The 230,686-nt window shown below is 46.8% G+C and carries 207 protein-coding genes, 1 tRNA gene, 1 riboswitch and 5 other annotated features (2 of these 214 cut by a window edge); of the genes, 40 read left to right on the top strand and 168 right to left on the bottom strand.

Annotation, left to right across the window (positions count from 1 at the left end; all coding sequences use genetic code 11):
- From LCM00_RS05440 to LCM00_RS05390, 11 genes are all read right to left on the bottom strand, one after another.
- On the bottom strand, positions 1 to 348 hold the 5' portion of the coding sequence (locus LCM00_RS05440) for a pilus assembly protein PilO (protein ID WP_224898665.1). It extends 459 nt beyond the left edge of the window; only the first 348 of its 807 coding nucleotides appear in the window; the start codon lies at positions 346 to 348; its stop codon lies beyond the left edge, outside the window.
- On the bottom strand, positions 345 to 974 hold the full coding sequence (locus tag LCM00_RS05435; protein ID WP_224898662.1) for a PilN domain-containing protein: 630 nt from the start codon (positions 972 to 974) through the stop codon (positions 345 to 347). Before LCM00_RS05435 ends, LCM00_RS05440 begins: the two co-directional genes overlap by 4 nt.
- Positions 975 to 976: 2 nt before the next feature.
- Positions 977 to 1,948, bottom strand: coding sequence for a type IV pilus biogenesis protein PilM (gene pilM, locus LCM00_RS05430; protein ID WP_224898658.1), 972 nt, complete (start codon positions 1,946 to 1,948; stop codon positions 977 to 979).
- Between the two features lie 12 nt (positions 1,949 to 1,960).
- Complete coding sequence (locus LCM00_RS05425; RefSeq protein ID WP_224898655.1) at positions 1,961 to 2,704, bottom strand: prepilin peptidase; 744 nt, start codon at positions 2,702 to 2,704, stop codon at positions 1,961 to 1,963.
- Between the two features lie 10 nt (positions 2,705 to 2,714).
- A complete protein-coding gene (locus LCM00_RS05420; protein WP_224898652.1) occupies positions 2,715 to 3,161 on the bottom strand; it encodes a prepilin-type N-terminal cleavage/methylation domain-containing protein in 447 nt (148 codons plus the stop codon).
- 116 nt (positions 3,162 to 3,277) lie between these two features.
- Positions 3,278 to 4,483 (bottom strand): type II secretion system F family protein, encoded by a 1,206-nt coding sequence (locus tag LCM00_RS05415; protein WP_224898647.1) that lies wholly within the window; start codon positions 4,481 to 4,483, stop codon positions 3,278 to 3,280.
- 1 nt (position 4,484) lies between these two features.
- Positions 4,485 to 5,525 carry a type IV pilus twitching motility protein PilT gene (locus tag LCM00_RS05410; protein ID WP_224898643.1) on the bottom strand — a complete coding sequence of 347 codons (1,041 nt, stop codon included), beginning with the start codon at positions 5,523 to 5,525 and terminating at the stop codon, positions 4,485 to 4,487.
- A gap of 11 nt (positions 5,526 to 5,536) precedes the next feature.
- Positions 5,537 to 7,198 carry a GspE/PulE family protein gene (locus tag LCM00_RS05405; RefSeq protein ID WP_224898641.1) on the bottom strand — a complete coding sequence of 554 codons (1,662 nt, stop codon included), beginning with the start codon at positions 7,196 to 7,198 and terminating at the stop codon, positions 5,537 to 5,539.
- A gap of 24 nt (positions 7,199 to 7,222) precedes the next feature.
- On the bottom strand, positions 7,223 to 8,629 hold the full coding sequence (locus LCM00_RS05400; RefSeq protein ID WP_224898638.1) for a G5 domain-containing protein: 1,407 nt from the start codon (positions 8,627 to 8,629) through the stop codon (positions 7,223 to 7,225).
- Positions 8,630 to 8,650: 21 nt separating this feature from the next.
- Entirely contained in the window at positions 8,651 to 9,409 is a 759-nt protein-coding gene (locus tag LCM00_RS05395; protein ID WP_224898635.1) for a PRC-barrel domain-containing protein, read from the bottom strand.
- 78 nt (positions 9,410 to 9,487) lie between these two features.
- Positions 9,488 to 10,858, bottom strand: coding sequence for a hypothetical protein (locus LCM00_RS05390; protein WP_224898632.1), 1,371 nt, complete (start codon positions 10,856 to 10,858; stop codon positions 9,488 to 9,490).
- A 154-nt stretch (positions 10,859 to 11,012) separates the two neighbouring features.
- On the opposite strand from LCM00_RS05390, the gene LCM00_RS05385 reads away from it, so the two are divergent.
- The 3 genes from LCM00_RS05385 to LCM00_RS05375 are packed head-to-tail and all read left to right on the top strand — an operon-like array spanning position 11,013 to position 14,098.
- Entirely contained in the window at positions 11,013 to 11,528 is a 516-nt protein-coding gene (locus tag LCM00_RS05385) for a type IV pilus modification PilV family protein (protein ID WP_224898629.1), read from the top strand.
- On the top strand, positions 11,512 to 12,117 hold the full coding sequence (locus tag LCM00_RS05380) for a PilW family protein (protein ID WP_224898626.1): 606 nt from the start codon (positions 11,512 to 11,514) through the stop codon (positions 12,115 to 12,117). Before LCM00_RS05385 ends, LCM00_RS05380 begins: the two co-directional genes overlap by 17 nt.
- The gene (locus LCM00_RS05375) at positions 12,107 to 14,098 is read left to right on the top strand and encodes a hypothetical protein (protein ID WP_224898623.1); all 1,992 of its coding nucleotides are present in this window, start codon (positions 12,107 to 12,109) and stop codon (positions 14,096 to 14,098) included. Before LCM00_RS05380 ends, LCM00_RS05375 begins: the two co-directional genes overlap by 11 nt.
- A 52-nt stretch (positions 14,099 to 14,150) precedes the next feature.
- Here the strand turns inward: LCM00_RS05375 and LCM00_RS05370 are convergent, their stop codons facing one another.
- The 4 genes from LCM00_RS05370 to LCM00_RS05355 all read right to left on the bottom strand — a co-directional run bounded on the left by LCM00_RS05370 (position 14,151) and on the right by LCM00_RS05355 (position 23,080).
- A complete protein-coding gene (locus LCM00_RS05370) occupies positions 14,151 to 16,946 on the bottom strand; it encodes a VWA domain-containing protein (RefSeq protein WP_224899320.1) in 2,796 nt (931 codons plus the stop codon).
- Between the two features lie 253 nt (positions 16,947 to 17,199).
- Positions 17,200 to 18,786: a sensor domain-containing diguanylate cyclase gene (locus LCM00_RS05365; RefSeq protein WP_224899317.1), complete on the bottom strand. Its 1,587-nt coding sequence runs from the start codon at positions 18,784 to 18,786 to the stop codon at positions 17,200 to 17,202.
- Between the two features lie 268 nt (positions 18,787 to 19,054).
- Positions 19,055 to 20,359 carry a bifunctional folylpolyglutamate synthase/dihydrofolate synthase gene (locus LCM00_RS05360; RefSeq protein ID WP_224898620.1) on the bottom strand — a complete coding sequence of 435 codons (1,305 nt, stop codon included), beginning with the start codon at positions 20,357 to 20,359 and terminating at the stop codon, positions 19,055 to 19,057.
- Between the two features lie 78 nt (positions 20,360 to 20,437).
- A complete protein-coding gene (locus LCM00_RS05355) occupies positions 20,438 to 23,080 on the bottom strand; it encodes a valine--tRNA ligase (RefSeq protein ID WP_224898618.1) in 2,643 nt (880 codons plus the stop codon).
- A 71-nt stretch (positions 23,081 to 23,151) separates the two neighbouring features.
- Positions 23,152 to 23,390, bottom strand: a binding site (T-box leader).
- A 164-nt stretch (positions 23,391 to 23,554) separates the two neighbouring features.
- On the opposite strand from LCM00_RS05355, the gene LCM00_RS05350 reads away from it, so the two are divergent.
- Positions 23,555 to 23,746 carry a hypothetical protein gene (locus LCM00_RS05350; protein WP_129612131.1) on the top strand — a complete coding sequence of 64 codons (192 nt, stop codon included), beginning with the start codon at positions 23,555 to 23,557 and terminating at the stop codon, positions 23,744 to 23,746.
- A 6-nt stretch (positions 23,747 to 23,752) separates the two neighbouring features.
- Here the strand turns inward: LCM00_RS05350 and ysxE are convergent, their stop codons facing one another.
- From ysxE to hemA, 8 genes are all read right to left on the bottom strand, one after another.
- Positions 23,753 to 24,823 carry a spore coat protein YsxE gene (gene ysxE / locus LCM00_RS05345; RefSeq protein ID WP_224898614.1) on the bottom strand — a complete coding sequence of 357 codons (1,071 nt, stop codon included), beginning with the start codon at positions 24,821 to 24,823 and terminating at the stop codon, positions 23,753 to 23,755.
- A 117-nt stretch (positions 24,824 to 24,940) separates the two neighbouring features.
- Positions 24,941 to 26,254: a LysM peptidoglycan-binding domain-containing protein gene (locus tag LCM00_RS05340; RefSeq protein ID WP_224898611.1), complete on the bottom strand. Its 1,314-nt coding sequence runs from the start codon at positions 26,252 to 26,254 to the stop codon at positions 24,941 to 24,943.
- A gap of 887 nt (positions 26,255 to 27,141) precedes the next feature.
- Positions 27,142 to 28,431, bottom strand: a complete 1,290-nt coding sequence (gene hemL / locus LCM00_RS05335) for a glutamate-1-semialdehyde 2,1-aminomutase (protein WP_224898609.1) — start codon at positions 28,429 to 28,431, stop codon at positions 27,142 to 27,144.
- Positions 28,432 to 28,487: 56 nt separating this feature from the next.
- Positions 28,488 to 29,468, bottom strand: a complete 981-nt coding sequence (gene hemB / locus LCM00_RS05330; protein ID WP_224898606.1) for a porphobilinogen synthase — start codon at positions 29,466 to 29,468, stop codon at positions 28,488 to 28,490.
- A 1-nt stretch (position 29,469) separates the two neighbouring features.
- Positions 29,470 to 30,249 (bottom strand): uroporphyrinogen-III synthase, encoded by a 780-nt coding sequence (locus LCM00_RS05325; RefSeq protein WP_224898602.1) that lies wholly within the window; start codon positions 30,247 to 30,249, stop codon positions 29,470 to 29,472.
- Positions 30,246 to 31,181: a hydroxymethylbilane synthase gene (hemC, locus tag LCM00_RS05320; protein ID WP_224898599.1), complete on the bottom strand. Its 936-nt coding sequence runs from the start codon at positions 31,179 to 31,181 to the stop codon at positions 30,246 to 30,248. The genes LCM00_RS05325 and hemC overlap by 4 nt, the downstream gene beginning before the upstream one ends.
- A 60-nt stretch (positions 31,182 to 31,241) precedes the next feature.
- Positions 31,242 to 32,075 (bottom strand): cytochrome C assembly family protein, encoded by an 834-nt coding sequence (locus LCM00_RS05315; RefSeq protein ID WP_129612138.1) that lies wholly within the window; start codon positions 32,073 to 32,075, stop codon positions 31,242 to 31,244.
- A gap of 15 nt (positions 32,076 to 32,090) precedes the next feature.
- A complete protein-coding gene (gene hemA / locus LCM00_RS05310; protein WP_224899313.1) occupies positions 32,091 to 33,440 on the bottom strand; it encodes a glutamyl-tRNA reductase in 1,350 nt (449 codons plus the stop codon).
- 260 nt (positions 33,441 to 33,700) lie between these two features.
- Between hemA and LCM00_RS05305 the strand changes: the two genes are divergently transcribed.
- Entirely contained in the window at positions 33,701 to 34,186 is a 486-nt protein-coding gene (locus LCM00_RS05305) for a LiaI-LiaF-like domain-containing protein (protein WP_224899311.1), read from the top strand.
- An 89-nt stretch (positions 34,187 to 34,275) separates the two neighbouring features.
- Here the strand turns inward: LCM00_RS05305 and LCM00_RS05300 are convergent, their stop codons facing one another.
- The 31 genes from LCM00_RS05300 to LCM00_RS05150 form a co-directional block, all read right to left on the bottom strand.
- Positions 34,276 to 35,013 (bottom strand): amino acid ABC transporter ATP-binding protein, encoded by a 738-nt coding sequence (locus tag LCM00_RS05300; protein ID WP_129612140.1) that lies wholly within the window; start codon positions 35,011 to 35,013, stop codon positions 34,276 to 34,278.
- Between the two features lie 19 nt (positions 35,014 to 35,032).
- Positions 35,033 to 35,680 carry an amino acid ABC transporter permease gene (locus LCM00_RS05295; RefSeq protein ID WP_129612141.1) on the bottom strand — a complete coding sequence of 216 codons (648 nt, stop codon included), beginning with the start codon at positions 35,678 to 35,680 and terminating at the stop codon, positions 35,033 to 35,035.
- A gap of 88 nt (positions 35,681 to 35,768) precedes the next feature.
- Positions 35,769 to 36,551 carry a transporter substrate-binding domain-containing protein gene (locus tag LCM00_RS05290; protein WP_224898597.1) on the bottom strand — a complete coding sequence of 261 codons (783 nt, stop codon included), beginning with the start codon at positions 36,549 to 36,551 and terminating at the stop codon, positions 35,769 to 35,771.
- Between the two features lie 266 nt (positions 36,552 to 36,817).
- Positions 36,818 to 37,405, bottom strand: coding sequence for a ribosome biogenesis GTP-binding protein YihA/YsxC (yihA, locus tag LCM00_RS05285; protein ID WP_009796054.1), 588 nt, complete (start codon positions 37,403 to 37,405; stop codon positions 36,818 to 36,820).
- Positions 37,392 to 39,728, bottom strand: coding sequence for an endopeptidase La (gene lon / locus LCM00_RS05280; RefSeq protein WP_224898594.1), 2,337 nt, complete (start codon positions 39,726 to 39,728; stop codon positions 37,392 to 37,394). The genes yihA and lon overlap by 14 nt, the downstream gene beginning before the upstream one ends.
- 325 nt (positions 39,729 to 40,053) lie before the next feature.
- The gene (gene lonB, locus LCM00_RS05275) at positions 40,054 to 41,721 is read right to left on the bottom strand and encodes an ATP-dependent protease LonB (protein WP_224898591.1); all 1,668 of its coding nucleotides are present in this window, start codon (positions 41,719 to 41,721) and stop codon (positions 40,054 to 40,056) included.
- 183 nt (positions 41,722 to 41,904) lie between these two features.
- Positions 41,905 to 43,170, bottom strand: a complete 1,266-nt coding sequence (gene clpX, locus LCM00_RS05270; RefSeq protein WP_022544244.1) for an ATP-dependent protease ATP-binding subunit ClpX — start codon at positions 43,168 to 43,170, stop codon at positions 41,905 to 41,907.
- A 519-nt stretch (positions 43,171 to 43,689) separates the two neighbouring features.
- A complete protein-coding gene (gene tig / locus LCM00_RS05265) occupies positions 43,690 to 44,973 on the bottom strand; it encodes a trigger factor (RefSeq protein ID WP_129613926.1) in 1,284 nt (427 codons plus the stop codon).
- Positions 44,974 to 45,141: 168 nt separating this feature from the next.
- Complete coding sequence (locus LCM00_RS05260; RefSeq protein ID WP_224898588.1) at positions 45,142 to 46,167, bottom strand: tetratricopeptide repeat protein; 1,026 nt, start codon at positions 46,165 to 46,167, stop codon at positions 45,142 to 45,144.
- Positions 46,168 to 46,308: 141 nt separating this feature from the next.
- The gene (leuD, locus tag LCM00_RS05255; protein WP_224898585.1) at positions 46,309 to 46,887 is read right to left on the bottom strand and encodes a 3-isopropylmalate dehydratase small subunit; all 579 of its coding nucleotides are present in this window, start codon (positions 46,885 to 46,887) and stop codon (positions 46,309 to 46,311) included.
- Between the two features lie 11 nt (positions 46,888 to 46,898).
- On the bottom strand, positions 46,899 to 48,317 hold the full coding sequence (gene leuC / locus LCM00_RS05250) for a 3-isopropylmalate dehydratase large subunit (RefSeq protein ID WP_224898582.1): 1,419 nt from the start codon (positions 48,315 to 48,317) through the stop codon (positions 46,899 to 46,901).
- 92 nt (positions 48,318 to 48,409) lie between these two features.
- Positions 48,410 to 49,519: a 3-isopropylmalate dehydrogenase gene (leuB, locus tag LCM00_RS05245; protein ID WP_224898579.1), complete on the bottom strand. Its 1,110-nt coding sequence runs from the start codon at positions 49,517 to 49,519 to the stop codon at positions 48,410 to 48,412.
- Between the two features lie 23 nt (positions 49,520 to 49,542).
- Positions 49,543 to 51,075, bottom strand: a complete 1,533-nt coding sequence (locus tag LCM00_RS05240; protein ID WP_224898576.1) for a 2-isopropylmalate synthase — start codon at positions 51,073 to 51,075, stop codon at positions 49,543 to 49,545.
- Positions 51,062 to 52,084: a ketol-acid reductoisomerase gene (ilvC, locus tag LCM00_RS05235; RefSeq protein WP_224898574.1), complete on the bottom strand. Its 1,023-nt coding sequence runs from the start codon at positions 52,082 to 52,084 to the stop codon at positions 51,062 to 51,064. The genes LCM00_RS05240 and ilvC overlap by 14 nt, the downstream gene beginning before the upstream one ends.
- Before the next feature lie 46 nt (positions 52,085 to 52,130).
- Positions 52,131 to 52,649, bottom strand: a complete 519-nt coding sequence (gene ilvN / locus LCM00_RS05230) for an acetolactate synthase small subunit (RefSeq protein ID WP_224898572.1) — start codon at positions 52,647 to 52,649, stop codon at positions 52,131 to 52,133.
- On the bottom strand, positions 52,646 to 54,361 hold the full coding sequence (gene ilvB / locus LCM00_RS05225; RefSeq protein ID WP_224898570.1) for an acetolactate synthase large subunit: 1,716 nt from the start codon (positions 54,359 to 54,361) through the stop codon (positions 52,646 to 52,648). Before ilvB ends, ilvN begins: the two co-directional genes overlap by 4 nt.
- Before the next feature lie 80 nt (positions 54,362 to 54,441).
- Positions 54,442 to 54,694 (bottom strand) — a binding site (T-box leader).
- A gap of 17 nt (positions 54,695 to 54,711) precedes the next feature.
- Positions 54,712 to 55,617: a branched-chain-amino-acid transaminase gene (gene ilvE / locus LCM00_RS05220; protein ID WP_224898568.1), complete on the bottom strand. Its 906-nt coding sequence runs from the start codon at positions 55,615 to 55,617 to the stop codon at positions 54,712 to 54,714.
- 229 nt (positions 55,618 to 55,846) lie between these two features.
- The gene (locus LCM00_RS05215) at positions 55,847 to 56,038 is read right to left on the bottom strand and encodes a hypothetical protein (RefSeq protein WP_224898566.1); all 192 of its coding nucleotides are present in this window, start codon (positions 56,036 to 56,038) and stop codon (positions 55,847 to 55,849) included.
- 742 nt (positions 56,039 to 56,780) lie between these two features.
- Positions 56,781 to 56,857 (bottom strand) — tRNA-Arg (locus LCM00_RS05210).
- Between the two features lie 163 nt (positions 56,858 to 57,020).
- Positions 57,021 to 57,545, bottom strand: coding sequence for a metallophosphoesterase (locus LCM00_RS05205; RefSeq protein ID WP_224898564.1), 525 nt, complete (start codon positions 57,543 to 57,545; stop codon positions 57,021 to 57,023).
- Positions 57,538 to 58,152, bottom strand: a complete 615-nt coding sequence (locus tag LCM00_RS05200) for an XTP/dITP diphosphatase (RefSeq protein ID WP_224898561.1) — start codon at positions 58,150 to 58,152, stop codon at positions 57,538 to 57,540. Before LCM00_RS05200 ends, LCM00_RS05205 begins: the two co-directional genes overlap by 8 nt.
- Positions 58,153 to 58,171: 19 nt before the next feature.
- Positions 58,172 to 58,915 carry a ribonuclease PH gene (gene rph, locus LCM00_RS05195; RefSeq protein WP_148977143.1) on the bottom strand — a complete coding sequence of 248 codons (744 nt, stop codon included), beginning with the start codon at positions 58,913 to 58,915 and terminating at the stop codon, positions 58,172 to 58,174.
- Positions 58,916 to 59,033: 118 nt separating this feature from the next.
- Positions 59,034 to 60,107, bottom strand: a complete 1,074-nt coding sequence (locus tag LCM00_RS05190; protein ID WP_224898559.1) for a GerMN domain-containing protein — start codon at positions 60,105 to 60,107, stop codon at positions 59,034 to 59,036.
- A gap of 350 nt (positions 60,108 to 60,457) precedes the next feature.
- Positions 60,458 to 62,617: a DNA helicase RecQ gene (gene recQ, locus LCM00_RS05185; protein WP_224898557.1), complete on the bottom strand. Its 2,160-nt coding sequence runs from the start codon at positions 62,615 to 62,617 to the stop codon at positions 60,458 to 60,460.
- A 244-nt stretch (positions 62,618 to 62,861) separates the two neighbouring features.
- Positions 62,862 to 63,662: a glutamate racemase gene (racE, locus tag LCM00_RS05180; protein ID WP_224898555.1), complete on the bottom strand. Its 801-nt coding sequence runs from the start codon at positions 63,660 to 63,662 to the stop codon at positions 62,862 to 62,864.
- A gap of 10 nt (positions 63,663 to 63,672) precedes the next feature.
- The gene (locus tag LCM00_RS05175) at positions 63,673 to 64,134 is read right to left on the bottom strand and encodes a MarR family winged helix-turn-helix transcriptional regulator (protein ID WP_022544251.1); all 462 of its coding nucleotides are present in this window, start codon (positions 64,132 to 64,134) and stop codon (positions 63,673 to 63,675) included.
- Positions 64,135 to 64,362: 228 nt separating this feature from the next.
- Complete coding sequence (gene gerE / locus LCM00_RS05170) at positions 64,363 to 64,587, bottom strand: spore germination transcription factor GerE (protein ID WP_009796032.1); 225 nt, start codon at positions 64,585 to 64,587, stop codon at positions 64,363 to 64,365.
- A gap of 260 nt (positions 64,588 to 64,847) precedes the next feature.
- The gene (locus LCM00_RS05165; protein WP_224898553.1) at positions 64,848 to 65,312 is read right to left on the bottom strand and encodes an acyl-CoA thioesterase; all 465 of its coding nucleotides are present in this window, start codon (positions 65,310 to 65,312) and stop codon (positions 64,848 to 64,850) included.
- A gap of 122 nt (positions 65,313 to 65,434) precedes the next feature.
- On the bottom strand, positions 65,435 to 66,196 hold the full coding sequence (sdhB, locus tag LCM00_RS05160; protein WP_009796030.1) for a succinate dehydrogenase iron-sulfur subunit: 762 nt from the start codon (positions 66,194 to 66,196) through the stop codon (positions 65,435 to 65,437).
- A gap of 3 nt (positions 66,197 to 66,199) precedes the next feature.
- Complete coding sequence (gene sdhA / locus LCM00_RS05155) at positions 66,200 to 67,960, bottom strand: succinate dehydrogenase flavoprotein subunit (protein WP_224898551.1); 1,761 nt, start codon at positions 67,958 to 67,960, stop codon at positions 66,200 to 66,202.
- Between the two features lie 138 nt (positions 67,961 to 68,098).
- Positions 68,099 to 68,707, bottom strand: coding sequence for a succinate dehydrogenase cytochrome b558 subunit (locus LCM00_RS05150; protein ID WP_257991991.1), 609 nt, complete (start codon positions 68,705 to 68,707; stop codon positions 68,099 to 68,101).
- A 394-nt stretch (positions 68,708 to 69,101) separates the two neighbouring features.
- Between LCM00_RS05150 and LCM00_RS05145 the strand changes: the two genes are divergently transcribed.
- Complete coding sequence (locus tag LCM00_RS05145) at positions 69,102 to 69,551, top strand: YslB family protein (protein WP_224899308.1); 450 nt, start codon at positions 69,102 to 69,104, stop codon at positions 69,549 to 69,551.
- A 140-nt stretch (positions 69,552 to 69,691) separates the two neighbouring features.
- On the opposite strand, the gene LCM00_RS05140 is transcribed toward LCM00_RS05145, so the two are convergent.
- From LCM00_RS05140 to zapA, 13 genes are all read right to left on the bottom strand, one after another.
- On the bottom strand, positions 69,692 to 70,924 hold the full coding sequence (locus tag LCM00_RS05140; RefSeq protein WP_224898549.1) for an aspartate kinase: 1,233 nt from the start codon (positions 70,922 to 70,924) through the stop codon (positions 69,692 to 69,694).
- 146 nt (positions 70,925 to 71,070) lie between these two features.
- Positions 71,071 to 71,250, bottom strand: a riboswitch (Lysine riboswitch).
- A 71-nt stretch (positions 71,251 to 71,321) separates the two neighbouring features.
- Complete coding sequence (gene uvrC / locus LCM00_RS05135; protein WP_224898546.1) at positions 71,322 to 73,094, bottom strand: excinuclease ABC subunit UvrC; 1,773 nt, start codon at positions 73,092 to 73,094, stop codon at positions 71,322 to 71,324.
- Positions 73,095 to 73,356: 262 nt separating this feature from the next.
- Complete coding sequence (trxA, locus tag LCM00_RS05130) at positions 73,357 to 73,671, bottom strand: thioredoxin (protein WP_009796020.1); 315 nt, start codon at positions 73,669 to 73,671, stop codon at positions 73,357 to 73,359.
- A 274-nt stretch (positions 73,672 to 73,945) separates the two neighbouring features.
- Positions 73,946 to 74,923, bottom strand: coding sequence for an electron transfer flavoprotein subunit alpha/FixB family protein (locus tag LCM00_RS05125; RefSeq protein WP_224898544.1), 978 nt, complete (start codon positions 74,921 to 74,923; stop codon positions 73,946 to 73,948).
- 38 nt (positions 74,924 to 74,961) lie between these two features.
- Positions 74,962 to 75,735: an electron transfer flavoprotein subunit beta/FixA family protein gene (locus tag LCM00_RS05120; RefSeq protein ID WP_224898542.1), complete on the bottom strand. Its 774-nt coding sequence runs from the start codon at positions 75,733 to 75,735 to the stop codon at positions 74,962 to 74,964.
- A 150-nt stretch (positions 75,736 to 75,885) separates the two neighbouring features.
- Entirely contained in the window at positions 75,886 to 76,659 is a 774-nt protein-coding gene (locus tag LCM00_RS05115) for an enoyl-CoA hydratase (protein ID WP_224898540.1), read from the bottom strand.
- A 51-nt stretch (positions 76,660 to 76,710) separates the two neighbouring features.
- The gene (locus tag LCM00_RS05110) at positions 76,711 to 77,295 is read right to left on the bottom strand and encodes a TetR/AcrR family transcriptional regulator (RefSeq protein WP_224898538.1); all 585 of its coding nucleotides are present in this window, start codon (positions 77,293 to 77,295) and stop codon (positions 76,711 to 76,713) included.
- Positions 77,296 to 77,577: 282 nt separating this feature from the next.
- On the bottom strand, positions 77,578 to 79,281 hold the full coding sequence (locus LCM00_RS05105; RefSeq protein ID WP_224898536.1) for a long-chain-fatty-acid--CoA ligase: 1,704 nt from the start codon (positions 79,279 to 79,281) through the stop codon (positions 77,578 to 77,580).
- A gap of 299 nt (positions 79,282 to 79,580) precedes the next feature.
- A complete protein-coding gene (locus LCM00_RS05100) occupies positions 79,581 to 79,985 on the bottom strand; it encodes a DUF350 domain-containing protein (protein ID WP_224898534.1) in 405 nt (134 codons plus the stop codon).
- A gap of 14 nt (positions 79,986 to 79,999) precedes the next feature.
- Entirely contained in the window at positions 80,000 to 82,354 is a 2,355-nt protein-coding gene (locus tag LCM00_RS05095) for an endonuclease MutS2 (protein WP_224898532.1), read from the bottom strand.
- Between the two features lie 89 nt (positions 82,355 to 82,443).
- Complete coding sequence (gene polX, locus LCM00_RS05090; RefSeq protein WP_224898530.1) at positions 82,444 to 84,162, bottom strand: DNA polymerase/3'-5' exonuclease PolX; 1,719 nt, start codon at positions 84,160 to 84,162, stop codon at positions 82,444 to 82,446.
- A 190-nt stretch (positions 84,163 to 84,352) separates the two neighbouring features.
- Complete coding sequence (locus LCM00_RS05085; protein ID WP_224898528.1) at positions 84,353 to 84,895, bottom strand: CvpA family protein; 543 nt, start codon at positions 84,893 to 84,895, stop codon at positions 84,353 to 84,355.
- A gap of 8 nt (positions 84,896 to 84,903) precedes the next feature.
- The gene (zapA, locus tag LCM00_RS05080; RefSeq protein ID WP_022544258.1) at positions 84,904 to 85,164 is read right to left on the bottom strand and encodes a cell division protein ZapA; all 261 of its coding nucleotides are present in this window, start codon (positions 85,162 to 85,164) and stop codon (positions 84,904 to 84,906) included.
- A 220-nt stretch (positions 85,165 to 85,384) separates the two neighbouring features.
- On the opposite strand from zapA, the gene rnhC reads away from it, so the two are divergent.
- Positions 85,385 to 86,311, top strand: coding sequence for a ribonuclease HIII (gene rnhC, locus LCM00_RS05075; protein ID WP_224898526.1), 927 nt, complete (start codon positions 85,385 to 85,387; stop codon positions 86,309 to 86,311).
- Positions 86,312 to 86,479: 168 nt separating this feature from the next.
- Here the strand turns inward: rnhC and pheT are convergent, their stop codons facing one another.
- The 3 genes from pheT to LCM00_RS05060 form a co-directional block, all read right to left on the bottom strand.
- A complete protein-coding gene (pheT, locus tag LCM00_RS05070; protein ID WP_224898524.1) occupies positions 86,480 to 88,894 on the bottom strand; it encodes a phenylalanine--tRNA ligase subunit beta in 2,415 nt (804 codons plus the stop codon).
- Between the two features lie 12 nt (positions 88,895 to 88,906).
- Positions 88,907 to 89,944, bottom strand: coding sequence for a phenylalanine--tRNA ligase subunit alpha (gene pheS / locus LCM00_RS05065; RefSeq protein WP_224898521.1), 1,038 nt, complete (start codon positions 89,942 to 89,944; stop codon positions 88,907 to 88,909).
- Between the two features lie 61 nt (positions 89,945 to 90,005).
- Positions 90,006 to 90,254, bottom strand: a binding site (T-box leader).
- A gap of 78 nt (positions 90,255 to 90,332) precedes the next feature.
- On the bottom strand, positions 90,333 to 91,085 hold the full coding sequence (locus LCM00_RS05060) for a TrmH family RNA methyltransferase (RefSeq protein WP_224898519.1): 753 nt from the start codon (positions 91,083 to 91,085) through the stop codon (positions 90,333 to 90,335).
- A gap of 119 nt (positions 91,086 to 91,204) precedes the next feature.
- Between LCM00_RS05060 and sspI the strand changes: the two genes are divergently transcribed.
- Complete coding sequence (gene sspI, locus LCM00_RS05055) at positions 91,205 to 91,411, top strand: small acid-soluble spore protein SspI (protein ID WP_009796004.1); 207 nt, start codon at positions 91,205 to 91,207, stop codon at positions 91,409 to 91,411.
- Positions 91,412 to 91,521: 110 nt separating this feature from the next.
- On the opposite strand, the gene LCM00_RS05050 is transcribed toward sspI, so the two are convergent.
- Complete coding sequence (locus LCM00_RS05050; protein WP_224898517.1) at positions 91,522 to 92,607, bottom strand: M42 family metallopeptidase; 1,086 nt, start codon at positions 92,605 to 92,607, stop codon at positions 91,522 to 91,524.
- Between the two features lie 111 nt (positions 92,608 to 92,718).
- Entirely contained in the window at positions 92,719 to 93,207 is a 489-nt protein-coding gene (locus tag LCM00_RS05045; RefSeq protein WP_224898515.1) for a dUTP diphosphatase, read from the bottom strand.
- A gap of 166 nt (positions 93,208 to 93,373) precedes the next feature.
- Here LCM00_RS05045 and LCM00_RS05040 point away from each other — a divergent pair, with 166 nt between their 5' ends.
- Positions 93,374 to 93,769, top strand: coding sequence for a sigma-w pathway protein ysdB (locus LCM00_RS05040; RefSeq protein ID WP_224898513.1), 396 nt, complete (start codon positions 93,374 to 93,376; stop codon positions 93,767 to 93,769).
- A gap of 155 nt (positions 93,770 to 93,924) precedes the next feature.
- Here the strand turns inward: LCM00_RS05040 and LCM00_RS05035 are convergent, their stop codons facing one another.
- From LCM00_RS05035 to LCM00_RS04910, 26 genes are all read right to left on the bottom strand, one after another.
- On the bottom strand, positions 93,925 to 94,497 hold the full coding sequence (locus tag LCM00_RS05035) for a VTT domain-containing protein (protein WP_224898511.1): 573 nt from the start codon (positions 94,495 to 94,497) through the stop codon (positions 93,925 to 93,927).
- A 63-nt stretch (positions 94,498 to 94,560) separates the two neighbouring features.
- Entirely contained in the window at positions 94,561 to 94,830 is a 270-nt protein-coding gene (locus tag LCM00_RS05030) for a DUF1294 domain-containing protein (protein WP_224898509.1), read from the bottom strand.
- Positions 94,831 to 94,910: 80 nt separating this feature from the next.
- On the bottom strand, positions 94,911 to 95,270 hold the full coding sequence (gene rplT, locus LCM00_RS05025) for a 50S ribosomal protein L20 (protein ID WP_009796130.1): 360 nt from the start codon (positions 95,268 to 95,270) through the stop codon (positions 94,911 to 94,913).
- Between the two features lie 25 nt (positions 95,271 to 95,295).
- A complete protein-coding gene (rpmI, locus tag LCM00_RS05020; protein WP_009796129.1) occupies positions 95,296 to 95,496 on the bottom strand; it encodes a 50S ribosomal protein L35 in 201 nt (66 codons plus the stop codon).
- Between the two features lie 16 nt (positions 95,497 to 95,512).
- Positions 95,513 to 96,016, bottom strand: coding sequence for a translation initiation factor IF-3 (gene infC, locus LCM00_RS05015; protein WP_022544261.1), 504 nt, complete (start codon positions 96,014 to 96,016; stop codon positions 95,513 to 95,515).
- A gap of 147 nt (positions 96,017 to 96,163) precedes the next feature.
- Positions 96,164 to 96,290, bottom strand: a sequence feature (ribosomal protein L20 leader region).
- A 376-nt stretch (positions 96,291 to 96,666) separates the two neighbouring features.
- Positions 96,667 to 98,598, bottom strand: coding sequence for a threonine--tRNA ligase (thrS, locus tag LCM00_RS05010; RefSeq protein ID WP_224898507.1), 1,932 nt, complete (start codon positions 98,596 to 98,598; stop codon positions 96,667 to 96,669).
- A gap of 633 nt (positions 98,599 to 99,231) precedes the next feature.
- On the bottom strand, positions 99,232 to 100,098 hold the full coding sequence (locus LCM00_RS05005; protein ID WP_224898505.1) for a putative sporulation protein YtxC: 867 nt from the start codon (positions 100,096 to 100,098) through the stop codon (positions 99,232 to 99,234).
- A gap of 228 nt (positions 100,099 to 100,326) precedes the next feature.
- Entirely contained in the window at positions 100,327 to 101,253 is a 927-nt protein-coding gene (gene dnaI, locus LCM00_RS05000; protein ID WP_224898503.1) for a primosomal protein DnaI, read from the bottom strand.
- Between the two features lie 12 nt (positions 101,254 to 101,265).
- Positions 101,266 to 102,663, bottom strand: a complete 1,398-nt coding sequence (locus tag LCM00_RS04995) for a replication initiation and membrane attachment family protein (protein ID WP_224898501.1) — start codon at positions 102,661 to 102,663, stop codon at positions 101,266 to 101,268.
- Positions 102,664 to 102,770: 107 nt separating this feature from the next.
- Positions 102,771 to 103,229: a transcriptional regulator NrdR gene (gene nrdR / locus LCM00_RS04990; protein ID WP_009791377.1), complete on the bottom strand. Its 459-nt coding sequence runs from the start codon at positions 103,227 to 103,229 to the stop codon at positions 102,771 to 102,773.
- A gap of 105 nt (positions 103,230 to 103,334) precedes the next feature.
- Positions 103,335 to 103,736, bottom strand: a complete 402-nt coding sequence (locus LCM00_RS04985) for a hypothetical protein (RefSeq protein WP_224898499.1) — start codon at positions 103,734 to 103,736, stop codon at positions 103,335 to 103,337.
- A 342-nt stretch (positions 103,737 to 104,078) separates the two neighbouring features.
- Positions 104,079 to 104,459, bottom strand: a complete 381-nt coding sequence (gene speD / locus LCM00_RS04980; RefSeq protein ID WP_009791374.1) for an adenosylmethionine decarboxylase — start codon at positions 104,457 to 104,459, stop codon at positions 104,079 to 104,081.
- A gap of 576 nt (positions 104,460 to 105,035) precedes the next feature.
- The gene (locus LCM00_RS04975; protein WP_224898497.1) at positions 105,036 to 106,067 is read right to left on the bottom strand and encodes a glyceraldehyde-3-phosphate dehydrogenase; all 1,032 of its coding nucleotides are present in this window, start codon (positions 106,065 to 106,067) and stop codon (positions 105,036 to 105,038) included.
- 237 nt (positions 106,068 to 106,304) lie between these two features.
- Positions 106,305 to 106,919 carry a dephospho-CoA kinase gene (gene coaE / locus LCM00_RS04970; RefSeq protein WP_224898495.1) on the bottom strand — a complete coding sequence of 205 codons (615 nt, stop codon included), beginning with the start codon at positions 106,917 to 106,919 and terminating at the stop codon, positions 106,305 to 106,307.
- 21 nt (positions 106,920 to 106,940) lie between these two features.
- Positions 106,941 to 107,576, bottom strand: coding sequence for a sporulation membrane protein YtaF (gene ytaF, locus LCM00_RS04965; protein ID WP_224898493.1), 636 nt, complete (start codon positions 107,574 to 107,576; stop codon positions 106,941 to 106,943).
- A gap of 789 nt (positions 107,577 to 108,365) precedes the next feature.
- Positions 108,366 to 109,193 carry a DNA-formamidopyrimidine glycosylase gene (gene mutM / locus LCM00_RS04960; RefSeq protein WP_224898491.1) on the bottom strand — a complete coding sequence of 276 codons (828 nt, stop codon included), beginning with the start codon at positions 109,191 to 109,193 and terminating at the stop codon, positions 108,366 to 108,368.
- Between the two features lie 87 nt (positions 109,194 to 109,280).
- Positions 109,281 to 111,914 (bottom strand): DNA polymerase I, encoded by a 2,634-nt coding sequence (gene polA / locus LCM00_RS04955; protein ID WP_224898489.1) that lies wholly within the window; start codon positions 111,912 to 111,914, stop codon positions 109,281 to 109,283.
- Between the two features lie 197 nt (positions 111,915 to 112,111).
- A complete protein-coding gene (gene hflC / locus LCM00_RS04950) occupies positions 112,112 to 113,047 on the bottom strand; it encodes a protease modulator HflC (protein WP_224898487.1) in 936 nt (311 codons plus the stop codon).
- Positions 113,040 to 114,008, bottom strand: coding sequence for an FtsH protease activity modulator HflK (gene hflK / locus LCM00_RS04945; protein ID WP_224898485.1), 969 nt, complete (start codon positions 114,006 to 114,008; stop codon positions 113,040 to 113,042). Before hflK ends, hflC begins: the two co-directional genes overlap by 8 nt.
- Before the next feature lie 244 nt (positions 114,009 to 114,252).
- A complete protein-coding gene (pnpS, locus tag LCM00_RS04940) occupies positions 114,253 to 116,016 on the bottom strand; it encodes a two-component system histidine kinase PnpS (RefSeq protein WP_224898483.1) in 1,764 nt (587 codons plus the stop codon).
- Complete coding sequence (locus LCM00_RS04935) at positions 116,016 to 116,726, bottom strand: response regulator transcription factor (protein WP_224898481.1); 711 nt, start codon at positions 116,724 to 116,726, stop codon at positions 116,016 to 116,018. Before LCM00_RS04935 ends, pnpS begins: the two co-directional genes overlap by 1 nt.
- A gap of 243 nt (positions 116,727 to 116,969) precedes the next feature.
- Positions 116,970 to 117,446 (bottom strand): MaoC/PaaZ C-terminal domain-containing protein, encoded by a 477-nt coding sequence (locus LCM00_RS04930; protein ID WP_224898479.1) that lies wholly within the window; start codon positions 117,444 to 117,446, stop codon positions 116,970 to 116,972.
- Positions 117,447 to 117,550: 104 nt separating this feature from the next.
- Complete coding sequence (gene mdh, locus LCM00_RS04925; protein ID WP_224898477.1) at positions 117,551 to 118,489, bottom strand: malate dehydrogenase; 939 nt, start codon at positions 118,487 to 118,489, stop codon at positions 117,551 to 117,553.
- A gap of 129 nt (positions 118,490 to 118,618) precedes the next feature.
- Positions 118,619 to 119,887, bottom strand: coding sequence for an NADP-dependent isocitrate dehydrogenase (gene icd, locus LCM00_RS04920; protein ID WP_224898475.1), 1,269 nt, complete (start codon positions 119,885 to 119,887; stop codon positions 118,619 to 118,621).
- 238 nt (positions 119,888 to 120,125) lie between these two features.
- Positions 120,126 to 121,244: a citrate synthase gene (gene citZ / locus LCM00_RS04915; protein WP_224898473.1), complete on the bottom strand. Its 1,119-nt coding sequence runs from the start codon at positions 121,242 to 121,244 to the stop codon at positions 120,126 to 120,128.
- Positions 121,245 to 121,615: 371 nt separating this feature from the next.
- Positions 121,616 to 122,074 carry a DUF441 domain-containing protein gene (locus LCM00_RS04910; RefSeq protein WP_224898471.1) on the bottom strand — a complete coding sequence of 153 codons (459 nt, stop codon included), beginning with the start codon at positions 122,072 to 122,074 and terminating at the stop codon, positions 121,616 to 121,618.
- A gap of 93 nt (positions 122,075 to 122,167) precedes the next feature.
- On the opposite strand from LCM00_RS04910, the gene LCM00_RS04905 reads away from it, so the two are divergent.
- Complete coding sequence (locus tag LCM00_RS04905; RefSeq protein WP_224898469.1) at positions 122,168 to 122,383, top strand: hypothetical protein; 216 nt, start codon at positions 122,168 to 122,170, stop codon at positions 122,381 to 122,383.
- Positions 122,384 to 122,461: 78 nt separating this feature from the next.
- Positions 122,462 to 123,589: a sporulation integral membrane protein YtvI gene (ytvI, locus tag LCM00_RS04900; RefSeq protein WP_224898467.1), complete on the top strand. Its 1,128-nt coding sequence runs from the start codon at positions 122,462 to 122,464 to the stop codon at positions 123,587 to 123,589.
- 80 nt (positions 123,590 to 123,669) lie between these two features.
- On the opposite strand, the gene LCM00_RS04895 is transcribed toward ytvI, so the two are convergent.
- The 8 genes from LCM00_RS04895 to dnaE all read right to left on the bottom strand — a co-directional run bounded on the left by LCM00_RS04895 (position 123,670) and on the right by dnaE (position 134,920).
- Positions 123,670 to 124,056 (bottom strand): FxsA family protein, encoded by a 387-nt coding sequence (locus LCM00_RS04895; RefSeq protein ID WP_224898465.1) that lies wholly within the window; start codon positions 124,054 to 124,056, stop codon positions 123,670 to 123,672.
- A 190-nt stretch (positions 124,057 to 124,246) separates the two neighbouring features.
- Positions 124,247 to 126,007 (bottom strand): pyruvate kinase, encoded by a 1,761-nt coding sequence (pyk, locus tag LCM00_RS04890; protein WP_224898463.1) that lies wholly within the window; start codon positions 126,005 to 126,007, stop codon positions 124,247 to 124,249.
- A gap of 171 nt (positions 126,008 to 126,178) precedes the next feature.
- Positions 126,179 to 127,138 carry a 6-phosphofructokinase gene (pfkA, locus tag LCM00_RS04885; RefSeq protein ID WP_224899306.1) on the bottom strand — a complete coding sequence of 320 codons (960 nt, stop codon included), beginning with the start codon at positions 127,136 to 127,138 and terminating at the stop codon, positions 126,179 to 126,181.
- Positions 127,139 to 127,408: 270 nt separating this feature from the next.
- On the bottom strand, positions 127,409 to 128,386 hold the full coding sequence (gene accA, locus LCM00_RS04880; protein ID WP_224898461.1) for an acetyl-CoA carboxylase carboxyl transferase subunit alpha: 978 nt from the start codon (positions 128,384 to 128,386) through the stop codon (positions 127,409 to 127,411).
- Positions 128,380 to 129,246 carry an acetyl-CoA carboxylase, carboxyltransferase subunit beta gene (gene accD / locus LCM00_RS04875; RefSeq protein WP_224898459.1) on the bottom strand — a complete coding sequence of 289 codons (867 nt, stop codon included), beginning with the start codon at positions 129,244 to 129,246 and terminating at the stop codon, positions 128,380 to 128,382. The genes accA and accD overlap by 7 nt, the downstream gene beginning before the upstream one ends.
- Positions 129,247 to 129,444: 198 nt before the next feature.
- The gene (locus LCM00_RS04870; RefSeq protein ID WP_404802145.1) at positions 129,445 to 130,011 is read right to left on the bottom strand and encodes a FadR/GntR family transcriptional regulator; all 567 of its coding nucleotides are present in this window, start codon (positions 130,009 to 130,011) and stop codon (positions 129,445 to 129,447) included.
- 66 nt (positions 130,012 to 130,077) lie between these two features.
- On the bottom strand, positions 130,078 to 131,316 hold the full coding sequence (locus tag LCM00_RS04865; RefSeq protein WP_224898457.1) for an NAD(P)-dependent malic enzyme: 1,239 nt from the start codon (positions 131,314 to 131,316) through the stop codon (positions 130,078 to 130,080).
- 244 nt (positions 131,317 to 131,560) lie between these two features.
- On the bottom strand, positions 131,561 to 134,920 hold the full coding sequence (gene dnaE / locus LCM00_RS04860) for a DNA polymerase III subunit alpha (protein ID WP_224898455.1): 3,360 nt from the start codon (positions 134,918 to 134,920) through the stop codon (positions 131,561 to 131,563).
- Positions 134,921 to 135,767: 847 nt separating this feature from the next.
- On the opposite strand from dnaE, the gene LCM00_RS04855 reads away from it, so the two are divergent.
- Both LCM00_RS04855 and ytrI read left to right on the top strand, forming a co-directional pair.
- Positions 135,768 to 136,103 (top strand): YtrH family sporulation protein, encoded by a 336-nt coding sequence (locus LCM00_RS04855; protein WP_009791343.1) that lies wholly within the window; start codon positions 135,768 to 135,770, stop codon positions 136,101 to 136,103.
- Positions 136,100 to 136,603 carry a sporulation membrane protein YtrI gene (ytrI, locus tag LCM00_RS04850; RefSeq protein WP_224898453.1) on the top strand — a complete coding sequence of 168 codons (504 nt, stop codon included), beginning with the start codon at positions 136,100 to 136,102 and terminating at the stop codon, positions 136,601 to 136,603. Before LCM00_RS04855 ends, ytrI begins: the two co-directional genes overlap by 4 nt.
- Before the next feature lie 38 nt (positions 136,604 to 136,641).
- Here the strand turns inward: ytrI and LCM00_RS04845 are convergent, their stop codons facing one another.
- Positions 136,642 to 137,574 carry a DHH family phosphoesterase gene (locus tag LCM00_RS04845; RefSeq protein ID WP_224898451.1) on the bottom strand — a complete coding sequence of 311 codons (933 nt, stop codon included), beginning with the start codon at positions 137,572 to 137,574 and terminating at the stop codon, positions 136,642 to 136,644.
- A gap of 177 nt (positions 137,575 to 137,751) precedes the next feature.
- Between LCM00_RS04845 and LCM00_RS04840 the strand changes: the two genes are divergently transcribed.
- Positions 137,752 to 138,063, top strand: a complete 312-nt coding sequence (locus LCM00_RS04840) for a YtpI family protein (protein ID WP_224898449.1) — start codon at positions 137,752 to 137,754, stop codon at positions 138,061 to 138,063.
- A 313-nt stretch (positions 138,064 to 138,376) separates the two neighbouring features.
- On the opposite strand, the gene LCM00_RS04835 is transcribed toward LCM00_RS04840, so the two are convergent.
- From LCM00_RS04835 to LCM00_RS04825, 3 genes are all read right to left on the bottom strand, one after another.
- Entirely contained in the window at positions 138,377 to 139,696 is a 1,320-nt protein-coding gene (locus LCM00_RS04835) for a CBS domain-containing protein (protein WP_224898447.1), read from the bottom strand.
- A gap of 132 nt (positions 139,697 to 139,828) precedes the next feature.
- Positions 139,829 to 140,080 (bottom strand): hypothetical protein, encoded by a 252-nt coding sequence (locus LCM00_RS04830; RefSeq protein WP_224898446.1) that lies wholly within the window; start codon positions 140,078 to 140,080, stop codon positions 139,829 to 139,831.
- A gap of 185 nt (positions 140,081 to 140,265) precedes the next feature.
- Positions 140,266 to 140,946: a metal-dependent hydrolase gene (locus LCM00_RS04825; protein ID WP_224898444.1), complete on the bottom strand. Its 681-nt coding sequence runs from the start codon at positions 140,944 to 140,946 to the stop codon at positions 140,266 to 140,268.
- Between the two features lie 157 nt (positions 140,947 to 141,103).
- Here LCM00_RS04825 and LCM00_RS04820 point away from each other — a divergent pair, with 157 nt between their 5' ends.
- The gene (locus tag LCM00_RS04820) at positions 141,104 to 142,198 is read left to right on the top strand and encodes a M24 family metallopeptidase (protein WP_224898442.1); all 1,095 of its coding nucleotides are present in this window, start codon (positions 141,104 to 141,106) and stop codon (positions 142,196 to 142,198) included.
- A 274-nt stretch (positions 142,199 to 142,472) separates the two neighbouring features.
- Here LCM00_RS04820 and ald read toward each other — a convergent pair whose 3' ends face one another.
- Complete coding sequence (ald, locus tag LCM00_RS04815) at positions 142,473 to 143,594, bottom strand: alanine dehydrogenase (RefSeq protein WP_224898440.1); 1,122 nt, start codon at positions 143,592 to 143,594, stop codon at positions 142,473 to 142,475.
- A 249-nt stretch (positions 143,595 to 143,843) separates the two neighbouring features.
- Here ald and LCM00_RS04810 point away from each other — a divergent pair, with 249 nt between their 5' ends.
- Entirely contained in the window at positions 143,844 to 145,169 is a 1,326-nt protein-coding gene (locus LCM00_RS04810; RefSeq protein WP_224898438.1) for a purine-cytosine permease family protein, read from the top strand.
- Positions 145,170 to 145,214: 45 nt separating this feature from the next.
- Here LCM00_RS04810 and LCM00_RS04805 read toward each other — a convergent pair whose 3' ends face one another.
- On the bottom strand, positions 145,215 to 145,370 hold the full coding sequence (locus tag LCM00_RS04805; protein WP_224898436.1) for a hypothetical protein: 156 nt from the start codon (positions 145,368 to 145,370) through the stop codon (positions 145,215 to 145,217).
- A 107-nt stretch (positions 145,371 to 145,477) separates the two neighbouring features.
- Here LCM00_RS04805 and LCM00_RS04800 point away from each other — a divergent pair, with 107 nt between their 5' ends.
- On the top strand, positions 145,478 to 145,930 hold the full coding sequence (locus tag LCM00_RS04800; RefSeq protein ID WP_224898434.1) for a universal stress protein: 453 nt from the start codon (positions 145,478 to 145,480) through the stop codon (positions 145,928 to 145,930).
- A gap of 39 nt (positions 145,931 to 145,969) precedes the next feature.
- On the opposite strand, the gene argH is transcribed toward LCM00_RS04800, so the two are convergent.
- The gene (argH, locus tag LCM00_RS04795; protein WP_224898432.1) at positions 145,970 to 147,358 is read right to left on the bottom strand and encodes an argininosuccinate lyase; all 1,389 of its coding nucleotides are present in this window, start codon (positions 147,356 to 147,358) and stop codon (positions 145,970 to 145,972) included.
- Positions 147,355 to 148,560: an argininosuccinate synthase gene (locus tag LCM00_RS04790; RefSeq protein WP_224898430.1), complete on the bottom strand. Its 1,206-nt coding sequence runs from the start codon at positions 148,558 to 148,560 to the stop codon at positions 147,355 to 147,357. The genes argH and LCM00_RS04790 overlap by 4 nt, the downstream gene beginning before the upstream one ends.
- Positions 148,561 to 148,796: 236 nt before the next feature.
- Between LCM00_RS04790 and LCM00_RS04785 the strand changes: the two genes are divergently transcribed.
- Complete coding sequence (locus tag LCM00_RS04785; protein ID WP_224898428.1) at positions 148,797 to 149,111, top strand: hypothetical protein; 315 nt, start codon at positions 148,797 to 148,799, stop codon at positions 149,109 to 149,111.
- Positions 149,112 to 149,178: 67 nt separating this feature from the next.
- On the opposite strand, the gene LCM00_RS04780 is transcribed toward LCM00_RS04785, so the two are convergent.
- The 9 genes from LCM00_RS04780 to sppA form a co-directional block, all read right to left on the bottom strand.
- Positions 149,179 to 149,694 (bottom strand): MogA/MoaB family molybdenum cofactor biosynthesis protein, encoded by a 516-nt coding sequence (locus LCM00_RS04780; protein WP_224898426.1) that lies wholly within the window; start codon positions 149,692 to 149,694, stop codon positions 149,179 to 149,181.
- Complete coding sequence (locus LCM00_RS04775) at positions 149,691 to 150,533, bottom strand: EcsC family protein (RefSeq protein ID WP_224898424.1); 843 nt, start codon at positions 150,531 to 150,533, stop codon at positions 149,691 to 149,693. Before LCM00_RS04775 ends, LCM00_RS04780 begins: the two co-directional genes overlap by 4 nt.
- A 138-nt stretch (positions 150,534 to 150,671) precedes the next feature.
- Entirely contained in the window at positions 150,672 to 151,859 is a 1,188-nt protein-coding gene (locus LCM00_RS04770; RefSeq protein ID WP_224898422.1) for an acetate kinase, read from the bottom strand.
- A gap of 495 nt (positions 151,860 to 152,354) precedes the next feature.
- Positions 152,355 to 153,341: a class I SAM-dependent methyltransferase gene (locus LCM00_RS04765; RefSeq protein ID WP_224898420.1), complete on the bottom strand. Its 987-nt coding sequence runs from the start codon at positions 153,339 to 153,341 to the stop codon at positions 152,355 to 152,357.
- Between the two features lie 154 nt (positions 153,342 to 153,495).
- Positions 153,496 to 153,996, bottom strand: coding sequence for a thiol peroxidase (tpx, locus tag LCM00_RS04760; protein ID WP_224898418.1), 501 nt, complete (start codon positions 153,994 to 153,996; stop codon positions 153,496 to 153,498).
- A 143-nt stretch (positions 153,997 to 154,139) separates the two neighbouring features.
- Positions 154,140 to 154,628, bottom strand: coding sequence for a GerW family sporulation protein (ytfJ, locus tag LCM00_RS04755; RefSeq protein WP_101550517.1), 489 nt, complete (start codon positions 154,626 to 154,628; stop codon positions 154,140 to 154,142).
- 18 nt (positions 154,629 to 154,646) lie between these two features.
- Positions 154,647 to 155,348, bottom strand: coding sequence for a DUF2953 domain-containing protein (locus LCM00_RS04750; RefSeq protein ID WP_224898416.1), 702 nt, complete (start codon positions 155,346 to 155,348; stop codon positions 154,647 to 154,649).
- A gap of 146 nt (positions 155,349 to 155,494) precedes the next feature.
- The gene (locus LCM00_RS04745) at positions 155,495 to 155,998 is read right to left on the bottom strand and encodes an RDD family protein (protein ID WP_404802141.1); all 504 of its coding nucleotides are present in this window, start codon (positions 155,996 to 155,998) and stop codon (positions 155,495 to 155,497) included.
- Between the two features lie 13 nt (positions 155,999 to 156,011).
- Positions 156,012 to 157,019, bottom strand: coding sequence for a signal peptide peptidase SppA (sppA, locus tag LCM00_RS04740; protein WP_224898414.1), 1,008 nt, complete (start codon positions 157,017 to 157,019; stop codon positions 156,012 to 156,014).
- A gap of 144 nt (positions 157,020 to 157,163) precedes the next feature.
- Here sppA and LCM00_RS04735 point away from each other — a divergent pair, with 144 nt between their 5' ends.
- Entirely contained in the window at positions 157,164 to 157,967 is an 804-nt protein-coding gene (locus LCM00_RS04735) for an NAD kinase (RefSeq protein ID WP_404802140.1), read from the top strand.
- Between the two features lie 501 nt (positions 157,968 to 158,468).
- Here LCM00_RS04735 and rarD read toward each other — a convergent pair.
- The 6 genes from rarD to LCM00_RS04705 form a co-directional block, all read right to left on the bottom strand.
- Positions 158,469 to 159,395 carry an EamA family transporter RarD gene (gene rarD / locus LCM00_RS04730; RefSeq protein ID WP_224898410.1) on the bottom strand — a complete coding sequence of 309 codons (927 nt, stop codon included), beginning with the start codon at positions 159,393 to 159,395 and terminating at the stop codon, positions 158,469 to 158,471.
- Between the two features lie 95 nt (positions 159,396 to 159,490).
- Positions 159,491 to 161,095 (bottom strand): amidohydrolase, encoded by a 1,605-nt coding sequence (locus tag LCM00_RS04725; protein ID WP_224898408.1) that lies wholly within the window; start codon positions 161,093 to 161,095, stop codon positions 159,491 to 159,493.
- A 152-nt stretch (positions 161,096 to 161,247) separates the two neighbouring features.
- Complete coding sequence (gene mbcS, locus LCM00_RS04720; protein ID WP_224898406.1) at positions 161,248 to 162,834, bottom strand: acyl-CoA synthetase MbcS; 1,587 nt, start codon at positions 162,832 to 162,834, stop codon at positions 161,248 to 161,250.
- 140 nt (positions 162,835 to 162,974) lie between these two features.
- Entirely contained in the window at positions 162,975 to 163,178 is a 204-nt protein-coding gene (locus tag LCM00_RS04715; protein ID WP_224898403.1) for an alpha/beta-type small acid-soluble spore protein, read from the bottom strand.
- 101 nt (positions 163,179 to 163,279) lie between these two features.
- Positions 163,280 to 164,485, bottom strand: a complete 1,206-nt coding sequence (gene thiI, locus LCM00_RS04710) for a tRNA uracil 4-sulfurtransferase ThiI (RefSeq protein ID WP_224898401.1) — start codon at positions 164,483 to 164,485, stop codon at positions 163,280 to 163,282.
- 1 nt (position 164,486) lies between these two features.
- On the bottom strand, positions 164,487 to 165,629 hold the full coding sequence (locus tag LCM00_RS04705; protein ID WP_224898399.1) for a cysteine desulfurase family protein: 1,143 nt from the start codon (positions 165,627 to 165,629) through the stop codon (positions 164,487 to 164,489).
- Between the two features lie 232 nt (positions 165,630 to 165,861).
- Between LCM00_RS04705 and brnQ the strand changes: the two genes are divergently transcribed.
- Positions 165,862 to 167,187, top strand: a complete 1,326-nt coding sequence (gene brnQ, locus LCM00_RS04700; RefSeq protein WP_224898396.1) for a branched-chain amino acid transport system II carrier protein — start codon at positions 165,862 to 165,864, stop codon at positions 167,185 to 167,187.
- Between the two features lie 58 nt (positions 167,188 to 167,245).
- Here brnQ and ezrA read toward each other — a convergent pair whose 3' ends face one another.
- Complete coding sequence (ezrA, locus tag LCM00_RS04695; protein ID WP_224898394.1) at positions 167,246 to 168,943, bottom strand: septation ring formation regulator EzrA; 1,698 nt, start codon at positions 168,941 to 168,943, stop codon at positions 167,246 to 167,248.
- A gap of 352 nt (positions 168,944 to 169,295) precedes the next feature.
- Here ezrA and hisJ point away from each other — a divergent pair, with 352 nt between their 5' ends.
- A complete protein-coding gene (gene hisJ, locus LCM00_RS04690) occupies positions 169,296 to 170,093 on the top strand; it encodes a histidinol-phosphatase HisJ (protein WP_224898392.1) in 798 nt (265 codons plus the stop codon).
- Here the strand turns inward: hisJ and refZ are convergent.
- Positions 170,090 to 170,719, bottom strand: a complete 630-nt coding sequence (gene refZ / locus LCM00_RS04685) for a forespore capture DNA-binding protein RefZ (RefSeq protein ID WP_224898389.1) — start codon at positions 170,717 to 170,719, stop codon at positions 170,090 to 170,092. The genes hisJ and refZ overlap by 4 nt on opposite strands.
- Before the next feature lie 231 nt (positions 170,720 to 170,950).
- Here refZ and LCM00_RS04680 point away from each other — a divergent pair, with 231 nt between their 5' ends.
- Positions 170,951 to 171,430, top strand: a complete 480-nt coding sequence (locus LCM00_RS04680) for a GAF domain-containing protein (protein ID WP_224898386.1) — start codon at positions 170,951 to 170,953, stop codon at positions 171,428 to 171,430.
- 243 nt (positions 171,431 to 171,673) lie between these two features.
- On the opposite strand, the gene LCM00_RS04675 is transcribed toward LCM00_RS04680, so the two are convergent.
- The 4 genes from LCM00_RS04675 to LCM00_RS04660 form a co-directional block, all read right to left on the bottom strand.
- The gene (locus LCM00_RS04675) at positions 171,674 to 172,099 is read right to left on the bottom strand and encodes an OsmC family protein (RefSeq protein ID WP_224898384.1); all 426 of its coding nucleotides are present in this window, start codon (positions 172,097 to 172,099) and stop codon (positions 171,674 to 171,676) included.
- A 114-nt stretch (positions 172,100 to 172,213) separates the two neighbouring features.
- Positions 172,214 to 173,401 (bottom strand): methionine gamma-lyase, encoded by a 1,188-nt coding sequence (gene megL / locus LCM00_RS04670; RefSeq protein ID WP_224898382.1) that lies wholly within the window; start codon positions 173,399 to 173,401, stop codon positions 172,214 to 172,216.
- Positions 173,402 to 173,531: 130 nt separating this feature from the next.
- Positions 173,532 to 175,361 (bottom strand): sensor domain-containing diguanylate cyclase, encoded by a 1,830-nt coding sequence (locus tag LCM00_RS04665; RefSeq protein WP_224898380.1) that lies wholly within the window; start codon positions 175,359 to 175,361, stop codon positions 173,532 to 173,534.
- Positions 175,362 to 175,387: 26 nt separating this feature from the next.
- Entirely contained in the window at positions 175,388 to 175,987 is a 600-nt protein-coding gene (locus LCM00_RS04660; protein ID WP_224898378.1) for a hypothetical protein, read from the bottom strand.
- A 464-nt stretch (positions 175,988 to 176,451) separates the two neighbouring features.
- On the opposite strand from LCM00_RS04660, the gene rpsD reads away from it, so the two are divergent.
- The gene (gene rpsD / locus LCM00_RS04655; RefSeq protein WP_009795353.1) at positions 176,452 to 177,054 is read left to right on the top strand and encodes a 30S ribosomal protein S4; all 603 of its coding nucleotides are present in this window, start codon (positions 176,452 to 176,454) and stop codon (positions 177,052 to 177,054) included.
- A gap of 103 nt (positions 177,055 to 177,157) precedes the next feature.
- Here rpsD and tyrS read toward each other — a convergent pair whose 3' ends face one another.
- Positions 177,158 to 178,414: a tyrosine--tRNA ligase gene (gene tyrS / locus LCM00_RS04650; RefSeq protein ID WP_224898377.1), complete on the bottom strand. Its 1,257-nt coding sequence runs from the start codon at positions 178,412 to 178,414 to the stop codon at positions 177,158 to 177,160.
- Between the two features lie 74 nt (positions 178,415 to 178,488).
- Positions 178,489 to 178,711, bottom strand: a binding site (T-box leader).
- 903 nt (positions 178,712 to 179,614) lie between these two features.
- Here tyrS and LCM00_RS04645 point away from each other — a divergent pair.
- Positions 179,615 to 182,494: a transglycosylase domain-containing protein gene (locus tag LCM00_RS04645; protein WP_224898375.1), complete on the top strand. Its 2,880-nt coding sequence runs from the start codon at positions 179,615 to 179,617 to the stop codon at positions 182,492 to 182,494.
- 40 nt (positions 182,495 to 182,534) lie between these two features.
- On the opposite strand, the gene acsA is transcribed toward LCM00_RS04645, so the two are convergent.
- Entirely contained in the window at positions 182,535 to 184,253 is a 1,719-nt protein-coding gene (gene acsA / locus LCM00_RS04640) for an acetate--CoA ligase (protein WP_224898373.1), read from the bottom strand.
- Between the two features lie 248 nt (positions 184,254 to 184,501).
- Here acsA and LCM00_RS04635 point away from each other — a divergent pair, with 248 nt between their 5' ends.
- From LCM00_RS04635 to LCM00_RS04620, 4 genes are all read left to right on the top strand, one after another.
- Positions 184,502 to 185,134 carry a GNAT family N-acetyltransferase gene (locus LCM00_RS04635; RefSeq protein WP_224898371.1) on the top strand — a complete coding sequence of 211 codons (633 nt, stop codon included), beginning with the start codon at positions 184,502 to 184,504 and terminating at the stop codon, positions 185,132 to 185,134.
- Positions 185,135 to 185,169: 35 nt separating this feature from the next.
- Positions 185,170 to 185,817: an acetoin utilization AcuB family protein gene (locus tag LCM00_RS04630; RefSeq protein ID WP_224898369.1), complete on the top strand. Its 648-nt coding sequence runs from the start codon at positions 185,170 to 185,172 to the stop codon at positions 185,815 to 185,817.
- Entirely contained in the window at positions 185,814 to 186,986 is a 1,173-nt protein-coding gene (locus LCM00_RS04625) for an acetoin utilization protein AcuC (protein WP_224898367.1), read from the top strand. Before LCM00_RS04630 ends, LCM00_RS04625 begins: the two co-directional genes overlap by 4 nt.
- A 112-nt stretch (positions 186,987 to 187,098) precedes the next feature.
- Entirely contained in the window at positions 187,099 to 187,554 is a 456-nt protein-coding gene (locus LCM00_RS04620; RefSeq protein WP_404802144.1) for a hypothetical protein, read from the top strand.
- A gap of 68 nt (positions 187,555 to 187,622) precedes the next feature.
- On the opposite strand, the gene motS is transcribed toward LCM00_RS04620, so the two are convergent.
- The 4 genes from motS to LCM00_RS04600 form a co-directional block, all read right to left on the bottom strand.
- Positions 187,623 to 188,360 carry a flagellar motor protein MotS gene (gene motS / locus LCM00_RS04615; protein ID WP_224898364.1) on the bottom strand — a complete coding sequence of 246 codons (738 nt, stop codon included), beginning with the start codon at positions 188,358 to 188,360 and terminating at the stop codon, positions 187,623 to 187,625.
- Positions 188,350 to 189,168 (bottom strand): flagellar motor protein MotP, encoded by an 819-nt coding sequence (gene motP, locus LCM00_RS04610; protein WP_224898362.1) that lies wholly within the window; start codon positions 189,166 to 189,168, stop codon positions 188,350 to 188,352. Before motP ends, motS begins: the two co-directional genes overlap by 11 nt.
- Before the next feature lie 102 nt (positions 189,169 to 189,270).
- Positions 189,271 to 190,269: a catabolite control protein A gene (gene ccpA / locus LCM00_RS04605; protein WP_224898360.1), complete on the bottom strand. Its 999-nt coding sequence runs from the start codon at positions 190,267 to 190,269 to the stop codon at positions 189,271 to 189,273.
- A 534-nt stretch (positions 190,270 to 190,803) separates the two neighbouring features.
- A complete protein-coding gene (locus LCM00_RS04600; protein ID WP_224899296.1) occupies positions 190,804 to 191,880 on the bottom strand; it encodes a bifunctional 3-deoxy-7-phosphoheptulonate synthase/chorismate mutase in 1,077 nt (358 codons plus the stop codon).
- A gap of 246 nt (positions 191,881 to 192,126) precedes the next feature.
- On the opposite strand from LCM00_RS04600, the gene pilM (LCM00_RS04595) reads away from it, so the two are divergent.
- Positions 192,127 to 194,286 (top strand): cell division protein FtsA, encoded by a 2,160-nt coding sequence (gene pilM, locus LCM00_RS04595; protein WP_224898358.1) that lies wholly within the window; start codon positions 192,127 to 192,129, stop codon positions 194,284 to 194,286.
- A gap of 41 nt (positions 194,287 to 194,327) precedes the next feature.
- Here pilM (LCM00_RS04595) and ytxJ read toward each other — a convergent pair whose 3' ends face one another.
- From ytxJ to LCM00_RS04580, 3 genes are all read right to left on the bottom strand, one after another.
- Entirely contained in the window at positions 194,328 to 194,657 is a 330-nt protein-coding gene (gene ytxJ, locus LCM00_RS04590) for a bacillithiol system redox-active protein YtxJ (RefSeq protein ID WP_224898355.1), read from the bottom strand.
- Between the two features lie 66 nt (positions 194,658 to 194,723).
- A complete protein-coding gene (locus LCM00_RS04585; protein WP_224898353.1) occupies positions 194,724 to 195,224 on the bottom strand; it encodes a YtxH domain-containing protein in 501 nt (166 codons plus the stop codon).
- A 22-nt stretch (positions 195,225 to 195,246) separates the two neighbouring features.
- Positions 195,247 to 195,762 (bottom strand): DUF948 domain-containing protein, encoded by a 516-nt coding sequence (locus tag LCM00_RS04580; RefSeq protein ID WP_022544286.1) that lies wholly within the window; start codon positions 195,760 to 195,762, stop codon positions 195,247 to 195,249.
- Between the two features lie 426 nt (positions 195,763 to 196,188).
- On the opposite strand from LCM00_RS04580, the gene LCM00_RS04575 reads away from it, so the two are divergent.
- Positions 196,189 to 197,304 carry an aminopeptidase gene (locus LCM00_RS04575; protein WP_224898351.1) on the top strand — a complete coding sequence of 372 codons (1,116 nt, stop codon included), beginning with the start codon at positions 196,189 to 196,191 and terminating at the stop codon, positions 197,302 to 197,304.
- 107 nt (positions 197,305 to 197,411) lie between these two features.
- Here LCM00_RS04575 and murC read toward each other — a convergent pair whose 3' ends face one another.
- The 8 genes from murC to LCM00_RS04535 form a co-directional block, all read right to left on the bottom strand.
- Positions 197,412 to 198,707, bottom strand: a complete 1,296-nt coding sequence (gene murC, locus LCM00_RS04570) for a UDP-N-acetylmuramate--L-alanine ligase (RefSeq protein WP_224898349.1) — start codon at positions 198,705 to 198,707, stop codon at positions 197,412 to 197,414.
- A gap of 236 nt (positions 198,708 to 198,943) precedes the next feature.
- A complete protein-coding gene (locus tag LCM00_RS04565; RefSeq protein ID WP_224898347.1) occupies positions 198,944 to 199,588 on the bottom strand; it encodes a hypothetical protein in 645 nt (214 codons plus the stop codon).
- A gap of 39 nt (positions 199,589 to 199,627) precedes the next feature.
- On the bottom strand, positions 199,628 to 200,728 hold the full coding sequence (locus tag LCM00_RS04560; RefSeq protein WP_224898345.1) for a nicotinate phosphoribosyltransferase: 1,101 nt from the start codon (positions 200,726 to 200,728) through the stop codon (positions 199,628 to 199,630).
- 80 nt (positions 200,729 to 200,808) lie between these two features.
- Complete coding sequence (locus LCM00_RS04555) at positions 200,809 to 204,057, bottom strand: DNA translocase FtsK (RefSeq protein WP_404802139.1); 3,249 nt, start codon at positions 204,055 to 204,057, stop codon at positions 200,809 to 200,811.
- A gap of 349 nt (positions 204,058 to 204,406) precedes the next feature.
- On the bottom strand, positions 204,407 to 205,207 hold the full coding sequence (locus tag LCM00_RS04550) for a DUF1444 domain-containing protein (RefSeq protein WP_224898340.1): 801 nt from the start codon (positions 205,205 to 205,207) through the stop codon (positions 204,407 to 204,409).
- An 88-nt stretch (positions 205,208 to 205,295) separates the two neighbouring features.
- Complete coding sequence (locus LCM00_RS04545) at positions 205,296 to 205,613, bottom strand: thioredoxin family protein (protein WP_224898338.1); 318 nt, start codon at positions 205,611 to 205,613, stop codon at positions 205,296 to 205,298.
- Positions 205,600 to 206,643 (bottom strand): PTS transporter subunit IIC, encoded by a 1,044-nt coding sequence (locus LCM00_RS04540; RefSeq protein WP_224898337.1) that lies wholly within the window; start codon positions 206,641 to 206,643, stop codon positions 205,600 to 205,602. Before LCM00_RS04540 ends, LCM00_RS04545 begins: the two co-directional genes overlap by 14 nt.
- A gap of 334 nt (positions 206,644 to 206,977) precedes the next feature.
- Positions 206,978 to 207,487, bottom strand: a complete 510-nt coding sequence (locus LCM00_RS04535; RefSeq protein ID WP_224898335.1) for a hypothetical protein — start codon at positions 207,485 to 207,487, stop codon at positions 206,978 to 206,980.
- Positions 207,488 to 207,647: 160 nt separating this feature from the next.
- Between LCM00_RS04535 and LCM00_RS04530 the strand changes: the two genes are divergently transcribed.
- A complete protein-coding gene (locus LCM00_RS04530) occupies positions 207,648 to 208,094 on the top strand; it encodes a YtoQ family protein (protein ID WP_094766874.1) in 447 nt (148 codons plus the stop codon).
- Positions 208,095 to 208,259: 165 nt separating this feature from the next.
- Here LCM00_RS04530 and LCM00_RS04525 read toward each other — a convergent pair whose 3' ends face one another.
- Complete coding sequence (locus tag LCM00_RS04525; protein WP_224898333.1) at positions 208,260 to 208,784, bottom strand: DUF84 family protein; 525 nt, start codon at positions 208,782 to 208,784, stop codon at positions 208,260 to 208,262.
- A gap of 93 nt (positions 208,785 to 208,877) precedes the next feature.
- Positions 208,878 to 209,951, bottom strand: a complete 1,074-nt coding sequence (locus LCM00_RS04520; protein ID WP_224898330.1) for a M42 family metallopeptidase — start codon at positions 209,949 to 209,951, stop codon at positions 208,878 to 208,880.
- Between the two features lie 213 nt (positions 209,952 to 210,164).
- On the opposite strand from LCM00_RS04520, the gene LCM00_RS04515 reads away from it, so the two are divergent.
- Positions 210,165 to 210,479: a PepSY domain-containing protein gene (locus tag LCM00_RS04515; protein WP_224898328.1), complete on the top strand. Its 315-nt coding sequence runs from the start codon at positions 210,165 to 210,167 to the stop codon at positions 210,477 to 210,479.
- Positions 210,480 to 210,528: 49 nt separating this feature from the next.
- Here the strand turns inward: LCM00_RS04515 and LCM00_RS04510 are convergent, their stop codons facing one another.
- Positions 210,529 to 211,368 carry a YtnP family quorum-quenching lactonase gene (locus LCM00_RS04510; RefSeq protein WP_224898326.1) on the bottom strand — a complete coding sequence of 280 codons (840 nt, stop codon included), beginning with the start codon at positions 211,366 to 211,368 and terminating at the stop codon, positions 210,529 to 210,531.
- Positions 211,369 to 211,484: 116 nt separating this feature from the next.
- On the opposite strand from LCM00_RS04510, the gene LCM00_RS04505 reads away from it, so the two are divergent.
- A complete protein-coding gene (locus LCM00_RS04505) occupies positions 211,485 to 211,709 on the top strand; it encodes a hypothetical protein (protein WP_224898324.1) in 225 nt (74 codons plus the stop codon).
- Between the two features lie 116 nt (positions 211,710 to 211,825).
- Here LCM00_RS04505 and trmB read toward each other — a convergent pair whose 3' ends face one another.
- Entirely contained in the window at positions 211,826 to 212,464 is a 639-nt protein-coding gene (trmB, locus tag LCM00_RS04500; RefSeq protein WP_224898322.1) for a tRNA (guanosine(46)-N7)-methyltransferase TrmB, read from the bottom strand.
- Positions 212,465 to 212,745: 281 nt separating this feature from the next.
- Here trmB and LCM00_RS04495 point away from each other — a divergent pair, with 281 nt between their 5' ends.
- Positions 212,746 to 212,925, top strand: coding sequence for a hypothetical protein (locus LCM00_RS04495; RefSeq protein WP_224898319.1), 180 nt, complete (start codon positions 212,746 to 212,748; stop codon positions 212,923 to 212,925).
- A 112-nt stretch (positions 212,926 to 213,037) separates the two neighbouring features.
- Entirely contained in the window at positions 213,038 to 213,316 is a 279-nt protein-coding gene (locus LCM00_RS04490) for a YtzH-like family protein (protein ID WP_009795233.1), read from the top strand.
- Here LCM00_RS04490 and LCM00_RS04485 read toward each other — a convergent pair.
- The 4 genes from LCM00_RS04485 to thpR form a co-directional block, all read right to left on the bottom strand.
- Entirely contained in the window at positions 213,313 to 214,092 is a 780-nt protein-coding gene (locus tag LCM00_RS04485; protein ID WP_224898317.1) for a phosphotransferase family protein, read from the bottom strand. The genes LCM00_RS04490 and LCM00_RS04485 overlap by 4 nt on opposite strands.
- A gap of 367 nt (positions 214,093 to 214,459) precedes the next feature.
- Entirely contained in the window at positions 214,460 to 216,595 is a 2,136-nt protein-coding gene (pulA, locus tag LCM00_RS04480; protein ID WP_224898315.1) for a type I pullulanase, read from the bottom strand.
- A 194-nt stretch (positions 216,596 to 216,789) separates the two neighbouring features.
- Positions 216,790 to 217,749: an NERD domain-containing protein gene (locus tag LCM00_RS04475; protein WP_224898313.1), complete on the bottom strand. Its 960-nt coding sequence runs from the start codon at positions 217,747 to 217,749 to the stop codon at positions 216,790 to 216,792.
- Between the two features lie 29 nt (positions 217,750 to 217,778).
- A complete protein-coding gene (gene thpR, locus LCM00_RS04470) occupies positions 217,779 to 218,336 on the bottom strand; it encodes an RNA 2',3'-cyclic phosphodiesterase (RefSeq protein ID WP_224898311.1) in 558 nt (185 codons plus the stop codon).
- A 228-nt stretch (positions 218,337 to 218,564) separates the two neighbouring features.
- On the opposite strand from thpR, the gene cysK reads away from it, so the two are divergent.
- The gene (gene cysK / locus LCM00_RS04465) at positions 218,565 to 219,497 is read left to right on the top strand and encodes a cysteine synthase A (RefSeq protein WP_224898309.1); all 933 of its coding nucleotides are present in this window, start codon (positions 218,565 to 218,567) and stop codon (positions 219,495 to 219,497) included.
- A gap of 81 nt (positions 219,498 to 219,578) precedes the next feature.
- On the opposite strand, the gene dat is transcribed toward cysK, so the two are convergent.
- The 6 genes from dat to LCM00_RS04435 all read right to left on the bottom strand — a co-directional run bounded on the left by dat (position 219,579) and on the right by LCM00_RS04435 (position 226,126).
- Positions 219,579 to 220,454, bottom strand: a complete 876-nt coding sequence (gene dat / locus LCM00_RS04460; RefSeq protein ID WP_224898307.1) for a D-amino-acid transaminase — start codon at positions 220,452 to 220,454, stop codon at positions 219,579 to 219,581.
- Between the two features lie 44 nt (positions 220,455 to 220,498).
- Positions 220,499 to 221,917 carry a dipeptidase PepV gene (gene pepV / locus LCM00_RS04455; protein ID WP_224898305.1) on the bottom strand — a complete coding sequence of 473 codons (1,419 nt, stop codon included), beginning with the start codon at positions 221,915 to 221,917 and terminating at the stop codon, positions 220,499 to 220,501.
- 104 nt (positions 221,918 to 222,021) lie between these two features.
- On the bottom strand, positions 222,022 to 223,209 hold the full coding sequence (locus LCM00_RS04450; protein WP_224898303.1) for an ABC transporter permease: 1,188 nt from the start codon (positions 223,207 to 223,209) through the stop codon (positions 222,022 to 222,024).
- Positions 223,202 to 223,915 carry an ABC transporter ATP-binding protein gene (locus tag LCM00_RS04445; protein WP_224898301.1) on the bottom strand — a complete coding sequence of 238 codons (714 nt, stop codon included), beginning with the start codon at positions 223,913 to 223,915 and terminating at the stop codon, positions 223,202 to 223,204. Before LCM00_RS04445 ends, LCM00_RS04450 begins: the two co-directional genes overlap by 8 nt.
- 52 nt (positions 223,916 to 223,967) lie before the next feature.
- On the bottom strand, positions 223,968 to 224,696 hold the full coding sequence (locus LCM00_RS04440; protein WP_224898299.1) for an MOSC domain-containing protein: 729 nt from the start codon (positions 224,694 to 224,696) through the stop codon (positions 223,968 to 223,970).
- 134 nt (positions 224,697 to 224,830) lie between these two features.
- A complete protein-coding gene (locus tag LCM00_RS04435; RefSeq protein WP_224898297.1) occupies positions 224,831 to 226,126 on the bottom strand; it encodes a M48 family metallopeptidase in 1,296 nt (431 codons plus the stop codon).
- A gap of 435 nt (positions 226,127 to 226,561) precedes the next feature.
- Here LCM00_RS04435 and LCM00_RS04430 point away from each other — a divergent pair, with 435 nt between their 5' ends.
- Positions 226,562 to 226,783: a DeoR family transcriptional regulator gene (locus LCM00_RS04430; protein ID WP_009795247.1), complete on the top strand. Its 222-nt coding sequence runs from the start codon at positions 226,562 to 226,564 to the stop codon at positions 226,781 to 226,783.
- Positions 226,784 to 226,849: 66 nt separating this feature from the next.
- Here LCM00_RS04430 and LCM00_RS04425 read toward each other — a convergent pair whose 3' ends face one another.
- On the bottom strand, positions 226,850 to 227,569 hold the full coding sequence (locus tag LCM00_RS04425) for a pseudouridine synthase (RefSeq protein WP_224898295.1): 720 nt from the start codon (positions 227,567 to 227,569) through the stop codon (positions 226,850 to 226,852).
- A gap of 117 nt (positions 227,570 to 227,686) precedes the next feature.
- On the opposite strand from LCM00_RS04425, the gene LCM00_RS04420 reads away from it, so the two are divergent.
- Positions 227,687 to 227,914 carry a hypothetical protein gene (locus LCM00_RS04420; RefSeq protein ID WP_224898293.1) on the top strand — a complete coding sequence of 76 codons (228 nt, stop codon included), beginning with the start codon at positions 227,687 to 227,689 and terminating at the stop codon, positions 227,912 to 227,914.
- 64 nt (positions 227,915 to 227,978) lie between these two features.
- On the opposite strand, the gene LCM00_RS04415 is transcribed toward LCM00_RS04420, so the two are convergent.
- Positions 227,979 to 229,595 (bottom strand): putative polysaccharide biosynthesis protein, encoded by a 1,617-nt coding sequence (locus LCM00_RS04415; protein ID WP_224898291.1) that lies wholly within the window; start codon positions 229,593 to 229,595, stop codon positions 227,979 to 227,981.
- Between the two features lie 29 nt (positions 229,596 to 229,624).
- Between LCM00_RS04415 and LCM00_RS04410 the strand changes: the two genes are divergently transcribed.
- Together LCM00_RS04410 and LCM00_RS04405 are read left to right on the top strand one after the other, a co-directional pair.
- Positions 229,625 to 229,867 carry a hypothetical protein gene (locus LCM00_RS04410; protein WP_224898289.1) on the top strand — a complete coding sequence of 81 codons (243 nt, stop codon included), beginning with the start codon at positions 229,625 to 229,627 and terminating at the stop codon, positions 229,865 to 229,867.
- 15 nt (positions 229,868 to 229,882) lie between these two features.
- Positions 229,883 to 230,686: the 5' portion of a BaiN/RdsA family NAD(P)/FAD-dependent oxidoreductase gene (locus LCM00_RS04405; protein ID WP_224898287.1), read on the top strand. Its footprint extends 456 nt past the window's final position; only the first 804 of its 1,260 coding nucleotides appear in the window; its start codon is at positions 229,883 to 229,885; its stop codon lies beyond the right edge, outside the window.

Here is a 230,686-nt window from a genome sequence, read left to right as displayed (position 1 = left end):
TATTTCCTCATCATCTTCTGTTCCGTCCAGCTTTAACTCTATGATATTTGTATCAGAAATAACTTCTGCTTTTTCAAGGTCAAGTAAAAGCTGATCAAGCATCCGTTTGACGGGCACTTGCTTCTGCAGCTCCATTGTGCTGAGAATCGTCTTTTCACCGGTTTCAGCCAGTTTGTTTTCTATGATGGTCAATTCCTGGCTGGCCAGCTTCAATTCGGTTTCCTTTCTGTCCAGCTGCTCATGCACAGGAAGTATAAGCAAATAATAGGCTCCTGCAATTGCCCCTCCCAGTAGAAGGATGGAGAGAAAAATAATCAGGAGATGCTTCTTGGATAGTTGAAGGTTCACGGTGTACTCCCCCCTTCAGCTTCCTTCTCCTTGTTCTCAATCTCTTGCTTGAGCAAACTGGAGTTTATCTGCAATTCATAAGCCGCAAAATAACGCGGCAGGATTTCTTCCTCAGCAGCTGATGTCTCTTCATCATCATCTTTCAGAACATCTGTAGTTTTTGCCTCGGTCAGAATTGCCTCGTCCAGCCATCCCAAGGACAGCAAAGAATTTAAATAATAGGCAGCCTGGCTTTTAGTGTCAAACTGGACTATTTGCTTGATTTTATTATCCTCATCTTTCTCAAACTCGGTTATATAGCCCCTTTCCGGAAGGAGCTTGGTTACTTCATTTAAGATATACACCATGCTGAAAGGCTGCTCTTTTGCCCAAGAAATAGCATTCTCCAGTTCGCCGACCGAATTGGAAGATTCATAATCAGCAAGCTTCACTCTTTGTGCTTCCAGAATTTCATTCGTCTGGGCTATTTGAGTTTCAACCTGTTCTATTTCCTCTTTTTGGCTGCCTAAGTAAACATAGAGGGACACAGACAAGATGACAGCTGCCAAACCTGCAGCTGCCAAAGAGATGTAGGCTGCTTTGCTTCTTTTTTCTTTTTGGGGGAGGAGATTGATATCTACAAGCATGTCTACACCTCTTTCAAGCCCAAACCAACATTAAGATTAAATTGGGGCTTAATCATCTGTTCTGTGTTATTTTCCCCGCCCAGGACTGCCAGGGGGGCGTCAAACCTTTCCGCAAGACTTGAGCGGATGTCCTCCATCCAAGGGTGATCGCCATCAGCTAAAATCTTAGTGATTTGTTTATTGCCCTGATTCAAGGAATATCTGTAAAAATTCATGACCCGGTCCAATTCTTTATAGATATCCTCGAGCGGAAGAAGAACCTCGCTTTTGTCACCTTTATACACCAAACCGCTCCCCGGCTCTGCTTCCCACTTATCGTGATCTGCATCAATCATAAGATGGCGCATGAAGACCGGTTCATGTCCTTCGAAGATACTGACATTCACTTGCTGTGCATCAAACTGCACCATCATGAGATGTTCATCAGGAGCCGGAAGGTCGTACTCATAATAGAGGCGATACAGGGCAAGACAGGAGATATCCGCAGCAGACGGCCTTAAACCAGCTTCTTCAAAAAGAGCGACATACTCATTTACAACCTCTTCAGGAGCTGCAAACAGCAAAATCTGCCTCTTTTCCTTTTCTGACTGTAAAGGAACAAAATCAAAAACTGGATCCTCAAAAGGAAGATGGATGCTTGTCCCGAGCTCCATATATAGATAACCTTTAATTTCTTCACTTGTCACATCTTCGGGAATATCCAGTTTTCTGATGATAATAAAAGGATCAGGGACTAAAAAGGAGATATTTCTTTTCTTGATCTTCCAATCAAGCACACATTCTTCGAGTATGCTGGAAAGTGTTTCAAAGTCCTGGATCCTGCCTTCCCTAATAATTCCATTCGGCAAAAAACGCTCTTCACAGCGAAGAGTCTCTGGCTCGTTACTGCTCTTCAGTTCGGCCATCCGGATGACATGATCCTTGATTGTAATATTAATGATTCGATTTTTCCCGAATGAAAATAGAGGGGCCATATCAATTTCTCCTTAAATGAATGAATAAAGATACCAATCCAGAATACGCTGGCCAAAAAAATAGGCTGTAAGACTTCCAAGTGCTATGTATGGACCGAACGGAATCGGCTTGCCTTTTTCTACCTTGCCAATCAGCATCCCTGCGAGGCCAAATACCGCTCCAAATATGGTTGCAAAGAAAAACGTCAAAAGGACAAGCTTTGTTCCAAGAGCCAGGCCGATCACGGCAAATAGCTTAATGTCTCCCCCGCCCATGCCTCCTTTGCTGATAACGGCAATGAACAGAAGCAGGAAAAAGCCGGCTGCCGCACCCAGAAGTGAATCCCACCATGGCGACAAAGGGAGGAAAATGCGTTCCAATAAAAAAATCACTGCGAAAACAAGCAGGACTTTATCGGGAATAATCATATATTTAATATCTGATACAAACACAATGACCATCAGAGAAATCAAAGTCCAAGCAATGATCAGCTCCAGTGTCCATCCCATCAGAAGCGGGGCAAGGACAAATAACAGGCCGGTCGCCAGCTCAACAGCAGGATAAAGAAATGAAACCGGCGCTTTGCAGCGCCGGCACTTCCCTCCCTGCAGCAGATAGGACACTACCGGAATTAACTCATAGGGCCTTAAAGTATGCTGGCAATATGGACAATGAGACCGCGGCTTAACTATTGACTGCTTTAGCGGAATCCTCAGGCCAACTACGTTGTAGAAGGAGCCTAGGAGGAGGCCGTAGAGGAATATTACTATTATCATTGTTTATACTTTACTTTTCTTCTTCTTTAACATCAGTAGCTGGTATATCTCTAGCACTCTTAGGGGCGTTGTCAATCATTTGGACAGTAGCACTTGTAAAATTCACTGTTATACCGGATTTGGTTCCAGTACCGGTAAATTGGAATGCACCCTCATCAGTAACTACAACTTCAGCATCGGTATCATCCTTAAAGGTAGGCACTTCATCTAAGAACCCCTTCAAATCTTCTAAGCTAATTTCCTTATCAGAGCTATTTTCAGCATATCTAATTTTAGCTGCATTTAATATTTGAATTGCATCTGCTTTTACAGCACTTATCTTAGAGTTTTCAATGATTTTCCCAATACTTGGAATAGCGATCGCAGCAATAATCCCCAAAATAACAATAACAGCCAAAAGCTCAATCAGCGTTAAACCTTTTTCATTCTTTAATTTTTGACCCAGTTTTTTCAACATCTTGTTTCCCATCTCCTTATGAGTATTCGCCTATTACTTTAGTAGGTTAATCCTATTATACTAGATTATTACAATAACAAAAGTCGTATTTTAATGGTTTTTGTAAATTTATTGTACTAGCCGACATGATTGAATATTTGGAACATCGGAACCATTATTGATGTAACGATAGTTCCTACAATTCCGGCAAGGAATACAATCATTAAGGGCTCTATCAATGATTTAAGCCTGTCAGTCGAGCTTTCTACTTCCCGTTCATAAAAATCGGCTACTTTGGACAGCATTTCATCCAGGGATCCAGTTTCTTCCCCAATGGCAATCATTTGAGAGACAAGGGGAGGAAAGACCCAATGCAACCGCATCGGCTCAGTCAGAGATCGCCCTTCCTCTAAAGAAGTCCTGGATTTTTTTAGTACCTTGGAGACTACCTCGTTCTCCACAACATTCTCAACTATGGCAAGGGCCTGGAGAATGGGTACAGAACTGGCAAATAACGAACTTAACGTTCTTGTCATCCTGGCCAATGCAGCTTTTTGCAGCATTTTCCCAAAGATAGGAAGCTTAAGAAACGCATAGTCCAGATAGTACTTCGATTTTTTATTATTTCTAATGGCTACAAATCCAATAAACAAACAAATAAGTAATAAAACAACAATCCACCAGTATGACTGCATAAACTCGCTGGAACCCAGAACAAACTGTGTGATGGCAGGAAGCTCTCCACCGAAATCCTTAAACATATCAACAAAAGTAGGAACTACACTTACTAGTAGAAAAATGACTACCGCAACTGCAATGATCCCTACAGCAACAGGGTAGGCAAGGGCGGAAACAATTTTTTGCTTCGTAAAATGCTGTTTTTCATAGTGGACAGCCAGCCTTTCAAGCGTATCGTCAATATTCCCGCCGGCTTCGCCTGCCTTTATCATATTTACAAACATACTAGTAAAGATTCTTTTATGTTTGGCAGCCGCGTCAGATAATGGATTACCTTCCCTTAAATCCTGCTCTACTGTTTCGAGAGCCCTTCTTAATGCTTTACTCTCTGTTTGCTGGGCAAGTATCCTTGTAGCATCCACCACCGTCACCCCCGCCCGAAGCAGCGTAGAAAACTGCCGCAGATAAATCACAAAATCCTGCAGCTTCACTGGGTTCCCAATCGAAAGCTCTTTGGTAAGCAGTGTTTCTGCAATCTCATTAAGTTCAGTAACCCTGATGCTATCCTTCTTCAGCTGCAGCATGGCCTCCCTCTTTGAGGCTGCACTTATGATTCCGGACTTCTTCCCTTTCAGGTCACGGCCGCTGTATTTATACCGGGGCATCTCAATTCACCTTTTCCTGGAGGAATGGCATGGCCGCCTCCTTGGATACTTGTCCTGACTGCACGAGTTCGCTGATGCTTGCGTCAAGGGTATGCATGCCCTGAGCCCTTGATGTTTGCATGATGTTGGCAATCTGGTGGACCTTTTCGTTGCGGATCAGATTGGCCACTGCCGAATTATTGACCAGGATTTCGGTTGCGGCCTTTCGCCCTTTCCGGTCAATAATAGGGAAGAGGCGCTGGGATACGATTGATACTAAAACAGAGGCAAGCTGAATCCTGATCTGTGCCTGCTGGGACGGCGGGAACACGTCAATGATCCGGTTGATTGTCGCAGGTGCACTTGAAGTATGAAGAGTCCCGAAAACAAGATGTCCCGTTTCTGCTGCCGTTATCGCGGTCTGTATCGTTTCAAGGTCACGCATCTCCCCGACCAATATAACGTCAGGATCCTGCCTGAGGGCAGCCCGCAGGCCGTTAGCGAAGTTATTCGTGTCAAATCCGACTTCACGCTGGTCAATGATGCAGTTGCCATGCTTATGCAGGTACTCAATCGGATCTTCAAGTGTGATAACATGCTTCCTCATATTTTGATTCATATAATCAATGATAGAAGCCAGCGTGGTAGATTTTCCGCTTCCTGTCGGGCCTGTCACCAGCACCAGCCCCTGTGGTTTGCCTGCTATCTTCTTGAGAATATTCGGCAGCTCCAGTTCATCTATCGTTGGGACTCTTGTCGGCACAACCCGGACCGCCAATGCAATACATGAACGCTGATAATAGGCATTGACACGGAAACGCGAAACCCCCTGGACGCCATAGGAAAAATCGAGCTCCCCTTTTTCCCTGAAGCGGTCCCACATATTTTCCGGGATGATGGCTTTGGCCATTGACTCTGTATGTGCAGGCAAAAGGTTCTCTTTGCCATATCGCTTCAGCTCGCCATTGATCCGGAATATGGGAGGCACTCCAACGGTCAGATGAATATCGGAGGCTTTCAATTCAAAGCCGGCCCTTAAAAGAATATCAATTGCTTCAGTCATGATCATTGCTCCTAATCAGGTATGGCGACACGAAGGACTTCTTCTGTCGTCGTAATGCCTTGTTTTACTTTCAGCAGGCCATCATCAATCAGAAATATAGTTTTATTCTTAATTGCAAGCTCACGCAGCTTTGAGAAGGATTCCCCGTTCATGATCACCCTGCGCATTTCATCATCGATCACAAGTACCTCGTGGATGGCGATCCTGCCTTTATAGCCTGTCATATTGCAGGAAGAACAGCCTCTGCCCCGCTTGATCGTTTCCACCTTCATGCCGCGCCGCGCAAAGATTTCAATCTCTCTTTTTGTAGGTGCCTGAATTTCTTCACAATCGCGGCATACCCGCCTAACAAGCCTTTGGGCAACAATCCCGCTGAGCGAGGATGCTACCAGGAAAGGCTCAACTCCCATATCAAGGAGCCTTGTTATTGAACCAAGCGAATCGTTCGTATGCAGGGTGCTCAGAACAAGGTGGCCTGTCAGAGAAGCCCTGATGGCAACCTCTACTGTTTCCTTATCCCGGATTTCTCCAACCATGATAATATTGGGGTCCTGCCTCAGGATGGCCCTCAAGCCTTTAGCAAATGTCATCCCTACATTGGAATTCACCTGAATTTGATTGATGCCTTCAAGCTGATATTCTACCGGATCTTCGACAGTGATGATATTGACTTCTTCGCTGTTCAGCTGATTAAGAGCTGCATAAAGAGTGGATGATTTTCCTGATCCTGTAGGGCCTGTCAACAGGACGATGCCGGTCGGCTTATTGATCATGGAAGTGAAGCGATTCAAATTAAGCTTGTTGAATCCAAGCTTATTCATGTCATTCAATGAACTGCCAAGATCGAGCAGACGCATAACGATTTTTTCGCCGTACACAGTCGGCAAAGTTGATATACGGAGGTCAATCGGATGGAAATCGAGATTTATCTTAATTCTGCCATCCTGCGGCACCCGGTGCTCTGTGATATCAAGGTTAGCCATGATTTTGATCCTGGCTGTCAAAACACTTTGCATATGCTTTGGAAGCACCCTCTCTGTCCGGAGCACTCCATCTATCCTGTATCTTACTGCCACCTTTGTTTCCTGAGGGTCAATATGTACATCACTTGCTTTCATGGAGGCAGCGTTCCCGAGGATTTGATTGACGAGCCTGACAATCGGTGAATCCTCATCGGCAATCTTATCGTCCTGCAGTTCTTTTGTGCCAGGTGAAGCGTCAAGCAGTTCTTCGAACCCTTCATCCATATCATAATACTTATTGATGGCACGAAGGATATCATCCTTCGTTGCAATCGCAGCCTCCACATGAAATCCGGTTGACAGCCGCAAATCATCAATCGTATAGAAATCCATTGGGTCAGCCATGGCGACAAAAAGCTTTTCCCCTTCTTTTTTTAAAGGGATGATCAGATTTCTCTTCGCCAGATCTTTTGAAACCATACTGAACAGCTTCACATCAAACGGATAGCGGTACAAACTTACATGCGGGATTCCCAGCTGGAATTCCAGCACTTCTATCAGCTGCTGTTCTGTAATATAGCCCCGCTGCAGGAGGGCATCCCCGATCCTTTGATCTTTATGCTTTTCCTTCAGCGCCTGCTGCAGCTGTTCTTCTGATATCAGACCTGAATCAACAAGCAAATCTCCTAAACGCCTTCTTGTCTGTTTCATTGATATCCCTGCTTTTTCTTCATATTATTTGGCAGCTTCATTCGGCTTTCCCCAAAGGCCATCATCTTCTTTTTCTTGATCAGACTGGCTGGACTCTTCACCGCTTTGAGAGCCGGAGGGCTCTTCACCGCTCTGAGAACCGGAGTTTTCTTCACCGGACTCGGCATTTTCCGAAGAATTTTCTGGATCTCCAGCTGTGCCGTTCTGCTCTTCGGGAAGACTTCCTGCTGTTTGTCCGCTGTTTTCCTGTACGCTGCCTCCATTATTCAAGTTAGCAGACTCCTTAACTGTCAAACTATGAATAATGACTGTATGCACCGGCGGATAAAAGTCTTCTGAAATGGGTTCTGTTTTAATGATGCTCCCATCGCGGTCTACTGTATCCCGGTAGACCTTGATCAGCATACCGTCCACTCCTTCAACAGCAGTCCTTTGTTCGCCAAATCTCAGCTTTGCATCGTATTGTATGATTTTCTTTGGCTTGAATGCTTCCTTATCCTTCAATTGAATTTTATAGGAATAGATAAGGCTGCGCCCTTTAAGCGCCGTATAAAAAAGGCTGTCCTGATAGGAAAACTCAAGAGTATATTTTTGATCATTAGGGTTGGCTATGATCAGATCCATATTTTTTTCTTCGCTTACCTTAGCTTCAAAGCCGGCTTCTGCATAGCCCGGAAGGTTTCTGCCGATATGGCGCTCAGCAAATGTAAAATTGGTAGGCATAACAGCTTTATAAATAGTGCTTGCTACAGCACCGAGGGATTGCTCATTGTATGTGACATTGTTTTCTTCCAGAAACTTCAGCAGTGAAAAGGTTGATTGCGGAAGAATCTCAATCTTCGGGAATCTTTTAGCCCAATCAGCTAAATCTTTTGCTGTTTGTTCATCCTTCAATACTGCCTCAGACAGTGTTGCCGCATCCTCCTGAAGCGGAAGATAGTTTTCAAGCTTTATGGCATGTTCGCCAGTCTGAAGCGCTGACGGGTATAATAATAGGTCTGACTTGAATCTTGAAAACTCAAAGCTTTCAGAGGCAAGATCTGGAGATATACCAGACAAAATATTCTTTATATCTGCTTCCTCGATATTGGCAATCAGAAGATTTTCTCCTCCTGATACTGCTGAGCCGACCGATTGCTCCAAATCGAAAGTAAAGAGATCTGAGGGCAGGATGGCCACTTTCTCCTTGAATTTTAGGACCAGCTTCGTACTTCCGCTCCACTCGGCGGTTTTGCCAGCCAGCTTTTCAAGTGCACCAGACCGGTCAAGCCCTGATATATCTGTACTGGCGATAACAGTGTTTTCACCAAATATCTCACTTGGATTCACAGCATTATTAAATGCCATGGCACCGAATTTAGAAAACGAGAAAATATAAGCCGTGCACAGAATCAGAACAATTGAAAGCTTTACTATTTGTTGAGATTTCATAGCAAGATGCCCCCCCTTGCATTAGGCTTCGACATTCATGGACAATTCAACGACTATATTTGGACCTTCCTCTTGAGCCTTATTGATAATTTCCCTTGTCAGGATCGTGCCCTGGCTTATGATCACTTCGCCATTCATACCATATATATCTTTTAATACAGCTTTGCCTGAAAGAAGTTCAACCTGTTTTTCCTTTAGAAGCTGGATTTCTTCATCGATCTCGAAATTAATGCCAGCTTCGGCGACTTCCTCTTTTAAAGGTTCCTGCCCAGCCTGGTTGGGATCAAGAAGGGCTGCATCAGTTAAGAAGCCATCAGCGGCATCTTCTTTTACAATAACGATGTCCTTGCCGTAAGTTAATACAAAATCGGAACGCAGGATTTGTTCACTGCTGCCGCTTTTAATGTCCATTCCCAGGATATTGCCTGTTTCATCATCCACATAGAATTCGGAAATTTCGCCGATCAATTCCCCTTTTCTAGTCATGACCTTTGTATTCGTAATCCTGATTTTTTTGTTTACAAGCTGATTGGCAATGGGAATTTCATTCAGGTCTATAACAGCATTATCACTTTCTACTGTTACAGCATATTCTCCAATACCGACCACCTTTTTAAAGGGAATGGCTTTGACGCTCACTTGCCAATCTTCATGTTCAATGGTCAGGAAATCAATTGAGCCTTTTTCAGGATTAATAACTAAAGATTTTACTTTTCCTACTTGCTGTCCATCTGAAATACTGATAATCGGGAGACCCGTAATTTGTAAACTTGTCTTCAATTTATGTCACCACACCTATATTTTAAATTCGTTACATTCATAACAGTTATATTACAACTTTTTCCGTCAAGCAACACTCTATTTCGACAAATATATTTTTTGTAAAAAATGGATTTCCTGTAAAATTATTGGATAATCCTTATATTTGGCTTCCAAGTCACCTAGCAGCAGCTGAAGCTTTTGATACTCTTTTGCCGCTGCATAGTGCTTTATAAGGAGACTTGCAAATGTATAATAATCAGAAAGCGGAAGGCTTGGGCTCAAACAGCCCCTTACCATCTCTTCATATTGGGTCTGTCCAAGAACTCTTTTAGCTGCTTGCAATTGGGCAAGCAAATTCTGAAGAAGCTGATGCTGCAGCATTGCCTGTTCATTTGTGTATCTATCGTTCATTTCCTCTGCTTCAAAATTGTCATATCGAGAATCGCTGTTTTCCAGGACTGAGTCCAGTTTTTCGATATCGGTTAATGCAGGGCCTTTATCTTCTTGGATAAGGTCTCCTTCATTTTGAGTGACAATTTCATTAGAGTATTCCTCTGACTCAAAAAGTAATTCTGCCTCAGCTTGTCTGTTTATCTCATAAATCTCTTGAATATTATCTCCTGTGCCAATCGGAATAACAGATTCTTCTAAAACAGGTGTTTCTTCCATCTGCACCAATGGAATATCATTTATTTCTTCGCTGTCTTTTTCTCCGGGCAACTCCATCTCTTCAAGCATCAGCTTTTCTAAATCTGCCATATATTCCTGAACAGGAAGATCAGATTCCCCTATCCTGGTATCTTCATCTTCTTCATGTTCTTCGTCTTCAACCCCTGATAAGCTGAACTCCACAAAAGGCTCTATTTCCTCATCATCCTGCAAGCTTGAATCATATAAAGCTAATTCATTCTCTTCATCAGAGCTGATGTCTGTTGATGCAGAAAGTTCCTCTAATTCCTCAGCAGATTCAGGGTTTCTTCCTGAAAATAAATCTTCCAGATCTTCTTCTTCCATCCCGCCGATGAAGTCTGCAGGTTCATTTTGTTCACCCGCTTCTTCAATAACCGTTTCGATTTCCATCCTATAATCCGGTGCAGCTTGTACAACTGCTTCCGCTTCTGCAGGTGTTTCCAAATCAAGCTCAGTCTCCATACCAGCTGATTCTTCATGAGGATAACTGAAGCCTGTAAAAGAATCTTCTGCTGTTTCTGCAGCAGTATCAGCAGAAAACAAGGCATTAGGCATTCTGCTTCCCATAAAATATGCAGCCGCCAGCACTAAAGCGAGCATAAGCAGAATAATCTGCCACCACAGAAAGCTTGCTTGTGCGGCAACGCCCATTAAGGCAAACAGCAGGGAAGCTGAGATAGTGATAATTTTGCCTTTCAATGTCATGCCCAAAGGCAAGAAATAAACAATCGGGATGAGCAGCAATAGAGAAATTAACGCAAATATGTATGTGCTCAAAAACTCTTCTCCTTCCAGCAGGTAATATAGTCCTATTAATCTTCTCTCTTTTTAATCTCCTTATATATTTCACTTGTCTTTTTCGACCTATTAAGACAAATATAGCTATAAAATATTGTATAATATAAGAAGAAAGAATGAAAGAAGGGTCTTAATGAAACTTAAAAAAATTCTAAGTAGTTCGAAAGGACTAACTCTTGTAGAAGTCCTCCTTTCCCTAACCATCTTAAGCATCATTCTTTTAGGCTCTATGAAATTTTTCACACAGGCATACAGCTATACCAGCGGCAGCCAAAACAAAACTGCCGGAATCAATGTAGCAAGGAATGCTTTAATGTACATAGAAAATGAAAGTTTTATAGAAATCAGAAAAAAATTCACTGATGACCCTGCTGAGGAAATGAAAATAACAATCTGCAATGAGAGCTACAGGGGAGCATGGAAGGATGGAAGCAGCCTTCATTCGGCTGAGGCAGAAGGTATTCAAAGCTGCACCCCCGCTCCTATAGTAATCAATAATGTAGAATACAATGTTTCAATTGCGATGCCAGAGGGGCATGTTCCAGAAATTGATGCCTCCTCCATACCTCTTAGAGCAACCGTAGAATGGGAAGGCAGCGAAACTCCAGTTAAAATTGAAGGAGCCATAAAAAGTGAAGATCTTCGATAACAAGGGTTTTACCTTATATGAACTGCTGGCTGTGCTTGCCATAACAGCTATCGTATTGCCGGTCATTTACGGCGTTTTTACTTCAGGCATTAAGCTTTATAACAAAATTCAGGTCGAAGGGCAGCTGCGGGATGATGCAGACTACACCTCCACGATGATAATGAATGCCTTTTACTCTTATCCCTTTGATTATGTAAGAAGCTGTGGAGATGATTGTATCGAACTGGTCAATTCAACGTTCACTGGAGTAGATAAGGTTGAAAATAACAGCAGTGGGGCAGCATTCTATGGCGTGTACCGCAATAAGAAGAATAGTTTAGAAACCTCAGTTAGAATTGAATTGACCGAAAAGGACACAGAAGACGGAACAGTGCGGGTTTTTGAAATCGATGGAAAACCGCTTGAAGTTGAATCTGATTTTAATAACTCAAAGCTTATTTATAACTGTGCTAATAACGCAGATCAGGCTGCATGCGGCAAAGGCATGATCAGCCTTGAATACAGCCTGGATAATCATCGTCTGGAAGAAGCTTTAGACCTTCACAGCAAATTTGGTTTTTCTGCAGGAGGGCCGCCTGATGAAGAATGAACAAGGAAATGCTTTAATTACCGTTCTGCTCATTTCCCTTATCTTCACTATTCTGGGATTGAGCATCATTGCTTCTGCCATTGGAGGTGCCAAAAGAACGGAGACGAGGGAGTCGGACATCGACCTGACATACAGCAGCATAAAGGTGCTTGAAAACTTGACTTCAGACCTTTCACGCTCCCTGTCAGCTTTGGATTTGGAAGATTATATGGATTATGACAATAAGAAAATCAAAATCGGCTATAATACACGGCTGAACAGCATCTTAGAGGATGTACTTGAAAAAAGCAGGGCTGAGAATGCCGCACAGCTCGAGTGCCTTAATATCATTGACATCAGCAATGGTTCAGACAAGCCTGTTGACCCTTCTGTATCATGCGGAAAACAGCTCTCGTTCGACCAGGCCGACTATGAAATTGAAATAGGTTCCGATTTTACCAGGGTACTTGATTTAGTCTTAGTGACTAATAACCCTCAGGAAACAGAAGGCGAAATCTCGCGTACCATTAAAAAGCGGATCATTTTGTCACCGCTGCCAAGCTTTTTAAAGTATGCGGTCGGCTCAGAGTCGGATGAGGAGGATTCCGGCTTATTCTTAAACGGCTCTCCTAACATCGCTGGTAATACTTATGCCAACAGGCTGTATATTGACGAGGACGCTCACTACGAAGATGACAGTGGAACAGAGAAAACTCATGGAACACCAATGCCTTCCCTAATGGGGGATTTGTACAGCAGTTCATCCCACCTGCTTGACATTGTAAAAGATGAAGATAATTTCTACAAAGGGGACATCCCTCCATTAAAGCATGACAGCCAGTTTTTCAATATTGATTACGATAAAACCTTCAGGCAAAGTCTGCGGGATATGCTGGAGGATACTGCAATCAGCCAATCAGTCGCTGATGAAGGGACAAGCTTTAAAGAAAAGCTCAGGAGCGAGATTTCCGCCTTGCCGGTAAGGGCCTATGAAATTACGGAGGATGGCTTTGTAAAAGTCATTGAAGGGCAAAGCAGCCCTTTATCGACCCTTGGTGAAAATATAACCCCTACTGCAGGCAGTTATATCATAGACAGCAGTGAACAGGGACTTTATATTTCTGACGATTTTAAGATTTATGGAAATCTTGTTGTCATGAGCACCCAGAATCCGATTACATTCGCCGGCAAATTGATTGTAGAAGGAGATCTGTACCTTACCAGTTATCAAAATCTTTCGCTGATGGATAATGTATATGTAACAGGTAAAACCTACATTTTAAATTTAAACGGGAACCTCGATATAGAGAAAAAAGTCATATCTGCTGATTCGATAATGGCCGAGTCCCATGAAGGAGCCCAGCTAAAAGCAAAAGGCGATATACTGACAGGGGAAAGCCTGACCATTCAGCCTTCCAATACTTCTATAAAAATAAGCGAAAATATTATTGCTGCCAATGAGTTCACTGTCAAAGGTGAAAACTCTGATGCCGGCCAGGAAGACGACGCCGTGGAATTTGATTCCGTTGTTTATGCAGGCGGCAATGCGTCCATTTCCAATGCCAATATTTTAGGTTTATCCAAAGGCGGCGAGGAACAGCAGATCATCTTAATGGCCAAACAGGATTTAATGATTACAAGAATTGATGAATTTAACAACTATGATGACACAGATGAAGATAAGAAACCCTATCTTCCTGAAAATGATTCCAGAATCAAACCGCTTAAAGGATTTTTCTATACCGAAGAGAATGCTGTGCTATATGGAGTGGGATCACTGTTTTATATAAATGGGGGAATTTTTGCCAAGGAGAACCTGACGATCAATGCAATCCGGGGAGAAGTTGGCTCAAACATAGATAATCTGCCCACTTTAACACAGGAAGGGAAGTTCTCCAGATTTGTTGTAAAATACGACCAGGATGTTCTTCTAAAAAGAATTGAATTATTGCCGCTGGCTGAACAGCTGCAAATTTTCTCAGATGAACTGCTGGTAGAATAAAGAAAGGTGCTGCACATGCTGCAGCACCTTTTCTTGTTATTCACCAATGTATTTACCAGCGGCCTCCGCTGTCTGTGCCGTCATTTCCAGAACCATCCGGATTGACTACCTCAAATAAAGCCGAAGCTTTTGGCTTGGATTTATCCCGTTGTTCCTCGGCAACAGCTGTTACGGTTGTATAGCCGATACCTGCTGCTTCCAGATAGAAATCGTCTCCATCCTGTAAAACTCTAACACTGCCATTCTTCGCATCGGCTGTGAAGACCTCAGTGATTTTCTTCTTTGTAGCCTTTTCCGGATTGAATATCAATAGTGATTCAATGTTGACTTTCTTATTGATTTCCAGCTTATAGACTGCTTTTTTGAACTTAATCTCCTGAAGGGCGATGTAAGGATCTTTAACGATTATTTTGACCCTCTTTTCAAGCTTTGAGCCATCAGTCGTTTTGACAATTAGTTCTGTTTCACCCTTTTTATGTCCATAAACGGAATTATCTCCGACAAGGGTTGCAATTTCGGTATCAGCTATTATAATTTCCAAATCCTTATTGGTTGCATCCACCGGCAGGATTTCTATATTGTATGCTGCGGTTTTATCTATTTCCACTTCAATTGGATCAGGTGAAACATTGATTGATTCTATTCTCTTCTCAATTGTAAGTGATTTTGTAACTGGCTGGTCAGTAGCCGAGAATCCGCCAATGGCTTTAATCATTATGGTGTTTTCCCCAGGCTCTGTCAGAAGGATATCTTCATCTGGTGAGAATTCCTTCCACTCAGCTGTGCCTTTTTCGTTTATGATTTTGTAATAATATTTGACGCCCTGGCCCGCAACCAGTTTTGTCAGTTTCACGTTGACATGTTCATTTGCCTTTTCGCTGCTGTTATATGACTTGCCTGTGTCCACACCTGTCATTTCATAATCAAGTACCAGATAAATTGTAGCCTTGCTGCCATCACTGTAAATGACTTCAATTGCTTTATTGTTATCAGTAAAGCGCATATCCATGATCGGCTTATTGAGCAGCCCCTGATCATTTGGGAATCCTGTCTGCGCCAGCTTTTTCCCATTGTCGCTAAGATCGATTTTGCTGATGATGCCTGCTGCATCACCATCATATGCCTGCTGCTTTGTCGTGTCCTTCAGCCTGACTTTCATATTGATGACCTGGCTGGAGGCCGCAATTGTCGTCTGCTGGTTTCCAAAGCGGCTGTCCTTATAGTATAAGACAGCAGCCGGCATTTTGACATTGCTTAGCGCCCAGTCCCCCTTCAGCTTGAAAGCTCCTGTCACCCGTTCAGGAAAAAAACGTCCAATGCTGTATATAACCGAACTTGACAATGTTAGTTCAATTGCCTTTCTGCCATCAGGAAGGATTACCACTGCTGCGCCAGGAGAATTTACTAAAGATACTCCATCAGGGAGCGGCTGAACAATTTTCAGGTTGGACAATGATCCATTAACAGTATTATTAACAAGTCCAAACGGATTGAGCGTATACTGGACTTCGAACTCATTAGTGATTCCTGTCGACCCGCTCAACTTTATAAGATTATCGGGCGTATTGGCCGACCCTTGCAGATTCATTGTCCCCTTGAAGCCAGGAGGCGCATCGGCTTTAACTTCGATTGTTATTGGAGAATGGGATTTTAATCGCGAAATCCCAGTTAGATCACTATAAGTTAAGTTAATATTATTGAAAGTGTATGTTCCAGTTTCTTTGAAGACCAAAGGTAGTGTCATATCTATAGGAGGCGGTGCTGCCTGATTAATCTGATATCCAAAATTAAAGCTGATAATTGCATTTCCTTCGTCATCCATACGGGCGTTTAACCCTTCTTTAATTTGGACTTTACCATTGAATGGCTTTAAATCTACTTTTATCTCTCCCTGAATCGATGGGTTATTAATATCTTTTGAAATATCCTGAAAGATAGAGGAGATATTTGATTTATTTGCCTGCCTGGCAACAGTGCCTGTTATTTCAGAGATTCTTCTTAAATATTCCATATCTACTTCTGCATCATTTCCAAATCCAATTGAAAATAACTTAATACTTTTAGATGCTAAAGAAACTGCTGATGATCTAATGTCTTCCCGTATTATGCTGTTTATTTCTTCTGTTGTAAAAAAAGGTGAAGAATCTACATACGTTGGCCGAGTATATCCCTTGTTGTCAGTAAATTGAGCTATCCCATTTCCAGAAACGGTAATTGCAAAATTTATATCATGTCTTTTTGTAACTTCTTTCCCTAATCTTGTTGGAATTCCATAGTACGTAGATGAAACTTCTCTATATGTAATGCTTCTATTGATAGTAGCTACTGTTGGCTCACCATCTGTAAGGAAAATTATATACTTCTTATTTGTACTTCCAGTTAAAAAAGCATCTGCTTTATTAAGAGCTGCAGCGTAATTAGTACCTCCCTTAGGAGTCAATTGGTCCAATCTGGACCTTATTGCATTAAAATTACTTTTACCGTCAATCGAGAAGTACAAATCACCTTCAACTTTATCACTAAAAGGTATAAATGCGAAACGATCTCCGTTTCTTGAGTTATCTTCAAAATAAGTTAATGCTTCTTTTAATGCACTCCTGGCACTATCCATTTTGGTATTGCCAAATTCTCCATCTTCCATCGACCCCGACTTATCAAAAACAAACACTACATCAATAGGGTCGCGGTTTGCGTTAGTGGCTTTGCCTTTTGGCGTCAGATGGAAGTCGATGCTTCCCTCGGCATTGCTGTTCTGCGGTTTGACGATGACAGATTGCGACGCCTTTGCGCTAAAATCCACCCCTGCCTCTTCTGCTGCCAATATTTCCTTTCCTGTATAGGAAAGCATAAGGATAAGCAGCTGCAGCATCAGGATGGCAGATAAAGCTTTATTATACTTCCTCATCATGTTCCCCCTTTCTTATTTTCCTCTATATAAAACTCTCAGATGTCAACTGTGTCATTTTTACTATTATTATACCAATTTACCTATAGATTCCAAAGCTTTATCTTGCGGAAATTATCACATTTTGCAGTTTGTTTTTTATATAAGGAACTGCCAAAAATGAAAAAAATAAAAAAATCCCTAATAAGGGATTTTCCTATTTCACATACTCCGCCACCCGATTTCTCCCTGCCCTTTTCGCGCCGACATACAATGCACGGTCGGCATGGCGGATGAGGGCGAGCGGATCATCTGCATCCAGTGGTGCGGAGGCGACGCCGATCGAGGCGGTGATGCTGACAGAGAGTGTGGAGCCGTCTCCGTCCATATGCTGGCTGATGGTAAAAGGCTGGGTGGCGATGGCAAGGCGGATGACCTCGGCAAGCTCGAGAGCCTCCTTCTTTTCCAGGTCAGGGAGCAGGACGACAAACTCTTCTCCGCCATATCGCGCTGTGGTTCCATATGGCTCGGTGAGCAAGGACAGCCTTTCTGCCAGTTCAATCAGGATCTCGTTCCCGCTCTGGTGCCCGAAGGTATCATTGACACTTTTGAAGTGGTCGATATCCAGTATGATAAGCGAGAGGACGCTCCTTTTTCCGGATTCCATTCCGCTGAACTCTTCTGCAAGAAGGCCGTCAAAATAGCGGTAGTTATACAGCTTCGTCAATGCGCAGCGTTCGCTGTTTTCCTTTGTTCTTTCATAGTTCCTGGCGTTTTCAATGGCGACTGCGAAGTGAGAACAGAGGATGTCCACAATCATCAGCTGATATTTTTCATATGCCCTTTTCTTTCGGGACGCGAGAAGGAGGACGCCGACAACTTTGCTTGAGCGGGCGATCGGCACGCAGAGGACGCTTTCGACCTCTTTCGGCATATAGCCCTTGGCTGCCGTCTTCCATTCTTTTTTTGTACTGAAGAGGGCTGCTTTCCCTGTAGCCCATACAAGGCCGCTGATGCCCTCATTTCTGCGCAGCGGAAGTGCTGACGGTGTGGTCCTCTCTCCATCCTCTACCTGGTATAGGAGCTTGAGCTCAGACTCATCGACCACATCAAGGATATATGCATAGTCAACCGGCAGCATGCCAATCAGCTTTTCGATAAAAAGCTCCATCACTTCGTTCCTGTTGAGCCTCTCAGCAAGCTGATGGCCGATTTCGGCTGCTTTGTGCAGATAATCGTTCACCTTTTCGCTGGAATTATAGAGTCCAAGAATGATAGACAGGCTGGCGAACGGTACGCCCACAAACAGGATGGATAATAGCCCCACTTCCTGGTACAGTATATAGAGCATGAATCCGACCGGCAGCGTCATGATTGATGTAAGCGACTCCCATATAAAATCCTTCCCGAAGAAATTCGTTTTCTGCTTGTGCAGGAAAAAGAGGATCAGGGAAAGGACAAGCTGATTCACAACATAATAGACAATCGGATACAGGATGGACAGCCATAATGAAGGGCCGTGTTCCATCAGGTCTGCACCCTGCTTCCCTCCAAGGGAATAATAGAACACACCGCTGATAAAGGAAACCACAAAGAACATGAACGAATTGAGCGGGAACCTGTAAGACTGGCTTTTCGGCAGCCTGAGCTTCAGGAGGAGAAAGATAACTGAAGCCTGCACAAGCAGCATTTCGATAAAAATGCCGAAAGCCAGGAAAACGGCAAATGACACCCACTGCAGCATAAACACCGGCACATTATTAATAATGATCGGCATGGATGATACAAAAAACATAAGCAGCATAAATGCCAGGACATCAACATTTAAAGCAGCAGGCTGCGGGGGATAAAGGGTATAGGTAAGCCAGACTCCCGCAGGCACAATCAGCGCCCAAATGATCCATATATATTTTATCGCTCCCTGATTCACCTTTATCCCCCCTCCCCTTCTTCCATATCTGGCATATAAAACCGAAACTAGTAGAATAGTCACAAAATAAATATTATTGTATCAAATTTCCAAAAATTTGTCACTCTAATAATGCGCTGCTTTACAGAAGTATTTAACATTTTTACCCAAGCAGCGAATTCACAAATGGTTTTGCGGCTGAGAGGAAATAGAGCGATCCCGTAATGACCAGAACATCAGCAGACTGCAGGTTCGACAGTTCTGTCCTGATGGCCTCTTCCCAGCTGGCACATGAGGTTTTATTTCTGGATGCACTAAGGCCGGCAAGCATTTCAGCATCAGCCGCCCTTGGGAAATCAAATTGGGTAAATGTAATTCTATCGGCAGCTTCATCAAGGATGCCTATCATTTTATCCAGCTTCTTGTCTGACAATGCTGCAAAAACAACTGCTATCTTTTTGCCAGAATACCTTTTTTCCAGCTCTGCTGCCAAAGCCATGATGCCTTCTTCATTATGGGCGCCGTCCATTAAGACGACAGGATCGTCAGAAAGGAGTTCAAGCCTGCCTGGCCAATAGGCTTCGGACAGACCTTTCCTAAGATCTTTTTCTTCTATCATAAAGGAGTAGTACTGGTTCAGGATTCCAGCGGCCGCAGCGGCAAGCGAGGCATTCCTTGTCTGATGCGATCCCAGCATGCTGATTTCAAGGTCCTTGTATTCCCGGAAAATCGTGCTGACGGTAAACCTTTCACCATGGTCAGCCGATTGATGATCACTGATTCCGATTTCGCTGCCTAGCCTGTACAGCTTCGCGTTCTTCTCTTTAGCTGTTTTTTCAATAACAGAAAGGGCTCCCTCCTGTGAAACAGCAGTCAAGGCAGGTACGCCGCTCTTGATGATCCCCGCTTTTTCAAAGGCTATCTGTTCATAGGTATCTCCAAGGATCGCCGTGTGGTCGAGGCCGATGCTGGTGATGATGGACAGAAGCGGATGGACGATATTGGTCGAATCAAATCTTCCTCCCAGGCCGACTTCAAACAGGGCGATATCCACCGGATTCACATCGGCAAAATAACGGAAGGCCATTGCAGTGATGACTTCAAACTCAGTCGGCGCCCCAAGCTCTGTCTTTTCAAGCTCCTCGCTGAGCGGGTAAATATCGTTAACAAGCCTGAGGATTTCTTCATCCTTCACAGGCTGGCCATTCAGGCTGATTCTTTCATTGAATTGTTCAAAATAAGGAGAGGTGAAGGTACCGGTCTTGAATCCGGCACTCACAAGGATGGAACGCAAATAGGCAACCGTTGATCCCTTGCCGTTCGTCCCTCCGATATGTACACTCTTGAGCCTTCTCTCGGGATGATCCAGTTTTTCCATCATCCATTCCATCCGCTTGAGCCCCGGCTTGATTCCGAGGCGAAGGCGGGAGTGGATCCAGGATATTGCTTCTTCGTACGTTTGAAACATAAGTATCTGCCTCCATACATAGGAAACCATACGGAAAGACGAATCCTTCCTGGATCCGCCTTTTCCGTTATGGGTGGTTTACCCTTTTAGTTCATTTAAGCGAGCTTCGACGATCGCTCTCTTTTCAGTATAGTCCTTTTCTTTGGCACGCTCTTCTTCAATGACCTTTTCAGGCGCTTTTTTAACAAAGCCTTCATTGGAGAGCTTCTTCTGAACACGCTCAACCTCTTTGTCCAGCTTATCCCACTCTTTTTTCAACCGGGCAATTTCTTCATCGATGTTGATGAGCCCCTCCAGCGGTAGGATGATTTCAGCTCCGGAAACGACTGCTGTCATCGCCTTGTCAGGTGTTGCGGCAGCTGGGCTGATCTCAAGCTCTTCCGGGTTGCAGAAGCGTTCAATATAAGCTTTATTGGCTGTGAGAGTAGCAAGAACCTCGTCATCATTCGGCTTCAGGATCATCTTGATCTTCTTGCTCAATGGTGTATTCACTTCTGCACGGCTGTTCCGGACAGAACGGATGATTTCAACAAGCAGCTTCATATCGCCTGCTGCCTTTTTATCAGTGTATTCTTCTTTCACCTTCGGCCATTCGGCAATAGTGATTGATTCGCCGCTGTGAGGCAGGTTCTGCCAGATTTCTTCTGTAATGAAAGGCATGAACGGATGGAGAAGCCTCATCGTGTTATCCAGTACATAAGCCAGGATCGAACGGGTCGTTTTCTTTGCAGCTTCGTCTTCCCCATATAGCGGGAGCTTCGCCATTTCAATATACCAGTCGCAGAAATCGTCCCAGATGAAGTTATAAAGCACACGGCCGACTTCACCAAATTCATAGCGGTCTGAAAGCCTTGTTACCGTTTCAATCGTTTCGTTCAGTCTTGTCAGGATCCATTTATCAGCTACTGACTTTTCTCCCGTCAAGTCAATCTCTTCATATTTCAAGCCAGCCATGTTCATGAGGGCAAAGCGGGAGGCATTCCAAATTTTATTGGCAAAATTCCAGGTCGCTTCCACCTTTTCCATGCTGAAGCGCAAATCCTGTCCAGGCGAGCTTCCAGTTGAAAGGAAGTAGCGGAGTGAATCGGCACCGTACTGGGCAATGACATCCATCGGATCTACTCCGTTGCCGAGTGATTTGCTCATTTTCCTGCCTTGCTCATCTCTTACCAGTCCGTGGATGAGTACATCTTTGAATGGGCGCTCTCCTGTAAACTCAAGGCCTTGGAAAATCATCCTGGATACCCAGAAGAAGATGATGTCATAGCCTGTTACAAGGCTTGCTGTCGGATAATAGCGCATGAAATCAGGGTTTTCTTCATCCGGCCAGCCCATTGTAGAGAATGGCCATAGGGCGGAGCTGAACCAGGTATCAAGAACATCATTATCCTGGGTCCAATTCTCAGCATCAGCCGGAGGCTCGGAATCTACATACACCTCGCCTGTTTCCTTGTGATACCAGGCCGGGATGCGGTGGCCCCACCAGAGCTGCCTGGAGATGCACCAGTCGCGGATATTTTCCATCCAGCGGAGATATGTGTTTTCAAAGCGGTCCGGGATGAAGTTGACTTTATCTTCCTTCTGCTGCAGCGCTACCGCTTCGTCTGCCAGCGGCTGCATCTTGACGAACCATTGTGTGGACAAATATGGCTCAACCACAGCTCCGCTCCGCTCAGAATGGCCAACAGAATGCATATGCTCTTCAATTTTGAAAAGTACGCCGCTGTCCTGCAGGTCCTTCACGATCTGCTTGCGGCAGTCAAAGCGGTCGAGGCCGTTGTATTTGCCGGCATTTTCATTCATGGTTCCGTCCTCGTTCATGACAAGGATGCGCGGAAGATCATGGCGGTTTCCGATTTCAAAATCGTTCGGGTCATGGGCAGGAGTGATTTTAACTGCACCAGATCCGAATTCCTTATCCACATAATCATCGGCAACAATCGGGATTTCACGGCCGGTAATCGGGAGGACAACATTTTTTCCGATCAGATGCTGATAGCGTTCGTCTTCAGGGTGAACCGCTACCGCTGTATCGCCAAGCATGGTCTCTGGACGGGTTGTGGCGACCTCAATGGATCCTGAACCATCTGCAAGCGGGTAGTTCATATGGTAAAAGGCGCCCTGGACATCCTGGTGGATAACCTCGATATCAGAAAGGGCCGTCTTTGTCGCAGGATCCCAGTTGATGATATATTCGCCGCGGTAAATCAGGCCTTTTTTATAAAGAGAGACAAATACTTTATTGACCGCCTTGGAAAGCCCCTCATCCATTGTGAAGCGCTCACGGCTGTAATCAAGTCCCAGGCCGAGCTTAGACCATTGCTGGCGGATATGCTCTGCATATTCTTCTTTCCATTTCCATGTTTCCTGGACAAATGCTTCGCGGCCGAGATCGTAGCGGGATTTCCCTTCGCTTTTCAGCTTCTGCTCGACTTTCGCCTGTGTTGCGATGCCGGCATGGTCCATGCCCGGAAGCCATAATACATCATAGCCCTGCATCCGCTTCATGCGGGTAAGGATATCCTGCAGCGTCGTATCCCAGGCATGGCCGAGGTGAAGCTTTCCTGTTACGTTCGGCGGCGGGATGACGATGGTATAAGGCTCTTTGCTTTGATCATCCTTCGCTTCAAAAAATTTGTTCCCTATCCACCATTCATACCGTCCCTTTTCAATATTCTGGGGATCATACTTTGTTGGCATGGCCAATTCATTATTCTCCATTGTATTCCCTACCTTCCTTGTATCTATCAGTGTTTTGAGTACCTGAACAAATAAAAAACTCCATCCGTCAATAAAAGGACGAATGGAGCTGATTTCGCGGTACCACCTTTTTTCCGGGCAAGCAATGCATTCCTTGCCAGGCGCTTAATCTGATAACGGTTTTCCCGTCTTTCGCTACTGTGAACACGTTCTGTTCGCGAAAGAAGCTCAAGGGCGACATTCCAATGATTCTGCCTGGAAAACCTCTCAGCTTCCGGTTTTCCTCTCTTTAAGCAGCTTGCACCGTACTCTTCCCTGTCAATGCTTTTCTAATGATATTTATATATGATATAGTACCGAATTTCGCGGTTTATAGTCAATAAGTATCGGCAATATTTTTTAAAATCATACATCCGCCCGTACGATTCTAAAAAATAGGCACTTAACCTGGGAAGGGGACATAGAATGGAGTAAAAGAGATTAGGGGGAAATCAAATGAAGAGGAAATTCAATCCTTATACTCTGCCTCCTTGGCTGAGGACCTGCAGAAGTGTTTGCGCTCAGTTCATTATTCCTTTCTGCGTTTTTCAGGGGATTCGGACCATTCTCATTCCGACGACCTTTGATGTTCTTTTGCTTTCAGTCTTTATCTTGCTGGCGCTGGCACTGCATCTTGAATTCATTTAGGAGCCCTCAGGACGAATTGTCCGGGGCTCCTTCCTGTTCGGCCTGGGCTTTTGCTGCTTCCTGTGCCTGCTGCTTCTGCCTCTCGATTTCATCAATCCTCATAACGATGTACTCTGTATTCTTCAGGAGCCAGAATTGGCGCTGAAACTGCTGGACGAGCTTTCTTTCATTTGCTGCACCCCTGTTCTTGTGATATGTTTCCGCCTCCCTCAGGACAGGACCCGGGTGGGCAAGATAGCTTTGGAACAAAAGCATTTCATCCTGCTTGAAAGGCATATATTTAAAGTAGGTATACAGCCATTCAACAGTTTCATCGCTCCGCTTCGGGTAGCTTCTTAAAGAGCGCGACAGAAATGGCAGGAGATCGTGGAGCGGGGAAGCCTGCCGCGCTTTTTCAAAATTGCTGAAATAGCCGTAGCCTCTTTCATCATAAAGAAAATGCTCTGTTGAAATTTTCCCGTGGATAATGACGGTCCGCGCTTTTTCATCGTCCTTCGTTTTTTCATGCCAGTCCTTCAGTTTGCCTTTTGAAAATTTCAGCGCCTGGGTTATATCGTGGTAATACAGGCAGAAAAGAAGCTCGAATGGCGCCATATACTGCTTTCTTTCACATTCTTCAATAAATCCCTCACAGAATTCTGTCTCCTTCTCCCATGCGAGCATGGTCTTTTCATAATGCTCCTGCCGCTCCTCGCTGGTAACATTGACTTCCTTCAATGAGAGTGTGTGCAGCCGTGCCAGTTCCCGGAACATCTGCTGATGGCGTTCAAAACGGTTTTCTTTTTCTTCATTGGCCAGCCATGGCATCAAATAGTACAGTTCACTATCATGGAGTACTGCATAGCGGCCGTCGGCAGCCGGATAGATCGGAACTATCCGGTTGTAGCCTCTCTGATAAAGGCTCTGCACCTGCCTGATAAAATCAGTCCCGTGCCGGGCTTTCAGCTTTTTCAGAGCAAATACTCCTTTGTCGGAATAGATCTTCCTGGTCCTGCCGTAGTCTTCCACAAAGTGAGGCTGGACTGCATAGTGCTTTAAAATCGGGGAAACCGCTGCTAACCTGTTGCTTCCTTCCATACAAGTATCCCACTTTCTTATTGGGGTAGTGATCTTCCGGAAATAAAAGAAACAGTTGAACAGGTACCTGCATACCTGCCCAGCCTGTTTCAAACATGTCGTATTGCCTGCAGAAGACTATTTCTGATAGGCATGCGCCGGAACATACAGCACCTGGCCTTCATAAATATCCTGGTTCAGCTCCAGGTGATTGACCCTCAGCAGCGCCGGAACAGGAACCTCATATCTTTCAGCGATAGTATCGAGCGTATCGCCATTCTGGACGATGCATACCTTCACCCTGGCAGACTGCTCTTCTTCCTTTCGGGCCAAAAACTCTGCCAGCGACAAGCTCTTGCTTTTTTTCTTATTGGCTGCTTTCTTCTTCTTTGGAGCCTGGTCAGAAGAAGATTCACTTTCTTCCTGCTGCGCCTTGAATCCGGTCAATATTTCTGCTGGCTGTGCTTCTGTCTTTTGGACACCGGTATAAGTATCTTCTGCTGGCTTTTCACTCCTGAACGATGCAAAGACATTGTCAGAGACTTGTTCTGCAGGTTCAGCATGGAATGCTGCTTCTGGGACTGGAAGCTCATGATCTTTATTGATGTTGTCAAAAAATGCCGCAGGCTTTTCTTCTTTTTCAGCCTCCTCCGGCTGCTTTCTCGCTTCGGCAGTAAAAGGGGCAAATAAATCGGCAGCATCTGCGCCTTCTGTTTCTTCTTCCTCGGCCGCACCTGCCCCGGCTTTATAAATAGACTCAGTATAATCAGCGAATTCCGGAATCTGAACCTCTTCATATTCCTCTGTTTTCAACACTGTCGGCGCTGCCGAACGGAATAAAGGCTCCTGCTCCTTTTCAGTCTCCTCTTCTGCTGCAAGCAATGGTTCAAAATGTTCCTGCTGCGGCTCCTCTTCCTGAACTCCCGCCTCCTCTCCCTGAGCTTCTGCCTCTTCTTCCTGATCTTCCGGCCTTCCTTCGTATTCTTGTTCAGCTTCCTCCTCATCATATTCCGAGGCAGGATGCTGCTGTTCGCCGTACAGACCGGTGATAGTCAGATCAGCAGTCAGCCTCATGCAGCTTCTTTCCTGGAATTGATAATCAAAAGAATCAATATAGACATCCAAATCATAGACGCTTCCTATCCTATTATTCGGAATGGTTATATCAACAGGAAAATGGTGAGAAAATTCACAGATCCCCCCTTCCCTCTCTTCAACAGATTGTATGAACTTTGGACTGGAAAATGGTTCTTCCTGTTCAGCTTCTTCATTTTTCCGGTACTCCCCTGCCAGCTTCAGCGATCCTTGGATTGATACGTATTGTTCATGCTCCTGGATGGTTATATTCGGGTCAAGCGAAATAGAAACAAGCTCGGATACTTCCTGTCCTTTTTGGAACCAGACGGATTCTTCTAAAGAAAAGCGCAGGCAAGATTGATCTTCCTGGGACAAAGCGACTCCTCCTTTCAGCACTTTCACGTATAATCACTATGTCATTATCACTCTATGAACGGCTGATATTAATTATGATTAGATTGTGAAAAGTTATGGAAATGAAGGAGGCGGGTGGCAGAGACCGCATCCTGGAATGATGGAATTTAATTGTTAAATGGGAAAGTTAGCGGAGGCTTGCAGTTAGCAGCAACGATTTTGGGAATATGCGCTATGCAGTAAGGGCGAAATTTTTCGCCGGTTTCATGTCGGATGCAGCCCTTTCGGATACATGACTGCCCCTTTTTCTCCAGCCTCATGTACCCCAGAGTCTTCCTGGTATACATGACTGCCCCTTTTTCTCCAGCCTCATGTACTCCAGAGTCTTCCTGGTATACATGACTGCCCCTTTTTCTCCAGCCTCATGTACCCCAGAGTCTTCCTCGTATACATGACTGCTCCTTTTTCTCCAGTCTCATGTACCCCAGAGTCTTCCTCGTATACATGACTGCCCCTTTTTCTCCAGCCTCATGTACTCCAGAGTCTTCCTCGGATACATGACTGCCCCTTTTTCTCCAGCCTCATGTACTCCTGAGTCTTCCTCGGATACATGACTGCCCCTTTTTCTCCAGCCTCATGTACCCCAGAGTCTTCCTGGGATACATGACTGTCCCTTTTTCTCCAGCCTCATGTACTCCAGAGTCTTCCTGGGATACATGACTGCCCCTTTTTCTCCAGCCTCATGTACTCCAGCGCTTTCCTGGGATACATGATTCCTACAAGTTCTCAGCCTCATGTACTCCCGCCCTCCCGTCTGATTTCTAAGGAAAAGTTCTTCTGTACCATCTTGGCTTACCAACCTCTCTCCACTAGACAAAAAAACAGGCCGGAGCATCCGACCTGTTCAATCAGCCTTTCAGCTTGGAAAATGCAAGCTCGGCTGCGTTCAATGTTTTTTCAATATCTTCATCCGTATGAGCGGTTGATAAAAATAGACCTTCGAATTGGGATGGAGGCAGGAAGACTCCTTCATTTGCCATTTCACGGTAGTAAGAAGCGAAATATTCCAGATTGGAGGTTTTCGCTTTTTCATAATTGATTACTTCTTCATTCGTAAAGAAGAAACCGATCATTGAACCGGCACGGTTGACGGTCAGCGGGATATCATGCTTTTTCGCAGCTGCATAAAGCCCTTCTTCCAGCCTGTCTGCCTTCCGTTCGAATTCTTTGTACGATTCAGGCGTCAGCTGGCTCAGCGTTTCGTATCCGGCAGTCATGGCAAGCGGATTGCCTGAAAGTGTTCCTGCCTGGTAGATTGGGCCGCTCGGAGCGATTCTTTCCATGATCTCCGCTTTGCCGCCATAGGCGCCTACAGGGAGGCCGCCGCCGATTACTTTGCCAAGGCAGGTAATGTCAGGCGTAACGCCGTAATAGCCTTGTGCACAATGATAGCCGACACGGAAGCCTGTCATGACTTCGTCAAAAATCAGGAGCGTCCCATATTCACTCGTTATGTCCCTTAATCCTTCAAGGAATCCCGGCAGCGGAGGGACAACCCCCATATTGCCGGCAACAGGTTCTACGATGACCCCGGCAATATCTTCGCCGAATTGCTCAAAGGCATATTTGACGCTTTCCATATCATTGTAAGGTACTGTAATAGTATTTTGGGCTATACCTTCAGGGACCCCCGGGCTGTCAGGAAGCCCCAGCGTAGCAACACCTGAACCTGCTTTGATCAGGAGGGAATCACCATGGCCATGGTAGCATCCTTCAAATTTAAGGATTTTGTTGCGCCCTGTGTATCCGCGGGCAAGGCGCAGGGCGCTCATTGTCGCCTCTGTACCTGAAGAGACCATCCTGACGATCTCGATGGACGGCACCCGCTCAATCACAAGCTTGGCCAGCTCATTTTCGGCAATGGTCGGGGCGCCAAAGCTTGTGCCAAGTTCAGCGATCTTTTTGATTCCTTCCACGACCCTGTCATTTGTGTGCCCCAGAATTAACGGCCCCCAGGACAGCACATAATCGATATATTCATTGCCGTCAATATCATAGATTTTCGAGCCTTTTCCCCGTTCCATGAAGATTGGATCCATATTGACCGATTTGAAGGCACGGACCGGGCTGTTGACGCCGCCTGGCATCAGGGATTTCGCTTCATTGTAGGCTTCAGCCGATTTAGTATAAGAACGCATGCTTTTCCCTCTTTTCTTCTTTTTGATCATTCAAGAATAGGATGGCTTTACTGGCATTACTGCTGTTCTTTAATCCATCTTGCAGCATCTTTGGCATGATAGGTGATGATTAAATCTGAGCCGGCACGCTTCATTCCGGTCAGCATCTCCATCACAATGCTCTTCTCGTCGATCCAGCCATTTTGCGCTGCTGCCTTCACCATTGAATATTCGCCGCTCACATTATAGATGACCATTGGCAGGTTCACTGCATTTTTCACGTCTCTTACAATGTCAAGATAAGGCATTCCAGGCTTTACAATCAGGAAGTCTGCACCTTCTGCAAGATCAGCTTCTGCTTCCCTGAGAGCCTCCATGCGGTTGGCAGGGTCCATCTGATAAGCTTTCCGGTCGCCAAATTGAGGAGTGCTGCCGGCTGCATCCCGGAACGGGCCGTAGAATGCTGAAGAATATTTGACTGCGTAGGACATTATCGGCACATCCTGGAAGCCTGCCTCATCAAGGCCGGCCCTGATGGCTGCAACAAATCCATCCATCATATTGGAAGGAGCGATGATATCGGCACCTGCTTTTGCCTGGCTGACTGCAGTCTGGACAAGGAGCTCAAGGGACGCGTCGTTCAGTACTTTTCCATCTTCTATCAGCCCGCAATGACCATGGCTTGTGTATTCACACAGGCAGGTATCTGCGATGATGACCACCTCGGGAAATTTGGACTTGATCAGTCTTGCGGCTTCCTGGACAATCCCATGGTCGTGATAGGCCTGCTGGCCGCATTCGTCTTTTTCAAGCGGAATTCCGAATAAGAGAACGGATTTGATCCCTAATGATACAATCTCTTCCATTTCTTCCTCTATGCGGTCAAGGGAAAGGTTATACTGGCCAGGCATTGAAGGGATTTCCCTTTTAATGTTTTCTCCTTCTGCGGCGAATATCGGATAAATCAAGTCTTCAATACGGAGATGATTTTCCCTTACAAGCGCTCTCATGCTGGCTGACTGCCGTAAACGGCGGTATCTTTTGAACTGCATATCCATTTCATTTCCTCCTCTGATTCAATTCAGCTGCTATGCTTTTTGTCATATCTTCAATCGTGTATCCGGCGGGGACCACATGGACATCAAGCCCGAGTTCTTCCGCCCTTTTCCGCGTAACCGGGCCGATGCAGGCCACAAGGCGGCCCTGGACAGCTGCTTCCGCACCCGTCTTATGGACAATCTCCATAAAATGCTCTACAGTCGACGGGCTGGTGAAGGCCAGCACATCCAATGATCCATTTTTCAGCATCATTGCGAGCTTTTCTCCGCTAGCTTCAGGAAATCCGGTTTCATAAATAATGATTTCCTGCGGCTCTGCCCCTGCCTTCCTAAGCTGGTCTGCAATATAGCTTCGCGCTTTATTCCCTTTGGGGATCAGCACCTTCATGCCATTTTCGACAAAAGGAAGGAACTCTTCAACAAATCCTTCCGCGGCAAATTCTGCCGGAGTAAAGCTGACAGCAAGCCCTGACTCCTCTGCGGCCCTCTCTGTTTTTGTGCCAATGGCCGCAACCTTGGGAAAAGGCGCATTTTTTCCGGCAAAGGATATAAAAGTTTCAAGGGCATTTTTACTTGTGAAAATGACCCAATCGTATGTAGGAAGCTCCCTGACAGCATGAAGGATTTCTTCTGTTTTGGCTGCCGGCCTGAAGGCAAGCAGCGGTATTTCCACAGGGATGCCGCCAAAACGGCGTATTAGCTCAGAAAATGATCCGGCCTGATCCTTCCCCCTGGGCACAAGCACTTTTTTGCCTGCAAGGGAAAGGCTTTCCCCGGTCATTCTCCGTCAAGCTCCTTTTTTACATCATCAATAAGCTTTTTGGCACCTTGTTCAATCAGCTTTTCCGCAGTTCTCAGGCCTACCTCTTCTGGATCAGCCCCTGTAACCTTTTCTTTATAAATCGTCTTTCCGTCCGGTGATGCCACAAGGCCTGTAAGCTCAATTTCATCCTGCTCATTCAGCACAGCATATCCTGCAATCGGCACCTGGCATCCGCCCTCCATTTTATGAAGGAATGCACGCTCGGCACGGACTGTCTGGTTTGTTGCCGCGCAAGTGAACTTGCTCAGAAGCTCCAGCAGCTCCTTATCGCTCTCGCGGCACTCAATGGACAATGCCCCTTGGCCAACGGCCGGCAGGCAAACCTCCGGCTCGAGGAATTCCGAAACAGTATCAGTTGTCCATCCCATTCTTGACAGTCCAGCTGCAGCGAGAATGATGGCATCATACTCCTCTGTTTCAAGCTTTGCGAGCCTCGTATCAATATTCCCCCTGATCCATTTGATTTCAAGATCCGGGCGCTTCGCAAGCAGCTGTGCACCTCTCCGCAGGCTGCTTGTGCCGACTACAGCTCCCGGCTTAAGCTGATCCAGCGTCTGATGCCCTTTTGAGATCAATGCATCACGGTGGTCCTCTCTTTCAGGGATCGAGCCGATTACAAGCCCTTCCGGAAGGACCGCAGGCATGTCTTTCATGCTGTGGACAGCCATATCGATCTCCTCATCAAGCATAGCCTGCTCAATTTCTTTAACAAATAAGCCTTTTCCGCCAACCTTTGACAAGGTCACATCAAGGATTTGATCTCCTTTTGTCACGATTTCTTTCACTTCAAACTCGAAAGAATCGTCTATCTTCTTCAACTGGTCCATCACCCAGTTTGTCTGTGTTAATGCAAGCTTGCTGCGCCTAGAACCGACTATAATTTTTCTCATGACAGCCTCCTATGTATAGGGGGCAAGGCTTTTTGCCAAGCCCCCTGATATAAACCATTATTATGAGCCCCAAAAATGGAAGGATGAAAGCCTTCCAAACAGGAAAAAATTGATGAGTACAATTAAAAAGGATGCGATATTCCACAGGGCCAGCGATTTGCCGGAAAAGCCCCTTGCCACCCTCACATACAGGTATACGCTGTATACGCCAAGCACAATGAATGAGCCAATGACCTTGGCATCATACCAATGCATGTCAGCTACCTTGATATAAGCCCATTGCGTTCCAAGGATCAGGCTTATAATCAGCATCGGTACACCAATTACATTTAATACGTATGACATATGCTCAAGCTTCGACAAATCTGCGATCCTCAGGAGCCTGGATCCCCATTTCTTTCTCTTTAGCAGGTCATACTGAATAAGATACAGCAAAGAGAAGACAAATGACAGTGAAAAGGCGCCATATGAAAGGATTGCGACTGTTATGTGAATCAGGAGCAATTCCGAGACGAGCTGCTGGGCCATGACTTCAGATTCATACTGAACGGGTGCAAAAGTGTGGATCGCCATAATGACAAAACCGAGCACATTAGTGAAAAACACGATAAAATCCACTCTGAGCAGACGGTTAATTCCGAGTGAAAGGGTAATAAGCACCCAGGCATAGAAATATAGCCCCTCAAATATGGTCAGGACCGGAAAACGCCCTGTATTTTTCATGTACAAAAACAGAAAAACAGTCTGCAAAATCCACACAAATGCAAGTAACCAGAAGGCAACCCTGTTGGCCTTCCGGTTATTGTGAAGAAAGTCGATGAAGTATAAAAGCACGCATAAAGCATACAGAACGACTGTTAACTCATGCAGCCTTGTCATATAGATGTCAAACATTGCCCAGAACCCCGCTTATGACTGAAAAGAAGGCACTGCCGGCTTCACTGCTGCCCGCTTCGGTTCTGCTGCCTTCACTTCATCATCATGTTCTGCAACAAGGTCTTCAATATTGAAGATTTTCACAAATAAATCCAGCGCTTTATCGGCATCAGCCTGTGCAGCCATTTCCTTGGCCTGGAGGATTGGGTCTTTCAGCATCTGGTTGATGATGCTTTTCGTGTGTTTATTCAGCACTTTTTTGTCGCGCTCACTGAGATGAGGCAGCTTTCTTTCAATGCTGTTCATGGTTTCGGACTGGATGGCCAAAGCTTTCTCACGCAGGGCGGAAATGACAGGAACAACCCCAAGGAGGTTGAGCCACTGCTTGAATTCCACAATCTCGCCTTCAATCAGCAGCATGATGCTTGCTGCCGCTTTTTTGCGTTCCTGGAGGTTTGCTTCAACAATGCCTTCCAGATCGTCAATATCATAAAGGAATACGCTTTCCAGCTCAGAAAGCTTCGGATCAAGATCGCGCGGCACGGCAATATCCACCATAAAAAGAGGTTTGCCTTTGCGCATCTTCTCTACATGGACCATCATCTCTTTCGTAATGACGAATTCCTTTGCACCTGTAGAGCTGATCAGGATATCAGCTTCCATTAAAGCGCACTGCAGCTCCTGAAGGGTCTTGGCTTCGCCATGGAAGCGGCTCGCCAGATCCTGGGCCTTTTCAAATGTGCGGTTGATGACAGTCACCTTGCTTGCCCCATTGGCATGCAGGTTCTGAATGGCCAGTTCTCCCATTTTCCCTGCGCCAAGTACAAGGACATGCTTCCGGTCAAGAGATCCGAATATCTTCTTAGCCAGCTCAACGGCAGCATAACTGACTGAAACAGCATTTGCGCCAATTTCAGTTTCAGAATGGGCCTTCTTCGCCAATGTAACCGCCTGTTTAAAGAGCTGATTGAATACAGTGCCTGTCGCCTGCTTTTCCTGTGAAGCCAGGAAGCTAGTACGCACTTGTCCAAGAATCTGCGTTTCGCCAAGAACCATCGAGTCCAAACCGCAGGCAACTTTAAACAGATGCTCTACAGCACCGTCCTGTTCATAAACAAACAGATACGGAGAGAATTCTTCATGGGCCATATCAAACCACTCAGACAAAAATTCTTTTATATAATAGCGGCCGGTGTGAAGCTGATCGACCACTGCGTAAATTTCAGTGCGGTTGCAAGTAGAAAGGATAACATTTTCCAGGATGCTCTTTTTGCTGTTCAATGCCGTCATGGCTTCTCCCAGCGAGTCCGGATTGAATGTCAAACGCTCGCGGATTTCGACAGGGGCAGTTTTATAATTTAGACCTGCTACAATAATATGCATAAAGTGTTTGCACCCCCAGCTAAGTACGTAGTTCAATACAATAATTATAACATTTTTTTCGTGTGAAATTGTGAACAGATAATGAACTCATATGGTAATATAAATGATTGATAAGTGCTCTCGATGCACCGCTCAAAAAGAAGCTTGCAGGAGCAGAAAGCCTTAGTCAAAATTACATATATCGACAAAAAGGCTTACTTATGTACAGTACCAAAAATAAAGCCGGGATTCAAGTGAACCTTACTGGAAGTGGTGTAAAAATGAAAAACCAGCGGATATTCCCAGGAATCATCCTTATAGGCTTCGGTGCCTATTTCCTGATGCAGCGCTCAAACGTACAATTATTCCAGGATTTCTATTCCTGGCCGACCCTATTATTGATTGTCGGAATCGCCTTTTTATTCCAGGGATACGGAGCCAAAGATTATGAGGCGATCCTCCCCGGCGTCATTCTGGCAGGGTTTGGATTGCACTTCCATATCGTGAAACGCCTCGAAGTGTGGCCGGACCATATCGGCACCTTCATCCTGATCATTGCCCTCGGATTCCTGCTCAGGGCCCAAAAGGCGGGGGCCGGCTTTTTCCAGGGACTGCTTTTCCTGGCCATCAGCATCCTGCTTCTATTCTATGACAAAGCAGAACAACTGTTAGGACCTTTGGGACCGGGCCTGTCATCCATCTTAAGATTCTGGCCTGCTGCACTGGTGCTGGTCGGCCTGTACCTGCTGTTATCAAAGAAAAAATAGGCTTATACTGCCTATCATTCCACACTTGCACAAAGATAAAACACCCGGCCGGGTGTTTTATCTTTGTTTATTCAAAAATCTCCACTGCCTTACAGCACCGAGTCGAGGAAGCTTTTTGTCCTCTCTTCTTTCGGGTTCAAAAACAGCTGCTCAGGATGACCTACCTCGACAATCCTTCCTTCATGCATATATACCGCAAAATCTGCGACTTCTCTCGCAAAGCCCATTTCATGGGTTACGACAATCATGGTCATCCCTTCCTTCGCAAGGTCCTTCATGGTGGCAAGCACTTCACCGACCAGCTCCGGGTCAAGCGCAGAGGTCGGTTCGTCAAACAGCATGATATCCGGCTTCATGGCCAATGCCCTTGCAATGGCCACCCTCTGCTTCTGCCCTCCTGACAGCTTAGCGGGATATACATCCTCTTTATCTGATAATCCCACTTTTTTCAGGAGCTCTTTTGCCTCTTTCCTTGCCTGCTCCTTTGGCACTTTTTTCACATGGACCGGGGCCTCCATTACATTCTCGAGGACAGTCCGGTGGGGGAACAGATAGAAATGCTGGAACACCATCCCCACTTTTGACCGGATCCTGTTCAGGTCATGAGTTTCTTTCTCAACCTTCTCCCCTTCAATGACGATGTTTCCGCTGTCCTTCATTTCAAGGAAATTGAGGCATCTTAGCAGCGTACTTTTTCCTGACCCGCTTGCCCCGATCAAACAGACTACATCACTTTCTTTCACTGTCATATCTATATCCTTCAATACATGAAGGTCCCCAAAGGACTTGTTCAGTTTCTCCACTTTTATCATGATTGCATCTTCCATCTGGCAAAAGCCTCCTTTCTTAATCGCTGATCGCCATCCGTTTTTCAATTATGCTGACCACGAATGAGACTATGAGCACCAGGATGAGATAGTAGACTGCCACGATCAGAAGATAGCTCATATAGTCATATTCATTTGATCCATAAGTCGTAGCTACATTAAAGAGTTCATACATTCCGATAAACGACGCAAGGGAAGAATCCTTCAGTGCAATGATGAATTGGTTTCCAAGCGGCGGAAGTGCCCTGCGCACTGCCTGCGGAAGTATGATCCTTCTCATCGCCAGCCCGGCAGACATGCCAAGCGACCTGCCCGCCTCCATCTGCCCTTTTTCAATGGACTGAATGGAACCCCGGAAGATCTCGGCAATATAGGCGCCATTATGAAAGGCGAGTCCAAGGACAACGGACAGGAATTGCGAAATATCCAGCGACGTCAGCCCAAAGTAAAAGATAAAGATCTGGACGACTAAAGGCGTTCCCCTGACAAGGAATATATATAGGTCGGCAATCCATTCAAGTATCTTAATTCGCGAGATTTTCAAAAAGGCAAAAAACAGCCCGATGAAGATGGCAATAAAAATAGAAACAATCGTCAGTTCAAAGGTAAGAATCATGCCCCTTAAAAAAACAGGATATGTTTCTATAAACTTTCCGGCTAGTTCCATAGGCTTTTCCTCTCTTTAACTGTAATATTGAGTGTCTTTTATGTACAGAAAGAGGCGAATGCAAGTGCGGTACATTCGCCTGCCCCCTTTATTCCTTTTCAGGGTCTACTGTGATATCCTCACCGATGTACTTCTTGCTGATCTCTGTCAATGTTCCGTCCTCGTGGAGCTTTTCAAGCGCTTCATTGATTTTCTCGAGCAGCTCTTCATTATCCTTAGCTACTGCAATCGCCTGCTCACTGCGGCCAAGCAGCTCCCTGCCTTCGATTTCCATGCCGGAACCAATGGCTTCTTTACCTGTAATAAAGTCTGTGATTACTGCATCATGCTTCCCCCTGCTCAATGCTTCAAGCGCAGTAACATCACTGTCGTAAAAAATGATGTTATCAGTCACCTCTTCAGCAGAATCTGCATAGGTTGAGCCTTTGGATACGGCTACTTCCAAATCCTTGAGATCATCCAGGCTTTCTGCTGAACTGTCCGGGCGGACAAAAATCTGCGGCCCTGAGTAATAGTAAGGAATAGAAAAATTAACTGCCTTCAGTCTGTCTTCATTGATGGTGTGGCTCGCTACCGCAGCATCGAAACGCCCTGATTTGACGCCTTCCACAATTCCGCCAAACTTAAATTTTTTCTGGACCGGTTCAAGGCCCAGCTCCTTGGCCACTGCTTCTCCGACTTCGATATCAAACCCGGTCATTGTCCCATCTGCTTCTGTCACGCTAAAAGGCTTGAATTCACCTGATGCAGCATATGTAAATTTTCCTTCGTCGGCAAGCTTCATTCCGCCAGAGGAAGCCTCCTTTGAACCGCATGCGCCGAGAACTGCCGCACAGCATAAAATAACAATACTTATGATCCATTTTTTCAATTGTTTTCCCCCTCAATGTTTTCTGTATTACATTTCAAACTTATTACCCTTATTACCATAACATTACACTCACTTTTACCACAAAATTCAAATTTAGCTATATTTTCAGTTTATTATGCTAATAATGCCCTGACAGACACTCAGCTGAGCATTGCTATTAAATAGGGAGATATACTGCTTTCTCCTCCCGTTTCCTCCCTGAAGGCTGTCATACAGCTGAAAGAAAGCTGTTTTTTGGCACAAAAAAAAACGCCAAGCGGCGTTTTTTAACTCTGCATATACTTTTTAAGGATTCCCCAGGCCTCATCCTTGCCTTCACCGGTCTCTGATGAAAACAAAACAATATCGTCTCCGGGTTCAAGCTCCAGAGTCTCTTTAGTAATTTTGAAATGCTTCTGCCTTTTTGTTTTAGGAATTTTATCAGCCTTTGTGGCAATTATGATGCATCGGATTCCATGGTGCTTCAGGAAATCGTACATCATGATATCGTCCTTGGTAGGAGGATGGCGCAAGTCAACGATCAGGACAGCGGCCTTCAGCTGCTCCCTGGAGGTAAAATAGGTTTCAATCATTCTCCCCCATGCTTCGCGCTCCTTTTTGGAAACTTTGGCATAGCCATACCCCGGGACATCGACAAAATGCATCATTTCATTGATCAGATAGAAATTCAATGTCTGGGTTTTGCCTGGCTTTGAGGATGTCCTCGCCAGGTTCTTGCGGTTAAGCATTTTGTTAATAAATGAGGATTTGCCGACATTGGATCTCCCTGCCAGGGCGAACTCGGGCAGGGACTCCTCAGGATATTGTGCCGGCTTGACCGCACTTATAACGATTTCAGCACTATTTACTTTCATTGCTGTGCACTCCATTCAGGGCGTGCTTGAGAACTTCGTCAACATGTGATACGAGAACAAAATCCAATTCGTCGCGGACACTCTCTGGAATATCATCAATATCTTTTTCATTATCTTTAGGAAGGATAATTTTAGTTAAACCCGCTCTATGGGCACTTAAAGTTTTTTCTTTCACTCCGCCAATCGGCAAGACCCGGCCGCGGAGCGTTATTTCTCCTGTCATCCCCACTTCTTTGCGTATCGGATTCCCCGACAAGGCCGAAACAAGGGCTGTTGTGATTGTAATCCCTGCAGATGGACCGTCTTTCGGAACGGCACCTTCAGGCACATGGATGTGGATATCGTACTTTTCATAAAAATCTGCCTCGATGCCCAGTTCTTTAGCTTTTGAACGGACATAGCTGAATGCAGTCTGTGCAGATTCTTTCATGACATCCCCAAGCTTGCCTGTCAGGACCAATTTGCCTTTTCCTGAAGATAAGGATACCTCAATCTGCAGTGTATCTCCGCCAACAGTGGTATAAGCTAGGCCGGTCGCAACACCAATCTGATCCTCGACCTCTGCCTGGCCATATCTGAACTTAGGCTTTCCAAGGAACTCTTCTACATTCTTTTCAGAAATGATGACCTTCTTTTTCTCGCCTGAAACAATTATCTTTGCAGTCTTACGGCAGATGGAAGCCAGCTGGCGCTCAAGCCCGCGGACGCCTGCTTCTCTTGTATAATAGCGGACGATTTTCTGGATTCCGTCCTCCCTGATCTGAAGCTGGGATTTAGAGAGCCCGTGCTCGCTGATCTGCTTAGGCAGGAGGTGGTCCTTTGCTATATGGATCTTTTCGAGCTCCGTATAGCCGGCAATCGTGATGATTTCCATCCGGTCGCGGAGAGGGCCCGGTATTGTTGCCAGATTATTCGCTGTTGCAATGAACATAACCTTCGACAGGTCATATGTTTCTTCAATATAATGATCACTGAAATTGTGGTTCTGCTCAGGATCCAGGACTTCCAGCATGGCTGATGAAGGGTCTCCCCTGAAATCATTGGACATTTTATCAATTTCATCAAGCAGGAACACCGGATTGATGGTTTCTGCCTTTTTCATGCCTTGGATGATCCGGCCCGGCATGGCGCCGACATAGGTCCTTCTGTGTCCGCGGATTTCAGATTCGTCCCGGACGCCCCCAAGGGAAACGCGGACAAAGTTGCGGTTCAGCGATGCAGCGATAGATTTGGCAAGGCTCGTCTTACCGACTCCCGGAGGCCCGGCCAGGCAAAGGATGGGACCTTTCAGCGAATTGGTGAGCTTTTGCACAGCCAAATATTCAAGCACCCGCTCCTTGACCTTTTCAAGGCCGTAATGATCCCTATTCAGGATCCGCTCGGCATTATGGATATTCAGGTCATCAACAGTTGCCTCTGTCCATGGCAGAGAAACAAGCCAGTCGATATAGTTGCGTATTACGGCGCTTTCAGCAGAGCTGGATGGCACCTTTTCATAACGGTCAAGCTCTTTTAATGCTGCAAGCTTTACATGGTCCGGCATCCCGGATTGTTCGATTCTGTCATTGAGCTCGGCGATTTCGCCCGTTTTGCCTTCTTTATCGCCCAATTCCTTCTGAATCGCCTTCATCTGCTCACGGAGATAATACTCCTTCTGCGTTCTTTCCATGCTTTTTTTGACGCGCTGCCCAATCTTCTTCTCAAGATTCAGGACCTCTTTTTCATTGTGGATAATCTCTATGACCTGATTCAGCCTTTTTTTGACATCGATCATTTCAAGAATATCCTGCTTTTCCTTCAGCTTCAGCGGCAGATGGGAAGCGACAATATCTGCCATGCGCCCCGGTTCCTCTATATCAGATACTGAGGAATAGGTTTCAGCAGAAATCTTCTTGGATACTTTTATGTACTGTTCAAAGTACTCAAGCATCGTCCTCATCAGCGCCTGGTCTTCGGCATCCTTGTCTTCTCTGTCATCATAAGTCTCAACACTGACTGTATAATGATCTCCCTCATCGGTGAGCTCGGTAATTTCTGCCCTCTTCAATCCTTCCACCAGCACACGGATTGTGCCGTTTGGAAGCTTCAGCATTTGTTTTACACGGGTAAGAGTACCCATTTTGTATAAGTCCTCTTCCGCCGGCTCATCTATTGAAATATCCTTTTGAGTCGTCAAAAAAATAAGATGGTCATCTACCATTGCTTTTTCAAGCGCCTGCACGGATCTTTCCCGTCCAACGTCCAGATGAAGGACCATTGTAGGGTAGACGAGCAAGCCCCGAAGCGGCAGGAGGGGGACGATGATGTCTTTCTTATTCGCCATAGTTTGCACCTCCAAATGCAAATCAAAATATATTATCTGCTTCATCCTTATTCTTTGCACTAAGCCCGCAAAAAATGAGAAAGAGAAACCAAACAATCATTCCAAACCCGCATCATATCACAGGTCAAGCCTTTGTACAATTCTAACTTATTTATTTGTGGGTGTCTATTAAATGAAATGCGGAAGCGGCTTGCCCAGCCCCTTATCTTATTGCTTCATTGATTATATGACGAATGATTTCCTGTTAGTCAGCTTATTTCTCTTTTATCCTGCCAGAAAAAAATAAAACTCCGGTTTGAAGCATATGCTGCAAACCGGAGCTCCTTTACATACTTTCTTTCTTAGAAAGCTCAATGGACGCCGTGATGGACTGGTCTCTTGCATAGTCCTTCAGCAGAGCTGCAGTGAACACCTGGCTGAGGTGGCTGACAGGAATGATATCGACTCCCTCTATCTCATTCAAAATGCTTTGCATGTTTTCCTCAGGGATGATAACGGTCCTGGCACCCGCTTTCTGGGCAGCCTTCACTTTGGCATATACTCCGCCGATCGGCTTAACATGGCCGCGGATGCTGATTTCCCCAGTCATTGCCACTTCCCTGTTCACCGGCCTTTTATATATAGCGGAATAAATGCCTGTCGCCATGGCAATTCCCGCTGATGGTCCGTCAATCGGGACACCCCCAGGGAAATTTACATGGATATCATAATCTTCAGCAGGGACTCCCATTGTTTTTAAAACGGTCAACACATTTTCAATCGACCCCTTCGCCATACTTTTCCTGCGGATCGATTTGCCGCGGTCCCCGATGCTCTCTTCTTCAACAATCCCGGTTATATTGATAGACCCTTTTTCTTTTGCAGGCATGACCGTTACTTCTATTTCCAGCAGGGCGCCTGTGTTGGGACCATATACAGCAAGTCCGTTTACAAGCCCGACCGCTGATTCTTCATTGATTTTTCTTTCCATCCTTGGAGAGAGCTGGCTTGAGTTAATGACCCATTCAATATCCTCATCCTTTATGTAATCCCTATCCTCGGTAATGGCCACCCCTGCAGATATCTGCACAAGGTTAACCGCTTCGCGTCCGTTTCGTGCATAGGAGGCCAGTGTCTTTAAGCTTTTGCCGCTGATTGGCATATTGACCTTATCCGCGGCCTTGCTGCTGATCGTTTCAACTTCCTCTTCAGTGAGCTCCTTAAAAAATACTTCCATGCAGCGGGATCTGATTGCCGGCGGAATCTCACTCGGAGTCCTTGTCGTCGCTCCCACAAGCCTGAAATCTGCAGGAAGCCCGTTCTTAAAAATATCATGGATATGCTGAGGGATCTGCGTATTTTCTTCATTATAATAGGCGCTTTCCAGAAAGACCTTGCGATCCTCCAAAACTTTAAGCAGCTTATTCATTTGAATCGGATGGAGCTCCCCAATTTCATCAATGAACAGCACTCCCCCGTGTGCATTGGTGACTGCTCCCTGCTTCGGCTGCGGAATTCCCGCCTGTCCCATAGCACCTGCCCCTTGATAAATAGGATCATGGACAGAACCGATCAGCGGATCTGCAATACCCCTTTCATCGAAGCGGGCTGTTGTCGCATCAAGCTCAACGAAAACAGAAGATTTCCGAAACGGCGACTTGTCCTGCTTCTTTGCTTCTTCCAGCACCAGCCTTGCCGCAGCGGTTTTTCCGACTCCGGGAGGCCCATAAATGATGACATGCTGAGGATTTGGTCCGCAGAGTGCCGCTTTTAATGACTTAATCCCATCTCTCTGGCCGACGATATCTTCAAAGCTTGCCGGACGAACTCTTTCCGAAAGCGGTTCAGTCAGCCTGATGGAACGCATTTTTTTTAGCTGGTCCATTTCTTTTTTGGACTCCCGGTCAATAGATACCTTTTGAGTCCGCTGGCTCTTTAGCAGATTCCAGAAATAAAGTCCGATAATGATCCCGAAAAACAGCTGGATGAATAAAGCTATTCCGGTCCAACTCATAGTATCCCTCCTGCACTTTTGTTCAAGCTGATACTTGGTAGTATCTCCTTGTGCAGGTTGGAATAAACAAGAATACACTGTAAAAAACTTCCTTCACCAAGACTTAGAGGATCCTTACATGCAGCAGCGAATGCAAAAAAGCCAGGCAGAGAAAACTCCGGCCTGGCTTTGTTTATTCTTCTATCATGCAGATGTTTTACGCTCTTCTTCCACGACAGTACCATCATTCAGCACAAGCTTTGGCACACTGTTATCTGTAACTGTCTCTTTTGTGATGATGCATTTAGAAATATCATCGCGGGACGGAAGATCGAACATAACGTCCAGCATAATGCCTTCGATGATTGAGCGCAGTCCGCGGGCGCCTGTTTTGCGCTCGATTGCTTTCTTCGCAATCTCATGCAGGGCACCTTCTTCAAATTCAAGCTCAACATCATCAAGCTCAAGCATTTTCTGATACTGCTTAACAAGAGCATTTTTCGGCTTTGTCAGAATTTCAATAAGAGCTTCCTCATCCAGCTGAGTAAGGCTGGCAATGACCGGAAGACGACCGATGAATTCAGGGATCAAACCGAATTTCAGGAGGTCTTCTGGAAGAACTTTTGAAAGCAATTCCTTCTGGTCAAGCTCCTGCTGCTTCTGTTCAGAACCGAAACCGATCACTTTCTGGCCAAGGCGGCGCTTGATGATCTGCTCGATGCCGTCAAACGCACCGCCGCAGATGAACAGAATATTTGTTGTATCGATTTGGATAAATTCCTGGTGCGGATGCTTCCTGCCGCCCTGTGGAGGAACACTCGCAACAGTTCCTTCCAAAATCTTAAGCAATGCCTGCTGTACACCTTCACCTGATACATCCCTTGTAATGGACGGGTTCTCAGATTTGCGGGCAACCTTATCGATTTCATCGATATAGATTATGCCTTTTTCAGCTTTCTCTACATCATAGTCTGCAGCCTGGATCAATTTCAGGAGAATGTTTTCCACATCTTCCCCCACATAGCCAGCTTCTGTAAGAGACGTTGCATCAGCGATTGCAAATGGAACGTTGAGAATGCGGGCAAGCGTCTGGGCAAGGAGGGTCTTACCGCTTCCTGTCGGCCCGATCATGCTGATATTGCTTTTTGAAAGCTCAACATCATCGATCTTGCTGTTTGAATTGATTCTCTTATAGTGGTTATATACAGCCACTGACAGAGATTTCTTAGCCTGTTCCTGGCCGATTACATACTCGTCAAGAATATCGCGGATTTCTGCCGGCTTTGGCACATCCTTGAATTCCACTTCTTCCTCTGTGCCAAGCTCCTCTTCCACGATTTCAGTGCAGAGCTCGATGCACTCGTCACATATATATACACCTGGTCCGGCAACTAATTTACGTACTTGATCCTGTGTTTTCCCACAGAAGGAACACTTTAATTGCCCTTTTTCATCATTAAATTTAAACAATGCCTTCACCCCTTGAATTACTTCTGTGCCTTATATAAAGCTTGCGGATCACTGCAAACAATTTTTACTATTCAGCTTTTTCAGCTTATGAAAAACCGGCTGGGGAGACCCCAAACAATCCCTGTGCCTTTTTGTCCTTTTTGATTGCTTCTTATCAATCGACTGTTGGGAACAGCTGCACAGGAGAAAACTTTAACAGTTATGTATTGCATTGTAACACATTTAACAACTGGACAGGAAATGATAACTCTTAGAAAAGTATGTTTCAATTTCTGTCTGCTGATCCGCATTTAAAAATATGTACCCAATAAGCTTATCCATAAAACAGAGAGTTAAATCCCGATTAAGGGATATTTAATTACGGCGCATTATGTATAGAATTTTTCCTGTCCATTTTAGGCTCTTATATACTATATGCTGCTTTTTATTGTATAAAACAAGGCACGATCAAATCGCGCCTTGTTTTATTAAAAAAGTTTATGCAGACATTGCTGCTATTACTATCATTTTTTTTGACTATTAAGCAGTTTTGCTGTTTTCGATAAGGAAATCAACAGCTTTTTTCACCTTAAGGTCAGCTTTCACGCTTTCGAGGCTTCCAAGCGCCTGCTTGATTGCATCGGCAGTCATGTTGTACATTTCAGCCATTTTATCAAGCTCAGCAGTAACCTCTTCGTCTGTTACTTCGATGTTCTCAGCTTTTGCAATCTCTTCAAGAGTCAGGTTGATGCGTACACGCTTTTCGCCTTCTTCTTTCATCTGCTCGCGCAGGGCGCTTTCGTCCTGGCCAGAGAACTGGAAGTAAAGCTCAAGGTTCATGCCCTGCATTTGAAGGCGCTGTTCAAATTCCTGCATCATTCTGTCGACTTCATTGTCGATCATTACTGCAGGCAGGTCGATTTCAGCATTATCAGCAGCTTTTTCGACAACAGTGTCGCGAAGGTTGTTTTCAGATTCCTGCTTCTTGCTTTCTTCAAGGCGAGTCCTGATTTTTTCCTTAAGGGCATCAAGAGTTTCAACCTCTTCGTCAACATCCTTTGCAAACTCGTCATCAAGCTCAGGAAGCTCTTTGCCTTTAATTTCGTGGACAGTTACCTTGAATACTGCCTTCTTGCCGGCAAGTTCAGCAGCATGGTATTCCTCAGGGAAAGTTACTTCAACATCCTTAGATTCGCCTGCAGCTGTTCCTTCAAGCTGCTCTTCGAAACCAGGGATGAATTGGCCTGAACCAAGTTCAAGTGAATAGTTCTCAGCTTTTCCGCCTTCGAAAGCTTCGCCATCAACAAAACCTTCAAAGTCCATGACAACTGTATCGCCGTTTTCAGCTTTGCCTTCTTCTTTAACAACCAATTCAGCCTGGCGCTCCTGAAGGGAAGTGATTTCATTGTTCACATCTTCTTCAGTCACTTCTGTTTCAAGCTTTTCTACTTCAAGACCTTTGTATTCGCCAAGCTTAACCTCAGGCTTAACTGTAACAGTCGCCTTGAAAATAAGGCTCTTGCCCTTTTCAATCTGCTCAACATCGATTTCAGGACGGTCAACAGGCTCGATTCCTGTCTCATCAATCGCACTTGCATAAGCTTCCGGAAGAAGGAAGTCAATTGCATCCTGGTATAGAGATTCAACGCCAAAGCGCTTTTCAAACATTCCGCGCGGCATTTTTCCTTTACGGAATCCTGGCACGTTTACTTGAGCAACAACTTTTTTGAATGCAGCGTCCAGACCTTCTTTGACTTTCTCTGCATCTACTTCAATTGTAAGAACCCCTTGGTTCCCTTCTAGCTTTTCAAACTTTGCAGACATACTATAATTCCCTCCAACAATCTATTGTCATTACCATTTTAGCGGACTTTGTATGAATATTACCTTAATATCATAGCATATTCATCTTTTTGATATGTAAAATAACTATTTTTACACATAACAGCCACTATATTATAACATACGTTATCTTTGTTTCAACAGAGATACTCAAATATTGGGATAAGAAATTTCTTCTATCTTCCCTATAAAAATCCTGGATGCTTCAAGATTGTCAGCTTCCACCCCATATTGGCCGGCCAATTCACCCGGATCTCCGTCCATGCCGTAAAATGAACATCCGACAAGATGGTAAGCAGCCGCCCAAAGGTCAGGCTCATCAGGCTGCAGCTTGAATGGGTACAGCAAAAAGAACTGCCTCTCGAGCAAAGCGATGATATTTTCCAGCAGGACCGGATCTTCGTGTTCCAGCTTATCTTTTACCGCTGCTTCAATTGCCCTCAGCTGCTTATGATCATGAACATCATGAAGTGCAGATGGTATGAATTCTTCTTTCATCCCGAGCTTTTGTACGGTCACCGGCTTATCATATTCCTGCTCTTTCAATATATTGATAATCATTGTTTTCAGGAAAGGATGGCCTTCCTCTGAAATCAGGTAAGACTTCAGCTCGTCAAGATAAGGCCTGACGTTGATGTTTGCAAGCTTTGCCAACAGCAGGACCTGCTCTTTCGGGTCTTGATAGGAAAGGAGATTCAGCTCCTTATCCTTATATTCACCATGAAGCTTTTCTTCCGCAACAGGATCCGGGCTTCCCTCTGCCATACGCCTGCTGAAGTGCAGCATTTTAGCGAAATGCTCCAGCTTATCCTTCGGAATCTCCCTTTCCTGGAGAAGGGCTTCAATGGTGGCCGCGATTTCCCCATATTCATGGAGCTGAACCATGATCATCAGATAGAGGTCTACGATTTCAAAATAATCTCCGATCCCCTCCTGAAGCATGGATTTTGCAAGGTTTTTGGCCTTTTTCAGCGCTCCGGCCTCAAAATAGGCCAGGACAAGACCTATATGTATATCACTGCTCTCCGGGTCAAGCTCCTTGGCGTCCTCAAAAAGCTTGATTGCATCGGAAAATTTCTTTCCCTGCAGGCTCTCAAGCCCTTTTTCCAGCAAACGTTTTTCCAGACCGGGAAAGGGGATGATATTGCTGCTGTCGTTCTGGTTCCGCTTAGTCATGAAAAACCGCCTTCCCTGTTAATAATGAAGATAGTATAGCACGCATAGAAAGAAAAAAGAAATTAGGAGGAAAGAGTCTTGAGGGGGAACACTTTTGTGCTTCCATGGGGGAAAACAAAGAAGATCCACAGGGAAGTGGATCTAGCTTGTTTTTTCATATGCTTCTATTTTTCCCTCCAGCTGAAGCGTGATTTCAATTTCATCCCAGCCATTGAGGAGCATTGTTTTCCAATATGGCTGCAATGGAAAAGCTGCAGAAAAGCCGTCGTCACTATAGACTGACTGAGTTTCAAGGTCTACCGTCAAAACGAATTCCGCCTCTGCTGCCTTAGAGAGCAGCTGTTCTGTCTCCCCCTGGCTCAGCCGGATCGGCAGCAGTCCATTTTTCAGGCAGTTCTGATGGAAGATATCAGCGAAGGAGGGGGCAATCACCGCTTTGAATCCATAGTCCTGCAGAGCCCAAGGGGCATGCTCCCTCGAAGAGCCGCAGCCGAAGTTTTCATTTGCGATTAGAATACTTGCATCGCTGTTTTCAGGCTTATTCAATTCAAAGGCAGGATCCGGCTGGCCATCTTTAAAGCGCCAGTCATAGAACAGGTATTTCCCGAATCCGGTTTTCTCGATTCTTTTCAAAAATTGCTTTGGTATGATCTGATCAGTATCTACATTCACCCTGTCCAGCGCAGCTGCTTTGCCTGACAGCTTTTTGAAACCGCCCATTCCATCTCCCCCTATATAATGATTGATTCTTCTATCAATGTTTTTCTGACATCAACAAATCTTCCATTGACAGCAGCAGCTGCTGCCATGAGCGGGCTGACAAGGTGAGTCCTCGCACCAGATCCCTGCCGCCCCTCGAAATTGCGGTTAGAGGTCGACGCGCAATGCTCGCCCGGAGGCACGATATCATTATTCATGCTGAGGCACATGCTGCATCCGGATTCCCGCCATTCAAAGCCTGATTCGATGAAAATCTGATGAAGCCCCTCGTTTTCTGCCTGCTCCTTCACAGCCTGTGATCCCGGTACTACAAGGGCCCTGACACCCGGATGGACTTTTTTGCCTGCCGCAAACTCTGCCGCCTGCCTAAGGTCCTCGATGCGTGAATTTGTGCACGACCCGATGAACACATGCTGAATGCTGATATCGGTGATTTCCTGCCCTTCAGAAAGCCCCATATACCGAAGAGCCCGCTCTAGTGATGCCCGTTCTGTTTCGGTCTTGCAATCAGATTCAGAAGGTATACTTTCATCAACCCCAGCTGCCATGGATGGATTGGTCCCCCAGCTGACCATCGGCGGGATTTCACCAGCATCAAGCATAATTTCTTTATCATAGTTCGCATCAGGGTCTGAGGCCAGAGCCTGCCAATGAGCGAGTGAAATGTCCCACTCCATGCCTTTCGGTGCATATTTCCTTCCCTTAATATAAGAGAAAGTGGTCTCATCAGGACTGACCAGGCCTGCCCTTGCTCCTCCCTCAATCGACATATTGCAAATGGTCATCCGCTCTTCCATCGACATCCCTCTTACAGCCTCTCCGCAGTATTCAATGACATGTCCTGTTCCAAAACCGATGCCAAACCTGCTGATGATATAGAGAATGACATCCTTGGCTGTAACACCGCTCTCAAGCTGGCCATCAATCTGAAGCTTCAGGGTTTTCGGCCTGGACTGCCACAATGTCTGGGTTGCAAGCACATGCTCCACTTCGCTTGTACCTATGCCAAAAGCGAGTGAGCCAAAAGCTCCGTGGGTGGAAGTATGGCTGTCCCCGCAGACAATGGTCATCCCCGGGCGGGTCAGGCCAAGCTCCGGGCCGATGACATGGACAATGCCCTGATCCGGGCTGTCCATTCCTGCAAGCGGCACACCAAATTCCAGGCAATTTTTTTCAAGAGTGGTCATCTGATTTTTGGCGACTGGATCATCAATTTGGCCGCGGTTGATTGTCGGCACATTATGATCCATAGTAGCGAAGGTTTTGTCCGGGCGCCTGACCTTCCTGTTTTTCATCCGCAGGCCGGAAAATGCCTGAGGGGAAGTCACTTCATGCACTAAATGCAAATCGATATAAAGCAGATCAGGCTTATCGGTTTCTGTATGGACGATATGACGGTCCCAAATTTTTTCCACAATTGATTTGCCCATCTATTTTCTCCCTCCATCTTTTCCGGTTCCTTCTCCCGGAATCTTTATAAATAAGTACACGGCTGGAAGACCAGCCGTGATATCCTGAACTGTCAGGCATATGCCCCCATAATCTGCAGGATGGCTTCATTATCCAGCAGGGCAGCTTTAATTTCCTCAATCATCACATTGGTAGAAGCTGCCTTCCCTCCTGAAGCCAAATCGGCTGTGCGAATGCCTGACTCGAGTACATCACTGACTGCCTTCTCGATTGCAGCAGCTTCTTCTTCCATCCCGAAAGAGAGGCGGAGCATCATGGCCGCGGAAAGGATCATTCCGACCGGGTTGGCGATGCCTCTGCCTTCGATGTCCGGAGCCGATCCATGGATGGGCTCATAAAGGTATGGCCCTCCTTCAGACAGGCTTGCAGATGGGAGCATACCCAGAGATCCAGTCAGAACAGAAGCTTCATCACTTAAAATATCTCCAAACATATTCTCAGTGACAATCACATCAAACTGTTTTGGGTTTTTAATGATCTGCATGGCCGCATTATCGACAAGCATATGCTCGAGCTGTACATCGGGATATTGGGCTGCAATTTCCTCTGCCGTTTCCCTCCACATCCTGCTTGATTCAAGAACATTCGCCTTATCAACGCTCGTAACCTTTCCGTTTCTTCCACGGGCGAGTTCAAAAGCCAGCCTTACCACTCTCTGCACTTCTTCCTTTTTATAAAATAAAGTGTCCACGGCAGATTCTTCATTGCCATTCCCGGTCCTTTCACTCGGCTTTCCAAAGTAGAGTCCCCCGGTCAGCTCCCTTACCATTAAAAAGTCGGTACCTTCGATGACTTCCTTCCTTAAAGGCGAGGAATCTGCCACACTTGCAAAATAGCTGGTAGGCCGGAGGTTGGCATATAGATTCAGATCTTTGCGGATTTTCAGGAGGCCGCGTTCCGGCCGGAGGCTTGGATGAAGCTTCTCCCAGCGCGGCCCGCCAACAGCTCCAAGCAAAATGGCATCACTGCTTTTACAGAGTTCGACCGTTTCTTCCGGCAGCGGCACCCCGGTGGAATCAATTGCTGCTCCGCCAATTTTTCCATAGCTGAATTCAAATGTATGCCCAAATCGTTCTCCTGCAGCCTGCAGCACTTCAACTGCCCCTGCTGCCACTTCTTTTCCGATGCCGTCACCCGGCAGCACTGCGATCCGTTTCTTCATGCCTAATCCCTCCGTTGCAAGTTTTATAAAGCCACTTTCGTCTTTTCCTCCAGATAGATGACCCTGTTTACAGCGTTCAAATATGCTTTCGCGGATGCTTCAAGTACATCCTGCGCAAGCCCCCTTCCACTTGTTTCCCTGCCGTTGTATTTCATTTTGACGAATACCTGCGCAAGGGCATCTCTTCCGGCCCCGACCGACTGGATCCGGTAATCCAGGAGGTTCACCGCACCATTCACTGATTTCTCCAGCGTGTTGTACAGCGCTTCTATGCTCCCTGCCCCGGTCGCTGCTTCCTGGACGACTTCATTCTCCCTGCCTGACAGCGTCACCGTCGCAGTTGGCACTTGATTGGTCCCATACTGGACCTGAATCTGGAGCAGTTCATAGAATTGCTGATCCTTCGACAGCCTTTCCTCCAGGACAATGGCGGCAAGATCATCATCTGTCATCTCTTTCTTTCTGTCTGCCAAGTCTTTAAAAATAGCAAACAGCGGCTTGATTTCTTCATCTGGAACAGCCAGCCCCAGCTCTTCAAGGCGTGATTTGAACGCATGCCTGCCAGAATGTTTTCCGAGTACCATGGAGTTGGAGTGGAAGCCGACAAGTTCAGGTGAAATGATTTCATAAGTGGTCTTCTCTTTCAGCACGCCATCCTGGTGGATGCCCGACTCATGCGCAAATGCATTCCTGCCGACAATTGCCTTGTTCGCCGGGACAGCCATGCCAGTCAGCTTGCTGACAAGACTGCTTGTTCTGCTGATTTCCTCCAGCTTGAGGCGGGTCCCTGCCTGATAGTGGTCCTGCCGTATGTGCAGAGCGACGGCAAGCTCTTCCAGCGCAGCATTCCCAGCCCGTTCCCCGATGCCGTTGATTGTCCCTTCAATCTGTCCAGCCCCATTTTCGATGGCTGCAAGGGAGTTGGCAATCGCCATGCCAAGATCATCATGGCAGTGAGCCGATAATATGACTTTATCAATGGATGGGACATTTTCTCTTAAGTACTGAAAAACCTTGCCATATTCACCAGGCGAGATATATCCGACCGTATCCGGTATATTAATAACCCTGGCCCCGGCCTGGATGACTTCCTCAACGATGCGGGCCAGGAAAGGCAGCTCCGTCCGGCAGGCATCCTCTGCCGACCATTGAATGAGCGGGAACTTCCCGGCAGCATATTTTACAGCAGAAACCGCCGTCTCAATGACTTCTTCCTTTGACTGCTTTAATTTATACTGCCGGTGGATGGGGGAGGTTGCGAGGAAGACATGGAGCCTCGGATCCCCCCCCTCTCTCAATGCCTCCCAGGCTGCATCGATATCTGACATCACCGATCTTGCAAGCCCTGTAACCGAGCAGTTCCTGATAAGGCCGGCTATCTCCCGGACAGAAGTGAAATCGCCTTTTGAAGCTGCCGGAAAACCGGCTTCTATAATATCGACATTGAGCCTTTCGAGCTGCTTTGCAATTTCCAGCTTTTCAGATAGATTCAAGTTGACTCCTGCAGACTGTTCCCCGTCACGCAAAGTGGTGTCAAAGATGTTAATGGTTCGCACTGACAGCCACTTCTTTCTTTTTCTCTTTATTCACAAATGGCATCATTTTTCTCAGCTCCCTGCCGACCTGCTCAATCGGATGCTCATTTTCACTTGCAAGGATACTGTTGAAGACCGGACGGTTTGCCTGATTTTCCAGGATCCAGCCTTTCGCGAACTTGCCTTCCTGGATATCCTTCAGGACAGCTTTCATCTCCTGCTTCACTCTTTCATCCACTACTCTCGGCCCGCTGACAAAATCACCCCATTGCGCCGTATCGGAAATGCTGTAGCGCATTCCTTCAAGGCCGCCTTCATACATCAGGTCTACAATCAGCTTGAGCTCGTGGAGACACTCGAAATATGCCAGCTCAGGCTGATAGCCTGCCTCAGTCAATGTTTCAAAACCTGCTTTCACAAGTGATGTCAGGCCTCCGCACAGTACAGCCTGTTCGCCGAATAAATCGGTTTCTGTTTCTTCCTTGAATGTGGTTTCAAGCGCTCCTGCCCTCAGTGCCCCAATCGCTCTTGCATAAGCCAGTGCAAGCTCCTGGGCTTCACCTGTTACATCCTGATGGACTGCAAATAAAGCCGGCACCCCTGCTCCTTCCTGATATGTCCTTCGTACAAGATGGCCAGGGCCTTTTGGAGCCACCAGCAGGACATCACAAGTCTCTGGCGCCACAATCTGATGGAAATGGATATTGAAACCGTGCGCAAACAGCAGGGCCTGATTTGTCAGATTCGGCTCAATTTCTTCCTTGTAGACTTTAGGCTGAAGCTCATCCGGCAGGAGGATCATGACAATATCGCTTTGTGCAACAGACTCTCCTACAGGAAATACCTGAAACCCATCCTCTGATGCTTTATCCCATGACCTTCCTTTTCTTAGCCCGATTACTACATCAGCACCGCTGTCCCTCAGGTTCTGGGCATGTGCATGGCCCTGTGATCCATACCCGATCACCGCTACCTTCTTTCCGTTTAAATAAGCTGGATTTGCGTCTCCGTTATAATACATTTTCGCCATGATTCATTCTCCCTCTCGTTTTTGGATTTTTTATATAGAAATCTTTTTATACAATTGAATAATTCTTCGGCTGCCCCTGGCTCCTCTGGCTTCCTCTTGTAAAGGCTGTTGTCCCCGTCCGGGCGATCTCCTTGATTCCATACGGCTTTATAAGCTCAATGAAAGCTTCTATTTTTTCCGACTCGCCTGTGATCTGGATAACCAGGCTGTCTTTGCCGACATCTATCACAGAGGCCCGGAAAGGCTCGATCAGCGAGTATAATTCACTTCTCGCCTGCGGCAGCGACAGCACCTTTATGAGCGCAAGCTCCCTGGCGACAATCTGCTGGCCGCTTATATCGTTTACTTTTAAAATATCAATCTGTTTGTTGAGCTGTTTCGCAATCTGCTCTGCGGCCTCTTCATTGTCCACGTGGACCGTGCAGGTGATCCGGGAAATCCCCTCCTGCTCGGAATGCCCGACCGAGATGCTTTCAATGTTGAAGTTGCGCTTTGAGAACAGGTTGGTGATTCTATTAAGGACCCCCGGCCTGTTCATCACGGTTAAACAGATGATTCGTTTCATGGTTTTACACCTTCCATCTCATGGTGCCCTTTGCCCGGGGCGATCATCGGGAATACATTTTCATCAGGAGCTATCCTGAAGTCGAATAACACCGGCTCATTGCTTTTGAGTGCTTCATCCAGCACCTTTTCAGCCTCTTCCTCCGTACGGATTTCATAGGCTTTGATGTCATAGGCTTCCGCCAGCTTAACAAAGGAAGGCTGATACTGGGCTTTGCTGTGCGAAAAGCGGGAATCATAAAAGATTTCCTGCCACTGCCTTACCATCCCAAGTGCCCTGTTATTGAAGATTGCTATCTTTACCGGGAGATTAAGCTCACGGATCAGGCCGAGCTCCTGTGCGGACATCTGGAAGCCGCCGTCGCCAACAATCGAAATGACCAGGGAATCTGGTGCAGCAAGCTGCGCCCCGATGGCCGCCGGCATTCCGAATCCCATCGTGCCGAGCCCGCCTGAAGTTACCCATCTTCCAGCTTTCTTAAAGCGGTAATATTGCGCTGCCCACATTTGATGCTGCCCGACATCTGTCGTGACAATTGCATCCCCCCCAGTCTTTTCAAACAAGAGCTCCATGACCCGCTGCGGCTTCAAGTCAGCAGATTTGTGAAAATAGTAAGGGAATTCTTCCTTCCAGCTTTTAAGCCTTGCCATCCATTCACCATGTTCAGGAGGCTTTCCCTTCTGGCTCACGAGCTGGTTCAAAGCTTCTTTTGCATCAGCCACAACCGGAATTAGGGTTGGGACATTTTTGCCGATCTCTGCAGGGTCGATATCAACATGGGCCACATCTGCCTTAGGTGCAAAATAGGCAAGATTGCCGGTGAGCCTGTCATCAAACCTCGCCCCGATATTGATGAGCAGATCGCATTCATGCAAAGCCATATTGGCTGCATAGCATCCATGCATACCGGCCATCCCGACAAACAGGCTGTGGTCTGCAGGAAAGCCCCCGAGTCCGAGAAGGGTATGCACGATCGGAAGCTGCTGCTGTTCGGCATATTCCTTAAGCAATCCGGAAGCCTTTGCATGGAGGACGCCCGCCCCTGCCAGGATGACCGGCCTTTTCGCACGGCTCACCGCCTCTGTCAGCTTTCGGATCTGGAGATAGTTTGGCTTTAAGGTCGGCTGGTAGCCAGGGAGAAAGACTTCTGTTTCCTCCGGAGGCTGTTTGGCGCCTGCTGCAATATCCTTCGGAATATCGATCAATACCGGACCTGGCCTCCCAGTGGAAGCAATATGAAAGGCCTCCTTCACAATCCTCGGGATGTCCGCTATGCTCCTTGCCTGATAGTTATACTTGGTTATCGGGGTGGTAATCCCGAGGATGTCAGCCTCCTGGAAGGCATCCGTTCCGATGACGCCTGTTGCCACCTGCCCGGTAATGACGACAAGAGGCAAAGAATCCATCATCGCGTCTGCAAGGCCTGTTACAATATTGGTCGCCCCCGGCCCTGAAGTGGCGATGACAACTCCAGGCTTGCCGGAAATCCTTGCATATCCTTCCGCAGCATGGATGCCTCCCTGTTCATGCCTGGGAAGCACATGAAGTATGCCAGAATCATAGATTTTGTCATAAATCGGAAGGACAGCCCCTCCCGGATAGCCAAAAATCACTTCCACCTGTTCCTTCTCCAGCGCCTGCAATAGCAGTTCCGCACCGGTCGCCGGCTTCAAGCCAGTCTTGTTTTCTGCAAAGGCAGCTTCCTGCAGCATTTTGAAATAACCTCCTTTTGATTCAAGAAAAAAACAATATAAAAAGCCTTCCCATCCCCAAGAACGCCTGCATCAGCAGACGAAGGGATGAAAAGGCTTTGTCAGCCTGTTCCACGGTACCACCCTGATTCACGCAATTTGCGTGCACTTATGGACGGCAGCTGCCATCCTTTTTGATAACGGGTTCTCACACCCGGCCGGCCCTACTCGTCAAGCTTTCAGGCCGGCGCTCTGAGGGGAGTTCATGATGCGGCAGGAATGCCGGCTCTCAGCCTGCCCGGCTCTCTGTAAATCCTGATCCGCAAAACTACTTATCCTCATCCGCGCTTTTAACATATAGTGATATTCTGTCAGCTTACATGGGGTTCAAAATGCTTCGATGCTACTTTAACACCTTCTGAAACCACTCTTTCCCGGAACTTCACCAGAAGCTCTTTTGTATGTGCCCCCGGATAGCCTTCACCGATTGTCCGTCCGTCCACCTTTACGACTGCAATGACCTCGGCTGCCGTCCCTGTAAGGAATACTTCATCCGCCGTATAAACATCGTGCCTTGTGAAAGGCTCCTCCTTCACTTCATAGCCAAGCTCCCTGGCAATTTCCATGACCGCATTGCGGGTAATCCCTTCAAGCGCCCCGACGTATCCCGGAGGCGTATAAAAGCATCTATCCTTGATGATGAACACATTGTCAGCCGAACCCTCCGCCACATAGCCCTGATCATTCAGCATAAGCGCTTCACTGACATTTGCCAGGCGGGCCTCAATCCTTACCAGGACATTGTTCAAATAATTCAACGACTTAACTTTAGGGCTTAATACATCCGGCCTGTTCCTTCTTGTCGCTACAGTGACAATCTCCAGCCCTGTCTCATACAATTCTTTCGGAAAGATGCTCAGGGGCTCTACAATCACTACAACATTTGCTTTTTTGCAATTGTAAGGGTCCAGCCCGAGGTCGCCCACTCCCCTGGAAACAACAACCCGGATGTAGGCATCTTCGTACGAATTCTTTTCGACAGTGGCAACAATGATATCTGTCAGCTCATCCTCCGTATACGGCATTGTCAGTAAAATGGATTTAGCTGAACGATAAAGCCGGTCCATATGCTCCTTCATCCTGAAAATATTTCCGCTGTATACCCGGATCCCTTCAAAGATGCCGTCTCCATAAAGGAAGCCATGGTCATAAACGGATATTTTTGCATTCTCTTTCGTCACAAACTCCCCGTTTAAAAATATCAATTGCTCAGACACGAAAAACACCTCTTCGATTTAATGTATACACGCTTTAAACGGTTGAAATGACAAGTTAAAAAAATATAGGTTCCACGCTTTCAGTTCCGGTGTGGAGCGGTTTGTTTTATTATTTGAGGACTATCTTACGCTCATTTTTTTTGGGAGTCAACACCATTTTCAAGAATTATTAGATAATTTAGATTTATCAGATATATTGAATGCGCTTTCATTGCTTGTATATATGAATTTATTCAGCCAAGAAATTTTTTATTTTATTTTTCAATCCCTTTATCCGGATAATCCTCTCTTTTATAGCATCATAGAGTGATCTGTGCTGGGGATATTCTTTAGAATGCTTTTTCAATATAAAGATGCAGCATTTAGGATTTAATGGCGCATTTTCAATGAGCATATAATATAGAAGAAACCTGTTAATCATGTTAGGTTTACTAACACATAAAGAAGCGCTTTCATTTGGCGGGAGGTATAATATTTAGCTGCAGTACTGAGTACTTTTATAAACTCTGTAACCTTAATAGGATAAGAGACAGGTTTTCGAAGAAGAACAAAAGTGTAAGTGCCTTGAATACAAAAAACAGACCCCGTCCTAGGGCAATTTTTCAGCATAATGAACAGCTTCCCTGGGGGCATCGATACATCTTCGGCAGGAAAAGGAGTGAGTCATGCATAGTAAGAGGGCTAATCGATGCATGACTGGCAGGAAAAGGAGTGAGTCATGCATAGTAAGAGGGCTAATCGATGCATAACCGGCAGTAAAAGCAGAGACTCATGTATAGTAAGAGGCTTATTCTATGCATGATCAGCAGGAAAAGGAGTGAGTCATGCATAGTAAGAGGCTTATTCTATGCATGAGCGGCAGGAAAAGGAGTAAGTCAGGTATAGTAAGAGGCTTAATTTATGCATGACCGGCATTAAAAGGAGTGAGCTATGTATAGAAGGAGATTAAATCTATGCATGAACCGACATGAAAAGCAGAAACTCATGCATAATAAGAAGTCTAATTGAAGCATTACCGGCAAATCTTTTTAGAAAAGAGGCTGGTAACCCCGAGAACCCAGCCGCAGCGGCTGGACACGGATCAACGATTTATTATTTCCTTAACGACAAAAAAACCGCTATTTGATAAAAATCAAACAGCGGTAATATAGGTGTATGTAGTATGGCGTCCCAGGAGAGATTCGAACTCCCGACCGACGGCTTAGAAGGCCGTTGCTCTATCCTGCTGAGCTACTGGGACATTATTTTAATAAGTTATCTCGAAGACATTTTTTATTATAGTAGACAAATAAATGAAAGTCAACAGCTTTTCAGGAAAAATATAATAAACCTGGCATCATTTTTTCCGGCAATATACATCTGCTTATTGCAGGAGGGGTTTCCCCCCCCTACAATAAACGGATTCATGCCCTTTCCGGAATCTGAAAAGTCTGTGACAGCTTTTCAAGCTTTCCGGCTTCAAAGTCATATATATCCACACGGATCTCCCTATCTGCCGTTTCCAGCAGGAGATAGGTCCTCTCATAGCGCCCTCTCGGCAGCCTCAGGCTCCCCGGGTTCAAAAACAGCCTTCCATCAATCATTTCTGCCCCCAGCTCATGCGAATGTCCGAAGCAGATGATGTCTGCTCCTTCCTCCTCGCCTTTATACTTTAGCTTCATAAGGCTGCTCTTCACTCCGTACAGATGGCCATGGGTAACAAAAATCGTCAAGCCTCCAAGGTGTTTGGCAAGCTGGTCAGGATAGGCATCATCATAATCGCAATTTCCCCTTACTCCAGCAAAACCCGACATAGCCGGATGTCCGGCAGGCAGCTCGGAATCCCCGCAGTGAATCATAAGATCAGCATCTTTTCCATGCTTTTCAGCGAGCTGCGCAACTTCCTCCTCCAGCCCATGGCTGTCGCTTACGATCAGTATTTTAGCCATTGGCTCCATCACCTTTAAAAAGGGTACCCAGACTGTTTTCGAGCTTTTCAAGGGCCTTGGCCCTGTGGCTGATCTGGCTTTTCTCTTCAGGTGGGAGTTCTGCCATGCTTTTATTTTTTTCAGTCACGAAGAAAATCGGATCATAGCCAAATCCATGGCTGCCCCTTTTATCAGTCAGAATCCTGCCCTCACACGCACCGGAGACTGTGTAAGCTTCCTTGCCTGGCACCGAAACAGCCAGGGCGCAATAAAATCTGGCTGTCCTCTTTTCTTCCGGAACACCTTCAAGCTCTGCGAGCACCTTTTGCATATTTGCTTCATCACTTTTCGCTTCGCCTGCGTATCTTGCCGAGTAGATGCCCGGACGGCCCTCAAGGGCATCGATCATAAGGCCGGAATCATCGGCAATGACGATTTTTCCAAAGGCTTTAGAGACAGCCTCAGCTTTAAGGACTGCATTTTCCTCAAACGTGCTTCCAGTTTCTTCAATATCCTCAAATTCAGGAAAGTCGAGAAGGGTTTTCACTTCATAGCCCAGCGGCTTGAACATCCGGCTGAATTCCTTCGCTTTCCCCGCATTTTTCGTTGCAATAATAACTTCCTGCACAGTTTTCATCTCCCTGGATTTACTTTGCGATCTGTGAGCTGATTTTTTCGCCGAGCACTTGCTTTTGGATATCAAACAGCCTGCCTACGCCTTCTTCCGCCGCTTTTAACAGCTCTGTCAGCTGACTCGCTGAAAATGTTGCTTCTTCTCCTGTACCCTGCAGTTCCACAAATTCGCCATTGCCTGTCATGACAACATTCATATCAACTTCAGCCTTGGAATCTTCGGCATAATTAAGGTCAAGGACTACCTGTTTGTTTGCAAGGATCCCCACACTTGTAGCTGCAAGGAATTGCGTAATCGGGAATTTTGACAATTTTTTATTGCTATACAGCTTTTCGACAGCAATGGCCATTGCGACAAATGCACCTGTGATGGAAGCTGTCCTTGTCCCGCCATCGGCCTGGATAACATCGCAATCCAGCCAGATTGTTCGTTCACCAAGTGCCTCAAGATCAACGACTGCCCTTAATGCCCGTCCGATCAAGCGCTGAATTTCCATTGTACGCCCTGTGATTTTCCCCTTTGCGGCTTCACGGATATTCCTTTGCTCTGTTGCCCGGGGCAGCATGCTGTATTCAGCCGTAATCCACCCTTTTCCTTCGCCTCTCATGAATGGAGGCACCCGCTCGTCGATGCTGGCTGTGCAAATCACCTTTGTATTGCCCACACTGATCAGTACAGAACCTTCAGGATGCATCAAATAATTCGTTTCAATATGTATCGGCCTTAACTGCAGCTGTTCACGCCCGTCTTTCCGCATATTCATTCCTCCTTAGAACCTGTTCCGGCTGTCTGTAACCGGAATCCAATAAAGAAGAGGCGGCAAATAATTGCCAACCTCTATCCTTGTCATTATATAGTATATCAAAAAAGTTTTTTTAAAAACTACCTGTATTCACATTTTCAGGCCGTGTAACCGGTTCTGTCAGTTTTTCCCCATTTTCGTCTACCAGCTCTGCCTTCCCATTTACAGTGACCGCCACACTTTCAATGCCCTTTTGTTCAGTCAGGGACAGCACTAGTGAATTAAGCAGGTGCTGGGATATGATTTTTTCTTCAAAGCTGCCATAAACGGATTCATTGAAATCCAATGTTGCCAGCCCGTTTTCAATCTTAGGGTCGCCAAGAAGCTCAACCTCAGGCATGAAGTCTGTAAACAGGTTGGAAGTAAAGCTCGGGCCCTTGACGAGCTCCTTTACTACCGCTTCAACCTGGTTGTCTTCCTGGGCGCTGATGCGCTTTGTCACCGGTACATAATAATAGGCGCCTTCTTCACCGCCCAGGTAATAAACCGTCAGGGATTTTGTATTGGAAATATCCACCGCATCGGAAGTGTCCATATTGATGCCCTTTGACCTGGACAGGGTTTCGCTGATCGGCGTCCCGTTTACAGGCATTTCTGTCAGTGCATGGCCATTCATCTGGAGCTTTACTTTCTCGATCGAATCGAATTGTGTGAGCGTCCAGGTAACAGACTCCAGGATTTTTTCTTCATCCTCAGCCTGATAGTCCCCGAACTCTTTCGAGAAATCAACGGTTGCCACCTTATCTTTCACATTTACGCTTAATTTTGTATCTGCAGGAAGGACGGCCCGGAAGTCATTGGGCAGCATATCGGTAACAGGCCCATTCTGCACAAGATACTCAAGTGCCTGCTTAGCGACCGAGTCTGTTTTTGGCAGGGAAAGCGTCTGCGGCACGACATAGCCGTTTTTATCGACCAGGTATAACTCGGTCTGGACAGTCCCCGCAACCTCTGCCTCTTCACCAGCCTGCTCCGCTTCAGTTCCAGCCGTTTCCTCAACAGCCGTTTCACCATCTTCTGTATAGCTGACCTCTTTCGGAGGATCAATCTTTTCTTTTTCCCCGATCCCGAACAGCCCGCATCCTGATAAAAGCACAGAAGAAGCCAGTACGGCTGAAACCATTGTTGTCTTTTTATTTATAGACATTAAAATCCCTCCCAGAACAGTTTGTACTACATATATACGAGCCTTCCGGAAAAATAGACCCATGAGAGAAAAAAAAATAGGACAACTGAAATGTGGAAGCGGCTTGCCCAGAGCCGACAAGCATAAGACGCGCAAGAATAAAAGGCGTTCTTTGTCTTTAATTCTTGCGCGGCTTATGACTCGAGGCTCTAGCCGCTGGAGCTGGACAACTGAAATGTGGAGGCCGCTTGCTTTGGTTTAAGGATCGCAGGCTAAAACCGCCACGTCCTGTGGCAACGTCCGCATGACCCGCTTTCTGCCCAGCACAAACAAGCAGACCCCATAAAGGCCTGCTTGTTTTATCACACTTATCATGAAGTGACGGCTGCTTCATTCTTAACCAGTACTGCTTTGATTGTAAAATAGTCGGTTTCATCCCCGAGGAGTTCTTTAATGGGCTTGAGTTTGGTATCCCCGCTTTCATCAAGCGCCTTCAGGACTTTCTGCTCCAGTTCCTCATCAAACAGCTCAGACCAGTTGAAAGGATTTCCCTCAGCCGCTGCCCGGAGGACATGGTTCTGGACGGTCACTAAAGAAAAGCCGCGCTGCTTGGCAATCTCTTTTATGCCCATTCCCTCCATATAGTGTTTGTAGGAAACCATATAGCTTGGCTCCTCATCAGCCTTGAGCCTGTCCGCCTGTTTTTCCTCTTTTGGCGGGAGGGCAGACGGCGGTTCAATATTGTTTTCCTGCATATATAATTTAATTTCTTCAGCGAACATACTTCCGTATTTATCATACTTCATCTGCCCGACGCCTTTGATCTGCAGCATAGACTCTCCATCAGCCGGGTAATACTTGCTCATTTCGCGCAATGTGCTATCAGGGAAAACAACATATGGCGGGATTTTCCCTTGTTCAGCCACCTGCTTCCGCAATGCACGCAGCCGCTCAAACAGGTTATGGTCCCCTTCAGCTTCGGGCTTCTGTTCGATCGCCTTTGTTTTGCGCATCATGATCGTTTCCTGTCCCTTAAGAACCCCTTGGACCCTTGATGTCAGCATGATCACCGGATATTTACCATCTGTCAGGCTGAGAAAGCCTTCAGCAAGCAGATAGTTAATAACAGCAGCAATTTCTTTTTCCGCACGATTCCGCATCAATCCATAGGTAGACAACTCATTGAATTTCATGTCACGGATTCTTTTATTATTGGAACCTTTCAGCACTTGTGCTGTCAGACTCACGCCAAAGCGCTCACCCATACGTTTTATGCATGAGAAAATCATCTGTGCTTCAAGTGTAATATCTATCTTCTCTCTGTCATCAATGCAATTGCTGCATTTTCCGCAGCGCCTTTCATCGCTTCCATGGTCGAAGTACTCAATGATGTAGGATTGAAGGCATTGCTCTGTATGGCAGTAGTTCACCATCCGGTTCAGCTTGCTGAACTCAAGCTCCCTGTTTCGGCTGTCCAGGCCGGTTTCCTCTATCAGGAACTTCTGCAGCTGGATATCCTGCTGGGCGAAAAGAAGGATGCACTCACTCTCCTCCCCGTCACGCCCGGCCCTGCCGGCTTCCTGATAATAGGCCTCAATATTCTTCGGCAGGCTGTAATGGATGACAAACCTGACATTTGATTTATCGATCCCCATGCCGAAAGCATTGGTGGCCACCATGATGTCTGTCTGATCATGGACGAAATCATTCTGGGCCGTTTTTCTGTCTTCCTCATTCATGCCGGCATGGTAGCGTGAAGCGGGGATATTTTTCCCCTGTAAAAATTGCTGCAGCTGATCGGTTTCCTTGCGGCTCGAGGTATAGATAATCCCCGGCTGCCCTGGATGCTTACGGATATAGCTCGCAATGAATTCTCTCTTATTGACCCCTTTGGCCACTTTAAAAGCAAGATTTTCCCTCGCGAACCCGGTAATGAAAATATCTTCGTCCCTGATCTGCAGCAGCCCGCAGATATCATTGGCAACATCCTCTGTCGCAGTGGCCGTCAGCCCCACAAGAATTGGTCTGCCGTTCAGCTGTCCAAGCGCCGGTATGATGGAACGGTAGCTCGGGCGGAAATCATGTCCCCATTGGGAGATACAGTGCGCTTCATCGAAAACAATCATCGAAATATCGATGGAATTCAGCAGATGGATGAATCCAGCGGAATCAAACCGCTCTGGCGCAGCATAGACCAGCTTATACTCTCCATTCCGGATCCCTGAGGTCCTTTCCATCAGCTCCTGCTGTGTGAGGCTGCTGTTTATGAAAGTGGCGGACACGCCTGCTGCAAGCAATGCGTCTACTTGGTCCTTCATTAAGGAAATGAGCGGGGAAATGACGATGGCGGTGCCAGGCATCGCTAGTGCGGGAATTTGAAATGAGAGGGATTTTCCTCCTCCTGTCGGGAGGATGCCAAGAGTATGGCGGCCATTCATGACATTCTGTATGATTTCCTTTTGGCCATTACGGAAGGTGGAATAGCCGAAATATTGCTTTAGCAGCTTTTCCGCTTGTTCTATCAATATCATCACCTTTTTCTTTTAGAGATACTAGAATTGTACCATTATCGGAAGCCTTATGCCTTTATTTCTGCTATTAACTTTTGGCTTTGTTAAACATTGCTGTTGATTTTGGGCTCATTTTAGCCAAATATTCAGCTGTGCTGAAATGCGTGTGAAACAAGGTTTCACACACACAAGCCCAAAATTAACAAGGTACACTAACACAGTCTAACTTGAAAAATATGAACAGCAAAAGCCCCCAAAAAGGAGGCTATGCTTCCAGCTTTATTTTTTCAATATGGTCAATGGGCCTTTGCAGCCATTGGCCCGCAATCTTCGTAAAAATGCTTATGGATCCTGTTGCAAAATATTTATGGACAGGCTCGTCCGCACTTTGATTGAGCAAACCTCTGTAGTCGAGTATGGTGCTGACTTCCCTTGCGGTTTCTTCACCTGAGCTGATTACTTTCACACCCGGACCCATGACATTTTTTATCAAGGGTTCAAGCAGCGGATAGTGCGTGCACCCAAGGATCAGTGTATCAAGATCTTTGTTCCTTAAAGGCTTCAAGGTTTCAGCAACAATTTTCTTGGCTACCGCACTCCCGTATTCCCCGCTTTCCACAAGCGGGACAAATTTCGGGCAGGCCAAAGGTTTCACACATACCTTCCGGTTGATTTGCTTAAGGGCCTTTTCATAAGCTTTGCTGTTGACCGTACCAACCGTGCCGATGATTCCGATCTTATTGCTTTTGGATACCTTTAAAGCCGCCCTTGCCCCGGGATAAATGACCCCAAGAACAGGGATAGGGAGCTTTTCCTGTATTTCCTCAAGCACGACCGCAGTTGCCGTGTTGCAGGCTATCACAAGCATTTTGATATCCTGAGTCAATAAAAACTCAGTCATCTGCCATGTAAACCGCCTTACTTCTTCAGCCGTCCTCGGCCCGTAGGGGCACCGGGCAGTATCCCCCAAATAAACGATATTCTCATTTGGCAGCTGCCTCATGACTTCTTTTGCCACTGTCAGGCCGCCGACTCCTGAATCTATGATCCCAATTGGTTGTTTCAAACATACCGCCTCATTTTTCGCGCATATCTTGGTGTAATTGCGTTAAGTTGTTCTTCAGTACGGTTACTTCGTCCTTGGAGAAATTCTTGAGAACCTCGCGCAAGTAAATCTGCCTCTTGACGATAACCTCTTCGATGATCCGCTCTCCCTCCGGCAGCAGATGGATGCGGACGACCCGTCTGTCATTCGGGTCCTTCACCCTCTGGACGAGCTCATTCTTTTCCATTCTGTCCACAAGGTCTGTCGTTGTACTGAAGGCTAAATACATTTTATTAGAAAGCTCGCCGATTGTCATGTCCCCTTCCTCATGCAGCCACTGCAGGGCAACAAACTGTGGGGGCGTAATTGTATAATTGCTTAAGATTTCCCGGCCTTTTTGCTTAATGATGCCGGATATGTAGCGAAGGTCTTTCTCGATATCTGCAACAATATCAATCGTTTCTTTTATGTCTTTATTATTTCCATGTGTCATCCCATACAACTCCCATTTAAGCAATTCCAGTCTATATGCAGGCGGAAAGATTGCAGCTCTTTGCTTTATTGTCTACTTTTTTCATCCAATTTTCAAGATGGAAATCCAGGCAATGCAAGAAAATGCGTCAATTCAGCAGTCTGAACATCCTGCCGGCACTCTCTGCCCTGCAAATATCTCCTCTGCAATATAATAACCGGCAACCTTATCCAAGATTGCCGGCCATAATCAAAGTTCTAGCTCTCCCATTCGAAGGAGCTCTACAACGGCTTGAGAACGCCCCTTAACGCCAAGCTTTTGCATAGCATTTGAAATATGGTTGCGAACCGTTTTTTCGCTAATAAATAGTTCACCAGCGATTTCTTTCGTTGTCTTGTCTTGAACTAATAGCTCGAATACTTCTCTTTCACGTTTGGTGAGTAACGGCTTGTGAGTATATTCGTTCTCCTTCAAGTATTGTAACCCTCCTTGCCTTCGCCAGCTATGAACCGCGGGATGGGTATATATTTAGTCACCATATCATATGTAATCTGTACTGGCGGAGTGACTGCAATTCCTGGAAGGAAAGATTATTTTTTCCAAAAGGGCTATTATCTTGTTTAGTTGGAGGTCCGCGCCATACAGCCACATGATTTAGGATTCATGCTCCATACACCTGCTCCCCCAATTATATGCAGCCATAGGAGCAGGTGTGAATGAACCTGCGCCAGGGCTCAAGCGTTGATGGTCTTTCCGGCTGAAAGAAGATTTCTCATTTCCTCTGTCCAGGGTACGCCTTTTCCCGTTTTCCTGGATATTTGCACGATTGTCCCCCTGCCCGCAAAGCAGACTGCTCCATCTTTCCTTTTTGCCATATAATGAAGATCTGCTGAAGACCGCCCGATGCTTTCTGCTTTTACATGGATGCTCAGGCTTTCATCGAAAAATACCTGCTTGAGGAAATCGCACTGCAGATCGGCTACAACAGGAATCGTTTCGTTATCAGGCCTCACCCATTCCTGCATAAAGCCGATGCTCTTGAAGAATTCTATTCTTGCTTCCTCAAAATACGTAAAGGGAATTGTGTTATTCAAATGGCCAAACATATCTGTTTCTGAAAAACGGACCTTGACAGGGTGGGAAAACTCAAAGCTTTCCTCCCAAGCCGCAAAGTCATCAACATAATTCATTTTACTCATGACGCTGCCTCCAATAATGAATGAACATTCAGTCGTTTTATATCATTATAATTTCTTTCGCTCCGTTTGAAAACATTAAATGAATAAAAACCCCCTTTCAGCGTGAAAGGGGGTCTGTTCTATTAAGCCTGATCGCTTCCGAAGAAGCTTCTGAATGACTGGATCGTTGTATCCCGGTTCAATGCTGCGATTGAAGTTGTCAAAGGGATTCCTTTCGGGCAGGACTGAACGCAGTTCTGGGAATTTCCGCAGTTGGCCAGTCCGCCATCGCCCATGATCTGCTCCAGGCGTTCGGATTTATTCATTTCACCAGTCGGATGGGCGTTGAACAAGCGTACCTGAGATAATGGGGCTGGGCCGATGAAATCGGCTTTGCTGTTTACATTCGGGCAGGCCTCAAGGCAGACGCCGCAAGTCATGCACTTGGACAGCTCATATGCCCATTGGCGCTTCTTCTCAGGCATGCGCGGTCCAGGTCCCAGGTCGTATGTCCCGTCGATCGGGATCCATGCTTTCACCTTCTTCAGGGAGTCGAACATGCGGCTTCTGTCTACCTGAAGGTCACGGACGACAGGGAATGTACGCATCGGCTCAAGCCTGATAGGCTGCTCCAGCTTATCGACAAGTGCTGTACAGGATTGGCGCGGCTTGCCGTTAATGATCATTGAGCAGGCGCCGCATACTTCTTCAAGACAGTTCATGTCCCATGCGATCGGCGTCGTGCTCTCCCCTTTGGAATTTACCGGATTGCGGCGGATTTCCATCAGCGCTGAGATAACATTCATATTCGGGCGGTAAGCCAGTTTGAACTCTTCTTGATAAGGGGCTGAATCAGGCGAGTCCTGCCGGGTGATTTGAAATGTAACTGTTTTGTTTTCAGACATCGTTTATTTTCCCCCTTTCTTCTTAGTGTAATCACGTTTACGAGGCTTGATCAGGCCTGTATCTACTTCCTCATAATGGAATTGAGGAGCTGAGTCAGGACCTGCGAATTTAGCCATAGTCGTTTTCAGGAACTCATCATCATTACGGTCAGGGAATTCCGGTTTATAGTGCGCCCCGCGGCTTTCATTCCGGTTATAGGCACCAATGGTGATGACCCTGGCAAGCTGCAGCATGTTTTGAAGCTGGCGTGTGAAGACAGCTCCCTGGTTGCTCCATTTTGCTGTGTCATTGATATTGATATTTTTATAGCGTTCAAGCAATTCTACGATTTTCTCATCTGTTTTCAATAGCTTATCATTATGGCGGACAACCGTTACATTATCTGTCATCCATTCGCCCAGCTCTTTATGGAGAACATATGCATTCTCTGTTCCATCAAGGGACATGATGCTGCTCCATTTTTCTTCTTCCTGTTTGACAAACCTGTCGAAAACGGAAGAAGAAACATCTTCTGCACTCTTTTCAAGGCCAGCGATATATTCGAGCGCTTTCGGACCTGCAACCATACCGCCGTAGATGGCAGACAGAAGGGAGTTGGCGCCGAGGCGGTTTGCACCATGCTGGGAATAATCGCATTCCCCTGCCGCAAATAAGCCTGGAATATTTGTCATCTGATCATAATCTACCCACAGTCCGCCCATTGAATAGTGTACGGCAGGGAATATTTTCATAGGGACCTTGCGAGGGTCATCACCCATGAACTTTTCATAGATTTCAATGATTCCGCCAAGCTTGATGTCAAGCTCTTTAGGATCTTTATGGGATAGGTCAAGATAAACCATGTTCTCGCCATTTATGCCAAGCTTCTGATTCACGCAGACATCGAAGATTTCCCGTGTTGCGATATCACGAGGCACCAGGTTTCCGTAGGCAGGATATTTCTCCTCCAGGAAGTACCATGGCTTTCCGTCCTTATAGGTCCATACACGGCCGCCCTCACCGCGCGCCGATTCGCTCATCAGGCGCAGCTTGTCATCCCCCGGGATGGCAGTCGGGTGGATCTGGATAAATTCACCGTTTGCATAATAAGCTCCCTGCTGATATACGATCGATGCAGCAGACCCTGTGTTGATGACAGAGTTGGTTGATTTACCGAAGATGATTCCCGGGCCTCCGGTTGCCATGATCACGGCATCCCCTGAGAAGGACTTAATCTCCATGGATGTGAGATTTTGAGCAATTACCCCGCGGCAAATACCTTCATCATCGACTACAGAGCCGAGGAACTCCCAGCCTTCGTATTTTGTAACAAGGCCTGCAACCTCGTGGCGGCGCACCTGCTCATCCAATGCGTACAAAAGCTGCTGGCCGGTTGTGGCGCCCGCAAATGCTGTACGGTGATGCTGGGTTCCGCCGAAGCGCCTGAAGTCCAGCAGTCCTTCCGGTGTACGGTTGAACATGACGCCCATGCGGTCCAATAGATGGATGATCCCCGGCGCTGCTTCAGTCATGGCCTTTACAGGCGGCTGATTGGCAAGGAAATCTCCCCCGTAAACCGTATCATCGAAATGCTCCCAAGGTGAATCTCCTTCACCCTTTGTGTTGACCGCTCCATTAATACCGCCCTGGGCACAAACAGAGTGAGAACGTTTAACCGGGACAAGAGAAAACAATTCAACCGGAGTCCCTGATTCTGCTACTTTAATTGTTGCCATCAAGCCGGCCAGTCCGCCGCCGACAACGATTACTTTTCCTTTACTCATCATGGCTCACTCCCTCAATACTAGTACAGCTCTATTTCAAACTAAGCCTAAGCGCATTTTCCCGTGCGCTATGCTGAAAATTACATTATTTTTAAGCACATAAACATTTGGGCCCGCGGTGCAAAAACTCTGGATCTATTAAACAAATGCCGTGATTGCGCGGATTCCAACAATGGAAAGGGCGATGAAAATTGCGATTGTTACATAAGTGGAAATCAGCTGTGAGCGAGGTGTAACGGTGATACCCCAGCTTACTGCGAAAGACCACAAACCGTTTGCAAAGTGGAATATTGTAGAAATAACGCCGACAATGTAGAACCAGAACATAAACGGATTCGACAAAATATTCTCCATCATCTGGAAGTTAACATCTGCACCGAAAGCGGCAGCAACTCTTGTCTCCCACACGTGCCAGGTAATGAAAATAAGCGTCACTACACCGGAAACGCGCTGGAGAAGGAACATCCAGTTGCGGAAAAATCCGAATCTGCTAGCATTATTCTTAGCAGTAAAAGCAATATAAAGGCCATAGATTGCGTGAAACAGCAAAGGCAGGAAGATAACTACAGTTTCTAAGACATATCTGAATGGAAGCTGTTCCATAAAGTGTGCTGCCTTGTTAAACGATTCTTCTCCTCCTGTTGCAAAATGGTTCACTACAAGGTGCTGAACAAGAAACAGCCCAACTGGAATGACCCCAAGTAATGAATGCAGTCTGCGATTGAAAAACTCCCGATTACCTGCCATTGATTTACCCCCCCTGAATTTTGAAGAAATGATGCAAAGGCTTTTTCTATGAAAATATTATTTCTGGAAAATAGGGCCTTTCCACCATCGAGAAAATGTTAATTATTCATTTTCTTACAATTAAGTGACATGTCCATTTTACTCCCATCGGAATAGAGCGTCAAGAAAACGGATACATAAAATATATTATAAAAATAAAATTTTTAAAATATATTGATATTATATAAAGAACGAAAATCTCCTATCTGGCTATGATTCCTTATGTATAGGAGAATATATTGAAATAGCATTTTTTTCTTATAGGACTGAAGCTGTTTTTTCTTGAATCTGTGCTTTATTTTAATCTGGATTGTATATAATAGAATCATAGAAAGAGGGGAGACGATTGAGCATTATGACATCTGCAGAAACAAAGGCTGAGCACGGGCCGGAAACCGTCCCTGCTTTCGGCTATGAATTGATCCGGGAAGAGATTCTTTCCGATATGCTCGGCAAGGATGCAGCCGAAATACTTTATTGGGCCGGGAAAAGGCTGGCCAGGAAATACCCGCTTGAATCGATGGAAGCAGTCATTGAGTTTTTTGAAAATGCCGGCTGGGGAACCCTTGCTGTAAAAGAAGAAAAAAGGAACGAAATGGAGCTCCAGCTTTCGAGCCCATTGTTCGCCAGGCGCTTTAAGGAAAATCCTGATTGCACCTTCCAGCTCGAAGCCGGTTTTCTTGCACAGCAGCTGGAATTTCAAAAGGAACTGCTCTCAGAAGCCTTTGAGCACCCAAAAAAAAGGGGCGGCCTTGTCCTTTTCACAGTAAAATGGGATAAAAAAGACCGCATCAGCCCGCTATAACAGATAAGCTCAGTACTATAAGCCCGTGCTTAATACAGGCGAAACAGCGTAAAAGAAAGGGATGGCACGAAGCGCCGCGCGCATCCGGGAGGAGATCCTTCCCGGATGCACCAGCCAGGCGCATCTGCCATCTTTTTGATTTAAAGGCTTCTGGCAGGCGTGCCTGACAGTTCAAATGCTTCGTGGAGGGCTTCCACGGCTTTGACCATAGAGCTGTCACTGATGACCGTCGACACCTTGATCTCAGAAGTGCTGACCATCTTGACCTGAATCCCATTTGAAGAAAGCACTTCAAACATCTCTGCTGCCACGCCAGGATTCGATACCATTCCCGAACCGACGATAGAAACTTTTGCAAGTCCTGATTCTGATTCAATCCGGTCATATTTAAGTGTATCCCGATTGTTCTCCAGAACCTTAAGTGTATCTTCCAAATCATCATTTTTAATAGAAAAAGACAGGCTTCCTGTTTGCCCTTCAGCAACGCTCTGAATAATGATATCCACATTGATGTGATGGGCAGCAAGTGTCGTGAAGACAGTGGACAGGCCCTTCAGGCTGTCCTCCAGCCCAAGAATCGCTACCTTGGTGATTGCATTTTCAAATGCTACTCCCCGTACAACTAAATTTTCTTCCATTGTCGGCTCCTCCTCAATGATCGTTCCTCTTTCCCTCTCAATGCTTGATCTGACTTCAAGCGGCACTTCATAGTTCTTGGCAAATTCCACTGCCCTTGGATGAAGCACACCTGCGCCAAGATTTGCAAGCTCAAGCATTTCGTCATATGATACTGACTGCAGCTTCCTTGCTCCTTTTACGTAGCGCGGGTCAGTCGTATAAACGCCTGTCACATCTGTATAAATATCGCACTTATCCGCTTTGAGTGCTGCTGCCAGCGCCACTGCAGTCGTATCCGAGCCCCCGCGTCCAAGAGTAGAGATGCTCCCATCTTCTGTTACTCCCTGGAAGCCGGCAACAACGACGATTCTTCCTTGATTAAGCTGATTTTGGATTTTCTGCGGATCTATATGTACAATCCTTGCATTCCCATGCACAGACTCAGTCTCAATCCCTGCCTGCCATCCAGTGAAGGAGATGCTTTCATGGCCTTTCTCGTTCAATGCCATGCTCAAGAGGCTGATTGTCACCTGTTCCCCTGTTGTCAGGAGCATATCCATTTCACGCTTGCTCGGCGAAGCGGAAATTTCCTTAGCCAGGCCGACAAGCTGGTCAGTCGTTTTCCCCATTGCGGATACCACAACGACTACGTCATTGCCTCTCTCTTTTTCTTCAATTGCGCGCTCTGCTGCATTCATTATTCTTTCTGTGCTGCCAACAGAAGTCCCTCCGAATTTCTGGACAATTAATCCCATCGTTTCTCCTTCTTTCATCTGGATATCGTGTTCCCGGCCGCCTGACGTTTAAAAGAGAGGTCATCCATTGCTTATTTGAACACAAAAAAGCAATGAGAATAACCATCCCATTGCTGTGTTTAAAATACATATAAAATATGCCCACACAGTGAGATAGCTCTCCAAGACGGCGCTGTCTTGACAATCCAGTATTTATTCAATACAGGACCAGAAAAGAAAGAAATGAGACTTCCTTTTCTTCGGCAAACATTCCCTTTCAAAGCTTTTCACAGAAACTCATCTTTCTCCAAGCTTTTACTGATGAAGTTTGCACCTCTACCTTCACTTTAATGCTATAAAGTGATATTGCTATAAAGTTGAACTTATTATATCATAGCAGATTGGCTATATCAATGCTCTACTCAGATAATTTATTCTTTAACTCCTGGGCGACATTCGCCGGAATACCGATAGCCGTGAATTCATCCAATCCGGCTTCCTTCATTTTTTTCACGGAGCCGAAGGTTTTAAGAAGCAGTTTCTTCCTCTTTTCACCAATGCCTGCAATATCATCCAATAATGATTGGAAGGCACTTTTTCCCCGGAGCTGGCGGTGGAAGGTAATGGCAAAGCGGTGGACCTCATCCTGGATCCGCTGAAGAAGATAGAACTCCTGGCTGTTCCGCTCAAGCGGAATGATCTCCAGCGGGTTCCCATACAGCAGCTGGGAGGTCTTGTGCTTGTCATCCTTGGCAAGGCCGGATATCGGGATATCCAGTCCGAGTTCGTTTTCCAGCACGTCCCTGACCGATTCAATATGGCCTTTCCCTCCATCGATAATAAGGAGATCAGGCAGGGGCAGCCCTTCCTTCAGCACTCTGGTATACCGTCTCCTGACAGCCTCGCGCATGGACTCATAGTCATCCGGGCCCTTGACTGTTTTGATCTTATATTTCCTGTACTCCCGCTTCTCCGGCTTGCCGTCGATGAAGACAATCATGGCCGATACCGGGTCGGTTCCCTGAATATTCGAGTTATCAAAAGCTTCAATCCGGTGCGGGGTATATATGCCCAGCTGCAAGCCAAGATTTTCAACCGCTTTGATTGTCCTTTCCTCATCCCGTTCTATGAGCGAGAACTTCTCCTGAAGAGCGATCTTAGCGTTTTTTCCTGCCAGCTTGACCAGATCCTTCTTTTGGCCGCGCTGCGGTTTGAGCACCTTCACTTCCAGCAGCTTTTCTGCCATTTCTTCATTCACAGTATCCGGCACCAGAATTTCACGCGGTTTAAAATGGTTTGCCTTTGTATAGAACTGGCCCATGAAGGTGAGCATTTCTTCCTCCGGCTCCCCGTATACCGGGAACAGCGAAACATCTCTTTCAATCAGCTTCCCCTGTCTGATAAAGAAGACCTGAACACACATCCAGCCTTTATCGACGGCAAAGCCGAACACATCGCGGTCAGTAAAATCGGTCGATGTCATTTTCTGTTTTTCCATTGTCGCTTCAATATGGGCAATCTGGTCCCTCAGTTCCTTCGCCCTTTCAAAATCCAGTTCCTCTGCCGCGGCCGTCATTTTGACGGTAAGCTCTTTCTTGATGTCTTTGTAGCCGCCGTTCAAAAACCGTGCAATCTCATCGACAATATCTTTATACTGTTTTTCGCTGACCGGCTTGACGCATGGTGCCAGACACTGGCCCATATGGTAGTAAAGGCATACCCTGTCAGGCAGGGTTGAACACTTCCTCAGCGGATAAATCCGGTCTAGCAGCTTCTTCGTTTCATTAGCCGCCTGGACATTCGGATATGGCCCAAAGTACTTCCCTTTGTCTTTTTTGACATTCCGGGTTGTGATCAGCCTTGGATGGCGTTCTGCGGTCAGCTTGATGAATGGGTAGCTTTTGTCGTCCTTCAGCATGACATTGTATTTTGGATCATACTTTTTAATCAGGTTCATTTCAAGAATGAGGGCTTCCATATCTGATGATGTGACAATATATTCGAAATCCTCAATTTCATTAACCAGGCGGAGCGTTTTTCCGTCATGTGAACCGGTAAAGTAGGAGCGGACGCGGTTCTTCAATACCTTTGCCTTCCCAACGTAAATCACGGTATCCTGCCTGTCCTTCATAAGGTAGCAGCCAGGCTGGTCCGGCAGCAGCATCAGCTTATTCTTGATTCTTTCGTTCATATATTCACCCCCGGTGCAAAATCTATCTATATACACGCTTTGCGTTACAATTTTTAAATGCCGCCCTTCCATTTTAATAAAAAAAACAAAAGGAAAAAAGCAAAATAGAAATGGAGGGCAAGATTACTATTCTAAAAATTCCATTTGACTGAGTCAATACCTTCTTTTTTTATGTTAACTTCTAACCCGGCATCAGGAGACAAAAGGCAAATATTGTACATAACAAAACCCCGGCTCTTAGAACCGGGGCCATCTGCAATGTTTACGCGTGTTTTGAAAGAAGTTCGGAAAGAGCTTCTTTTGGCTGGAAGCCGACAACTTTGTCAACGACTTCGCCATCTTTAAGTACCAGCAGTGTAGGAATGCTCATGACACCGAACTTGCCTGCTGTTTCCTGGTTTTCATCTACATCGATCTTAACGATTTTCACTTTGTCGCTCATTTCGCTGTCAAGCTCTTCAAGCACTGGTGCAATCATCTTGCATGGTCCGCACCAAGGTGCCCAGAAGTCAGCAAGAACCAGGCCTGAGCCAGTTTCTGTTGCAAAAGTTTGATCAGTTGCATTTGTAATCGCCATAATATATGCCTCCTAAAAAGTATAGAGTTTGCCGGGAAGTCCCGTCTGGATTCAGATTGAACAATACAGTTTTCCCGGGCAGCATATCTATGCCTGGCTGCCCAATCAAAAACCGCCAGCTCGAATTCTAATGACAGTATATCACCGTTTCCCTGACGAAGCTAATAATCTGTTTCGTCCGTAATATACCCTTTTAACGCTGATATATTCATGATTTTGACCTAATTATAACCCGGGGCCAAAAGAGAAAGAGCGGCTTGTGCCGCTCCCCTCGTTATGCGTTTACAACGACTTTCCTGAATTCCTCTGTAAGCAGCGGGAGTACTTCGAACAAGTCTCCGACGATCCCGTAGTCTGCCACTTTGAAGATATTTGCTTCAGGGTCTTTATTGATGGCTACAATCACCTTTGAGTTGGACATCCCCGCTAAATGCTGGATGGCTCCGGAGATGCCGCATGCGATATAAAGATCCGGGGTAACGACTTTACCAGTCTGTCCGATCTGAAGTGAATAATCACAGTACTCTGCGTCACAGGCACCGCGGGAAGCCCCTACTGCTCCTCCCAGAAGATCCGCAAGCTCCTTCAACGGCCCGAAGCCGTCTTCACTCTTGACTCCCCGTCCTCCTGCTACGATTACCTTCGCTTCAGAGAGGTCCACCCCTTCTGATGCTTTTCTTACCACTTCTTTAATGATTGTGCGCAGGTCTTTGATTTCTACAGAAAGTGAAGCTGTATCGCCAGTGCGTGACTCATCCTTTTCAAGCGGGGCGATATTGTTTGGCCTGATCGTTGCAAAAATCAGCCCGTCTGTGATGATCTTCTTTTCAAAAGCCTTGCCTGAATAAATAGGGCGAGTGAATACGATATTTCCGCCGCTTTCTTCGACACTGACTGCATCAGAGATGAGGCCGGATTCAAGCTTTGCTGCGATCCGCGGCGACAGGTCTTTCCCTAGCGCCGTATGTCCGAACACGATTCCTTCCGGATTTTCTGAATCCACGACAGCCAGGAGTGCCTGCGAATAGCCATCTGAACTATATTGCTTCAGCTTCTCGTCCTCCACAGTAACAACCCTGTCTGCACCGTACTGGATCAGCTCTGCTCCCAATGCACTGACTGAGTCCCCGATCAGAACGCCGACAACCTCTCCTCCTTCAGATGCAGTTTTGGCAGCTGCAATCGCTTCGAACGATACATTACGCAATGATCCGTCCCTGACTTCGCCCAATACCAATACTTTTCTAGCCATTTTGTGTACCTCCTGAGTATTTATTCTGTATCAATGAATTAAATGACTTTCGCTTCAGTGTGAAGAAGGCTGACAAGCTCTTTAACCTGGTCTTCAAGGTCGCCCTCCAGCACTTTACCGGCTTCCTTCTTCGGAGGAAGATATATTTCGATCGTCTTTGTTTTCGCCTCTACATCATCTTCTTCAAGATCAAGATCATCCAGCTCAAGCTCTTCAAGCGGCTTTTTCTTCGCCTTCATGATTCCAGGGAGAGATGGGTATCTTGGTTCATTCAAGCCCTGCTGAGCTGTAGCGAGAAGTGGAAGGCTTGTTTCAATCACTTCAGAGTCACCTTCAACATCCCGGACAATTGTAGCGGTTGTACCGCTGATGTCCAGTTTTGTGATAGTAGTGATATAAGGGATATCCAGCAGCTCTGCAACACGCGGGCCAACCTGGCCAGAGCCGCCGTCAATGGCCACATTGCCTGCCAGGATCAAATCGGCTTCTTTGTCCTTTAAGTATTCGGACAGAATCCTGGCAGTTGTGAACTGGTCGCCTGCTTCCACATCATCTTCCGTATTGATCAGGACCGCCTTGTCAGCTCCCATCGCAAGTGCAGTGCGGAGCTGCTTTTCAGCTTCCTCCGTGCCTACGGAAATGACCGTGACTTCGCCTCCATGCTCATCCCTTACCTGGATGGCTTCTTCGACGGCATACTCATCGTACGGATTAATGATGAACTCTGCGCCATCTTCATTGATCTGGCCGCCTGAAATGGAAATTTTCTCCTCAGTATCAAAGGTTCTTTTCAATAAGACATAAATATTCATTATGTTCCCTCCCAAATTGATAGGTTAGATGAATTGAAGAATTGTGTGCGTTTACATTTTTGAAAAAAACATCAGTTTAAAAGATTGGGAAAATTAAAGGCGGAGTAAATCCCCAGCCATGAAGCTGAGGGATTAACTCTTTTACAGCACTTATTTTCCTTTAAAAGCAGGCTCTCTTTTTTCAATGAAAGCTGAAATTCCTTCCTGCCCATCTTCAGAGGCGAATACTTCTCCGAAGAGTTCAGCTTCTTTTTCCACCCCATTATAAAACTCAGCATGCTTGGAATAATTGAGAAGCTCAATTGCAGCTTTCAGTGCGATCGGGCTCTTCCTGGCAATTTTCTTTGCCATATTAAACGCATTCTCCAGCAGCTCTTCTTCCGGGTATGCATGGTTAGCCAAGCCATACTGGACTGCCTGGATGCCTGTGATCGGATCACTTGTGAACAGCATTTCCGCTGCCCGCGCAGATCCTACCAGCCTTGGGAGCCGCTGTGTGCCGGCAAAGCCCGGGACAAGGCCCAGCTGAAGCTCAGGAAGGCCCAGCTTGGCTGTTTCCGATACAAGCCTGAAATGGCAGCCCATGGCAAGCTCAAGGCCCCCTCCGAGCGCAGCTCCGTGAATGGCGGCGATGATCGGCTTTGGAAATGATTCCATCCTTTCGAACAGGTCCTGGCCGAACTTGCCCAGTTTAGAAAAGTCGCCGCTGGACTCTACTTCTGTAAATTCTTTAATGTCAGCGCCGGCTGAGAAGAAGCGGCCTTCCCCATGAATGAGGACCACCCGGACCTCGTTTGTTTCTTCAATTTCATCCAGTACACCGGAAAGCTCTTTCAGCAGGCCGGAAGAAAGCGCGTTTGCAGGAGGCCGGCTGATTGCAATCTCTGCAACCATATCCTGATGCGACCAGTTTAAATACTCCATATTTCCCCTCCTATAATCGTCGGTTTACTCATATATCAGATTTTGCCTGCCCTAGCGTTTTGAACAGCCATGCACAAGCAGCTTATGGACAGCAGGGGCCAGATCAGTCAGGCTGTACTTTTGGTCGTTCATGACCCAGGTCGTTACAGTTTCGTCTATTGTGCCGAAAATCATCTGTCTGGCCAGCCTGATATCAAGCGAGGGTGAAAATTCCCCGGTTTCAATTCCTGACGCAAGTATCTGATCGATCGCCTTCAAATAGCCTTTCAGCACGTCATTGATTTTTAAGCGCAAATCCTTATTGGACTGCCTTAATTCAAGCTGGGTGACAATGGCCAGATGGTGATCTTCAGATAAAAGCTTAAAATGATTTTCGACCATCATTAATAATTTCTCTGTGGCTGAGTCATTTCCTGCAATATTCTGTTCGATTTTTTCAACAAAAGATCCCATTTTCTCTTCAAAGAGTGAAATAAGGATATCTTCCTTATTCTTAAAATATAAGTATATCGTCCCGTCAGCCACCCCGGCCTGTCTCGCAATTTTAGAAACCTGGGCCTGGTGATAGCCGTTTTCTGCTATAACCACTACAGCAGCTTCAATGATTTGCATATATTTAGGTTTATTCTTCTTCAACATTTTTCCCCCGTTCAATTTATCAAAAAGCGCAAAGAAAGGGATAATGCTGTCATGCAGATTGTTCCTTTGTGCTAAAATGAATGAATCATCATTCATATTTTCATAATAGTATCACAAGTAAGAGTTGTCAAGAATTTATCATGATAATTTTTCTTGCCGCTGCTGTGGCGGACAAGCTCTATTCCTCAAAATAAAGAGTCCGAATGGAGATCCGGCCTCAGGAAGGATCTGAATCTGTTTGTTTATACTTTACTCTATTATCCGTTATTTTAAAAATGATCAGGCTTGCTTTTTCTGTTCTTCTTCCAATTTCTTTTTCTCTTCTTCTACAAGCGCCCGGCGGAGTATTTTGCCGACGGCTGTTTTCGGGAGCTCCCTCCTGAATTCATAGATCCTTGGAACCTTGTAGGCAGCAAGGTGCTTGCGGGCAAACTCATTCAATTCTTCTTCGGTTGCCTCATGCCCTTCTTTCATGACTATATAGGCTTTGACCGTTTCCCCTCTGTATGGGTCAGGGATCCCTGCAGCCACAACTTCCTGTACTCCCGGATGTTCATAGATGACTTCTTCTATTTCACGCGGGTAAATATTGAAGCCTCCGGCAATGATCATATCTTTTTTGCGGTCCACGACATAGAAATAGCCTGATTCGTCCATATAACCAAGATCACCTGTAAGGAGCCAGCCGTCCCTTAGAGTCTGGGCCGTATCCTCCGGACGGTTCCAGTAGCCTTTCATGACCTGAGGGCCCTTTACTGCTATTTCCCCAACTTCCCCGGGAGGCAGCTTTTCGCCGTTTTCCATTGAGAATACTGCAGCATCTGTATCAGGCCATGGGACACCGATGCTTCCTTTCACACGCGGACGGTCCCATAAATAATTTGAATGGGTGACCGGCGAGGATTCTGTCAGCCCGTAGCCTTCAACAAGCTTTCCTCCTGTCACTTCCTCAAAACGCTGCTGCACTTCAACCGGCAGGGGAGCTGAGCCGCTGATGCAGGAATCGATCGATGACAGGTCATATTTCTGAAGATCAGGATGGTTAAGAAGCCCTATATAGATGGTTGGCGCTCCCGGAAAAAGGGTTGGCCTTTGCTTTTGGATGGTTTTCAACGTTGTCTCGGCATCAAATTTTGGAAGCAATACCATTTTATATGCCTGCATGATGGAAAGGATCATCACGGTGGTCATGCCGTACACATGAAAGAACGGCAGCAGGCCGAGAACGATTTCTTCCCCGCGGCGGCACTTGTAGAGCCAGGCCTGGCACATGGAAGCATTGCTGACAAGATTCCTGTGGGTAAGCATGACCCCTTTGGGAAATCCTGTGGTACCGCCGGTATATTGCAGAAGGGCGATATCTTCTTCATAGTCAAAGCTATGCTCCTTCAGGCTGCCGATGGGACGCTTCAATATTTCCTTCAGCAGATGGTTATTTCCTTCATGCTTCACATTGACTACAATGCCATATTGCTTTTTCTGGATATATGGGTAGACAAGGTTCTTCGGGAAAGGGAGCGCATCTTTGACAGCGGTTACAATTACATGTTCGATCCCTGTTTTTGGGACAGCCTTTGAAACACGCGGAAACAGAATATCAAGGGTTATGATCGCTTTTGCCCCGGAGTCCTTCATCTGGTACTCTATTTCCCTTTCCATATAAAGCGGATTGGTCTGGACTACCACCCCGCCTGCTATCAGGATGCCATAGTAGCTGATGACTGACTGCGGAGTATTGGGAAGCATGATGGCCACTCTGTCCCCTTTTTCGATGCCCAGCCCCTGAAGATAGGAGGCAAGCTTGAGTGCCTGCTCATACACCTCCTTAAACGTAAATTCCCTGCCCATAAAGTGAATGGCGCTTTTGGATGGGAACTCGTCTGCTGCTCTTTTTAAATACTGCTGTACCGGTTCGTCTGTGTATGTCAAAGTCGGGGGGATATCTTCCGGATAGCTTTGAAGCCAAGGCCTTTCTTCTGTCATTTTTTTCCCTCCTTCAAAAATGATTTGTTAGAACATTCTAACTGTTCCCATTCATTATAGTATAAGGAAATAATCATGACAATCTGTATAAGCCAAAGGACCTGCTGTTTGGTTCTTGAAAAATAAAAAAACTGCAGACATGCCCGTCTCTGCGGGTTTATCTGCAGTTTATGCCGCCATATGCCGGCGGCGTTGACTTTATGCGATGAATAATATATACACGGCTCCGATGACTATAAATAGTCCGCAAAGCACCATAAGAATTTTCGCCAATTTTTCCACAGCTCTCCCGCTCCCTGTTAGATGCCTGCCCCGATGACATATGACAATCCGATTGAAATGACCATGGATATGAATCCGACCGCCTTGTTATTATTTTCGATTTCTTCATCGATCCTGAACTTCGGGGTCAGGAATTCATAAATGAAATAGCCTGTCAGCAAAAGGAAAAAACCGAAGACGCCCCAGCCGATCATAGTGAAAAGTGAATCATGCTGAGAAATGGAATGCCTGAAGATGTTGGCAATCCCGAATATCTTTCCCCCTGTTGCCATGGCTACAGCAATATTGCCATTTTTGATTTCTTCCCAGTTTTTATATTTAGTGACAAGTTCAAAAATGGCCAGAAACACAATCATGCACAAAATGACGACGCTGTAATATGCCGCTGTCTGGATATACTCATTTTCCCAAAAACCGTTCATTCAGACTCTCCCCATCATTTGAACTCCACCACGGTTACGCCTGATCCGCCTTCACCCGCTTCCCCGAAACGGATCCGCTTTACAGACCTGTGGTTCTTCAAGTATTCCTGCACTCCCTGGCGCAGAGCCCCTGTCCCTTTCCCATGAATGATCGAGACGCGGGGATAATTAGATAAGAGCGCATCATCAATATATTTCTCGACCCTGATCAGTGCATCCTCATACCGCTCGCCGCGCAGGTCCAGCTCAAGGCCAACATGGGAGTCCCTGCCTTTTACGATGGCCATCGCCTTGGTTTCCTTCGGTTTTGGACTCTTGATAAATTCCAGGTCCCGTTCTTTTACCTTCATTTTCAGGATGCCGATCTGGACCTGCCACTCATCATCTGAAGCCTTTTCCAGAAGATTCCCTTTTTGGCCAAAGGTCAGTACCTTCACTTCATCCCCGGCTGCAAAGTCATGCTTGTCAGACTTTCTTGCTTCTTTTTTGCTTTTGCTGACCTTCGGTGCAGCATCCTCCAGCTTTTTCCGCGCGTCGATCAGCTCATGCTCCTTCACTTCAGCATGCTTTTCGATGCGCATCTTTCTGAGATCACGGATAATCTCTTCTGCTTCCGCCTTCGCCTTCTCAACGATGTCAGCGGCTTTGGCAGCAGCCTTTTCCTGCATTTCATCCTTCTGCTCATAATACTCCATCATCTGCTTCTGCATATCCTTATGGAGCATGTCAGCACCGCGAAGCAGCTCGTGGGCTTCTTCCAGTTCTTTTTCCGCCTGGCGCCTGCTGTCCTCAAGAGACGCGATCATGTTCTCGATCTGGCTGCTGTCCTCGCTCACATGGGAGCGTGCAGATTCGATGACAGAATTGTCGAGGCCAAGGCGCCTGGAGATTTCAAAGGCGTTGCTCCGGCCCGGCACCCCGATCAGAAGCTTATAAGTAGGGCTGAGCGTCTCAATATCGAATTCGACACTTGCATTGATAACTCCTTCCCTGTTATAGCCATAAGCCTTCAATTCAGGATAATGGGTCGTCGCAATAACGCGGCTGCCCCTTTTGTATACCTCATCAAGGATGGAAATGGCAAGGGCTGCCCCTTCCTGCGGATCTGTCCCAGCCCCAAGCTCATCGAAGAGAACGAGGCTTTCAAAATCTGCCTTAGCTAAAATATCAACAATATTGACCATATGGGAAGAAAATGTACTCAAGCTTTGCTCAATAGACTGCTCATCCCCGATGTCAGCATAGACAGCCCCAAATACAGACACCTCTGATCCATCCAGAGCAGGAATCTGAAGGCCTGCCTGGGCCATCAGCGTACATAATCCCACAGTCTTAAGCGTTACAGTCTTTCCTCCGGTATTCGGTCCTGTAATCACAATGGTGGTGTAATCCTTGCCTAAGGAAATATCGTTAGCCACCGCTTCATCTATGGGCAAAAGCGGATGCCTTGCCTTGAATAGATTGATCCTTCGTTCATTATTCACTTCAGGCTTGGAGGCCTTTAGCCTCCTGCTGTATCTTCCCTTTGCAAACATAAAGTCAACTTCTGCCAGGACCTCGACGATAATATCAAGCTCCGGCTGATAGGCCGCCGTCCTTCCGGAAAGTTCAACTAGTATGCGCTCAATTTCCTGCTGTTCCTTCACCCTGATGCTCTGCAGCTCATTGTTCAGCTGCACAATTGCCTGAGGTTCAATGAACAGCGTCTGCCCTGAAGAACTCTGATCGTGAATGATTCCCCCATAATGGCCGCGGTATTCCTGTTTGACCGGGATGACAAAACGGTCATTCCGGATGGTGATAATGGCATCCGACAGCATTTTCGCAGCATTGGAAGAGCGGATCATGCTCTCCAGACGCTCACGCACACGTGACTCCCTTGTGCGGAGCTGTGTTCGGATGGACCGGAGGGCATCGCTTGCACTATCCAGCATTTCGCCGTTTTCATCAATTGCCATGCGGATGGCCTCTTCAAGCTCAGCCAGCACTATTACCCTGTCCATATACTCAGTCAGGATCGGCAGCTCAGATTCTTCGTTTGAAAAATCATCCACAAAACGCTTCAGCTGTCTGCTTGCATGGACGGTGCTGGCGATCTGCACCAGTTCCTGGGGGCTCAGCATGCCTCCGATCACAGATCTTTTTACATGGGGACGGATATCAAATATGCCCCCAAGCGGAATATTGCCTTTTATCCGCAGCACTTTAACCGCTTCATCTGTTTCCTCCTGCAGCCGCACCACTTCTTCGTAATCGGCAGAAGGAAGGAGCACTTCTGCTTTGCTCCGTCCAAGCGAAGATGAAACATGCTCAAGCAGCTGCTCTCTGACTTTATTAAATTCAAGCACCTTAAGCACCCGTGAATCCATGGAGTAATTCCTCCCTTATTCTTTCTAGTCCTTCTCTATTTAAGCCCCAGGCTTGGCTGTTAATTCTCCGCCTTCGCCAAAGGGGTCACTCAGTCATTTCGTTTAAGGAAGGAAAGAAGTTCTTCCATGCTGTAAGCATTTATTACATTTTCCTTCCTCAGCCATGCCTTCCTGCCTGCTGCAGCACCGATTTCCATATGGATGAGAGTGTCAAGCTTATGCGCATCTGTATTGATGACAAGCTTAACTCCTGCCTCCTGTGCCTTCCTAAGGTGTTCTGCGGCCAAATCAAGCCGGTTGGGGTTTGCGTTCAGCTCCAGGGCAGTATTTGTATCCCTTGCAAGCTCGATCAGCATCTCCATGTCCACCTGATAGCCTTCCCTCCGGCCGATCAGCCTGCCCGTCGGGTGGGCGATGATATCCACATGGCCGTTCATCAGGGCCGTCTTCAGACGTTCCATTATCTTTTCCTTAGGCTGGCTGAAAGAGGAATGGATTGAGGCAATGACCACATCCACTTCTGCCAGCAAGTCATCTTCAAAATCGAGCGTCCCATCAGGGAGGATATCCATCTCGATCCCTGTCAGGACCTTGATGTCGTCATATTTTTCATTCAGGGCCCTGATCTCTTCCATTTGCTTTCTCAGTCTTTCCGGTGTCAGCCCATTTGCTACCTTCAGATACTGAGAATGATCAGTGATGGCCAAATACTCATAGCCTCTTTTGCGGCATGCCTCTGCCATTTCTTCAATTGAGTGGGCACCATCGCTCCAGGTGGAGTGCATATGGAGATCTCCTTTTATATCATCAAGGGAAATGAGCTCCATGCCTGTCTTAAATTCATCTACCTCACGGCCGTCCTCGCGGATTTCAGGAGGGATGAATGGAAGTCCGAAATGTGCATAAAATGCTGCTTCATCCTTAAAAGTAAGAATTTCGCCCGTTTCGGCATTCTCAACACCATACTCGCTTATTTTTTCTCCGCGTTCCTTTGCCAGCTGGCGCATCCGCACATTATGATCCTTAGAGCCGGTGAAATGATGGAGCGCTGTAGCAAATTCATCCTGTGAAACGATCCGGAAATCAGCAGACACATCATACTGGTGGTTAAATGTCAGCGAGACTTTTGTGTCGCCTGCAGCAATGACATCCTTGATGCCCGGAAGGCTGAGCAGGGCTTCTTTGACTGATGAAGGATCGTCGGAAGCAATGATAAAATCAAGATCCTTGACTGTTTCCCGCATCCTGCGCAGACTGCCTGCCCTCGAAAACCGGATAATCGATTCCATCTCTTCAAGCCTTGCTTCAATATCCTCTGCAATCGGAAGCATAAAGGCAGCCGGGAGACGATCCGGCCTTTTCCCGGCATTGGCCAGCGCTTCAAGGATTTTTTCCTCTGTTTTCTTTCCGAAGCCTGCAAGCGCCTGAACCTTGCTGTCCCTGCAAGCCTGCTCAAGGTCTTCGGCGTCCTCTACCCCAAGCTCCTTATAGAGCTTCGCTATTTTCTTGCCGCCAAGGCCAGGGAGCTGAAGCAGCGGGATGAGCCCTGCAGGCACTTCTTCCTGCAGCTCCTTCAGCACGGTTGATGTTCCTTCTTCGATATATTCCCCGATGACCGCAGCCGTCCCTTTACCGATACCGGAAAGCTTGGTGAAATCCTTTATATCTGAAAACTTGTCATCATTTGCTTCCAGGGCTCCTGCAGCCTTCCGGAAGGCCGATACCTTGAACGGATTTTCACCCTTCAATTCCATATATACTGCTATTGTCTCCAATAGTCTTACCACATCTTTTTTATTCGGGTTCATTTTCTGCACCTGCCTTTAGAACATTCTCTCTCCTTATCCTTACCCTGAAACAGCGATTATTCTCCCATTCCGTCCAGGAGAGCATATAAGTATAATAGCAAACATAATCTTTTATCATCTTTTTTAAAAACCTGTGTGAAACATTGCTACAAAGCATTATAAAAAGAAAACTTCTCTGCGCAAAGAGAAGTTATGCAGCCTTATATTCAATCCACATTTCCTTAAGCTGCTGCGAAAGTGCAGGTGTATGGTTTATGATGAACTTTGCCGTGCCGGAATCATTGATCGGCTGCTGGACTGCTTCCACAGGGAGCAGTGCACCTATGTATAATAGGATAAAAATGATAAGATAGACTTCAGCAAAACCGAGCAGTCCGCCTGCCCAAACATTAAGCTGCTTCAGCACAGGCAGTGAAGAAACAAAATCCAGCATACTGCCGATGATCTGCAGAATGATCCTCACAGCAAAAAAAATCACGACAAAAGCAATGGCGCGATAATAGGCATCCTCCATATTGGCATTGTCGAAAAACAGCTGAAGGGAAGAATCGCTTCCGAAATTCGGGTAGGGTACCCAGAGGTTCAGCTTGGGAGCGAGATCATCATAGTACATATTAGCTGCAATAAAAGCAACGATGAAGCCTGCTAAATGGATGAGCTGAAGGATAAAACCCCTTTTTAATCCCATAAAAAATCCAAAAACCAGTATTACCAAAATGGCGAGATCCAACATGACCCTGTTCAGTCCTTTACTCTTTTTAATTCATCTTCAAGCCGTTCAAGGCGGTCTAATATCTTAATATAATCATTAACGGCATTGACTGCCGTCAGGACGGCAAGCTTGCTGCTGTCAAGTGAAGGATTCATGGAGCTTATTTCGCGCATCTTTTCATCAACCATAGAAGCGACAAGCCGGATATGGCCTGAGCTTTCCTGGCCGACGATGACATACTGCTGTCCATAAATATCAACACTTGTGCGGTTTTTCTGCGTATCTGACAACGCTAATGCCCCCATTCCTTCCGAATCCTAATCTATATGATAACATGAACGTAAAAGAGTGGGAAGTCAAAGCCTGTCAAATTAAGCCGCATCAAGGGGGTTGCTGCTGAATATTGAGAATCAGCCAGCCATTTTGCACAAGGATCCCGACGCTGAGATTAAAAGAAGTTTAGACTTTGATTCAAACTTTAATAATTTATCTTTTTAGGAGTGGAAGAATATGAGCCATGTTGTACTTCAGAAGCGACCCTCGGAAATAGAACAAATGAAAACCTACTATGAGGCAAATCTTACGGGGAAAACTCCCCAGGGAGGAATCTTTGCTGCAAAAACTTCGAACTGCAGCATCACTGCGTATAAATCCGGAAAGGTCCTTTTCCAAGGGGCCGGCAGCACGGCTGAAGCAGCAAAATGGGGCACTCCTGCTGAAAAAAAGACTGCACCCGCCAAAAGCCCGCAAGGCTCCCACCTTCCCCCATCATTCGAAAAGATGTCGGTCATCGGTTCAGATGAAGTCGGGACAGGCGATTATTTCGGCCCGATCACGGTTGTTGCAGCCTATGCCAGTAAAGAAAATCTCCCGCTGCTCAAGGAACTGGGCGTAAAAGACTCAAAAAATTTAAAAGACGACCAAATCATCAGGATTGCCAAGGAAATAAAAGAGGTAGTTCCGTACAGCCTGCTGACCCTAAAAAACAGCAAATACAACCAGCTGCAGCAATCCGGCATGTCCCAGGGGAAGATCAAAGCTCTGCTTCACAACCAGGCAATCGGCAATGTGCTGAAAAAAATGGCACCAGAAAAGCCTGAAGCCATCCTGATTGACCAGTTTGCGAAAGAGGACGTGTATTATAATCATCTGAAAGGACAGTCTGTAATACAAAGGGAAAATGTCTTTTTCAGCACAAAAGCTGAAGGCATCCACCTCTCGGTCGCTGCCGCTTCGATTCTCGCCCGCTATGCCTTCCTGCGATATTTCGACAAACTCAGCGAAGAAGCCGGTTTTACCCTTCCAAAAGGAGCCGGGGCCCAGGTCGATAAAGCAGCTGCAAGGCTTATCAAAGCTAAAGGCAGGCAAGTCCTTCCCGATTTTGTAAAACTGCATTTCGCTAATACGGAGAAGGCTTCACGGATTGCGGGAAAATAGACAGAAATCTAAAAGAAAGCCTATAACTTGATTCATTTTGCAGACAAAAGGGGTATGGAAAAATTCTTCCGTACCCCTTTTTACACTTATGCGACTTTTATTCACTAGCAACTTCCTGCAAACCAATTTATTTATTAACAAAAGGCAGCCTGGCGGCTGCCTTTAATATTAGCCGCGCAATACTGCTCCGGCTTTTTCTTTTACCGCTTCAAGCACTTTCTCATGGGCTTTGGCGATATCTTCATCTGTGAGTGTTTTCTCCGGGTCAAAATATTTCAGGGAGAATGCAAGCGATTTTTTGCCAGCCTCCATTCTGTCTCCTTCATATAGGTCGAACACTGCTACTTCCTTCAGCAGGCTTCCGCCAGCTTCCTTGATGATATGCTCCAGCTCTCCTGCTTCTTTTTCAGAATCAATCACCAGGGCGATGTCCCTTGTGATGGACGGGTAGCGCGGAATGGCCTGATATTGAAGCGGCGCAGTTGCTTCTTCAAGTACATCCTTGAGGGAAAGCTCAAATACATAGGTTTCCTTCAGGTCAAGTTCCTTCTCGACTGTTGGATGGACTCCGCCGATAAAACCGATTTTTTTGCCGGAAAGGACGATTTCCGCCGTTCTGCCCGGGTGCATGCCGTCGATTGCTGCGCGGCGGAATTCAACTTTATCTTCAAGACCGAGGCGGGCAAATAAGCCTTCCGCAATTCCTTTTAACACGAAGAAATCGACCGGCTTTTTCTCTCCCTGCCAAGGGTGGGAGTGCCAAAGGCCAGTGATGGCCGCTGCGAGATGCTCGCGCTCCTCAGGTAGGCTCTCACTGCCATTGGACAGGAATACGGAACCTGTCTCATATACGGCGAGGCTGTCATTCTGGCGTGCTGTGTTGTACTTCAATACCTCCAGCAGCTGCGGCACAATGCTTTGGCGCAGGATGCTGCGGTCTTCACTCATCGGCATCGCCAGCTTGATCGGTTCGCGGCTTTCAATCGCATATTGGCCTGCTTTCTTTTCGCTGGTCAAAGCATAGGTCACTGCCTGGTATAAACCCGCACCTTCAAGATAGCGGCGGACGGTGCGGCGCTTTTCCTGATACTCTGTCAGGCTTCCAGGAGTAGATTCCCCGGAAGGCAATGTAACAGGAAGGTTATCATAGCCATACAATCTTGCCACTTCTTCAACCAAGTCTTCCTCGATCGTAATATCACCGCGGCGGCTTGGGACTGTTACGGTAATGGAACCATTGTCAGCAGATGCTTCAAACTGGAGGCGGGCAAAGATATCTTCTACTTCTCCCATTGCCAGTTCAGTTCCGAGAACCCTGTTGATCTTTTCCAGGGAAATGGAGATGACGGCTGGCTCAAGTGTAAGTGAATCAGCTTCAACGGCTCCTTCAAGAACTTCGCCTGATGCATACTTCTCCATCAATTCAGCCGCTCTTTCTGCTGCAGCACGGACACGTTTAGGGTCTACCCCCTTCTCATAGCGGGTGCTGGCTTCACTTCTCAGGCCATGGTCTTTTGAAGCTTTGCGGATTGTCCCCGCTGTGAAATAAGCAGATTCAAGAAGGACTGCCGTTGTATCTGACTGCACCTCGGAATTTGCGCCGCCCATTACACCTGCAAGCGCTACAGGCTCACTTCCATTCGTAATGACAAGATGATCTGCTGAAAGCTTTCTTTCTGCATCATCCAGTGTGACAATGGTTTCACCTTCATTCGCTCGGCGTACAAGGATTTCCTTGGAGCCAAGGCGCCCGTAATCAAAAGCGTGCAGCGGCTGGCCGTATTCAAGCAGAACATAGTTCGTAATATCAACCACATTATTATGCGGCCTGATGCCCTCAGCCATCAGCCTTGTCTGCATCCATAGAGGAGACGGGCCGACTTTCACGTTTTTAATTACTTTTGCCACATAAAGCGGATTGTCTTCTTTAGCTTCAACATTCACAGTGATATAGTCCGAAGCTTTTTCAGCTGATCCTGCTGCCTGCGGGGATGGAAGCTTCACTTCTCTTCCCAGAATGGCTGCAACCTCATAAGCAACGCCGAGCATGCTCAGGCAGTCCGCACGGTTAGGAGTAAGTCCGAGTTCAAGGACATGATCATCCCTGTTCAGCATTTCAAGCGCATCCTGGCCCACTTCCACATCATTCGGGAAAACAAAGATCCCTTCGGAGAATTCTTTTGCAACAAGCTTACTCTCGATCCCAAGCTCCTGAAGAGAGCAGATCATGCCATTTGATTCTTCGCCGCGCAGCTTTGCACGCTTGATCTTGAAGTTGCCCGGCAGGACAGCTCCTACTGTTGCAACGGCAACCTTCTGGCCTTTATCCACATTCGGCGCACCGCAGATGATCTGCACCGGCTCTTCCCCGCCTGTATCAACAAGGCATTTATTCAGCTTGTCGGCATTTGGGTGCTGCTCACGTTCCAGCACATGGCCGATGACAACCCCTTTGATGCCTTCGTTCAGTGTTTCAATTCCTTCTACTTCAATTCCGCTCTTAGTAATCTTTTCTGCCAATTCTGCTGCGGAGATGCCGGATAGATCTACATATTCCTGCAGCCATTTATATGAAACCAACATAAAGCAGTCCTCCTATTCCTGTACTGAAAATTGTTTCAAGAAACGAATGTCATTTGTATAAAAATGGCGGATATCATCTATGCCATATTTCAGCATTGCAATCCGCTCTACGCCCATTCCGAATGCAAAGCCGGTATATTTCTTAGGATCATAGCCTGCCATCTCAAGCACATGCGGATGGACCATGCCTGCACCAAGGACCTCGATCCAGCCGGTGCCCTTGCAGACACTGCAGCCTTTCCCGCCGCAGATCTTACAGGAAATATCCACTTCAACGGAAGGCTCCGTGAACGGGAAGAAACTCGGGCGGAGGCGGATTTCCCTTTCATCGCCGAACATCTTTTTAGCAAACACTTCAAGTGTTCCCTTTAAATCTGCCATGCTGATTCCCTCAGCTACAACAAGCCCCTCGATTTGCATGAACTGATGGGAGTGTGTCGCATCATCGTTATCGCGGCGGTATACCTTGCCTGGGCAGATGATTTTGACAGGCCCTTTCCCTTCGTTTGCCTCCATCGTACGTGCCTGTACAGGTGAAGTATGGGTGCGGAGAAGCGTTTCTTCCGTTATATAGAAAGAATCCTGCATATCCCTTGCCGGATGCCCCTTCGGCAGGTTCAGCGCCTCAAAATTATAATAGTCGCTTTCTACCTCATAGCCTTCTGCTACGCTATAGCCCATTCCAATGAACAGGTCTTCGATTTCTTCCACAATCTTTGTGAGCGCATGATGAGTCCCGGTTCTGACAGGGCTTCCCGGGAGGGTGATATCAATGGTCTCTTCAGCCAGTTTTTGTTCAACCGCTGCACTCTCGAGCTTTACCTGTTTTTCTTCAATGGCCGAAGAGATGCTGTCGCGCACTTCATTTGCCAGTGCCCCCATTTTCGGGCGTTCTCCCGCCGACAGTTTGCCCATGCCTTTCAGTACCTCAGTAATCGGGCCTTTTTTGCCAAGATAGGAAACACGGATATCATTGAGTTCTTTCAGGTTCTCAGCTTTTTCAACTGCGTTTAAAGCTTCCTCCTGCAATTCTTTTAAACGGTCTTGCATCTTTTTTCCTCCTTTTTACGTATCAGCGATATTTTTAGGCAAAATAAAAAACCCCTCCCTGTTAAGGGACGAGGTTTTGGATTCGCGGTACCACCCTTATTAACAGCCGCCTTTCTTAGAAGGTGCTGTTCGCTTCATTCAGATAACGGCTGTGCCGGGGGCATCTTTCGATTTGCGCTGTCCGCAAATGTTCCCGATGCCAGCTCAGGAGGTGAACTTCACTTAAAAAAACACTCTAAAATGCTTCCAGTCACGGCATTTTATCCCTGTTGAGCTTTTATAAGCTACTTTTCTCCATCATCGCTTTTTATGTAATGCAGTTTTGCTGTTTATTATAGTATATTCTTCCCTATGTTTCAAACTCTTTTCAAGTTTTTGCAGGCCCAATTCACTTCTTCAGATAATACAGAAGAATGCCTGCTGCGACAGCTACATTGAGCGACTCGCTTTTTCCGTATATCGGGATATAAAGGTTCTTGTCTGTCCGCTCCAGGAGATCTGGGCTGACCCCGCTCCCTTCATTCCCGACAAGGAGCGCAAAACGTTCGGCCGGCTGGGTCTCCTTGTATGATGATCCATTTTCGAGCGCGGTCCCGTAGACCGGTATTTCCTCTTCCTCAAGCCTGTCCACCCACTCATCGAGGCTGCCTCTTATGATAGGAAGATGGAAGTGGCTTCCCTGGGCGGACCGGAGAACCTTAGGGTTATAGATATCTGCACTGCCTTTCCCGACTATCACTGCATCAATTCCGGCAGCATCTGACGTCCTGATCATAGTTCCCAGATTGCCTGGATCCTGTACAGCATCTATCAGCAGGAAGGTGCTTCCCTTTACAGAAGCCGGCAGCGTTTTTTCCTCTTTGCATACCGCGATGACCCCTTGGGGAGTTTCGGTGTCTGAAAGTGATTTGATGATTTCATCGGTCACCATTGTTACCGGCAGCTCGCCATAATCCCAGCGGGCAGGCAGCTCTGCATTTTCACTGATGATCAGCTCGACGGCTTTTTCTCCCTTTAGGGCTTCCTCCGCCAGATGATAGCCTTCAGCAAGGAACATGCCCGTTTTATCACGCTCTTTCTTGGCCAGCAGCTTCCTCCATTGTTTGATCTGCGGATTATTTGCAGATTGAATATGCTTCAACACGGTCTCTCCTTTATCTTTCAGCTTTCAATTTTCTTATTATAGCTTACCCTCTGTACATAATAAATCTAAAAATAGAAAACATATTAAAGAATTGAATATGAAAGGGGTGCGTGCAGATGAATCTGAATTTGCGCAATGCCATTATCCACAATGTTTCCGGCAACTCTCAGGACGAGCTGAAAGAGACGATAGTCGACGCAATCCAGAACGGCGAAGAAAAAATGCTGCCTGGACTTGGCGTCCTATTCGAAGTCATCTGGCAGAACTCATCAGAAGAAGACAAAAAAGAAATGCTCCAGACATTGGAGAGCAGTTTGAAATAATGCTGCAGGAAGGCGGTGACAGGCACCCATACCAATTTCGAAAGTGGTATAGGTGCCTGTCACCCGATGAACACCGCAAAAACAGCAGCCCCAACCGGGCTGCTGTTTTTTTACTCGAATGTAATCCTATCAACAGTTTCCTTATCCAAACGTTTAATAACTTCAACGATGAGCTTGACTGCATTTTCATAGTCATCGCGATGAAGCATGGCTGCATGTGAATGGATGTAACGGGTGGCAATCGTGATGGCCAGGGAAGGCACTCCATTATGGGAAAGGTGGATGGCGCCTGAGTCTGCACCTCCGCCGGCAATGCTGTCGAACTGGTACGGGATATTCAACTCGTCCGCTGTATCTGTGACAAGGTCACGCAAGCCTTTGTGGGATACAAGAGATGCATCATAAAGGATGATCTGCGGCCCTTTGCCCATCTTGCTCAATGCTTCCTTCTCAGAGATTCCAGGCGTATCTCCTGCAATACCTACATCCACGCCAAAGCCGATATCCGGTTCAATGAGATTGGCAGCTGTCTTTGCCCCTCTCAGCCCTACTTCTTCCTGTACAGTTCCAACGCCGTATACCACGTTTGGATGCTCGGCATCTTTAAGCTGCTTCAGCACATCGATGGCGATCGCACAGCCAATGCGGTTGTCCCATGCTTTGGCAAGCAGCATCTTTTCGTTATTCATCACAGTGAATTCAAAATAAGGGACTGCCATATCACCTGGCTTTACTCCCCATTCCATCGCTTCTTCGCGGCTGGAAGCACCGATATCGATGAACATATCCTTGATGTCGACCGGCTTTTTGCGTGCTTCTGCAGGAAGAATATGCGGCGGCTTGGATCCGATGATGCCTGTGACGTCCCCTTTGCTTGTAACAATGGTAACACGCTGCGCAAGCATAACCTGTGACCACCAGCCTCCAACAGTCTGAAAACGGAGAAAGCCTTTGTCATCAATGCTTGTGATCATGAATCCTACTTCGTCCAGGTGGCCGGCAACCATGATCTTCGGTCCGCCCTCCTGGCCGGTCTTCTTGGCCACAAGGCTGCCAAGGCCGTCAGTTGTCACTTCGTCTGCAAATTCTGTTATGTATTTCTTCATGACTTCGCGAACTTCGCGCTCATTGCCCGGAATGCCTTTTGCATCGGTCAATTCCTTCAGCATCGTCAGCGTTTCATCTAATTTTGCCATATGTTTCGACTCCCTTAATATTTATTTTCTTCTCCATTATACCTTACTGTCCCATGGTGTAAAAAGAAAAATCCGAATCATTCGGTTTCCTTAATGAGGCAAGGCTATCTGCTAGTATCCCTGGCGCTGCCTCTCATAATTCACTTCATTCTTCTCCACATAAGCCCTCTCGATTTGTTCTTCAGAAAACCCGAGCATTTCTGCAAGGCCTATATATGCGCCAAAAAGCACATTAAAGTCCATGAGGGTCCTGGAAGCACTGAATTTGTCTATCAAATGATAGAGGTTCAGAAACTGATGGGACAGTGATTCGCCCTTTTCCTGCAGCTCAATGGCGGCACCTCCCTCAAATCCGCACTCAATTCCGAGTGACAGGATGAAATGGACGCCGTCGACGAATTCCTCAAGGATCACTGCAGGCTCAGAAGCTGGCTTCTGGCTCCAAAACTTGAAGCACCTTGTTTCATTGGCAAGCTCGCCCAGCTCTACCAAAAGGGCCAGGACCTTTCTGTCAAATAGATTTTCTTCCGTCAATTTATGCTCTGTCTCAATATGATGGTCAAGCGCCTTTTGCATATCAAAAAGTTTGTTGATATTCACAGCAGATAAACATCTCCTTTCAGCTGGTTTCAGAACGACTTGCTGACGGAGATTGACCAGCAAAAATCACCCGTCAGAAAAAATTATAACAAATATAAAAAAGAACGAAACTTTTTTGAGATATATCCGTAAATAAAGATAAAACTGTGACCAGCGGAGGTATTTTATGATGTGGGCGATACGCTTGCTTTTGTTTGCACTCATTTTATTTCTCATCTACACATGCGTTAAATATATAATTAACCCAAAACGGAAGCTCGAGCTTGCCCATGAACAAAAGCGCTATTATTTCCTTGATGACCAGAATAATGTCCGCAAAAATTTCCTGATTACGTATAAGGGCGTCCTGCTTGAGGGGGAGAAATATTTAGGCACCACTGACAATGCTTTTGAGGTTGTTTCCATTTTCATTTGGCCGCATAATCTGTCCTCTCTCAAAGGGATGGTACGGGAAGACTTCCAATTCATTGAAAGAAAAATTTCGGAGCAATATCCCAATGCAAAACTTGATTGGAAGAGCCCCATCAAGGAATTCATGAGCAAAGGCACAGACTCCATTTAATTTTCAGGAAATTCCGAGCCTGAAACTAACATGAAACACTGCTAACGCTAAATTTTACAAAAGGAAGAGGCGCCAATCCTACGGCTGGCGCCTTTTTATCATACAGAAAAAACATTTATACCAAGTCCCCGCCAGCGGTCTGTGCCATGGTCTTCTCATGCTGTTTCCTTGAAAAAATCCCGCCATCCAATGACGCTCATTCTTTCTCTTAGTATATACACTAAAACTCCAAGTATCAGCAGGATTGCCAATGCGGCCGGAAGTGAAAATCGGCTGATGAAACCGCCAAACATGGTATAGCATACCGCCATCGGCAGATTGGTCACCCAGCTGCCCTTCACAAACTCCCCAAACCGTTTATATCGCTCGAGCAGACAAAAAGTGAGCAGATGATAATGAACGAAAGGGATCAGCCTGAGAACAGCCACCTGGCCTGCAGTTAAATTCCTGTATTCCCCGAACCAGCGTTTCTTCAAAGAAGACAGCTTGCTTCGGGCAGCAGGCATCTTTTCCAGCATCCAATAAAAGAGCATATTCCCAAGCAGCAGCCCTGCAGCAGAATAGGCGGTGCCCGCAGCCGTTCCGAATGCCGCTCCTCCAGCTATGCAAATAGCGGCAGCAGGCACGAAAAGAAACTGCCTTATTGTATGAAGCAGAATGAATAAGACCGGAGACAGCCAGCCGCCCGTATGGACAGCGGCCAATACGAGAGACAGCATTTCATTCATGGTTGCCACCTTCTTTGCTGTTAAATCATGATGTTACTTTAACATATAGCAAATGAAGGCAGCTTATGACCAAACGGCAAGCAAATATATACAGACTGCCGCTTCAAGCATGCTCAGGGCCGGCAGCCCGTATTTAAAAGCATCATGCTTTGTTTTATGCCTGAATTTGTTCATGCCGGCGTACATTCCCGGGGCACCGAAAACAAAAGCTATGGTCCAAAGTGTTTTTTCGCTTATCCGATATTGATTTTTCCGTGCTTTTTGTTTATCTGCCCTCATAATAAAAAAGCCTGCTGCATTGATCAGCAGCAAATACAAAGCAGCCCATTCCATTATCAGTCAGCCCCTTTATGTATATTATTGAAAAAAGCCATCCTCATAGCGAGAATGGCTTTTTAAAGGCCTCAGCCTTATTACTTGCTCAGGTTCTGCTTTGCAACAGAAGCTAATTCAGCAAATGCTTTTTCGTCAGCAACTGCAAGTTCAGCAAGCATTTTGCGGTTCACTTCGATGCCTGCAACTTTAAGGCCATGCATCAAACGGCTGTAAGAAAGACCGTTCATGCGGGCAGCCGCATTGATACGAGTGATCCATAGTTTACGGAAGTCGCGCTTTTTCTGGCGACGGTCACGGTATGCATACATTAATGATTTCATAACCTGCTGGTTAGCAACTTTATATAATGTATGTTTTGAACCGAAATAACCTTTGGCTAATTTAAGAACTTTTTTACGACGTTTGCGAGTAACTGTACCGCCTTTTACACGTGGCATATCTTTTCCCTCCTATATTCGGAAATTACTTAATGTTGTCTAGCATATGGCGAATGCGTCTGAAATCGCCTTTGGAAACAATCGCAGCTTTACGAAGCTTACGCTTTTGTTTAGTTGATTTGTTAGCAAATAAGTGGCTAGTGTAAGCGTGAGAACGTTTCAGTTTGCCTGAACCAGTCTTCTTGAAGCGCTTAGCTGTACCGCGGTGAGTTTTCATTTTTGGCATGTGGAATTCCCCCTCTTTACTTGTCGATTTTAGGTGCTAAGACCATGAACATGCTGCGTCCGTCCATTTTCGGATGTGATTCCACAGCTGCAACTTCCTTGCAGGCTTCCGCAAAACGGACTAAAACACGCTGACCAATTTCCTTATGTGTAATCGCACGACCTTTGAATCGGATCGAAGCTTTTACTTTATCGCCCTTTTCCAGGAACTTAATTGCATTTCGCAGCTTTGTATTAAAGTCATGCTCATCAATAGTCGGACTTAAGCGAACTTCTTTGATATTGATAATCTTTTGGTTTTTGCGAGCTTCTTTTTCCTTCTTCTGCTGCTCAAACTTAAACTTTCCATAGTCCATGATGCGGGCTACAGGAGGTTTAGCATTTGGCGCAACAAGAACAACGTCAAGATTTACGCGTGTAGCAATTTCCAGCGCTTCATTCTTGGACTTGATTCCCAATTGCTCGCCATTTTGGTCAATTAGACGAACTTCACGGGCGCGGATGCCCTCGTTTAACAACATATCTTGTTTGCTAATAGTTAGCCACCTCCAAGGTTTTGTGCGAATACAACGTCTGAGTCAAGAGCAGCCGCAAGCTGCAGAACCTGCACCGAATCCCACGCTGCATCCAGCATGACACTGACAATATTACATCATAAAGCTTTATAGACATATAAAAAAGTGCGGATGAAATCACCCACACTTACGAAACGACAAGTTAAAAGCTGTTTCAGTAAAACCTGCCAACTGCTCTTTGCGTCAGCCAGGTGAGAAGCGGGTGCTTCTTCTTTTCCTCAAAGCCGTATTCAATTTACCTAAGTAACTATATCACAAATGATAATTTCGTGTCAAACGAATAGATGTTTTTATCACAACGATTTGAATTCTATCAAAGAAATTGATTTCTTGCAATAGTTTTCGCTTATATTTTTTCTTGATCGTTATAATTTTAGGCTGAATTAAACATTGTTGTTGATTTTGGGCTCATTTAGCCAGATATTCACCCTGCCGCTGTGAAAGCGAGCTTTCTCGGCAGCAGGGTGAATATCTGGCTGCCTTTCAGCACAGCTGAAAGGCGTGTGAACAAGGTTTCACACGAATGAGCCCAAATCAACTTTGCTAACAAAGTTTAACTACTAAAAAGAGAGGCCGAAGCCTCCCTGTAAAAATTGTTATCTCACTGTATCTTCCTTCAGTGAATCCTTGAATACATCAAATGACATGGTCTCAGACTTCTGCTCGCCGTATTTACGGACATTTACCGCACTATCAGAAACTTCTTTGTCCCCAAGAACGAGCATATAAGGGATTTTTTGCATCTGTGCTTCGCGGATTTTGTAGCCGATCTTCTCATTGCGGGCATCCAATTCCACCCTGTAGCCTTGAGCCTGGAGCTCTTCCTGAACCTTTTTCGCATAGTCGAAATGGGCGTCAGGGGAAACCGGGATCACCTGTACCTGTACCGGTGCCAGCCATGTCGGGAATGCCCCCTTATATTCTTCGATAAGGAAAGCTACAAAGCGTTCCATCGTGGAGACGACACCGCGGTGGATGACGACAGGGCGGTGCTGCTTTCCGTCTTCGCCGACATAAGAGAGATCAAAGCGCTCAGGCAGAAGGAAATCGAGCTGGGCAGTGGAAAGTGTTTCTTCTTTGCCTAGCGCTGTTTTTACCATCACGTCCAGCTTAGGCCCGTAAAATGCTGCCTCTCCTTCTGCTTCATAGTAGTCCAGGCCAAGCTCGTCCATCGCTTCCTTCAGCATGGATTGTGCTTTTTCCCACATCTCATCGTCATTGAAGTATTTCTCTGTGTCCTGAGGATCTCGGTAAGACAGGCGGAATGAATAATCTTCAATGTTGAAGTCTTTATATACTTCGAGAATCAGGTGGACGACGCGCTTGAATTCTTCCTTGATCTGGTCCGGGCGCACAAAAATATGGGCATCATTCAAAGTCATCCCGCGCACACGCTGCAGTCCGGACAGCGCACCGGACATTTCATAGCGGTGCATGGTGCCAAGCTCGGCAATCCTGATCGGCAGCTCACGGTAGCTGTGGATGCTGTTTTTATAAATCATCATATGGTGCGGGCAGTTCATCGGGCGGAGGACAAGTTCCTCATTATCCATTTCCATGACAGGGAACATATCTTCCTGGTAGTGGTCCCAGTGTCCGGATGTTTTATAAAGCTCAACATTTGCCATAACCGGCGTATATACATGCTCATAGCCGAGGCGCTGTTCCTTATCAACGATATAGCGCTCGACGATGCGGCGGATGGTTGCACCCTTCGGCAGCCACATTGGCAGCCCCTGGCCGACCTTCTGGGATGTCATGAACAGATCAAGCTCTTTGCCGATCTTCCTATGGTCGCGCTCTTTCGCTTCTTCGAGCAGGCGCAGATGCTCAGCCAGATCTTCTTTCTTAAAGAATGCTGTCCCGTAAATGCGCTGCAGCATCTTATTGTCGCTGTCTCCGCGCCAGTAAGCACCGGCAATGCTGAGCAGCTTGAATTCCTTGATCTTGCCTGTGGAAGGCACATGGACACCGCGGCAAAGGTCTGTGAAATCACCCTGCTCATAAAGAGTGACAGTTTCCCCCTCCGGAATCGCTTCAATCAATTCAAGCTTGTACTCGTCGCCGATTTCCTTGAAGAACTCCACTGCTTCCTCGCGGCTTACTGCTTTTCGATGCACATCAATGTTTTCATTGACAATTTTAGCCATCTCTTTTTCAATCAGGGCCAGGTCTTCTGGAGTCAGTGATTCTTCAAGATCCACATCATAATAGAATCCGCCTTCGATGACAGGGCCTACACCGAATTTGGCGCCCTTGTGCAGGCGTTTGATGGCCTGAGCCATCAAGTGGGCTGTACTGTGGCGAAGAACCTCGAGCGCTTCATCGCTGCCCTGTGTGACGATTTCAATAGAACCATCTTCTTCTATCGGCCTGCGAAGATCGTACATAGTGCCGTTCAGCTTTCCGGCCAGCGCTTTTTTCTTCAATCCCGGGCTGATGGATGCAGCCACATCCTCTGTAGATGTCCCTTTCGGAAATTCCTTTACAGCTCCATCCGGAAAAGTCAATTTAATTACTTCTGACATGAAAATTCCTCCTTATGTGCTTAAAAAACAAAAAACCCGTCCCTAAAGAAGGGACGAGTTGTATTTAACACGTGGTTCCACCCAAATTCCCAGACGCATAAAATCACGCAGTCCGGCTTAGTGAGGGATATAACGGTCCCATGCCCGCCAGCCAATACTTTGACCAATGATAAGCGGCGAATCTCTTCGTCTGCTGCACTCACTCGCGTCCTCACGTATAACCCATACGCTCCGGCGCTCCCTCCCTTGCATCCTTGACCTTCTTGCTTCTCATCGGTCAAAGAGGAGAGAAATGATATGCGGCGAATCTCTTCGTCTGCTGCACTCACTCGCGTCCTCACGTATAACCCATACACTCCGGCGCTCCCTCCCTTGCATCCTTGACCTTCTTGCTTCTCATCAAAGAGGAGAGAAATGATATGCGGCGAATCTCTTCGTCACTCTTGCATCACTGTCTTTTTCCTGGCTGTTGTTCGGAGGCGGTAAGCATTTCATTCGTGCTGGGAAGTTTTCAGCCTTGGCTTCCCTCTCTTTGAACCGTAATGAATACCCTTGTCCTCGTCACTACATTTGTGGTGTTTGAATTATTATGTACGTTATTATAGTAGTTTATCTTGGAAAAATCAAGGGATTTCAGATTTTCTCCCTGCCTGCTGCAGAGAGGATTTTCTTCAGTTCTGTAAAGGCCTCAAGAGGCTGGATGACCACTCTTTCCTCAAAAATATTGCGGACGGTCCTGGCGAGCGGACAGTCTGGTACATCTGAATAAAGAAATATGGCTGACGGCGCCATTGAAAGGAGCGGGGCGATCGTAACAGAATCGACGTAAACAGGATGGTTAAAAAGCAGCCGGCGGTCAACCATCTTCAAGAGCTCAGCCCGCTTGATCTCAATAAGCCCGCCATCGTAAAAGGCAGTCTCCTCCCCCATCACCAGATGTACAGCACTGCGCTTAGGGGCCCTGCCCTTCAGGAAATCCCTCAGCATATGGATGAACATCTGATATTCCTGCTCCATCTTATATTCATCTATGGAAAGCGCTGCATATCGTTCCAGCTGGTCCATCATCGGGCGGAGGCGGAACTTTACAAAAGAGTCGAACGAAAACGAAGAGATGTCCCCTGACATTAATTCTTCAATTGCGAGGCTAAGGCTTTTCTCCGGTCCAGGACCGTCCAGAAAAGCAGACAAATCATCCCTGTTTCCCTCAAGAATGGAATGGATGATATCCATAATCTGCTGCTGCTCTTCCTCATCTTCATAAAAATACCGCTCCGAAAGAATCCTGCGGAACCAGTCATCCTGCTTAGTTTCTATAATGAAGTGTGTCATCGCCCTTTTTACCAGGTCTGCCGTCTCCTGTAATCCGCCCGCTTTGACCTGAACAGTATGCCCGTCTTTAAGCTGAAGTGCTGTTATATTAGAGGATGCTAGTTCAAGCTCCAGGAGATCCTGCAGTTTCCTCGCATCCTGCTGATTTTGGAAAATGATTTCAATCAATCATATCCCCCCTTGTTTATTAAACAATATTCGAAGCTGCAGCAAGCGCCGGGAGATATCCTCTCCTTACCTATACGGCTTCCTTCGTTAATATCCCTGATTCCATGTATATGGGAAACTTGTACAATTTAGAAGCAAATACGGAGCATAACAGGGATAAAAAGGGGGATATATTGTTGGAGACAAAATTAAAAAACTGCCTTACAAGGCAGTTTTCAGAATCACTCTTTATACACGGCGGTTCGGCCCGTCAACCAGGACCGGCTCAGACAAGTAGCGGATGCGCTCCATGATCCGGCGCGCTTTCATTTTTTCTTCTTCGCCGCGCTGGCTGTAGGTCAGGTGGTGCTCCAGCCCCTGCATATCAAAATTGGATGTAAAGAAGGTTGGCAGGTTCTCCAGCATCCTGAACTGCAGGATTGGTCCTAACACCTCGTCCCTTGTCCAGCTTGACATCGTTTCGGCGCCAATATCATCAAGCATCAGGATCGGCTCGCGCTTAATGGCCTCAAGCTTTTCATTTAAGGTTGAATCTCCAATACTGCTTTTCATTTCCCTTAAAAGCTCAGGGACATAGACGATCATGGACGAGATCTTTTTCTTCGCAAGCTCATTGGCGATTGCACCAAGCAGGAAGGACTTGCCTACTCCGAACTTACCGTAAAAATAAAGCCCCTTCTGCCTTGTGCCCGGCTGATAATTTTCGACGAAGCTTTCCGCTTTATCAACCGCATCCAGTCTGGTATCAAGGTATACATCAGCGAAGGAGGCGCTGACAATCTCTTTTGGAATATACAGGCTCCGGATCAGCTTCTCATTTTTCTTCCGCTCATCATGTATCACCTTGCGCGGGCAGCGGTTGTATTGGACATCAATGATCCCCCTCCTGATGACCAGTTCAGGATGATACCCCTGCATCATATTCTTGCATTCCCCAAGGCTTGGGCACTCTCTGCATTCCTTGCTCTGCTGGGCATACTCCGAGAGCTTGATCATGCTTCTTTCTGCCATTTCATTTGTAATTTCTGCGCGATGCTCCTGCAAAAAAGCTTTTACATCAGGATGGGAGAAAATTTCCTTCTTTTGCTGCTCGTACCTTTTTTGAAAACTTTCGTTACCTGCAAGTTTTTTCAATGTCTCATTGATCCTTTCCATGCTGCCACCTCCTTATTTCCTATATTTTTTAAGCCTTTCCTCTAAGGCCCGTCTTTTTGCCTCATACTCCGAGTCATTGGCGGCCGCTGCTTTTTGCGGCTGCTCTTCCTGCTGCTCATCAAACCAGTCAGGCAGTGCTTCTTTTCTGATCGGCTTTTTCGCTGAAGCAGGCTTTGCCTTTTTGCCTTCTGCCCACTCCAGATACTGGCGGTGTTCATTTTTGGCCAGCATCATTGCTTCTTTGACCGTTTTAATCTGTTTTCTGGCCCAATGCCCGGCAATCTTCTCTACATAGGCTTTCGTGAGCTTCATATCTGTCTTTAGCATAACATACTGAATTAGAACATTAGCAACGCCAGGGTGCAGCTTCTGCTGAAACATAACATCCTCAATGATCTGCAGATCTCCTTTGGAAGGATCTGCCCCGCCGGAGATGTCCTTTAACAGCTGGCGCGGAGAAGTGGTCTCCATATATCTGATCAATTCTTCTTCCTGTGTTTTCGGCTCAGCGGCCTGAACCTGATGGATGCCTGGCTGGATCCGGTCTATAAGGGACGGCAGCTGGTCCTGATGCTCAAATTGGTACCAGTCACGTGCGGATTTCCGCAGCTCTTCAATATTAATATCATTATCTTCCGTCATGGCACTGATCAGGATGTTTTTCATCTGCAGGGCATCAATCCCATAAAGAAAGGACAGGTTGCTGATTGCCTCGCGGACCTTCGGGGTCAGCGCCGACTTGGGAAGCAGAGACTCATTCAAGCCCGCTGCAAGCAGCTCAAAATCAAAGGATGACCCGTCGATTTTTATCTCTTCAGGGCTTGTTCTGCCTATGAAGGTAAAACCCTCTTCAAGAGACAGATCCCTTCCTGTATCCTGGTCAGGGGAGAAAGCTGCAGGATGGCCTGATTCATATACATCCTGAAAGGCTTTAGTCACTTCATCATAACCCTGCATCATACCGGAATCATGGTCACAGAAAAATCGCTTAAGCCTCAGAAACTGATTTTTGCCGATTTTTCGATACAAATAGATGTTAAGCATACCATCCAGGAAAAACTGCTCCGGACTCAGCGGCGGCTGCAGTTCGTATATAAAAGAGCGGCTGCCTTCATCATTTTTCACAAAAGCTTTCAAAAGACCAATTCCTTCAAGCTTCAGTCTTGCTTCATAAATATCCTTTAAGTTCATCCCCATGAAATTCATCAGGCTATGATGGCTGTTTGATTGTGACCAGAGCCTGTTTTCCTCCAGTTCAGCCCATAAAGTCATATATAAACTGAGACAGGAAGCCCCGATTAAGGGCTGATACAACAAAGTCAGTACCTTTCGGTCATACTCATGCAAAAGACCGCTCGCGGCCACTGCATAGCGGTCAATCGGAAGCATTTCTTGCCAATGCTGAGTCATAGCTGCCAACCTTTCTCCGATCTTTGGGAAACCAGCCAAAAAAGAGCCAAAGACAGTCTTTAGCTCGGCTCTGGCTGCAGGCACCTCAGTGCATCACTTCCAAAAAATCATTGTTCTTTTTTGATCAATTCTTTCAGCTCATCGATAAATACGTTGATATCCTTGAATTGCCGGTAAACAGAGGCAAACCTGACATAAGCAACCTCGTCAATTTTGGCCAGTCTGTCCATGACCATTTCACCGATAAATTCGCTTTTTATTTCAGAAACCCCCTGGCTGCGAAGCTCCTTCTCCACTTCTGATGTCACTTCTTCAAGCTCCTTAAGGGCAACAGGACGTTTTTCGCAGGCCTTGATCAGGCCCCTCAGCATCTTATCGCGGCTAAACTCCTCGCGTGTGCCTTCCTTTTTTACGACAATGAGGGGGATCTCCTCCACCTTCTCGAATGTAGTGAAGCGATAGCCGCATTTCTCGCACTCCCGCCTTCTTCGAATGGAACGGCCGTCATCGACCGGACGGGAATCAAGGACGCGTGTATTGTTATTCTGGCATGAAGGGCATTTCATACAATCAGCTCCGTATCCTCATTCATGTACTTGCTGGCCGTTTCTCTGCACGAAGGCCATTCTGTTTCTATCATATAAAAAACACATCAGCGGTACAAGCTTCCGCTATTCAGCATTCCTGCCGGAACCAAGATATGTAAGCTCTTTATCCAGCCTGCTGTAGAAACCTGTGATTTCCTTTTTCAAGGCAGGAAATGCTCCAGTAGGAGAAAATTGCTCAGTCGATATATTTACATCAATGGCAGACTCCATTCCCCTTACAGACACAATGGTGATAATGGCAAAGTACTTTCTGCCGCGGGTAATTTCCGCAGCCATTTCTCCATGCTCCTTGGCAGAGCTGATCATTTTCACGCTGGGATCCTTCCTCAAAACGTTTTCTGCAGTTTCAAAAGCCTTATTAAAGCTGGCCTTATAGTATCTTGTCCGCAGATTCTCATCCCGATGGCTTTCACTTGTTTCACACTGTTTTTGAAAGCGGCCGAAAACTGTCCGAAAAATTGACATCCATTCATCCTCCGAGTTATCACTTTTCTTTATTTTAACACAAGAAAAGCGCAAGCGCCTTGCCAAAAATGGAACACAGACTAAGAACGCCGGGTCCTGTGGCAGCGTCTGCATGACCAGCTTCCTGGATGCCTCAGCACGACTCTCCCGGAAAGGCGCTCTTTGCCTTTTGGGGAAGGCCGGCTTGTGACCTTTAGGGGGCAGGCGCTGAGCTAGGCAGTAACCGCAGCTGTAAAAACCATCTATTTTTTTTTAGAGACCGTGCTGCCTGCTGTCCGGCCAATATAAAAAGAGGTGTACGGATACACCCCTTTGATTTGTCAGTTTATCAGTTTGTCATTTTCATAGTGCGTTTGCTTGAGCTTGCTTAACTTGAACAGGACCCATACCGCGAGGAATTTCGATATTCTCACGCGTTTGAGCGCCTAACTCTTCTGCAATATAATCTGCAGCAATGTTAGGATCAAGATCTCCGCATGTGTATACATCAATGCTTGCATAGCCATGCTCCGGGAAGCTGTGGATGGTTAGATGAGATTCGGAAATGATTACCACTCCGCTTACACCCTGCGGCGCAAACTTGTGGAACGCGACTTCGCGGATTTCTGCACCAGATTTCAATGCAGCCCCTACAAATGTCTGTTCAATAAATTCCATATCATTCAACTTTTCAAAATCGCAGCCCCATAGCTCTGAAATAACATGACGGCCCATTGTTTCCATATTCAAATTTCCCCCTTTTTAAAAATACAAGCGAATTAATGAGCTTCTTCATTTTTACTGGCCAACAACTACCACGGGGGAAAGTTAGTCCAGAGAGGTCCTAACCCTTTAAGTAGCCATCACTGCCAAAATTCAAGAAGTTCACGAGGAATAGTATACTTTGTTTATATTTTTTTTGCAACAGGAGTTTTTGATTTTTTTAGATGTGCAGTTTGTCTTGAATAATAGATGGAAAAAGACTGGAATAAGCCTTAAAAAGCTGGTTTTTGGAGGGGTTAGCTTTAGGTATGGGGGTTGATTTCCGTTCCAGGCACTTCGCTTTCCGCGGGGCGGCGCTGAGCCTCCTCAGAGCAAGCTCTTGCGGGGTCTCAGCTTTGCCGCTGCAATCCCGCAGGAGTCTTCGTGCCTTCCACTGCAATCAACTGGTTTTTAAAAATTTTTAAAGGCAAAAGCCTAATACAAGCTGAATTCAAAAAAAAATAAAAATAAGGGGTACGGAATAGTTTTCCCGTTCCCCTGTTTTCTAATTAAGCATGCTTTAATAAACAAGTATTGGCTTACAATTTTCCGGTATGGTCAGCCTGCTTTTACTTCTGTTAGTTTAGCCATTTTTCCGGCGACGAAGTTGACGAGGTCGACGACACGGCAGGAGTAGCCCCATTCGTTGTCATACCAGGCGAGCACTTTTACTTTATTGGGGCCGATGACCATTGTTGAAAGGCCGTCAATGATGGCAGAATGTTCATTTGTATTAAAGTCGACAGATACGAGCGGCTCTGCTGTGATATCCAGAATGCCCTTCATGCTTCCTCTGGCTGCAGCTTCAAAGGCATCGTTGATTTCGTCGGCCGTCACTTCTTTATTCAGGTCCACCACAAGGTCAACCAAGGACACATTTGGCGTCGGCACACGGAGGGCCATTCCATGAAGCTTGCCCTTCAGCTGGGGCAGGACGAGGGAAAGGGCTTTGGCAGCGCCTGTCGATGTCGGAATGATCGATTGTCCGCATGCTCGTGCACGGCGCAGGTCCTTATGCGGATTGTCGATATTTTTCTGATCGTTTGTGTAGGCATGGACGGTAGTCATCAGTCCGTTTTCAATCCCGAACTTTTCATCAAGCACCTTTGCGACAGGCGCCAGGCAATTTGTGGTGCAAGATGCGTTAGAAATGATGTCATGCTCATATATATTTAATGCGCTTTCATTTACTCCCATCACAATGGTAACATCCTCATTTTTACCCGGGGCAGTCAGTATAACCTTTTTAGCCCCTGCCTCTAAATGGAGCGCTGCTTTTTCGCGGGAATTGAATTTGCCTGTTGCTTCAATGACAATATCGATTTCCAGGTCCCTCCACGGGAGTTCAAGGGGATCTCTGCTTGCCAGCAGCCTGATGCGCTTCCCGTTTACGACAATTGCATTATTTTCAGGAATCACTTCACCTTCAAACATACCGTGATTCGTATCATATTTGATTAAATGAGCCAGAGTTTCAGCAGGATAGCTGGCGTTGATTGCTGCAATTTCAAGATTTTCCTCCATAATTGCCTTTCTGAACACCATTCTTCCGATCCTTCCAAAACCATTAATCGCTATTCTCGCCATCATTATACGGCCCCTTCCGAATAAGTGTTATACTTTAGCTGTTTATCCTTACGATTAGTATAACATATATAAAAGCTTTTGTGCTCATGATTGTGCACATTTTCAAAAAGTCTAATTATTCAGAATAATACTTTTGGACCTTAGTTCAATATAGTCTGCTTCATGCCTTTTATGAACGGAAAGACCAAAGAAAAAGCTATAAACATTTAGCTTCATTAAGCATAAAAAAGAGGGAAGGCATCAGCTCTTCCCCTTTTCCTCCGGCTGCCACTGATCCAGCAGCTCCAACAACTGCTCCCTCGTCTCTTCAAGGGTGCCATTATTATTAATGACGGCATCTGCCAGCCTGACTTTTTCAGAAAGAGGCATTTGAGAATTGATTCGTGCCTCCGCTTCTTCCTCACTTAAAGAATTCCGGTTCATCAGACGCCTCAGCTGAGTTTCCCCATTTGTATAAACAAGCAATGTTTTATCAGCCAAATGTTCCAGCTTGCTTTCGAACAGCAGCGGTATATCCAGCACTACAAGCTGCTCCCCTTTTTGGATGGCCTGTTCTTTTTTCTCCAGCATCCTTTTACGGACAGCAGGATGGACGATCGCATTAAGAGCAAGCCGTTCCTCTTCATTATGAAAAATGATAGCGCCTAGCTTTGTACGGTCAATTTCTCCATCGGGCTGCAGTATCTCGGTTCCAAAGCGGCTGACAATACCATCATAGGCTTCTTCTCCCTTTTCCACCGCAAGCCTTGCTTCCAAGTCTGCATCAATGACCGTAATCCCTTTTTCCATCAGCATGGCGGATACGGTACTTTTTCCGCTGGCGATGCCTCCGGTCAACCCTATTACTAACGGCATATTCTGTCCTTTCCGGACTCGTTATATTTTCCAGATTCCAATGACGATCAGCAAAAGCCCAGGTATGAAAGAAAACCGCTGCACCCAGCTGCTGTGGCTGAAAATGGCGCCGATCTTCATTCCAGCAAAAACAAAAAGCGAGCTCATCGCAGCCACCGCGGCGGCTAGATAGCCAGGAGAATAGCCCAGCATAGCGGCTCCTATCCCGGCTCCAAATGCATCCAAAGATAAGGCAAGGCCCAGCATAAATGCTTCAATCCCTGTAATCGTGCCAGATTTGTCAAAATCGGCAGCCATCGGCTTTTGCAGGATGTTTATAACAAGACCTAATGATTTAATTTCAAAATTAACAATTGTTTTTTCGTGGGGAAGTACATCCTTTGATTTTTCCGGACGGAAAAACTGGTATAAGACCCAGGCTCCAAGGAGAATCAAAAGAATTCCGCCAAGACTCTCGGCAGCTTGAGGTGAGAGAAAACTCTCGATCACATGGCCGATGGTCATTGCTGTTATAAGCGTGATAGCCGAACAGCAGGCAATAATCAAAATCGACTTTAAGGGTATGCTCATTTTCCTTAACCCATATGTCAAGCCAACACTGAAACTGTCAAGACTGACAGCAAATGCAAGCATAAGAAGTGAGAGAGTGTGTACCATGGATCATGCTCCTTCCTCCTGTAAATCGCTAGGATAGTATATGGAAGAAGCCAATCCAATGTTATTAGAAATGCGGAAGCGGCTTGCCCAGGGACGACAAGCATAAGGCGCATAGGAATAAAAGGCGTTCTTTGCCTTTAATTCCTGGGTGACTTATGACTCGAGTCCCTAGCCGCTGCAGCTGGACAATCGAAAGGCGGAGGGCGCTTGCTCACTGAGGAACGCAGACTAAGAACGCCACGTCCTGTGGCAACGTCTGCATGACCCACATCCTGTGGGCCTCAAGCATAAGACAAGCAGGACGGAAGGTTGTTCTTTAACCTTCTGGCCTGATTGGCTTATGACTCGAGGGGCTATGCCCGCAGCTGGACAAATCGAAATGCGGAAGCGGCTTGCTCAGAGCCGACAAGCATAAGACGCTTTGGAATTGAAGGCGTTCTTTGCCTTCGGTTCCAAAGCGGCTTATGACTCGAGGCTCTAGCCGCTGGAGCTGGACAATCGAAATGCGGAAGCGGCTTGCCCAGGGACGACAAGCATAAGGCGCCCAGGAATAAAAGGCGTTCTTTGCCTATAATTCCTGGGTGACTTATGACTCGAGTCCCTAGCCGCTGCAGCTGGACAATCGAAATGCGGAGGGCGCTTGCTCAGCCCCGACAAGCATAAGACAAGCAGGACGGAAGGTTGTTCTTTAACCTTCTGGCCTGATTGGCTTATGACTCGAGGGGCTAGCGCCCGCAGCTGGACAATCGAAATGCGGAAGCGGCTTGCCCAGCCCCTATAAAGACTCCCCTACTTCACCTGGCACACAGGGCAGAAGACTGTGCCCCGCCCGCCGACGATTATTCTTTCGAGTGTGCTGCCGCACGATTTGCATTCCTCTCCTTTTCGCCCGTAGACGAAAAGCTCGAGCTGGAACATGCCGATCTGGCCCTGTGAATTCACATAAGACCTGATGGTGCTTCCCCCCTTCTCAACTGCTTCAGAAAGTGTGGCGACAATCTCCTTATGCAGCCTGCCGATTTCATCATCAGAAAGAGAACTGGCCAGCCTTTCAGGGTGGATGCCTGCTCTGAACAGCGCCTCATCCACATATATATTCCCAAGTCCGACGACTGCTTTCTGATCTAAAAGGGCAGTTTTGACCGCTCTATTGGTGCCGGCCAGCCGCTGCTGCAGAAACCGGGGAGTAAATTCTTCCGAAAACGGCTCAGGCCCCAGCTGGGACAGGGGCAGACTCGCAAATTCCTCTCCCTTGGCAAACAGATGCATTGTCCCGAACTTCCTTACATCCCTGTAGCGGAGTTCAGAGCCGTCTGTGAAATGGAAGATAACATGGGTATGCTTATCCTTGTCCTCTTCTTTTGAATAGAGAGCATACTTGCCTTCCATGCGAAGATGGGAAACCAAAGCATAATCATCTGTGTAAATGATCAAGAATTTTCCCCGCCTCCCGACATCCAGGATATTCTGTCCGGCAAGGGCATCGGCAAACTGCTCAGCTTCGCCTGGCTGCTTGATCATCTTCGGCCAATGGATGGACACCTGCTCGATTTCTTTGCCGCTGACAAGCTCTTTCAATGTTTTCCTGACTGTTTCTACTTCAGGCAATTCAGGCATGATTCATTCTCCTTTCTTCTATCTGCGGGCCCCGACTGTTGGGAAGGAAGAAAGCGCCCGGCTGTACCAAGCGCTTGCTTCTTCCTACTATTTTGCATCAAACCATGTCGGCCCGTATGAGAAGTCGACCTTTAGCGGGACATCCAGATCTACTGTATTTTCCATCACGTCGGGCACAATTCTCTTCAGTACCTCAATTTCTTCCTCAGGCGCCTCAAAGATCAATTCATCGTGCACCGATAAAAGAAGGCGGGCCTGCAGTCCTTCTTCACGAAGCCGATCGGCCATGTCAATCATGGCTTTCTTGATGACATCGGCAGCACTGCCCTGTATCGGCGTATTCATGGCTGTACGCTCTGCAAAGCTTCTTAGATTGAAATTCCGGCTTGTAATCTCAGGAAGATATCTTCTTCTATGAAGAAGGGTCGAAACATATCCCTTCTGTTTTGCCTCCTGGATGATATCGTCCATATACTCGCGGACTCCAGGATAGCTTTCCAGGTAACGGTCGATGAACTGCCCGGCTTCCTTCCTTGTAATTCCGAGGCTTTGCGACAGCCCATAATCGCTTATTCCATATACAATCCCAAAGTTGACTGCTTTAGCGTGGCGCCTCATGTTTGAAGTCACTTCGCCTTCTGAAACATGGAATACCTCCATAGCTGTCTTTGTATGGACATCCTGATCTTCACGGAAAGCTTCGATCAGCTTATCATCGCCAGCAATATGCGCAAGCACCCTTAGCTCGATCTGGGAATAGTCGGCAGCAAAAATGACCCAGCCTTTTTCAGAAGGTACAAATGCCTGCCTGATCTTTCTGCCCTCTTCCAGCCGGATCGGGATATTCTGCAGGTTCGGATCCGTCGAGCTGAGGCGCCCCGTTTGTGTGAGTGCCTGATTAAAGCGGGTATGAACCTTCCCTGTTTTCTTGTCCGTCACCTTCAGCAGCCCTTCGATATAAGTCGACTGCAGTTTGCCGAGCTGCCTGTACTGCAGGATCTCCCTGATGATTCCATGCTTCTCTTCCAGCTTTTCCAGAACATCAGCAGAAGTAGAATACCCTGTCTTTGTCTTTTTAACAGGAGGCAGGCCCAGCTTTTCAAAGAGGATGACCCCAAGCTGCTTAGGAGAATTAATGTTGAAAGCCTCGCCCGCGAGCTCGTGGATGCGCTCTTCAATATCGCCCAGCTTCTGATTGATCTGTTCTCCCATCGCCTGAAGCCTTTCAAGGTCGACTTTGACGCCCTGCGACTCCATATCAGCCAGAATAAGCGAAAGCGGCATTTCCAGATCATAAAAAAGCTCATACTGCCGATTTTCCTTTAACTCATCTTCAAGCTTGTCCCTAAGGGCTTCCAGTGCTGCAGCTTTTCTGGCAAGATGCCCCGCCAGCTCTTCCTGTGCAGGAATTTTTCTTTTTGCACCCTTCCCGTAGACAGCATCATCCGTCTGTACACCATTGTACCCATGGCGTTTAGCAACAGAAGCAAAGTCTTCGATTGATTCTGACGGATTGATGATATAGGAAGCGATAAGAAGGTCAAACTCCACTCCTTTTAAGTGGATGCCGTGATGGCGCAGGGAAACCTCCGTTCGCTTGGCATCATAGACAATCTTCTTTTTAGACTCGTCCTCGGCCCATTTCTTAAAGGCCTCAGAATTTAAAGCAAGCTCAACAGGAATAAAATAGACTCCATTTCCGCTTGCTGCCGAGAAGCCGGCTATTTCGGCAGTATGATAATTCTCTTCAAGCATCTCGACATAAAAAGCAGTTTCGTCTGCAAATAAATCGTCAAGGATATTTTCTGCTGTTTCAAACTGGACATCCTCAAGGGGCGCAGCAGTTTCTTCTGGTAATTCCCCGCCGATCTTCTCAAGAAGCGAGTTGAATCCGAGATCTTTGAAAAGAGTAACGACTTTGGCCTGGTCGTAGCCTGAATAGCCCGCATCCTCTACCTTCACTTCAACAGGCGCTTCCCTTGTGATGGTGGCAAGCTCCTTGCTCATCACTGCCAGATCCTTATGCTCCTCAAGCTTTTCCTTCAGCTTCTGGCCGCTTACACGATCGATTGATCCAAGCAGATTTTCAAGCGTCTCAAACTCCTTCAGCAGCTTGATGGCTGTTTTCTCTCCTACACCGGGCACTCCTGGGATATTGTCTGAGCTGTCCCCCATCAGGCCTTTCATATCAATGATCTGGCCAGGCGACAGGCCATATTTTTCCCGGATATGTTCCGGAGTATATTCTTCGATATCGGTTATTCCCTTGCGGGTGATTCCAACGGTAGTATGTTCAGAGCTTAGCTGGGTCAAATCCTTATCCCCGGAAATGACTTTCACCTCGAAGCCCTCCTGCTCTGCCTGGAGGGAAAGGGTGCCGATGATATCATCCGCCTCATAATTCTCAAGCTCATAGCGCGGAATCTGATAAGCATCAAGCAAATCACGGATGAACGGGAATTGTTCAGACAGCTCCGGCGGAGTTTTTTGCCTGCCCCCCTTATACTCAGTGAATGTTTTATGGCGGAAGGTTGTTTTTCCTGCATCAAAAGCAACCAGAATATGAGAAGGATCTTCATCCTCCAGGATGCGCATGAGCATCATAGTAAAACCGTAAACCGCATTTGTATGTATGCCTTTGTCATTATTCAGCAGCGGAAGCGCGAAAAAGGCCCTGTATGCAATACTGTTTCCATCAATCAATACAAGCTTTTTAGCCAATGGTCCATCCTCCTTGCAGCATAGTTCTTGAAAGCCCGGGAAGCGCACTCTTGTCAGCGCCGCCTCATTCTTCAGCCAGCCAAAATTAGCCTTCAGACTGGCAGAAAAAAAAGCAAAACAAAAAAACCGTTATTCTTCTTTCATTTTATCACGACTGGATAAAGAAAGAAAAATAACGGCGCGCAGCTATTTGACTGCTAGTTTGTATACCCCATCAGCAGGCGGGCATACGGTGAATCGGAAGGAAGCACAATGACAGACTCCCCATTGATCGTCTTTTTATAAGATTGAAGTGTTCTATATAGAGAGTAGAATTCAGGATCCTTTGAAAAAGACTGATTGTAGATGCGGGCAGCTTCTGCCTCGCCCTCCGCACGGATGGTTTCTGCTTCAGCCTGTGCCTTTGAGAGCATTTCCTTAACGTTCATGTCAGTTTCCGCAACGATCCTGTTATTCTGTGCATCTCCCTGGGAAAGATATTCCTGCGCCTTAGTATCCCGCTCAGAAATCATCCTTGTATAAACAGATTGCTCATTTTCGCTTGGCAGATCGGTCCTTTTCATCCTGACATCTGTCACAACGATCCCGTACTGGTCCCTGGACAGCATCTCATTCACCTGCTCAGTGATCCTGTCATTGATTGAACCGCGGGAAGAGGCTTCATCATCAGTGATGATTTCGTCATATTCCAAATTCCCAAGCTCTGCCCTTACCACCGAGTAGATGAATTCTTCCATCCTTGATTCTGCTTTTTCCATCGTCTGGGCATTTGCGATCAGCTTCTTGGGATCCTCGATTCTCCAAACGGCATAATTATCAATGATGATCCTTTTCTTGTCTTTCGTATTGATTTCCGCCTCATTGACATCATATGTCATCTGATACTTCGGCAGGGAAGTGACACTCTGGATGAAAGGAAGTTTATAGCTGAGTCCGGGATCCTTCTCAATCCTGACTACCTCTCCAAACTGGCGGATAACCCTGTACTCACCTTCCTTCACGATAAAAAGGTTGGCAAAGATCAGGATCAGTGCCGCGATGACCACAACCAGAAAAATTCCTGCTTTAATATAGCTGCGCCATTGGAACCCGTTTCCGCGCTCATTTATATTCACTACATTCTGATCATCCATTGCTTTCACTTCCTTCCTCTGCCGGTGCCTTAGGCTGCTCCTTCTCAAGTGGCCTGATCGGGAAATATTTCATCGTATTGCCGTCATCATTCATGATATAGATTTCAGCACCTGGAAGAACCTGCTCAAGCGTTTCGAGTACCAGCCTCTCCCTTGTTATTTCAGGGCTGTTCTTATATTCTGCATAAAGCTTGTTGAATACTGCTACATCACCAGTCGCTCCCTGGATCCTTGCAGTTTTATCTCCTTTTGCCTTGGAGATCATGGCATCCTCTTCACCGGCTGCCTCATTCATTCTTTTATTCTTATATTTTTTAGCTTCATTTATTTTAGTATTCATTGTCTCACGGGCATCTGTCACATTGGTGAACGCCTTGCGGACTTCATCATTGGGAAGTTCGACATCCTGGAGTTTGACTGCCAGTATCGATATGCCAATATCATATTTTTCAATTAAAGATGTCAGCATCTCCCTGACATCCCCTTCGATTTGCGCCTTGCCTGAGGTTAAGGCGTCGTCGATCTTAGAATTGCCTATGATGCTTCTTAATGAGGCAGAAGTAGCATCATACATGACTTCTTCAGGATTATCAGCATTAAAAAGAAATTTTTCAGGATTTGTAATTTTCCATTGCACCACAAGGTCTGCATGGACAATGTTCTCATCCCCTGTAATCATCTTTGTATCTTTAGGATGTTCCTTTACCTTCCCATCTTTTTCTTCATAGCCGAATTGAAGGCTGAAGGTTTCCTTTGATAGCTTTTCTACTGATTGAATAGGCCAAGGCATTTTAAAATGCAGTCCAGGCTCATTGATGCCCTGTTCCACTTCACCGAAAGTCAATATGACAGCCTGTTCAGATTCGTCGACTGTATACCAGGTGGTGAATGCTGCAATGCTTAGTATGATAATCAGGACCACGAGGCCTGATATCGTATAAATCCTTTTTAAGCTGACCATTCCCTGCTCACCCTTTCTGTTTTTATCTCTGCCTGTTAATACGGCTATATAACAGAAAGGTTTCAATAAGATTACAAAAAAAGCAGAAGAAACGGCGAAAGACGAAAGCGGGGTCTGCTTTCGTCTTTCTGGTTTGGCTCCTTGGATGAAGGGGTTTTTCATAAATGATTGTACCAATGGAATATTAAGGAACAATAAATACCATGTAAAGAATGTGTAAACTTAAATCCCCTTATGCACGCATTTATGAAATTTCCCTATGCAGCTGTACTTTAAAAGTTGTCCCTTTCCCCACTTCACTTTCAACCGTAATGCTGCCTTTATGGGCCTCAACGAGATGCTTAACGATTGCAAGGCCGAGGCCAGTGCCTCCGGAATTCCGGCTCCTTGCTTTGTCGATCCTGTAGAACCGTTCAAAAATCCGGGGAATTTCATCCTGTTCAATTCCCATCCCTGTATCCTTAACCACAACCTGAACCTTATCTCCCTTTTCCTCCAGCAATACGGATACTTTTCCGCCCTGAGGAGTATAAGTGATGGCATTGGTCAGCAGGTTGATGAACACCTGCTTCAGGCGGTGCGGGTCTCCATTAATCCATCCATTTCCCGATTCATCTGTATACTCTATATCAATAGCTTTATCTTTTGCCTTTCCCTTCAATATCGCCAGGCATTCGCCAAGCAAGCCGGAAAGATCCATCTCCTGGACAGAAAGCCTGAACCCCTGCTGTTCTGTTTTGGAGAGATCCAGCAGATCCTGGATGAGAGACTGGAGGCGGTCGCTTTCCTTCAATATAATGTCCAGGAAAGCCGATAACGCTGCTTTATCATTCATAGCACCGTCAAGCAGTGTTTCAGAAAACCCCTTAATAGAGGTGATCGGTGTCTTCAGCTCATGAGAAACATTAGCAACAAAGTCCTTTCTCATCTGTTCGAGCTTTTTTAATTCCGTAATATCATGGAAAACCAGCAGGATCCCTTTCCATACATCATTCGTTCCGATGATCGGGACTCCATACACCTCAAAATGCTTGCGCTCAATCCCAACAGGAATCACCATTTGCTTTCTTGTTTTCTGCTCTGTCATGAAGATATCTTCAACCAGGTCGGTTATTTCTTTCTGTTCAATCACTTCATAATAAAGATTGCCGACATAGCCATGAGGCTCCAGGCTGAAGATTTCATAGTACGGCTTATTCACAAGGCTGATATAGCCCCTGCTGTCGATTAAAATTAGGCCGCTGCCCATATTTTCAATCAGAGTTCCCAGCCGGTCCTGCTGCATCTCCTGGGCCTTGACCATATCCTGCAGATTTCTGGCAAGAACATTGATCGAAGAGCTGAGCATTCCGGTTTCATCTATATTGTCCTCATACGTCCTTGCCCGGTAATTTCCTTTTGCAAGCTCAATGGCGACATTTGTAGCAGATTCAATTGGCTTCGTGTATCTTGCAGCGATCTTTGAACCGAGGAGGATGATGACTGCCAGTGCAAGCCCGAGGCTGACGGTCAAAATCCACCAAATCTGCCTGTAGGCTTTTTTCAGCTCTGTCATCTGTGAGCTGAGAAATATATACCCTTCATTTTCTCCACCCTGGATGATCGGCTTCCAATAATAATGCAGATCAAAGCCGCCTTCCACCTCGAAGACTTCCTCATCTCTGCCTGTCTTGCTTAGGATTCCCTTTATAATGCCTTCATGCCTGCTGGCAATGTCTTCCCTTTCACCTTTGCTGTCATACCGGATGGTACCGTCCCCATTGACAATGGTGACACGGACGTCCAGCATCTCCCCAAAGTCCAGGATGGTTTTTTGGCTCAGCGCATCAATTCCCCCGCTGTCCTCAATATAGGTAGAGAGCATCTCACTTTCCTTGATGAGCCTTTCATCAAATGACTTAAGATAATAGCTTTTAAACAGCTGGCCCAGCAGAAGTCCCAGTCCTACCAAAACGGCAATGATAAGCGTGATCAAAGCAAAAAGGAGCCTTGTCCGGAATTTAGTCATCAGCCCTTCGGCTCCTCCAATTTATAGCCGAGACCCCTGATTGTTTTTATATAAGCAGGCTTTTTCGTGTTCTCTTCAATCTTTTCCCGCAGATGGCTGACATGCACATCCACGATTCTTGTATCACCTGCGAAATCATAATTCCACACAGCACTCAGCAGCTGGTCCCTCGTCAGCACCCTGCCTTTATTCTGGGCAAGGTAAAGCAGGAGTTCAAATTCCTTCGGTGTCAGTTCCAGCAGTTCTTCCGAGAAATATGCCTCATAATGCTCCGGGAAGATCTTCAGGCCGCCTATCCGGATAGAATCAGAATCCTCTTCATGCTCCTTCTGCCCGGCCGTCAGCTGGGTCCTGCGCAGGATTGCTTTTACCCGGGCAACAACCTCTCTCGGACTAAAAGGTTTTGTCATATAATCATCAGCGCCAAGCTCCAGGCCAAGCACCTTATCAAATTCATCATCCTTTGCAGTCAGCATCAGGATGGGTATATGTATTTTTTCCTGGCGAAGCTGCTTGCAGACCTCTATACCATTAAGCTTCGGCAGCATTAGATCCAGTACGATCAGATCCGGCCTTTCCTGCAGGGCAAAATCCTTGCCGGATTCTCCATCCATTGCAGTGATTACCTCATATCCTGCCTGTTTCAGGTTATACTCCAAAAGGGTGACAATGGATTGTTCATCATCAACAACTAGCACTTTTTTATCCATAAAGGCCTCCAATAATCTGTATTACCCCTGTAAAAACCCCAAGTACCACAGCTCTATTATAATATATGGTGCTGGAGAAAAAGCAATAAGGAATATACCGGGAAAGAAATATCATTCATTAGATGATTGGGGCCGATGGACAGTCCAGGCAAGAGATTTAAGCTGAACAAATGTTAAAAGACCCGGAATGCTTCCATTCCGGGTCCCATAAACCTTGCATCATTCTCTTGTCGATATCGTCTATTAAAAGTTTTCCAATGCGCTGCCTTCCATTCCTTCCAGGCGGTACGGAGGGCACACAAGGAGAGAACCGCTTAATGCGAGTTCGCCTTCTTCCGTGATGGCCTTAACTTTGATTGTTACTGTGTGGCTGCTTTGGTTTACGTCATCCACCAAAAACAAAAATTCGATTACAGAATAATGGTACACAGGTTTATGGTACTCAATTTCCTGTTTAAGGATATGAGATCCCGGACCAGGCAAATACTTTGAAATGGCCGATGATATGATGCCATTCAGCATGATATTCGGTACGATCGGTTTTTTATATGGCGTCTGGGAAGCATAGTCATGCTGGATATAAAGAGGATTGGCATCATTGGTCAAGCCAAGATAAAGCAGCAGGTCCTTGTCCTCGATGTTTTCAGTCAATGTAAGCTTTTCTCCTGCGGTTATTTCTTCTATTCTCCTGCCCAGTTTGCGCTTTTTTCCTAGAAGCAAGGAAGAGCACCCCCAATTGTTGTAATCGTTTTCATTTTTATGTTTGATAATTCAGTTATTTTCTTTTAAAAAAATCGGGGATATTCCCCCGATTCTATTGATTATCAAGCAAGCACATCCATCACATTCCGGACAGCTTCCGCAGATTTATCCAGCGCAGCTTTTTCGTCTTCTGTCAGTTCCAGTTCAATGATCTTTTCAATCCCGTTAGCTCCAAGGATGGTTGGAACGCCGAGATAAATGCCTTCATAACCGTATTCCCCTTCAAGATAAGCGATGGAAGGCAGCACGCGCCGCTGATCTTTGAGGATTGCTTCGCACATCTCCACCAAAGAAGCAGCCGGAGCATAATAGGCGCTCCCGTTTCCAAGAAGATTGACGATTTCCCCTCCGCCTTTGCGTGTCCGTTCAACGATTGCATCCAGGCGGTCCTTCGGAATTAATGTTTCCAGCGGGATGCCCCCTGCATATGAATAGCGGACTAGCGGCACCATATCGTCTCCATGCCCGCCAAGGACGAAGCCAGTAATATCCTTTACGGAAAGGTTCAGCTCCTGGGCGACAAATGTGCGGAAACGCGCCGTATCAAGGATGCCCGACTGGCCTATTACACGGTTTTTCGGGAAGCCTGACTCTGTGAAGACTGTATAGGTCATGGCATCAACCGGGTTTGTCAGGACAATGATATAGCTGTCAGGAGAATATTTTACAATTTCCTGCGCGACGCTTTTCATGATTTTTTGGTTGGTCTGAACAAGATCGTCGCGGCTCATGCCGGGCTTGCGGGCGATTCCGGCTGTAATCACCACGATATCGGAATCCTTCGTATCTTCATAGCTGGATGTGCCTGTTATATTGGCATCAAAGCCCTGAACAGGACTTGCTTCAAGCATATCAAGCGCTTTTCCTTTTGTAGGGTTTTCCATTTGAGGAATATCTACAAGGACAACATCCCCAAGCTCCTTTTGGGCAAGCAGGAAAGCTGTCGTTGCTCCGGTAAATCCTCCGCCGATTACAGAAATCTTTTTGCGTTTCAATGTCATGAGATGTTCCCCCTTAAGGAATGGTTTGGCACGCAGCCTGCAGCTGGCAGGGCGGCGGCCGGATATTTCCAATTATGTAAGAGGCCGTCCTCAGATGAGAACCGGCCTCCTGTAAAATTCCTGCTGGTCTTACTTCATGTTCTTGATCAGCTCATCGCCGAACTCAGAACATTTCACTTCTGTCGCACCGTCCATCAGACGTGCAAAGTCATATGTCACAACTTTTGATGCGATTGTATTTTCCATAGATTTGACGATTAAGTTTGCAGCTTCAGTCCAGCCAAGATGTTCAAGCATCAATACGCCTGACAGGATAACTGAAGATGGATTGACTTTATCAAGGCCTGCATATTTAGGTGCAGTTCCGTGAGTTGCTTCAAAGATGGCATGCCCTGTTACATAGTTGATGTTTGCTCCAGGAGCGATTCCGATGCCGCCTACCTGTGCAGCCAGTGCATCAGAGATATAATCTCCGTTCAGGTTCATTGTAGCCACTACATCAAACTCGCGCGGACGTGTAAGGATTTGCTGAAGGAAGATATCAGCAATGGCATCCTTAACGATGATTTTGCCGGCAGCTTCTGCATCAGCCTGTGCATTATTGGCAGCCTCTGTGCCCTGCTCTTCTTTGATGCGGTCATACTGGGCCCAAGTGAATACTTTGTCGCCGTATTCTTTCTCAGCCAATTCATAGCCCCAGTTTTTGAATGCGCCTTCTGTGAACTTCATGATATTGCCTTTATGTACAAGCGTTACTGATTTGCGGCCTTCCTTGATGGCATAATCAATAGCTGCACGGACTAAACGGCTTGTGCCTTCTTCAGAAACTGGCTTGATGCCGATTCCTGATGTCTCAGGGAAACGGATCTTATTGACGCCCATTTCGTTTTGAAGGAAGCCGATCAGCTTCTTCACTTCATCAGAGCCTTTTGCGTATTCAATACCTGCATAGATATCTTCCGTATTTTCACGGAAAATAACCATATCAGTATCCTGAGGACGCTTGACTGGAGAAGGAACACCTTCGAACCAGCGTACAGGGCGCAGGCAGACATACAGGTCAAGCTCCTGGCGAAGGGCAACGTTCAATGAACGGATTCCGCCCCCGATTGGAGTTGTCAGCGGACCTTTGATCGCAATCAGGTATTCGTTGATCTGTTCAAGCGTTTCAGATGGAAGCCATTCACCAGTCTGGTTGAATGCCTTTTCACCAGCAAGAACCTCTTTCCAGACGATTTTGCGCTCGCCATTATAAGCTTTCTCAACTGCAGCATCCAATACTCTTGATGCCGAAGCCCAAATATCCGGTCCTGTTCCATCGCCCTCGATAAATGGGACGATAGGATTGTTAGGCACATTTAAAGCGCCGTTCGTTACAGTAATTTTTTCACCTTGCATGGTTTTTCCCTCCAAATTCTTAAGCTTAGGCCGGCACACATCATCCCGGCAATAGGGACCAGCCCGATAAAGCTGGCCGGAATGCCGATCGGTGCGCGGTTTTCTCCTGGAAACGGAAGTGAAATGAACAGCCTATCATTCTATCATGCTGCCATCCTATCCCCTCTAAAAAGAGGCATCCGAATTCCCTTCTTCTATTACATCAATTTTTTACTGAAAAGTAAAATTGTTTACTGTATTATCCGCGTTCAGCAACCGGCACATATGTCTGCATACCAGGTCCTGTATAGTCGGCGCGCGGACGGATAAGGCGATTGTTTTCGTATTGCTCGAGAATGTGGGCAAGCCATCCGGACACACGGCTTACGGCAAAGATCGGCGTAAACAGGTCATGGTCGATCCCCAGGCTGTGATAAACAGAAGCAGAATAAAAATCAACATTCGGCGGAAGGTCTTTCTCGCCTGTCACGATGTCCTCAATCTGTGTTGACATCTGGTACCAGTGAGGCTCACCAGTCAGATGAGTCAGCTTTTCAGACATTTCCCTCAGATGTTTGGCGCGCGGATCGCCTTTACGGTATACACGGTGGCCAAAGCCCATGATTTTTTCTTTATTGTCCAGCTTTTCACGAATATATGAATCTACGTTATTCAATTCGCCGATTTCTGTAAGCATCTTCATGACAGCTTCGTTTGCACCTCCATGAAGAGGCCCTTTAAGGGCGCCGATGGCTGCAGTGACACCGGAATAAACGTCAGACAATGTCGCTACACAGACACGGGCAGTAAAAGTCGATGCATTCAACTCATGGTCGGCATGAAGGACAAGCGCCTTGTTGAAAGCTTCCACTGCGATATCTTCCGGCTCGTTGCCAGTAAGCATATAAAGGAAGTTGGCAGCAAAAGTGAGATCCTTTCTAGGTGAGATCGGATCAAGCCCTTTGCGCACACGTGCAAATGCCGTAACGATCGCAGGCATTTTGGCCTGCAGGCGGACAGCTTTGCGGTAATTGGCCTCTTCATTCATTTCATCTGCTTCCTCATCGTACAAGCCAAGCAGGGACACAGCTGACCTCAGCGCTGCCATAGGATGCACCTTATCAATCGGATACATTTTGAAATGCTCAAGCACTTCCTGTGGAAGCTCCATATCCTCTGCCAGCTGATTCTTAAGCTCTTCCAATTGTTTGGCAGTCGGAAGCTTCCTGTGCCACAATAAATAGATTACCTCTTCAAAACTTGCATTTTCTGCCAGATCATCGATATTATATCCCACATAAGTGAGCGTATCATCGATGATCGAGCTGATAGAGGAAGTAGTCGCCACTACCCCTTCAAGTCCTCGTGTTGCTGTCATATGAACCTCTCCTTTACAAATTGATTTTCCCCTTGCCGGTATGCCTGTAAACATGCCGGCATGTCCAAAAATAGCACCGGTAAAAGATCATTCTGTTCAGCCCGACCGAGCCTGTTGTGTAATAGACTGCAGAGCTGATGCTGCAGGTTTTTGAACAAAGCTCCGCAAGCCTGATATATCGAGCGCTTGCTCGGAACCAGTATTAAAAAAAAAAGAAAATGCTTTCATTTTTTCGTTGCCGCCTTTTACTGATTCTGGCGGCAGGAAACTGTTAAAAGGATACGCTTACAAGTCCTATTATAAACAATTATCTGATATTTGTGAACGAAAAGGCACTCGAAATGTGAAAAAATTATTATTTTTGGAGAAAACTATTTTAGAAATTCAAATAGTCTCATTGCCATGTAAGCGATTCCAGCTCCGATCAATGGCCCGACTGCGACACCCTTAAACAGGGATACGGCCAGGATGGTCCCAAGGACAAGCGCTGCCGTAATATGCGGATCCTCGGTCAGCAGTGTCAGTCCGCCTTTTGCAATCAGTGCGACCGCCATTCCGGAAATCAGGGCAATCCAGGCATACGGCGATTTAAAGGCTGCTGTCAGTTCCTTGAAACCGATATCCCCGCTTGCAATCGGGGCCAGCACCGCGATCGTAATGACCGTAACTCCCCAATTGACTCCTTTAGACTGCAGCACGGAAAATACCTTTGAATCAGCACCTATGGCTTTTATAGCTACCAGCACCATGACAGCGAGGACAAGAGAGTTGTTTTTTGCAGCCAGCCCGATGGCCAGCAGCAGGATCAAAAAAATGAGCGACTGTGACATGTTCTTCTTCCTTCCTTCATACTTTCATTATTTTAACATAATATAAATAAGGTTTTTTATCGATTTGCCTCAAAATCCGCACATGCTGCCACATTGCTTTCCAGGCAGGTCTTCTTCCTGATTCTGATGCTGCTGGTGCTGCTTAATCGCTTTTTCGTTTTGCAGCATATAGAGCAGGACAATGGGCAGACTTCAACGAATATGTCACTAGATGCTGATCCCGGTTTCTTTATCGGCAGCACCAAAAAGATCATAATTTTTCCGGCTGTGCTGAATCTTAATCCAGCCGGGAACGTAAATATGATGTGACACCTGCTGAATAGTGCAGTACTGACAGAGGGCTGCACTGCCAGCGCAAATTTGAATATCCCAAGGAGGAAAAACGGTTTGAATACTGTTTATCTGAATCGATCCCTGAGGTTTATTGTAGTTATTGGAGCAGTCCTCCTGCTTCTGGCTGGTTTATTTTATATTTCAAAGGTAACCTATCCGTTTATAATCGGATTTGCCATTGCGTTCCTCATGAATCCGCTTGTCAATTTCCTCGTCAGGAAAGGGCGGATGCCAAGGGCCCTCGCTGTGCTTATCAGCCTGATTCTTATTTTTGCCTTTTTTGCCGGTCTTATTACCCTGCTGATTGCCGAGATCGTCTCTGGTGCAGACTACCTGGCACAGGTGGTCCCGAATCATCTTGAAACTCTGATTACATATGCTGAAGACTTTTTTGCCGGACAGCTGATCCCGCTTTACAATCAGCTCACCAGTATGTTCAACAGCCTGGATACAGGACAAAAGGATACCATCCTTGCCAATATCCAAAATGTAGGCTCCAGGTTCGGAGCGACCGCAGGATCTTTTATACAATCGTTTTTCGAAAAGATTCCGAATATCCTTTCCTGGTTCCCTAATGCTGCATCGGTCGTGATTTTTTCCCTTTTGGCTACTTTTTTCATCAGCAAAGACTGGTACAGGCTATCCATCCTGGGGAACAGGCTATTGCCTGAAAAGGCAATAGCCAGCAGTGCAACAGTTTTCACCGATCTGAAAAAGGCCTTATTCGGGTTTGTCAAAGCACAGGCCACCCTGGTTTCTATCACGGCCATCATCATTTTAATCGGGCTGCTCATCCTTCGTGTAGATTATGCCATCACGATTGCCCTCGTTGCAGGGATCGTCGACATCATCCCTTACCTTGGCACCGGCCTTATTTTCGTCCCATGGATCATTTACGAGGCCATTGCAGGAGAAATGAGCACCGCAGTGGGTCTCGGGGTCCTATATGTCATCGTGCTCGTACAAAGGCAGGTCATGGAGCCGAAAGTCCTTTCCTCCAGCATTGGCATGGATCCGCTTGCTACCCTGGTTGCTTTGTTTGTCGGCTTTAAGACAATCGGTTTTCTGGGCCTCATCGCCGGCCCTGTAGTCCTGGTTATTATCACGACCCTCCATAAGGCAGGCGTTTTCAGGGATTTGTGGCTTTACATTAAAGGGAATGACCGGAGAAAGCCTGTATGAACAGGCAATGTAAAGAAGAAAGTCTGCCATCCAGGCAGCGGGGAGGTAAGGAACCCGCTGCTCCAGGGCAGACTTTCTTTCTATCTGATAATCTTAATGTTTCCTCTTTGGATTCTGCTCCTGAAGATTTTCATCAGGATATTTTTGAAAAATATCCTTGAAGGGGGCAGCAGCAGAAGGAAACCAGTTATATCTGTAATAAATCCGGGCGTCAGGAGCAGTGTGCCGCCGACAAGGATGCAGATGCCATCCAGGACCGCATCTCCCGGAAGCTGGCCCCGCCCGAGCTGCTCCTGTACCCTGCGGATTGTCTCAAGCCCCTGCTTCTTTGCCAGGTAAGCACCCAGCAGACCTGTACAAATGATGAGCAGGATGGTCAGCCATACACCAATGACCTTCCCTGACAGCAGAAGAACTCCTATTTCAGCTGCCGGGATGATGATCAACAGCAGAAGAATATAGCGCATTTCTTTTCCTCCAGTCTTGAACAGGTGATGGATTACATGCCAGAAGGCACGTTTTCTAAAATACCTGCCTGTCTCTATTATAAAACTGTATGGTCTAAAAGACCAATTATGCAGGAGCAGCGGATCAAGAGTATAAATATTTTCGAAAAAAAAAGAAGAAGGGCAGCAAAACCCTTCTTCTCTTTCTTACTTACAGGACGCTTGCATGTCCATTATAGATAATGCCTCTTCGTGAATCGACAGTGATTTCCTGGCCATCCTTGAAAATGGAAGTGGCGTTTTCCGCACCCACGATGACAGGGATTCCAAGATTCAGGCCGACAACAGCTGCATGGCTTGTCAAACCGCCTTCTTCAGTGATCAGGGCACTGCATTTTTCAATGGCTGGAACCATATCCCGGTCAGAGCCGACTGTGACTAGAATAGAGCCTTGAGTGACCTTTTCGTTTGCTTCTTTCGCATCCTTTGCGACAACCACTTTTCCGAACGCTGATTTGCGGCCGATGCCCTGTGCTCTCAGTGCAGCATCGCCAATCACGTGGATCTTCATAAGATTTGTTGTACCTGCCTCGCCAACAGGGACGCCTGCAGTGATGACAACCAGGTCGCCTGAACCTACAAGTCCGCTGTTCATGCTTTCCTGCACAGCTGAATCGAGCATATCATCCGTCGTGGAAGCTTCCTGTCCAACCTGAGGATAAACACCCCAAACCAATGAAAGGCGGCGTGTAACAGATTCCTTGGAAGTGACCGCAACGATCGGTGCCTTAGGACGGTATTTTGAAATCATCCTTGCTGTATGGCCGCTTTCTGTTGGCGTGATGATTGCATTAACATCAAGATTCAAAGCTGTATGTGCCACAGACTGGCCGATTGCATCTGTGATATTATGTTCATTATCCTTGCTGCGGTTTGAAAGGATTTCTTTATGATCAAGCGCTGATTCTGCACGGGAAGCGATATTGTGCATCGTTTGCACTGCTTCCACCGGATAAGTGCCTGCTGCTGTTTCACCGGAAAGCATGATGGCATCAGTTCCATCAAAGATCGCATTAGCTACGTCGCTTGCTTCTGCACGGGTCGGGCGCGGATTGCGCTGCATGGAATCAAGCATCTGTGTAGCGGTAATAACAGGCTTGCCTTGAATATTGCACTTCTTGATAAGGCTTTTTTGCACAAGAGGAACCTCTTCTGCAGGGATTTCAACGCCAAGGTCTCCGCGGGCTACCATCAGACCGTCAGATACTTCAAGGATTTCATCGATGTTGTCGACGCCTTCCTGGTTTTCGATCTTAGGGATGATTTGGATATGTGAAGCATTATTATCTTCAAGCAGCTGTCTGATTTCCAGAACATCCGAAGCACGGCGCACGAATGATGCAGCAATGAAGTCTACTCCCTGCTCAATTCCAAAAAGGATATCATTCGCATCCTTCTCTGTAATCCCTGGAAGCTTTACAGAAACGCCAGGAACGTTAACGCCTTTTTTATTTTTCAAAGTTCCGCTGTTGAGAATCTTTGTATGGATTTCACTGTTTGCCTTATCAATCTTTGTTACTTCTAATCCAATCAGGCCGTCATCCAGCAGGATTTTAGAGCCTGTGTGGACATCGTCAATCAATCCAGCATATGTAACAGAAAATTTATCCGCATTCCCCAGAACTTCATTCATTGAAACAATGATATTATTTCCGGCTTCAAGCTCGACTGCACCGTTTTCCATATTGTTTGTACGGATTTCAGGTCCTTTTGTATCAAGCAGGATTGCGACCGTCTTGCCAGTGCTCTTTGAAGCTTCGCGGATATTTTTGATCCTCGCTCCATGTTCTTCAAAATCTCCGTGTGAAAAATTCAGACGGGAAACGTTCATTCCAGCTTCAATCAGCTGTGTCAATTTCTCAATACTTTCACTGGCAGGGCCAATCGTACACACGATTTTCGTTTTGCGCATATTTCACAAACCTCCTGATATATTTGCACAGTCAGATTCCACTTACTGTGCCTGGGCTTGCTTCTGCAAGCCATGCGTTTATAATCCAGGCATCCCGGCTGCTGATTCCGATCCTGAGCCGGCCCGGATGAAAAAGGCGGGGAGGCTTCCTCGCAAGCCTCCGCCATTTTTTTAAATGGAAAGCTCCTGTGACAGCTTGTACAAGTCAAGGTCGACGGTGTGCTTTCTGCCCAATGCTTCAATAATATCATAATCAACCAATTTATTCTGCTCCATGCCTACTGCACGGCCGCCTTTGCCATCCAGCAGCAATTCCACAGCCCTGGCGCCGAGCCTGCTGGCCAGCACACGGTCAAAAGCAGTCGGAGATCCGCCGCGCTGGATATGGCCCAGTGTCGAAATCCGGTTATCAGTGCCGGTGGCTTCTTTCAGCTGCTTTCCGAACTCATGGCCGCTGCATACACCTTCGGCAACCACAATGATACTGTGCTTCTTGCCGCGTTCATTCCCTTTTTGCAGGCGTTCTGCAATATCATTCATATCATAATTTTCTTCCGGGATGAGAATGGTTTCCGCTCCGCCTGCAAGGCCAGCCCATAGGGCGATATCGCCTGCATTCCGGCCCATCACCTCAATGATGAAAGTCCTTTCATGAGACGTAGCTGTATCGCGGATTTTGTCAATCGCATCAATTACTGTATTCAAAGCCGTATCGAAGCCGATTGTAAACTCTGTACCAGGGATGTCATTATCGATTGTGCCCGGCACCCCTACACAAGGATATCCTTGCTCAGTCAGGGCTTTGGCGCCCATGTAGGAGCCATCCCCGCCGATTACGACAAGGCCGTCAATGCCATGTTTCTTGAGCTGGTCGATTCCCTTTTGCTGCCCTTCTTTTGTCTTGAACTCTTCGCATCTTGCTGAATAGAGCATTGTGCCGCCGCGGTGGATAATATCGCCGACTGAACCGAGCTCCAGTTTCTTGATATTTCCGCTTATCAAGCCTGCATATCCGCCAAAAACGCCATATACTTCGATTTCATGGAAGATTGCCTTTCGGACTACGGCACGGACAGCTGCATTCATTCCAGGAGCGTCCCCTCCGCTAGTTAATACGCCAATTCGTTTCAACATAATCACCTCATTAATTGTCAATAGCAATAAACTATGTAAGTGGATAAAATAGGAAAGATATATATTTGAGAGGATAATCCATACCCTCTTATTATAAACATAATAGCAGGGAATATTTCTAAAATACCATGAAGAATGGTCTATCTCAACTTAATCATGCACGAAACAGCAAAAGACGGAATTATCGCTAAAATGAAAGCGTTTAACTCAAAAGCATACCGCTTTTCACAACTTGAGTAAAAGAAAAACGTGCTGGAAGCACGTTTTTTAATTTACCCCAATATAGTCATTCAAAAACGAGTATTCCCCGATTGACTTGTATTTATCATATCTTTGGCTGACAAGCTGCTCCACTGGCAAGCCTTTCAATTCCTTCAGTGCTGAGTACAAAATGCTTTCGATTTCGAATGCCTGTCCCCTCACATCTTTATGGGCTCCCCCTTTGATTTCCGGGATCACTTCGTCAACAACTCCCAGCTCCTTCAGATCCGGAGCGGTGATCTTCATTGACTCTGCCGCCCTTTTCGCCTGGGCTGCATCCTTCCAGAGAATTGCTGCTGCCCCTTCTGGTGAGATGACGGAGTAGGTGGAGTTTTCAAGCATCATAATGCGGTCCCCGACTCCCAATGCCAGGGCGCCCCCGCTGCCGCCTTCACCGATAACAACACAAAGGACGGGCACTGTGAGGCCAGCCATTTCAAACAGGTTGCGGGCAATGGCTTCACTCTGCCCCCGCTCTTCTGCTGCCTTCCCGGGATAAGCGCCTTTCGTGTCAATGAAGCAAATGATCGGACGGCCAAATTTCTCTGCCTGCTTCATCAGGCGGAGGGCCTTGCGATATCCTTCAGGATGAGGCATCCCGAAATTCCTGCGTATATTTTCCTTGGTATCCTTGCCGCGCTGCTGGCCGATGACTGTGACAGGAAGTCCCCTGAATTTCGCAATACCTCCGACAATCGCTTCATCATCCCCAAACGCCCTGTCTCCATGGCACTCAAAAAAGTCAGTAAAGATGTGGGATATATAATCAAGCGTCGTCGGCCGGGAAGGATGGCGTGCAATCTGCACCCTGTCCCAAGGCTTCAGATTCTCATAAATATCCTTCTCCAGCTTCTCAAGGCGGTTCTCAAGCTTGGTTATTTCGTCAGAAAGGTCGACTTCTGCATTTTTAGTAAAATCCTTCAGTTCGGCAATTTTCTTTTTCAGTTCAACGACAGGCTTTTCAAATTCAAGCTCTCCTACCATTCGAAGTCACCTCCTTGATGAATGCTGAGTATGTTAGCTACTTTCTCCTTTAGTTCCGGCCTTGGCACCACTGCATCAAGCTGGCCATGCTTAAGCAGGAATTCAGAAGTCTGGAAATCCTCAGGCAGTTCTTCCCTGATCGTCTGTTCAATGATCCTCCGGCCCGCAAAGCCGATCAATGCCCCCGGCTCTGCCAAATTGTAATCTCCCAGTGAGGCGAAGCTTGCTGAAACGCCTCCGGTAGTAGGATGGGTCATGATCGAGATGATCAGGCCGCCATTATCGCTGAAGCGTTTAAGCGCAACGCTCGTCTTGGCCATCTGCATAAGGCTGAGGACCCCTTCCTGCATCCTTGCGCCGCCGGAAGCAGTGAAAATGATGAACGGTACAGACAGCTCATCCGCTTTCTCAATCGCCCGGGTGATTTTCTCCCCGACAACAGACCCCATGCTTCCCATCCGGAATGTTGAATCCATTACAGCTACAGAGACTTTCATGCCTTCTACTTCACCAGTCCCCGTTACGACAGCCTCATTGATGCCTGTCTTCTTGCGATCCTTCTCCAGCTTCTCCACATAATCAGGAAAACCAAGCGGATTCTCGGAAATCATATTTCCATCCAGCTCTTCAAAAGTATGCGGATCAAGGAAGCTGTTAAGCCGCTCGCGGGAATTCATGGAATGATGGTGCTGGCAATGGAAGCATACTTTTAAATTCTTTGACAGCTCTTTCGTATACATGATCTTTTTGCAATTAGGACATTTCGTCATAATTCCCTCTGGAACATCATGCTTTGCGGTTTCCGAAGGTATGGTTGCATATTTCTTCTTTTTGGGTTTACTGAATATATCTTTAAGCAAGGTGAACCTCCCCCATTCGTTACATAAGCAATTAATATCAGGCAAATGCCTCAGAAACTATAAGCCCCAATATACTTAAATACTGCTAAAGAGCCAGTGGTCAGACCACCGCCCTAAAAAACGAAGCCTCTTCAGGCATTTCGTATGTTTGTCCCTATCAATATAGAACAATCGCGTTGCAGAATCTGCAAAAAACTGTCACCGCTGAATCGACAATTTCCTTAACTCCCGGTACACTCTCCTGACTTCGGATTCTTTCCGGGTGGAAAGAGCATCGATAAGACCGGTATACTCTTCGAGTCTGGCATCCGTCCCTTGCAGATGCAGTGAATTATAATAATCCTTCAGGATCAGCCACATTCTGATGAACAGATGGTTATCCGCCAGGCTGACAATTTTGTAAAAAAAATCATCATCTGCAAAAGCGGATGAATTCACCCACTTCCGCAGCTCCAGAAGCTGGGCATCTTCTGCCTTGTGCATAACCAGCCAAAGGCAGTCCATCTCTATCAGGTATTTCGTTTCCCTGACATCATGCTTTGATTTTTCATCCTGCAGGATGAATGTACTCAATAATTGTACAAGCTGGTGCCCCCTGAAGTCACGGATGAATGTCCCTTCCCCGCGCCTTGTCTCTATAAGGCCAAGCAGTTCAAGCGCACGCAGCGCTTCCCGGACGGAAGAGCGTCCGACATTCAGGCGCTCTGTCAGTTCCCGTTCAGAAGGCAATTTGTCCCCAGGCTTCAAGCCATCCTCCTGGATCATCGATCTTAATTCTTTCACGATTTCAACATATACTTTGGAGCCTTCCGACAAATTCACGCTCTCTGATCACTCACTTTTTCCAATGACTGCAAGTCTGCTTGTTTTTGCCTTTACTTCTTCAGGATCCACTTTGATCCTGGCAACGCCCGTCTCCATTGCTGCCCTCGCTACCGCTGCAGCCACCGCCGGCGCAACTCTCGGATCGAATGGTCCCGGAATGACGTAGTCTGCAGTCAGCTCTTCGGTGCTGACCAGGCTGGCAATTGCTTCGACCGCAGCCACTTTCATTTTCTCATTTATATGTGTTGCCCTCACATCAAGGGCTCCGCGGAAAATTCCGGGAAAAGCAAGGACATTGTTCACCTGGTTAGGGAAATCCGACCTTCCGGTGCCCACTACCATTGCACCTGCCTCTTTTGCTTCTTCAGGCATGATCTCAGGATTAGGATTGGCCATCGCAAAAATAATAGGGTCCTGCTTCATCGTCCTGACCATATCTGCTGTCAGGGCACCTTCTACAGAAACTCCAATAAATACGTCTGCATCGACGATGACATCTGCCAGGCTTCCTTGCTTATTGTCACGGTTTGTGTATTTCGCCACTTCATTTTTAATATCATTCATGCCCTGCGGACGGCCCTCATAAATGGCGCCTTTTGTATCGCACATGATGATATCCCTGACGCCATAGCTGTACAAAAGCTTAATGATGGCAATTCCGGCAGCGCCTGCACCATTGGCTACGACTTTGACCTCATTCATCTTCTTTCCGGCTAGCTTAAGGGCATTGACCATCCCTGCAACTGTCACGATTGCTGTGCCATGCTGGTCATCGTGGAAGATCGGGATATTGGTTTCTTTTTTCAGCCTTTCTTCAATCACGAAGCAATTAGGAGCCGCAATATCCTCCAGATTGACGCCTCCAAAGGTTGGCTCAAGAAGCTTTACAGTTTCAACGATCTTATCAATATCGGTTGTATTCAGGCAGATGGGAAAGGCATCAACGCCTGCAAAGCTTTTAAAAAGGACCGCTTTCCCTTCCATTACAGGAAGCGCAGCCTCCGGGCCGATGTTGCCGAGTCCAAGCACGGCTGTCCCGTCTGATACTACAGCAACCATATTGCCCTTCATTGTATACTCATATACTGTTTCCGGTTTATCATATATCGCCTTGCACGGCTCAGCCACTCCCGGCGAATAAGCAAGGCTTAGATCCTTGGCATTCCGTACCTGGACCTTGGATTTCGATTCCAGCTTCCCCTGGTTTTCGCGGTGCATATGCAAAGCTTCTTCTCTTAGTGTCAAAACGGCTCACTCCTTCGTTTAAGCAGAAAGGTTTCATTTGCTATATTATTAAATGACTTATTTTTAGTGGTCTGACCAGTCAATCTATTTACCAATATAACATATCCTGATTTGATGTAAAGACAAAACAACCGGTCCTAATGTCGGATTTTCGCCCGTCCCTGCCTAATTTCAGGAAGACTTGCTGCTGTAACCTTTCGGCCGGAAGAAGGAAAATTCCTGCCTGAAACAGGCAAGAATTCCACTATTTTAAAATGACATTTTCAGTGCCCAGCACGCTGCCCAGATCTTTCAACAGCTTTTCTGAAGCATCTGCTCCGTTTCCTTCTGCCAGGCGGATCGTCTTTTGAGATCCTGCATAATGCAGGACGACCGGAACTGATCCAGGGTTATTCCCCAGGATTGCTTTGAGCTCCTTCAGGCCTTCAGCTGTTTCTATATTTTCAGGGACCTTCAAATATAAGGTCCTCTCATGTTTGCCTGCTTCTGCTGCTGCCTGTCCCATATCTGCCGCACGGTTCACAATAAACTGCCTCTTTCCATCCCGCTCCTCGGCTTTGCCTTCCAAGAGAAGGATCGCTCCCTGCTTCAGAAGTGCTGAATCCCTTTTATATACCGCAGGGAATACGACTGCCTCCATTTCTCCGCTCTGGTCATTCAGGGACAGGAAAGCCATGGCCTCACCCTTCTTCGTCCTGATTTTTTTTACTTCTGAAAGATAAGCGGCAGTCCTTATATTCCGGCTGCCAGGTTCCATATCTGCCAGCTGTGTGACACCGAGTGAAGCAAAACTGGCAGCATACACGGAAACAGGGTGGTCTGACAGATAAAGTCCAAGATACTCTTTTTCATACTGGAGCTTATCTTCAATGCGGATGGGGTCATTTTCCGCGTACTTCGGCTTAATGGAAAATTCATCGCCAGAGAAGAAATCCTCCTGGCCGGACTCATCCGGCTTAACCAGTTCTGCATGCTCAATCGCTATATCCAGGGTGGCAAGCAAAACAGCGCGGTCCTCCCCGAATTCGTCGAAGCTGCCGGAATGCACAAAGGCCTCCAGAATTTTCCGGGTGGCTGACTTTGCTGGTACCCTCATGCAAAAATCAAACAAATCCTCAAAACGCTTCTGCCTTCGGGCGTGGAAGACATCCTTCAGGACAGAGGCGCCTATCCCTTTCACTGCTGCAAGGCTGTAGCGGATGCCGCCGCTCTCTGCCTGGAAGCTATAGCCGCTCGAATTGATTGATGGCGGAAGAAGCGTGAGCCCCAGATGCTTCAGCTCACGGATATACTGGGCAAGCTTATCTTCATTGCCTGAAGCCTGTGAAAGGAGTGCGGCCATAAAGTTCAAAGGATAATTAGCTTTCAAATAAGCAAGCTGGTAAGCGATAAAGCTGTAGGCGACAGCGTGGCTTCTGTTAAAGCCGTAATTTGCAAAACGCACAATCAGGTCGTAAACTTCCTGAGCTGTTTTCTCGTCATACCCGCTGCTCACGGCACCTGATGCAAAATGGGCCCTCTCCCGGTCCAGCACATCCTTCTGCTTTTTGCTGACAGCCCTTCTCAGCAAATCTGCTTCTCCCAAAGAAAAGCCGGCCATCTTGGAAGCAATCTGCATGATTTGCTCCTGGTAGACAATGACCCCGTATGTTTTCTCTAAATACGGCTTCAAATCCGGATGCGGGTAAGAAATCGGCTCCTTCCCATGCTTTCTGTTAATGAAGGATGGGATATTTTCCATCGGCCCCGGCCTGTATAAAGCATTGACTGCCACGATATCTTCAAATCTGGTCGGCTTCAGCTTCTTGAGCACGTTCCGCATCCCATCGGATTCAAGCTGGAAGACACCTGTCGTTTCCCCGGAGCTCAGCAGTCTGTATGTCTTTTCATCATCCAGGGGAATCTTTTTTATATCGGGTTTCTTTCCTGTTTTCCGCTGAATGGAGGATAAAATCGTTTCAATAAGGGAAAGATTGCGCAGCCCGAGGAAGTCCATTTTCAAAAGGCCGGCAGCCTCCAGATGCTCCATTGAGTATTGTGTCAAATAGACTCCTTCATGGCCCTGCTGGATTGGAACCACATTAACGAGGGGAAATTCGCTGATAACCACACCTGCAGCATGTGTTGATGTATGCCTTGGAAGCCCTTCGATTTTCAGCGCTGTTTCAAATAACCTCTTATTCAGGCTGGATTCCTCCGTAAAAGCCCGCAGTTGTTCTGATTCTTTGTAGGCTGTTTTCAGGTTTGTGCCCGGTCGGGACGGGATCAGGCGCGAAACCTGCTCAAGCTCTTTTGCATTCAGGCCGAACACCCTTCCGGTATCCCGCATTGCCGCTTTGGCTGCCAGCGTGCCGAAAGTAATAATTTGGGCCACATGGAGCTCGCCGTATTTTTTTGCGACGTATCTGATGACCTCATCCCTTCTATGGTCTGGGAAGTCTATGTCAATATCAGGCATGGATATCCGCTCCGGATTCAGGAAGCGCTCAAACAGGAGCTCATGCTCAATTGGATCTGCATCGGTTATATAAAGGACGTACGACACCATGGATCCGGCCGCTGATCCCCGGCCAGGGCCAGTAAGGATGCCGTTTTCCCTCGAGAATTTAATAAAATCCCAGACAATCAGAAAATAATCGCTGAACTTCATTTTTTTAATGATGCCTAACTCGTATAGAAGGCGTTTGCGGTGAACCTCTGAAGCATCAGGATAGCGCTCCGCAAATCCCTTCCAGCACAGCTCTTCCAGCAGTGTATCTGCATCCCCCTCCGAAACAGGGTATTTTGGCAGATGCTTCTTATCAAGCTCCAGCATGACATTGCACTGCTCCATGATCTTAATGGTGTTCTCCAAAGCTTCAGGGCTTTCTGTGAAAACCTCTGACATTTCTTCTGCTGTCTTAAGATAATATTCATCGTTTTGAAGACGGAAGCGGTTTTCGTCCTGCAGTTTATCGCCATTTTTGATGGCCAGAAGACATTCCTGGGCAAAAGCATCTTCTTTTTCGGCGTAAAACACCTGATTTGCCGCAGCGGTCTGGATGCCATGCTTCACAGACATTTCCTTCAGCTTCCTGTTTATCTTCTTTTCTTCAGGGATGCCATGATCCTGATAGGCCAGATAAAACCGGTCTTTTCCGAAAATCTCTGTATAGAGGAGAATGGATTCAAGCGCCTTATCTTCTTCACCGCCCGCAATATACTGCTCGATTTCCCCTTCCAGGCCCGGCGTAAGGGCAATAAGCCCTGAGGAATAATGCTTCAGCCATTTGACAGGGATTCCCCCGTCCGCTTTGGTTTGAAGAGTGCTCGTTATTTTCAGGAGGTTCTGGAAGCCTTCCTGGTTTTGGGCCAGGAGAACTAAAGGGCTCGGCCCCTTTTCCCCTGCCCCGGATTCGATATCTGCACAAAGCCCGATGATTGGTTTAATAGAATGCTTGAGACATTCCTTGTAAAACTGAACCGTACCATACATTACATTCCGGTCTGTCAAAGCAATGGCGCTGAAGCCTTTCTGCTTTGCCCGCGCAACAAGCTGTTCAACCGAAACCGTACTTGTCAGCAGGCTGTATGCACTATATACATGAAGGTGAATAAATGACATAAACTCACACCCTTAATCCGTCGTTCCGGGCACAAAGCCTTGCAGGGAATCTGAACCTCCCCCGCCGGCTCCGCACTAGAAAGAAAACTTTTATAATATCAATTATAGAACGTCCGTTTCCAAAAAGAAAATACGAAATGCGGAAAAGCCTTGCTCAGCCCCGACAAGCATAAGGCGCTTAGGAATAGAAGGCGTTCTTTCCCTTCAATTCCTAAGTGACTTATGACTCGAGGGGCTAGGCTTTGGAGCTGGACAATAGAAAAGCGGAAGCGGCTCGCCCTATTAAAGAACGCAGGCTAAGAACGCCACGTCCTGTGGCAACGCCTGCATGACCCACATCCTGTGGGCCCAGCATAAGACGAGCAGGACGGAAGGTTGTCCTTTAACCTTCCGTCCTGATTGGCTTATGACTCGAGGGGCTAGGCTTTGGAGCTGGACAATACGAAATGCGGAGGGAGCTTGCCCAGCCCCGACAAGCTTAAGGCGAGCAGAGCGAAAGGTTCGCACTTTAACCTTTTGATCAGCTTGACTTAAGACCTCGAGGAGCTAGCTCCCGTAGCTGGACGAAAAGAAATGCGGAAAAGCCTTGCTCAGCCCCGACAAGCATAAGGCGCTTAGGAATAGAAGGCGTTCTTTCCTTCAATTCCTAAGTGACTTATGACTCGAGGGGCTAGGCTTTGGAGCTGGACAATACGAAATGCGGAAAAGCCTTGCTCATCTGCCTTAAAAACCCCTCCAAACTTTCCTGATCATGAACATAATAGCTGAAGTTTGTCCATAAGATGGAATAGGAGAAGTTTATGAAACTTTTAAACGAGCGACTATCTCGATAAGGAAGGATTACACTATGAAACACCAGCCATTTTTTGCTTCAATGATGGAAAGCTATTTTATTGCACTGGGTGTTTTGATCGGCGGATCGATTATCGGGGGGCTTGCAGCTTTCCTGACCGGAAAGCCGCCTCTGACTGAGGTGTTCCGCCTCTCCAATATGATCAGGATCTGGGCAATCGTCGCCGCGATCGGGGGTACTTTTGATGCTGTATACAGCTTTGAAAGAGGGCTGTTTCAGGGAGAGACAAAGGATATTTTCAAACAGTTCATGCTCATTCTTTCCGCATTGGGCGGAGCACAAACGGGAGCATTGATCATCAGCTGGCTCACACAGGAGCATATATCATGAGGATCCCTCCTTACTACAGGAAGCCGGCATGGCAGCAGCTGTTTGCCGGCATGGCCATTGGCGGCGCTGTCAGCTGGTTCATCTTTTTGTTTATCTTCGGCGTATGGCAGGAGGATTATAGTTTTAAGATAGAAAAACAGGAAGAAACAATTGCAGGGCTGAGAAATGATATCAAGCTATGGCAGGAGAGCTTCAAGGAACAGAACAAGAAAAGCCTTAAACAGATGACTGTCCAGGAAATAAAAGTAAAAATAACCAATGCTGAAAAATATAAGCTTGATACATTAAGTGTGCTCCAGGTCGAGGACAGTGTCAAGGAAGATATAAGGATCCTCGTTGCCAAGGATATGGAGAGTGTCTCGAGAAGCACAGGACTGATCAGGAAAGTCATCGAAAACCGGACATTCCGCATTAATGATAAAAGATACCGCCTGGAAGTAAGTGAAATGGTTATTTTCACAACATTGACGATTTCCCTGAAGATATCTTTTGAAGAATAAGGACAGGGCGCCTATTATACCGGCGCCCTGCCAGTCTGTTACTGGCAGATTTCTTCCAGATCTTTGATGACATTGTTCTTTTCTTCCCATGAATGGATGGAAGCACCTGCTGCCAGGGGATGTCCCCCGCCTTTATACTTTTTGGCCAGACCATTGATGACCGGCCCTTTTGAACGGAGGCGGACTCTGATCTGGTCTTCTTCCTCTATAAAGAATACCCACGCTTTGATTCCCTGGACATTGCCAAGCACCCCGACAAGAAGGGATGCATCTGAAGCCTTAATTCCGTATTGCTTCTGTAGCTCCCTGCTGATAGTCACGGATGCTGCCCCGTTTGCAAGAACCTCGAAATTCTGCAGGACATATCCGTTCAGTTTGACCACATTCGGCTTCAGCTCGTACATCTTGTCATAAAGATCTGTACGGGAAAAGTTATAGCGGATCAATTCACCAGCAATTTCAAAGGTTTTTTCCGTTGTGCTCGGAAACAGGAACCGTCCCGTATCCCCGACAATCCCCCCGTATATCAGCCTTGCTGCCTCATCAGACATCTTTAAGCCGGCATCCTTCCCATCCAGGTAGAACTCATAGATCATTTCACTGACAGAGCTGGCATCGGTATCAACCCACATAAGGTCGCCATAAGGATCTTCGTTCGGGTGATGGTCGATCTTAATGAGCTTATCGCCCATCGTATATCTCTGATCACAGACACGCTCCTGATTGGCTGTGTCGCACACAATGACCAAAGCCCCTTTATAGGCTTCATCCGGGATGCTGTCAAGCCGCCTCATGAAGTTTAGCGACTCTTCCTCCTTCCCGACCGTATATACCTTTTTTTCCGGGAAAGAAGTTTTAATGATTTCCGCAAGCCCGCCCTGGGAGCCGTATGCATCAGGATCAGGCCTTACATGGCGGTGGATGATGATGGAATCATATTTTTTTATTTCATCAAGAATTTTTGATTTCATTGTGATCTCCTTTTAGAAAGAATATCTAATTATTAGCATAAAAGAATCAAAAGAAAAAGAAACGCCTGCTCTTTTTATGGCTTTTCCTCCTGATTATCGTTAAAATAATAGAGGTGCCGGCTCAATATCGGCTGTCACTTATACTAATCTTAAGAGAATGATCCCGGAGGAATTCAAATGCCTGTTTTAGTCATACTGATTATTATTTCCATTGCATTCTATGTATTCTATAAAATAAAGACTGTGAGAAGCCAAAGGCCTGCGGAAAAAAAGTGGCTGTCTGCCAAGTCAAGCATCGCGCTGGGGCTGTTTGTCGCCTTATTCGGCATCAACCAGCTCTTCCTTTACAGCACAACTGTCACCTATATTGTCGCTGCTGTCTTCATTATTCTCGGCGGAATCAATGTCTGGGCAGGCTTTAAAGCCTACCAGCACTATCTCCCATATGCCGCTAAGGAAGCAGAAGAAATTCGCAAACAGCAAAATTGAAGCCTTTTTCAAAAAGCCGTTCCTTATGGAAGCGGCTTTTATTTATGGGCTTGGTTTAAGATGCGGATGCTGCCTCATGGCAAGCAGCTTCCGCTTTTATCTAACAGTTATTGCTCTTCGATCTTCGAACACTGTCTAGCTCCAATGCCTAGCCCCTCGAGTCATAAGCCACGCTGGAATTAAAGGCAAAGAACGCCTTTTATTCTCAGGCGTCTTATGCTGGGCCCACAGGATGTGGGTCATGCAGGCATTGCCACAGGACGTGGCGTTCTTAGCCTGCGTTCTTTAATATAGCAAGGCTTTTCCGCATTTCTTAATGCCGGTCAATGAGCTGGCACATCATCATGGCTTTTCCTACGAGGATGCCTTCGCTGAAGACTTCCACGTCCACTTTGCCGAATTTGCGCCCTGCTTCAAGTATTTTCGGGACGATTTCGAGTATGCTGTCGATCTGGACGGGCTTTAGGAAGTAGATGGTCATATTTTCTACGACAAGGTCCCCTTTTTTATAGCTTCTAAGGACTCTGTTGGCTGCTTCGGTGACAATGGTTGTGAACACGCCGTAAGAGATGGTGCCGAGCGGATTGGTCATTTGGGGGCTGACCTCGCAGCGGTATACATCTTCTCCCCTTGCCTTTCCGCGCGACAGGACCAGCTGGCTTGTTACGGTATCATCTATCGTCTCACCCACCTGCGGCTGCCTTTGGATCATCTGCAGCGCCTTGAGCACATCCTGCCTGCTGATGATTCCCTGAAGCCGGTTTGTCTCATCTGCAACAGGAAGGACCTCGATGCCTTCCCAGACCATCATATGGGCGGCAGAAGCTACACTTGTCTTTCCGTTTACAGTCATCGGGCTTTTGGTCATCAGTTTATCGATAGCTGCGTCCGGAGCATGTCCCATAATATCCTTGGAAGTGATCATGCCCTGGATTTTCATATTCTGATCCACGACAGGGAAGCGGCTGTGAAGGGTTTCCCTGTTGCGGATATGCCAGTCTGAAACTGTTTCAGATGAATAAAGGAATACTGTTTCCTGAAGAGGGGTCAATATATCCTCTACCATGACAATCTCTTTTTTGATCAGCTGATCATAGATGGCCCTGTTGATCATCGTGGCTACAGTAAACGTATCATAGCTTGTAGAGATGATTGGCAGCTGAAGGTCATCTGCCAGCTTTTTGACTTCATCATCCGTATCAAATCCGCCTGTGATCAGGACCGCCGCCTCTGCTTTCAGGGCAAGCTCATGGGCGCGTGTCCTGTTCCCTATGATCAGCAGGTTCCCGGCGCCTGTATAGCGCATCATGGCTTCCAGCTTCATGGCGCCGATCACGAATTTGTTGAGAGTTTTATGGAGGCCGTCGCGCCCTCCAAGTACAGTCCCGTCTACAATATTGACCACTTCAGCAAATGTCAGTTTTTCAATATTCTCTTTTTTCTTCCTTTCGATCCTGATGGTGCCTACTCTTTCAATCGTGCTCACATAGCCTTTATTTTCAGCATCCTTGATTGCACGGTAAGCTGTCCCCTCACTCACTGACAAGGCCTTTGCTATTTGCCTGACGGATATTTTTTCACCGATCGGAAGCTCATCTATATATTGCAGAATTTGTTCATGCTTAGTAGCCAAAACCTTCACCCTTTATTTAAAATTGCTGTTCATCTTGTAAAATTTTCTTATTTTATTATAAGGTGAATTCCCGGCCGATTCAATTTTACTATTGATGTTATAACAATTGTCCGCAGAACTGACGCCTTCAGGCTACTTGCTGAAGCTCCTGGCCGGCCTCTTTTTCCTTTTGGCTGCTGCTCCCGCAGAAAGCCTTGCCTTCGCTTTGGCTTGCGAAAACAGGAGTCCGGATAAATTGCCGGCCACCACAAACAGGGCCAGCAGCAGCCAGGCCCCGGCAAAGATGCCTTCCGCCCCCGGGCTTTCAATCGACAGCTTGGGGACCGCATAGTATAGCATCATCCCGCACAGCAGGATACACAGTAAATACCGATTGTTCTTCATTGCAACTCCTCCTTTTTCTATTTTATATCTATGCGGACATGCCTGAAAAAGACCTTTAGAGAAGAAGGGTTTGGCTTGTGACCTCGGCGCAGCTGCTGGACGTTGATCAAGAATTGATATTTATCCCAAGACTTACAATTCATAAATTCCTACACAGAAAAAAAGAAGTGCAGCCGCAGCTGCACTTACAGTTCGATGGATTCTCCCGCTTCAAGCACCTTGCCTTTGCCTTCAGGAAGCATTTCAATGAATTTTTGCGGATCCTGTTTGATCGGAGGGAAAGTATTAAAATGGATAGGGACTGTCACCCCTGCCTGCAGAAGCTCAGCTGCATATGCTGCATCCTCAGGACCCATTGTGAAGTTATCGCCAATCGGAAGGAATGCAGCATCAATCGGATGGCGGTCGCCAATCAGCTTCATATCGGAAAATAATGCAGTATCTCCTGCATGGTAAACCGTTTTGCCCTCAGCCATGAAAAGAACGCCGGCCGGCATGCCAAGATAGATAATCTCTTTATTTTCTGTCATCAGTCCAGTGCCATGGATAGCAGGTGTAAGCTTTACCTTTCCAAAATCAAACTCATAAGCTCCTCCAATGCTCATCGCATGCGTCTTGATGCCCTGCCAGCCCAAATAAGCAGCAAGCTCGGCATTTGCAATGACAAGAGAATCATTGTTCCTCGCCAGCTCCACTGTGTCTCCAAGATGGTCGCTGTGGCCGTGTGTCAGGATGATGACATCCGGTTTGACGTCCTCTGCTTTCAGGTCTGTCAGGTCATTGCCTGTGATGAATGGATCGAATAAGATCACTTTGCCTTCTGTTTCAATTTTCACGACAGCATGCCCATGGTATGAAACCTTCATCGCTATCTTCTCCCTTCAAAATCATATGTAAATCAATGTTCAACAAAAATACAGGATTTCCTCCTGGAATAATTCTATACCCTTTCTAATTCACAATTAAAAGTTTACAATTAACGTGAAGCAAACAGCACTTACATACGATTTAGGAGGTTTTTGCATGGACAGCAGAATCAGCAAGTTATCACAATGGATGAAGGAAGAGAATATCGACTTCAGCTTTATCACTTCTCCCGATAATGTCTTTTATTTAAGCGGGTTCCTCAGCGATCCGCATGAACGCCTCCTCGGACTTGGCGTTTTCCAGGATGAAGAGCCTTTCCTTGTCTGCCCCGGGATGGAAAAAAATGATGCTAAGAATGCCGGATGGAATTATGAAATCATCGGCTACAGCGATACGGATAATCCGTGGGAATTCATCTCTTCTGCCATTCAAAGAAGGAATCAAAAGGTCAGCAGGGCTGCAGTTGAAAAAGAACATATGAATGTAGAGCGATATGAAGCAATTTCTGGTTTATTCTCCGGCGCGGCATTCGTTTCAGCAGAAGAGAAGCTGAGAAAGCTGAGGATGGTGAAGGATGAGAAGGAGCTGAAAATCATTCGTGAAGCATGCGCCCTGGCCGACTTTGCCATCCAAACAGGCTGTGAAGAAATTAAAGAAGGCAAAACCGAGATGGATGTCCTTGCCGCGGTCGAGTATGCCTTGAAGAAAAAGGGCATCAATGAAATGTCCTTCTCCACGATGGTCCTGACCGGTGCAAACGGCGCTTCTCCGCACGGGACTCCGGGAATGACCAAAATCAAGAGAGGCGATCTTGTCCTTTTTGATTTGGGCGTCGTAGTCGACGGATACTGCTCAGACATTACCCGCACTGTCGCATACGGGGAAATAAGTGAGAAGCAGAGAGAAATATATGATACAGTTCTTAAAGCGCAGCTGGCTGCCGTAGAGGCTTCAAAGCCAGGGGCTGCCTGCTCTGAAATAGATATGACGGCAAGAAACATCATTGCAGAGGCCGGCTATGGAGAGTACTTCCCTCACCGCCTTGGCCACGGCCTCGGAGTAAGTGTTCATGAATATCCTTCATTGACTTCAGCCAACCCCCTCCAGCTTGAAAAAGGCATGGTATTCACCATTGAGCCTGGAATCTATGTACCTGGCATAGCTGGTGTCAGGATTGAAGATGATTTGGCCGTAACAGAAAACGGTGTAGAGATCTTAACGAAATTCCCGAAGGAACTTCAATTTGTCTGATTAAAGGGACAAAAGCGCAAGCGCCTTGATCACCCTAAAGGAACGCAGACTAAGAACGCCACGTCCTGTGGCAACGTCTGCATGACCCCCATCCTGGGGGCCTCAAGACGAACCTCCCGGAAAGGCGTTCTTTGCCTTTTTGGGAGGTTTGGCTTGTGACCTCGGCGCAGCTGCTGGACATGGATCAAGAATTGAAAATTATCCACAAGTCTTACAATTTATAAATTCCTTAACAACAAAAAGATCCGGAGCAGCTGCTCCGGATCTTTCTATTTTACTGCTGCTCAAGCAGTGTCGCTGTATCAGAATAGTCAAGGCCATGTGCCTCGGCTACAGCTTTATAGGTAACATAGCCGTTAAGGGTATTGATGCCCTTCAGCAAAGCTTCATTATCAGCGCATGCCTGCTTATAGCCTTTATTGGCGATCTGGACCGCATACGGCACAGTCACGTTTGTCAGGGCAATTGTTGAAGTGCGCGGAACAGCACCAGGCATATTGGCTACCGCGTAATGAACGACTCCATGCTTCTCATAAGTTGGATTGTCATGGGTAGTGATCCTGTCAGTCGTCTCAAAGATCCCGCCCTGGTCGATCGCAATATCAACTACGACAGAGCCAGGATTCATGCTCATGATCATTTCTTCTGTCACAAGCTTTGGCGCTTTTGCTCCCGGAATGAGAACCGCACCGATTACCAGATCAGAATCTTTGACCGCTTCTGCAATATTATAAGGATTGGACATCAACGTTGTCACATCATTGCCGAAGATATCATCCAGCTGGCGCAGGCGTTCCGGGCTCAGGTCGATGATTGTCACCTTTGCACCAAGTCCTACTGCCATTTTAGCTGCATTTGTACCGGCAACACCGCCGCCGATGATCGTCACTTTTCCGCGCTGCACGCCAGGCACACCGGATAATAAGATCCCTTTGCCGCCATGGACCTTCTCCAGGAATTGCGCTCCGATCTGGGAAGCCATCCTTCCGGCAACCTCGCTCATAGGTGTCAAAAGGGGCAATGCATTATTGGCAAGCTGGACCGTTTCATAAGCGATCCCAACCACTTTATTATCAATCAGAGCCTTCGTAAGCTCCGGCTCTGGAGCTAAATGCAAGTATGTAAATAAAATCAAGCCTTCACGGAAATAAGCATATTCACTAGGCAGGGGCTCTTTTACCTTCATGACCATTTCCATGGACCATGCTTCCTCTGCACTGTTTACAATTTTCGCGCCAGCAGCTGTATAATCTTCATCACTGAAACCGGATCCCATGCCAGCCTGGGTTTCAATAAATACTTCATGGCCAAAATTCAGCAAATTGACAACGCCAGCCGGTGTCATTGCGACACGATTTTCATTGTTTTTTATCTCTCTGGGTATTCCGATACGCATGCTGCATACCTCCTGCAAAATATAGTAAATAGGATAGAACCGATACTACTATAACACCTTTATAGGAAAAGAAGAAAGAAAAATTTTTATAATGCCTGCAAACCCTTACATTACCGTCCAGATACACTCTCGCTGAAATTGCGGTGTTATCCGGTTATGATGACATCTCTGCGGGCCGGGGATAAAAAAATATCCTGCATCAGCACCGCTTATTGTAAAATGGATGTTAGAAAGAGAGCTGATGCAAGTATGGCTTCAACTGCCAACACACAACAAGACAGCCGGGGTAAAATTGAGCAGCTCGGGCTGGAGGCCGTTCCCTCCCACCTTAAACAAACTCCCTGGTATGATTTCACGATTCTGCAGATGGCCTTTTCGGTAAATTCGGGGAATTTCCTTGTCCCAGCACTTGCCGTGATTTCAGGGGGGCTATCTTTTTATGCTGCCGTGGCATCCACTATGATTGGGGCTGCTTTCGCCTTTTTGCTTGTGTCCTTCTTGACGCTTCCCGGATCCCGCTACGGACTGCCTGCCCAATATGCAATCAGAAGCATGCTTGGCACAGGGGCGGCAAGATATGTTTCGTCCCCGATACGCACTTTGACATCCTTATACTGGTTTGCTGTTCAGACGATTGGCGGGACTGCTGTACTGACCGGGCTGGGAAGCAGGCTTTTTTCTGTCACGCTGCCTTTTCTGGCAGTTTCGGTCTGCCTGGCCCTGATCATGGCCATATTGGCGCTTGTCGGCTTTGATGCGGTGAAAAAAGCAACACGCTATTTTATGCCATTTCTGCTGATCGGCCAGGCTGCACTATTTGTCCTGCTGATCCAAAAAGCGGGCCAGACTGATTACAGTACGATTCTAAACCATGGCGGCTGGGAGCTTTCTTCATTCCTGTTCTATTCAAGCCTGGCTTTTGTCCAATATGTTTCAGGAGTCAGTGCCTCTTCTGATATGGCAAGGTATGCTAAATCTGAACGGGGGGCTTTTTGGGGGCTTTTTTCAGGAAATACAGCTGGCTTTGCGGTCACAGCCGTTTTAGGCGCACTGTCTGCAAGCCTCCTGGGAGAGCTGAATCCTTTTGTGTCGGCAAGCACCCTCACAGCTTCTGTTCCCCTGCTTGTGCTGATTTTCGCATGTGCCATGATGTCCATGATTTCCATCAACCTGAATAATGCCTATACAGGCGGATTCAGCCTTCTGAATACACTCCAGGGGCTCGGGAGGATAAAGAGTGCATGTCTATTCGGGCTCGCTGCGGTCATTCTGAGCTGCTTTCCTGATATCGTTGAATCAGCGCAGAAATACATATCTCTGCTCGGCACCTTTGTCATTCCCATTTCTGCGGTTATTGCAGCAGATTTTCTTTTCGTAAAAAGGCGGAAGCTGACTGAAGCAGATCTGCTCGTCCTGCGGGAGCCCGCTTTTGTAAATAAGCAGGCAATCATCAGCATGATTTTCGGGATCATTTTTTACAGCCTCCTGCCAGACAATGCTTCTCCAGGATTCGTTTCATTTATAGCCACCGCTTCCCTTTACATCTGTCTTCAGCTGCAAAAAGGGAGGCAATAAAGGGAAAAGTGCAGGGCAAACGCGCCCTGCACTTTTTTCAATGTTTTATTTTGTTTCCTCTTTGCTGCTGTATGTGTCGACTCTTCCATTTTCCTGGTCGATGACACCACTGTTGTACGAATCCATGATCTGTGCACTCACCTGGCTGTGTCCCTGATCGTCATAGATATAATGAGACTGCCCTTTTGGCTCTTTTGGCATCGTCAATTCCCCCTTATAAATTTTTTCATCTATACTATCTTTCGAATTTCTGTAACAGTTATGCATTTTGGGGTAATGTATAATAAAGGTAAAAGGAGGAGATGCAAATGACGCTCACGTATAAAAACATTTTAGTAGCAGTAGACGGTTCCAAAGAGGCGGAATGGGCCTTCAAGAAGGCAGTCGGTATAGCGGTCAGGAACAAAGCCAGGCTGACCCTTGCCCATATCATCGATACACGCACCTTTGCAACTGTCGAAGCCTATGACAGGACAATTGCTGAAAGGGCTGACACATTTGCAGGCGAGCTGCTTAAAAAGTATCAGCAGGAAGCAGTGGAGGCTGGAGTAGAAAATGTGGAATATGTGACAGATTATGGTTCTCCGAAAGTGAAGATCCCCAAGGAAATTGCCAAGGTCCAGCATGCAGATCTGATCGTCTGCGGGGCAACTGGTTTGAATGCAGTCGAACGCTTCCTCATCGGCAGCGTCTCCGAGCATATCACCCGCTATGCCCCTTGTGATGTGCTAGTGGTCAGGACCGAAAAAGACCCGGAATAAAAGTTAAAGGCCGCTGCTTCCCTGCAGCGGCCTTTATTGTTATGAATAGGCTTTGTCCTTCAGGCGGCCTTTTGCTTTTTCCAGCGCCTTTTTTATTTGGGCAAACCCTGTGCCCCCCTGGCTGTTCCTTCTCGCGACAGCTGCCCTCGGGTCAAGGACTTCATAAATATCCTCTTCAAAAAGTGAGCTTGCCTCTTTATATACATCCATTGGCAGGCCGGAAAGGAAGCAGCCTCTATTCACACAGTCAAGTACAAGCTTCCCGACAATTTCATGCGCTTCCCTGAATGGGAGACCTTTACCTGAAAGATAATCTGCGAGCTCTGTCGCATTGGAAAAATCGCTTTTCGTGGCACTCTCCATTACTTCACCGTTAACCTTCATGGATGCAACCATGCCGGAAAAAATTTTAAGTGAGCCAATAACCGTTTTGACCGTATCAAACATGCCCTCTTTATCTTCCTGCATATCTTTGTTGTAAGCGAGAGGCAGCCCCTTCAGTACCGTAAGCAGGCTGACAAGATTGCCATAGACACGGCCAGTTTTTCCGCGGATCAGCTCCGCCATGTCCGGGTTTTTCTTCTGCGGCATAATGCTGCTGCCTGTTGCAAAGCTGTCATCGAGCTCAATGAACCGGAATTCCTGGCTGGACCAGAGAATGATTTCCTCGCTGAAACGGGACAGGTGCATCATCAGGATGCTGCTTGCTGAGAGGAATTCAATGATAAAGTCCCTGTCGCTTACGGCATCCATGCTGTTTTCATAGATGTCATCAAAGCCGAGCAGACTCGCTGTCAGCTCGCGGTCGATCGGAAAGGTTGTGCCGGCAAGGGCTCCTGCACCAAGAGGAGAAATATTGATCCTTTTCAAGTTCTCACTGTATCTCTCCTTATCCCTTTCCAGCATCCAAAAATAAGCCATCAAGTGATGCGCAAAAGAAATGGGCTGGGCTCTCTGAAGATGAGTATAGCCCGGCATGAGGGTCTCCACATTCTCCTCTGCCTGGGAAAGGAGCGCTGCCTGGAGCTCTTCAATCAGCTCGATAACATGCGCTGCCTGTTTCTTTAGATACAGATGCATATCTGCTGCTACCTGGTCATTCCTGCTTCTGCCTGTATGAAGCTTGCCGCCGACAGGCCCGATTTCGTCCGTAAGCAGGCTTTCCAGGTTCAGATGGATATCCTCTAGCTTTACGGAGAAAGGAAGCTCCCCTTCCTGGGATTTTTCCTTTAACAGCTTGAGCCCCTTTTGGATCTGTGCTGCTTCCTCTTTTTCAATGATGCCGCAGCTGGACAGCATTTCCACGTGCGCAAGGCTTCCCTCTATATCCTCCTCAACAAGCTCCTGGTCAAAGGAAATGGAGGCGCCGAATTCATCCACCCATTCCTCTGCTGATTTCGTAAATCTTCCTCCCCAAAGTTTCTTCACACTGTCACCTTCTTATTTTGTACAATGCTTTGAACCTTGGTCGGCAGACCCCATAGCTGGATAAAGCCAACAGCAGCATTATGGTCGAATTCATCTTCAGAGGTATAGGTGGCCAATTTTTCATCATAAAGGGAATAGGGAGATTTTCTGCCTTCGACGATGCTGTGCCCCTTGAACAATTTCACCCTTACAGTTCCAGTCACATGCTTTTGTGTTTCCTCAAGGAAAGCCGTTAAAGCCTTTTTCAATGGCGAGAACCAAAGCCCTTCATAGATCAGCTCAGTCAGTTTTTTCTCGATGACAGGCTTGAAATGGGCAAGCTCTTTCACAAGGGTAAGATCTTCAAGTTCTTTATGCGCTTTGATCAGTGTCATGGCTCCGGGACATTCATAGACTTCCCTTGATTTGATGCCGACAAGTCTGTTCTCAACATGGTCAATGCGCCCGACTCCATGCTTGCCTGCCATCAGGTTCAGCTCAAGGATCAATTCGGATAACGGATAAGCTTTTCCGTTCAGGCTTACCGGCACCCCTTTACTGAATTCAATTTCCACAATGTCAGGGGTGTCAGGCGTATAATCCAGGCTGGTTGTCAGATCGTAGGCCTCTTCAGGCGGTGCAGCCCATGGATCTTCCAGGATCCCGCATTCGTTGCTGCGGCCCCAGAGGTTTTGGTCTATGGAGAACGGGGAATCCAGATTGATCGGAATCGGGATATTATTATCCTTTGCATATTGGATTTCTTCTTCTCTGGACCATTTCCATTCCCTTACAGGCGCGAGCACCTTGAGATCTGGATTAAGCGCCTGTATCGATACCTCGAACCTTACCTGGTCATTTCCTTTTCCTGTACAGCCATGGGCAACCGCAACGGCGCCTTCCTTTTCAGCCACTTCAACAAGCTTTTTAGCAATAAGGGGCCTTGAAAGAGCAGATACAAGCGGGTATTTGCCTTCATAAAGAGCATGCGCCTGAAGGGCTGCAAGTGCATATTCATTCGCAAACTCTTCTTTCACATCCAGCACATATGACTGGACGGCTCCCACTTTAAGCGCCTTTTCCTGGATGAACTTCAGATCCTTGCCTTCCCCAACGTCAAGGCAGCACGCAACCACCGAGTAACCCTGGTCGCCAAGCCATTTAATCGCCACAGAAGTATCCAGTCCGCCTGAGTATGCTAAAACAACTTTTTGATTTGACATGAAAATTTCCTCCTCTATAGATGAACGAATAAATATTCATTTAAATTATGTTTTTATACAATTAACTAGTTATTACTCTAACAATATTCCAGGATTAATTCAATAGTTATTCGTTAAAATGTATAAAAATTTATCACACCACCCATGGTGACAGGCACCTGTACCAGTCAGCCGACTGGTATAGGTGCCTGTCACCATGTACAATAAAAGCAGCCTATTTTAAGGGGACGGATGAGATGGAGGATGTTTTTGTTTTGGATGGGCGAATGGGGATTGCGGTTCCTGTGCTGGACGGCGAGTGGGAAGAGTACCCGCAGGAAGAGCGCCAGGAAATCCTGTATACATGGGAGAAAATCCGCGGGGGGATCCCGGACAGGATATCGGAGCTTGAGTCACAGATAAACCGCAGGCAGGACCAGCTTGCAGATGAAGAAAATTTTGAGCTTTCATGCAGACTGAACAGCGAGATCGCAGACCTTGCTTCCATCATCAACGATCTTTGGCTGTGGTACAGGGCCAATCAGGAAATCGGGGGAAAACTGCATCGCTGATATTACACAGGAATAATGTGCACGGAAGCAAAAAGGCGGGGCGCCATAATGGCGCCCCGCAATCTTTTTATCCAAGATCCTTCTTTACTTCCCTGACAACATGCCCGAGCTCCGGGATGATCAATTTATGCATAGCCAGCCTTACTGCACCCGATGATCCCGGTGTGGAAAAGACCGGAGTATTCTCAATGATGCCAGCAGAAGCGCGGGAGAGGATTGCAGCCGGGCCGATGTCCTCCTGGTAGCTTAGCATACGGAATATTTCTCCGAAGCCGGTAATTTCCTTTTGATAAAGAGCGCTCACCGTTTCAATGGTTACGTCCCTTAAAGCAATTCCAGTCCCGCCATTGGTAAGTACTGCATCGATCTCCGGGTCTGAACATCCCTCCAGAACCGCCTCGCTGATTTTTTCTTTTTCATCCGCCACTATCTGATAGGAAGATACCAGATGGCCTTCCGCTTCAAGGAACTCCTTCATCAGCTTTCCGCTTTTGTCAGTCTCCGCATTTCTTGTATCACTGATAGTAATGATTTTGCATCTGACTGTTTTTGGAGCTTCTTTTTTATGTTCTTCGCTGCTCATCGCACGTCTCCCTGCTTCTTCAGCAAATACCTGTACTGATAATATTTGTGGGCGAAATCAGTGACCTTCCTGGTAAACTGATAGTTTGCCCCTGCTCCTATGGCCATGCTGACAAGCGGGATGCCCTGGATGGATTTCCTTTTGAAAGCCGCTATAGCCAGGCCTTTAAAAAGCTGTTTAATTGGCTGTCCCATCCATGCGATGTCTGTCAGTTCCTCCTGTCCCTCATAAAAATAAGCTTCTTCCGCATTCTCCAGTTCGGCTAAAAGCTGCTCCCAAGCCTGTCCCTGCAGCCGAGGCGGCAGGATCGATGAGCAAAACACCTTTAAGGAAACCATCATCTCATAAGGCGTGTTCACTTCAATTCCATATGTCATCGCAATGAGCTGGACTGCACGCAAGTTGATGACAGCCATGGCAGGAAGATCAGATCCAAGCAGCAGCACTCCGCCGGTCCCCGAAGCCCCTCCCTGTGCAAATGAGTAAAGGCGGTGGCGGGCAATCTGCTGATTGGCTATGTATTGCAGCTGATTGATATCCAATGAGGCCAGATCTTCCACTGTTTCAATGCCCGCGTCAAAGATGCGGCCTGCAGAAAGGATCCGCTCCTTTGCATCCAGCTGGAGCTGTGAGCTTTGGATCAAGGCATGGAGATGGAACAGCCAGTTATCCAGGGACGCAAAAAATTGCTGCTGAGTTTTCTCAGGAAGCAGCAGGAATGCCTTTTCCAGATATTTGTCATAGGTCAGCTCCAAATCATTGGATTCATACTGCGCCAGCTTGTCTTCCCATTGTGCGATCTCAGATAAAGCCTGTTCTTCCCGTCCGTTTAAAGCCATATATTCATCCTCCTTGCCAGTGTTTTTGTTCAGTATAGCATATAGGTTCAGGCAAATCCTGTTTCATTGAATGGAGAAGGCAGAAAAACAAAAGGACAAAGAAGCCTTGGCTCCTTCGTCCTTCCAGTAATTCAAATATTATTTCGCAAGCCTTACTACATCCCTGGCGATCATAACTTCTTCATTTGTCGGGATGACGATGACCTTGACCGGTGAGTGAGGATAATTGACGAATGTTTCCTCGCCGCGGACCTTGTTCAATGCAGGGTCCCAATATACGCCCATGAATTCCAGTCCCTGAAGGACACGCTCACGGATTTCAGCACTATTTTCGCCGATGCCCGCTGTAAAGATGATGGCATCTACGCCGTACATACGGGAAGCATAAGAGCCGATATATTTGTGGATCCGGTTTGCAAACACTTCAAGAGCAAGCTCTGCTCTTTCGTTGCCTTCAGACGCTTGAACCTCGATGTCGCGAAGGTCGCTTGAGAAACCGGAAACCCCAAGCATCCCGCTCTCTTTATTCAGTACATTAAGTACTTCATCAGCAGACTTGCCTGTTTTCTCCATGATGAATGGAATTAAAGCAGGGTCAATATTCCCTGAACGGGTACCCATTGTCACACCGGCAAGCGGTGTAAAGCCCATGGATGTATCAATTGATTTTCCGCCTTCGATGGCCGCGATGCTCGCACCGTTCCCCAAGTGGCAGGAAAGCAGGCGAAGCTGCTCAAGCGGACGGCCAAGAAGCTCTGCTGCACGCTCTGATACATATTTATGTGAAGTTCCGTGGAAGCCGTATTTACGGATGCCGAACTTCTCATAATACTCATAAGGAAGGCTGTACAAGAACGAGCTTTCAGGCATTGTCTGGTGGAATGCAGTATCAAAAACAGCTACTGCCGGCACATTTGGAAGCACCTGCTGGAATGCCTTGATTCCTGTAATGTTTGCAGGATTGTGAAGAGGAGCCAGCTCGGAAAGGGCATCAATTTTACTCAGCACGTCTTCCGTGATAACCGCAGAATCTGCAAACTCTTCTCCTCCGTGTACTACACGGTGGCCGATCCCTTCAATTTCATCCAGGGATTCAATGATCTTTAGATCAGTCAGCTTGTTGAGCAGAAGCTTGACTGCAACCTCATGGTCAGGGATTTCCGTCACTTCCGTCTGCTTCTCGCCATTGACAGAAATACTGAAAACCGCATCATTCAGACCAATTCTTTCAATTAAACCTTTTGTGATTACTTCTTCGCTTGGCATTTCAAATAATTGAAATTTCAATGAAGAACTTCCAGCATTAATTGCAATAATTTTCGCCACGATATGTCGCTCCTTTTAAATGCGGACTCGCATACGTCCTGTATGTTTAACCAGTGCAATGGGGATCAAGGGGAAAATGTATCTCTTTTTTCTCCAGGATGCCAGCCTTTATATAACACCGATGCTTATCTAATGCCTGATGTGGTACACATTTATTGTGTGCAACTGGCATCATTTTATCTCTCAATTCCCCATTTAATCACTGTACTTGCATGATTTCAAGAAACATTCATAATTGGTATCGTTTACAGTAAAAATTAAGTGTATTCCGACATTTCGATTATCTTCGCTTCTATTTTCCCATTACCCCTGCGGCTCTTCTGCTAAAACAGAACTTCCATTTAAAGACTGCCGATTAATGCGGCGGCATTCGCATCCCCCTCATTTTGAAAACTTCTGCGGGCATGTATTGAGGCTGGACAGCCCCATTAAATTATTTGCTTCTTATGCAAAAAGAAAAAGCATGATCCAGTCTGGAATCATGCTTTTGTCTTTTTATATCTTGTTTTCCCTGAACCAGGCGTCCACCTGCTTAAGGATCCTCTCGACCTGTTCAGTTTTTGATAGGCTCGGCATGTTCACAAGCAAGGCTTGCTTCGGAGCTGTGACCCCTTCACCTTTTTTCTGGAGGATAAAAACGCTTTTTGCGGCATTTTTATTTTTAAACAATGTTTCCGGGAGCTGAAGCAGGCCCTGGATGATGCTTGTCTTGCCTATATACTCCTTCAGCTTGTCCGCCTGTTCACTTTCAAACAGGCCATTAGGCACAATCAGGAACAGATAGCCGCCTTCCTTTACATGGCGCATGCTTTGTTCCAGGAAAAGATGATGGGCATAAGAATGGCCCTCGTCTGCCTTCAGCTCATAATCCTGCGCCCTTATGTCGTTGGGATAATACCCAACCGGAAGGTCGCTGATGACTGCATCCACGCTTTCAATGAACAAGGGCTCAAGGCTGTCCTGGTTATAGAATTGGATCGGGTGCTTCTGGAGGTTGGCATTGATGTAGGCAAGCTTGATGAGAAGGTCGTCCACATCTGACCCGACAGCTTCAATGCTTTTTCCTTCCTGCTGATTGATGACAGTGGTAAGGAGATTGCCTGTCCCGACCGCCGGGTCCAGAAGGCGGTAAGATTTCGCACCGACAAATTTATTCACAAGATAACCCGTCAGCATTCCGACAGCATCCGGTGTCATCTGATGGTTTGGCTGCACATTTTCCTTCATGCCCTTTAAAATGGCCAGCTGAAACGACTTTCTGATATTCTCGCTTGTATAAAGGTCAAGATTCAGCGACTCATAGCTTTTTTTCAGCCTTTTTACGCTAAGCTCACTGAGTCCGTCCTGGAGAATGGACTCTTGAAAAATATTATCGCCTGTTTCTGCAAGCGCCTCTAAATATGTACATTGCAGTTCTTCCTGCAAGATCATAGCTGTTTCGTTAAAGACTGAGAACAGTTCTTCTACGGGAGTGATACTCACTAATTCATTCCTCCTGCTAAAATATTATTGTCTTATTGTAACGGGGTTCCGGCAGGATCACAAGCCCGCCGCCTGCCATTCAGGAGATTGTGGAATACAGCCTGGGCATTCTTAAGGCATATAAAAACCCCGATTGCCCGGGGTTCTTCGAAGTTTATTCAGCTTGACTTGCAGCTTCCACTGCGGCTTCATAGTCAGGATGGTCAGTTGCTTCGCTCACATATTGGGCATAAGCCACTTTGTCATTGGAATCAACAACAAATACTGCCCGTGCAAGAAGGCGGAGCTCCTTGATCGCTACTCCGTACGCTTCACCGAAAGAGAGATCGCGGTGGTCTGAAACTGTCTGGACATTTTCAATGCCGGCAGCCGCGCACCAGCGCTTCTGTGCGAAAGGAAGGTCTACGCTGACTGTAAGAACTTTTACATTATCAAGCTTTGATGCTTCTTCATTGAATCTGCGTGTCTGGGCGTCGCAAACGCCTGTGTCAATAGAGGGAACAACACTGATCAGTCTTACCTGGCCCTTGGAATCCGCAAGCGTCACCTCAGATAAGTCATTGGCAAGCACTTTAAATTCCGGAGCTTGGTCTCCTGCTTTCACTTCATTCCCCAGCAAAGTAACCGGATTTCCTTTAAAAGTAATTGATGCCATTGGTTTCTTCCTCCTTATTTTTTCATATATGTACAGTGCAATCATACTTCCTGGAAAATCTTTTTGCAATGAAAAGCCATTCCATTTTTGCAATAGAAAAGGCTGTCTCCGGGGACGAAGGCCAGCCTTTTCAAACATCCATTTTAGAAGTCCAGGTCATGCTTTGGTCCATTGTATTCGTTCGAGCGGTTCTGGCTGCTTTGGCCTTCGCTCTTTCCATCCTGGCCGCTGTTTCCTGATCCGTTATTCTTTGACATCATCTGCTGGATCTTATCAACTGCCTGAGGAGCCAAATCAAGGATTTTTTCATATAGATGTGTGCTTTCGTCCAGATGGACCATTTTAACTCCATGGGAACTCACGATTAAAAAAGCAATCGGCGTAATGGAAACCCCGCCGCCGCTTCCTCCGCCAAACGGATGCTTCGGTTTGCCTTCTCCCTCGCGGCCTGATCCTTCAAGCATAAACTCACTGCCGCCTGCTGCAAATCCAAATCCAACCTTTGATACGGTAAGGATCACACTTCCATCAGGAGTTTCAACCGGGTCCCCGATGATTGTATTTACATCAATCATTTCTTTCAAATTTTCCATTGCGGTCGTCATCAAGCCTTGTATCGGATGATCAGACATAGTAAACTTCCTCCTCATCTAAACGGATTTTGTTTTATTATCAGATAGCACGGATAACGGCTTTGTCCTAAAGTCCGGCATTCCGCCTTTCCAATATTTAATCAGTTTAATTCCTGCCAACATAGCTTGCCCGATGCGGAATTGAAACATACATGAAAAACGGGTTTGGGAGACAGCTGCCTGGAAATGGGGGGTCACCGACAAAACGGGCATCTCCCTCATCCTCATATAGTTGCTGAGGATGCCGATCAGGCTTCCTTTTGCAGACCAGATTATCCCTGCAAGGACAGCAGTATGCGCCGCATCCCCGATTCCGGCCAATGTATGCCATTTGATATCCCTGATTGCCACCTTTTTCAGAAATCGCCGGATGATCGTGTGGAGGCCAATTATATGGCGTATAAGCTCCTCGGCATCCTTGATACTGTTCAGAAAGTCCTCCGGTGTGAATTTTTTCCGGTCTTCCTGCTTCTTCTTCTCCTTCTGGCCGGCTTCTACTTTCTCTTCAACAACAATGGAAGGAGAGTCATCATCGATTTTTATCAGCGGAACCTGTATGTTATAGCGGATAAGGCCGAACCAGGCCCTGAACTTTATTGATATATGGTCATTATCCTGGCCATGATAGAAGTTAAAGAAAACTGTAAGCTTTGAGAAAAGAAGAATAATGAGCAAAAGCAGAATGACTGCTGCAGCTGTCCCCAGGATCACCCACCACATCCGATCACCCCCTATTAACGGGCTGGTGTATTTTTTCGCATTATTATTCTGCTAAAGATATCCAGACGCTAAGTCTAGGCTTTCCTTTTGGGAAAAAAAATAAACCTGCCGGCAGCAGGCCGGCAGGCGATTCTTTCAATTATTCGTTATTTTCTTTCGTGAATGACGCTTGTATCGGCAAACAGGTCATGAAGCCCCTGTTTTTTCGGCAGAAAAGCGACAATGATATAGCCAATACAAATAGTGGCGGAAATGAAGCGCCCGACCCACTCCCTGAACAATATGGTGCTCCAGGACATTTCTTCTTCTTTAAGGCTGACTACTTTCAGCCCGAATATCATTTTCCCGAGCGTCTGCCTGAAATACTTTGTCATCAGAACAAAATAGGCATAAAAAATGATGCTTGTGACGATATTTGCCGGAGTGAAAATCCCGGAATCAGCAAGGGGAAGATCCACCGCCCGAAAAATCGGATGCACAATGATGCGGTTAATGCTGCCAATGACAATGAGATCGGCCAGATAGGCCCAGAACCTCATCCAAAAACCGGCAAAACGGGGTGCTGCCATTTGATCTTCATAAGGCGGGCGGGCTGGTGAATGATTGTCAGCAGGAGAATCTTTTTCCAAATGGCTGTCTATTGTGGTCATTTGCCATCCCTCCTCATTCTGAATACATGTACATCAGGCGCGGGGCATTCGGCTGTGACAATAGCTTCATCATGCCGGCCATTTCAATATCATCGCCCATCACTTTCCGCGCACCCATGCTGAACAGGGAGCCAAAGCCCATATTTTCCGAATAGCTGACAACCTGTGCACCCTTAAGCTTATGGTCTTTCTCCAGTTCATCGACAACATCTTCAAAGAAGCCGAAATCATCAATCAGATTCAGCTCTTTTGCCTGGCGGCCGTCATAAATCCGTCCGTCGGCGATTTTCCGTACCTGGTCTGCGGGGATGCCTCTTCCTTCTGAAATGACTTTAACAAAGCCTTCATAAGAATTGTCGATCATAGACTGGAGAATCTCCCGTTCTTCCTCGGTCATATCCCTCGTAGGGCTCATGATGTCCTTATAAGGCCCGCTTTTGATTGTTACAAACTCCACACCGTACTTTTCGGCAAGTCCTGCATAATTATAGCCTTGCATGATGACACCCAGGGAGCCTGTGAGGGTTTCAGGGCTGGCATAGATTTTTTCAGCAGGAGCAGAAATATAATAGCCGCCGGAAGCAGCCATGGATCCCATAGATATGTATACAGGCTTTTTCGCTTCCTTCTGGATTTCTACGATCTTATCATGGATCTCCGAGCTTTCCACCACACCGCCTCCTGGGGAATTCACGCGGAGAATGACCGCTTTCACGCTATCATCCTCTTTAACATGGTCCAGCTTTTTCATGAAAGATTTGTGGTTATAGCCGGGACTGGCAAACAGTGAGCTGGCATCTCCGGCATCCTGGATGGTCCCATCTACATTCAGGACGGCAATTTTCTTTGAATTGCTGCCCGGTTCAATAATTTCTTCGGCAAATGCTTCATCAACCGGAAACATATCCGCAAATGTACTTTCGGCATTTCTAAATGCGAAAGTCGACAGCACACTAGTAATAATGGAGAAAAACAGCAGTGCAGCAGCTATCCCAAGAGCCGCCCATCTTTTTCCATTCATATCTTCTCCTCCTTTTTTTCCTTTTCCATGTGTTAATACGCAATAACTTTTAAAATGTTTCAAAAACATGTACACTGATGACAATAAACGTTATTGCCGCAAAATACCAATCATACGCAAATATTATCATTTTGAATGGGAGGAATGAAAGTGACGCGCCGAAACTTATATTTTTATCATAAGAAAGATTCTGAAATGATGGAAAAAGCGGGCCATCTTTATGAGCTGGCCGAAAAATACGGATTCACCATAGTCAATGACTTTAAACAGGCTAATATCATTGTGAGCATTGGCGGTGACGGAACCTTTCTTCAGGCCGTGCGCAAGACCGGTTTCCGCGAGGACTGCCTGTACGCGGGCATCTCTACGACCGGCACATTGAGCATGTACTGCGATTTCCATATTGATGACACATCCAAGATGATTGAAGCAATGGCCAATGAACAGATTGAAGTCAGGAGATACCCGACCATGGAGATTAAGGTGGATGATGAATCCTCCTTCTATTGCCTGAATGAATTCAGCATACGGTCTGCAATCATCAAAACATTTGTTATGGATGTATTTATCGACAATCTCCATTTCGAAACCTTCAGGGGAGATGGCATGATTGTCGCAACCCCGACAGGCAGTACAGCCTATAATAAATCGGTCAATGGCGCCATCGTTGACCCTATGCTCCCTTGCCTGCAGGTCAGCGAACTGGCATCCCTGAACAATAACCGCTACAGGACACTTGGTTCATCATTCATCCTGAGCAGCGGCCGCAGCCTGACCCTCAGAGTCATCCAGGATGGCAATGACCACCCGACAATGGGAATGGACAACGAAGCATTAAGCATCCAGCATGTCGAAAAAATCGAAGCCAAGCTGAGCGGCAAACAAATCAAGACCGTCAAACTTAAGGACAACTCCTTCTGGGAAAAGGTGAAGAGGAGTTTTCTATAAAAAAGGCGGATTGTCTGAAAATTGTCAAAAACCCGCAGCGGAGTCATGTAACCTGATACCAGATGGGATACATGACTTCCTTTTTTTCTCTACTCTCATGTATCTCAGGAGCCTGTTGGAGTACATGACTTCACTTTTTTTATACACTCATGTATCCCAGGAGCCTGCTGGAGTACATGACTTCACTTTTTTTTATACACTCATGTATCCCAGGAGCCTGTTGGAGTACATGACTTCACTTTTTTTTATACACTCATGTATCCCAAGAGCCTGTTGGAGTACATGACTTCACTTTTTTTTATACACTCATGTACCCCAGGAGCCTGCTGCGGTACATGACTTCACTTATTCTCCCGCCCCCCACGCACCTCAAAATCCCGTTCAATTCACCGTACCCTAAGCACAAAAGCCCTTTGGCTGCCTGCCCTCCACGCACCTAACCTGCAGCTCTGGCCAAGGGACGTACAATAGAAAAAGGAAGAGGCCTTCGCCTCTTCCTTTTTACATCCCCAGCCCTTTCCCATGTTTCCATTTCATATTGGCAAATAGCTTAGTCTTGGACAGCGAGTAGACGGTCAAAGCAAGCCAAATGAACAAGAATGCGACCAGATGGGTCTTTGTGAATTCTTCACCATATACAAAGATGCCAAGCAGCAGTGTCAATGTCGGGGCGATATACTGCAGATAACCCAGCATGGAAAGCGGAATTTTCTGTGCTCCTTTGGCAAAATACAGAAGCGGGATCGCAGTGGCTGCCCCTGCACCGATCAGCAGGAGATCCGTTCCTGTGGAGATGGCCAGGAATGACTGCTTTCCGTCTGCAAATAAATAGATCAGATATCCAAGTGCCAATGGCATGACCACCATCGTTTCGAGCGTCAGTCCAATGGCAGATTCCACCTTGATCAGTTTTTTTGCCAAACCGTAAAGGCCGAAAGATAAAGCAAGCGCAACCGCAATCCATGGAAATCTGCCATAAGAGAGGGTCATGATAAGCACACCCGCAGCCGCCAGCAGGAAAGAAACTGTCTGCACAGAAGAAAGCTTTTCTTTTAAAACGACTATACCCAGAAGGACACTGACCAGCGGGTTGATATAATAGCCAAGGCTTGCTTCAATCATCTGGCCGGAATTGACTGCCCAAATATATATGAACCAGTTGCAGCTTACGAGCAGAGAGGCAATTGTCAGAGCGAGCATTTGCTTCTTGTTATTCCGTATTCCTCTCAATGTCTTGATAAAATCCGGCCATTTTCTGGTCAGGGCGAGTACAGCCAGCATAAAGATGAAGGACCAGAAAACCCGGCTGGCCAGAATTTCATCAGCACTCACATGATTGAGAAGCTTCCAGTAGATCGGCAGGATGCCCCATATCAAATAAGACAGCCCTGCATACAGGGCCCCTTGTTTTACTTCAGTATCTGTCATTGTTGGTTAGCCTCGATTCTTTCTAATATCGAAATAATTATAAAGCCAAAAGAAAAAAACTGGCAACCTATTCGTTTTAGCCGGCATTCGCCCGCTTAATTCTGTCCGCGCTTATAAACGGTTTTTCCACCTATTACTGTCTCGTTGACTCGTGTGCGGAGGAGTGCCTCCGGATCTTCTTCGAATATATTCCGGTCAAGGATTGTGAAGTCAGCAAGATATCCTTCCTTGATCATTCCCCTGTCACCTTCATGGCAGATTGCATATGCGCTTCCTTTTGTATATAAGGAAACAGCTTCGTACATGGATAATGCCTCCTCTTTGATATAGGCAATCCTCCCGGGGTCATCGCTGCTGGTTCTTGTAACCGCAGAATGGATGCCGAGGAGCGGGTCAGCTTGCTCGATTGGCGCATCAGATCCGCCTGCACACGGAATTCCTTCATCAAGCAATGTTTTCCAGGCATAACAGTAGTCCATATGCTCTTCGCCGATCCTGCTGATGACCCACGGAAAGTCAGAAGCCAGGAATCTTGGCTGGATATCCAGTATAAGCGGCAGCTTTTTTGCTCGCGGAAGGAGTTCTTTTCGTAATATCTGTGCATGAATAAGCCGGTCCCTGCCTTTTCCTTTCAGCGGGTATTTTTCAATGCTGTTCAGCGACATTTCAAAAGCCTTGTCACCAATGGCATGTATGGCAACCGGCATATCCAGCTCCCTGGCTTTTTTCAATAGCCCGTCAAGCTGATCCTGTGTAAAAATGGCCACTCCTGAGGTTGAAGGATCATCCGCATACGGATGGCTCAGCAAAGCGGTCCGGCCTCCCAAAGCCCCGTCTGAAAAAATCTTCATTGCACCGAATTCTATCCACTCATCCCCGCCAAGATAATTTCCGCCCTCAAGCTTCATCTCATTGATAACCTCATGATGGACGAGCAGGTGGGCGCGGAAAGCTAGTTTATCTTCGCCAATGACCTCCTTGAATGTCCCATAGGTACCCTGGAAGCCGCCATAATAATTAAGATCCTCAGTATGTGCCCCTGTAAGGCCCAGTGCATAGGCATCCTGTATGGCTGCACGCATCGCCGTTTCAAGATACTCTCCCGATGCCCCCGGCAGAATAGAAAAAATAAGCTCCTGGGCCTGATCCTTCAGAAGGCCAGTTGGAAGGCCTTCCTCACTTTTTTCAATGACCCCGCCTGGAGGGCAAATGGTATCCGGGGTAATTCCGCCTGCTTCCAATGCTTTCGAATTGACGGCGATTGCATGCCGGCAAATCCTCTTCAGGCAGACCGGATGTTCAGGGACCGCTTCATCAAGCTCCTTTGCCAGCAAGGGGTCAGGGATGTCCCATAAATTTTCATTCCATCCCTCGCCGATGATCCAGCTGCCTTTTGGAAACCTGCCTGCATACTCCTTCACAGAGTCAAGCACTTCTGCTTTAGTGGTGCAGCCGGACAAGTCAAGTCTTATCAGCCTTTCTCCATGTCCGATTAAGTGCATATGGCTGTCCACAAATCCGGGCAGCATCAAGCTTCCCTCAAGGTCCCTCATTTCAGAGGGTTTTACCGAGTAGTTTCTTTTCAATTCTTCCAGCGGCCCTGCCCCCAGGATCTTTCCATTCTCGGTCATGACTGCTTCAGTTTTATGCCCTTCTTGCTGAAGGGTGTATATATGTCCTCCATGCCATAAAGTCCGCATCTTTTTTTGCTCCTTTGCTTCCTATTCTGGCACAGAAAACAATAATCAGTGCCTGCTGATATGATTATATCTTCTTTTTGGACACAAAAAAACTGAGCTTTAAAAAGCTCAGAGTTAAAACTAATTATTTATAGGAACTTCCCAGGTGAATACTAGCTGCGGGCAGCCTGCTCCATTTCTTTTTTCCTCAGCTCTACCCTGCGGATCTTTCCTGACGTGGTCTTCGGAAGCTCCGAAAGAAACTCGATCCTGCGGGGATATTTATAAGGGGCAGTCAGCTCCTTTACATGCTCCTGCAAGGTACTGATGAGATCCGGCTTATCTTCGGCGATGCCATCCTGCAGGACGATAAAGGCTTTTACGACTGCTCCGCGGATTTCGTCCGGGCTCGCCACAACGGCACATTCCTTTACGTACGGGTGCTTGACAAGGGCATCCTCCACCTCAAACGGCCCGATCGTATATCCGGAGCTGATGATAATATCATCTCCCCTGCCTTCAAACCAAAAGTACCCGTCTTCATCCTTTTTCGCTTTATCTCCGGTTACATAATATTCACCGCGGAATTGCATAGCCGTCCGTTCAGGATCCTTATAATAATTTTTAAATAATGCAGGGGTTTCAATATGGACGGCAATATCGCCGACTTCCCCAGGTCCGCACGCTTGACCGTCTTCAGTGATAATCTCGACAGAATTTCCGGGGATCGGCTTGCCCATTGAACCCGGCCTAAGCTCCATGCCTTTTGTAATGCCGACCAGCAGGGTGTTTTCCGTCTGGCCGTATCCGTCACGCACTTCAATATTAAAATGTTTTTTGAAAGTATCAATCACTTCGCGGTTGAGCGGCTCCCCTGCCGAGACGGCACTATGAAGATCCGGGAGGCTGTATTCAGCAAGATTGTCGACCTTTGCCATCAGCCTGTATTCTGTAGGTGTGCAGCAAAGGACATTGACTTTGTAATCTTGAAGGAGTGCAAGATATTTTTTGGGCTCGAATTTCCCGGAATACACCAGTCCTGTTCCCCCGGATCCCAGCACGGAGAGGAAGGGGCTCCATATCCATTTCTGCCAGCCGGGGCCTGCAGTTGCCCAGACAGTATCCCCTTCATTGATGCAAAGCCAGTTAGGACCGGCGGCTCGGAGATGTGCATATGCCCAGCCATGTGTATGTACAACTCCCTTGGGATTGCCCGTTGTGCCGGAAGTATAGGACAGGAAAGCCATATCGTCCTTGCTTGTTCCCGCAGTCTCCATGATATCAGAGGCTGCATCCATCTTTTCGTCCAGCGGAATCCAGCCTGGCACAGGCTCTCCAATCACAAACTTAGGCAGGCCCTCTGCTTCAGGAACATCTTCAAATTGCTCTGTAAACGGCGAAAAGCATACGATGGCCTTCACATCGCCATGATTGATTCTGTACTGAATGTCTTTAGAGCGGAGCATCTCTGAGCAGGGAATGACTACCAGGCCCATTTTAAGTGCAGCTATGTACGTCTGGTAAGCTTCTATCAGGCGCGGGACCATAATCAGAACGACATCCCCCTGCCTCAAACCGTTTTCGGAGAAAACGTTTCCAATTTTATTGGCATTGGATAAGAGCCTTGGATATGTAATTTCCTTTCTTTCTCCTTCCCCGCTTTCCCAAAGGATGGCTGTCCTTTCAGGCTTATCAGCAAACTTTTCCATTTCAGAGACCAGATTATATTTTTCTGGCGCCAGCAGATCTTCACGCTTCATGTCATATGTCCTCCTCATCTAAAATTGTATCAATAATTATATTATACATAATTTTTCAAAAATTATAAAATGTATAACAAAAAGTAAAGGAGCAGGCTGGTGAGCCTGCTCCTTTGTAGCCATATTATTTATTTTTTGGATTAGCGTTGGTAACCGCCAAGCTGTTGTTCAGCCATTTGAACTAAACGCTTAGTGATTTCTCCTCCTACTGAACCGTTAGCACGTGCAGTTGTTTCAGCGCCAAGGTTTACACCAAATTCAGTAGCGATTTCGTATTTCATTGAGTCAAGAGCTTGTTGTACACCAGGTACTAGAAGCTGGTTAGAGCTGTTGTTGTTTGCCATGTGATTTCACCTCCTTGTGAGTTTAGAATGTGTAGAATCACATGGCTTCATACAAATATTAATTGGTAATGTTTTCATCGCCCGTCCGATTTTCATTCTCCCTAGAAAAGATCGTCCTCACTGTCGTTACCGGATTCATACGGCTTGATGTGAATTGTTTCAATATGCTCTACAGCTTTTGCAATAAGCGCATCAAAATCAACAAAGCTTTCATAATATGCTGCCTTTTCAAGTTTAGGCTTCGTTTTGGGCGAAGCCGGGACAAATACGGTGCAGCAGTCATCGTATGGCAGGATAGATATATCATGGGTATCAATTTCCTGGGCGATCTCAATGATATCGGTCTTATCCATTGTTATCAGCGGGCGCAGGACCGGCGTGCTTGTCACTTCATTGATGGCATACATGCTGTCCAGTGTCTGGCTTGCAACCTGGCCGAGGCTTTCACCTGTAATGACAGCGAGCCCTCCATACTTTTCGCGGATCAGATCCGTGATTTTAAGCATCAGCCTTCTGGTGGTTGTCATCGTGTAATTTTCAGGCACCTGCTTTTGGATGAGCTGCTGGATTTCCGTAAAAGGAACAATATGAAGGACCATTTGCCCTGTATAACCCGCCAGCTTTTCAGCCAGGTCAACCACCTTTTGCTTAGATCTTTCGCTGGTGAAGGGAGGGCTGTAGAAATGAACAGCTTCTACGTCAAGCCCTCGCTTCATTGATAAATAGCCTGCGACCGGGCTGTCAATTCCCCCAGAAAGCATAAGCATCGCCTTGCCGCCTGACCCGGCCGGCATACCTCCGGCTCCCTGGATATTTTCGCATGAAAGATATGCGGCTTCCGGCCTGATTTCAGCCTGGAGATTAATATCCGGCTTTTTCACATCCACCTTCAAGCCTTCCATATTCTTCAGGATATGTGAGCCAAGGGCATGGTTCAGTTCTCCTGTGTCAAGGTGAAAGCCCTTGTCCGCTCTCCGCGCCGATACCTTAAAGGTATCACCATCCTTGTATGCCCGCTTTAAAAGTGACAGGGTAGCGTCCTTGATTTTTTCTATATCCTTTTCAGCTTTCACAGCAGGACTGAAGGATTGAATGCCAAAGACTCCTTTGAGCTTCTCGATGATCTCTTCCCCATTTTCACCGTTAAGCTGGATGAACATCCTGTCCCTCTGACCCTCGATCCTGATGGCAGGATAGCTGTGCAGAACTTTCTTAATGCTTCTTTTCAGCTTCTCGACAAACTTCCCCCTGTTTCGGCCTTTTGTTGAAATTTCTCCATAGCGGATTAATATGCGGTCATAATTCATTTTATTTCATTACCTTCCTTAGCGTTTTCGCTGTTTCTTCAATTGCCTGCAGCACAGCTTTTGCTTCCTCTGCTGTATTATCATAGGAAAGGCTGATCCTGATGCTGCTTGCTGCAGCCTCCTCAGGAATGCCCATGGCCAGCAGTGTCCTGCTGACAGCTTTCTTTTTCGAGGAACAGGCACTTGTGGTGGAGACATATATATTTTTTTCCTCAAGGGAATGCACAAATACTTCTGCCTTCAAGCCTGGTGCAGAAAAATTGAGAATGTGCGGAGCCGAGCCTTGAAGCGGTGTATGGACAAAGATGCCTTCAATGGATTCCAGTCCTTCCCTAAGCAAAGACTTTACGTGTCCAAGCTGCTCCAGTTGGCTCCTGTACCTCTCAAGGCTGACTCTGAGCGCCTTGGCCATACTGACAATCCCAGGAACATTCTCTGTTCCGCTCCGCTGGTTCCATTCCTGGCTTCCGCCTGAAAACAGCGGTGAAAGCTTGACGCCTTCCCTGATGTAAAGGACACCTGTGCCTTTTAAACCGTGGAATTTATGGGCAGATATGGTGCAAAGGTCTATTTCATTTTTTTGAAAATCAAGCGGGACCTTTGCTATGCCCTGGACATGATCCACATGAAAAAGCACCTTTGAATAGGGCTTGAGCATTTTGCCGATTTCAGCAATCGGCTGGATGGTGCCAACCTCATTATTAACATGGATGACGCTCACAAGAATCGTATCATGGCATAAGGCAGCTTCTATGTCCTCCGGCCTGATTCTCCCATCCTGGTCTACAGGAATATACGTAACCCGGAACCCGAGCTCTTTCAGCTGTTCAAATGCTTCTGCCACTGATGAATGCTCCGAGGCAGTCGTAATGAGATGGCGCCCCCTGCTTTTATGCATCATTGCAGTCCCTTTTACAGCCAGATTATTTCCTTCAGTTCCGCCTGAAGTAAAGAAGATTTCCTTCTGGCCTGCTCCCAGGAGCTCGGCAATCTGCATCCGGGCCTGTGAAAGGAGCTTTTCTGCCCTGCCCCCGATTCCGTGCAAAGACGAGGGATTGCCAAAGTAATCTGAGGCCACCTTATTAAATGAATCCAGCACTTCTTTATATGGTTTAGTTGTTGCACTATTATCAAAGTAAATCATGGGTCTTCCCCTTCCTTGAAAAACCGTTTAGCCAATAGTAAATCTTATCATACTGGGACAATGTTTTCATCTGCATAATCTTTTATATTTCTTTTGGAGGCCGAATACACAACAAAAGCCAGAAGCTTAAGTCTGAATGTTTTGACTATAATTCCTTTCGACAAATTTCTCACTTCCTGTGTTAGTATGTTAAATGTTCTAAACATTTTGATAGACAGTCATGGAGGTTTGTATGAATAATAAGAGCCTATCCAGCAGAGAAACAATCGCAATAGGACTGATGCTTTTCGCTCTTTTCTTTGGAGCAGGGAACATGATTTTCCCTCCATATCTCGGCCAGGAATCTGGTGTCAGCATGGGAAAGGCCATCATTGGATTTCTTATAACCGGAGTCGGCCTCCCGCTTTTGGGAGTCATCAGCATAGCCAAAGCTGGAGATCTTCGAACGCTGTCCGGAAGAGTTCACCCTGTTTTCGGGGCTGCCTTTACTTTGCTTTTGTATTTAGCCATTGGCCCGCTATTCGGGATTCCGCGGACCGGAACCGTTGCATATGAAATTGGCATCACCCCGTTTTTGCCTGATACCGTTTCTAAATACGGGATGGCACTGCTTTTTTATACCATTATCTTTTTTGCCGTTACAGCCTGGCTTTCAATGAATCCTTCTAAGCTTGTGGACCGGATCGGGAAATTATTTACTCCGATTCTTCTTGTTATACTGGCTATTCTGGCTGTAAAGAGTACGATCACCCCTTTGGGAGAGCCAATGGCTGCCAAAGGCGCGTATGCCGAAACGCCTTTTTTTAAAGGTTTCGTTGAAGGCTACTTAACCATGGATGCAATCGCCGCCCTTGTTTTTGGCATAGTTGTGATCGGTTCAATTAAAGAAAGAGGCATCAGCAGCTCAAAACAGATTGCAAAAATATGCATCTATTCCGGACTTATTGCTGCTGCTGCCCTTATGCTTGTTTACCTTTCGCTCGCATACATCGGGGCATCCGGGGCAGAATCGATTGGGTTCCAGGATAATGGAGGAGCTCTTCTTTCCGCCGCTGCTTCCCGTCTTTTCGGATCTTTTGGGGCTGTCATCCTTGGTCTGGCCATAACTTTTGCCTGCCTTACCACTTCTATTGGGCTCGTCTCTTCCTGTGCACAATATTTTTCAAAAGTTATGCCAGCCATTTCTTACAGGTCATTTGTGCTGATTTTATCCCTATTCAGCATGATGATTGCCAATATCGGCTTGACGCAGCTCATTTCTGTATCTTTGCCAATGCTAACGATGATCTATCCGCCGGCAATCGTACTGGTATTGCTTTCTTTTCTTCATCATGCTTTTGGCGGCTCAAGAGCTGTATATGCAGGAGCCCTGATTCCGGCAGGTCTGATCAGTACTATTGATGCAATAAAGGCAGCCGGGGCAGATACCCGGATTTTTTCAGAAATGCTGGGATTCCTTCCTCTCTATGCAGAAGGACTCGGCTGGGTCATTCCAGCCATTGCCGGGGGCCTGCTCGGCCTGCTCATTGCCGGAAGCGGCAGAAACACAGCAGAATAGACTGATAATTATTTCCCCTAAAATAAAAAACCAGATCTGCCAAAGCAGATCTGGTTTTTTATACATTTTCTTTATCGCCGATCATTTCTTCTATTCTTTTCAAAGCTCCTGGCTCAATCTCTTCAATAGATGAAGCAGCCTGCTCCAGTGCCTCTTTATAATTGTAGTTCCTGAATGAATCCTCCGCTTCCCTCAGTGCTTTGGCGATGGAAGGATACTTGCTTCGATACCTGTTTCCATACTGGATGACCTTTTCAGCCAGCTGGACGGTTTCAATCATTTCAGCCGTGCTGTCTGCAGCTTTATCAACTGTCATGACCGCTATTTCGAGATACTGCTGGACAGCAGGGATATCAAGGGGCTTCTCATCAAGCTTATCAATGACATTTTGGATGCTTTCCTTCGTGTCTTCCATTAAATACCGGTAATTTTGGGACAGCCCCGGTATATTGCTCTTGGATACGAGCCTGATGGTTTCCGACAGCTTTTTGCTGATTTCCTTTACCTTTTCCCGTGCGGAAAGCTCGTCCTTCCTTAAGGCCTGCAGCTTTTCTGCAAAATGGACCTGCTCTTCTGACAATGCTTCCAGTTCATTTTTTATATATTCCAGTTCTTCACCAAGAACTGAATGGGCAGAGCTTTGATTGCTGATTTTATGCTCAAGGATTTCAAAGCGTTTAAAAAGCTTGGTCAGCTTCGTTTCAAGCAGGCTGTGTGTTTCTTCGTCCTTTTCCTTGAGGTGGTAGCTTTGCTGTACGATGCCAAGCTCTTTCTTCAGCATAAAGTTTGCATCCTTGGCATTATATAACTCTGTACGGACCTTTTCATCATGCGATTGGATGAACTTTCTTGCATACACTTCTTTTTCAAGCAGATCATAGAGCGCATCGATTCTCTGCTTGATATCCTCAAGGCCCTCATGCGCTTCTCCGGTCTCTGCGCGTTCGATCATGGCGAGATATTCGGCTGCCTCTTTTTCTAATGACTCTGTTTCCTTATCCACTTCTACATGTTCAAGAATATATCCCTGCTGCTCCATTTCACGGAAGCCTTCTCTCACCTCGAGAAGCTGGGATGGGATATTGGATCCGGCATCCACCAGCAAATCGGGGATTGCTTCCATTTTCTTTTGGATACTGTCAAGCTGTGCCTGGATGGTCAGGACGATTTCCCTTGCCTGAAGATAGTCGCCGTTTGCTGTCCGGTCCTCAAAGTCCTGGAACTTCGCAAAAGCTTCATCAAGCTGGACGCCCAGGATGGCTTCAGCCTTTCCATAGGTATGCCGATGGGCGAGCAGCGCCTTTTTGCATTCCCTGTACTGATCTTTGAGTCCATCGATCTCGGTGCGGTTTTTTTCTTCGCTTCCGACCAGCTCATTGATTTCAGCAAGGAGGGATTTTATTTTATCCTCTATGCCTGCAAGGCTCTCCTCGATTGCCTGCTGAACTTCCTTTGCCTTCTTAAAGCGGTAGCGGTCGATATATTCCTCAGCATCAAACAGCAGCTCCTCCACTCCAGGAAGCTGCCCGGTAACGATATCGTCCCACTCATTCCGCCAGCGTTCGAACAGCTCCTCTGTCTGGCCTGTCATATTCAGCTGCTTCACTTTGGACATCTCGTCGAGAACCGGCCTGTCCGTAATGTCCATTTTCCAGCCTTCCAGCCGGTCTATTTCTTTATAATACTTCTTTTTCATTAGGTATCCCGTCAGAAATAGTGCAATCGCGATCACTATTCCTCCAATTATGTACTCCATTGAAAGCCCCCTGTTCTGCTGCCGAGCTGATAACTGATAGATATATGTAAAAAAAACTTGAAATATGCAATTCAATGTTTTTATGATACCATGTAAACGACAATTTTTGACTATTAATTTAATTTTTTTTGAGAGAAACTTGCTATTATAACCTGCTTGCCGTTTTTGTGCAAAACCCGGGATTCAGAATTGGCTGTTCCACTGCTCCCTTATTGAAGCCTGGAGCTTGTTTTTCCTCCTGGAAACTGGAACTGAACTTTTTTTAGCCCGGCACCTATAATTGAACAATACGTTTTGCCGCATTACAAATAATTCGCATTTTTGATTTTCGACAGAATGGAGCGATGCCCCTATGTTAAGGGATGGACATATACATACACCTTTTTGCCCCCATGGTTCAAAGGATGCTTTTGAAGAGTATATCGACAGGGCCCTTTCGCTCGGTTTTGCAGAACTGACCTTCACTGAGCATGCCCCGCTCCCCGACGGGTTCACAGACACAGCCCCTGCCCGGGACAGCGCCATGCAGGCAGATGAACTTGGAGCCTACTTCGAAGAAATCTGCCGTGTAAAAGCTCTCTACAAAAATAAAATCAAAATCAATGCAGGGCTTGAAGTGGATTTTATAGAGGGATTTGAAAAAGAAACAGGCAGCTTCCTCTCAAAGGTCGGGCATCTTCTGGATGACAGCATTCTTTCGGTCCACTTTTTGTATTATGATGGGCAATATGACTGTGCAGATTACAGCCCGGACGTCTTCTCCTCCATGATCAGCCGCTACGGCTCCGCAGAGGCTGTTTACAGAAAATACTATGAAACCGTCAGAAGGTCGATCACAGCTGACCTGGGTCCCTATAAGCCAAAGAGGATCGGCCATATTTCGCTGACCCATAAATTCCAAAAAAAATATCCTGCCGGCTTTGAAGACAAACAGGAGATTTCAAATATCCTTCAGTTGATGAAGCTCCACGGATACGCACTGGACTGCAACGGGGCAGGCACCGCAAAACCGCTCTGCCGGGAGCCTTATCCGCCGGAATGGGCTGCTTCGATGGCCAAATCCCTTGGCATCCAGCTCGTCTATGGTTCGGATGCACACCAGGCGAAAGAACTGGGGCAGGGCTTCGGCAGTTTCCCCTTTGAAGGCTAATTGGCCATGACGATTTCCCTTGCAGCATGTTCCCGGACGGCTCCGTCAATCCAATTATAGATTTCAATTAAGTATTTATCTGCGAAATATCTTTCGTTTGGAAAAACATGAAGCACCTCTGACACATACTGCATATTCAAGAATGGCATCGACAATAGCCCTTTAAACTGGATGATCAAATAACTGGGATGCTGAGAGCGGAATTCCTTCGCTCTCATTCCGATTTCAAATACTTTATTCAGATAATATTTTTCCTTCATCAAATAGGTAGACATAATTTCCCTCACCACCTGGGAGTCAAGCGAAATTTCCCTCAGGATAAAACGGGTCAGATGAATATTCCGGCTGTGATACAACAGGATATTTTCTGAAATAATCTTCAAGGCAGCCGCTGCCCCCAGATGCAGGCAAGAAAAGCCCTTCTCTATTTCAGCAATGTATCCCTCAAAGAATTCAGTGAAACAGTGTTCCAGCAGCCCATGCTTATTGTGAAAATAATAAGCGATATTGGCGGCATTCACTTTGGCTTTCGCGGCTATGTCACGTATGGATGTGCCGGTAAATCCGTTTGTATTAAAAAGGGAAATCGCTGCAGCAACAATGGCATCTTTCGAATTTTTTTTCATAATCCTACCTCGCTTCTTAAATTCCCATTGGCACAACGCAGTATGAATGGATATACAGGGACTGGACAGCAGAAAGTGGTAAACATCGCATATCTGTTCACTTACCTTTCTTAATTAAACATTCTTTTTATTTTCCGGTTGTCCTTTTAAAAAATATCGACAAAGTCTCCTCTTTTTCATCTCTATTTGATAGAATGAATAATAATTCTTCGAATAGTGGAGGGAAACACGTTGTTTAAAGTCGAAACATACAGCGAAGACCGCAAAAAAAATTACGCATTATTAAATAAACAGCTTCATGCTCTATTGGAAGGCGAACCAAACCGCATTGCAAATCTGAGCAATGCAGCAGCTCTGCTTAATCAATTTCTTGACCGCATTAACTGGGCCGGCTTTTATCTCATGGAGGATGGGGAGCTGGTCCTCGGTCCTTTCCAGGGGCTTCCGGCCTGTGTGAGGATCGCGCTCGGAAAAGGCGTCTGCGGTACTTCTGCCCACAAGCGCGAGACATTGCGCATTGAGGATGTCCATGCATTCCCAGGGCATATTGCCTGTGATGCAGCATCCCAATCAGAAATTGTAGTTCCCATCATAAAAAATGGAGAAGTATTCGGCGTCCTTGATATTGATTCTCCTGAAAAGAACCGCTTTGACGAAATCGACCAGCAGGGCCTGGAAGACTTTGTTGAAACACTCGTAAAACATATATAACACAAGACAAAAGCGGAAGCGCCTTGATCACCCCCGACAAGCACAAGACGAACCTCCCGGAAAGGCGTTCTTTGCCTTTTTGGGAGGTTTGGCTTGTGACCTCGAGGGGGTAGGCGCTGGAGCTGGACGTTGATCAAGAATTGATATTTATCCACAAGACTTACAACTTATAAATTCCTATACAAAGAAAAAAGCCTGTTCCGCTCGGGATCAGGCTTTTTTGCTGCTTTTTAATGAGTGATATTACAGGTGCTGGCCGCCGGCAGCCCCGTTAATAGAGTAGCTTACCGTGATATCCGCATTTAAAGACTTTGAGACAGAGCAGTATTTATCCTTTGACAGCTTGATGGCCCTGGCCACTTTATCTTCAGGAAGCTCCCCCTCTAATGCATAGTGGATATGGATTTCAGTGAACCTTTTCGGATGATCCTCAGCCCTTGACCCTTTTATGTCCATATGGAAAGAAGCTGGCTCAAGCCGCATCTTTTTCAGGATGGACACAATATCGATTCCCGTGCAGCCTGCCGCCGCGCTCAACAGCAGCTCTGTCGGCCTTGCTCCGGAATTCTCTCCCCCGGCTTCCTCAGATGCATCCATCATGATTTTATGGCCGGAAGGCGCATCCCCCGCAAACGCCATTTTTCCAGTCCATGTTACCGTCATATCCATGATATATCCTCCTTTATGGTCATCCTCTTATAAAAAATCTATGCTGTTTATATTCTTCCGGCAGGAGGCCTGGGGCATTCAGTTTTTTTGCCATCACTCTGTACCGGTCCATTTTTATTCTATTGAAGCAAATGCCTGTTCTAAATCATCCCGGATATCTTCCCAGGCTTCAAGCCCGGCAGACAGCCTGAGCATTGTGTCAGAAATCCCCATCTTCTCCCTTGTTTCTGGCGGGATTACCGAGTGTGTCATGGTGGCAGGATGCTGGATAAGAGTTTCTGCATCCCCGAGGCTTACGGCAATTTTTATGAATTGAAGCTGATTCATTAATTTCTGGGCCGTCTCCTTCGTGCCTCTAATTGAAAAAGACAGGATTCCGCCTCCGCTTCTCATTTGCTTTTGCATGACAGGATAATCTTTATGCTCGGGATCGCCAGGATAATAAACGTCCGTTACTTTTGGATGACCCTTTAAATATGCGGCCAGCTTTTCCGCATTGCTGGTGTGCCGGTCCATCCTTACCGGCAAAGTCTTCAGCCCCCTTAAAAGAAGCCAGGCATCAAATGGGGAAATAACGCCCCCGATATCCTTTTGGGTTGTGAAGGAGATTTCATCCATCAGCTCTTTCCTGCCCGCTGCAATGCCGGCAATCACATCTCCATGACCGCATATATATTTAGTTGCACTATGGATAACAATGTCGCAGCCCAATTGCAGCGGATTTTGCAGATACGGGGAGCAGAAGGTATTATCCACTATAACCGGGATTCCCTTTTCCCTGGCGGCCTCCACGGCCATTTCCAAATCAACAAGTTTCATAGTCGGATTGATTGGCGTTTCAATATAAAGGCAGGCAGTCTCCGGCCTGATTGCCTCCAGCAGCTGCTCTTTCGATTCCATCAAGGAAAAGTCATGGCTGATATTGTATTTCTCTTTCATCAGCTGAAGAAGGCCAAATGTACACCCATATACTCCCTGGGAGCATAATATATGATCCCCCGCTTTTGTCAGGGCAACCAGCACAGCGGAAACAGCAGCCATCCCCGAGCTGAAGGCCAATGCGGCCTCAGCCTGCTCGAGGGCAGCCATCCTTTCTTCAAGGACAGAAACAGTCGGATTGCCGAGCCTTGAATAGATATATCCCTCTTCTTCTCCAGAAAACCTCCGTTCACCCTGTTCTGCATTATCGAACACGAATGTGGAGGTTTGAAAAATCGGCGGTGCCAGACTCCCTTTAAACTCCCGGGCATCATACCCTTCATGGATCACTTTAGTCTCGAACCGCACATTCTTTTTCTCCATTGCAAATCCCCCTTAATATGAAAGCGTTTACAACACTCTATATTTACAGGATATGTTATTTTTCTGTTTTTGCAAAGCAATTTGAGTGTATAAAGGAAAATGAAAAAGACAGGCTTGGACTGGCCTGTCTTTAAAGAATGCTGAATCCCTGGACCACAACCTGGTTTTTTCCGGATTCTTTCGCTGTATACAAAGCTTTATCCGCCCGCTTGAACAGCCAGGAATAGGAATCCTCCCTTTCCAAGTTCCAGTGGGATACCCCGCAGGAAATGGTGACAACGGGATTTGTGCTCTCAGAGACCTTTCTGACAATCCGCTCTGCGATCGCGACGCCCGTTTCCAGGGAAATAGAGGGCAGATAAACGGCAAGCTCTTCTCCTCCCCATCTGGCGGCAACATCGGTACCGCGAATGCTGTTCATAATAATCCCGGCTACCTGGACAATGACTTCATCACCGACTTGATGGCCGTATGTATCGTTGACAGATTTAAAATTATCAATATCAACCAGGATAAAAGCACCTTCTGCATCCTCTCTTAAGGACTGGTGTATCCGTTCATCCAGATAATTCCGGGAATAAAGCCTGGTCAGGTGGTCTGTGACGACCATCTTTTCAAGCTCCTCTCTCAGCATGGAATTCGTGAGGGCCAAAGTGGAATGGTGGATTAGGGACTGAAGAAGCTTAAATGTCTCAAATGAAAAATGATAAGGATCTCTGTGCAGGATAAGGGCAAACCCTTTCAGCACACCAGACTGGGACATTGGGACCGCCATGACGGATTTGAACTGCTCGATCAGGGCATCGTTCTGGAGATCAAGCTCGCCAATGAACAGGCTGTCCTTGTCTTGCCTGATCTTTTCTTTGATATATTTTATATAGATGCCGGATTCCCTTGTCCGGAAGAAAGAAGTGCTTCCTTTAAGGATGCTTACTTGTTCGGATTCTTCAGACAAAAGGACGAAGCCTGCCTCCTCCGCATCAAAAGACTTAATGATCTGTTCAGCCATATAAGTCATCGTTTCCGTCAGGCGAAGATTGGAATTAAGCTGATGCGAAGTCTCATTAATTAGCTGGAGGTCGGCAATCAGCCTCTTCGACTGGTGATACAGCTGGGCGTTCTCAAGTGCACCGCCCGCCGTATTGGCGAGTATGGAAATGAATTCGACTTCGCTTTCAGGAAAGACGAGTGCATTCGGCGCAATGACCTGGAGCACGCCGTATACACCCTGCTTTCCTTTTAGAGGGGCATAAAGGACAGACCTTTTCTCAGATATAGAATCCTCAAACTGTATGGCGCCAGTGACATATGCCTGCATGGCCGCTATATTTTGGCTGTCATATTCAAGATCTTTTAAAGGGAGGTCCCCATGGCTGTTATTGTCATGCGAAAGCATTAGATAATAGGTAAAGTGAGGATACACTTCCTGAAGGGTTTTGATGATCTCTCCGAGGACAGCATCCATATCCATTGAGGAATGAAATTGCTCAGTTACGCGAAAAAGCTGCTTGTAGCGCTTTTCCCTGGCTGAGATTCCCCCGAGTTCCCTGGCCTTCATGATGAAGGCGGCACAGGCAGAGCCCAATTCCCTAATGATTTCTTCATTCAGAGGATCCGGCAGCCCGTTCAGCTCAAGGATTCCCAAATCCATTGACCTGCCAGAAAGCGGGATCCGGCAGCACGCGGCACCCCTGAGTCCCGTTTCCCTTGCCTGATGGCCATCCTGGCCATATCTCCCAGCTGAGGAATCTGTACCTCTGACGCTGCCGCCTGGCCCGTGATAGCAGGCTTCGGAGGCTTCAGAAAAGTCTTTGACCGCTTCGAGCATCTGCTCAATCAAAGAGTCAGACTGAATAAATCCGTCAGTTGTATCAATCAGGTCAAAGAAGCGGCTTTTCAAGCACAATATTTTCTGGCTTTTGAGCATTTCCATATTCATCACCCTATTTACCCAGTTCATATAGGCATTCTCATATATATGCCGTGTTACAGCGTCCTGCCGGAGGCAATTCTCACCCCATCCTCAAGCAGGATAAGCCATGAAGAATGATCGGCTGTGAGGGCATGGACGCTCTCCGGCCTGCCTGCTTCATTGAAGGCTACTTCATATTGGCCCTCCGCTTCAAGAACGGTATGATTTGAAGTCTTCCTTACTTTAAAAGGTTCTCCATCCGAAGTGATGGTGCCCCGAAGGCGCGGTTTACGCGCCCGCACTTTCAGGTCCGGATCCAGATAAACCCAGTCCCCATCCACTTCAGCCCAAAAACCGGCACCCTCACGATCAACTGCCATTTTCTCAGGGGCACTCTCCAAAGTGGCAGACTTGATCAGGCGAAACTTGAAATCATTGTCTTTCTCTACCTCATACAGGGCCAGCACATGGTCCTGTTTTTTTTCATCATATAAGACAACGAGGGGGTCTGCACCATCAGCAGAGCCCGCCTTTATGACCAGGGCAAGCGGGCTCCCTGTCCCGCCCGCCGGCTTGAGATACTGGAAGTATATGGCGGCAAGGGCCACTCCAGCAAACGCCAAAGCCAGAAAAAGGCGGATCTGTTTTTCCTTCTTCGTCTCTCTCAATTTCATCAACACTTTTACTAGAATTAATTAAGACTATTATACCACAGGAAAATTCTCCCCGTTATGATATGATAAAAATATTTTCCAGTAAATTGCTCTCTATGCCGGCATCAAGAGATGATAAAATTGAGAAGGCAGGAGCACTTATTCCGCGAAAAGCAAAACATGCCTTGACATAAAGTTTATAAAAATTATATAATAGCCTTTGTGTAAAATATCGCAGCAAATGTGACACTTTAGGTGATCATTTTGTTCCTCAATAAGGCACCGCTTCCCATCTCTTTTGAGGCGGAAAGCACGGGTTTGAGCCCAAGATGCCGGTAAGCATGGCGTTTTAGCCTTTTATTCGAAGGGGTACTGTGTAACCCGCTGCTGCTAGGGCGAAGGTACATGAAAACAAAATGAGCTTAATGATCGTACGCATCTGTTTTTATTTTACAACAAAATAAAAACACAAGGAGGAGTCATTCATGGCTCGTTATACAGGTCCAAGCTGGAAACTATCCCGCCGTCTTGGAATTTCTCTAAGCGGAACTGGTAAAGAATTAGAAAAGCGTCCTTACGCTCCAGGACAACATGGTCCAAACCAGCGCAGAAAAATTTCTGAGTACGGTTTACAATTACAGGAAAAACAGAAACTTCGCCACATGTATGGAGTTACTGAGCGTCAATTCCGCAACCTATTCGACAAGGCCGGCAAAATGGCTGGTAAGCACGGTGAAAACTTCATGGTTCTTTTAGAATCACGTCTTGACAACGTTGTTTACCGTTTAGGTTTAGCTCGTACTCGCCGTCAAGCTCGTCAGCTTGTAAACCACGGCCACATCATCGTTGACGGAGGACGCGTTGATATTCCTTCATACCGCGTTCAGCCTGGTCAAACGATCACATTGCGTGAAAAGTCACGCGGTCTTGACATCGTTAAAGAAGCAATCGAAGTAAACAACTTCGTACCTGACTTCTTGACTTTCGATGCTGACAAATTGGAAGGTTCATTCACTCGTCTTCCTGAGCGTTCTGAACTTCCTGCTGAAATCAACGAAGCTCTTATCGTTGAATTCTACTCTCGTTAATCGGGAAAAGCACAAGAAAGCACCTGCCTTTTGGCTGGTGTTTTTCTTTTTGCCAATCAATCAGAAAGGTCCGCCTCCAGCCGGAAGCGGACCTTTTTGCGGTTTAATATTTGATAAGAAAATATTTCTTTTTGCCGCGGCGGATGATTGTGAACTGGCCTTCAATGCGGTCTTTTTCTGTAAGTTCATAATCTGTTGCTGTAATTCTTTCACCATTTACATAGACGGCGCCGTTCGATACATCTTCCCTCGCCTGGCGCTTGGATGGAGAAATCTTTGCAGCCGTCAGCAAATCAACGATGCCCTTCTCTTCGCCTGTCGGCTCATAGGATGGCACATCCTTGAAGCCTTGGGTGATTTCTGATGCTGTAAGGTTTTTGACATCTCCGCTGAACAGTGCGGCTGAAATTTTAATAGCCTGTTCAAGCGCTGCTTCACCATGGATCAGCTTAGTCATTTCTTCAGCAAGCGCCTTTTGCGCCTTGCGGAGATGCGCTTCCTCAGCAAGCGAGTTCTCCAGCTCCTCAATTTCTTCCTTTGAAAGGAAAGTGAAGTATTTCAGGTATTTGATGACATCGGCATCAGCTGTATTAATCCAGAACTGATAGAACTCATATGGAGAAGTCTTTTCAGGATCGAGCCAGATTGCCCCGCTTTCTGTTTTGCCGAATTTAGTTCCATCCGCCTTCGTTACAAGCGGGATTGTGACACCATAGCCTTTAGCACCTTCAGGCATCATCTTGCGGATCAGCTCAAGCCCTGTTGTAATATTGCCCCACTGGTCGCTTCCGCCAATCTGCATTTTGCAGTTATGCTTCTCATACAGATGAAGGAAATCCATTGCCTGCAGAATGGTATAAGTAAACTCCGTAAAAGAAATACCAGTATCAAGACGTGATGCAATCGTATCCTTAGCCAGCATATAATTGACACCGACATGCTTCCCGTAATCCCTCAGGAATGTAACAATGTCCATAGAGCCTGCCCAGTCATAGTTGTTGACCATAAGGGCACCGTTCTCACCCTCAAAGCTGAAGATTTTCTTCAGCTGCTGCTGAATGCTGCTGACATTATGCTGGATGGCTTCGAGCGTCTGCAGTTTACGCTCCTCGCTCTTTCCGCTCGGGTCGCCGATCAGTCCTGTTGCCCCGCCGACTAGCACAATCGGCCTGTGGCCTTCATTCTGAAAGCGGCGCAGTGTTAAAAACGGCAGCAAGTGGCCGATATGCATGCTGTCAGCCGTCGGGTCAATCCCGCAGTATAACGAAATCTTCTCTTTTTTCAGCAGCTCTTCTGTTCCCTCTTCATCTGTCTGCTGGTAAACAATACCTCTCCATTTTAAATCCTCAAGCAAACTCATCTTTCTTCCTCCATTCATTTCTTTAAACGCCGGCAGCCTCCGTCGGAAAAAACAAAAAAACGCCCCTGCAAATATGCAGGGACGCTTAACAGCGCGGTACCACCCAAATTGAGGACACAGCTGTCCTCCGCTCTTTTCCTGATAACGGTTCAACCGTCCATTGCTACTACTGCATACGCAGATTCGCAACAGAAGCTCCGGGAGGTAATTCATCCTTCTGCATGCACCGGCTCACAGCAGCCGCCGGCTTTCTGAAACAGAGACAGAAGCACTACTCATTCCCATCAAAGCAGCTATTCAAATTCATAAGATAATACAAAAGTTTTACCATAAAAAATGGGGGTGTGTCAAATCGAAATGCGGAAAAGCCTTGTTCAGCCCCGACAAGCATAAGACGAGCAGGACGGAAGGTTGTTCTTTAACCTTCTGGCCTGATTGGCTTATGACTCGAGGGGCTAGGCTTTGGAGCTGGACAAATCGAAATGCGGAGGCGACTGTTCAGGTGCGACAAGCATAAGGCGCTTTGGAATTGAAGGCGTTCTTTTCCTTCGGTTCCAAAGTGCCTTATGACTCGAGCACCTAGGAGCCGGAGCTGGACAATCGAAATGCGGAGGCGGCTTGTTCAGAGCCGACAAGCATAAGACGCGCAAGAATAAAAGGCGCTCTTTGCCTTTAATTCTGGCGTGGCTTATGACTCGAGGCTCTAGCCGCCGGAGCTGGACAACCTGAAATGCGGAGGCGACTGTTCAGGTGCGACAAGCATAAGGCGCTTTGGAATTGAAGGCGTTCTTTGCCTTCGGTTCCAAAGTGACTTATGACTCGAGCACCTAGGAGCCGGAGCTGGACAAATCGAAATGCGGAAGCGGCTTGTTCAGAGCCGACATTCGAAATGCAAAAAAGCCCATCTCTGCCCCGCCCTCGAACGGCTAAACCCCACTCACAGTATCCCAAACTTCAGATATTTGCGGGATTTCAACTATATTTGCGGGTTTTTCGATATATTTGCGCCATTTCTGATATAATTGCGGGTTTTTCATTATATTTGCGGGTTCCCCCATATATTTGCAACTGCCCTCCTTCACCATTAAAACCAAACAAATTCCCCATCCTCATTAAAAGGAAATTTCAGAAAAATGTCAGTGCTTGTCAAATGGCGCCTGGGTTTGTGCTATAATGTATGTGGTTTTGGGGGTTTATAAAATGAAGGGGGAAAAACATAATTTGAACAATAAATTCAGGTCCTGGCTAAGCCTTTTTACAAATAAAAAGACAGTAAAAGGCGCTTCTATTACCTATCAAGTCGTGTGGAATTTAACTCTTCTGTTCATTATACTAGTTGTTCTCGGAGGAGCTTTTGCAGGAGGAGTGGGTGCCGGGTATTTTGCCTCCCTGGTGAAGGACGAGCCGATCCGTTCCTATGAGAGCATGAAGAAAGATATATACAATTATGAAGAAACATCAGAGCTTTATTTTGCCAATAATGTCTATCTCGGAAAGCTCCGGACAGACCTTGAGCGGGAGGAAGTGAAGCTTGAGGATGTTTCAGTCCATCTGAAGGATGCAGTCGTTGCGACCGAAGATGAATATTTTTATGAGCATGATGGGGTTGTGCCAAAAGCAATTCTGCGTGCACTATACCAGGAAGTATCCAATAGCGCTGTACAGAGCGGCGGAAGCACCCTGACACAGCAGCTGATCAAGAATCAGATCCTGACAAATGAAGTTTCATTCGAAAGGAAGGCAAAAGAAATCCTGCTCGCGCTCCGGCTCGAAAAATTCTTTGATAAAAAAGAGATTCTTGAAGCCTATCTGAATGTGTCGACATTTGGGCGCAACTCTTCCGGCCGGAATATCGGCGGCGTGCAGGCAGCGGCGAAGGGAATCTTCGGAGTTCCTGCCAGCGACCTTAATATTGCCCAGTCCGCGTTTATCGCCGGTCTTCCGCAGAGCCCTTTCGGATATACCCCTTTTACAAACAAAGGGACCGTTAAAGAGGATCTGGAACCAGGATTAACAAGAATGAAGACCGTTCTGAAACGGATGTATGATGATGGGAAGATTTCCGATAAAGAATATCAGGAAGCCCTAGCTTATGATATTACCAAAGATTTCGTTCCTGCAGGCTCAAGTGCGGTTGAAAAATACCCTTGGGTCACATTTGAGATAGAAGAGCGGGCAGCTGAAGTCATGTCCAAGGTGCTGGCTGAAAAAGATGGCGCAATGGAGCAGTACAATAATGACAAAGAGGTCAAGCAGAGATATCTGGCTTTGGCTGACAAGAATCTGCGCCAAAACGGCTACAAGATCCACTCGACCATCAATAAGGAAATCTACGATAGAATGCAGCAGGTAAAAAATCAGTACCAGCATTACGGTCCTGATAAAGCCCAGACGGTGACTGATCCAGATACCGGAGAAGAGGTAAGCATCATGGAACCAGTAGAAGTGGGTGCTGTCCTCATCGAAAATTCTACCGGAAAGATCATCAGCTTTGTGGGCGGCCGTGACTATAAGAAAGAGAAGCTGAATCACGCCACACATGCCGTCAGGCAGAATGGCTCTACCATGAAGCCTCTCCTGGTTTACGCACCTGCCTTTGAGCTTGGGAAAGCATCTCCGGGCACCATACTTCCGGATGTGCCGCTGATGCTTGCACCTGGCTTGAATAGGCCATGGCCAAATAACTATGATTTGCGCTATACCGGACTTGTAACGGCTAGATATGCTCTTGCGAAATCCTATAATGTCCCGGCCGTCAAGCTCTACAAGGATATTGTCGGCCAAAGGCCGGCAGAGTATCTTAAAAAGATGGGCTTCACTTCTCTGCTTGAGCCGGACTATACGAACCTGGCAACCGCCATCGGCTCTCTGGAAAACGGTGTGACAGTCGAAGAAAATACCAATGCATTCGGGACTTTTGCCAACAGCGGCAAATTCGTTGATGCCTATATAATTGATAAAATCACTGACAGAGACGGGAATATCGTTTACCAGCATAAACCTGAGCCTGTTGAGGTCTTCAGCCCGCAGACGGCATATCTTACTTACGATATGATGCGGGATGTCATCAACAGCGGAACTGCCACCTCTTTGAAAAACAGGCTGAAATTCAGTTCTGACTGGGCCGGGAAGACCGGTACAGGAAATATGTTCCATGATGCGTGGTTTGTCGCGACGAACCCGAATGTCTCTTTCGGGATCTGGACCGGATATGACACGCCGAAGTCATTAAAAACAGGCGGCATGAGCTACAGCATGCGGAATATTTATCTTTGGGCAGATCTGATGAATGCAGCCTACGACGTTGCCCCTGATCTCGTTGATCCAAGCGAAAGCATCAAGATGCCAGGCGGGATTGTCAGAAGATCCTTCTGCGGGGTATCCGGCCTTCTTCCATCAGAAGCCTGCTCACAGGCCGGCCTGGTGGAGACAGACCTGTTCAACAGCAAGTATGTGCCGACCAGAACGGATGACAGCCTTGTGAACGGTAAATTCGTCCGCATTGGCGATAGGAAATATCTGGCGCTTGATTCAACGCCAGCCGAATTTGCTGAATCAGGGCTTATTCTTAACCCTGATTATATTGAAAAGCTATTTGGCGTGAATGTGGATCCCAGCCAGCTGATTCCGCAGAAGGACAGATGGTCAAAGGTTCTCGTTCCCCAGGATAAAATCGAGGATAACGGAAAAACACCTTCCGCCCCATCAATCAAAGCATCAGGAAGCTCCATTGTATGGGGGCAGCATCCTGAATCAGATGTGATCGGCTACAGGGTCTACAGCGGCGGAGCCAAAGTCGGCAGCGTGAGAGCTGGCTCAGGCCTTTCATTCAGCGGCGGCAATGGTTCCTATTATGTGACGGCAGTCGATATTGCCGGAAGGGAATCAGGAGCATCAAACACGATTCAAATCGGCCAGGCCGCTCCGCCGGCATCAGAGAAGCCGAAAGAAACGAAGCCGGCCGACCCTCCTGGAGATAAACCAGAGGAAAAGCCTGAAGATAAACCGGATGAAGAAAAGCCCGCTGAAGGGGAAACTAATCCGGATGATGGAAATCAGGATGACAGCGGCAGCCAGTAAAATAACGAAGGGAGAAGCCAAAATGGCTTCTCCCTTTTTATTAATCTTCCATTGTTGATAAATCGCCTGTAGGCAGATCCAGTTCCCAGGCTTTAAGGACCCGTCGCATGATTTTTCCGCTCCGGGTTTTTGGAAGCTTGTCGCGGAATTCGATTTCACGCGGCGCTGCATGAGCGGCCAGCCCTTTTTTAACAAACTGGCGGATATCTTCAATCAATTCTTCAGACGCTTCATAGCCATCTCTCAATGCAATGAAAGCCTTGATGATTTCCCCCCGGACAGGATCCGGTTTCCCGATGACTCCGGCTTCAGCTACAGCCGGGTGTTCAACAAGCTTGCTCTCTACTTCGAATGGCCCTACCCGCTCTCCTGAGGTCATGATGACATCATCGATGCGCCCCTGGAACCAGAAATAGCCGTCTTCATCCATATAAGCTGAGTCACCGGAAACATACCAGTCTCCAGGCATGAAATAGGATTGATATTTCGGTTCGTTATTCCAGATCGTCTGCATCATAGATGGCCAGCCCTTTTTGATGGCCAGATTCCCCATCCTGTGAGGCGGAAGGATATTTCCCTGATCATCCACAATGGCGGCCTCTACGCCTGGGATCGGCTTGCCCATTGATCCCGGCTTGATTTCCATGCAAGGATAATTACAGATCAGCTGTGCACCGGTTTCAGTCATCCACCATGTATCATGGATCCTCAAATGGAAGACCTTCATTCCCCATCTGACCACTTCCGGATTCAAAGGCTCCCCGACACTTAAAATATGGCGCAGGCTGCCCAGGTCAAAGTTCTTTACCACTTCGTCCCCTGCACCCATCAGCATGCGGAAGGCTGTTGGTGCACTGTACCAGACCGTAACTCCATATTCCTCGATCATTTTATACCATGTTTCCGGATTGAAGCGCCCGCCGATAATGACATTGGACGAACCAGCCAGCCATGGAGCAAAGATCCCATAGGAAGTCCCGGTCACCCAGCCAGGATCGGCCGTACACCAATAGACATCCTCTTCCTGCAGATCCAGTACCCATTTGGCTGTCTGGTAATGCTGGATCATAGCGTTATGTACATGCAGGACTCCTTTCGGCTTCCCTGTGGAGCCGGAGGTATAATGAAGGATCAGCCCGTCTGTACGTTCCACCCATTCGATTCCCAGCTTTGTGCCGGCCTCAGCGAATCTTTTATTAAAGTCGATAAACGGGCCTTCTTCTTCTACCCCATCCCCAACCAGGAATACAGTCTTCAAATCCGGAAGCTCATCCACCGGCACCCGGTCAAGCAGCTCTGGAGTTGTGACCAGAACCTTCGCCCCCGAGTCTTCAAGGCGGTCGCGGACTGCTCCTTCCATGAATGCTTCGAATAAAGGCCCTACAATAGCCCCGAGCTTAATGGCTCCAAGGACAGAGAAATACAATTCTGGCGAACGCGGCATGAAAATAAAGACGCGATCCCCTTTCTCGACATCACCATAATTTTTTAAAACATTGCCGGCCTTGTTGGAAAGATCCTTCATTTCCTTGAAGGTATACTTCTCTTTTCTTTGGCCGTCCCGGTAATATAATGCCACTTTGTTTTTCCGGAAAGATTCTGCATGTCGGTCTATGGCTTCATAAGCCATATTGACTTTCCCGGTGCCGCTCCATGAAAACTCTTTTTCTGCTTCCTTCCAGTCAAATTGACTGTACAGTTCGTCATAGTTTGCCAGGTTGAAGTTTCCCTGGACTGCTGGTAGCGCTTCCACTTTCATTTGCATGCTCCCCCTTTTACAATGTTTGTCATTATTATAGTACAAAACATTTCTTTTCTCAATTTTTAAAATATTGCAGGCGATTGAGTGTGATTGATTCAATACTTTTTTCATACAGGAAATATACTATCTTTAGAGATTAAATATTTGCAATTTATTGATAAAATAGTTTGAAAGCGCTTTTAATGCCGGTTTTTATGTATAATAGGAGTACAACTGAAATGCAATGATTTTTTGGTGGTGAATCGATGGAACATACAATGACTTATAATGCGAAAGAATTGAAGACTGTTAAAGGGAGCCTGATCATCGAGGGTCCCGTCCCTTCAGAAAAATTGGCACAGTATGAGTTTCACGAGGACCTGGTCGCATTCCGCCCTCCGCAGCAGCAGCATAAAGCCCTGGTTGAAATCGCATCCCTTCCAGAAGGCAGGATCATCATCGCCAGAGACGGGTTGACGATTGTCGGCTATGTGACCTATCTGTACCCCGATCCCCTCGAAAGATGGTCGGAAGGCAATATGGAGAATCTGATTGAGCTTGGAGCCATTGAGGTGATCCCGAAGTTCAGGGGCGCAGGTACTGGAAAAAGCCTTCTGCAGGTATCCATGATGGATGACTATATGGAAAGTTATATTATTATAACGACAGAATATTATTGGCATTGGGACCTGAAGGGGACAGGACTGAATGTGTGGGAATATCGCAAGGTAATGGAAAAAATGATGAATGCAGGCGGTCTCGAATGGTATGCCACCGACGATCCGGAAATCAGTTCCCATCCGGCAAACTGCCTGATGGCAAGGATCGGAAAAAGGGTGGACCCTGAATCTATCCAGAGATTTGATCAGCTCCGTTTTATGAACAGATTTATGTACTAGCCTTTTCTATTTCTCTAGTTAAGGGGGAGAAGCCCATGATTGTAGAAGACATAATGAAAGTCGATGTAGCCGCACTCTCTCCTGAACATTCTATTGCAGAAGCCCTCCGGCTTATGAATGACAGGAAAATCCGCCATCTTCCGATCATAGATTCGGAGCGGCGGTTAGTCGGCATCATTTCTGACAGGGATATCCGTGATGCAGCTCCTTCCATTTTCCAGCTGGATGCGGACAGGAGTGAGCTTGGCAAGCCGCTGAAGGCAATCATGAAAACAGATATCATCACAGGCCATCCGCTTGATTTTGCGGAGGAAATTGCAGCAGTGCTATATGAACATAATATTGGCTGCGTCCCTATCGTGAAGGAAGGGACACTGGTCGGAATTGTAACGGAAACAGACCTGCTCTATACCCTGGTAGAGCTGACAGGCGCCAACCAGCCCGGTTCACAGATTGAAGTGAGGGTTCCAAACAGGGCCGGCGTTCTGTCGGACCTGACTGAGGTTTTCAAAGATCGCAAGGTCAACATCCAAAGTGTCCTCGTCTATCCTGACAAACAGGATGAACAATATAAAATCATTGTGCTCCGGGTCAGGACCATGAATCCGCAAACCTTGATATCAGACATTAAAAAGGCCGGGCATCATGTGCTGTGGCCAAATGCGCAGGGGATGCTGCCATGACCCGCGATAGCATTTTTATATTTTCGGAGGAGCTGCTGAACTATAAGTTCAATCCCCAGCATCCTTTTAACCAGCTGAGATTAAAACTTACACTTGATCTTCTTGAGCAGGCCGGGGCCATTGATGCCGGCAGCATCATTCCGCCCAGGCCTGCTTCCGATGAGGAAATATGCCTTATCCATGATCCCAATTATGTACAGGCAGTGAAGCTGGCTGGCCAGGGCAAGCTTCCGGCAGAAATGGCCGAAAGCTATGGAATCGGTACAGAGGATACCCCGATTTTTGATGATATGCATGAAGCCAGCTCCCTGCTGGTCGGGGGAAGCCTGACTGCGGCAGATTATGTTATGGAGGGTAAAGCGCAGCATGCACTCCATCTCGGCGGAGGCCTTCATCACGGATTCCGCGGCAAAGCTTCGGGTTTCTGCATTTACAATGACAGCTCTGTTGCCATAAAATATCTGCAGGAAAAATATAAAGCACGCGTCCTATACATCGACACTGATGCTCATCACGGTGACGGGGTTCAATGGGCGTTCTATGATGATCCTGATGTGTGCACCCTGTCTATCCATGAAACCGGCCGCTATCTTTTTCCCGGGACCGGCAATGTCAATGAAAGGGGGCAGGGGAAAGGCTATGGCTATTCTTTCAATATCCCGGTGGACGCCTTTACGGAAGATGAATCGTGGCTTCATGCTTACCGGGATTCAGTAAGAGAGATCGCCGACTTTTTCCGCCCCGATGTCATTGTAACTCAAAATGGCGCGGACTCTCATTATTTGGATCCGCTTACACATTTATCTGCGACAATGAAAATTTATCGCGAAATTCCTAAGCTGGCGCATGAAATCGCCCATCAATATTGTGATGGAAGATGGATTGCCGTCGGCGGAGGCGGCTATGATATCTGGCGGGTTGTGCCAAGGGCCTGGGCCCTGATCTGGATGGAAATGACGGGAAATACCAATTGCTATGGGAGATTGCCTGATGGATGGATCCAGAAATGGAAAGACCAGGCTCCAGTAGAGCTGCCCCAAGAGTGGGATGATCCGGACAATCTGTATCCGCCCATCCCCCGCAAACCTGAAATAACCGAGAAAAATGCCAATACAGCAGCCAAGGCTCTGTATCCTATCCGCAATAAGACACATTCTGAATCTCTCTAGTTTTTCCGGCAAAAATCCTGCCAGCCATGCCCTTTGTCCAAGCTTATCCTTTCAGTTTGCATACAATATGCTGCGATGCTTTCTATGAAAGGAGAAATGCAATTTGGGGAAAATGAGGACTCTCTCCACAGGTGTCCTGCGCAAAGAGCCAGGAACAGTGGCTGCGGTTATCAATCTGGCCAACACAGGGCAAAGCGAGCAGGAAGTGACTGTGGAAGTATGGAACTGGTCGTCCTATTCAAAACCGGCGAAGCTTCCCGTCCTTATCGGGAAGAATAATGCGGTGATGTTCCCGCACAAGCTGGAATCTGAGAAGCTGGCGGTCATGTATACAAATCTATCTGATGTACTTTTCTATGAAATCCGGATTATCAGCGGCAATGAAGTGATAGCAAATTGCTTTGGAAGGAATGCCAGCCTTGCTGCCCAGGAAGGGAATACAGTCCTTCACCAGCAGCTTACGCCTATAGGCGGGAAAGATGACGGCAAATTTGAATTCAATTTAGAATCCTTGCCCTGGCCCTGGCTGCTCTCGGAGTTTGGAAAGAACTTTTTGGATAAAAAATAACAAATGGAAACAGAAAAAGGCTGTATCTCAATACATTTTAATGAGATACAGCCTTTTCCCTATTTCTCTCAATCTGTATTTTCCTCATAGCGGGGATCTGAAATGATAACTTCAACCCGCCGGTTTCTTTCAAGGTTTTCCTCCGAATCATTCGGTACAAGCGGCCGGGTGTCTCCGTAGCCAACAGCAATAAACCGTTTGCTGTCAAGGCCTGTGCCTGCCAGATAGCGGATGACGCTGCTTGCCCGTGCGGCAGACAGCTCCCAATTTGACGGGTATCGGTAGGTGGCGATCGGCCTGTTGTCCGTGTGCCCCTCTACCTTGACCAGGTTCGGCATATCAGCAAGCAAAGACCCCACCTTATCAAGAAAGCCGCTGTCCTTGTCTACAATTTCCGCTTCACCCGACTCAAACAGCACCTGCTCCTGAAGGACCAGCACCACCCCGCGCTCTGTCCGGTTGGCAACAATAACATCCTCAAGGCCGTTCTTTTCAAGATAGCCTTCCACTTCCTGCAGAAGGTTCTCCAGCCTCTCCTCTTCCTGCCTGTCCGATTCCGGCCCCTGATTCACGACATTCTCGTCATTTTCAGATGGATTTTCAAATGGGATGAGCGATGGATAAAAATCCATGAACTGCTTGTCCTGAAACGATTCAGAAACCGCCTTGAATTTGACGATATCAATCTGTGACATTGAGAATAACAAAATGAAGAATACCAGAATCAGTGTGACAAGATCGGAGAATGTCACCATCCACTTCGGCGCACCCTTCGGCTCTGTTCTCGGGCGTCTATTAATCGCCATATTCTAAGGCCTCCGCTGATGCTTGAGCCTCATACTTCTCTTTTCTTTCCTGAGCAGAAAGGAAAGCGCCCAGCTTTTCTTCCAGCAGCCTCGGATTCTGCCCTGCCTGCACCCCCAGGACACCTTCAATGATGATTTGCTTCAGAAACACTTCCTTCTCTGTTTTCAGGAGAAGCTTGGCTGACATCGGCAGGAAAACAAGATTGGCCAAAAGCGAACCATATAAGGTGGTGAGAAGGGCGATTGCCATATTCGGACCCAGGCTTGCAGGATCATTCAGATTCTTCAGCATCAGCACAAGTCCGATAAGAGTCCCGATCATCCCCCAGGCAGGTGCATATTCCCCAGCTTTATCCAGGATGCTCCTGCCCTTCCGATGCCTTTCCTCCATCGCCGCAATCTCGGCATTCATAATATCATTGATTACATCCGGCTCCAGTCCGTCGACCGCCAGCAGGACACCCTTCCTGACAAAAGGATCTTCCATCTGTTCAATCTCGGGTTCAAGAGACAGCAGCCCTTCCCGGCGGGCCTTGTCCGATAGCTTAACAAATACATCAATGATCTTGCCCAAATCCTTTTCATCTTTCGAAAAAGATTGGCGGACCACTGTAAAGGAATGCTTAATGTCCCTCAATGGAAAACTGACCAGCAGGCCGGAAATCAGTCCGCCAAGGACAATCAGCATCGAGGCGGGATCCACAAATGACAGAAAGCCGCTGAATCCCCCGTTTGTCATAATTCCAAAAACCAGCATTGCAAAACCGATAAACAAGCCAATCGGTGTAAGAGTATCGAGCTTTCTCATAATTCCTCTCCCTGGTCAGCTAATAATCCAATAACGCCTGTAAGCAGAATTTTCGGGCCCTGCCCTAATTCTGCCCGCTCTCTCTTTATATCGGCGCTATTATTATTTTGTTGAATCCCGATATTCAATCCGGTGAGGCAGGACGACAATGTTTTCTGTTACTTTCTCTTTGTTCATATATTTGGTCAAAAGTCGCATGGCAACCGCCCCGATATCATAAAGCGGCTGGACGACGCTCGTCAGCTGAGGCCTTACCATCAATGCAAGGCGCGTGTTGTCTGAGCTGATGACTTCAACGTCGTTAGGAACAGAAAAGCCTTTGTCCTCTGCACCATGGACGACGCCCAGCGCCATTTCATCAGAACCGGCAAAGATGGCTGTCGGCTTTGCAGATGCTTCCATCAGCTTTTCAAAAGCTTCGATTCCGGAATCATACGTATAATCTCCTTCTGCAACAAGCTCTTCCTTATATTCAATGCCCGCTTCACTGAGAGCCCTTTTGTAGCCGGCAAGCTTTTTCGCTTCATTGATCGGTTCATGCAGCGGTCCGATGGCGATCCCGATCTGCTTATGGCCCTTTTCAATGAAAGTCTGTACCACATCATAAGCTGCCTGCTCGTAATTGATATTTACAGAAGGAATCTTCTCTGATTCCTCAATGGAACCGGCCAAAACGATCGGCACTGGGGATTTTTCGAATTCCTCCACATGTTCAGGCGTAATATTTCCGCCCATGAACACGATTCCATCCACTTGCTTGCCGAGCATTGTATTCAGCAGGTGAAGCTCTTTATCTTTATTCTGGTCAGAATTGCTCAGGATAATATTGTACTTGTACATCGTTGCAATATCCTCGATGCCCCTTGCCAGCTCCGCAAAGAAGGTGCTCGAAATATCCGGGATGATGACACCCACAGTGGTCGTTTTCTTGCTTGCAAGTCCCCTGGCGACAGCATTAGGGCGGTATCCGAGCCTCTCGATGACCTCAAGCACCTTTTTCCTTGTCGCAGGTTTTACATTTGGATTTCCGTTCACTACCCGGGAAACCGTTGCCATTGAAACATTTGCTTCACGGGCAACATCATAGATTGTTACATTCATTTAAAACACTCCTTTTCACTTGAACATTCCTCTTTTATCACACTGTCTCGGTATTCTTTGCCAGTCAGCTTTATTAATAAAAGCTTTGTTAAAATTGTTATTGATTTTGGGCTCATTTTAGATGTGCTGAAATGCGTGTGAAACAAAGTTTTACACGAATGAGCCCAAAATTATAAAGGCACACTAACACAGCCTAATAAAAAGAAAAATATAATATAATTTGACCATGCATTTTTAAGTTCATTACTTATGTTGTCCTGATATTCCAAACAGTAACGCAATTTTCCTGCTTGTGAATAACTAAACTTGTCTAATTATGTCTTTAATCATACGACAGACAGGCGTTTGCCGCAATGTAAAGCCCTTTTATTTTACAAAAAAGCGGGGATTTATTCAAAGACATCACTCCCCAAATGCCAAATCCTCTTTATTTTGTGCAAATGATCTTCCTGTCATATAAAAAGGCTCCCCTGAAAAAAATCAGAAGAGCCCTTTTTATATAGCCGGCTAAGGAATATCCCAATAGCCTCTGCCTTATACTTTTACAAAGGATGAAGCCTTGAGCTGTGCCATGAAATCGTCAAACTGATTCAGGTCCATCTGCTGTGCTGAATCTGAGAGAGCCACCGCAGGATCAGGGTGGACTTCGGCCATGACGCCGTCTGCGCCGATTGCAAGCGCTGCTTTAGCAGTTGGAAGAAGCAGATCCCTTCTTCCGGTTGAGTGGGTGACATCGACCATAACAGGAAGATGCGTTTCCTGCTTCAGGATCGGCACCGCAGAAATATCAAGGGTATTCCTTGTTGCACGTTCATATGTGCGGATGCCCCTCTCGCAAAGGATGATCTGCCCATTGCCCTGAGCCATGATATATTCAGCAGCATTGATGAATTCTTCAATGGTAGCCGCAAGGCCCCTCTTAAGCAATACCGGTTTATTGGCTGCACCCGCTGCTTTCAGGAGCTCGAAGTTCTGCATATTCCTTGCACCGATCTGGATGACATCCAGATAATCTGTAGCCGTTTCAATATCAGCTGGATTGACTATTTCACTGATGACGGCCAGGTCATACTCATCTGCGACCCTTTTCAGGATTTTCAGGCCTTCAAGTCCCAGCCCCTGGAAATCATAAGGAGAGGTTCTAGGCTTATAGGCACCGCCGCGGAGAAGCTTCATGCCTTTAGCTTTTACGGCTGCCGCAACTGTAGCCACTTGTTCATAGGACTCGACAGCACATGGTCCAAAGACAAAATGCGGGTTGCCGTCGCCGATTTTTTCGCCTCTTAAATCGACAATGGTATTTTCAGGCTTTTTCTTCCGGGAAACAAGGAGCGCTTTGCGGTGGTCATCTTTCTGCAGTTCAAGCCCTGCCTTAAAGATTTCCTTGAAAAGATGCTCGATCGTTGAGTTTTCAAATGGCCCTTCGTTATGTTCTTTAATGGAATCCAGCATTTTTCTTTCACGGACAGGGTCATAGCGGTTAACACCCTGAGTTTCCTTAACCCTTCCGATTTCCTGAACAAGGCTTGCCCTCTCGCTGATCAGTGATAAAAGCTGAAGATTGATTTCCTCTACTCGTTCGCGCAGCTGATCTAATTCTTTATTGCTCATCATGTCCCGTCCCTTCTCTTTGGCTGAACCGAAGTATTGCGCCTTAAAATTAGTATCCGCAACGGTTCTTCTTTATCGGCCTGTTAAAATATGATACATTTTTTATAATTAGGGATTATTATATATGAATTAACTGCCAATGTCACGTATTTTTTCTTTATTAATTAAACGCTTTTAAGCATTAAAGAAATTTACCTATGCAGATAGGCTTAAGTTTCCTCTATCCTGTAAAAGAAGGTGCATCCTTTGCTTAAAAATAAAATATTTGCCCTTGATATCGGTACCCGTTCAGTGGTCGGAATCATCCTGGAAGAGCAGGACGGGCAGTTCAAAGTAATAGATATCCACACGAAAGAACATAAAGAACGCGCTATGCTTGATGGACAGATCCATGACGTCATCTCTGTATCCAAAATCATCGCTGAGATTAAGGAAGACCTTGAAGCCGCCCATGGCCCCTTAAAAAAGGTCTGCGTCGCAGCTGCCGGAAGGGCCCTCAAAACTAAAAGAGCCCAGGCATCCGTCAATATCACCGGCAAGCCAATAATCCAGAAGGAAGATATCCTCCATCTTGAACTGAGCGCGGTACAGCAGGCACAGGCAGAAGTAGCGGAAGAGCAGAAGTCGGATAAAAGCCACTATTATTATTGTGTCGGATACTCTGTGCTGCATTACAGGCTCGATGGTGAAGAAATTGGCAATCTCATTGACCAGCAGGGAGAAGAAGCTTCAGTCGATATCATTGCAACATTCCTTCCCAGAGTGGTCGTTGAGTCGCTGATTTCTGCCCTCCACCGTGCCGGCCTTGAAATGCAGGCTCTTACACTCGAGCCTATTGCCGCCATAAATGTCCTCATTCCGCCTTCCATGAGGAGGCTGAACGTTGCGCTTGTTGACATCGGAGCGGGTACTTCGGATATTGCCCTGACAGATACCGGAACTGTCATTGCTTATGGTATGGTCCCTGTAGCAGGGGATGAGATTACTGAATCGCTCAGCGATCAGCTTCTTCTCGACTTCCCTTTGGCTGAAGAAGCAAAACGGAGGCTTCTTGATCACAGTACGATCAAAACGACAGATATTCTCGGCTTTGAAACAGACTGGGCAAGTGAAGAGATTATTTCACAAATTGAACCGGCAATCGAAAAGCTTGCAGATTCGATTTGCAACGAAATTCTGCAGCTCAATAATCACAAATCTCCCAAGGCCGTTATGCTTGTAGGGGGCGGGAGCCTTACGCCGCGCCTGCCGCAAATGGTGGCAGCCCGCCTGCATCTCCCTGAGAACCGGGTTGCTATCAGGGGAATCGATGCAGTCGCTTCCCTGGCCTTCGCCGATCATATATTGAAAGGTCCTGATCTTGTTACACCGGTTGGGATAGCGATAGCGGCCTTACAGTCTCCTGTCCAATACAGGACAGTTTATGTAAATGACCTGCCTGTCCGCCTTTTTGAAGTGAAAAAATTGACAGTGGGCGACTGCCTCCTTGCTGCCGGGATTAAAATGAGCAAGCTGTATGGAAAGCCAGGCATGGCCAAAATCATTTCCCTTAATGGCCTCAGCATCACGATACCCGGAGAGCACGGCCATCCGCCTGTTCTGCTGCAAAATGGCTCTGCCTGTTCTCTGGATGACGGGGTCAGGGATGGAGATATGCTGACAGTTGCCAGGGGCGCTGATGGAAGAGCATCTTTTCTTAAAATTAAGGACCTGGTCGATACCATTCCGGATAAACACGTGAAAGTTAACGGGAAGGACTATACCGTCCAAGCAATCATTTCCAAGAACGGTATGGCAGCGTCTCCGGATGATTCTGTGGAGGACCGCGACAAAATTGAATGCAGAAGTGCTGACAGCATTGAATCGGTATTAAAGGCTCTGAGCCTGGAAGACTTATTAAAAAGCATAAAGCCATTCCATCTGAGAATTAACGGAAAAGAAACTTACATCCCTTCCCTTTCCGGAAGGCTTACCCGAAACGGGATTGATGCAAAGCCCGGAAGCAGCTGTGAGGACAGGGACGTAATCGAGGCCGCTGGAAGGAATCAGACAACAGTGGATGAATTGGCTGAAAAGAAACAGCTCTCACTGGAACGGACATTGCCAGTCTTCTTTAATGGAGAGCGCATTACCCTAAAAAGGGAGGCAGTCGAGATTTGGCGGGGAGATATAAAACTTGATGCTGAAAGTATCATCAGAAGCGGGGATTCCATCCTGATCAGGCAACTGCCTGAAGAACCATTCATTTTCCAGGATCTTTTCACATATGTTGAAGTAAAGCCGCCCGCTCATGCAGCCGGCAGCTTTGAATTGATTAGAAATGGAAGGAAATGCTCCTTCCATGAACCGGTAAACGCGGGGGATACCCTCCATATCCACTGGCCTGAACACATTAAGGTTAAATAAATCAGAAAGACCGTCCCTTTACCGGGACGGCCTTTTTGTGTTCAGCTGTTTTCACTTACTGCCTTTGCCAGTGAATCCTCTGTTATTTTCCAATGGGATGCATGCCATACAACGTCTTTGTTTGAGAAAAGGATCGCCTGGGGAGATTCATGCTTGATATGATACTCCTCAGCCACATGATTGGAAACCGGACGGGCACCCTGTACCGTCAGAAAATAAGCAGGAACACTGCTGTTTGCAGATGTGAAGCTTTCATACTCTTCGTACGCCGCCTGGCTGACAGGGCAGGTGGTGCTGTGCTTCAGCAGAAAGACCGGGCTCTTTTCTTCTAATATGCTATTAAATTCTTCAATTGAATGTATTTGTTTCATCCTATTTCCTCCTGAAATAAAGAATGCGGCAGAGTCATTTTAACACTCCACCGCCTGATTTCCTAATTATCGGTATTTCATTTCTGTTTCATCAAAAGCGTTCTTCGTTTCTTCCAGCTTCTGCTGTATGCTTTCCCCATCCTCTTCTGAAAGCATTGCAGCCGAGCCGGAAGGCACTGTTTCGGTGAACGCCTCCTCTTCTTCGCTGGAATCTTCAGATTGGCTGCCGGACTTTCCTGACATGCCCTTCACCTTTTCAACCAGGCCAGAAGACTGCTTGGATACGCTCTGGGTGAGAGTGCTCGTCTTTTCTTTGGCTGCAGAAGCCAGCTCAGAACCTTTTGTCATAGCCGTATCTTTAATATGGCCGGTTTTTTCCTTCAGCACTGCAGCCTGCTCATTTAGATCTGTCCTCAGCTCTTTCCCTGTCTTAGGGGCAAGGAACAATGCTGCCGCAGCACCCACCATCCCGCCGACCAGGGCACCAATGAGAAAATCCTTGGAGTTAATATTGTCTTCCTGCCTTGTTTCATTTGCCTGCGTATTCATTCTTTCATTGTAAGCCATGTGGGATCCTCCTACACTTCCTTTAATATTTTGCTCTTTCTCTTTCCCGGGCTCTCACAGCCGCTCTTTCTACTGCTCTCTCTGCGGGCGGTATATCCTCAATATGGTTTTGGAGCGGAGAAGACTGCTGCTTGCGAATCTTCCACTTATCTTTCAGCTCAAGGAATACATTGCTCCATTGCACCACCTGGGATATTTTATCCTTGTTTTGTTCAACCTGCGTATTGACCGAAGAAGAAATGGACTGAATCGTGCCGTTGAACTTTCTTACAGAATCTCCGACATCCCTCACCGCATTGACAACTCCGTTAAGGCTTTCCGACTTCTGCTGAATGTCGCTTGCAAGGGCATTCGTCTTATGAAGCAGAACAGTGGTCTCACGGGTTACACCGTCCAGCTGCTGTTCAAGTCCATCTAAGGTAGTAGACACACTATCCAAGGTAGTGGCCAGGGATTTCAATGTTCGGGACAGGAAAATGACGAGCACTAAAAAGGCTACCGCTATTAAAGCCACGCTCAAATATAGAATAATTTCCAAAAGAAGCACCTCCATGATTGTTATATATTTATTCTATTACCCGGGGATAAGCACCCTAAACCAGGGCCGTTCTTGTAAGTAATTCCATTATGCGGCTTTAATCTCCTGCTTTTTGCAGCATATTGCTTTTTAATTTTCAGGCTGTGTATAACATTGATTCTGATTCTTTGGCTCATTCAGCCAGATGTTTATCCAGCCGCTGAAAGACGTATGAACCAGAGTTACACATCGATGAGCCCAAAATAAGTACAGAACACTAACAGAGCTTAATTGTAAGAGAGATTATGTACGAAAAACATTATATCCATCAGCAAGGAGCTTATGCAAGTCCCATCAGGCACATAGCCTCCAGCGGAATCATTTAAGCAGAAAAAAACTTTTTCGGGTACAATAATAGCTGTACGAAGAAATGAAGGAGGAATCAGGATGAAAGATCCCCGGATTCAAACATTGGCAAAAAATTTGATTAATTATTCAGTGCGCCTTCAAAAAGGCGAGAAAGTCCTGATCGAGAACTTCGGTCTCCAGCGTGAGCTTGTTACTGCACTTGTTGCAGAAGCATATGCAGCGGGAGGCTATCCATTTGTGCTTCTGAAAGACCAGCAGGTTGACAGGGCGCTTTTGCTTGGGGCTCAGGATGAGCAGTTCAATATGATGGCTGACTTTGAAGCGAACGTTATGGGCAAGATGGATGCTTATATTGGCCTGAGATCCGGAGATAACATCAATGAACATGCCGATGTGCCGGATGACAAAATGAAAATCCACGGCAGTACGATCGGCAAGAAAGTCCACAGGGAAATCCGCGTGCCAAAAACAAAATGGGTTGTACTGAGATATCCTAACTCTTCAATGGCCCAGCTTGCGAAAATGAGCACAGAAGCGTTCGAGGATTTCTATTTTGATGTCTGCAATCTGGATTACGGCAAGATGGACAAAGCGATGGACAGCCTTGTAGGGCTTATGGACAAAACAGACAAAGTAAGGCTGACCGGCCCTGGGACAGACTTGACTTTCTCTATTAAGGATATTCCGGCCATTAAATGCTCTGGACAGATGAATATCCCTGACGGCGAAGTCTATACGGCTCCTGTGAAGGATTCTGTTAACGGCGTTATTACATATAATACCCCATCGCCTTATCACGGATTTACTTTTGAAAATGTCAAACTCACCTTTAAGGATGGAAAAATTGTTGAGGCGACAGCAAATGATACAGACAGGATCAACAAGATCTTTGATACAGATGAAGGCGCCCGCTATATCGGTGAATTTGCCATCGGCGTGAACCCTTATATCCTCCATCCGATGCAGGACATTCTGTTTGATGAGAAAATCGATGGAAGCTTCCACTTTACGCCAGGGCAATGCTATGATGAAGCCTATAACGGCAATTCATCCAATATTCACTGGGATATGGTCAACATCCAGCGCCCGGACTATGGCGGAGGGGAAATCTACTTTGACGATGTTCTGATCCGCAAGGACGGAAGATTCGTAATCCCGGAACTCGAAGCACTGAATCCCGAGAACCTTAAATAGAGTAAACAAAAAGGATGCAGCATAATCTGCATCCTTTTTCTATGTAGCCAGCCGGACGGATCCGGAGAGCGCCGGGAGACAGCCTGCCCAGCGCTCCTGCACGGAACTTATAAAGTGCCCTCGTATGCTTCCTGGAATTTCTGGATGTCTCCCGCTCCCATAAAGAGGATGACACTGTTTTCGTGCTGCTTCAGCGCACTTGTATCTTCTTCTTTTATGATCTCTGAGCTTGGGATCCTGTCCTGAAGATCTGTGATGGTCAGCTTTCCATGGTTTTCCCTTGCTGAGCCAAAAATATCGCAAAGATAAACTTTATCAGCTTTATTAAGGCTTTCGGCAAAGTCATCCAGGAATGTCTGTGTCCTGGTAAAGGTATGTGGCTGGAATACAGCCACTATTTCTTTTTCCGGATATTTCTGCCTGGCTGCCTCGACCGTCGCCCGTATCTCCGTGGGGTGATGGGCGTAGTCATCAATGATAACCTGGCCAGCCACTTTCTTCTCCGAAAATCTTCTTTTCACTCCCTCAAATGACTGCAGGAGATCTTTGACGATTTCCGAACCAATTTCCTCATAATGGCAAAGTGCGATAACGGCCAATGAATTCAGTACATTATGGTCGCCGAACTGAGGGATTGAGAAAGTATCATAAAAAGTGTTGCGCACAAAAACATCAAAGGTTGTTCCTTCCGTGCTTTTGACGACATTGCGCGCCTGGAAGTCATTCTCCTCGCCAAAGCCGTAGAACAGGACAGGAACCTTTGCCTGGATCTTTTGCAGCTGCTCATCATCGCCGCATGCAAAAATACCCTTATTCACCTGCCATGACATCTCCTGGAAAGCAGAGAACACATCATCAATATTGGCGAAATAATCAGGGTGGTCAAAATCTATATTCGTCATGATTGCATAATCAGGGAAATATGAAAGAAAATGCCTTCTATATTCGCAGGCTTCAAAAACGAAATATTCAGCATCGGCATCCCCTCTGCCCGTTCCGTCCCCAATAAGGAAAGAAGTCGGTTTTGCTCCCTTCATTACATGGGCAAGCAGCCCTGTAGTGGAGGTCTTTCCATGCGCCCCAGTAACAGCTACACTGGTAAACTTCTTCATAAAGTCCCCAAGGAAGCGGTGGTAGCGGACGATCGGAAGGCCAAGCTTCATGGCTTCCTGGATTTCTTCATGCGTATCCGGGTACGCATTGCCTGCTATAACGGTCATTCCAGGCTGTATGTTTTCCTTTTGGAAAGGAAGGATCTTTATTCCTGACTGTTCAAGCGAAATCTGTGTAAAAAAACGCTTTTCTACATCAGATCCCTGAACATGATAATTCATATCATGAAGGACTTGAGCCAAGGCGCTCATTCCAGACCCTTTTATACCTACAAAATGGTAAATAGTCATATAAAGAACCTCCAACTGTCGTCTATCTGTAACACAGTATATGATATCTGACTATATTGTGCTCATATCTTCATTACGGACAAACGTTTCCTGCATAAGCAGATTAAAGTATTATATCATCTTTCAAGCACAAACACTATGTAGCACTTGGCCCAGCCAGCCGCAAGAAGCGGTTAGCATGGGCTTAAGCCCGCATCATATGGATAAAATTAGCAGTTATATCTGCAGGGAAGGGCTCAAACAGCCCCATCCCTGAACAGTAAAGCAAGAGCAGACTTTTTTAAAAATGACCTCCAGGTCATGCCTTCCCCAGAAGCCATCAATTCTTTGTACTGCTCAACAACGGCGTCTGCATTGTTCATTGGAAAAGCCGGACCAAAACAAAAGTTCCCGGTGAAAACCGGTATGCACCTGATCCAATAGGAGCGCCTCTCCTCAAGGCTGATGCTGTCTGCAGCCTTCAGCTGAAGCTTTTCCCCTGTCAGGATGTCAAAGGCAGCAAACTTTTCTCCTTCTGCCCTTTCAATTTTCACAGGCTGGAGGACAGAGCTGAGGAAAAGGGCTCCCTGAATGAGATCCGCCTCTGCCAATTGGCCGGAATTCCGGCGGAGGAAAAGGTTAAACATCGTGGAGCCTCTGATGCTTATATAATCGAATAAAAACCAGTCCTCAAACACATCTTCCTGTTCCCTGCTGAAAGGGATTCCGCCCGGGAGGCCCGCTGTTTCCCGGAAAATATGGCGGGCACGGACCTTTTCCCTGATGTTGGCATTCACTGCAGAATCCCTCTGTGCTTTCCTGTAAAGGGCCAAAGCATTCTCTTCGCCTTTTGCCTGTTTCTGTTTGCGGTAGGCTTCCAAGTCTTCTATTGAATTCTCCATATCCGGCTCCTCCTCCCATTCCACAGGGCCGAAAATGAATTAAAGCTCTACTTTTTCCAGCCGCGGATTCGGCCTGTAGCGCCTGCCTGCTTTTGCCGCATGCTTGCCATTGATCAGCACATTGTCTCCTGTAAAGCCGATATTGATTTTCAGCAGGCTGTTGCCGATGCCGTATGTATCGACAGGCACACCGTTTTCTTCAAAATCCTGAATCCTTGTTTCATTAAAGCCGCCGCTGACAACAATTTTAACATGATTGAATCCTTCGTCATCCAGTGCTTTCCGCAATGCAAAAATCAGCTCTGCATTAACTCCCCTCGGATCAAAGGTTCCAAGAAGATGCTGATTCCTCAGGAAGTATTGGTCGATCATCGTCCTGGAGGTATCAACACGGACACCCTTCAGCTCATCGCCGAATTCTCTCGCAACCTTCAGGGAATCTGTTATGGCATCATTATTATAATCAACAAGCGCAATCAGGGCATCCTCAGGGTATGTCTCCTGATATGCTTTGGTTGCTGCCACCAGATCCCCGTCAAACATCTGGATAAGGGCATGCGGCATTGTCCCCATCCCCTGCTTGCCCCACCATTCGTTCATGGCATGGGTAGCCTGGGCAGTCGCTCCGCCTATATGGGCGGCATAGCCGTCTCCGGCCTGGGTGATATAATGGTCATCCCGGTCACCCATGAAAATGACCTGCTTTTGCCTGCCTGACGTTCCTGCCGCCTTGACCGTGTTATACACATTAGTGGCAACAGAAGTCCTCCTCGCCAGGATGCCGTCAATGATCCCCTCAAGATAGCCGAAGCTCTGATAGGGACCGGTAATCGTCATGACCGTTTCGAATGGGCTGATTTTATCTCCGTCTTTTAAAGAAAAGATATCCAGCTCCTCCAGATTTTCGGCAAAAGTATGGATCAGTGCAATCACTTCATCGGTGCCGCAAAGGACAGCATGGCTTTTCTGGAAAAATTGCATTGTCACGATATTGTCTTTGTGATATTTCCTGACAATCTCCCGTGTCTTTAAGAAATAGACAGCTGAAAACCAGCCGTCTTTCACTCTTTCATCAAATTTAAATGTCTTATTTGTAAGCCGCTTGATCTTTCCTTGAATCTTTAGCTCAATTTCTTTCATCCTAAAGCTCCTCATACCAAATCAGTTATAACTACCGTTATTTTTAGTATTCTTTACATGCATGTAAAGAATACCACGTATTATAGCATTGTACTAGTGTCTTGCATGGCTTCAAGGTCTGTTTCCGTGATCAGCACATCACGCGGCTTGCTTCCTTTTGCCTCAGAAATATAGCCGCAGTCCTCCATCATGCCAATCAGCCTTGCAGCACGGTTATAGCCGATCTTAAAGCGCCTCTGGACACTTGAGGTCGATGCGCTGCCCTGATCGACAACGTACTCGCACGCCTCATAGAAAAGCTCATCTTCCTCCTCGGTTGCCTGTGCTTTTTTCAGGAGCTCCTCCTGTTCAAATAAATAATCCGGCTTGCGCTGGCTCCTTGCATGGGCTACGACTTCATCAATCTCTGCATCGGACACATAAGTTCCCTGAAGTCTGACCGGCTTGGATGAGCCATTTTCCAGGAAGAGCATATCTCCCCTGCCCAGGAGCTTTTCAGCACCGCTGATGTCAATGATGGTTCGTGAATCCACCTGGGAGGATACTGAAAACGCCACCCTTGTCGGAACATTGGCTTTAATCAGGCCGGTAATGACATCAACAGACGGCCTTTGTGTGGCGATAATCAAATGAATGCCGCATGCCCTCGCCTTTTGGGCAATCCGGCAGATTGCTTCCTCAACATCTGCCGGGGACATCATCATCAGGTCAGCAAGCTCATCAATGACGATAACAATGAACGGAAGCTTGTCAGAATAGCGCTTATGCTGTTCAGCCAGCTGATTGAAACGGTTAATATCCCTGACACCCGCATGGGCAAACAGCTCATATCGGCGCTCCATCTCTTCCACCGCCCATTTCAGAGATGCAGTGGCGGCCTTCACATCTGTAATGACCGGGCTGACAAGATGGGGTATCTGGTTGTATGGAGCAAGCTCGACCATTTTCGGATCGATCAGCAGCAGCTTCAGCTCATCCGGCGATGCCTTATAAAGAAGGCTGACAAGAATTGAGTTAATGCATACGCTTTTTCCGGATCCTGTTGCACCGGCAATCAGTCCATGGGGCATCTTTCGCAGATCAGTGACGATCGGGCTTCCCGAGATGTCCAGCCCAAGGACTGCCGTCAAAGGCGATTCGCCGTCCCTGAACACAGGAGTATTGATGATTTCACTGATCAATACCGGTCTGCTCTTCTGGTTCGGAACCTCAATTCCGATTGTATGCTTGCCCGGGATCGGCGCTTCCATCCTGATATCCCTGGCAGCCAGGCTGAGCTTGATATCATCAGTCAGGTTCGTGATTTTATTTACTTTCACGCCGGGCTCAGGCTGAACCTCGAATCGGGTAACCGAAGGCCCCTGGGTCACATTAACAACCTTTGCCCTGACATTGAAATTCTTCAGTGTCAGATTAAGGAATTCCTCCTGCTCCAGCAGCCACTCCTCATTGTTCTCAGGGATGACTGGGGGGGCAAGCAGACTTTTTGCCGGGAATTCATATGCCTTGTATTTCGGCTCTCCTGTGTGTTCTATAAGGGCAGGTTCTGCCGCTATCGCAGTTTCATTAGGCTGTGGAGCATATTTATAATCAGAAGCTCGGACATTGTCCTCCTGGCAACCCTGTGCATTTGTATTTGCAGGTGCTTCATTCCCGATTGCTTCACCTGAGACCGGCGCTGCTTCTTCTGTATTTTCCCGGGTCACAGGCATTTGCTTCACACCGGCAGTTTGTTCTTTTTTCTTCTGCTCTGCAATCCTTCTGTCCTGCTTCAGCATAATCACATTGAATGGCAGGGGCGATCTTGGCTTTGGCTTCGGCTCTTCTTCAGCCCGGGCGGGTACGTCCCCCCTGGTTTCCCCGGCGCTTCCCTCTTCAGTTTCCGGTACCGCCTCATCCAGCAGCAGGGCTGATGCTGCTTCATGCAGGCCAGTTTCATGTTCACCTTTCACAGATCCTGCTTGAAGCTCAGCATTTTTTTCATCATGGTCCTGGGGTAGTTCTGCCCCTTCTGCTGACAGCTCTTTAAGATTTTCTGTTCCCTCATCAATTTCAGCCTCATCCAGAGATTCCTCAGGATCGTCCGCAGATTCCGGCACTGCTGCCAAATTAAGCGGAGCCGGCTCTGTTCCGGCCGGGTTATATGGGATATCCATGTGAAATTCTTCAGATTCCGTTCTATTTAGCTCAGCGTCTTCGAGCAGGGTTGTATCCCTTCTGTTAACCGCCGGCAGTCCACCGGCATTTTCATCCGGCGCTTCATCCGCCTCAAAATCCAAATTGGAAGACGGGGCAGTATTATATCCGGCCGCTGGAGTGCTGCTGTCCATAACCTCGGTGTTACTGCTGGCAATCCCTGTGTCAACGCCAGCCAGCGGCGGGGTTTCGAAGCTGCTGTCAGCTTCAATCCTGTCTGCTGTCACAACTGCGTAAGAATCCCCGCTTTCAGGCATCACATTCTCCTGCCCTGCTTTCGTTGTCACGATATGTTCATCTTCCTGCACTTCTGCAGAAAAAGCTTTCTCAGCAGCTGGATTGGAAAGACCGCCCATATATATGTCCTTATCGATTATCATATCAGGGCTCTCTTCCGCCCTGCCTGGCACCGCAGATGCTTCTTCGTATCCTACCCGTAAATCAGGGCTGATGGTTCCCTTCAGGTCAAAGATGCCTTCCGGCTGTTCTTCAGGCACTGGCTCCACCGTATTATCCACAATTTTGCTTTCTTCTTCCCGGCTGCCATCAAGGACCGTTTTCTTCAGGAAATCAATATCATCGAAAAATGGCGCGTTTTTCTCCTGACCGAAGCTATTCATCTCATAGACTACCGATTCTTCCTTTTTCTTTGGGCGTTCGAACCCGAATATCGGGGAAGGAATTTCCGTTGGCCTGAAGGGGCGACGGTGGCGGTTGTCTATCGGCGCATCGCTTTTGCTTTTTTTGGATGGCTCCGAATAAGGTTCCTGCTGCTCCGGCTGACGTTTATTTCTTTTTCCTTGGTTAGGATTATCATTCAGCGGGCCTGCCTTTCTCCGCTCATGATTCCGGTTTCCTGCCGCCGGTCGCTCCCTTTGCCTTCTCTGCGGATCTTGTCCAGGACTTTCCGGCTTTTCTCCGGATCTCCTTTCCTTTCCCGGGGAGCCTTCATCAGGGATAAGCGGAAATCTGAACTGACCCTTAGGATACTGGTAGAGGATCCTGGCCTCTATCTCACGGCCATCTCTGTCTTTTTTCGGTTTTGCCGGTTCTATGTACGGCTGATCTTCTTCCATTTCTTTATACTCGTCTTCATTATTAAACACACGGAATAGTTTTTTTATCCAACTCAATATCAATCACTCTTTCTTAAAGGCTGTTTAGGCAAAGCTGTCGGTGTATTTAGATGCTCAATTTTCTGGCACAAAGGCAGAATAACCCTTAAGCTGCAGAAAAAGAGCAGCTTATTCTTCCTACCCTTTTATTTTATCAGCTATTCATAAAAATTCGAGTTAAAAAGAGAGAATGAGCCTTTTTATAGGCTTTATGGGTAAAATTGCCACAGTTTGCCCCCTCATGCTTATACTTTTGGCATAACCAGTTTAACATCGGGTTTACAACTATTACAGGCAGTGTAACCTGCAGGCTTCTCCCTGTTAATCAGATATAAAAAAAGGACCACATTCTGTGATCCTTCCCCAGTCACTTTTTCTTATTTTTGCCGAGAATGAAAATCGGTTCAAGCTCCCCGTTTTCATAAAGAAATGATAATGCCGTAATCGGCACCCTGCCGCTTGCAAAGAAGCTCATATTCATTTGGGCGAGGACATCATAGCCCGTATTATTCCGCACATCCGCTATGATCAGGACGTCCTGATGGGGAACGGCAAGTGCCATTTCACCGGTTATCTGCTGCTCCATCGTCTTCAGAAAAGCTTCATTGAGAATGCGGCTCGCATCATAGCCGTCATTTGCATTCAGAAAATAAAAGATATTGCCGGCCACTTCGTCCTTTTTAACCCCTGTTGACAGGGACCTGACATTAAACAAGGCAATCTCCCTGATCCTTTCAGCTGTCCAGCCCTCTTTTTCCATGAGCGCTGAATCAATGAGCCTGTAGGTTTTGCCCTGGTCAAGGGCATAATAGATCCTTGTTTCTGCTGTATGTTCGTCAAACAGAAACTGAATTCCTTCTTCAGATTCCTGCGGAAAAGACGTTGACCTGATGACAGGGAAGATATTTTTTTCATGGCCTTCAAGCCCGGATTCTCCCGACATAGCCCTGAGGCCTTCTTCCACATAATAGGCCACCTCTTCAATCGCCTTGTCCTTCTGCTCCTGCCATTTAGCAATGATGCCAGGCAGTGAAATGGTGATCCCTTTGCCTGTTTCTTTATTTTCGATCCGAAGGGTATCTTTTTGTTTATCAAATAAGAAAGACCGATTCTCAGCATCCAGCCTCTTGGTTAATTCATTCTTCATTTTCCTGCTGTCCATTTTCATCCTTTTCCCTCCTTAACGGGAAATTTCTGCAGTTTCCATTGTACAATAGAAAGCCCTCCATCTCAAAGAAGACGGAGGGCGAAAGATATCAGCGGCTGAGACCGGCGATGAAATTCTCGATTTCTTCCTGTGTTTTCCTATCCTTGCTGACAAAGCGGCCTGTTTCCTCTCCATCCCTGAAGGCAATGAAGCTCGGGATGCCGAAGATATCAAGCTGCCCGCATAAATCAATATATTCATCCCGGTCTACATATACAAAGGTATAATCGCTGAACTTCTCTTCTACCTCTGGAAGGATTGGTTCGATGATGCGGCAGTCAGGACACCAGTCTGCTGAAAACATAAAAATATGCTGCCCCTCATTTTTCATTTGCTCAAATTGTTCCATTGATTCAAGCTTTTTCATTTCTTGCTCCTCCTGTCTGGATCAGCATATCATCATGTTTGATCCAGCCTTTTTTTCTCATATACTCAGATAATAACAAGCTTATTGCGGCTGGTCCAACAAAATGCAACATGACTATTTTCAGGAGGACAGCGGAGCTGAATCCCATTGCGGTCACTGTCATGATCTGCCCGACAAGGCCTGCCGTCCCCATTCCCGCACCTGCCGCATTGTTCTCGAGTACAAATAAAGTGGTACCGAGCGGTGCAAGAACTGCACCCGCAATGGTCGGGGGAAGAAGGATCATCGGGTTCCTTATGATATTGGGCACCTGCAGCATTGAAGTTCCAAGCCCCTGGGCAATGAGGCCGCCTACCTTATTTTCCCTGTAGCTGCTGACTGCAAAACCGACCATTTGGGCTGCACATCCGATTGTTGCCGCCCCTGCTGCAAGCCCGTGCAGATCAAGCATCAGCGCAATGGCTGCACTAGAGATAGGCGCTGTAAGGGCGAGGCCCATCAGCACTGCTACAATGATTCCCATCAATATCGGCCTTTGCTCCGTCCCCCACATGATCATGCTTCCAAGACCCTTTAACAGGAAGCTTATTCCTGGTCCGATCAGCGCTGCTGTTCCATACCCAGCCAGTATGGTAACAAAAGGCGTAACAATAATATCAATTTTCGTCTCCTTGCTGACAAGCTTCCCAATCTCCACAGATATCAAGGCAGCGGCAAAGCTTCCTGCAGGTCCGCCCAGCGCGGCCCCTGCTGCCCCGCTTGCAATCGCAGCGAACAGTACCAGGGGCGGTGCATTTAGGCCATAAGCTACAGCAACGCCGATTGCCGGCCCCATGAGCCCCATCGCGAGTGTCCCCATCTCTATGAAGAAACTCCCGCCATATCCTGCCGGCAGCTGTTCTCCCACTGTCTTGATGATCAGTCCTATAATCAGTGAAGAAAACAAGCCTAATGCCATGCTGCTCAATGCATCTATAAAGTAAACCCTTGCAGACAGGCTGACCCCTTTTCTCTTCAAAAATTCTCTCATGTAAAATCCCCCGTTCATTCTTCATTGTCATGTGTCAAGACAGATGTTACAACCTATATTGTAAGCATGCCTGGGGTAAAAAGGAAGGAAAAAATACCGGATCCCTCCTAGTATGAGCTCATCATGCTCCGTGAAATCTGCTTTTCCCTGTTTTTTTGGTTGGATGCTGCTGCTGATCTTGGGGCAGTGTTAGCCAAGTATGCTGAAATAAACCCAAGATCAGTATGGAATACTAACCTGACATTTAATTAAAAAGCGCAAAAAAATAGCAAAGGGCTCGCCCTTTGCTTGTTGTTATGGAATTTATAAATTGTGGAGCTTGCGCTTTTGTTCCTTATTTTATCTGGACAGAGTTGACGATATCAATCATCATCGAAGCATCTGCTTTCAGGCTGGATGTCTTTGTTTCCGCTGTAATCTTGACCCCATCAGCTCCGACAATCAATTCGCTTCTGTCATCATCCAGCTTTTTAATAAGAATAAACCCGAATCTTCCATCATATTGGAAGGTTTCATCCACCTCATAGCTTTCGTTCTGAAGTTTAGCAGACTCATAAACCACCTTGCTGCCTTTGCCCTCATTCTGGTTATAAAACAGGATATATGTTTTGCTTCCATTTTTTAAGATAAGATTGTTTGGGCTTTCTTCTTCAACCTCGACGCCAAAAGGCAAATAATAGTCTATCTCTTCATTTTTATTATTTGCATCCTTGGGCTTTTGGGTGAAAGCTGTCTCAGCTGCCCTCTTCGCTGCCTTCTGCTCCTCTTGGAAGGATGCAGAGCAGGCGCTCAGGAACAGAATGGAGCACATCATAAGCAAGGCGGTGATGCTGATTTTTTTCATACTATTTTCCTCCCTGCTGGAAAAAATATCGTCCGTTTCTATCATAACCATCTTTTTAATTATCTGACAACCCCCTTTGCCGGTTTTTCAAGTCTGTGGACGGTTTGTTATTAACAGAAGTGGTAAAATGTAAGATATCTACCAAAGAGGAGGAAATATGATGGAATTGACAGTTTATCTGGCAGGCGAGATTCATACTGACTGGAGGGGAGAGCTGAAGGAAAAAGCAAAAGCCCTTCAGCTTCCGGTCCATTTTGTCGGACCAATGGAGAACCATGAGCGCTCTGATAAGATCGGAGAAGAAATACTTGGGGAGCAGCCGGGCCCTGTTTATCTTGACCAGGCTTCTTCAAGCATCAACAATCTGCGGACCCAGCTGCTGATGGAAAAATCCGACCTGGTCATCGCCCTGTTCGGTGAGCAGTATAAGCAATGGAACACAAGCATGGATGCCAGCACTGCCGCCGCACTGAAAAAGCCGCTGATCCTGATCAGGCCTGAAAAACTGCATCACCCGCTTAAAGAGCTTTCACAAAAAGCAAACGCTACTGTTGAAACCGTGAACCAGGCAATCAAGATTCTTTCATATGTCTTTGAAGAAAACTGAAATGCGGAGGCGGCTTGCCCAGAGCCGACAAGCATAAGACGAGCAGGATGAAAGGTTGTTCTTTAACCTTTTAGCCTGATTGGCTTATGACTGGAGGCTCTAGCCGCTGGAGCTGGACAATTGAAATGCGGAGGCGGCTTGCTTAAAACAAAGCAAGGGAGAGGTTCACAGCCTCTCCCTTTTCCTGTTCCTGTACTCAAACTGCCCGGCGAGCAGCCTGACAACATGTGCAAACATTTCTGCCCTGTCGACCCTGCCATTTGTAAAAATACCGATGGCGCCTTCTTTTTTCCGGATGTTTTCTTTTTGGGCATATTCATCCATGACAGGCCCAAGCTCACGGCCTGCGAGCAGCTCTTCGGCAATCTCCTGCGGAAGGGGGATCCTGGCCCCGCCGGCGACGATTGTTTCTTTGCCTTTTTGGGCAAGCGCCCCCCAATTGCAGAGAAACAAACCTGCTGCTGTGTTCTGGACCCCGCCTTCGAGGCCGATCCCTATATCCCCGCTTCCTTCTTTCAGTGCCAGTTCCGCTCTTTGTACAGCCCCTTTGATCGTTTCCTCATCTGTAAAAGGCTGGTCGCTCACACCGGAAGGTACATCAACAGGAATGACTTTAAAGCCGCTTTCATTGAAAATAGCTTCCACCGCACCTATTTTCGCCGGGTTTTTAGAACCTATTATAATCTTCATAGAGCTGTTCTCCTTTTTCATTGCTTCTTTCTATATTGCCTGAATGGCACATTGAAAAGAGGCAGCACTGCTGCTGCCTCCGGGCTGTTGTTTTTACGCGTTTTCGCGGATGGATGCGACAGTGGTTTTGTCGCAGGATTTAACAAGCTTGACCAGAAGCTCCTTCGCTGCCGCATAATCATCCACATGGATAATGGAAGCGTGGGTATGGATATAACGGGAGCAAATGCCGACTACCGCACTTGGGACTCCTTCATTTGAAGTGTGGACACGCCCTGCATCTGTTCCGCCCTGGGAAACAAAATACTGGTAAGGCACATTATTCTTCTCAGCTGTATCCAGTACAAATTCCCTCATGCCGCGGTGCGTAACCATGGAGCGGTCCAAAATGCGGAGCAGCGCGCCCTTCCCAAGCTGGCCGAATTCCCTTTTATCGCCTGTCATATCATTTGCTGGGCTTGCATCCAGTGCAAAGAAAATATCAGGCTTGATCATATTGGCGGCTGTCTGCGCACCTCTTAGTCCGACTTCTTCCTGGACTGTCGCACCGGAATAAAGGATATTCGGCAGTTTTTCGTCTTTTATTTCTTCCAGAAGCTCAACCGCGAGACCGCATCCATAACGGTTATCCCAGGCCTTTGCCATGATTTTCTTTTCATTTGCCATTGGCGTGAACGGACAAATCGGCAGGATCTGCTGGCCTGGCTTAATGCCGATCCTTTCTGCATCTGCACGGTCATCTGCACCGATATCAATCAGCATATTTTTAATATCCATCGGCTTGCTGCGCTTGGCTTCATCCAGCAGGTGTGGAGGGATGGATCCAATTACGCCTGTGACTGGCCCATTATTGGTCATGATCTGCACCCTCTGGGCAAGAAGAACCTGGCTCCACCAGCCGCCAAGGGTCTGGAAGCGGATCATACCGTTATCGGTAATGGAGGTGACCATGAAGCCAACTTCATCCATATGGCCTGCTACCATCACAGTCGGCCCTTCCTCATCTCCCCTTTTTACTCCAAATACTCCCCCAAGCTTGTCCTGGACCACTTCATCTGCATACTGGCCAAGCTGCTCACGCATAAACTTGCGGACCAAATGTTCATTTCCCGGCGCTCCCGGCAATTCTGTCAGTGTTTTAAAAAGCTGCAATGTTTTATTGTTCATTGTACCTGCTCCTTTTATGGGTTTTATCTCTTTCTTATTATGTATACATTTATTTTACAGAACTTTCATACCTCTTACCACCTTTTCCTCTTACCGTGCCCCGGGAAGCGCTCCCATGTTCATCACTTTAAGTGAATCACTTTAATATATCCGGTTACATTTGGTAGAATGGAGTAAGAACAACAATGCAGGAAAAAGACGGAGGGGCAGACTATGAACTGGAAATCATTTTTGCTTGGTGTTGGAGTCGGAGTAGCAGGCGGCTTGGCTGCAAAGGAATTATTGGCAGATAGAACAGTGGTATCTCCAGAAAAAGCGCTTGACCAGGCTAAAGCCGCTTTCAAGAAAAATGGCCCGATCAGCGGATCATGGATACATATGCAGCCTGAGCCTTATGAAAAGCACGGTCTTAGCTATAATGTCTATAAAGGCGGCATCTCAAGGACTGCTGACGGAGCGGTATCACAATACGAATTTGTCGCAGACAGCCGCACCGGAACGATATTGGATGCCTACCCGCTGTCTTAGAGAATTAAAAGGCCGGATTCTTTTGCTCCGGCCTTTTACATGCTTTTTTTTATCTGGTTCGTTTCAGCTCTTCCTTCAGCTGTTTATCTCCGCCCCATTTTATCGCCCGGTAATAGGCATCATGATAAAACGTGAACCATGCATCCTTGCTGATTCCGTACTCAAGCCACTTCTGCTTTGCAGCGATTGAGTCCATCGGATAATCGTCAAAAGCAAGCACCCACAGAACATTCTGGTGGGCATGAGTCGGCATGATGTCAGCCATATGAACGATTGTTTCCCCTTCTTCCTCGATGAGAATAATGGAATGCCCATCACTGTGACCGCCTGTGTGGACCATTCTCACTGGGCCGAAGCTCCATTCATCTTTAAATGTGACTACCTGGCCCTCTATCCCGCTCCAGTTCTCTTTCCAGTATGTATTCCTGGACCGGATGTTCGGATTGCGCATCTCTTCCCATTCGGTTTCCGATACAATGATCCTGGCATTTGGGAATACAGATACAAATTCTTCCCCTTCAAGCCTGGTAAGGCCGCATGCATGGTCAAAATGCAGATGGGTCATCAGTACATAATCGATATCCTCCGGGCCAAGGTTAAGCTCCCCGAGGGATTTTTCAAGGCTGGATTCTTCTGTCACTCCGTAGTTCCGCTTTTGCTTTTCGTTAAGCTTGCCGGAACCGATGCCTGTTTCTATGAGCATCTTTTTCCCGTTAGCTTCCACAAGGATTGGATCTGTCCTTAGCTCGATCTGGTTTTTTTCATTGCAGGGATATTTCTTTTCCCACAGTGCCTTTGGCACAACGCCGAACATGGCGCCGCCATCCAGATGTGTGACCCCGCCGTTGAGCCACGTGAGCTTGACTGTTTTTAATTTTAAGGTTTCCATTTGCGCACTCCCTTTTCAGCAGATTGTATGTATACTTGTTAGTTTATCATTAAGAGGGGAGTTGGTGGAATATTTGCTCAGCATAAAATAAGATACAACAGAATTATTGAAATGTATTGAAATTAGGAAGATTTTTGGTTTTATCTTTAAAAAACTTAGTTGCATTCCCAAGGTTATTGAACCTGTTAATTGGAGTGGAAGGCACGCAGACTCCTGCGGGAAGTAGCGGCAAGGCTGAGACCCCGCATGAGCGTAGCGAAGAGGAGGCTCAGCGTCGCCCCGCGGAAAGCGAAGTGCCTGGAACGGAAATTAACAGCCCATTTAAAAAGCTAAACAAATGAACAATTGTTGTGGCCTTTCACAGTAAATCCTAAAAAACATAACCAAAGAAGGAGTACGAAATATCCGTACTCCTTTTGTCTATACCAAAGCCGCCCGCGAGCAGCTTTCTGCAATTTTATTGATATCTCACTTCAGAGCGGTAGATTCTGCTGCCTCTGCCGGAGAATTTTTCTTCGTATTCGGTCATGATATTGCCTTCATAGCCGCTGTTGTGAAGGTCGAGGCTGACGTAGGTGAGGAGGAGTCCGTATTCGGAGAAGCTTGTCAGTGAATATTCGAACAGTCCCTGGTTGTCAGTCTTGAAATGGATTTCCCCTTGATCCACAAGGATGCTTTTGTAGACATCAAGAAAGCTTTTGAATGTGAGCCTTCTTTTTTCATGCCGGGTCTTTGGCCAAGGGTCTGAGAAATTAAGATAAACCCTGTCTACGTCCCCTTTATTAAAATACTCTGCCAGGTTTTTGGCATTGGCATTCATCAGCTTCAGATTGGGAAGTTCTTCTTCGATAAGCTTATCAAGAGCAGTAACGATGACGCTTTCTGCCAATTCTATTCCGATATAGTTGATATGAGGATTGGCCTTAGCCATCCCGGTGATGAACCGGCCTTTCCCTGTACCTATCTCAATATGGAGAGGCTGGTCTGCCCCAAATACTTCAGCCCATTTTCCTTTATGCTGATCCGGCTCCAGTATGACATATTGCGGATGCTGCATTAATTTATCTTTAGCCCAAGGCTTGTTTCTTTGTCTCATGAGGACACCCCTAAATAATAATATCGTTCAAACAATACCATGCCTTCCCAATCGATGCAACCCTCGTTCAGGAAGGATCGGGGAGCATATGGCCGCATATGTAAGGGCACTGTCTGTTAAAGCGTGTTCATCTTATGATACCGGAAATATCTCCTATATATCACACGAGAATGCGTTTTTCATTTATGGGATGTTTTGTTAAGGTTTTAAGAGTGTACGCGAACGGGAAAAACGCCGCCTGGCAGGCTTTTCCTCCAGGCATAAAAAGGAGCTGAATTAGCATGAGAAAATTGATTGAGACAGGATTGGAAATAGCCGTCCTTTTAGTTATAGGCATTATGTTCCTTGGCTACAGTGTGACTGTCTACCCTTATGAGAAGCTTAGAAACAGAAAATGGACACAGAAAGTCAGATCAAAGAGGCAGAGACTTTATATTGGCAAGCCTGTCAACCATGCATAAACGATAAGCTATGAATAATAAAAAAAAGGAATTCACAAGATAAATGTGAATTCCTTTTTTTGTTGGAGCCCTCAATCCCATTCATGTACAAATAGAAAGGATGCTGAATCATATGCCGCTGTGCCATACGGATCAATTAACCCTGCTGAGGGATATATTAAGCAGTCATCAGACAGACTGCTGCGGATCGGTTTCAGAGTGTGAACAATTGGAGCGTTTGGTGAAATCCCTCATGGTCAACGCAAATATTGGCCAGGAGGTCAGGACAGTGCTGGAGCAGATTTACAGCTACAGTCAAAATGGCGCAGGCTCTTCCAATCTCGACGGCCATATAGAGCTGCACCAGCAGGAGCTCTCCCAGTGGGTAGAGAGCATTGACCAGCTTTCCTAGCCCAGGTCAAGCTCCTTGAGGAACTGGATCCACCTATCCATTTCTTCATATCTTCCCTTGCTTTTATGCCATTGAATCGAAGTCAGAGTCTGGGCAGCCACATACCATTTCATGCGAAGGGCAAGGGAGGGTGTCAATTCCATGCCATACCGCTCCAGCCAGGAATTCCACTTTTCGCGGGGGATGTACCAGTATAAGAGCATCCCGAGATCAATGGCGGGATCGGCAATCATCGCTCCATCCCAATCAATCAGATACAGCTGGTCGTTCTCTGTGAGCAGCCAGTTGTTATGATTGACGTCGCAATGGCAGACGACCATATCTTCACAGCAGATATTCCCCTTCTCTTCTTCAAGGAACCCGAGGGCCTTCCTGACAGCATCCAGTCTGCTGATTTCTTCATCCAGCTCTTCTGTGACCGCGTTCAGTATGGCTTCTGGCTTCAGCGGGGACTTTCCCAGCCTGCTGAGCATCCCAAGGAGGGGCCTGGAGTCATGGATTTTCTTGAGAAGCCTGGCTACCCGTTCATCTTCCATATCCCCCGGCTTCAATTCCCTTCCGGCAAGCCATTGCTGGGCTGTTATAACATCCCCATTTTCAAGCCTTTTTGTCCACACAAGCTTTGGAACAATTCCTTCTGCTGACAAAACAGCGAGAAATGGCGAAGAATTCCGCTTCAAGAATAATTGCTGCTCTTCATGCTGGGCAAAAAATGCTTCACCTGTCGCTCCTCCGGCAGGAACTATCTCCCAATCTTGTCCAAATAAATGTTCCAAAATTGTTCACCTACAATGTTTTTCTGCAAATTAAATGCGAATAAGGAAGGTGCAAGGCCCGCATCTCAGCCAGTCCTTCTGCAGTCTCCCCTTTATATATGCGTGTCTGCACAAGAAAGCAAAGTCTGCTCCCTGTCCATTCCGCCGCTAATTGATTAAAGGACTTTTGTATAAAAAAGCAAAGTAAAATAAAAAAAAGCTATTGAAGCAAATGTCCTGCAATAGCTATCTTATAAATTTTATCTCTTAGCGTGTTTTCTAGTCAAGTCAATCAGAGATAAAAACAGTATTTTATTATAATGATTTCTTTTTAATTTTAATGGTTTGATCCCGAATCAGCCCCGGGCGTGCAAAAGGGCAGCTCCTTTCACCTTCTGGCAAGGATCAGCAGGCTGCATGGGGCAATTCTTACAGCCCCCGAGTTCACAGTATTCACCGGTTCTGCACCCGCCGCGTCTCCGTCCGCCAAAACTTCCCATTCTCCTTCTGCAGTGAGCGTCCGCTCCTCCCAGGAAGGATTGAAGCATACCCTGATGGAATCATAGCCCCCGAATTCCCTGATATCCTGCAGCTCGAATGCAATCATCGGTTCTTCTGCCTGGATGAACTGCATATGCTTCCTGACCAGGTCTGTGCTGTGAAAGCGGAAAGCTTTGATTTTTTTCCTTATGTCAATCAGCCCTTTTATATAATTCACATTATCCTGATAGTGAAGGCGGCGCTCCCAATCAAGCCAGTTGATCTCATTTGGCGACCGATAGCTGTTGCCGTCCCCGTTTTTTGTCCTGAAAAATTCCTGTCCGCTGTGAAGGAAAGGGATCCCCTGTGCAAGGATGACCATTGCCGTCGCAAGCCGGTGGTGCTTCTGCTTGAATTCCTCTCCCTCTTCAGGGAAACATGCGCCAAGCTTATCCCATAGTGTATGGTTATCATGCGATTCGGCATAGTTCACAGACTGCCCAGGTGAACGGAAGAGTGCCTTTTTGCCCATTCCGATGCTTCCGGCAAGAACCTGTTTCGCATCCTCGCGGTAATGTGTATTTCCGAGTGCATAGCCTTTATCATACATATTGAATGTGCTTCCCTTAATAGAATCCCTGAACCAGTCATTGAACTGGCCGATCCTCTCGAGCTTGGCCTGGTTGCGCAGATTGGCCTTCTGTTCCTGCGGGAGAGGAGTGTTAAGGTCCCACCCCTCTCCGATGACGAGGATATGCCTGCCGGCTTCATCTGCAGCTTTCCTGACCTCTTTCATCGTCCCGACATCCAGGATTCCCATCAGATCAAAGCGCAGACCGTCAATTTTATATTCATGCAGCCAGAACTTTACGGAATCGATGATGAACTTTCCCGCCATTCTCCTCTCAGAGGCAAAGTCATTGCCTACCCCGGTTCCGTTTGAAGGCATCCCGAACTCATCATGCCGGAAGTAATAGCCGGGTACAAGCTTTTCAAAATCGGATGTTTCCCTGATATAAACATGGTTGTACACAGCGTCCATTATGACCCGCAGCCCCTGAGAATGGACAGCTGAAATCAAGTCCTTCAATTCGCGGATCCGCAAATACGGGTTTTCCGGGTCCTCGGAATAGCTGCCATCAGGCGCGTTGAAGTGGAGCGGGTTATAGCCCCAGTTATAATCCGACTTTTCCCCAAGCTCATCCACCCCAGCAAAATCATGGAATGGGAGAAATTCGATATGAGTTGCCCCAAGCTCCTTCACATAGGAAAGGCCGGTCGAACAGCCGTCAGGCCCCTTTGTACCCAGCTCTGCCGCGCCCCGGTATGTGCCTTTTTTATCCGCACCGCTCCCGGGATGGATGGTAAAGTCCCTGATATGGGTTTCGTATATGACCGCATCTGTATCATGTTCCAGCTGCGGAAGCTCATGTTCAGATATCTTTATTTTCCCGGGACTTGCAACGACGGCTTTCTCCCCATTGGCCGTAAGTGCGGCAGCATATGGGTCTGCAGCCTCCCGCCACTCAAGATCGATGCATACCTTATAAGAATAGGCATGAAGCTCAAGATCTCCCTCGGCACAATAGGACCAGACCCCATAATCCCCTCTTTCCATCGCATATTCCGTAATTCCCTTCCCGGGATCCTCTATCGACAGCCTGGCTTGAGTGGCAGTAGGGGCCCATAGCTTGAACAGCGTCTGTTCTTCTGTATAAAAGCACCCGAGGCTCCCTCCATAATAATATTTCTCATCAAATGCCTCTGTCCGGATAACAGATCCGATCTGAAGGTCTGTCTTCCCCCCATGTTCATCATGAATCCAGCAGGTTGTTCCGAGATCCAGATCACCTTCAAAGGTGCAAATATATTTAATCTCCTCTTCCAGTTCCTGCCGTTCTTTAATAATTAGCTCCTTCTTCCCATCCAGGCCTGAAAGAGCAAATTCAGAACAGCTGCCATTGTAATAAGAACGGGGAAGCAGGATGGCAATGATATTCAATTCATCAAGATACGCATGGTACATCCGTTCCACTGTGATCATCGTCTCACTCCGCTTCTCTTCTCGGCTATCCTCCGAGTACTTCCTTATTACCTGTAATACAGGCTGCCCCAAACCTTGCCCAGGGCATTTTTTAAGGCTGGCTAAACAGCGTTTTACACGAATGAGCCAGAATTCCTCATAAAACACTAACAAAACCTTTAGAAAGCTGCCCGGGCATATATTTTTTGGCAGCCTTATTCCGATTCTCCCCATTCCGGACGTTTCACACAGGTTGTCTGGCAATATTGCAGGAGGATCTGCGCGCTTTTAAGCTGGATATGCTTGATGGGGGATGTGTTATTCCTCATAGCTTCAAACCATTCCTCGAATCCCCGCTTCTCAATCAGCTCCACCCCATATGGCACATTCGGATAATCAAAATAGCCTTTCCGGCTTACTAATACTTTATGTACCGGGAAATCGATTTCATACATTTGAAAAATGCTCTTTACAATTTTTTCTGTCCGGTCCAGGGCGATGAGCGGATTCAGTATTTTCTTTTCTTCCTTTCCTGTCCTTTTTAACCAGAAATGCTCCTTGGAACCGATGAAAACAGCCTGCTCATCTTCTTCCATAAAGGAAAGGCAATATGCCCCAGTCGGCGTAATAAAGACCGATTCTGCCTCCACAGGCGCTTTTTTCAAACGGAATACAGGCTTATAAAGGAGCAGATAGGTGTCCGGAAAACGCTGAAGGAGGAAGCGGAGCTCGGGATTATAGAAAAAAGATCTTTGAACAAATGATTTTTCCATGATGGTCGAGCTCGCCCACTTCATTTGAAATTTAAAAAGCTGATCCAGGAATTGCTGCTTCAATTCGTCTGCCGTATCCGGCCTTGAGGCAAACTGAGGATCAAATTCGAGCTTCTCTTCCACTTCCTTTTCTGGAACCGGCAGCTGTTCAGGCTCCTCCGGCTTCCTTTTCATGCTGAATATTCCCTTGATCCTCTCTGACAGGGGCTGCTTTTCTTCCAGCTTCCAATCATCTGCTGCTTCTCCCGGTTCAGGGCCGAAAAACCGCCCATCGTTTTTTTCCCATGCGTCCAAAAGCTGACTCCACCGCTGCTTTTTCAATCGGACATATCTGGAAGGATATAAAAAGATATCCTGTTCATAGCGTGAAATATAATCCTGTAGCTTTATTAACTGTCCCATTCCCTCTGCCTTCCTTGTTTCCTTGTATTTTATTTCAGTGTATAAACCTCGATTGCTTCGTATTTAGGACTTCTATCCATATGCGTCTGATATAAAACCACTTCTGCGGCAGGAAATGAGATTCTTTCTGTTAAAAAAGATTCATTTTCCAAAAGGGCCGGGTCAAAAGGGCTGCTGCCTGCCCACTTCCTTGCCAGAGTGATATGCGGCTTAAAAGGCCGGGTTTCCAGCTGAAAGCCTGCTTCTGTACAGGCATCAAATACTTTCTGCCTTACCTCGGCAAGCCTGGGCCCGGCAGCTGTGTCCGCCCAAAAGATCCTTGGCTGATCCGGCTTTCCGAAGACACCGAACTTTGAGGTGGAAAGGCTGAAGGCCTCTTCTTCCCGTAGCGCTTTCCTGACAAGGCCTGCTGCATGCTGCAGCTTGTCCTTCCCTGCATTGCCAAGGAAGGCCAGAGTAATATGATAATCCAGATAATGGACCCATTTCTGAAATTCAAGCATTTCTGCTGCCGCTCCGCATTTCTGCTTCAGTCTTTCTTTAGCATCATCAGGCAGCCGTACAGCAAAAAAATAATGTGTTTGCATCCCTAAAACGCCCTTTCCATGACATTTCTATTTATTTTAACAAAATTTGTACTTCCGGGAACAAAAAGCTGCCGGATAATCCTTAAGATTTGATAGCCTTCCCTCCTTTTAGGTATGATTATGGGGCACAGTATAAAAAGAAAATCATTTAGTTCCCCTCCTTTTGCATGAGATTTGCTGAAGGAATGCAAAATAGCTTTATTATTATTTTTGGAAAGGAAGAGTTTTATGAAGGTTGTAGATAACCTGTCTGACTTGATTGGCGACACGCCGCTCGTGAAGCTGAACAGGCTGGCTCCAGAGAATGGGGCAGCCATTTATGCTAAGCTCGAATTTTACAACCCGAGCAAAAGCGTCAAAGATCGGGCAGCTTTTAATATGATCATTAAAGCAGAGGAAGAAGGAAGGCTGAAAGAGGGCTCGACCATCATTGAGCCTACAAGCGGGAATACGGGGATCGGCCTTGCGATGAATGCAGCAGCACGCGGCTATAAGGCCATCCTTGTCATGCCTGACACAATGACCCTCGAACGGATCAATCTGCTGAAAGCGTATGGGGCGGAAGTGGTCCTCACACCGGGTGATGAAAAGATGCCGGGATCGATCAAAAAAGCGCTGGAGCTTGCAGAGGAAATCCCGGACAGCTTTGTCCCGATGCAGTTTGATAACGAAGCAAACCCTGATGCCCACAGAACATCAACCGCACTTGAAATCATTGATGGGATGGAACAGATTGGAAAGCCCCTGTCTGCTTTCGTCGCAACTGCAGGCACAGGCGGAACGATCACCGGAACCGGAGAGGTGCTGAAAGAGAAATATCCGGGTCTTGAGGTCCACGTTGTCGAACCGAAGGGCTCTCCAGTCCTTTCAGGAGGGAAGCCAGGGAAGCATAAGCTTGTCGGTACCAGCCCCGGCTTTATCCCTGAAATCCTTAATCAGGATGTTTACGATGAAATCCACCAGATCAAGGACGAAGAAGCTTATGACACTACAAGGAGGCTCGCCAGGGAGGAAGGTATCCTTGTCGGCCCTTCCTCAGGGGCAGCCTGCTTTGCGGCCATTGAAGTCGCCAAAAGGCTCACACCGGAAGATGTTGTCGTCTTCATCGTCTGTGATACCGGGGAAAGATACCTTTCCAGCGACCTGTTCCGATTTGAGTAAGATGAAGTAAATGACTGAAACAGCTTTATATGAAAAGAAACCGGCCAAGCCTCCCGATCTGGAGTGCCTGGCCGGTTTTTTTCAGCTGTTCAAAGCACCGGTTTGAATGCTTCCGCATTCCTTTTCAATTTTTTCAAGGAAAAGGCCCTGCAGCTTCTGCGTCAGCTTTCCTGTCTTTCCGTCCTTTACAGGGCTGCCGTCGATCCCGACGACCGGCATCACTTCAGCCGTTGTGCTGGAAATGAAGATCTCATCTGCACCCAGGAGTTCATCAATCGTGAAAGTCTTCTCCTCATAAGGGATATCATTCTCCCGGGAAATCTCGAGCACTTTTTGCCGTGATATCCCGTTAAGGATGAAATTATCAGCCGGATGTGTCACCAGTTTGCCTTCGCTTACGATGAAGACATTAGATGAGCTGCCCTCGGTCACTATATCTCCCCTGTGCTGGATGGCTTCAAAGCAGCCGGACTGGGCCGCCTTCTGCTTGGCCAGCAGATTGCCGAGCAGGTTAAGGCTTTTAATATCGCAGCGGAGCCAGCGGATATCTTCAGTCAGGATAGCTTTGATTCCGGATTTCATATTATCCTCCGGCCGCGCGGCTTCACGGGTATAGGCCACGAAAGCAGCAGGGACGTCACCGCCGGGAAAGGCGTGGTTCCTTGGTGAAATGCCCCTTGAATACTGAAGGTAGACTGTTCCGAAATCAATTTTGTTTTTCCCGATCAGCTCCTCCAGTTTTGTTTTGAGCTCTTCCTTTGTATAACCAGGGTTCAGTCCGATCTTTTCGCAGCTTTCAGACAGCCTGTTCAGGTGGCCCTCAGCTGTAAACATTTTGCCGTTATATACTCTGATTACCTCATAGACACCATCGCCAAACTGATAGCCTCTGTCTTCAATGTCAACCTTGGCATCCTTGCGTTCGATCAATTCCCCATTCAGGATTGCATATTCCACTTCAGTTCCTCCCCTATACAATATTCAGCCTATGCTTTTTCTTTTTACTTCGCCAGCTCGTAAATAGCCTGGGCATAGATGGCTGCAGCTTTCACCAGGTCCTCAATAAACATATATTCATCCTTTTGGTGGGCAATGTCCTCCCTGTCAGGGAATAATGGGCCAAAAGCGACACCTGCCTTTAGCGAACGGGCATACGTTCCTCCGCCGATCGAGATGAGCTTGGCTTCATCTCCAGTCTGCTCCTCATACACTTTTTTCAGCGTCTGGATAAGGAAAGTATCTTCATCCACATGATGCGGCTTGGAATCTGTAAAGTTTTCGAGGCGGAAACCTTCTTTTCCAGCGGCAGCCATGACGGTTTCCTTGGTTAAGGCCATATCATTGGTGACAGGATAGCGGAGATTCAATCCAAGCCGTCCGCCTTCTGCCTGTGTATAGCTCATCTTGCCAAGATTAATGGTCAGATCGCCTGTGATATCGTCAGAGCAGGCCGCTCCAAGCTGCCTGCCGCGTGAATCCTTAAAGAAATAGCGGTCAGCAAAGCTGAAAAATTGGGCTGCCTTTGAATCAATCGAAAGCTCTGAAAGGAATTTCGCTAAATATAAGCCCGCATTCTTCCCATTATCAGGCTCCATTCCATGTGCAGAAATTCCTTCAACCTCAAGAATCAACTCACCATTATCTACATGATAGCTGCCCTTCAGGTCATGCTGCTTCTGGAAATCGACAAACCGCTGCAGCACCTCTGTCTGTTCATGATGGACAAGCAGGGATGCTTTAGCATAGTCAGGGACCATGTTGTATCTTCGGCCAGACTGGAAAGAAGCAACTTCTGCTTTGACATCGCCATCCTGGTTTTCTGCCGTGCTTTCCTGAACAAGGTCAAAGTCGGAAATCCCTTTTTCTGCATAGATGATCGGAAAATCAGCATCAGGGGCAAAACCGATATCGGGCATCTGCTCGTGCTTAAAATAATGGTCCACACAGCGCCAGTCGCTTTCTTCGTCCGTGCCGACAATCATCCGCACTTTTTTGCTTAGCGGCAGTCCCAGCTCCTTGACTATTTTCATAGCATAATAAGCGGCCATCGTAGGCCCTTTATCATCAAGCGCCCCGCGTGCAAATATCTTTCCATCCCTTATTTCTGCAGCAAAAGGATCGCTTGTCCATCCGTCACCTTCAGGAACAACATCGACATGGCAAAGGATCCCGACGATTTCTTCTCCATTTCCAAATTCAATATGTCCTGCAACATTGCCGGTGTTTTTCACAGAGAATCCGTCCTTGCTGCCCAGCTCCAGCATAAAATCCAGTGCTTCTTTGACTTCTTTTCCCAGAGGGGCATCTTCAGTCGCATTTTCCTCATCAAGGATGCTCCTGATTTGCAGAAGCTTCTGGGTGTCAGCCAGGAAAGCCGGCTCCCGTTCTTCTATTTCTTTCTGCCAATCAATGTTTTTCATCGTAATCCTCCTTATGTATATTCCGGAAACAGCCAGGCTGCTGCCGGAATAATAAAACCACCTTCGCTCTTCCATTATAAATCATCTCAAAGAAAAACCTTAAATCAAAGAGAAGGGCTGCCAGCAGGCATCTGGCCTGTCAGCCAAAGTCCTCCCGCTGCCGCCAGTATAACAAGAATGACGGACAGAAGAAAGAGAACCCATACCGCTTTGGACCGTGCCGAAAAATAAGCATCCCTTTCACCATATTTCTTGGTGAGAGGATGGGAGATAGTGATTTTCCCCCAGATCATCTGCAGCCACGAAAACATCATGATAAGGAAGCCGATGGCTATGACCGTTTTTAACCAGATAGGCGGAATGATGACTATCGCTGCCACTGCAGGTGATATGATTTTCAAATAGTTTGCCCAATAAGACGGGCTGCGCAGGAATACTTTAATAAAAACTTCCAGAAATCCGGCGGAGACTGTCCTATTCCTGAATATCCTTTTTGAATGCCGGAACAAAAAAGGCTTTTTTCTTACTGTGGAAGGCGAAGGCATCTCTACCTCATAGGAAAGCTGGAAAATCAGACCTGTATATTTGACTCTTTCTTCCCTCTCAAATGCCGCTTCACTATCAAAGGCAGACGTTTTTGGCAGAATCCTGCTATACAGGAATATTCCCAGGGCAAGCAGCAGGAACGCAGTCATATTAAAGAGCAGCAGATTTCCCCCGAGCCACAAGGCAAAAATCAGCTGGACCACCCAGCTTAGCAGCACAAAGCTTCCAAGATTGGATAATACCCTTAAAAACTTCCCTTCTATCTTTCTCAGTTTTTGCTTCAGCCACATTATAAACACTCTGCAGGAAAAGAAAAACAGGAAATAGGAAACGGCATATAGCATTGTAAAGCCGTAATGCCCCATGAAAAAGGGAAGCAGCAGAATGGCTATCAAGGCTGCCTGGCACGCTCCGGCCAGAAGAGAATAGAGGAAAGCTCCTTTTTTAAGTCCAAAATAAAGCTTCCTGTTTTTTATAAGAAATACTTTATCCGCCTCTTGGATAAAGGTTCGGTAATGGCCGCCCCATGAGGCTATATAGCCTGGAAGGAACAGGAAAACTGCCGGCACCATTGAGATCCACCCGGGCATTTCTGTCCACCAGGACCTGTATATGAAAAAAGAGATGACTGCTGCAGGAACCGCCACATAAAGAATGATGGTCCAGTCCGCAATTGATTTGAAGACGCTGTACTGGTATTTCCATTCTGCCGAAAGCCTTTTAAAAAGGAGCTTGCTGCTAGTCATTTTCATGCTCCTCTGAATACTTGTGGAAGCAGTCAAACAGCGACCCGCCAGGCAAACCGCATTTCTGCCTGATTTCATCCATGGTCCCAGATGCCGCGACCCTGCCTTTATTAATGATTATAAACCTGTCGCAAACCTTTTCGGCAGTGTCCAGAACATGGGTCGACATCAAAATGCCTGCACCCTTCTGGCGCTCCTTTTCGACTGATTCCAGGAAAAGCCTGGTTGCATTTGGATCCAGGCCGATGAAAGGCTCATCAATGATATATAGAGAAGGATTGATGATCATGGAGAGGACCAGCATGGCCTTCTGCTGCATTCCTTTTGAATATGTATGGGGATAATCATGTGCATAGTCTGCCAGCTTATAAATCTCCAGCAGCCTCTCCGCCTGCTTCCTGTATTCCTGATCGCTGAGCTCTTCAACTGCAGCGATAAAGTCGAGATGCTCCCATAATGTAAGTTCGTCATAAAAGATGGGCCGCTCGGGAACATAAGAGTATTTGATCCCTTCATTAAAAATGGTTTCTCCTTCTGTATATTCCATCAGGCCAAGAATCGTTTTAATGGTTGTGCTCTTTCCTGCACCATTCGCCCCGATAAGGCCGATCAGCTCTCCTGAATGGACTTCAAATTGAATATCCTGCAGATATGGCGCCTCTTTGCTGTATCCCGCCTGTTTTATTTGCGCTGTTAATAGTTTCATTGTTTTCCCTCCCGATATATATACGGAGAAGAGAAGGGAAAAGTTTCCTCGATCAATCTGCAAGATAGATTGCATCACCTGTTCGGATCAAGCCTGTACTCAATACTGAAGCATAGATACCGAAATGATTGTTCCTTTCTTTGGCAACCATTTTCAGAAGGCTGGCATCCTTACCGGCATCCTCCGGATCGACTGTAATGATCTGGCATCTTTCACAATGCCGCTTAATCCTGATAGCCGATCCTCCGCTGCCGATGATCAGCTTTTTTCCAAACCAGCTTTCTTCTGCAAAGGGAACAGACCCTTCAATATCAACGATTATATTGGGCCGGAAGCGCCGGTGGTCCACTTCCCTGCCCAGCATTTCACCGAGTTTTTTCAATGAAGCGGCAGAAACCAGCTGGAGATGCTCCTCTTCTATGGGACCTAAAGGTACACTCTTTGGCGAGTATTGGATCAGCTCAGTTTTTACGCCTGTAAGGTTTTCTAAATATTCCCGTATGCGAGAGTCGCCCCATTTGACGCTGCTTCCATCAGGCATCCTGATGATGACTGCCGGAAACATGTTATCCTGTTCCTTTCCTGAAAAACACGCCGAAAATGTTGCCATTTCAGGAGCCTGGGTAATGGTCAGGAATCTTCCAGGCCTCGACGTGTCCAGGAAAGCATGGCTCCTGTCTCCATATAACCCGTAAGGCATCAGCCGCGTCTCTGCCACACTTTCACCGCCAAAGGATTTGACAGGGTGCCTGATGATTTCTTTAATCGTTCCCACTTTCATGCATCTCTCCCCTTTCCCGCTGCTTTTTTTCATATTATAGCACGGTGTTTGTTCAGACAGCAGAGAGCACTTAATTGTAAAATTCATGGATAAGCACCAAAAAACGCTGCTGAATTCTTCAGCAGCGTGCTTTCTTATTCATAATATGGCTTAAGCACTTCCAATACTTCAAGGTTTTCGTATTCCAGAGCATAATCATAGGCTGTCATGCCCTCCGCATCTGTAAATAACGGGTCTGCCCCATATTCCAGAAGCAATTCAGCCATACTGGCATCATCTGCAAAAACCGCGCTCATTAAAGGGGTTGTGTCATAAACATCCAATGTATTCGGATCAGCTCCGTGTTCTGCCAGGAGCCGGGCGGCATCTGCCTGTCCGCTGTACACGGCCCAGTGCAGGGCAGTGGATCCTTCACTGTCAGCAGCATTGATGTCAGCCCCATCGCCAATCTGGCTTTCAATAGAGGCGAGGTCATTTGTCTCTGCAGCCTCCATCAGAGAGGTGATTCCTTCCACCTCTTCTGCTTGTCCATCCATTGGAACATCTGAGAGTAAAGCAAGATTTTCGATTCCTTTAATGCCGAACCAGAGCCCGGTTCCGGCTAGGATCAGAAAGAGTGCAGCAGCGATAGAACCAATCCAGACGGTACTTCGCTTCTCTTTAAGCACCAATGCCGTTTCCGGGGCAAAAAACTGGGCCAGTGCATGCAGCCTTTTCGGAAGATGCGGATGGGTGGACAGCTTTTCATTCAGCCAGATGAAAAAGCCCTGCTCCGACTCAATCTGTTCCATATAGGTTTCCTGGTCGACCTTCTTATATAATTCTTTCCCGATGGCAAGCATTGTCAGCGCGTTCCTGGAAGCTTCATAAGAATCAGTATAGTAGGCGGCATAGCGGTCACAGGTATACTCGCAAGCTCTTAAATACGCATTTCCCAAGAATGGCACCCACAAGGCAGGCAATAGGAGGAAGCTTACAGTCACATGCCTTCGTTTCAGATGGGCAAACTCGTGGGCAAGTACAAACAGTACCTCCTTCTCCGCTTTCTGCTCAATTAATTCAAAAATACCAGAATACAGCACCACCATATTTTTTCTGAAAAACCTGGATGCAAAAGCATTGAGAACCCCTTCGGATTCCACAATATAAATATCAGGAACTTTCGCCAGCCCCATCTCCCCGGCCACTGAAACCGCCTTTCCATACAGCTCAGGGAATTGCTTTTCCCCAAGCTTTACACCGTTCCTGCGGATTCCGCCCATCATCAGCCCGTGGAGAATGATTGTGGCAGCCAGCAAAATGGCCAGCATGATAATGCCAATAATAGTTATAGATAATAGCAAATACGTAAGGATGCCGAATAAAATGACAAAAGCAAAATACAGGCTTTCTTTTCTGTGAACGAGCTGTTCACGCAATGACTGATCCAATAGTTTTCCAATCCTTTCGGTTATCTATATCAAGTACTCATTGATTATAATGAAATTCCCCCATTGGTAATACAGGCTATAAGACCTATTCAGCAAAATACCAATATATACATATGCCACTGCAATTAAGCATAAGGTTATAAGGAAGCCAGGCAGCCTGCGGACTCTTACATGGAACCCATGCCCCGTTGAAAATGCGGCCGGCTCCGCCCAAGTTGTATTAATCTTTTGTAAATTCAAGTATTAAAGTAGCATTATCAAGCAAGAAAGAGTACAATTATTGTAGAAGTATGACATCTAGAACATTCTTTAATGATTAGAAAAGGAGTTGTCTGGGGAAAAGAAAACTACATACCTTGAAGACATGTTTCTTCATCGAAGCTGTCGGTTGCAGGAATTTGCCAAAGGTTTGAAAAAAGGATAGGGAGTGGTTCTTTGAAACCTTCGACTAACCGGATGTTAAACCGCATTAAAGCCGTCTACATGTTTATTTGTAAGCGCGGAACTGTAACAACTCAGGAGCTTGTAGAGGAATTTGGTATTACTCCTCGCACCATACAACGAGATTTGAATGTCCTGGCCTATAATGATTTAGTCATCAGTCCAAGCAGAGGAAAATGGACGACAACGCAAAGAAAAGTTAAGTTATCATCGTAAATTCAGTCTCCCGGGGTCCGGGGGATCCATAAACAAAAAAATCGCCCTTATAAGGCGATTTTTTTGTTACTTCACTTCATAGTCCATCAGGGACTGCAGCTCTTCCTCTGTCAGCTCCCTGTATTCACCAAGCTCAAGCGTCTCATCCAGCTGCAGCGGACCCATTGAAAGCCTCTGCAGATATACCACTTTCTTCCCCACAGCCTCAAACATTCTTTTGACTTGGTGAAACTTTCCTTCTGTAATCGTCAATTCGATATCAGACCGCTCTCCTGACTTCAGGATATTGAGCTCTCCCGGCTTTGTCGCATAGCCGTCATCAAGGATGACTCCTTTGCGGAAGGCAATGACATCTTCTTCAGTCACTTCCTGGTCTATGACTGCAAAGTACGTTTTCGGCACATGCTTCTTTGGGGAGAGCAGGCGGTGGGCCAGGTGGCCATCATTCGTAATCAAGAGCAGGCCTTCAGTATCTTTATCAAGCCTTCCGACAGGGAAAGGCTCAAAAATGAGATCCTCTGCCTCAAGGAGATCGATGACCGTTTCATCTCTATTATCCTCTGTTGCTGAAATGACGCCAGGCGGCTTGTTCATCATCAAATAAATAAATTCCCGGTATTCGATGGTTTCCCCGTTTATACGGATAAGATCTTTTTCAGGATCGACATGCTGCTTGGCATCCTTGATCTTTTCATCATTGACAGTCACCGAACCGTCCTTAAGCAGCTTTTTAACCTCTTTCCTGCTGCCGTATCCAAGATTGGCCAGCACTTTATCAATTCTCATCCTTCTTCCTCCTTATAGATTTCAGTCCCGGAACCATTGCTTTTATCATAGACTGCACTATCTGGTTTTTGTCTTGAGTATAGTAGAATTTTTTACGAAATGAAAGGAGCGCTCCTTATGCGCCATATTCCCGTTTATCCATATCCACTGCACCCGGCTTTTCGCACATCCCCTGCCCTGCTTCCATCATGGGATGGCCAGATTCTGCAGCGCATCATCGAGCTTGAACGCACTGTCGGGCAGCTTAGCAAACAATGCAGCCGGTTCAACAGGAGGATGAACCGCATTGAGCGGAGGCTGGGGATCGGCGGATCCTCACCAGTCTATTATAATCCGGAGCTCTAGCCGGCCTGTCCGGAAAAAACGAAAGGCCCCGCTTTGTGCTGCGGCGGCCTTTCGTTTTGCTTTATTAAAAACGGAGGCGGAGCTTCTGTTTGATTTTTTCCACTCTCTGCCCGAATAGGAAATAGATAAGCCTCGTCCTGAAGGCCAAATAAAAATAAATGGCCGCTCCAACACCCGCACAAATGACAATGATGACCAGCGACTGGATTGTTGACACTGGAGACAGGAATAAAGTCAGCAGCTTATAGGTTACTGCAGTGCCGGCCAACATGAATGCCGTGAACAGGATGATCAGCACGCTCCTTCTGACAACAAGGCGGAATGGATAATCTGCATAGGTCCTGATGACATATAGATTGATCAGTATGGCTGCTGTGTACCCAAGGGTCGTTGCCAATACTGCCCCCTGTGTTTCCATCAGCTTGATGAGCGGAATATTCAGGCTCAGCTTGACGAGCAGGCCGACAAGCAGGCTCAGAATCGTGAATCTCTGTTCATTGATCCCCTGCAGGATCGCTGCTGTAACTGAGAACAAGGAAAACAGCATCGCTACCGGCGCATATGTTCTCAAAACCTCTGTACCCAATTCCTTATGTTCATAAAAGACAGTGAAAACCGGCTCAGCCAGCAGTGAAAGCCCGGCTGCAGCAGGCAATGTAAGAAAAAGGAGCACCTGGAACGTCTGGTTCAGCTGTTTGTTCAGGCTTGTGCGGTCATTATCGGTAAAAGCCCTTGTAACGGCGGGCACAAGTGTAAGCGAAAATGCTGTCGCCAGAGATACAGGGATGATCACAAGCTTATGGGTCTGGAAATTCAGCACGGCAAAAGCCGTCTCAGCCTGGTCCGCAAGGCCGATGCCTGACATCGCCCGATTAAATGTCAGCTGGTCTATGAACTGGAAGAGCGGATTGGCCAGGCCGACAAAGACAAAAGGCGCCGCATAAATGATGATTTCTTTATACATTTCCTTCAGGGAAATATCCATCGTCCCTTTGTCCTGAAGGAGGAGCTCATCCAGATGGGATTTTCGTTTATACCAGTACCAGATCAGAATGGCCAGGCTGCCTATCGCTCCCACAAAAGCAGCAAAGGTGGCTACACTGACTGCTGTAACCAGACTTCCGCCCATCCATTCAAGAACAATATAAGCACCAGCAAGGAGGAACGCGATCCTGACAATCTGCTCGATCACCTGGGAGACGGCTGATGGACCCATTGACTGATGTCCCTGAAAGAATCCTCTGATTAAACTCATAAATGGGACAACTATCAGGGCAAAGCTGACAGCCCTAATGACCGTTGTTACATCCTTGACGCTTGAATCCAGGTCATTATCAGGTATGCTGATTTCTGCAAGGACAGGCGCCGCAAAATAAAGAACCAGAAAAGAAATAATCCCGCTGCAGAGCATTACGATCAGGCCGGATTTAAAAAGCTTCCTGCCGACTGCATACTCTTCTAGAGCATTATATTTAGAGATGAATTTGGAAACTGCCAGAGGTATTCCCGCTGTGGCAATGCTGATGAATATCGTATAGGGCACATAGGAGTATTGGTATAGAGCATTCCCATGGTCCCCAACAATCCGGTAGAATGGTATCACATAAAACAGGCCCAAAACCTTTGATATAATGGTGCCGAGGGTTAATATAAAGGTCCCTCTTAGAAGCTTAGATGACATATAATCCCTTCCTAAAAAGAAAATCTTGCTTGACTCATCCATGCGGTCTGCAGAATGCCGCAAAAACGCTATTTTTATCAGTTTCTGTCGAAAATGTAAACACACTATTAGTAGTTTACCTTTCTTTTGCCCCCAATGCTACTTTATTGCGGGCCCAGCCGTTAGAAAAAAAAGCAGATTCCTTAGTTGCCGCCCGATTGGACGGTATTCCCCTGAAAAATTTGCCTTTCCCATCCTTTTGTACTAATGTTAAAAAAGCAAAAAGTAAATAAAGTTGGTGAAAAAAAATGTACGATGTAATTGTAATTGGAGGCGGCCCCTCCGGCCTGATGGCTTCGATTGCTGCGGCAGAAAAGAAGATGAAAGTCCTTCTTATCGACAAAGGAAATAAACTTGGCAGAAAGCTTGCCATTTCAGGCGGCGGCCGGTGCAATGTCACGAACCGCCTGCCAATAGATGAAATCATAAAGCATATTCCCGGCAACGGCCGATTCTTATACAGCGCTTTCTCAATTTTCAGCAACGAAGATATTATAAGCTTCTTCGAAGATATGGGCATCCAGCTGAAAGAAGAAGACCATGGCAGGATGTTCCCTGTCACAGACAAGGCCCAGTCGGTCGTTGATGCGCTCCTGTCTAAAATGAAGGAGCTCCATGTCGAGGTGAAAACAGATTCACCGGTGGAGGATATTTCCTATGGGGAGAATGGCCATACAGTATTCCTGAAAAATGGGGCAAAGTATGAAGCAAGGTCCCTGGTTATTGCGGTGGGAGGCAAATCAGTCCCGCATACCGGTTCTACAGGGGATGGCTACGCATGGGCGGAAAAAGCCGGACACACGATTACCGATCTATTTCCGACTGAGGTGCCTGTCACCTCCTCTGAGCCATTTATAAAAAATAAAGTCCTGCAGGGGCTCGCACTCAGGGATGCAGCTCTAAGTGTCCTGAATCCTAAAGGCAAACCCCTTATCACCCATAAGATGGACATGCTCTTCACCCATTTCGGCGTAAGCGGCCCAGCAGTCCTGAGATGTTCGCAGTATGTCGTGAAAGCGATGAAGAAATGGGATCTGAAAGAGGTCATATTA

The sequence above is a fragment of the Bacillus infantis genome (genome assembly GCF_020171945.1).
Lineage (GTDB): Bacteria > Bacillota > Bacilli > Bacillales > Cytobacillaceae > Bacillus_AB > Bacillus_AB infantis_A.
Note: the sequence above shows the minus strand (reverse complement) of the source record. Positions and strands in the feature narration are given on the sequence as shown.

Coding starts and splice junctions, on each gene's coding strand:
- LCM00_RS04855 (WP_009791343.1), top strand. CDS start 135,768: ATGAAACACCAGCCATTTTTTGCTTCAATGATGGAAAGCTATTTTATT.
- LCM00_RS05120 (WP_224898542.1), bottom strand. CDS start 75,735: ATGAATATTTATGTCTTATTGAAAAGAACCTTTGATACTGAGGAGAAA.
- LCM00_RS05305 (WP_224899311.1), top strand. CDS start 33,701: ATGAAAAACCAGCGGATATTCCCAGGAATCATCCTTATAGGCTTCGGT.
- recQ (WP_224898557.1), bottom strand. CDS start 62,617: ATGATATTGATAGAACAAGCGGAAAAGCTGCTAAAGCAATATTTCGGC.
- LCM00_RS05095 (WP_224898532.1), bottom strand. CDS start 82,354: ATGGATTCACGGGTGCTTAAGGTGCTTGAATTTAATAAAGTCAGAGAG.
- dnaE (WP_224898455.1), bottom strand. CDS start 134,920: ATGTCATTTATTCACCTTCATGTATATAGTGCATACAGCCTGCTGACA.
- LCM00_RS05370 (WP_224899320.1), bottom strand. CDS start 16,946: ATGCTTTCCTATACAGGAAAGGAAATATTGGCAGCAGAAGAGGCAGGG.
- LCM00_RS04445 (WP_224898301.1), bottom strand. CDS start 223,915: ATGAAACTATTAACAGCGCAAATAAAACAGGCGGGATACAGCAAAGAG.
- LCM00_RS04935 (WP_224898481.1), bottom strand. CDS start 116,726: ATGGATAAAAAAGTGCTAGTTGTTGATGATGAACAATCCATTGTCACC.
- ald (WP_224898440.1), bottom strand. CDS start 143,594: ATGCGTATCGGAATACCCAGAGAGATAAAAAACAATGAAAATCGTGTC.
- hemB (WP_224898606.1), bottom strand. CDS start 29,468: ATGGATATGCAGTTCAAAAGATACCGCCGTTTACGGCAGTCAGCCAGC.
- LCM00_RS04785 (WP_224898428.1), top strand. CDS start 148,797: ATGGAGGATGTTTTTGTTTTGGATGGGCGAATGGGGATTGCGGTTCCT.
- LCM00_RS05260 (WP_224898588.1), bottom strand. CDS start 46,167: ATGACTAAGCGGAACCAGAACGACAGCAGCAATATCATCCCCTTTCCC.
- motP (WP_224898362.1), bottom strand. CDS start 189,168: ATGAGAAAGCTCGATACTCTTACACCGATTGGCTTGTTTATCGGTTTT.
- LCM00_RS05140 (WP_224898549.1), bottom strand. CDS start 70,924: ATGGGATTAATTGTCCAGAAATTCGGAGGGACTTCTGTTGGCAGCACA.
- nrdR (WP_009791377.1), bottom strand. CDS start 103,229: ATGAAATGCCCTTCATGCCAGAATAACAATACACGCGTCCTTGATTCC.
- trxA (WP_009796020.1), bottom strand. CDS start 73,671: ATGGCGATTACAAATGCAACTGATCAAACTTTTGCAACAGAAACTGGC.
- LCM00_RS05410 (WP_224898643.1), bottom strand. CDS start 5,525: ATGACTGAAGCAATTGATATTCTTTTAAGGGCCGGCTTTGAATTGAAA.
- thrS (WP_224898507.1), bottom strand. CDS start 98,598: ATGTCAGAAGTAATTAAATTGACTTTTCCGGATGGAGCTGTAAAGGAA.
- LCM00_RS05415 (WP_224898647.1), bottom strand. CDS start 4,483: ATGCCCCGGTATAAATACAGCGGCCGTGACCTGAAAGGGAAGAAGTCC.
- rarD (WP_224898410.1), bottom strand. CDS start 159,395: ATGACAGATACTGAAGTAAAACAAGGGGCCCTGTATGCAGGGCTGTCT.
- LCM00_RS04575 (WP_224898351.1), top strand. CDS start 196,189: ATGAAAGATCCCCGGATTCAAACATTGGCAAAAAATTTGATTAATTAT.
- rplT (WP_009796130.1), bottom strand. CDS start 95,270: ATGCCACGTGTAAAAGGCGGTACAGTTACTCGCAAACGTCGTAAAAAA.
- LCM00_RS04475 (WP_224898313.1), bottom strand. CDS start 217,749: ATGGGACAGTTAATAAAGCTACAGGATTATATTTCACGCTATGAACAG.
- sppA (WP_224898414.1), bottom strand. CDS start 157,019: ATGAATGGAAAAAGATGGGCGGCTCTTGGGATAGCTGCTGCACTGCTG.
- LCM00_RS05300 (WP_129612140.1), bottom strand. CDS start 35,013: ATGGAAGATGCAATCATGATAAAAGTGGAGAAACTGAACAAGTCCTTT.
- sdhA (WP_224898551.1), bottom strand. CDS start 67,960: ATGAGTAAAGGAAAAGTAATCGTTGTCGGCGGCGGACTGGCCGGCTTG.
- LCM00_RS05375 (WP_224898623.1), top strand. CDS start 12,107: ATGAAGAATGAACAAGGAAATGCTTTAATTACCGTTCTGCTCATTTCC.
- LCM00_RS05400 (WP_224898638.1), bottom strand. CDS start 8,629: ATGAAATCTCAACAAATAGTAAAGCTTTCAATTGTTCTGATTCTGTGC.
- LCM00_RS04780 (WP_224898426.1), bottom strand. CDS start 149,694: ATGAGCAGCGAAGAACATAAAAAAGAAGCTCCAAAAACAGTCAGATGC.
- trmB (WP_224898322.1), bottom strand. CDS start 212,464: ATGAGACAAAGAAACAAGCCTTGGGCTAAAGATAAATTAATGCAGCAT.
- LCM00_RS04585 (WP_224898353.1), bottom strand. CDS start 195,224: ATGGCTTACAATGAAAGAATGAATACGCAGGCAAATGAAACAAGGCAG.
- LCM00_RS04845 (WP_224898451.1), bottom strand. CDS start 137,574: ATGAAATCAAAAATTCTTGATGAAATAAAAAAATATGATTCCATCATC.
- LCM00_RS04825 (WP_224898444.1), bottom strand. CDS start 140,946: ATGAAGGTTTCATACCATGGGCATGCTGTCGTGAAAATTGAAACAGAA.
- lon (WP_224898594.1), bottom strand. CDS start 39,728: ATGGCGAATAAGAAAGACATCATCGTCCCCCTCCTGCCGCTTCGGGGC.
- LCM00_RS04800 (WP_224898434.1), top strand. CDS start 145,478: ATGACGCTCACGTATAAAAACATTTTAGTAGCAGTAGACGGTTCCAAA.
- mutM (WP_224898491.1), bottom strand. CDS start 109,193: ATGCCTGAATTGCCTGAAGTAGAAACAGTCAGGAAAACATTGAAAGAG.
- LCM00_RS04810 (WP_224898438.1), top strand. CDS start 143,844: ATGGCTTCAACTGCCAACACACAACAAGACAGCCGGGGTAAAATTGAG.
- mdh (WP_224898477.1), bottom strand. CDS start 118,489: ATGACATTGAAACGCAAAAAGATTTCTGTAATCGGCGGAGGATTTACC.
- ytxJ (WP_224898355.1), bottom strand. CDS start 194,657: ATGAAACAAATACATTCAATTGAAGAATTTAATAGCATATTAGAAGAA.
- LCM00_RS05350 (WP_129612131.1), top strand. CDS start 23,555: ATGAAGAGGAAATTCAATCCTTATACTCTGCCTCCTTGGCTGAGGACC.
- LCM00_RS04510 (WP_224898326.1), bottom strand. CDS start 211,368: ATGGAAACCTTAAAATTAAAAACAGTCAAGCTCACGTGGCTCAACGGC.
- LCM00_RS05360 (WP_224898620.1), bottom strand. CDS start 20,359: ATGTTTCAAACGTACGAAGAAGCAATATCCTGGATCCACTCCCGCCTT.
- rnhC (WP_224898526.1), top strand. CDS start 85,385: ATGAGCCATGTTGTACTTCAGAAGCGACCCTCGGAAATAGAACAAATG.
- LCM00_RS05295 (WP_129612141.1), bottom strand. CDS start 35,680: ATGGAACTAGCCGGAAAGTTTATAGAAACATATCCTGTTTTTTTAAGG.
- LCM00_RS04735 (WP_404802140.1), top strand. CDS start 157,164: ATGAAAGTGACGCGCCGAAACTTATATTTTTATCATAAGAAAGATTCT.
- LCM00_RS05030 (WP_224898509.1), bottom strand. CDS start 94,830: ATGGAATGGGCTGCTTTGTATTTGCTGCTGATCAATGCAGCAGGCTTT.
- LCM00_RS05145 (WP_224899308.1), top strand. CDS start 69,102: ATGACATCTGCAGAAACAAAGGCTGAGCACGGGCCGGAAACCGTCCCT.
- hemC (WP_224898599.1), bottom strand. CDS start 31,181: ATGAGAAAAATTATAGTCGGTTCTAGGCGCAGCAAGCTTGCATTAACA.
- LCM00_RS04870 (WP_404802145.1), bottom strand. CDS start 130,011: ATGATCCAGGAGGATGGCTTGAAGCCTGGGGACAAATTGCCTTCTGAA.
- ilvN (WP_224898572.1), bottom strand. CDS start 52,649: ATGAAACGAATCATCTGTTTAACCGTGATGAACAGGCCGGGGGTCCTT.
- ytfJ (WP_101550517.1), bottom strand. CDS start 154,628: ATGTCTGATCATCCGATACAAGGCTTGATGACGACCGCAATGGAAAAT.
- LCM00_RS04490 (WP_009795233.1), top strand. CDS start 213,038: ATGCCGCTGTGCCATACGGATCAATTAACCCTGCTGAGGGATATATTA.
- pulA (WP_224898315.1), bottom strand. CDS start 216,595: ATGATCACAGTGGAACGGATGTACCATGCGTATCTTGATGAATTGAAT.
- LCM00_RS05355 (WP_224898618.1), bottom strand. CDS start 23,080: ATGGAGAATAATGAATTGGCCATGCCAACAAAGTATGATCCCCAGAAT.
- LCM00_RS04830 (WP_224898446.1), bottom strand. CDS start 140,080: ATGAAGAACAATCGGTATTTACTGTGTATCCTGCTGTGCGGGATGATG.
- ccpA (WP_224898360.1), bottom strand. CDS start 190,269: ATGAATGTAACAATCTATGATGTTGCCCGTGAAGCAAATGTTTCAATG.
- LCM00_RS05115 (WP_224898540.1), bottom strand. CDS start 76,659: ATGGAGTATTTAAACTGGTCGCATCAGGATATGGTTGCAGAGATTGCA.
- LCM00_RS04440 (WP_224898299.1), bottom strand. CDS start 224,696: ATGAAAGTGGGAACGATTAAAGAAATCATCAGGCACCCTGTCAAATCC.
- LCM00_RS04750 (WP_224898416.1), bottom strand. CDS start 155,348: ATGTGGTGGGTGATCCTGGGGACAGCTGCAGCAGTCATTCTGCTTTTG.
- cysK (WP_224898309.1), top strand. CDS start 218,565: ATGAAGGTTGTAGATAACCTGTCTGACTTGATTGGCGACACGCCGCTC.
- LCM00_RS05085 (WP_224898528.1), bottom strand. CDS start 84,895: ATGTTGGATCTCGCCATTTTGGTAATACTGGTTTTTGGATTTTTTATG.
- ytrI (WP_224898453.1), top strand. CDS start 136,100: ATGAGGATCCCTCCTTACTACAGGAAGCCGGCATGGCAGCAGCTGTTT.
- LCM00_RS05325 (WP_224898602.1), bottom strand. CDS start 30,249: ATGACCGGGGAAAGCCTTTCCCTTGCAGGCAAAAAAGTGCTTGTGCCC.
- LCM00_RS04775 (WP_224898424.1), bottom strand. CDS start 150,533: ATGGCTTTAAACGGACGGGAAGAACAGGCTTTATCTGAGATCGCACAA.
- LCM00_RS05150 (WP_257991991.1), bottom strand. CDS start 68,707: ATGGCAGGTAATCGGGAGTTTTTCAATCGCAGACTGCATTCATTACTT.
- LCM00_RS04675 (WP_224898384.1), bottom strand. CDS start 172,099: ATGGATATGACGGTAACATGGACTGGAAAAATGGCGTTTGCGGGGGAT.
- LCM00_RS04525 (WP_224898333.1), bottom strand. CDS start 208,784: ATGAAGATTATAATAGGTTCTAAAAACCCGGCGAAAATAGGTGCGGTG.
- leuC (WP_224898582.1), bottom strand. CDS start 48,317: ATGGGCAAATCAATTGTGGAAAAAATTTGGGACCGTCATATCGTCCAT.
- LCM00_RS05105 (WP_224898536.1), bottom strand. CDS start 79,281: ATGACAGAAGAAAGGCCTTGGCTTCAAAGCTATCCGGAAGATATCCCC.
- pnpS (WP_224898483.1), bottom strand. CDS start 116,016: ATGACTAAATTCCGGACAAGGCTCCTTTTTGCTTTGATCACGCTTATC.
- LCM00_RS05420 (WP_224898652.1), bottom strand. CDS start 3,161: ATGTTGAAAAAACTGGGTCAAAAATTAAAGAATGAAAAAGGTTTAACG.
- LCM00_RS04840 (WP_224898449.1), top strand. CDS start 137,752: ATGCCTGTTTTAGTCATACTGATTATTATTTCCATTGCATTCTATGTA.
- ytaF (WP_224898493.1), bottom strand. CDS start 107,576: ATGGTACACACTCTCTCACTTCTTATGCTTGCATTTGCTGTCAGTCTT.
- LCM00_RS04550 (WP_224898340.1), bottom strand. CDS start 205,207: ATGAAAATGGACAGCAGGAAAATGAAGAATGAATTAACCAAGAGGCTG.
- LCM00_RS04895 (WP_224898465.1), bottom strand. CDS start 124,056: ATGCGCTATATTCTTCTGCTGTTGATCATCATCCCGGCAGCTGAAATA.
- coaE (WP_224898495.1), bottom strand. CDS start 106,919: ATGCCGTTAGTAATAGGGTTGACCGGAGGCATCGCCAGCGGAAAAAGT.
- LCM00_RS04545 (WP_224898338.1), bottom strand. CDS start 205,613: ATGAAAAAGCTTGAATCAATGGAACAATTTGAGCAAATGAAAAATGAG.
- hflK (WP_224898485.1), bottom strand. CDS start 114,008: ATGGTCAGCTTAAAAAGGATTTATACGATATCAGGCCTCGTGGTCCTG.
- hemA (WP_224899313.1), bottom strand. CDS start 33,440: ATGCATATTATTGTAGCAGGTCTAAATTATAAAACTGCCCCTGTCGAA.
- LCM00_RS05035 (WP_224898511.1), bottom strand. CDS start 94,497: ATGAATGAAATGCTGTCTCTCGTATTGGCCGCTGTCCATACGGGCGGC.
- ilvB (WP_224898570.1), bottom strand. CDS start 54,361: ATGCTGCAGGAAGCTGCCTTTGCAGAAAACAAGACTGGCTTGAAGCCG.
- LCM00_RS04450 (WP_224898303.1), bottom strand. CDS start 223,209: ATGACTAGCAGCAAGCTCCTTTTTAAAAGGCTTTCGGCAGAATGGAAA.
- LCM00_RS04530 (WP_094766874.1), top strand. CDS start 207,648: ATGGAATTGACAGTTTATCTGGCAGGCGAGATTCATACTGACTGGAGG.
- hflC (WP_224898487.1), bottom strand. CDS start 113,047: ATGGATGATCAGAATGTAGTGAATATAAATGAGCGCGGAAACGGGTTC.
- accA (WP_224898461.1), bottom strand. CDS start 128,386: ATGGTAGGAGAGCTTGAATTTGAAAAGCCTGTCGTTGAACTGAAAAAG.
- LCM00_RS05050 (WP_224898517.1), bottom strand. CDS start 92,607: ATGGCAAAATTAGATGAAACGCTGACGATGCTGAAGGAATTGACCGAT.
- icd (WP_224898475.1), bottom strand. CDS start 119,887: ATGCAAGGTGAAAAAATTACTGTAACGAACGGCGCTTTAAATGTGCCT.
- speD (WP_009791374.1), bottom strand. CDS start 104,459: ATGGAAACAATGGGCCGTCATGTTATTTCAGAGCTATGGGGCTGCGAT.
- LCM00_RS05125 (WP_224898544.1), bottom strand. CDS start 74,923: ATGGCTAGAAAAGTATTGGTATTGGGCGAAGTCAGGGACGGATCATTG.
- LCM00_RS04805 (WP_224898436.1), bottom strand. CDS start 145,370: ATGCCAAAAGAGCCAAAAGGGCAGTCTCATTATATCTATGACGATCAG.
- LCM00_RS05215 (WP_224898566.1), bottom strand. CDS start 56,038: ATGATTAACAGGTTTCTTCTATATTATATGCTCATTGAAAATGCGCCA.
- mbcS (WP_224898406.1), bottom strand. CDS start 162,834: ATGAAGCGTGAAGATCTGCTGGCGCCAGAAAAATATAATCTGGTCTCT.
- tig (WP_129613926.1), bottom strand. CDS start 44,973: ATGTCTGCAAAGTTTGAAAAGCTAGAAGGGAACCAAGGGGTTCTTACA.
- uvrC (WP_224898546.1), bottom strand. CDS start 73,094: ATGAACGAAAGAATCAAGAATAAGCTGATGCTGCTGCCGGACCAGCCT.
- pepV (WP_224898305.1), bottom strand. CDS start 221,917: ATGAAAAACATTGATTGGCAGAAAGAAATAGAAGAACGGGAGCCGGCT.
- pyk (WP_224898463.1), bottom strand. CDS start 126,007: ATGCGCAAAACGAAAATCGTGTGTACGATTGGCCCTGCCAGTGAAAGT.
- tyrS (WP_224898377.1), bottom strand. CDS start 178,414: ATGAGTTTGCTTGAGGATTTAAAATGGAGAGGTATTGTTTACCAGCAG.
- LCM00_RS04620 (WP_404802144.1), top strand. CDS start 187,099: ATGAGGACTCTCTCCACAGGTGTCCTGCGCAAAGAGCCAGGAACAGTG.
- LCM00_RS05190 (WP_224898559.1), bottom strand. CDS start 60,107: ATGTCTATAAATAAAAAGACAACAATGGTTTCAGCCGTACTGGCTTCT.
- LCM00_RS04495 (WP_224898319.1), top strand. CDS start 212,746: ATGAGAAAATTGATTGAGACAGGATTGGAAATAGCCGTCCTTTTAGTT.
- motS (WP_224898364.1), bottom strand. CDS start 188,360: ATGGCGATTAATAGACGCCCGAGAACAGAGCCGAAGGGTGCGCCGAAG.
- LCM00_RS04725 (WP_224898408.1), bottom strand. CDS start 161,095: ATGCGGACTTTATGGCATGGAGGACATATATACACCCTTCAGCAAGAA.
- LCM00_RS05425 (WP_224898655.1), bottom strand. CDS start 2,704: ATGATAATAGTAATATTCCTCTACGGCCTCCTCCTAGGCTCCTTCTAC.
- LCM00_RS04645 (WP_224898375.1), top strand. CDS start 179,615: ATGAAGGGGGAAAAACATAATTTGAACAATAAATTCAGGTCCTGGCTA.
- pilM (WP_224898658.1), bottom strand. CDS start 1,948: ATGGCCCCTCTATTTTCATTCGGGAAAAATCGAATCATTAATATTACA.
- LCM00_RS04660 (WP_224898378.1), bottom strand. CDS start 175,987: ATGAAATTGAGAGAGACGAAGAAGGAAAAACAGATCCGCCTTTTTCTG.
- tpx (WP_224898418.1), bottom strand. CDS start 153,996: ATGGCATCAATTACTTTTAAAGGAAATCCGGTTACTTTGCTGGGGAAT.
- LCM00_RS05315 (WP_129612138.1), bottom strand. CDS start 32,075: ATGTTTGACATCTATATGACAAGGCTGCATGAGTTAACAGTCGTTCTG.
- LCM00_RS04790 (WP_224898430.1), bottom strand. CDS start 148,560: ATGTCAAATCAAAAAGTTGTTTTAGCATACTCAGGCGGACTGGATACT.
- infC (WP_022544261.1), bottom strand. CDS start 96,016: ATGTTGTTAAACGAGGGCATCCGCGCCCGTGAAGTTCGTCTAATTGAC.
- rpmI (WP_009796129.1), bottom strand. CDS start 95,496: ATGCCAAAAATGAAAACTCACCGCGGTACAGCTAAGCGCTTCAAGAAG.
- sspI (WP_009796004.1), top strand. CDS start 91,205: ATGAATCTGAATTTGCGCAATGCCATTATCCACAATGTTTCCGGCAAC.
- ysxE (WP_224898614.1), bottom strand. CDS start 24,823: ATGGAAGGAAGCAACAGGTTAGCAGCGGTTTCCCCGATTTTAAAGCAC.
- yihA (WP_009796054.1), bottom strand. CDS start 37,405: ATGAAAGTAAATAGTGCTGAAATCGTTATAAGTGCGGTCAAGCCGGCA.
- refZ (WP_224898389.1), bottom strand. CDS start 170,719: ATGAAAAAAAATTCGAAAGATGCCATTGTTGCTGCAGCGATTTCCCTT.
- LCM00_RS04985 (WP_224898499.1), bottom strand. CDS start 103,736: ATGTCAATTTTTCGGACAGTTTTCGGCCGCTTTCAAAAACAGTGTGAA.
- LCM00_RS05435 (WP_224898662.1), bottom strand. CDS start 974: ATGCTTGTAGATATCAATCTCCTCCCCCAAAAAGAAAAAAGAAGCAAA.
- rpsD (WP_009795353.1), top strand. CDS start 176,452: ATGGCTCGTTATACAGGTCCAAGCTGGAAACTATCCCGCCGTCTTGGA.
- LCM00_RS04520 (WP_224898330.1), bottom strand. CDS start 209,951: ATGAACAATAAAACATTGCAGCTTTTTAAAACACTGACAGAATTGCCG.
- lonB (WP_224898591.1), bottom strand. CDS start 41,721: ATGAGTTGGACCGGAATAGCTTTATTCATCCAGCTGTTTTTCGGGATC.
- acsA (WP_224898373.1), bottom strand. CDS start 184,253: ATGAAAGTGGAAGCGCTACCAGCAGTCCAGGGAAACTTCAACCTGGCA.
- LCM00_RS04745 (WP_404802141.1), bottom strand. CDS start 155,998: ATGACCACAATAGACAGCCATTTGGAAAAAGATTCTCCTGCTGACAAT.
- dnaI (WP_224898503.1), bottom strand. CDS start 101,253: ATGGAAAGGATCAATGAGACATTGAAAAAACTTGCAGGTAACGAAAGT.
- LCM00_RS04515 (WP_224898328.1), top strand. CDS start 210,165: ATGAACTGGAAATCATTTTTGCTTGGTGTTGGAGTCGGAGTAGCAGGC.
- murC (WP_224898349.1), bottom strand. CDS start 198,707: ATGACTATTTACCATTTTGTAGGTATAAAAGGGTCTGGAATGAGCGCC.
- LCM00_RS04560 (WP_224898345.1), bottom strand. CDS start 200,728: ATGAAAGAAATTGAGCTAAAGATTCAAGGAAAGATCAAGCGGCTTACA.
- LCM00_RS05165 (WP_224898553.1), bottom strand. CDS start 65,312: ATGAGTAAAATGAATTATGTTGATGACTTTGCGGCTTGGGAGGAAAGC.
- LCM00_RS04425 (WP_224898295.1), bottom strand. CDS start 227,569: ATGAGAATTGATAAAGTGCTGGCCAATCTTGGATACGGCAGCAGGAAA.
- thiI (WP_224898401.1), bottom strand. CDS start 164,485: ATGAATTATGACCGCATATTAATCCGCTATGGAGAAATTTCAACAAAA.
- pheT (WP_224898524.1), bottom strand. CDS start 88,894: ATGTTGGTTTCATATAAATGGCTGCAGGAATATGTAGATCTATCCGGC.
- LCM00_RS04535 (WP_224898335.1), bottom strand. CDS start 207,487: ATGAAAAAAATCAGCATCACCGCCTTGCTTATGATGTGCTCCATTCTG.
- hemL (WP_224898609.1), bottom strand. CDS start 28,431: ATGCGTTCTTATACTAAATCGGCTGAAGCCTACAATGAAGCGAAATCC.
- rph (WP_148977143.1), bottom strand. CDS start 58,915: ATGCGGAAAGACGGGCGTGAACAGCTGCAGTTAAGGCCGATACATATT.
- pheS (WP_224898521.1), bottom strand. CDS start 89,944: ATGCAAGACCGTTTAAAAGAATTGCAGGAGGAAGCTTTAAACGCAGTT.
- LCM00_RS04540 (WP_224898337.1), bottom strand. CDS start 206,643: ATGAGAGAATTTTTGAAGAGAAAAGGGGTCAGCCTGTCTGCAAGGGTT.
- LCM00_RS04415 (WP_224898291.1), bottom strand. CDS start 229,595: ATGTCATCTAAGCTTCTAAGAGGGACCTTTATATTAACCCTCGGCACC.
- LCM00_RS04820 (WP_224898442.1), top strand. CDS start 141,104: ATGGACAGCAGAATCAGCAAGTTATCACAATGGATGAAGGAAGAGAAT.
- LCM00_RS04630 (WP_224898369.1), top strand. CDS start 185,170: ATGATTGTAGAAGACATAATGAAAGTCGATGTAGCCGCACTCTCTCCT.
- LCM00_RS04635 (WP_224898371.1), top strand. CDS start 184,502: ATGGAACATACAATGACTTATAATGCGAAAGAATTGAAGACTGTTAAA.
- thpR (WP_224898311.1), bottom strand. CDS start 218,336: ATGCAAACACATTATTTTTTTGCTGTACGGCTGCCTGATGATGCTAAA.
- leuB (WP_224898579.1), bottom strand. CDS start 49,519: ATGAAGAAACGGATCGCAGTGCTGCCGGGTGACGGCATCGGAAAAGAA.
- LCM00_RS05365 (WP_224899317.1), bottom strand. CDS start 18,786: ATGCTGCTTATGTTTTTTGTATCATCCATGCCGATCATTATTAATAAT.
- megL (WP_224898382.1), bottom strand. CDS start 173,401: ATGGAGAAAAAGAATGTGCGGTTCGAGACTAAAGTGATCCATGAAGGG.
- LCM00_RS05100 (WP_224898534.1), bottom strand. CDS start 79,985: ATGAACGGTTTTTGGGAAAATGAGTATATCCAGACAGCGGCATATTAC.
- LCM00_RS04665 (WP_224898380.1), bottom strand. CDS start 175,361: ATGAACTGGGTAAATAGGGTGATGAATATGGAAATGCTCAAAAGCCAG.
- LCM00_RS05205 (WP_224898564.1), bottom strand. CDS start 57,545: ATGGCTAAAATACTGATCGTAAGCGACAGCCATGGGCTGGAGGAGGAA.
- ilvC (WP_224898574.1), bottom strand. CDS start 52,084: ATGGCGAAAATGTATTATAACGGAGACGCAAATCCAGCTTATTTAAAC.
- citZ (WP_224898473.1), bottom strand. CDS start 121,244: ATGACAGCAACACGAGGACTTGAAGGGGTAGTGGCGACTACTTCCTCT.
- hisJ (WP_224898392.1), top strand. CDS start 169,296: ATGTTAAGGGATGGACATATACATACACCTTTTTGCCCCCATGGTTCA.
- LCM00_RS04565 (WP_224898347.1), bottom strand. CDS start 199,588: ATGGAGAATTCAATAGAAGACTTGGAAGCCTACCGCAAACAGAAACAG.
- brnQ (WP_224898396.1), top strand. CDS start 165,862: ATGAATAATAAGAGCCTATCCAGCAGAGAAACAATCGCAATAGGACTG.
- LCM00_RS04420 (WP_224898293.1), top strand. CDS start 227,687: ATGCGCCATATTCCCGTTTATCCATATCCACTGCACCCGGCTTTTCGC.
- LCM00_RS05385 (WP_224898629.1), top strand. CDS start 11,013: ATGAAACTTAAAAAAATTCTAAGTAGTTCGAAAGGACTAACTCTTGTA.
- LCM00_RS04995 (WP_224898501.1), bottom strand. CDS start 102,663: ATGACTCAGCATTGGCAAGAAATGCTTCCGATTGACCGCTATGCAGTG.
- LCM00_RS04910 (WP_224898471.1), bottom strand. CDS start 122,074: ATGTCACAGTCGCTCATTTTTTTGATCCTGCTGCTGGCCATCGGGCTG.
- sdhB (WP_009796030.1), bottom strand. CDS start 66,196: ATGTCTGAAAACAAAACAGTTACATTTCAAATCACCCGGCAGGACTCG.
- leuD (WP_224898585.1), bottom strand. CDS start 46,887: ATGGGCGGTTTCAAAAAGCTGTCAGGCAAAGCAGCTGCGCTGGACAGG.
- LCM00_RS04715 (WP_224898403.1), bottom strand. CDS start 163,178: ATGGCAAACAACAACAGCTCTAACCAGCTTCTAGTACCTGGTGTACAA.
- polX (WP_224898530.1), bottom strand. CDS start 84,162: ATGAACCCGAATAAAAAAGATGTGGTAAGACTATTGGAGACAATAGCA.
- LCM00_RS04600 (WP_224899296.1), bottom strand. CDS start 191,880: ATGAGCAATAAAGAATTAGATCAGCTGCGCGAACGAGTAGAGGAAATC.
- ezrA (WP_224898394.1), bottom strand. CDS start 168,943: ATGGAGTACATAATTGGAGGAATAGTGATCGCGATTGCACTATTTCTG.
- LCM00_RS05405 (WP_224898641.1), bottom strand. CDS start 7,198: ATGAAACAGACAAGAAGGCGTTTAGGAGATTTGCTTGTTGATTCAGGT.
- LCM00_RS04625 (WP_224898367.1), top strand. CDS start 185,814: ATGACCCGCGATAGCATTTTTATATTTTCGGAGGAGCTGCTGAACTAT.
- LCM00_RS05040 (WP_224898513.1), top strand. CDS start 93,374: ATGATGTGGGCGATACGCTTGCTTTTGTTTGCACTCATTTTATTTCTC.
- LCM00_RS05175 (WP_022544251.1), bottom strand. CDS start 64,134: ATGACACATGGAAATAATAAAGACATAAAAGAAACGATTGATATTGTT.
- LCM00_RS04975 (WP_224898497.1), bottom strand. CDS start 106,067: ATGATGGCGAGAATAGCGATTAATGGTTTTGGAAGGATCGGAAGAATG.
- LCM00_RS04705 (WP_224898399.1), bottom strand. CDS start 165,629: ATGATTTACTTTGATAATAGTGCAACAACTAAACCATATAAAGAAGTG.